This window comes from Cobetia sp. AM6 (genome assembly GCF_009617955.1).
GTDB lineage: Bacteria > Pseudomonadota > Gammaproteobacteria > Pseudomonadales > Halomonadaceae > Cobetia > Cobetia amphilecti.
In genome coordinates this window covers 920471-1151156 of the sequence record NZ_AP021868.1, presented here as the reverse complement: position 1 = coordinate 1151156, position 230686 = coordinate 920471, and the positions used below count along the sequence as shown (strand labels likewise).

Below are 230686 nucleotides of genomic sequence, written 5' to 3'. Positions count from 1 at the left end.
ATGTCCATCAGGCGCATGCCCGGGGCACGCAGATTGAGGATGGTGGCGATGATGTTGATGGCGCCGAGAATCGAGCTGATGCCGGCGATGTGCAGCGAGAAGATGAAGAAGCTGGTCGAGGGCGGCGCATAGGTGGTGGACAGCGGCGCATAGAAAGTCCAGCCGAAATTGGGGCCACCGCCCTCCATCAGCAGGGTGGAAAGCAGCAACAGGAAGGCGACCGGCAACAGCCAGAAGCTGAAGTTGTTGAGGCGCGGCAGCGCCATGTCGGGCGCGCCGATCTGCAGCGGAATCATCCAGTTGGCCAGCCCGGTGAAGGCCGGCATGATGGCGCCGAACACCATGATCAGCCCGTGCATGGTGGTCATCTGGTTGAAGAACTCCGGCTGCACCATCTGCAGGCCGGGCTGGAACAGCTCGGTGCGGATCACCAGCGCCATGATGCCGCCGATGAACAGCATGCTCAGCGAGAAGATCAGATAGAGGGTGCCGATATCCTTGTGATTGGTGGTTAGCAGCCAGCGCAGCATGCCGCGCGGCGCGCTGCCGTGGCCCTCGCCCACATGAGCGCCGCCTGCGGTGGCCCCCTCGCTCTCGCTGGCCTGAAGTACCGCCTTGCGTGGCTGTTCACTGGCCATGACACGCCTCCTGAATGCGTCGCTTGCACGCTATTGAGACAGCTGTTCCTTGATGACGGCTGGCTGCACCAGCTCGCCGGTATCGTTGCCCCAGGCGTTGCGCTCATAGGTGATGACAGCCGCCAGCTCGACCGGGCTCAGCACATCGGCGAAGGCCGCCATGGGCGTGCCCGCCTTGCCGTTGACCACGATATCAATGTGCGCCTGCATGTCCTGGGTGACGATGGCGCTGCCCACCAGCGAGGGGAACGCCGGCGGCATACCCTGGCCATCCGGCTGATGACAGGAGGCACAGATGGTGGCATAGGTCTTCTCGCCCTTCTCCATCAGCTCCTCGAGGCTCCAGTCACGACCGGCATCGTTGAGCGCGGCCTCGGCTTCGGCCTTGCGCGCGATCAGCCACTCATCGAACTCGGCTTCCGGTAGCGCCTCGACCACCACCGGCATGAAGCCGTGGTCCTTGCCGCACAGCTCGGTGCACTGGCCACGATAGGTGCCGGGGGTCTCGATACGCGTCCAGGCCTCATTGATGAAGCCGGGAATGGCGTCCTTCTTGACGCCGAAGTCCGGCACCCACCAGGAGTGGATGACGTCGGCGGAGGTGGTCAGGAAGCGCACCTTGCGATTGATGGGCAACACCAGCGGGTTGTCGACTTCCAGCAGGTAATGCTCGCCCTTGGCGGCGGTGTTGTTGATCTGCTCGCGCGGGGTCGCGAGGCTTGAGGTGAAGGCGACATCCTCGCCCAGATACTCGTACTGCCAGCGCCATTGATGGCCGGTGATCTTCACGTCCAGTGCCGACTCGGAGGCGTCGTACATGTCCTTGAGCGTGGCGGTGGCAGGCACCGCCATCACCACCAGGATCAACAGCGGGATGGCGGTCCACAGAATCTCGATACGGGTATTTTCATGGAAGCTTGCCGATACCGCACCGCGTGACTTGCGGTGCTTGATCATCGCGTAGCCCATCACACCGAACACCACGATGCCGATGACCACACAGATCCAGAAGATGATCATGTGCAGCGAGTGGATCTCGCGGCTGACCGCAGTGACCCCGACCGGCATGTTGTATTCGACTGCCAGCACCGAAGGGGAAAGGGCTGTCAGTGACAAGGCCGTCAGTGACAGGGTCGTCACTGTGCGTCGCAAGCGCAGACGCATTGGCCTAGTGACACGGGAAAGGCATTCCGCGATCCATGACATCGGCGCCTCCTTGTCATTGTTATCGAGAGCCTCACCCAGATGACGGCGCTGAGCGGCTCCCCGTGCTCCGACTTGCTTCGAGTATAGAAGAGCTTGGCGGAACACAAGGTCGCGTGGATCAACCCACTGATACTCCTTGGTCGCAAGGCAGAGCGAGGCAAAAACGGCTACCCCGCGCGTGATGCCGCCTGAGCACAAGGCGGTGGCGCGCTTCTGCGTTCAGTCCACGCAGGAAGGCGACGATTGAGTCATTGCCAAGAAGTCGGCTCGCGACATGCCGGCGCGCGCCGGGGCGACCAATGGCGAAGTTATATGCGCATTTATCGATGTTAGCGTCACGCCGACCTGCACCAGTGTGTTGAAAGCCCTCCGGCACGCGTCCAGACACCAGACACACGCCAGCACGCCCTACTCAATCCATCACCACGCCTCTCGGAATCTGCCATGAACGCCATCTGGCTTGCCCTGTTCGGCTGCGTTGCCTTCGCCATCGGCTATCGCTTCTATTCCCGCTTTCTGGCCGAACGCATCTTCCGCCTCGACCCGAATTTCGTGACGCCAGCCCACGCGCTGCGCGATGACACCGACTACCTGCCGACCAATCGTTGGGTGCTGTGGGGTCACCATTTCACCTCGGTGGCGGGCGCAGCCCCCATCGTCGGTCCGGCGATCGCCGTCTACTGGGGCTGGCTGCCGGCCGTGCTGTGGGTCGTGCTGGGCAGTCTGTTCGCGGCAGGCGTGCATGATTTCGGCACCTTGACGCTATCGGCGCGCCATCGTGGCCAGTCGGTCGGCACCCTGGCGGACAAGCTGATCGGCAAGCGTGCCAAGCTGCTGTTTCTGTTCATCATCCTGATTCTGGTCCTGATGCTGAACGCGGTGTTCGCCTGGGTGATCGCCAATCTGTTCATCAACTTCCCGGCCAGCGTGCTGTCGGTGCTGATCCAGATTCCGCTGGCGGTATGGATCGGCCATCGCGTCTATCGTCGTGGCGGCAAGATGTTGATCCCCTCGCTGCTCGCGCTGATGGTGATGTATGCCGCCGCCCTGCTGGCCGGTCAGTTCGAGTTCCTGCAGATCGACCTGGCCGGTGCCTTCACCGCCATGGCCGGTGGCGAAGATGCCACCCTGCTGTTCGGCCTTTCGCCCATCTCCAGCGCCTTCCTGGTGTGGATCATCGCGCTGATGAGCTATGTCTACATCGCGTCGGTACTGCCGGTCTGGAAGCTGCTGCAGCCTCGCGACACCATCAACTCTCACCAGCTGGTGGTCGGGCTGGTACTGCTGTATCTGGGACTGGCCGTAGGTGGCCCGCAGCTGACGGCGCCGGCCTTCAACGCCGATGCCGAGATGTCCTTCTACCCGCTGCTGTTCATCACCATCGCCTGCGGCGCCATCTCGGGCTTCCACGGTCTGGTCGCCTCCGGCACCACCTCCAAGCAGCTGTCCCATGAACCGGATGCGCGCCTGATCGGTTACTCCGGCGCGCTGGGCGAAGGCATGCTGGCGCTGATTTCCATCATCGCGGTGGCGACCCTGTTCGCAACCCAGGCCGATTTCAGCGCAACCTATTCAAGCTTCGCCGCGGCGGGTGCCAATGGCCTCTCGAGCTTCGTTCAGGGGTCCGGTCAGCTGATCTCGCACCTCGGCCTGCCCGCCAATGTCGGCAGTACGCTGGTTGCGGTCATCGTGGTCAGCTTCGCGGCGACGACGCTGGACTCCGCCGTGCGCCTGATGCGCTACATCATCGCGGAACTGGGCAGCGAATACGGCATGCCGGCGCTCAGCCACAAGCATGTCGCCACCAGCATCGCCGTCATCGCCAGTGCCGCGCTGGTCATCCTGCCGCAGGGGCCCAAGGGTTTCGGTTCCGGCGGCTACCTGCTGTGGCCGTTGTTCGGCACCAGCAATCAGCTGCTGGCGGGCATCTCGCTGATGCTGGTCTCGGTGTGGCTCAAGCGTCAGGGCCGCCCTGTCATCTATACCCTGGCCCCGATGGTCTTTTTGATGATCATGACGCTGTGGGCGATGGTGCAGCAGGTGGTGCTGGATTGGTCGGGCATGGGCAGCAACGACCCGCAATGGCTGTTGTTCACCTTCGGCAGCCTGATCATGGTGTTTGCGCTGTGGATTCTGCTCGAAGCCAGCCGCAGCCTGAAGTCTCCCGCCCGGGTGAGCGCTCATGAGAGCTGATGACAACTCCCGGTTGGCGTCATCACCGCGCCCGCCGGGTCTGACAAGGCGCCTGCTGACAGGTGCCATTCAGCTGCGGGATGGCTGGGAGGCCATGCTGCGCGTCAACCAGCAGCGCGATCTGGCGCAGCTTGCCCGTGAGGAGGAGGACATCTTCATGATGATGAGCTTCGCGGAGCTGATGGGCATCCCCAATCCGGCGCCTGCCGTCTCGCTGGAGATGCTGCCGCTGATGCTGGAACGCATGCATGACTGGCACCTGCGTCAGGGGCTTGAGCATTCACCGCTGGAGGGCTTCAAGTGCTGTTGAGCAGGTTCTGGAAACGCGCGGCATCCCGCAAGGGGAAAGATACGGCTGTCTGGGCAGGCACTCAGCCGTCAGCGGTTCACGAGACTTACGAGACTCACACTCACCAGTCTGGCCAAGCACCGGGGCAAGCCGGGAAATCGGAGCATCCCGAGATCTGGTTCTTCGGTGGCAAGGGCGGTGTCGGCAAGACCAGCTGCGCGGCGGCCCAGGCGCTGGCACTGGCGGAGAAAGGCGAAGCGACCCTGCTGGTATCGACAGACCCCGCGCACAATCTCGGCGATCTGTTCGGTGCGGTCGGTGGCAAGCCCTGCAACATCGCGCCGCGCCTCGACGTGATGGAACTGGACCCCGAGCGGGAATGCGACCGCTACCTGGAGGCGGTCCGCCAGCGGATCGCCCCCCTGGTAAGTGGCGAGCGCAGTGCCACCGTGATGCGCCAGCTCGAGCTGTCACGCCACGCCCCCGGCACCAGTGAAGCGGCACTCTTCGATGCGCTGGTGGAGATCATCCTGACCCCGCCAGCCCCGCTGGAAGATGAAGATTCACATTATCGCCACATTCTGTTTGATACGGCCCCCAGCGGGCACACCATTCGCCTGCTGAGCCTGCCTGAAGTGCTGGGCGGCTGGCTGGAGGGCATGCTGGGCCAGCGCAGGCGCGCCATCGCCGAACGCAGCCTGTGGCTGGACAGTCAGCAGGCATCAGAGACGCCAGGCGAAGAAGCGCCGGAAGACCCGATCAGCGCGGCGCTGGAGCAACGCCGTACGCGCTACGCAGCATTGCGTCAGCGCTTGAGCGATACCCGCCGGGCGCGCGTGATTCTGGTCAGCACGCCAGAGAAGCTGCCGTGTCTGGAGACAACTCGAACACGAGAGGCACTGGAAGCTCATGGTCTGGCCGTCGGCGGCTTGATCATCAATCAGTGCCTGCCGGAGCCCGCCGCGCAAGGGGCTGGCAGTCCCCCCTCAACGCCCCGCGAGCCGCAGGCTGACTGGGTCGCGACCTGGCGAGAACAGCAGCAACACTGGGCCGCCAGACTGGAGGAGGCCTTCGCTGATCGCCCGCGCCTGCGTCTGCTGCGCCAACCACAGCTGCCGGAGGACCGCGCAAGCCTTGCCCCGCTGGTGGCGCAATTCGCGGCGTTCCGCCCCTGGTCACCCGCCCCTGCCGCGTCCTCTTGCGGTTGCGCTGCCCCCGCTAGATGACTCGAGAGGTTGCCCTGCGCTTCATCCCATCAGTGCTTCAGACCCTCAGCCCCTCAGCGCTTCCGCTCTTTCACCCTCCTGCTCTCCCGCTCTCCCGCTCTCCCGACCTCATACTGATCCGCTGATCCCTCATGTGCTGACGACACGCATTTGCGTACGGGGTCGGGGAGTTCATCATTCAGACACTTCGATCTGATAACTTATTCAGAATTTGCGCATATTTATGCACCATCACTGCCCTGGCCTCACCTGACTTGTGCACGCACCTTGCGTGAGGCGAGGCATGTGCACGCCTGCGGGCATGGCAAGCGAATTGCATTGTGTTGCATCCCCCTCCATGACGTTCAGGATGCTGCTCACATGGCAACAATCTGTTGCAACAGGGTGCGCAATAACTGCACAAAACAACCATACAGTCGCCTCGCCATTCCGATAGAATAGCGGGCTAAATATCTTCCTCATCATGACATCGTTGCTTTGGCCTGCCGCGCCTGCGGTGAGTCACAATGTGGCGATGATGACGCACTTCAGCCCCTGAATTTCGTAAAGGACGCTCCATGGCCCCGACTTCCCCCAGTCAATCCCGCTTGCAGAGACACCCATTGGCTTTCAATGCCCGCCGCCTCGGCCTGCTTCCAGCAAGCCTGCTGCTGGTCGGTGCCCTGCTGGCCGGCTGTAGCGGCGACAAGGAAGAGGCTGGCCAAGGCTCCGCCGCAGGCGCCAGCCAGGCCGCTCAGGTCGATGTCGTCACCGTCACCGCCCAGGATGTACCGCTCACCAGCGAACTTCCGGGCCGCACGCGTGCCTATCAGATCGCGGAAGTGCGTCCGCAGGTCGGCGGTATCATCGAATCGCGCGACTTCACCGAAGGCAGTGACGTCGAGGAAGGTCAGGTGCTCTATCACATCGATTCGCGCACCTATCGCGCCGATGTCGAGAGCGCCAAGGCGAGCCTGGCGCGTGCCGAGGCGAGCCTCAACACCTCGAGCCTCAAGGCCAAGCGCTACAAGAATCTCGTCGCGCGCAAGATGGTCAGCCAGCAGGATTATGACGATGCCGTGGCCACCGTCGGCGAAGACCGTGCCGATGTCGCCTCGGCCAAGGCCGCGGTATCCAGCGCGCAGATCAACCTGGATTACACCAAGGTCAGCTCACCGATCAGTGGTCGTATCGGCAAGTCCAGCGTCACCAAGGGCGCACTGGTCACGGCCAGTCAGGAAACCAGCCTGGCCACCGTCCAGCAGCTGGACCCCATCTATGTCGACCTGACCCAGTCCGCCACCGAGGTGCTGCGCCTCAAGCGTGAGCTGGGCGAGAATCGCGATGCCGCCACCGCCCCGGTCCAGACGGAAGTCGAGCTGGTGATGGAAGACGGCAGCGTCTATGGCGCCAAGGGCAAGCTGCAGTTCGCGGATGTCACTGTCGACCAGGGGACCGGCATGGTCACGCTGCGCGCACTGTTCCCCAACGAAGATGAGCTGCTGCTGCCGGGCATGTTCGTGCGTGCCCGTCTGACCGAAGCCGTCGCCAAGGATGCCATCCTGATTCCGCAGAAGGCCGTGAGCCGTGACAGCACGGGCCAGGCCAGCGTGATGACGGTTAATGCCGAGAACAAGGTCGAGGCCAAGCAGGTCGTGATCGGTCAGGCCATCGACAATCAGTGGCTGGTGACCAGCGGCCTCGACAGCAATGACAAGGTCATCGTCAGCGGTCTGCAGAAGATCAAGCCGGGTGCCACGGTCGAGATCGCCTCGGACGAGACAGGCACTGACCAGAACGCCGCATCTCAGTCGCGGACTGCTGCCAGCAGCGACTCCTCGGAAAGTGAACAGGCCAAGACCGGCGATAGCCAGTAAGCCTGCCCCCGCTTTTCGCGCCACTGTCGCCAGTCAGACGAGAGACGCTTCTCGTGTGATTGGCGACCGTCCCGAACGACGTTCCAGGAGCCTCAAACGTCATGGCCAGATTTTTCATCGATCGCCCTATCTTTGCCTGGGTGCTCGCCATCATCGTGATGCTGGGGGGTATCTTCAGTATCCTCAAGCTACCGATCGAGCAGTACCCCTCGCTGGCCCCTACCAGCATCACCATTCAGGCCACCTACTCCGGTGCCTCCGCCCAGACGGTGGAAGACACGGTGACCCAGGTCATCGAGCAGCAGATGAACGGCATCGACAATCTGCTGTACATGAGCTCGACCTCGGACTCCCAGGGCAACGCCAGCATCGAGCTGAGCTTTGACACCGGCACCGACCCCGACATCGCCCAGGTTCAGGTACAGAACAAGCTGCAGCTGGCCACTCCGCGCCTGCCGCAATCCGTACAGAACCAGGGTGTCTCGGTCACCAAGTCCTCCGGCAGCTTCCTGATGGTCGCGGCCTTCGTCTCTGACGATGGCAGCATGACCAAGCAGCAATTGACCGACTATGTCGCCTCCGACATCCAGGATGAGGTCGCGCGTGTCCAGGGCGTCGGCGAGACCCAGCTGTTCGGCGCGCCGGGGGCCATGCGTGTCTGGCTCGACCCGCAGAAGCTCAACAACTTCAAGCTGACCACCAGCGACGTCACCACGGCCATCAGCACGCAGAACAACCAGATCGCCTCGGGCCAGCTGGGCAATCTGCCGGCGGAAGAAGGCCAGCAGCTCAACGCCACCATCGTGGCGCAGACCCTGTTTGAAACGCCGGAGCAGTTCGGCAACATCCTGCTCAAGACCCAGGAAGATGGCTCTCAGGTCTATCTGCGTGACGTCGGTCGCGCCGAGAAAGGCGCCGAAACCTACAGCACCGTCAGCCGCTACAACGGCAAGCCTGCTGCTGGCCTGGGGATCAAGCTGGCCTCGGGCGCCAACGCGCTGGACACCGTCCAGGCCGTCAAGGACCGCCTCGATGAGCTGTCCGCCTACTTCCCGCCGGGCATGAGCTTCAAGGTCCCATACGACACCTCACCCTTCGTCAAGATCTCCATCGAAGAAGTGGTGATGACACTGCTGGAAGCCGTGGCACTGGTCTTCCTGGTGATGCTGCTGTTCCTGCAGAATTTCCGCGCCACCCTGATTCCGACCATCGCGGTGCCGGTCGTGCTGCTGGGCACCTTCGGGGTGCTGGAAGTGCTGGGCTTCTCCATCAACACCCTGACCATGTTCGCCATGGTGCTCGCCATCGGGCTATTGGTCGACGATGCGATCGTGGTGGTCGAAAACGTCGAACGCGTCATGCACGAAGAGAAGCTCTCGCCACTGGAAGCGACTCGCAAGTCGATGGGCCAGATCACCGGTGCACTGGTGGGTATCGGCCTGGTGCTGTCATCCGTGTTCATTCCGATGGCCTTCTTCCCCGGCACCACCGGCGCGATCTTCCGTCAGTTCTCGGTGACCATCGTCTCGGCGATGACGCTGTCCGTACTGGTGGCGTTGATCCTGACGCCGGCCCTGTGCGCCACCCTGCTCAAGCCGACCAAGGAGAAGACCACCGGCTTCTTCGGCCTCTTCAACCGGGTCTTCGATCGCTCCAACGCGCGTTACCAGAAAGGCGTTGGCGGCATGCTCAAGCGCACCGGTCGCTCGATGCTGGTCTATGCATTGATCGTCGTCGGCTGTGGCGTGGTGTTCACACGCATCTCGACCGGCTTCCTGCCGGATGAGGATCAGGGCTATCTGTTCAACCAGGTCATCCTGCCGGTGGGCTCCACTCAGGAGCAGACCCTCGAGACGCTGGAAAAGGTCGAGCATCACTTCCTGGTCGATCAGGAAGATGCGGTTCAGGAAATGTTCGACGTCGCCGGCTTCAGCTTCGCCGGTCGTGGTCAGAACATGGGCCTGGCCTTCATCAACCTGAAGCCGTGGGATGAGCGCGAGCGCGATTCCTTCAGCGTGGTCAGTGAAGCACAGAGCTACTTCAGCACCTTGAAGGAAGCCCTGGTCTTCGCTATCAACCCGCCGCCGATCATGGAACTGGGCAACGCCAGCGGCTTCGACATGATGCTGGTCGACCGTGGCGGCATCGGCCACAAGGCACTGACCGACGCGCGCAACCAGCTGCTGGGCATGGCGGGCCAGAATCCGGCCGTGACCGGCCTGCGCCCCAATGGTCTGGAAGACAGCCCGCAGTTCACGCTCAATATCGATGAACTCAAGGCGACGGCGATGGGTGTCTCGCTGTCAGAGGTCTACTCGACGCTTTCCACGGCGTGGGGCTCGACCTACGTCAATGACTTCCTCGACGAGGGTCGTACCAAGAAGGTCTATGTGCAGGCGGAAGCCAGTGCCCGCATGCAGCCGGAAGACCTCAAGAAGTGGTACGTACGCAACACCTCCGGCGAGATGGTGCCGCTGAGCGCCTTCATCAACGGCGAGTGGACCTACGGGTCGCCGCAGCTGGAACGCTACAACGGCGTCTCCTCGATGGAACTGCTGGGACAGGCGGCACCGGGTTACTCCACCGGTGAGGCCATGCAGGCCATGGAAGAGATGGTCAGCCAGCTCAACAATGGCGTCGCGCTGGAATGGACCGGCATCTCGCTGCAGGAATCCCAGAGTGGCGGCATGGCACCGTATCTGTATGCCATCTCGCTGGTCTTCGTCTTCCTGTGTCTGGCCGCGCTGTATGAGAGCTGGAGCATTCCGTTCTCCGTCATGCTGGTGGTACCGCTGGGGGTGCTGGGTGCCCTGCTCGCCACCTGGATGCGCGGACTCGACAATGACGTCTACTTCCAGGTCGGCCTGGTGACGACCATCGGGCTCTCGGCCAAGAACGCGATCCTGATCGTCGAGTTCGCCAAGGACCTTGAAGTGCAAGGTCGCTCGCTGATCGATGCCACCATGGAAGCCGTGCGCATGCGTCTGCGCCCGATCCTGATGACCTCGCTGGCCTTCACCCTGGGTGCCGTGCCACTGGCCATCTCGACGGGTGCGGGTGCCGCCAGCCGTCACGCCATCGGTAACGGCGTGATCGGCGGGATGATCTCGGCCACGGTGCTGGCGATCTTCCTGGTGCCGGTCTGCTATGTGGTCGTGCGCCGAGTCTTCGGTGAGCCGAAGGACCTCAAGCGAGCCCACGAAGCGGCCCGCCAGGAGGATGACCTTGTCTGATCTCTGATCACGACAGAAGCCTCATTGCTGTCACATTGCGTGACGGCCCTGCACGCCGCCCTCTCCGGGCGGCGTGCCTGTTTGCAGGCTGGCAAAAAAAGGCGCGCTCACGCGGCAAGCATTGAGTGCCATCAGCCTTTTGCGGCATCATGCTACTATCGAACACTGTTTGCCTGCGCAGGCCTGGTGCTCCTACAGCTCCTATACCTTCGCAGGTCCGCGTGTGCATGGGGCCAGGCCACTGACGGCGCATCCCCGAGAGCGCTTCCCCAAGAGCGCAGCCGCAGGCGTGGTCAAGCCGCGGCTGACAATGCCTCTGCGCATGACCCGAACACGCGCGGCACGGCGATACACCACCCGATCCCGCTGGAGCGACATGCCTCGTCCCCTTGCTGCCCTGCGCCGCTACACCCGGCGTACCTTTGAAACCCGTGATCCGCCGCAGGTGTTCGCGCCTGTCACGTCAGGCGTGTCACGGCGGCGGATGCGTGCCTGCGAGTGCTGCGATCTCGTCGTGGCTCTGCCGGCGCTCAAGGCCGGCGAGCGCGCCCGCTGCCCGCGTTGCGATCATCTGTTCGCCCAGCGCCACGCCCATGCCGTGCAACGCACCCTGGCACTGGCGATGGCGTGCCTGGTGATGCTGGCGCTGACGCTGCCCTTCGAGTTCATCGCCTTTGCCACCAGTGGCATCTCGGCAAGCCTCAGTCTGATCGATACGCCAGCCGCCCTGACGGCCGAGTCCTATCCTTCCCTGGCCGTGCTGCTGATCCTGACCATCGTGATGCTGCCGGCGCTCTACCTGCTGGGCGTCATCTATACGCATGCGGCCATCGGGCTGAAACTGCCCTTGCCGGGCATTCGCGGCATTGCGCGCACCCTGAGCCACCTGCGCCCGTGGATGATGGCGGATGTGTTTCTGGTAGGCGTGATGGTGAGCCTGGTCAAGATCGCCGGCATGGCCGATATCAGCTTCGGCCCTTCCTTCTGGGCGTTCTGCGCCTTCGCCCTGCTGATGACCAAGACGCTGGCCAGCATCGATGGGGATCGCATGTGGTTCGCGCTGGCAGGCGAGCCAGCTGCCCCCAGCGGTACGTTGCCGGGCATCGGCGCCGCCTTGCAGGGATTGGCCAGTTGCCATAGCTGCGGCCTGATCAACGCCTGCGGCGAACGGGAGGCGCACACCCACTGCCTCCGCTGTGGCGACCCTGTCCATCAGCGCAAGACGCAGAGCCTGCAGCGCACCTGGGCGTGGCTGATCGCGGCGGCGATTCTGTACATCCCCGCCAACCTATTCCCGATCATGACCACGGTCAGCCTCGGGGAGAATGACCCGCAGACGATTGCCGGTGGCATCGTGGTGCTCTGGTCACATGGTGACTGGCCCATCGCGATGGTCATCTTCATCGCCAGCATCCTGGTGCCGGCCTCGAAGATGATCGCCATCGCCTGGCTGTGCATCAGCGCCCAGCGCCCCGAGGTGCAGCATGCGCGGGCGCGGGTGACCCTGTACCGCATCACCGAATATGTCGGGCGATGGTCGATGGTCGATGTCTTCGTGGTGGCGCTGCTGGCCGCGTTGATCCAGCTGGGCGCGCTGATGTCGGTCCACCCGGGGCCCGCGGCGCTGTCCTTTGCCTGCGTGGTGGTGCTGACGATGCTGTCGGCGTTGAGCTTCGACCCACGCCTTGTCTGGGACACCGAGACGGAGAAGACGATGATGGCGAACACGCTGTTCGGTGATCTGCCGCTGACCCCGCTGACGGGCTCCGCATCTCTTGCCGCGTCCTCGCAGGCCACGCCTCCGTTCACGACCCCGGATGCCTCCCGCAATCCCCCTTCCGCTGCCGCCTCACAGGATGACTTATGAGTGATGATTCTCGCGCACGTCGTGAAAGTCGACGCCGCCTTTCACCGATCTGGATAGTCCCGATCGTGGCCCTGCTGATCGGCGCCTGGATGGTGTGGCACAACTACGCCAGCCGTGGCCCGCTGATCACGATCGAAATGGAGACGGCGGAAGGCATCGAGGCGGGCAAGACACTGATCAAGACCCGTAACGTCGAGGTCGGCAAGGTCGAATCCGTGCGTCTGTCAGACAATCTCGACAAGACCATCGTCACCGCGCGCATGTCCAAGGACAGCGAGCGCATGCTCAATGCCGACTCGCGACTCTGGGTCGTGAAGCCGCGCATCGGTCGTGAGGGCATCAGTGGCCTCAACACCGTGCTGTCGGGGGCCTATATCCAGCTTCAGCCCGGCGACAGCCGCGATGAGGAGGACCACTTCGTGGCGCTGGAGCAACCGCCGGTGACGACGCAGGACGCCAAGGGGCTGCGCATCGACCTCACCAGCAACGATGGCAGCGTGCTCTCGGATGGTGACCCCGTCACCTACGAGGGCTTCGTGGTCGGGCGCGTGGAATCCAGCGAGTTCCGCCCCAGCGAGAAGGAAATGCACTACACCCTGTATATCGACTCGCCCTACCATGAGCTGGTGACCTCCACCACGCGCTTCTGGTCCACCAGCGGGGTCAGCCTGCGCCTGGACTCCCAGGGCCTGCAGGTCGATGTCGGGTCACTGGAAAGCGTACTGAGCGGCGGGGTGGCCTTCGGCATTCCCGAAGACCTGCCGCGTGGCCGCCCGGTGGTCGAGAACACCTCCTTCACGCTGTATTCCGACCAGGAAGAGGCCCGTGAAGGCAGCTTCCACCAGGCCATCGACTACGTGATCATGGTCGACGATACCGTGCGTGGCCTGTCGCGCGGCGCGCCGGTGGAATTTCGCGGCGTCCGTCTCGGCACCGTGGTCAGCGTGCCCTATCGCCTGACCCACCAGCGCGTGCGGACGCTGTCGAGCTTCGAGATTCCGGTGCTGATTCGCATCGAGCCCGAACGCCTCGAGGGGCAAGTGGATGATGAAGGCGTGGCCCAGTGGAAGAAGCGCCTCGAGCGCCTCTTCAAGCGCGGCATGCGCGCGACGCTGAAATCCGGCAACCTGCTGACCGGCGCCCTGTTCGTCGATCTCGACTTCTATGACAACCCGCCGCCCTACAAGGCCGATACCTTCGATGATATCGAGGTCATGCCGAGCGTCTCGGGGGGCCTGGCGCAGATGGAAGCCAAGCTCAATGCCCTGCTCGACAAGCTCAATGCGCTCGATGTCGAGCCGGTACTGAGCAACCTGAACAAGACGCTGTCGGCCTCCGAGAGTCTGGTCAAGCGCCTCGACAAGACGGCCGGTCATGTCGATAGCCTGCTGGGTTCCGAGGCGGTACAGAAACTGCCGGGCGATATCAGCACCAGCATCGACAACCTCAATCGCACCCTGGATGGCCTGACACCGGATTCTTCCGCCTACCGCAAGCTGGAAGGCGATCTCGAACGACTGGACCGCGTGCTCAAGAAGGCGGAACCGCTGCTTGATACGCTGGAGAAGAACCCCTCCAGCCTGATCTTCGACAAGCCGACCACTCGCGATCCGATTCCAAGGGCCCAATGATGACGACAGCCAAGAGTCTCTCGACCCGCACAGCCGCCATGCCGCAAGCGTGCAGCGCGTCTGCCTCACCGCGCACTTCCACGTCGCACAAGGGCCGCTTCGGCGGCCTGATGGCAGGCTTGCTGATGCTCGGCACACTGGCGGGCTGCACGACCGCCGCCACCGGTGGCGCCTACCTGCTGCCGCAAACGACACAGGCTGGCGCCGCCCAGCGTAGCGTTGCCGCCGATGCCCCTCTGCTGGAAGTGATGCCGGTGCAACTGGCCAGCTATCTGGAAGGCGGCAGCCTGGTCTATCAGACGGACGACATCACGCTGGTACAGGCCAGCCAGAACCTGTGGGCCGATGACCTGCAGGACATGCTGACCCGCCAGCTGCTGACGCAGCTCAAGGCCAGCCCCGCCCAACCGCTGAGCCAGTACCGTATCGCGGATACCAGCCTGAGCGGCCTCAAGGGCGTACGCCTGAGCGTAAGCCTGGATCGCTTCATCGGCCGCCACGATGGCCAGTCCGTCATTACCGGTCGCTGGCGCCTGCGCGGCGTGGATGGCAGCGTGCTGGAGGAAGGCGACATCCAGACGCTGACTCCCCTGACGGATGACGGCTATCCGGCGCTGGTCAATAGCCTGGGCGAAGGCTGGCGTGTGACCGGCGAGCAGTTGGCACGTGAGATCGCCAAGGCATTGCCGGCCACGGCGGATGCCAGCTGACGACCTGACGGTCTGACAGAACAGGGCGCGACTGGATGCCCAGAAAGCTGGATACCCAGAAAGCGGGATGTCCAAAAAAAGAAGACCCCCGACGGAATCCGTCGGGGGTCTTCTTGTCTGGCGGCTAGCTGGCCTCAGCCTTGCTGGGGCAGCACCAGCTCACCGTCACGGATCTCGAAGCGCTTCACGTCCGGCTTGTCCTCGAGACGCACGGTGCGGGTCTCGTCACCCATGTCGACCTTGACGTCGTAGCCGACCACCTTGTCTGACGCGTCCTGCACCGTTTCGCAGCGCTGTTCGGTCGTGGTGTAGGTGTCGCCCTTCTTCATCTGGCCCTGGATCTGGTTGCCGGCATAACCGCCACCCACGGCGCCCGCGGCTGTCAGCACCTTCTTGCCATTGCCACCGCCAAACTGATTGCCCACGACACCGCCGACGATCGCGCCGACGGCCGTGCCCACGACATTGTGGGTGTCCTTGCTGGGCGCCTGATGCGTCACGGTCTCGTTGTGACAGACCTCGCGCGGGGTGGTCACGGTTTCCGTCACGGCATCCACCGCCACGATATCGGCATATTCAGGGCCTGAGTTGCTGGCCGTATAGCTGCCGATCGCCACTCCACCGCCAATGCCCAGTGCAGCAACGATCGCGCCAATCAGGATGGACTTGTTCATGCGTGTTCTCCTCACCGAATAGTGTTGCAGCCTGGCTCGTCGGCCAGTCAGCCACGCCCCTGGATGACACTTGAGGGGCTTGCCGCTGCGTTCGGAGAGTAATCTAACACTGTTCGATAAACTCGGTAATGTGGCAACTTCACCACCCGGTCGTCGCCATTTCGCAACATCGGGCGTGGAAAAACCAGTATCTACGCTAGATCATGCCTTATATTAGCAATTTCTTGGCAAGCAGGCTTGCGACCAGAAAACCCCGCTCATCGTCCTGGCGCTGACGCGGGCTGTGCGAGTCGGACAGAACGAACAGGGCCGGTGCGAGCGCCTCAGCTCGCACCGGCCCTTGCCTTGATGGCCCTGACCGCAAGTCACTCAGTCCAGCTGATTGGCCGTGATGGACACGGCTTCATCGTTGCAGAACTGTACGCGGACATCTTCCCACCAGTTCAGCAGACGGCAGGACGTGTCATCGGCAATCGTCTCGCTGATATCACTGGGCTTGCCCAGCAACGAGATGGCCTGAGCCTCGCTCATGCCCTGCACCAGATAGCCATCATCCAGCGCTGAACGAATGCGGTACTGGCGCTGACTCTCCTCACGTGCGGCCAGGGCACGCTCTTTCTCACGCGCCAGGCGCTGTGCGGTCGGGTCTTCGCCTGAGGTTTCCTCTACCACGTCAGCGGCGGGTACCACCGTCAGTGAATCATCCAGCGTGACGGGGGTATCGCCCTGCTGACAAGGCTGCTGCTGCCAGGTGGGCACCCCCGCCTGCATACAGCGAAAGATGCTGTTGTTGGCCTTGGCGGCAGGCGGCAGAGAGGGTGTCGCCGGGTCGGCAATCACTTGCGCCCGGGGCGCCTGCCCGTCACTCGAAGACGCTGCAGCATTCGGCGACTCCTCCGCCTGAACCGCCGCAAGCGGCATACCACTGACCAGCGTCGCCACCAGCAGTCTCCGCAAGAGCCGGCGCGACACGCTGCCGCAGGAATCCATCATCAACTTGTCTCTCCGCTTGGTGAGAGCGTGGATCATGTACGGATATCACGCCCAATGAGGTGAAATGGCAAAGCCATCATCCTTGCGTCAGCGCTTCCACTGATAGACCTCATCGGCGGTCTGCACATCGTCATGGTGACTGACATCAGAGCGACTGGGGGTCGAGGCCGCTGCGCCTGATCCATCGCCCGGAGTGTCCAGTGGCGGCATGCCTGGCATGGCCAGGCTGTCGTGGCTGTGGCCGTGATCGGGGCGGTGGTCGTGATCAGACGGCTCGATCTGATCGAGACTGGCTGCGCCGTGATCGGGCGTATCCCAGACGGTGACTACCCGATTGCGCCCTTCGCGCTTGGCACGGTACATGGCCTGATCGGCACGCTGCAGAAGGTCCGGCAGCAGTGATTCCGCGCAAGCGGCCGGTCCGCCCTGGGCCACCCCGATACTGATGGTGACCCGCAGCAGCTGGCCGTTGCTCAGCGTGAAGGCACGACTGTTGATCGAGAGCAGCAAGCGCTCGGCTGCGTGCTGGAGCCCTTCTCTGTCCTCCGTCGGGCACAGGGCCACGAACTCTTCTCCCCCCTGGCGGCACAACTGATCACTGCCGCGCAGGTGATGACGCAGTCGTTGCGTCAGCTCTATCAGCACCTCATCGCCAATCGCATGCCCTTGCGTATCGTTGATGGCCTTGAAGTGATCGACATCGATCATCAGCACTCCCAGGCCACCACGACTCAGCAGACGCGGCCCCTCTTCCAGCAAGGCAAAACGAGACAGCGCCCCCGTCAGCTGATCATGGCGCAAGTCACGACGGTAGCGCTTCTCGCGCTGCTCAGCCTCCCACCCGATCTGCACGGCCACCACCGCGATGAAGGTGACGGAAATCACCAGGTTGACGACACTAGCCAACGACATGAACTCATAGGAGACGATATAGACCGGGCTGGTGAGGTATTGGGCACCGATATAGAACAGCAGCAGGACACCACTGAACAGTAGCCGTTGAATGCGTGACAGGGACGCGATACAGACGAAGAAGATGGCGACGATATGGAAATACTCGAAGCCACCCTCGGCGCCAAACTGGTATTCCCACCATGCCGCCTTGGCTGACATCGGCACCACCAGCAACAGCAACGCGGAATTCATGTACCCCTTGCGATGGAACATGATGGCCAGGACGTTGAGCAGGACGCCGATGACATTGATCACCACCGGCTGCGGATAAGGCTGCAGGCCCAGCAGAGCGAAGTAGCCCAGCTGGCAGCCGAGCGCACTGATATAGATCCACATGAACAACTGATAAAGCACGAGGTGCCGCTCAGCCAGCCCCGCTGGAGCTGGCCACCGCCACTTCATGTTTACCGTGCGCAAGACACCCTGCCGACTTCCCGCTTTGCGACGGCGATCTGCTTTCGCCATGATTCCTTCCTCATTTACGGCACTTCCCGTGTGCCTCCGCTGCGCGCTACCTGATGATTTTACCTGCCTATTCTATCTCACGCTGCTGTATGAAACGTGACAGCCCTTACCAGTGCGCATCCTACAAGGCATGCAGCGCAGTCAGGCATGTGACTCACGTGTACCAGGCGCCCTCCCCTGCGAGACTGGCAATCCCATCACAGCGGCGTGGCTCACGTAGCAGGAGCCTGAGCGTGAAGCATCAGCAATCTCGAGGATCATCAGTCGAAGATTCTCACAAAGTGGGCCTTGTGGGTGACTTGCAGAGTAGTTCAGAGAAGATTTAAGCCCTAGATTCAGTCGTGATGATGACCGGGCTGGAAAAAGTCCGTGACCAGTCAATGGTACTCTTGAGCATGGCAATGCTGACATCTCGTCGCCAGCCTGCATGACCCGGACCACCTGACACTCGGGCCCTCCTCGACGTCTGAGACAAGAACCGGGCAGACAATCGCCCGCCTTCGTGACACCATCAGCGCCTGGACATGGCAGTAGCCGTCACCCACTTTTCCCCGCCGCTTTAGAGAAGAGAGACTGTAATGGACGCGACCACTCTGACACGCGACTTCCACCTGTGGCAGCGTTTCTCCAAGCAAGACCGCCTGGAACGTGAACATCGTGCTGCCCGCCGCAAGATCGCCGAAGCTGGCACCATGGCGACGCGCATGATCAAGGCCTATGAAAGCATGGCCGCCAAGGGCGTCTCCGAGAATGCATGCTATCGCACCATCTACAAGCAACGCGATGCGCAGGGTGAGATCATGGTGCGCGAAGGCTGGCTCAAGGTGCGTCGTGTGGTCGCTGAAGGCGGCACCACGCGTCTTCGCGGCACGCTGATGACGACGTTCAGCCTGCTGGAGGGTGAGCAGGAGCCCGCTGATGCCAGCGTCGAGAAACTCACGCTCGAGGTGTATGACGAAATCGTCGCCGGCACCAAGATGAAGCTGGCCTGCAAGGTGGACCGCTGCGACGCCGATGACCAGACGGACTTCATCACCTTCCTGGATGCCGTACGCGGCGACCTCAAGGAGTGGGTGTGACGCGCCCAGGCGTGAACGCCAGCCTCTGATGAAGGGATGACTCCCTGAATCGGCTCAATGATGCCCACTCGCCTCGTGCAGTGGGCATCAATGCTGTCAGGGGCAAGAAAACTGCTGGCTCATGCCAGTACCGGCCTGCCGGGGCTTTGTTTCCCAAATGGAATCTATCCATTTCCCAACTCGCACAGATAGCGACGAATATTGACTTGATAGACCGGAATTCCTGTCACTGTTGCGACAGTAGCAACCTGAGGTTACCCATCGTGCAGGAAACTCCTGGCCCTCGCCTGACTCATAGTACGCAGAACATGCTCGTCATCTGATTACAGGAGTCAGTCCATGAATGCCATTGCACCGTCGGCTTACCATACCCTCGACGTCGAAACGCTCTCTCATGTCACTTCCGCTCGTCTGCCTTTGCAGCCGATCGGCGACATCACCATGGATAGCCCGGCCAGTGAGCTGGTGACGGACTTTGCCGTTACCGCCGGTCGCAGCATTCAGGGCAGCGCCTCCATCGGTCAGGCACTGGCGACCATGAAACAGGCGGGGGTGCGTCTGCTGCTGGTCCACGATCATGATGGCACCTTCACCGGCGTGGTGACCTCGCGTGAGCTGCAGGGTGGCCGAGTCGTGATGCGCGCCATGACCCGCTTCAATGTTCAGCGCGACGAAGTCACTACCGACATGGTGCAGATACCCCGCGCAGAGCTGCAGGGCATTCCTCTCGCCGTGCTCAAGCGCGCCCGCGTCGGGGACCTGGTCGAGACACTGCGTCAGAGCGGAGAATCCCACCTGCTGGTGACCGAGCAGGGCGACGATGGCAAGCCCTGCGTGCGCGGTCTGGTCGCCGCCTCCCGCGTCGGCAAGGCCTTGGGGCTCGATCTGGAACACCCGCCGGAAGCACGCAATTTCGCTGATATCTGCCGGGCCGTGCTGGGCAAGTACGAGTGACCCGACAAGGGTAGGCAGTGTTCTCAGTCATCTGGCTGACAGAGGCGTCATGAAGCCGCGTCTTGACAAGATGGTTTATCCCCAGACTGGTGCTTGATTCGGGAAAAATGCTCACAAACGGCGTATGATGTGGCTATCAGCGCGAGATATCACTTGGCAGGCAGCATGGAAGCGCCTGTCGGTCAGAGAGATGACTCGGGCTCTGACGGATATACTCAGCCAACGGATGGTGTAGATGAGGATTTCAGCCATGCCATTACGCTCACTGCGTGATCATCTTTTCAAGCAGCGCCACGTCGAGGTGCTCGTCATCAAACAGATTGATGGCGAGCTCGTGCATGTGTGTGGTGCCGGCATCGTGGAAGGCAACGGCAGCGTCAGTCACAAGCGGCGTGAGCTGCAGCGTGACAACCATGCCTTCCCGGTGCGCATGTATGATGGCAATCAGGTACTTCAGCCGGACGACTTCAATCGTCTGGTGCTGCTGGAGGAAGTGACTCTGCATCCCCTTGGCTGCCAGCCGAAGGAAGCCATCTCGCTGGAGGTGGCTGGCCATCGCTATCGTGTCGCGCATACCCCCATGCGCTGCTGGCACTTCCGCGGCCACCTCGTGCTGGAGCGCACGCCCCAGGGCATGCTGCTGAGCACCGAGGACATGACCCTGATTCGCGCCAAGGCGAGTCGCCAGCCAGTCTCCAATACGGCACGCGCCAATGCCGAGCGCCTGCAGAAGACGCCCGCATGGCGCAATGTCGCTCCCCGCGGCCACGATGTGCATGCCGACGGCGCCACGACGCGTCAACGCGCGGCAGCACGCAGGATCGACAGCCCGACACGCGAGCTGGAGCTTGAGCCCAAGTACTGAGGGGCACAGGAGCGGCGCATTGAGACAGATGAATTGAGAAAGGCCCATCGAGAAAGGCGCATAGAGACAGAACGCTCGGCAACTGCCGAGCGTTCTGCTGTCCAGGGTCCGGTTGGAGGAAGAACGGTTCGCGGCAAGACAGCTTGAGCATATGCCGGTATTCTCACAGACCTGTCCTCTCGTTCAGGTTTCCTCATGCGCCGAATGCCAGCATCCCTTTTCCTGCTCATCCTGATTCTGGTCGCCCTGAACCTGCGTCCGGCGCTGTCATCCCTGGCGCCCCTGCTGGATCGCATCACCCAGGACCTGGGCCTGAGCACGCTGGCAGCGGGCCTTCTCACCACACTGCCCGTCGTCTGCCTGGGACTATTCGCCCCACTGGCGCCGCGCCTGGCCCGCCGCCTGGGGGTAGAGCGCACCCTCAGCCTTGCCCTGGTCACTCTCGGCATCGCCCTGTGGTTGCGAGCCAGTGACATGGCACTGCTGCTCTATCTCGGCACCCTGTTATGTGGCGGCAGCATCGGCGTCGCCGGCACCCTGCTGCCCGCCATCGTCAAGCGTGAGCATCCTGAGCGAGCCGACCTGTTCACCGGCGTTTACACCATGGCGCTATGTCTTGGTGCGGCGCTGGCCGCGGGACTCAGCGTGCCATTGGCCAATCTTCTCGACAGCTGGCAAGCCTCATTGGCCTGCTGGGCGCTGCTTGTGATGATCGCGCTTCCCGCCTGGCGCCTGAGCATGCCCCACCCGTGGCCAGAGAAGATGACCAGCCATCAGCAGGCTGCCCCTCGCCTGTGGCACCTGCCGCTGGCCCGTCAGGTCACCTTCTTCATGGGCTGCCAGTCTTCCCTGGCCTATATCGTCTTTGGCTGGCTGCCTTTCCTGCTCCAGCAACGCGGTCTGAGCGATATCGAATCCGGCTGGCTGATGGCCGCCTCGGTAATGGCACAGGTGCTCACTGCCCTGCTGGCCCCCGTGATCGGCCGCATGGGGCGCGACCAGCGCCCCGCCATCCTGCTGCTGCTGTCCTGTACCGCCATCGGCCTGCTGGGACTGATGATCGGGCCACTGTCCCTGCGCTGGCTGTTCGCCGTGCTGCTCGGTTTCGGCCAGGGGGGCAGCTTCTCGATGGCATTGACGCTGCTGGTGCTGCGCACCTCCGATGCACGTCTGGCGGGCGCCCTCTCCGGCATGGCACAAGGCACCGGCTACATGCTGGCCGCCCTCGGGCCACTCGCCGTCGGCATTCTGCTGGAAATCACGGCCGACCTGCGCGTGATCGCGTCGCTGTTCGCGCTGATCCTGCTGAGCGCCGCCATGCTTGGCTTCCAGGTCGGCAGGCGTCGCCGTATCTGCCTGCGCGAGGATGGCAGCGCCGAAGTGGTCGATGGCTGACATCTTCTCCCCTCAAGGGGTGAGGCAAGGCCCCACCAAGGCATCAATATTATCTGTCAGCCATGCCTGTATGATAGATTTTATCGATACTACTTGTCGTTGAAATTTATATATTCCGAATGTCTCATTTGGATTCCTCTGGTGTCGCTCTACCCTCTGAGTTCTCGTTGTAAAGCAACGAACATTACGCCCTGCCATGTTCGAACGGCACTGCCATGTTCGAACTGCTCGGCCATGGTCAACCAGCCAGACAATGTTCGACCTGCTTCGCAACGAGACCCTCATAACAACAATCTCACACCCAGAGGCACATGCTCATGTCCTTCGAAAGGATTCGATTGTCCTCCCCCTGCTCGGGAGACACCTCATGCTGTCATTGATCGGCGTAGCCATCATCGTCATCGGCCTGGCACTGCGCCTCAATGCGCTGCTGGTGGTGCTGGTGGCAGGGTTCTCCTCCGGCCTGGTGGCCGGCATGTCACCCACTGAAATTCTCGCCGCGCTCGGCCAGGCCTTTACCGACAACCGCGCCGTCTCGCTGTTCATCATCACCCTGCCGGTGATCGGGCTGCTCGAACGCAATGGACTGCGTGATCAGGCCGAACATCTGGTCCAGAAACTGCGGGCCGCCAGCGCCGGGCGCATCTCCTTCAGCTACCTGGTGCTGCGCAAGGCGACCAATGCCTTCGGCCTGCAGCTCGGTGGTCACCCGGCGATGATCCGACCGCTGGTCGCCCCGATGTCAGTCGGCGCCGCCGAACGTGATCTCCCCGAAGAGGCGCTGAGCTCGCCACGCTTCAAGGCCCTGAGCCAACGCATCCGCGTTCTGAATGCCGTCAGCGAGAACTTCGGCAACTTCTTCAGCCAGCTGATCTTCGTGGCTTCCGGCGGGTTGTTGCTGATCAAGAGCGTGCTCGACAAGAGTGGCGCCAGCGTCAGCCTGGCCGACATGGCGCTGTATGCCATTCCCACCGCGCTGGTGTCACTGGTGGTGGTCTTCGTGCTCTGCCGCCGGCTGGACGCACGCATTCGCCGTGAACATCAGCTGCTGCGCGAGGAATACCCCCAGCCCTCCGGCCAGACCAACGCGACACCAGGCAAGGACACCTTCACCACTTCTGCGACGGAGAGCCACTCATGAACAGTATCGACGCTCTCTACCTGATTACCGGCTTCGCCATCATGGCCTTTGCCGTCCTGACGCTCACCGATCGTGATCATCCGCGCAGACTCGGCACCAGTGCCTTCTGGATGATCTTCGGCATCAGCCTGGCATTTGGACAATGGCTGCCCGATGTCGCGGTCGGACTTGCCATGCTGGCGCTGGCGCTGCTGGCCGCCACCGGCCAGCTCGGGTTCGGCAACTACGGCCAGTTGAGCGATGAGGCGCGTCAGGCGCGCCGCAAGCGCTTGGGGTCGCGCCTGTTCATCCCCGCGCTGGTGATTCCGGTCGGCACCTTCCTTTACACCCTCACGACAGGTCAGAGTGCGCTGGTCGGCCTGGGCGTCGCAACGGTACTGGCCTTTGCCGTGGCGCTGCTGCTGCTGCGCGAGAGCCCGGCGACCGGCATGCAGGAAGGTCGCCGTCTGGCCGATGCCATCGGCTGGGCCGCCATCCTGCCGCAATTCCTGGCCGCCCTTGGCCTGCTGTTCGATCAGGCCGGCGTCGGCCAGACCATCGCCGGGCTGGTCTCGAGCGTGGTGCCGGATACCAGCCTGATCGCCTGCGTGATTGCCTACTGCGTCGGCATGGCCGTATTCACCATGCTGATGGGCAACGGCTTCGCGGCCTTTGCGGTCATCACCTCCGGCATCGGCTATCCGCTGGTCATCGCGCTGCATGGCGGCAACCCGGCCATCGTCGGCGTGCTGGGCATGCTGTCCGGCTACTGCGGCACTCTGATGACGCCGATGGCCGCCAACTTCAACATCGTGCCGGCCGCCCTGCTGGAACTGGATGACCGCTACCACATCATTCGCGCACAGATACTGCCTGCGCTGGTCATGCTGGCCGCCAATATCAGCCTGATGTTGCTGCTGGCCTTCTGATCTCCCACTCTTACCCGCGCATCGATCACCGCCAGCCGTGACCCGCGGTGATCGATGCCAGCCAAGGAATTTCATCATGCGTCGTCTGCTACTCTGCGGCTTCGAGCCCTTCGGCACGGATAGCGTCAATCCCGCCCTCAAGATCATCGAACAACTGGACGGTCAGACACTGGCCATGCACGACCAGCCCGATGAGCGCTTCGAGATCATCACCTGCCGGGTGCCGGTGACACGCTACGCCGCGATTGACAGCGTCATCGAGGCCATCGGCGAACACGCCCCTGACACCGTGATCATGCTCGGTCAGGCCAGCGGTCGCAGCGCCATCACGCCGGAGCGTGTCGCCATCAACCTGGATGACTATCGCATCAAGGACAACGGCGGCCACCAGCCGGTGGATGAGCCCATCGAGGCCGACGGCCCGGATGGCTGTTTCACCACCTTGCCGATCAAGGCGATGGTCAACGACCTCCAGGCGGCAGGCCTTCCCGCCAGCGTCTCCTACACGGCAGGCACCTTCGTCTGCAACCACCTGTTCTATGGGGTGCAGCGTCATCTGGCGGATAGCCCCATCCGCTCCGGCTTCGTGCATATCCCGGCGCTGCCCGAGCAGAGTGTCGATGGCCGCCTGCCGACCATGAGTCTTGAAAGCATGCTCGAAGGCGTACGGGTGATGTGCATCAGCGCCATGTCCCATCAGGAGGATGCGCGCATCGGCGGTGGCAATATCAGCTGAGCGCCCCCATCGCGTCGCGGCTGAACGCCCGACGCCGACAGCTCCCCTGCAAGCCGGCATGCGTTACAATGCCGGCTTTCCCATTTCTGGCAGGTGGACACGATGACTCCCGAGACGCACATCCTGGTACTGTATACCGGCGGCACGCTGGGCATGGTGGAAAGTGAACAAGGACTGGTACCTGCCGGTGACTTCGATGCACGTCTGCGCGCAGCACTGGAGCAACTGCCCCCCAGCCGTCGTGGCCGTCTGCCCGCCTTCACCCTGCGCGAGTTTCCGCAGCTGATCGACTCCTCCTCCGCGACACCGGCGGACTGGCACACCATCGCCAGCCAGATCGCGGACGCCTACGACAGCTTCGATGGCTTCGTCGTCCTGCAGGGCACCGACACCCTGGCCTGGACGGCCTCCAGCCTCGCCTTCCAGCTCAAGGGCACCGCGCGCCCGGTGATCGTCAGTGGCGCACAGTTGCCGCTGGAAGCCGAGCACAGTGACGCGCTGGGCAATGTCGAACTGGCACTCACCGCCGCCGCCCAGCCGACCCTCAATGAAGTCGTGGTCGCCTTCGGCGGACAGTTGCTGCGTGGCGTGTGCACCCGCAAGTGGTACACCCAGGACCACCGCGGCTTCACCACGCCCAATGCGCCGCTGCTGGGCGAATGGGTCGATGACCGCGTCGTGCTCTACCCCGGCCGCCTGATGGATGATCAAGGCCCCGCCTTCGAGCTGCCCGACTATGCCCGCCTCGGCAAGGACAGCATCATTCGCCTGCCGCTCTACCCCGGCATCAGCGCCGAGAGCGTGCGTGTGCAGTTGATGCGCCCCGAGGTCAAGGGCGCCGTGCTGGAGCTGTGGGGCAGCGGCAATCTGCCGGAAGACGGCGAGCTTTTGGGGGTATTGGCCGATGCGCGTGGCGAAGGCAAGCTGCTGGCCGGTATCAGCCAATGTCCGCACGGGCCGGTCACCATCGGCCACTATGCGGCCGGCGCAGGCCTGGCCACTGTCGGCGTGCTGTCAGGCGACGACATGACGCTGGAAGCGGCCTTCACCAAACTGCTGCATCTGGTGGCGCTCGATCAGGATGAGGACTGGCAGCGGGAACGCTTCCTGATGCCCTTGGTAGGTGAGCGCGCCAGCGGCCTGCTGTGAGTCCTGGCGACCCCGCGTGTCGCTGAACTCTTATCGCTGAGCTCTAGCCTCTGAACTCTAGCCTCTGAACTCTAGCCGCTGAGCGCTGAATTCTGGTCGCTGATCAGCGCGCAAACCAGCCTTCAGCGTTGACCGATAGATAACAGAAAGCCCCCGTCAGGCGTACCTGACGGGGGCTTTCCAGTTTCGCTGATAGGCCTTGGCTAATCCTTCACGCCAAGGCGCAAATCAACAGGGCCAGCTGGATCAACTGGATCAACCGGTGTTGCGCAGACCGGCCGAGATACCGGCCATGGTCACCATCAGTGCGCGTGACAGCTCGGCGGAGATGGCGCCATCAGCGTCGCGGTTACGCTGCAGCAGCTCGGCCTGCAGACCATGCAGCGGGTCGATGTAGGGGTTGCGCACATCGATGGCCTGACGGATCAGCGGCATATGCTCAAGCAGTGCCTGTTGATCGCGGATCTCCAGCACCACCTTCTCCAGACGCTCGAGACGATCTCGCAGCGATTGCCCCAGCGCCTTCAGGGCCGGCTCATCGACCAGACGCTGCTCGTAGTAGGCCGCCGTCGAGAGGTCGGCCTTGGAGAGCAGCATCTCCAGCATGTCGACGTAGGTGGAGAAGAACGGCCAGTCGTTCATCATCTCGCGCAGCACTTCCAGGCCGCCCTCTTCCTGCATGCGCGTGGCGAAGGCCTCGCCACTGCCCAGCCAGGCGGGCAGCATCAGACGAATCTGGGTCCAGGCGAAGATCCACGGGATCGCACGCAGCGTCTCGACGCCACCATCCTGACGCCGCTTGGCGGGGCGTGAGCCCAGCGGCAGACGTGCCAGTGCGGTTTCCGGTGTTACCGAGCGGAAGTACGGCACGAAGTTCGGGTCTTCACGCACCACGCCGACATAGGCCTTGTGCGCGATACCGGCCAGGCGATCCATCTCGTCTCGCCATTGCTGCTTGGGCGCCGGCGGCGGCAGCATGCTGGCTTCCAGCACCGCGCAGACATAGATCTCCATCGAGCGGCTGGCGATGTCCGGCAGACCGAACTTGAAGCGAATCATCTCGCCCTGCTCGGTGACGCGCAGCGAGCCGGTCACCGAGCCCGGTGGCTGGGACAGGATCGCCGCATGCGCCGGGCCGCCGCCACGACCGACCGTACCACCACGGCCGTGGAACAGGGTCAGTTCGACGCCGTGGCGCTTGGTGACTTCCACCAGCGTTTCCTGAGCGCGGTACTGTGCCCAGGCAGCCGCCAGCTGGCCAGCGTCCTTGGCGGAGTCGGAGTAACCGATCATCACTTCCTGACGATCACCGGCCTGCTCGCGATAGATCGGCATGCCCAGCAGCGTGTCGATGACCGGGCCTGAGCGGTCCAGATCATCCAGCGTCTCGAACAACGGCGCGATCGGCAGGCGCACATCACCGCCGATCTCCTTCATCAACAGTGCCACCGCCAGCACATCGGAGGCCTGACCGGCCATCGAGATGATGTAGGTGCCCAGCGCCTCGCGATGCTCGCGCGCGATGACCTTGAAGGTATCCAGCACCTCGCGCGTGTCGGTGGAGCATTCCCAATGGCGCGGGATCAGCGGGCGACGGCCAGCCAACTCCTTGGTGAGGAAGTCACAGCGCTGCTGCTCGTCCCACTCGAAATAGCTGCCCAGCCCCAGCGTCTGACTCAGTTCATCGAAGACCTGTGCGTGGCGCGTACTTTCCTGGCGGATATCGAGCTTGGTCAGGGTGACACCGAAGCAGGCCACGCGACGCAGGGTGTCGAGCAGTGCGCCGTTGGCGATGGTGTCCAGTCCCACATCGCACAACGAGCGGTAGCAGGCCAGCAGCGGCGTATACAGCTGCTCGCGGGTCTCGATGATATCGACGCCTTCGTGGCGCTTGCCGTCCAGGCCCGCCTTGGCCCAGTCACGCGTGCTTTCCATGCGCAGGATCAGGCGACGCAGGATCTCGCGATAGGGTTCAGCCACATCACCGGCCTCGGCACGCAGGGCGGCCGTGCACTTCCACATCGACAGCTCCGACTTGAGCTGTTCGAGATCGCGAAGGTAAAGGTCCGCCGCCATCCAGCGTCCCAGCAGCAGCACGGTCCGCGTCACGCTGGCGGTGACATTGGGGTTGCCGTCGCGGTCACCACCCATCCAGGAGGCGAAGCAGATCGGTGCGGCGTCCAGCGGCAGGCGCTCGCCGGCGGCGTCCAGCGTCATCTCGTCAAGCTGACGGTGGAAGTCCGGCACCGCTTGCCACAGCGAGTTCTCGATGGTGGCAAAGCCCCACTTGGCCTCATCCACCGGCGTCGGACGCTCGTGGCGAATCTCGTCAGTGTGCCAGGCCTGACTGATCAGCTCGGTCAGACGTGCACGCGCGAGGGTCGCCTGTTCCGGGCGATCACAGGCGCCTTCCATCTGGGTCAGGCAGCCCTCGATGGCATCGTATTTCTGGATCAGGGTGCGGCGGATGACTTCCGTCGGGTGCGCCGTCAGCACCAGCTCGACACGCATCGCCGAGAGCTCCTCGACGATCTTCTGCGCGCTGAAGCCACGCTCGCGAATGCGCGTGATCAGCTCGCCGAGGTCCGGCTGGCTGCCGGGACGATAATCCTCGACGCGCTTGAAGCGGCCACGGTAGTGCTGCTCGGCGATGTTGGAAAGATTCAGAAACTGGTTGAACGCCCGAGTGACCGGCAGCAGATCACCATCCGGCAGATCACGCAGATAGTCGATCAGCTCATGACGGGCGGCCTGATCGCCCTGCTGGCCCTGTTTGGCCAGGGCGCGGATGCGCTCGATGCGTGCGACGAAGTCATCGCCGAGGTCGGCCGCGATGGTCTGGCCGAGGTTGTCACCGAGAATACGCACGTTATCGCGCAACGATTCATGCAAGTCGTGACTCATGAAACCCTCCTTGGGAGTGACGGTGCTGCCGCGGTCATCTTCCCCTGTCACCAGGGGCACACAGTCAGATAGCTGACAACAGATTCCCTCATTGCGCAAAGACACCTGATGACAACCGGCTGAGGGAAGACACCGGTCTGGCGCTGGTGAAGACACTGGCGCGAAACGGAAAGACCCGCGGCGCAGCAGACCGGAAAGCAGGACAAGACTCGCGTCCTGATCGCTTCCCCTCAGCATACGACCGCGGGCCTCGGCTCCACAATCCGACTATCGCGTAAACTTACTACATTTTTCCAAATGCCCTTTTCCCAATACCCTGCGACGACGCCCTATCACCGAACCAGCGGCGTCACCGGACGCGCTGCTGACGCCGCACCCTCGCCCTGTCGCGCCTGCTCAGCCACACGCTCCCGGCGCTTGGCCTCATCCCAATGCGCATCCATCTCGGCAAGCGACGCCTCATCCAGCGTGCGCCCTTGCCCTGCGATCGCGGCTTCCACATGGCGGAAGCGTGATTCGAAGCGCGCATTGGTGGCGCGCAGCATCTGCTCCGGGTCCGCCTTGAGGGTGCGCGCGAGATTGACCACCGCGAACAGCAGATCCCCGACCTCCTCGCGCGCATGGGCCGTATCACCCTCGGCCAGAGCTTCCTCGACTTCGCCGAGCTCCTCACGAATCTTGGCCAGCACGCCACTCGTGTCAGGCCAGTCAAAGCCCGAACGCGCGGCCTTCTTCGAGAGCTTGGCCGCCCGCGTCAGCGCCGGCAGGCCAATTGGCACGCCATCCAGCACGCTGTCGCCGGCAGTCTGGCTGGCAGGCGCGTCAGCGAACTCCTGCTGCTTGAGCGACTCCCACTGGGCGTTGAGCGAGCCTTCGTCGACCTCATGAGTGGCGATGCCCTCCCGGCGCGATGCGAGGGTGCCATCCGGGAAGACATGCGGATGGCGGTGCAGCATCTTCTCGGTCAGCACATGGATCACGTCGTGGAAATCGAAGCGTTGCTGCTCACTGGCGATCTGGGCGTAGAAGACGCCCTGAAACAGCAGGTCACCCAGTTCCGCCGGCAGCTCCTCGAGCACGCTGGCATCGGCTGCGGCGCGCTCGATGACATCGGCGACCTCATAGGCCTCCTCCAGGGTGTGCGGCACCAGGCTCGCGTAATCCTGGCGGCTGTCCCACGGGCAGCCGTACTGCGGGTCACGCAGCACGGCCATCAGGGTCAGCAGGTCATCGAGGGTGTAGCGCGTATCGGCTTGCCTGCCTGCATCGACATCGACACTGGCATCCAATCGGCGACTCATGCCTTGTCGCCCCCGACCCGCAGGCGCTTGACGTCGATGATGTTGGGCAGCTGCTGGATGCGGGCAAATACGCGCCCCAGCACATCGAGATTCTCGACTTCCAGCGTGATCTTGAGCGTGGCGATGTTGTCGAGCTGATCGGTGCGCGTGTTCACCGACAGCACATTGACCTTGTCGCCGCTCAGCACATTGGTGACATCGCGCAGCAGACCGGAGCGGTCCCAGGCCTGGATCTCGATATCGACCGGATACTGATTGCGCGAGCGCTGACCCCAGTCGACATCGACGATGCGACGCGGCTCGTCCGAGCGCAGCTGGATCAGGTTCGGGCAGTCCTGACGGTGCACGGTCACGCCGCGCCCCTGGGTGATGAAACCGGCGATCTGATCGCCCGGCACCGGGTGACAGCAGTTGGCCATGGTGGTCTTCAGATTGCCGACCCCCAGCACCATGACGGCGTCGGGCTTTTCCTTGCCCTGCGGCTTGCGCTGGCGCAGCAGACGCTCGAGCTGCTCCTGATCATCGGTGTCGCCGAACAGCTGCTGGGCCTGATGCAGCACCTGGCCGACGCGCAGATCGCCCGCGCCGATGGCGGCGTACATGTCATCACGCGTCGGGTAATTGACGGCGTTGGCCAGCTTGTCACGGTCGAGATTCTCCAGCGCCAGCCGCGAGAATTCCTTCTCGAGCAGCGCCTTGCCCTCATCGACGTTCTGGTCGCGTGCCTGCAGCTTGAACCAGGTCTGGATCTTGGCGCGGGCCCGCGAGGTGCGTACATAGCCCAGATTCGGGTTGAGCCAGTCGCGGCTCGGGCCGCCCTTGGTGGCGGTCAGGATCTCGACCTGCTGGCCGGTCTTGAGCTTGTAGGTCAGCGGCACGATGCGCCCGTCGACCTTGGCACCCCGGCAGCGATGGCCGACCTCGGTGTGCACGCGGTAGGCGAAGTCGATCGGCGTGGCGATCTTGGGCAGGTCGATGACATGCCCCTCCGGCGTGAAGACGTAGATGCGGTCCGGCGCGACATCGGAGCTCAGCCCCTGACGGATCGCCTCTTGGCCGCCGTTCTCGCCGACTTCGTCCTGCCATTCGAGCACCTGACGCAACCAGGCGATCTTGTCCTCGTAGCTGCGGCTCTTGTGGCCGACATCGTGGCCCTTGTAACGCCAGTGGGCACACACGCCCAGCTCCGCCTCCTCGTGCATGTCGAAGGTACGGATCTGGATCTCGATGACCTTGTTGCTCGGCCCCACCACCGCAGTGTGCAGTGACTGGTAGCCATTCTTCTTGGGGTTGGCGATGTAGTCGTCAAACTCATGCGGCACGTGGTGCCAGCGCGAGTGGACGATCCCCAGTGCCGTGTAGCAATCACTGACGGTGCCGACCAGAATCCGTACCGCGCGCACGTCATACACCTGGGAGAAGGCGATGCGCTTGATCTTCATCTTCCGCCAGATGGAGTAGATGTGCTTGGCACGGCCCGCGACATCGAAGTGCTTGATGCCCTGCTCGCTCATCAGAGTGCGCATCTCGACCAGCAGGTCGGCGATGTAGTGCTCACGCTCCAGGCGCTTCTCGGACAGCTGCTTGGCGATGGTCTTGTATTCATCTTCCTCGCGGTAGCGGAAGGACAGGTCCTCCAGCTCCCACTTGAGCTGACCGATGCCCAGGCGGTGCGCCAGCGGCCCGTAGATATCGAAGACTTCGCTGGCCACGCGCATGCGCTTCTCGCGCGGGGCATCCTTGACGTGACGCAGGGCGACGGTACGTTCGGCGATCTTGATCAGCGCGATGCGCACGTCATCGATCATCGACACCAGCATCTTGCGCAGGTTGTCCTGCTGGTCATGCTGCGCCATGCCATGACTCGGCGCCTGCAGCTGACTGATGGCGGCCATGTTGAGCACGCCATCGATCAGACGGGCCACTTCCTTGCCGAAATGCTTCTCGATGGCCTCAAGCCCCAGATGCCCTTCGCGTACCGCGCGATAGAGCACGGCCGCGACCAGCGCCGGTTGGTCGAGCTTGAGTTCCGACAGGATGTCGGCCATCTCGAGACTGAAACGGAAACTGCGCAGCGGCTCGCGCCACGGCTTGTCACCGCGGGCGTCCGCCTCGCGCGCCACCTTGAGCGCCACTTCACAGGCCTGCACCATGACCTCGGCATTCACCGACGGGACTTCCTCGCGCAGTCGCGCGACCCACACCGGGATGTCCACACCACCGCTATCGGTCAGCGGCTGATCTTCGCGCACCTTGACCATGACCCTATGTCCTTGAATATCTTGCCATCTTGATGACAGTGCCCGAGGGCACCGCCTCAGTCTTCCGCCCGCTCCAGCAGCAACATCGATTCCAGATGTGCCGTGTGAACGAACATGTCCGCCATCAGGGCACGCGTGACGCGATAACCGGCCTCCTGCAACAGCCGTGCATCACGCATCAACGTGGTCGGGTCACAGGCGATGTACAGCACACGCTGCGGCACTCGGCTGACCCTCCCAGCATGCAGATCACGTGCCAGCTCCTCGCAGAGAGGCTGAGCGCCATCACGCGGCGGGTCTAGTACCAGAAGGTCGATACCCTCGAGTGACGGCAGGGCCTTGCTCAGGTCCGCTCGACGTGCACTCACCTGAGCCAGGCCGTTGGCTTCGGCGTTGACCATCAGCTGATCGACCATGCCCTGACTGCCCTCGATGCCCGTCACCTCACTGGCGCCGGCCGCGGCCGCCGCCAGGGTCAGGTTGCCGACACCGGCGTAGAGGTCCATCACCTTGAGGCCACTGACGTCGCCCAGCCATTCGAAGGCGGTGTCGATCAGACGCTGATTGAGCGCCGCATTGACCTGCACGAAGTCGCCCGGCGAGAAGGCAAGACGCAGCGTCGTTGCGCCGATATTCAGCGAATACGCGGCGTTCGGCGTGCCCGACAGCCACTCCAGCACCACCGGATCACGTCCGACCCGCCAGCCGACCACCAGGCCATGCTGCTCGGCGAAGGCCTGCCAGCGCTGCGCATCACGCGGCACCGCCTTGAGCTGGCGCACCACCACGATGACCTGCCCTTCGGCAGCGGTCAGCTCCAGATGGCCCAGACGCTTGGGCGCCTCGAGGCTTTCGATCAGCTCACGCAGCGGCGCGAGCAGGCGGTCCAGCTCCGGCACCAGCACGCTGCAGGTGGTGATATCGACCAGCTGGTTGCTGCCGCGTCCCCGGAAGCCGAACTGCAACTCACCGGCATCGGTCACGCGTACGCCGATGCGCGCGCGACGGCGATAACGGCTTTCATCTTCGCCCAGAGGCTGAATCTCGGGCAGCGTCACGCCATTGCGTGTCGCATGTTCGCCCAGCACCTGCACCTTATGGGTGCGCTGTGCATCCAACGCCATATGCTGCAGATCACAGCCGCCACAGCTGCCGAAATAGCCACAGGGCGGCGTCACACGACTGTCAGCCGCGTTGTCACGTGCACGCACATGCGCCTCATTGAAGCGCTTGTGGGTGCGGTGGATGGCCAGCGTCACGCGCTCGCCGGGCAGGGCCTGATCGATGAACTGGGTCTTGCCGCTCTCGTCATGGGCGATGCCGCGCCCATCATGGGCCAGGCGGTCGACCGTCAGCCACTGGCTGTCGGCGTCGCTGGCATTGCGGGTGCCACGACTGGCCACTTCCTTCTCGCGACGGGTCGGCTTGCGCGCCGGTCGCTTCTGTCCGAGCAGCGCCATCAGGAACGCTCCCCTGCGACGGCTTCATTGTGGGGCGTGTCCTGCTGAGTCATGTCGTCGTCCTGGGTATAGAGGCCTGTCGAGAGATAGCGGTCTCCCCGGTCACAGACGATGAACACGATGACCGCATTCTCGACCTGCTCGGCGAGCTTGAGCGCGCCCGCCAGCGCACCGCCGGAGGAGACACCGGCCAGAATGCCTTCTTCGCGCGCCAGGCGACGCATGCAGACTTCGGCTTCGTGCTGACCGATATCCAGCGTGCGGTCGATGCGTGAGGCATCGAAGATCCGCGGCAGATACTCGGCAGGCCAGCGGCGGATACCCGCGATACTGGCGCCTTCGGCAGGTTGCAGACCGACGATCTCGATGGCCGGATTCTGCTCCTTCAGATAGCGCGAGGTGCCCATGATGGTGCCGGTGGTGCCCATCGAGGACACGAAGTGCGTGATGCGTCCGTGGGTCTGCTGCCAGAGTTCCGGCCCGGTGGTGCGGTAATGCGACAGCGGATTGTCCTGGTTGGCGAACTGATCCAGCGCCTTGCCCTCGCCACGCGCGATCATCCCCTCGGCCAGGTCCCGTGCGTGCTCCATGCCATCGGCTTCGATCAGCGTGGCCCCGTAGGCGCCCATCGCCTGCTTGCGCTCGCTGGAGGCACTGGCCGGCATCACCAGCACCATGCGGTAGCCCTTGATGGCCGCCGTCATGGCCAGCGCGATGCCGGTATTGCCGGAAGTCGCCTCGATCAGGGTATCGCCGGGAGAGATCTCGCCGCGCGCTTCCGCCTCCTGGAACATGGAAAGCGCCGGACGATCCTTGACCGAACCGGCGGGGTTGTGACCCTCCAGCTTGGCCAGCAGCACATTGTTGCGGCCTGCGGTGATGCGCGTCAGGCGCACCAGCGGCGTGTTGCCGACGACATCTGCAAGGCTGGGATAATCGGACGCGCCAGGGTTGGCGTCACCGGGGGTTTCGCTGAGATGAGACATGAGAGGCAGACTCCAGAGACGCCGCGCCCGGACAGCCGAATGACAGCGGTCAGGCGCTGGCATCGCGACCAAGGACGAACGGGGGGCCGCGTCGGGGTGTAGATGATGCGCGCAGTATATCGCTCCCGCCCAGCCCTGTCAGGGCGCTCGCCATCGCTTCGCTCAAGAGCGCGAGGTATGCTTGCCGCTGATGCTCGTTCGCCCTTTGACGATGGATTGCCATGCTGCTTCGTACCCGATTCCAGCTTGCCCTCTTGCTGCTGCCCCTCGCCACCAGCCTGATGTTCAGCCTGTATGCGGTGGACCGCGAGATCAGCGGTGAGCGCCTGGCCATGATGGAGCGCCTGCAGGCCAGCATGCAGGCCATCATGCCGGGCATGGCCAACGCCGCCCTCGCCGCTGACGACCAGCGCCTGCACGAGCAGGCCCAGATGCTGATCGACCAGCGCGACGTGCGCGCCCTGACGCTGCGCACCGCCAACGGCGGCGCCCTGTTGCATCTCGGCCCCAGCCAGCGCCCGGAAACCAGCACGCTGGTCGAGAGCCAGGCCTACCCATCGGACCCGGACTCGCTGGTGATGGTGATGCCGGTCATCGACCCGTGGCGCGAGACGCAGCGCGGCGAGCAGATGTCGTGGCTGGTACTTGAGGCCTCCGACACCCGTCTGGTGCTGCATCGCTACCAGCTGCTGGTCGGCTACGGGCTGGCCAATCTGGTCTTCGGGCTGGCGCTGCTGCTGCTGGCCTTCCATGGCTCGCGCCGCATGCTGCAGCCGCTGCATGAACTGGGCGAGGCCCTGACCTGTCTGGCGCGCGGCGAGACACACCGCCAGCTGCCGGTGGCAGGCAATGACGACCTCAGCGAGCTGGCCGAGAACTACAACCGCAGCGTCGAGCAGCTCAAGCGCGCCCGCGAGGACATGCAGGACCAGATCGAACAGACCACCCAGGACCTGCACGAGTCGATGGAAACCGTCGAGATCAAGAACATCGAGCTCGACATGGCGCGCCGCAAGGCGCTGGAAGCCAACCGCATCAAGTCGGAATTCCTGGCCAACATGAGCCATGAGATCCGCACCCCGCTCAACGGCATCATCGGCTTCAGCAACCTGCTGGGGCGCAGTGATCTGGACAACCGCCAGCGCGACTGGCTGGGCCACATGCAGAATGCCTCCTCGAGCCTGATGTCATTGATCAATGACATTCTCGACTTCTCCAAGATCGAAGCCGGCAAGCTCGAACTCGAGAAGGTGCAGATGGACATCGAGCCGCTGATCGAGGAAGTGCTCGCCATGCATGCCCCGGAGGCCCATCGCAAGCATCTGCATCTGCTCGGGCTTGTCTATGACGACGTGCCGCAGCGCTTCGAGGGCGACCCGCTGCGCATCAAGCAGGTGGTGACGAATCTGGTCGCCAATGCCGTCAAGTTCACCGAGCGCGGTGAAGTCATCGTGCGCGTGATGGTGGATGACCTCTCCGGCAGCAACACCCGCCTCAAGATCGCGGTGGCAGACACCGGCATCGGCATGGACAGCGCCCAGCGCAATCGTCTGTTCCAGGCCTTCTCGCAGGGAGACCCGTCACGGGCACGCCAGTTCGGCGGCACCGGCCTGGGGCTGATGATCTCCAAGCGACTGGTCGAGCAGATGGGCGGCGAGATCCAGGTCGACAGCCTGCCCGGCCACGGCTCCACCTTCCTGTTCAGCGTGCCGGTGGCGGTGAGCAGCATCGAGGAGCGCCCGCGCGAAGTCGTGTTCGATCATCAACGCATCTGCCTGATCGAGCCGCACTCGGCCACCCGTCGCGCCCTGAGTTACCTGCTGACCCGCTGGTCACTGACGCTGGTCGGCATCGAAGAGCAGCCGGACCTGGTGGTGGTCGCGCTGGAGAGCCGCGACCTCAAACGGCTGGATGAATGGGGCGCGCGCCTCAAGCACCTGCCGTGTCGCGTGCTGGGCCTGCTGAACGCGCCCCTGCCCGCCGACGCCGAGAACCTGCAGCAGTACGGCATCGACGAGGTGGTCAGCAAGCCGGTCACACGCCTGCAGATGCGCCACAAGCTGGCCAATCTGCTGCATTCACCTCACCGCGACCCGACTCAGGCGCCGCGCAGCGCCTCCTTCACCTCGTTCGAGCCGGCCACACGCGAGCAGGACGCAAGCACGGCACCAGCCGCCAAGCCCACCGCCACGTCTGATGCGAGCGCCACGCCTGTCAAGACGCCACCGGCCGGCCCGCGGCCTGAGCTCACCGCCCAGCCTGCGAGTCAGGAAACGTCCGCACAGCCTCGCAAGTGCGTGATGGTGGTCGACGACAATCCCTCCAACCGCCTGTTGGCCGAGGAGCTGTTGACCGACATGGGGCTGGACACCCTGGCCGCCCAGAGTGGCGAAGAGGCGCTGGCGCTGGCTCAGGAGCAGGTCGTGGATGCCGTCCTGATGGATATCCAGATGCCGGGCATGAACGGACTGGAAGCCACCAAGGCACTGCGCCATCAACATCGCGAGGGCAACCGCCACCTGCCGGTGATCGCCCTCACCGCCCATGCATTGGCGCATGAACGGCGAGAGCTGCTGGCGGAAGGCATGGATGATTACCTGATCAAGCCCATCGACGAGGGCCTGCTGGCCAACCTGCTCAGCCGTCATCTGGGCATTTCGCTGAACCCGCCACCGCAGGCCGCGCGGTCATCCAGCCAATCGCGCAGCCCTGCCCGCAGCCAATCGCGCAGTCCAGAACGCAACCAACCGCGCAGCCCTGCTCGCAGTCAGGCGACGTCTGCCTTGCCGCCGGGAGTGAAAGACACTGCCAGCCAGGCCGAGTCCTCGCCGCCGGCAGCGCCGCTGCCCCGCTCTGCCGCGAAGAGTCAGCTCAGCCTGGAGCAGGACGCCGACCTGCCGGTGGTCGACATGGCGCTGGGCGTGGAGATGGCCGGTGGCCGCGAGGCCCTGGCTCTGGAGATGCTGGGGCTGTTGATCGAGAGCCTGCCGGAGAGCGAGGCGAGGATCCGCCGCGCCTGGCAGGCGCGTGACAACGAGGCGATGCTCGATGGCGTGCATTATCTCAACGGCGCCTGCCGCTACTGTGGCGTGCCACGCCTGGCACTGCTGGTGGAAGCGCTGGAGACCCGCATCCGCGTCAGCGGCCTGTCGCGGCTGGAAGAGGATGTCGAGGCCCTGTTCGCGGCCATCGACAGCCTGATCCAGTGGTCGCACAGCGATGAGGCCAAGGCCTTGCTCGCCGCGCCGCTTGAACCGGCTAGCCCCGACGGTGAGGCGCCTGAGACGGCTGAGACGCCGACAGCGTCCCCTGTCGAGACCTCGCCCTCATCCCCGCCCGCCACCGCGCCCTCGAATGCACCCGCTGAGCCATCCGACACAGGCTCGTCATCGGTAAGCAAGCCACAGACAAGCGGGCCACAGACAAGCGAGCCCCAGTCCAAAAACCAGCCCTGAAAAACCAGTCCTGAAAGACCAGCCCTGCACAAACGACAACGCCACCCGCTGCCGCAAGGCAGGGGTGGCGTTGTCGTTTCGAGCGCCGTGTTCAGAGACGCGATCCAGCGCCAGATCGAAGGAGGCTAACGCTCCAGCACCACGAAGGCGATGGCCTGATCACGCTCATCACTGATCGACAGGTGCAGATGGCGGATTCCCGCCCGCGCGGTCAGGGTTTCCGCCTCATCAGACAGCTTGAGCGAGGGCTTGCCCAGGGCGTCGTTGACCACCTGAATCTGGGTGAAGCGCATGCCCTGACGCAGGCCGGTGCCCAGCGCCTTGACGAAGGCTTCCTTGGCCGCGAAACGCTTGGCCAGAAAAGCCGCCGGCTGAGGGTGATCGGCAAAGCGCGCCAGCTCCTCTTCCCCCAGCAGTCGGCGCGCAAAGCGCTCGCCGTGGCGCGCCATGCCTGCCTCGAAGCGCTCGATACGCGCGATGTCCGTGCCTATGCCGACGATCATCCGCAGCAGCCTGAGCCCTGCACATGCTCATGGTCATCACCGTGTTCGTGGTCATGGTCATGGTCATGATCGTGCGCATCCAGCGCGGCCATCAGGCCCGCTTCCTGGCCTGCGATGCACAGACGCTTCATCTCGATGACGGCCTCCTTCAGGCCGACGAACATGGCGCGCGCGATGATCGCGTGACCGATGTTCAGCTCGTTGAGCCCGGAGATACCCGCGATCGCCTCGACGTTGTGATAGTTGAGGCCGTGACCGGCATTGACCACCAGCCCCAGCTCGTTGGCCAGCTCCGCGGCGGCCGCGATACGCTCGAACTCGACACGCGCCGTCTCGCCCGTGGCATCGGCATAGGCGCCGGTATGCAGCTCGATGACCGGCGCACCGGCCTCGAAGGCGGCACGGATCTGCTCCGGCTCCGGGTCGATGAACAGCGAGACTTCACAGCCCGCCGCTGCCAGACGCTCGCAGGCGGCGGTGATGCGCGCCAGATCACCGGCGACATCCAGTCCGCCTTCAGTGGTCAGCTCTTCGCGCTTTTCCGGCACCAGACACACGTTGGCCGGCTGGACTTCCTCGGCCAGCGCCAGCATTTCTTCGCTGACGGCCATCTCGAGGTTCATGCGCGTGTTGAGCACCTCGGCCAGAATGCGCACGTCGCGCTCCTGGATGTGGCGACGGTCTTCACGCAGGTGCACGGTGATACCGTCGGCACCCGCCTCTTCCGCGACCAGCGCGGCCTGGACCGGGTCCGGATAGCGGGTACCACGCGCCTGACGCAGTGTGGCGATGTGGTCGATGTTGACCCCGAGCAGGATGCGCAGCGGATGCATGATCAGCTCCTAACGATGAACAAGAGAACAGGCATGGCGACGAGGGCCATGCCGAAGACAGGTCGCGCAATACTATCATGCGTCACGCCGCAGCCGGACAGTGTCGCCACGCCTGATGACGTCAGTCGGACTGACGACTCTGACGCCGCCTGGCCGTCAGCTGCATCATCAACTCGCGCGAACGCAGCGGACGGTCCCCCAGCAGCGGCGCCAGCGCACGTCGCGCCAGCCACAGGCTCTCGCGGGCAAGCCCTGCATGGCCCCAGTCTTCACTGGCCAGCAACTTCAAGGCGCGGCCTTCGATGCCTGCCGCGCCTGGCGGCTGCGCCTGAAAGCGACGTTCACTGACCACATAGTCATAGCGCACGTCCGGCATCAAGGGGCTGTCATCCAGGCCGCGAAATTGCGGCAGTTGTTCCAGCGCTTCCAGCAGACTGTATTCCAGTCGTCTGAGCGCGGGGGCGCGTCTGGCGGGCAGTGCCACTTCATCCAATGTCAGCGAGTAGAGCGCGAACAGCTCCGGCACCGGCATTTCCACCGGCAGCGTGCGGGTCAAAAGCTCATTGGCGTAGAACCCGCACAACAGCCCCTCGCCCGCCAGCAGACTGGCGCTGCCGCCGGTCTCCATCAGGTTGAGAGTCTTGAGATCGCTCTCGCCACGCCAGGTGACATGCAAGGGCGTGAACGGCTGCAGTCGGGCACGCGCCTTGCTGCCCGGGCGCTGAACGCCACGCGCCACCGCGCGCACCCGTCCGTGTTCGAGGGTCAACAATTCGATGATGGCACTGGTTTCACGGTAAGGCTTGCGATGCAGCAGGAAGGCCGGTTGCGGCGTCATCAGGCAGGCTCACGTCAGACGGTGGCTTGGCAAAAAAAGCTGGCAGAAGGACTGGCAGAGGGGCTGGCAGAGGGGCTGGCAAGAAACGAGACCGCCTGGACAGGGCCAGGCGGTGCGCGGCAGAGACCGCGAGAACATCGAATCGGCGACGGGCGGCACACGGCAGTCACGCCCCTTTGGGATCGCCACCACCCTGCACCGCTCGCGCGACGTCGTCAGTCCTTGTCGTGGGTGTAACCCAGACTCTTCAGGGCACGCTCGTCATCCGACCAGCCACGCTTGACCTTGACCCACAGGTTCAGCATGACCTTGGCGTCGAAGGCGCGCTCCATCTCGAGACGCGCTTCACGGCCGATGTTCTTGATGCGCTCACCATTCTCGCCGATCAGGATCTTCTTCTGACCCTGACGCTCGACCATCATCAGCGCGCTGATGTGCAGGGTGCCGCGCTGATCGGTCTTGAATTCCTCGATCTCGACGGTCATCTGGTAGGGCAGTTCATCGCCCAGCTGACGCATCACCTTCTCGCGCACCAGCTCGGAGGCCAGGAAGCGAGAGCTCTTGTTGGTGATCTGGTCGTCCGCGAACATGTGCTCGCCCTGTGGCAGACGCTTCATCACGTTCTCGAGCAGCAGATCGATGTTGGTGCCGTTCTTGGCCGACATCGGAATGATGGCCGCGAAGTCACGACGCTCCTGCAGGCTCTGCAGCCAGGGCGCGAGGGTGGTCTTGTCCTTGAGCCAATCGATCTTGTTGACCACCAGGATCACCGGCGCCTTCACGTGGGCCAGCTTCTCGAGCACGATCTGGTCTTCTTCCATCCAGCGGGTGCGGTCGACGATGAAGACGACGGCATCGACGTCACGCAGCGCCTGGGTGGCGGCCTGGTTCATGAAGCGGTTGATCGCCTTGTTGCGATCGCGCTGCATGATGTGGATCCCCGGGGTATCGACGAAGACGCACTGGGTGCCCTCTTCGGTGTGGATACCCATCACCTGGTGACGCGTGGTCTGCGGACGACGCGAGGTGATCGAGACCTTCTGGCCCAGGATGTGGTTCATCAGCGTCGACTTGCCGACATTCGGGCGACCGACGATGGCGACGAAGCCACAGCGGGTGTCCGGCAGCGGCTGATCGCTGACACCGGCGGCGGCCAGCATGCCCTCGAGGGCATCCGGCGTGCCGGCGCCGTTATCAGTGGAGTGATCAGGGGCGTCGCCGCTCGGGGTGACGTTGTCTTCTGGGGTATGGCTCATGAGCGGCCTCCGCGGGCAGGTTCGAGCAGTTGCAGCGCGAACTCGGCCGCCTGCTGTTCAGCATGACGGCGGCTGGAGCCGACGCCTGTGGTCTTGGTGTCGATCATCTCGACGTGGCAATCGACGCTGAAGGTCTGCGAATGCGCTTCGCCTTCGACGCTGGTCACCTCATAACGCGGCAGTGCCGCCTGACGCGATTGCAGGAATTCCTGCAGACGCGTCTTGGGGTCTTTCTGGGTGTCCTGAAGATTCAGCGCTTCAAGACGGGTGGCGTACCAGCGCAGCACGTGTTCACGTGCCACCTGCATGCCGGCGTCCAGATAGATGGCGCCGATCACGGCTTCCACGGCATCGGCCAGAATGGACTCGCGACGGTGACCGCCGCTTTTCATCTCACCGGAGCCCAGACGCAGGTTCTCGCCGAGATTGAATTCACGCGCCAGCTCCGCGAGGGTCTGGCCCTTGACCAGACGCGCACGCAGGCGTGACAGCTGGCCTTCACGGGCCTGGGGGAAGCGCAGGAACAGCGCTTCGGCGATCACGAAGTTGACGATGGAATCGCCAAGGAATTCGAGACGCTCATTGTTCTGGCCACCATAGCTTCGATGGGTCAGAGCCAGTTCCAGCAGGCTCGCATCCTCGAAGGTGTGGCCGATACGCTTTACAAAGGCATTCAGCGGGCTACTCACAGGTCTCCCTACTCTCTTTTTGTCGCTGACGCCCGCGGGCGTCCTGTCGAATGGTGCATCAGTCATGCTGGCTGATGCCTGTCGTCTTCGACATGTCTCGCGATGCCCGAAGCCTACGCGGCTTGAGGAGTTGCCGATTGCCACCATCCCAATCCGATATTCGTCAGCCGCGCTGCCCGCAAGCTTGTGGCCACGGGTCCGACATGATGAACAGCAGGTTGACATGGCAGGCACGACGCATCGTCCCATGTCGAAAATCCGCACTGATAAGGCCGGCGGGCCAATGTGGCCCTGCCAGACACGACCGGGCCGCCTCTCGGCGGCCCGGTCAATGCACTGATCAATGAATCAGGCGTACCGAGGAAAAGTCCGGGAACCCTTCTTTCCAGTGCATCCACACCGCCACCGCCTTGCCGACGATGTTCTCTTCCGGCACGAAGCCCCAGTAGCGGCTGTCGTTGGAGTGATCACGGTTGTCACCCATCACGAAGTACATGCCTTCCGGCACCCGGATCTCGCGCATCTGCGGGCCGGGGTCCTGAGGGTTATTGTAGATTTGATGGGCGTGTTTCCCCAGTGTCTCATCCAGCAGGTCTTCACCGGACTGTTCACTGGAGTTGCGCGCATTCAATGTCTTGTCGATGGCCTCACCATTCACGTAGAGCTGCTTGCCTTCGTAGCGAATGGTATCGCCCGGCAGGCCGACGACGCGCTTGATGAAGTTGGTGGACGGATCCTCCGGGAAACGGAACACCATCACATCGCCACGCTCCGGCTCGCCAACTTCCAGCACCTTGGTGTCGACCACCGGCAGGCGCAGGCCATAGTCATACTTGTTGACCAGGATGAAGTCGCCGATCTTGAGCGTCGGCAGCATCGAGCCGGACGGAATCTGGAACGGCTCGAACGCGAAGGAGCGCACCACCAGCACCAGCAGCAGTACCGGGAAGAAGGACTTGGCATAGTCCACCGGCCACGGGTCGCGCGCCAGCTTCTCACGCGTGCCAGCGTCCAGTTCTCCTTCGACGGAGGCCTCGGCCTTGGCCACACGCGCCTTGCGCGCACTGCGCAGGGCAACCAGGTCTATCAACCACACCACGCCGGCTACCGCTACGGCAATCACCAATACAAGCGAGAAATCCATCGTTGTCCCTGTCTGCCCTGGGTCTTGGTGGCAAGCCGCCAGACGGCGGCCTGCCTCAGTCGTTCATCTTGAGCACGGCAAGGAAGGCGTCCTGGGGAATTTCCACCCGGCCGACCTGCTTCATGCGCTTCTTGCCCGCTTTCTGCTTCTCGAGCAGCTTCTTCTTGCGGCTGACGTCGCCGCCGTAACATTTGGCGGTCACGTTCTTGCGCAGCGCCTTGACGGTGGAGCGTGCCACGACCTGGCCACCGACGGCGGCCTGGATCGCCACATCGAACATCTGACGCGGAATCAGCTCTTTCATCTTCTCGACCAGCAGACGGCCGCGGCCATGTGCATGATCACGGTGGATGATCGCCGCCAGTGCATCGACGCGGTCGCCGTTGATCAGCACGTCCAGACGCACCAGCTTGGCCGCCTCGAAGCGCTCGAAGCTGTAATCCAGCGACGCATAGCCCTTGGAGATGGACTTGAGGCGATCGAAGAAGTCCATCACCACTTCCGCCATCGGCAGTTCATAGATCAGCTGGATCTGGCTACCCAGGAACTGCATGTCGAGCTGAACGCCACGACGATTGACGCACTCGGTGATGACGTTGCCGACATATTCCTGCGGCACGAGGATGGTAGCGCGGCAGATCGGCTCACGCAGCTCATCGACGTTGGCCATGTCCGGAAGCTTGGACGGGTTGGACACCGGCAGCACATCGCCGTTGTCCATCAGCACCTCATAGATCACCGTCGGCGCGGTGGTCAGCAGATCGAGATTGTACTCGCGCTCCAGACGCTCCTGGATGATCTCCATGTGCAGGGTGCCGAGGAAGCCGACACGGAAACCGAAGCCCAGCGCGTCGGAGTTCTCCGGCTCGTAGTCCAGCGAGGCATCGTTGAGCGCCAGCTTCTGCAGCGCATCACGGAAGTCCTCGTAGTCATCGGAGCTGATCGGGAACATGCCGGCATAGACCTGCGGCTTGACCTTCTGAAAGCCCGGCAGACGCTCGACCTTGTCGGCGGTCTTGGTGTGCACGATGGTGTCACCCACCGGCGCGCCCATGATGTCCTTGATCCCGGCGACGATGAAGCCGACCTCACCGGCGCGCAGCACGCCGGTTTCCTTGCGCTTGGGCGTGAAGATACCGATCGCGCCGGTTTCCCAGTCGCGGCCGGTGGACTTCAGGCGGATCTTCTCGCCCTTCTTCAGGGTACCGTCGAAGATACGCACCAGCGAGACGACGCCGAGGTAGTTGTCGAACCAGGAATCGATGATCAGCGCCTGCAACGGTGCCTCCGGATCGCCCTTGGGCGGCGGAATGTCACGTACCAGACGCTCGAGCAGCGCTTCCATGCCCATGCCGGACTTGGCCGACACCTGACAGGCGTCCGTCGCGTCCAGACCGATGATCTCCTCGATCTCCTGGGAGACCTTCTCCGGGTCCGCCTGCGGCAGATCCATCTTGTTGAGGACCGGCAGCACCTCGAGGCCCTGCTCGATGGCGGTGTAGCAGTTGGCCACCGACTGGGCTTCGACACCCTGGCCGGCATCGACCACCAGCAGCGCCCCTTCACAGGCATACAGCGAGCGCGAGACTTCATAGGAGAAGTCGACGTGGCCCGGCGTATCGATGAAGTTCAGCTGATAGGTATTGCCATCGTCAGCGTGGTAGTCGAGGGTCACCGACTGCGCCTTGATGGTGATGCCGCGCTCACGCTCGATGTCCATCGAGTCAAGCACCTGCTCCTTGAGCTCACGGTCGCTCAAGCCTTCGCACAGCTGGATGATGCGGTCAGCCAGCGTGGACTTGCCGTGGTCAATGTGGGCGATGATTGAGAAGTTGCGGATATGCTTCAAGGACGGCGGCGTTACGCGTTCGGTCATGGATCACTGCTCTGTATTTGTGCCCGTCTCCGTGAAATCACACGGCCAACACGGGAGACGACGGAAATCGAATTGCACGCATTGTACAGTCCGACCACAAGCGATGATAGAAGGCGTTGCCTTTTGCGCCCCTCCGGCCCTGTCACAACCCGCCTGAACTCGGGTGAACCGCAGGGCCGCCCGGTAGCAGACGGGGCGCACAGTCGCCCGTGCGCCCCGTCTGCTACCGGAGTGACCGCCTTCGTGCCGGTGGCGGTCACCTTCTGTTGCCTGCGCGCTCGTCGCCCAGGTTCTTGACGCTTGCGTCAGGCGCTGGCGGGATCACTTGTCGCTGTCGGCACGCATGCGCAGTGCGATGTACAGCGGGCGACCATTGCGCACCAGGCGCAGCGAGACCGGACGGTTGGTCGGCAGCTTGGCGACCACATCGCGCAGCGCCTGCACGCTGGTCAACGGCTGCTGATTGAGTTCGACCAGCACATCGCCGGCGCTGATGCCTGCCTCGGCAGCCACGCCCTGCGGGTCGACTTCCATCACGCGCACCCCGTGATCGAGGTTGAGCTCGTTCAAGCTGGCCTTGTCGAGCTCTGCCACCGCAACGCCCAGCCCTTGCTTGTCGTCACTGGCCTTGGTGGCATGCGCCTGCTCACTGCCCGGCCAATGGCCAACCTTGGCAGTCAACGTCTGGCTCTTGCCATCGCGCAGGATGGAGAGCTTGAGCGAATCGCCCGGCGAGCTGGCGCCGACCATGCGCGGCAGGTACGCCGAGCTCTCGACCGCCTTGCCATCGACGGCGGTGATGATGTCGCCACTCTTGAGGCCAGCGGCGGCGGCAGGGCCGTCCGGATCAAGATCGGCGATCAGCGCACCGCGCGCACGGTCCAGCCCGAAGGATTCGGCCAGGTCCTTGGAGACCGGCTGAATGACGACGCCCAGCCAGCCGCGATCCACGCGCCCATCGGTCTTGAGCTTGTCGGCGACATCCATCGCCACATTGATCGGAATCGCGAAGCTCACGCCCATGAAGCCGCCGGAGCGGGTATAGATCTGGGAGTTGATGCCCACCACATCGCCATCGAGATCGAACAGCGGCCCACCGGAGTTGCCCGGATTGATCGCCACATCCGTCTGGATGAACGGCACATAGGCGTCCGACGGCAGGGTGCGATCGATGGCGCTGACGATACCGGCGGTGACGGAATGATCGAAGCCGAACGGCGAGCCGATCGCGGCCACCCATTCGCCGACTTCCAGCGCATCACTGTCGCCCATCGGCAAGGTCGGCAGGTCTTCCGACTTGACCTTGAGCAGCGCGATATCGGTCTTCTTGTCCTCACCGACCACCTGCGCCTTGAGTTCGCGACGGTCGTTGAGGCGCACCATCACCTCATCGGCACCGTCAATGACATGGGCATTGGTCATGATGTAGCCATCATCGGAGATGATGAAGCCAGACCCGAGACTGGAGCGCTTCTCGACGCCCCCGCGGCCCGGGCCAGGCAGCTGATCACCGAAGAAGCGCTTGAAGAATTCGGGCATCTCTTCGCCATTGGGCCCTCGGAACACCGGCCCCGAGCTGCGCTGGATCTCGGTGGTGGTCGCGATATTGACCACCGCGGGCGCCGAGTCCTTGACCAGCTGGGTGAAGTCGGGCAATTCACGAGCCTGAACCAGCTGGGAGCCCATCAGGGCAGCCATGGCCAAGGCAGGTACCATCAGGCGGGAAAGGGATTTCATCAGTGCGGCTCCTGGTACGTCCTGTCATCACTTGTTATCAGGCGTGCAATCACGCAACTACTGACGATGGCAGCGTCACATCGCTGGCGGCGTCCTTCTCATTGACGTCGAAGCGTCGTTGAAGTTCAGCGATTGGTGCCGCGCTGGACGCAACCATGCGTCGCCAACATTCGACAGGTGCCGATGCCAGCCCGATGCAGACTGACGACGCCACCTGCCGACTACGCAAGTCACTCCCCGATCTGCCGAGAGAGTCGACTACCGCTAACACTTGAGCACGTCATCACTTGAGCACGTCATCACTTGAGCACGACGACTACAGCGCCTTGATCGCCATCGCGTCCATGCCGAGACGACGCATCAAGCGCGGCCGGTAGAGTGCCTGCCGCTCAGGACGCGCGGCATGCCAGCGCACGGCCATCAGGCCCGCCGCCAACGAGAGCGCGAAGCCCAACGGCACCGCCAGGGTGCCAGCGCCCGCCAGCTGCTCGGACACGATCCCCCCCAGCATGCCGCTGACCAGCGGCAGGCCATACAGCAGGCCCGCACTGCGCAGAAACGCCGACTCATCGATGCCGATCACCACCCGCTCGCCCACCATCGGCAAGTCTTCGCCTGCCGGCACATGGATCAGCACGCGATGCGGCTTGCGACGCGAAAACTGGCTCAACAGGCCGCTGCCACAGCTACTGCGCGCATTGCAGGCACCACAGGTGGAGCGACGCTGGGTCTCGACCCAGACGCCTTCCTTGCCATGCCCCGTGACCTGCCCCTCTTCCTGCATCATCCTGCTGACTCCTGCAAAAACTCGCCGCGCACTGGCGACACATACGCGTAGAATAGCGTCATTCACGGCGGCACTTCACGCGCCTCAGGCCCGACAAGCGCCCACGATACCATCAACAGGAGCCCGCATGAGCGACGCACCCCCATCCACTTCCCGCCTGGACCCGCTGCACGGCGTCACCCTCAAGGCACTGCTGACCTGGCTGGTGGACCACTACGGCTTCGAGACCCTGGGCGAGCTGATTCCCATCAACTGCTTCCTCAGCGACCCGAGCATCAACTCGAGCCTCAAGTTTCTGCGCCGCACGCCCTGGGCACGCGCCAAGGTCGAGACACTCTACATCCAGACGGCAGATCGCTATCTGCATGACTGAGGCCGAGCGTGGTCACACCAGCAAGTGACGGCACTGGCCGGACGCGACCAGGTCACGTGGGCGCATGCAGGACATACAGACAAGAAAAAGGGGCAGCCAATGGCTGCCCCTTTTTCTTGTCTGTCCATGCTGCTTTCATCTGCCTTGGCAGCGACGCCAGCGCAAGCCAGTCATCCAGCGAATATTACTGGGCAACATCCTGCAGGCTGATCCACTCACTGCGCTCCGGCACCGGGCCGCGCGAGGAATGCTGGCTCAGGTAGGCCTCGAGCAGACGCCGCTGGGCGAGATCCGCCGCGGCGACATTGCTGGACGACATGCCGGAATCGTAGCTGCTACTTTGCGGCGCCATGAACATCGGGCGTGAGCTGGAGGGCGTCACGCCGACCTGCATCAAGCCGCTGTTGGCACCGGGCTGTACCCACTGAGACGCCTCGGCATTCACTGACGGCTGGCTGACCTGACGCACGGTGCCGCCCTGGATGGCTGAACCGCCCTGGTTGACGGAAGAACCGCTGGCAAGCTCTGCACCGCTGTTCACGCCGCCGGGCACCGCATTGTCGCCGCCATTGAAGACCTGCACACCGGTGATCACCATCACCGCGACGCCTGCCGCGATGGCCGCGGAACCGGCAAAGGAGAACAGGCTGCGACGCTCGGCCACGGGCGGTGCACTCGCGGGAGCCTCGCGGGAGATCAGCTCGACCTCGGCGCTGACCGCCGACGCGATATCCAGAGTGAAGGTGCTTTCACGCTCACGATGCATGGCACTGCGCGCCAGGTGATAGCGGCGCCAGGTGTCTGCAGCCTCAGGAGACTCATCGAGCCCCTTGAGGACACGACGCAGATCCAGCTCGTCACCCTCCGCATCCATCAGCGCGGACAGCGACTCCTTCACGGATTCGGTGGTCTTCAGATTCATGCGTAAATACCCTCACACTCGTCAGATTGAACGACGACTTCAATCTGCACTCCTGGCAACAAATGGCGTCATTCACCATGGCGGCTGATGGCCCGAGCGGGCCAACGGCAAACAGCGTTACTGCGCCGTGGAAGAGGGGCTTTCGTGCCCTACCCCTCACCACTCAACTTTCCAGCGCTCATGCACGCAGTCGCTGAGCTACATGACTACTGAACAGTAAGAACACGCGCCGCACGGATTGTTCCGCCATTCGTTCAGAAAACATTCACTTTAGCTGCAAGATTTCGCCAAGCCACTGAGTTGATTGAATTTAACCAACAAAATTTTTGTGGCTCTTCTCTCACAGGGGCGACGCAGAACAGCGACGTCACTCGACGGCAGACACCGCCGAGGCGGGACTGACCAGCCCCTGGATCGCCTTGTCGACCGCTTCACGTGCACGGAAGATACGCGAACGCACCGTGCCCACCGGGCACTGCATCACCTCGGCGATATCCTCATAGGACAGGCCATCGAATTCGCGCAGCGTGATGGCGGTGCGCAGGTCTTCAGGCAGCTTCTCGATGGCCTCGAAGACGACCTTCTCCAGCTCATCGCGCGCCATGGCGGCTTCCGGCGTCTCGATGTCCGACAGGCGACCGGATTGATCGACCACCTCGGCATCGCCGATATCCATGTCGGTGCCCGGCGGACGACGGCCCCGCGAGACCAGATGATTCTTGGCCGTATTGATGGCGATCCGGTACATCCAGGTATAGAAGGCGCTCTCGGCCCGGAAGTTGGGCAACGCACGATAGGCCTTGATGAAGGCTTCCTGGGCGACATCCTGCACTTCTGAATGATCGTGTACGTAACGGCTGATCAGGCCGAGAATCTTGTGCTGATATTTCCTGACCAGCAGATCGAAGGCGCGGTTATCCCCTTTCTGGGCGCGCTCGACCAACTGCTGGTCCGTTTCATTGACACTCATTCACTCGCTCCCTCCGCGGGAGTGGAGGCACCGCTTGCGGACTCCACATCAGGAATCCCCGGGGCATCAGCACCTGACAGGAATTGCGACTCGCGCATGCGTTATCCGGCCCCTTTGATATTCGTTGTGATGGATGCGATGCCTGGCGCGGGGCGAAAAAGCGCCCGGCGGCCCGCTGACGCGACCAAAATCAACGCACAGTGTTCCTGTTTATCATTTGTACGGCAAGACGCCATGCCGTCAAAGCCTCAGGTTTTGCGTGTTCACTCCCGTCATGACAGCGTTTGGCGACGCTGACACGTCAAAGCGTAACGATTTCTTTACGATTTACGCTTATCTTGAGTCACACGAGCCTCAAGTCAGCGCCAGCCAGCTTGACAGTTGATTAAATTTGACCCAAGGGCGCTGACAAGCCGGCATGCAGCAGATACCATGGACATCATTCAGTACGCACAACACGGATGGCGGGCGCGAAGACGCCCGTCTGACTCTGCTAGCAGCCATGCAGACCGCACACCGCTCAGGACACTGTCATGTCAGAACAACACGTCAACAACCTCAACGTCCTGTCACAGGACGTGCTGATCACCCCCGAAGCGCTCAAGCAGGACATCCCGCTGACCGCCAAGGCCGAAGAGACCGTCATCGAAGGCCGTCGCACCATCCAGCGCATTCTGGACGGTGAAGACCCGCGCCTGCTGGTCGTGGTCGGCCCCTGCTCCATCCATGACCTGGACGCCGCCCGTGACTACGCACGCCGCCTGAAGGTACTGGCCGAGGAAGTGAAGGACAGCCTCTACATCGTGATGCGCGTCTACTTCGAGAAGCCGCGTACCACCGTCGGCTGGAAAGGCCTGATCAACGACCCGCACCTCAATGACACCTTCGAGATCGAGGAAGGCCTGCACATCGCGCGCGGCCTGCTGGTCGAACTGGCCGAGATGGGCCTGCCGCTGGCCACCGAAGCCCTCGACCCGATCTCCCCGCAGTACCTGCAGGACTGCATCAGCTGGTCCGCCATCGGCGCCCGTACCACCGAATCCCAGACCCACCGCGAGATGGCCTCTGGCCTGTCGTGCCCGGTCGGCTTCAAGAACGGCACCGACGGCTCGCTGGATGTCGCCGTCAATGCCCTGCAGTCCGTGTCTCACGGCCACAACTTCCTGGGCATCAACCAGGCCGGTCAGGTCGCGATCATCCGCACGCGTGGCAACGCCTACGGCCACGTCGTGCTGCGTGGCGGCAACGGCAAGCCGAACTACGACAGCGTCAGCGTCGCGCTGGCCGAGCAGGAACTGGCCAAGGCCGGCGTCACCGCCAACCTGATGGTCGACTGCTCCCACGCCAACTCCAACAAGGACCCGGGCCTGCAGCCGCTGGTGCTGGAGAACGTCACCCAGCAGATCCTCGAGGGCAATCGCTCCATCATGGGTCTGATGGTCGAGTCGCACATCAACTGGGGCGCGCAGAAGATCAATGCCGACCGCAGCAAGATGGAATACGGCGTCTCCATCACCGATGCCTGCATCGACTGGGCCACCACCGAAGACACCTTCAAGACCATGGACGCCAAGCTCAAGGACGCGCTGCGCGCCCGCCTCGAGCAGCCTGCCGAAGCCTGAGCCAGAAGCCTGGGGCCAGAAGCCACTGGTTTCAGACCGGCAGCATTGGATGAATGAAAAAGCCCCGCCGATTGGCGGGGCTTTTTTGTGGCTGCTGGGTCGGCAGCTGACGGGCCAGCTTTGACCGTTAAGCCCTGACCCATCAGTTCTGCCCCATCACTCCTGCCCCATCAGTTCTGGCGCACGCCATCGATCTCGCGCACGAAGGGCGGCAAGGCCTCGATCAACTGCTGACCGTAACGCTTGGTCAGGATGCGTCGATCCAGAATCGTGATACGCCCTTCATCGGCTTCCTTGCGAATCAGGCGCCCACAGGCCTGCACCAGCTTGATCGAGACATCCGGCACCGCGATACGCATGAACGGGTTGCCGCCCCGCGACTCGATCCACTCCGCCAGCGTCGCACCGACCGGGTCATCCGGCACCGCGAACGGCAGCCGCGTGATCACCACGTGGGTCAGATACTTGCCGGGCAAGTCGATGCCCTCAGCGAAGCTCGCCAGCCCGAAGATGATGCTGCCGCGCCCGCCATCCACCGCCTTGCGGTGCTGACTGAGCAGCTCATGCTTGGGCAGACGACTCTGCGCCAGCACCCGCTTGCGGGTCTCGCCATCCAGCGCCTTGTTGACCGCCGCCAGCTGCTTGCGCGAGCTGAACAGCACCAGCACCGCCTCGCGCACATCCAGCGCATTGACGAAGTCGACGATCGCCTGCTCATGCGGACCGGGTGGCGACGGCTCCACCGCCTCGCGCGGGATGGCCAGCACCGCCTTGCCATAGTCGAACGGGCTGGGCAGGCGCTGATAGCGATAGCGATTGGCCAGGCCTGCGCGCTCCTGCAGGCGCTCGAAGCGATTGAGCGCCGTCAGGGTCGCCGACGTCAGCACCGCGCCGAAACAGGCGCCCCACAGATGGCGCGCCAGCGTTTCCGCGGCCGACACCGGACTTGCCGAGACGGTCATCTCCGGCTCGCCATTGAAGCGCTCGAAGGTCAGCCAGCGCGCATGCGGCGGCCCATCGGCAGGGTCGCTCAGGCCGATGGCCTCCCACAGCGCATGGGCCTCCAGCGCACGCCCGTGCAGCAGGGCCACCAGCGGCAGCCAATCCTCGGCATTCTCCTTGGGCAGGCCGGTGGCCTTCTCCGGGTCCAGGCTCTCACGCAGGATGTCGGCGATCTGCTCCAGCGCCCGCGACAGCTCCGCGAAGCCCTTGAGCAGGTTGTGGCCCAGCTCCTTGAGCGCCTCCGGTGCCTGACCGCGCTCGAAGCGATGATTGGTGACGTCCTCGCCGGCCCCATTGGGCAGATCCGCCAGCTGATGCCCCAGCCCGAACACCTCGCCCAGACGCGGCTCGATATCCGCCAGCAACTCGGGCATGCGCGCCAGCAGACGGCCGATGGTCGGCTGACTGCCCAGCGCCGCATTCAGCTCGGTGAGCGACTTCTTGAGGTTGCCCAGCCAGCGCAGCGTCTGATTGATCGGCGTGCGGTGATGGAAGTGATCCAGCGCCTTGTCGGGCAGATGGTGCGCCTCATCGAAGACGTAGATGCAGTCACTGGGCGATGGCAACACCAGCCCGCCGCCCAGCGAGAGGTCCGCCAGCACCAGGTCATGGTTGGCGACGATGATGTCGGCCTGCTCCAGCTGACGACGGGCACGGAAGAAGGCACACGCCGAGAAGTGGCTGCAGCGGCGATTGGTGCACTGACGGTGGTCCGTGGTCAGACGCGCCCAGTCGCGGTCCTCGACCTGCAGAGGCCAGCTGTCGCGGTCCCCTGCCCACTCGCCGCTGGCATAGTCCTCAGCCATCTTGCCGGCCAGCTCCACGAAGCTGCCGCCGTCGCTGGCGATCATGTCACGCTCGAACAGCGCCATGGTCGGGTTGTCCTCGACACCTTCCAGCGCCTGATCCAGTTTCTGCACGCACAGGTAACGGCGACGGCCCTTGGCCAGGGCGTAGTCGAAGCTCAGCCCCGAATGCTTCTTGAGCGCCGGCAGGTCCTGATGCATGACCTGCTCCTGCAGCGCGATGGTCGCGGTCGAGACCACCAGCCGCTTGCCACGCGCCTTGGCCACCGGCAGTGCGGAGAGCAGATAGGCCAGCGTCTTGCCGGTGCCGGTACCGGCCTCCAGCACGCAGACATGCTCGTTGCCGAGGCGATAGCCTTCCGGATTCTGCTCGATGTTGCCCAGGGTGCGCGCGATCTCGGCGATCATCAGCCGCTGCCCGTAGCGCGGCGTCAGTTCAAGACCCTCGAGCAACTTGCGATAGGCGCCCTGAATCTCGCCCTTGAGGCTATCTTCCAGCATTGCGTGTCTCTCTCCTCAACTGGCCATCCACCCCTGACCCACGACATCCGCTCGACAACAACTGGCAACTGGCTGCTTGTCGTCGAACCTGCGGGTCATGGAGCGCAAGACGGCGAACAGCCTGAGCTGTCCGCCGTCTTTGCGTGCTACTGCCATCTACCTCGACTGCCCTGCGCGGCCGGCCAGCTTTCTGTGACCGGTCGGAGGCAAGCAGACGTTACAGCAGGCCCTGGGGCGGCTGCTGACGCGGCAGCGTTTCCTGCAGGTAGTCTTCGATTTCCGGCAGTGAGAAGACATCTTCCTCACCGACGAAGCTGATCAAGGTCACATCGCTGAAGCTTGCACGGTGGACGTAGTCTTCCGGCACTTCCGGCAGCGTGAAGTTGATCGCATGGGTCGCGTCCTCGAGTGCGAAGCCACGCCCGGCGACATCGCTGACCACCAGCACCTTGAGCTTGCCGTTGCGGAAGGCCTCATGGGCTTCCAGGCGCTCGGTCTGGGTCTCGGCGCCGGACATCACCGCCGACTCGATACCGGCTTCCTTGAGCGCGGCGTTGATCTTGCGCACCAGCCCACGGCTATTGCCGAAGACCACGGAGCGCTCCATCTCGCCCTGCTTCACCAGATTGATCAACAGACGCAGCTTGTCATCATCGCTCACGGTGTAGGTCTGCACGGCGTCGTTGTCCGCCGCGATGGCAGCCGTCGCTTCGTGCTCGACCGCGACCTGAGTCGCCTCATGCGTCCACTGCTCGGCCAGCCCCAGCACGTCGGAAGACAGCTCGGCGGAGAACAGCAGCGTCTGGCGCTCTTCCGGACGCGGCATGGCGCGGATGATGCGCTTGACGTCGGGGATGAAGCCCATCGACAGCATGCGGTCCGCTTCGTCGACCACCAGCACCTCGGTCTCGGAGAGATCGACATCGCGCTTGGTATGGAAATCGAGCAGGCGGCCTGGCGTGGCGACCAGCAGGTCGACCTTGCGCTCGAGGCGTTCACGCTGCTTCTGGTAGTCCATGCCACCCACCACGCAGGCCACCGAGATGCGCGCGAATTCGGAGAACGCCTTGGCGTCCTTCTCGATCTGCAGCGCAAGCTCACGGGTCGGCGCGATGATGACGGCACGCGGCGCGCCCGGCTTCTGGCCTTCCGGCGCCTTCTCTTCCAGGAAGTAGGCCAGGGTAGCGATCAGGAAGGCGGCGGTCTTGCCGCTGCCGGTCTGGGCACGACCGACCACGTCACCACCCAGCAGTGCCTTCTCGAAGGTCTGGGCCTGGATCGGGGTGCAGTATTCAAAGCCGGCCTTCTGGATGGCACGCATCAGCGGCAGCGGCAGATCGAAATCATGGAAGCGCCACTGGCCAGCGACCGGCGCGACCGGGAACTGATCGAGGTTCCACTTGGACTGGGAGCGACGCGGCTTGCGACGACGACGCTTGGGCTTTCTCGGCTTCTGGTTCGGGTCCTGCGGCTCTTGCTGAGTCTGCTCAGCGGCTGGCTGGGTCTGATCCGTCTCGCTCATGTAATCCGTTCTTTTCAAGGGTTCATATGCGACAGGCGCGGGTCGTTCTCGGAATCTCGCCGTGACAGGCCACACCCGGTTGGTTCGTCATGCCCAGTCGTCTCACCTGGTTCGCCTGACTCGCGCCTGATGCGCGGTAGTCTCGGGCTGCATGCGCCTTTACCGGATTGGGAGCCATCCCCCGCCCTTCTGCGGCAACACCCCCTGGGTGTGCGTCTCCGGGGCCACGCAGGCCTCGGGTGCAGAAGGACACGAATGCTCTCACCTGTTCTTGACGGATTCACGCATCCAGCGCTCCCCTGCCCGAATGTTCGGCAAGGGACTGGAGCGGACGTCTGCCATGAGGGTCTGCTCACGTGGCACCGGTCATGTCATCGCCGGGCTCACGCAACGGACAGGCTCATGGGTCGCCACAAGGACGGCCGATACTGCGTGTCGGTCGAAAGGGCTTCTTCATCGAGCGGGCATCAGGCTGCCGGGCAACCTTGGCCACGCCACGGGACAGTTCGCCGCCGCCCGTCTGTCTATCTGTCTGGGCCGGGGCGGCGTACCTGCCAGGGTCATTCAGGTAACACTCATATATTGCATATTGCATGTCGCTGGCACGGGCAATGGCAGCAAGACTGGTGCGTCCGGCAAGCCGTTGTCTCTGACATGCGTGAGGGGAAGCGCGCCCCGAGGGGCAGGCGACCCGCCATCGTGCATGAGACACAAGGCGCCGATTCAAGCGGCCAGTCACGCACCTCACCTGCGGGCAGCGACGATAACGCCGACATATTGTACCAGCCCGCCGGCGTCTTCGCGCCCCTGCATCATGACGCACTCGGCGCGAGACATCCTCGCGTGCACGACACGCGATGCCTCTCACCACGACGCCCCTCATGGCACCCGCCCCATGCAGGCTGGTAGAATGCCCGACAACTGATGCGGTTGCCCGCGTGCCGCGGCCTTGCCGTGCGACTCAAGGCTGGCGACTGCCGACACCGAACAGGAAAGCCCGAAGATGACACGTAGAAAGAAGAGCCGCTCCATCGCCGACAAGGTGCAGATTCGTACCGGCCGCCGCAAGGACTTCAAGAAGTGGCGCGCCGAGAACCCGGACCAGGTGCATTCCGGCCCGCGTTACGTGGCCAAGAAGAAGGACCAGCGCAAGTCCCAGGCTGCCGCCAAGCTGGAACGCATGAACGCGGCGCCGCTTTTGCCGCTGCACCCTGATGCGCCGGCAAAGGAAGACAGCTCCTCCAAGGATGATGGTGGAGGCGAAGCGTGATGCGCCTGATTTCCTTCAACATCAACGGCATCCGTGCGCGTCCGCATCAGCTGGAAGCGCTGATCGAGACGCATCAGCCGGAAGTCATTGGCCTGCAGGAAACCAAGGTGCAGGACAGTGAATTCCCCCACGCGCACATCGAGGCGCTGGGCTATCACGTGGTGTGGCACGGCCAGAAGGGTCACTACGGCGTCGCGATGCTGACCCGTCAGGTGCCGAAGAAGGTGCACTACGGCATGCCGGATGACGACGAGGATGCCCAGAAGCGCATGATCGGCGTCGAGATCGACGGCCCGAATGGCGAGCCGCTGATCGTCTACAACGGCTACTTCCCCCAGGGCGAGAATATCGAGCACCCGGTGAAGTTCCCCTACAAGACGCGCTTCTATCAGCAGCTGTTCCGCCTGCTGGAAGAAGACCACCAGCCCGAGCAGCATGTGGTGGTGATGGGCGACTACAACATCTCGGCCACCGATCGCGACATCGGCATCGGCGAGCCCAACCGCAAGCGCTGGCTGCGCGAAGGCAAGACCAGCTTCCAGCCCATCGAGCGCGAGTGGATGGAGCGCCTCTACGCCTGGGGCCTGACCGACAGCTTCCGCCATGTGCACCCGGAAGTCGATGACCAGTTCAGCTGGTTCGACTACCGCTCACGCGGCTTCGAGCGTGAGCCCAGGCGCGGCCTGCGCATCGACCTGATCATGACCAGCCCCGGCCTGACTCCGCTGATCAAGGATTCCGGTGTCGACTACGCACTGCGCGGCATGGAAAAGCCGTCGGATCACGCCCCAGTGTGGACCGATATCGGCTGATGCGCTGAGCAACGCCAGCGCGAACACGATCGCCAGACACGCAAACGCCGCCTTTCCCGTCTCAGGACGATCAGGAAAGGCGGCGTTTTCGTTGCAGTGATACTCAGGCAGCGCTGGGTCGTAAGCGTCTTACGTCATCAGCGCTGCGCGACGGATTTCAACCAGGCATCGGCCCCTTCGGCGCCACGCGCCTGAGCCTTCTTGAAAGCTTCACGCGCAGGGTCGAACTGCTCCAGCTGACTGGCGACCACGCCGGAGAGCAGCCAATGACGCGCCGAGTCGTCGCCACGCTCACCGGCCGCGGCCAGCGCCTGCTGCGCCGTTTCCCAACGCCCCCAGTCATAGGCAAGCTCGGCATACTGCTGGGCATCCTCGAGTGACTGGCTCTGCTGCGAGACGGCTGCCCACGCCTTGAGCGCATGCTCGACATCGCGCGCCGCCGTCCAGGCCTGCGCCAGCTGGCGACGCAGCGCCGGGGTATCGTCAAGCAGCGGCTGCCCCTCGGGTGTCGCGGATTTCGAGAGCCCCGCCTTGATCAGCTCCGCCGCCCGTGCCGGCGCACCGGCCGCCAGCTGCAGGTCGACTCGCTGCTGATAGGCATCACTGCCGCTGACGATCCCCGCTGCCCATGCCGCTTCCCAGGTACTGGCGGCGCGGGTGTTCTGGTTGAGGCGCTGATAGAGCGCCACGGCACGCTGCCAGTCCTGCGGATCGCGTGACTCGCCCAGCCCCTGCTCGACCAGCGCCACCGCCGCGCCATGGCGGCCGGTCTGCTGATAGACACTGACGGCCAGCTTCAGGCGATCACCGCTCGGCGCACTCGCCTTGCTGGCACGCTCCAGCCAGTCCTCGGCGCGCGCCCAGTCACCACGGTTGGCTTCCAGACTGACCGCCAGCCACAGGTCATCGGCACTCGCCGAGCCGCCGTGCAGATATTCCGCAAGACGAGCGATACCCCTATCGCGCTCACCGGCGCGCAGGCGCAGCATCGCTTCACGACGCAGCCACTCGCGAGCCTGGGAGGCATTGACGCCCGGCAGGCGACGCGCCTCGGCATACAGACGCGCCGCCTGGGCCTGATCGCCCTGGCGCGCACGCGCACTGGCCGCCAATGACAGATACAGCGCACGCACTTCACCACGCTGGCGCTTGGCCTCACGCTCGGCGCGCTCACCGACCGCGTCATAATCGCCTTCATCCAGCCGTGACTGCAGCGTACGCAACTGCCCCGCCACTTCGGCGGAGACGCGCGTCGCCGCATGGGCCGCACTGATGCCACCAACTTCCATCATCAGCATCAGGCAGGTCGAGACCAGCGTCACGCGGGTGAGTCGGCGCCCGCCGCGTGTCAGCAGCTGGCGCGCCCGCGCCATCAGGCCTCGCGATCGCTCAGCGCTGTCGGCGTCCTGCGGCGGTGTGGATTTCGCTACCATGAGTCTTTCCTCTTGCGTTCATCGCTGCCATGACCCGGCGCATTGCCGATAAGTCCACGGCATCAGAGATGACGACATATGACACACATCAGACACCCGATGAAAGCCCGCGCCATGGGGTCATGGGTTGCCTCAACGCAACTGGAACTCGAGCCGCTGGCGCGCCTGGCGCGCATTGCCCGCGGCCGGGAATTCCCAGCGCGCGATCGCCTTCATCGCCGCCCGGTCAAACACGCCCGACGGCTCGGCACGCACCACCCGCAGCGAGCCGCCATCGACATTGCCGTCCGGACGAATCACGAAGGCCACCTCGACGAAGCCCTCAATGCCGCGGCGACGCGCGCGACTCGGATATTCGGGAGCGGTGCGCACGGTGGGCCGCGGTGAACCACCCTGCGCCGCCGGGGCCGCCTTGGGCTTTGACGGCTTCGCCGCGGCCTGTGACGACGCATCAGACGCCGACTGCGCCGATGAAGCGGCCTCGGCCTGCCTGGCGACCGCCTTGGGTTCCGGCTTGGCCTTGGGTGCCGGTTTCGGCGTCGGTTTCGGCTTGGGGGTCGGTTTGGGCGGACGCTCGACTTCCAGCGGCGGCAGGCTGTCATCCATGGTCAGCTCTGGCGTCGGCGGCAATGGCGTCTTGACCTCGGGAATCGCCACCGGGCTTGTCGCCTTGGGCGCCGGCATCGGGGCTGCCTTGGGTGGCGGCGGTGGCTCGGCCGGCGGCGTGGGCAGACTTTCACTCGCCGCCGGTGCGGGCTCCGGCGCCTCTTCAGGCGCCTGAACGGTGGAGACCGACAGCGGCTCCGGTGGCGGCGTGTCGTTCACCGGCGGCGCAACCAGCAAGGCCAGCGCATAGAACAGCACCAGCGCCAGCAAGGCGCCGCCGACAAGCCCGACGAGTCGATTGGCATACAGGCGTCGCGTCATGTCATTCGCCCTTCGAGGCGGCGACCGCGATGTCCTGCACACCCGCGTTGCGCAGTGCATCCATCGTCTCGACCAGCAGACCGGTCTGTGAGCGGCTGTCGGCCTGGATCACCACCGGCTGACCATCGGCAAGATCGGCCACGGCGTCGCCGACGCGATGGGCATCCACCGGCTTGCCGTCGACCCACACCGCGCCCTCGGCGGTGATGGCGACCATGACCGCCGCGTCAGGGCGCGCCGTGGCGTTGGAGGCTTCCGGACGCTGGATCTCGACCCCGGACTCCTTGACGAAGCTGGTGGTGACGATGAAGAAGATCAGCATGATGAAGACGACATCCAGCATCGGCGTCAGATTGATCTCGCCGCTGTCTTCCGCGGCCTCCATGCGACGTCTACGCATGTGGTGTCTCGCTTGTATCAGAGGAGGAATCAAAACCGTTCGCAGCGGACATGCCGGAACGTGCATCGTCGACGGCGCGCGCCAGACGGTCGTGCAGGCGCTGGTCTTCACGACGCACCACGCGCTCGAAGCGCGTGACGAACATCAGGCCCACCACCGCGACCGCCATGCCGGCCAGCGTCGGCAGCGTGGCGCGTGCCACACCATCGGCCATGGCACGCGCCTGGCCGGTGCCGGCGATCGCCAACGAATCGAAGACATGGATCATGCCGGTCACGGTGCCCAACAGGCCTGCCAGCGGACAGATCAGCACCAGCAGCTTGAGCCACGGCAGCGGCGCGCGCAGGCGTGACAGCAGCTCACGGGTCAGCACTTCGCGATGGGTGAGCGCCGACCAGCTGTGGTGCTCGCTGCGCGCCACCCAGTCGTGGATCAACCGCTGACGCGCCGGACGATGCACGAGCCGCCAGTAGAGGCCGCGTTCCAGCGCCAGCCCGAACAGCACCATGGCGATCAGGCAGATCACCACGATCAGCGGGCCACCGCTTTCCACCAGCCGCATCACTGGCGCGAAGCCACCGCTCAGCAAGGAAGAGGCGGCCAACGAATCAGGCATGCTCGGTATCCCGCTGACGCGCCGCCGCGCTGGCAGCCTTGCTCGGGGCGCGCTTCTCGAGGTGATCGGCCAGACGTGCACTGGCGCGGCCCTCGAGGCGGCCCATCAGGCCCTTGGACAGACTGGAAAGCCCGGTCTGGGCGAACAGCAGCGGCACGGCGGTCACCAGACCCAGCACGGTGGTCACCAGCGCCTGGGAGATACCGCCGGCCATCAATTTGGGGTCGCCGGTACCGAAGACAGTGATCGACTGGAAGGTGCCGATCATGCCGGTCACGGTACCCAGCAGACCCAGCAGCGGCGCGATGGCAGCCAGCAGCTTGACCAGCGCCTGGCCACGTTCGAGCCTGGGCTGCTCGGCCAGCAATGCCTCATCGAGACGGGCTTCGAGCGCTTCCGGCTCGTGATCGTGGCGCATGCCTTCAAAGCGATGCAGCACACGGCCCAGCGGGTTGTCGTCACTGAGCTGGCTCAGGTCGGCTTCCTGACGCTTGACCGCCCGGCGGGTCAGCGACAGACGCACCAGCTGGATCAGCGCGATGATCAGGCCCAGCACGCCCAGGCCGACGATGACATAACCGACGGCGCCGCCCTGCTTGAGGCGCTCACCGAGACGCGGTGCCCGCGCCAGCGCCTGGGTGACATCGCCACCGGTGGGGTCGAAGCTCAGGCGATCACTGTCGCCGGCATCGAAGGCCGCCAGCTGCTTGCGAATGCGCAGCGGCGTGGTACCCGCAAGGCCGAGGGTGTCCAGCGCCGAGGGGCCATCCACGGCCTTGTCTTCCGACAGCGGCGCCAGCAGGTGGCGACCACTGAAGGCCATCTGCTCGCCGACGCGCACGATCTCACGCGGCTTGATGCTGCCATCCGGCCCGGCCAGCGGTGCCTGGAAGCGCAGCGCGCGACCGCTTTCGGTGGCGATGCTGCGGATGTCCGCGGTCAGGGCGGCGAGTCGCTCGCGGCCCGGCACCTCATCGCGCGGCCCCAGGTCCGGCAGACGCGCCTGGCCGCCGACCAGCAGCCAGTTGCCCGCCAGGGCTTCACGCGTCTCGCGGGCATGCTTGCGTGCCACCTCGAATACCTGACCGAGATCGCCCTGCTGGGCCTGACGCTCTTCGTCCAGACCGCTGAGGGTCGCCTGTTGTTCCTGCGCCTCGGCCTCGAGGGTCGCGCGCGTCTCGCGCAGGCTGTCACGCCGCGCCTCGGCCTCGCTGACCGCCGCTTGCAGTGCCTCGCGATCCGACAACAGGGTGTCGAGACGCGCCTGATCGCGGCCTTCGGCCTGACTGGCGGCCTGTTCGAACTGCTCGACGCTCAATGACTGCTCGGCACTGCCGGTCGCCGCCAGCACGGCGGGAGATGACAATGTCAGCAGCCCCAAGGTGCCGGCCGTCAGCAACAGGCGTGACAGAGACGCACGTGGCGCTTGTGAATTCGTCGCCATCAGCTGGACTCCTGCGCGGTACGGGTAGTGGTGGTACGTGTGCTGGTGACTGCCGCGGCAGCCTGATCGGCGCTCTCGAGCGCGGACTGCGACAGGCGCCCCTTCGGAGCCAGCTCGACGTCCTCGACCGGCACCGACAGCGGCAGGGTCACCAGTGACGGTGCCTGCTGGTCACGCGCCATGCTGATGCCCTTGCGCAGCGCTTCCAGGCCGCTGTCATCCAGCACCTGCCAGCTGCCATTTCTGGCCTGCCAGGCGCCGCCATGCTGACCATCCAGCGTCAGGTAATAGAGGCCGACGCGGCCGACACGCAGATACTGCACCTCGGTGTCTTCCCCACCGACCAGCCCAGCGCGCCAGGTATCGAAGCCCTGACCGTAGCTCAGCTCCTGCTGCCAGGCGTTGAGCAGCTGATCGAGGCGCTCGTCATTGCTCAGGCTGGCATTGGAGAGGTTGTCACGCAGACGCTGGACGCGCGCGAGGCGCTCGTCCTTGAGAAACGGCAGATCCTGCTCGATGAAGTCCGCCAGCTCCTCGACCTGCTGACGCAGCAGGCCCGGCAGCGACTCACGCGTGGCCTCGAGATTCTCCAGCGCCGTGCGCTGGCGCTCGATACGCGCCGCGCGGTCAGCATTCAGCGGCGTCAGCTCCGCGGTATAGCTTTCCAGACGCGCGGCTTCCTGACGCGCTTCACGCAGGCGCACCAGCAGCGCACGCGTCTCGTCATCGGCGGCATCGATGCGCGCCTGCAGCTCACGCTGGGTTTCCTGATGAGTGGCGGCACTGTCACGCAGTGTCTCGGCATGCGCCGGCAATGCGGTGGCTGTCAGCGGTGCAAGCAGCACCAGCGCCGGGAGCAGGCCGCCAAGGGCTCGCACGCACGGGAAGGGGAAAGAAGTCGAACGCCGCACGGACATCTCCTGAAGAACTAGGCTTGGTTGCATCCTCGGTCGCCTGCCAGGCCGCTAGTGGCTTCCGAGTGGAAATGCAAATCACTGGCATGGACGGTATTACAAACAAGAACAATTATCAATTGATCTTGCCTCGCTCTGCCCCATCAGCAGGCCCTGAAACCTGCAATGCAGCGTTGCACTTTTCTCCTGACGCTCTCTCCCCTGCCCTCGCCCCAACCCTTGCCCGCAGACACAAAAAAACACGACCCGCCGAAGCGGGTCGCGTTGATGGGCCAGGCCACCTTGCGGTGTCTCGGCCTCAGCCTTGCAGGGCCTTGCTCAGAGCTTGCCTTCCAGCTCCGGCAGTACCTCGAACAGATCGCCGACCAGGCCGTAATCCGCGACCTGGAAGATCGGCGCTTCGTCGTCCTTGTTGATCGCGACGATGACCTTGGAGTCCTTCATGCCCGCCAGATGCTGGATCGCCCCGGAGATGCCGACGGCGATGTAGAGGTCCGGCGCGACGATCTTGCCAGTCTGGCCGACCTGCATGTCGTTGGGCACGAAGCCGGCGTCGACCGCAGCGCGTGAGGCACCGATGGCGGCGCCCAGCTTGTCGGCGATACCGTTGAGCAGCGCGAAGTTCTCACCGTTGCCCATGCCGCGGCCACCGGAGATCACCACCTTGGCGGAGCCCAGCTCAGGGCGCTCGCTTTCGGCCAGGGTTTCCTCGACGAAGCTCGAGACACCTGCATCCTCGACCACGTCCACGGCCTCGATGGCCGCCTGTCCGTCGAGCGCGACCGGATCGAAGCCGGTGGCACGCACGGTGATGACCTTGAGCACATCGTCGCTCTTGACGGTGGCGATGGCGTTGCCGGCGTAGATCGGGCGCTGGAAGGTATCGGCGCTCTCGACGGCGATGATCTCGGAGATCTGCGCCACGTCCTTCAGTGCCGCGACACGCGGCATGAAGTTCTTGGCAGTGGTGGAGGCACTGGACAGCACGTGGCTGTAGTCATCGGCCAACGCCACGACCAGTGCCGACAGGTTCTCGGCCAGCTGATGGGCGTAGACGGCATTGTCGGCGACACGCACACGCGCGATGCCGGCAAGCCTGGCGGCCTGCTCGGCGACGGCGCCTACGCCCTCACCGGCGACCAGCACATCGATATCGCCACCGATGGCGGTTGCGGCTGCCACGACACTCGCGGTGCTGCTGGTCAGCTGGCCATCATGATGATCGGCAATGACGAGAATGCTCATGAGATCACCTTTGCTTCGTTCTTGAGTTTGTCCACCAGCTCATCGACGGAGCCGACCTTGATGCCGCCCTGACGCTCGGCCGGCGGCGTGACCTTGACCAGCGACACCTTGGAGGCCGTGGAGACACCCAGCTCTTCCGGCGTCTTCACATCCAGCGGCTTCTTCTTGGCCTTCATGATGTCCGGCAGCTTGGCGTAGCGCGGCTCGTTGAGGCGCAGGTCAGTGGTGACCACCGCCGGCAGGTTCAGCTTGACGGTCTGCAGGCCGCCATCGATCTCGCGGGTGACATTGACGCTCTCGCCATCGACCGCCACTTCGGAAGCGAAGGTGCCCTGCCCCATGCCGGTAAGTGCCGCCAGCATCTGACCAGTCTGGTTGTTGTCGGCATCGATGGACTGCTTGCCGAGAATCACCAGGCCGGGCTGTTCTTCCTCGACCACCTTGGCCAGCAGCTTGGCCACGGCCAGCGAGTCGACGGCGTCATCGGTCATCACCTGCACGGCGCGATCGGCACCCAGCGCCAGCGCGGTACGCAGCTGTTCCTGGGCGGCCTTGGGGCCGATGGTGACGGCCACGACTTCGGTCGCCACGCCTTTTTCCTTCAGGCGCACCGCTTCTTCCACGGCGATCTCGCAGAAGGGGTTCATGGCCATCTTGACGTTGGTCAGCTCGACGTCAGACTGGTCAGCCTTGACGCGAATCTTGACGTTGTAATCGATGACGCGTTTCACCGCGACGAGTACTTTCATGGTGTCCTCGCTGATTTCTCATGGAGTACCAGTGACCGTGAGGCCGCCAGCGCTCGATTCATGCAAGCGTTTGATAGGTGAATATCTTCCACAGATGACCGTGATGACAAGTGTCTCGCCACGATATCCGCTGGCACCCGACGGATGAAGTCAGCCAGACCGGCGTGGTTTTCATTGTCCGGGCGCCGCCATTCTCATGCGGGCATCTTGCGCAGAATTGGTTGCCGGGGTCAAACCTGACAATCACTCTCAACACGCCCGAGCGTGAAACCCATCGGGCGATTTCCTGCAACGCCCCCCGGTGGCTATTACGTCAGACCCAAGCATAATAAACAAACGGTCGTTTTAAATGCTACTGTTGCGGCATGCTATGCGGCTGCTTCGCGCCAGCGCCTTGTGTCGAGCGGCCGATCGTCCGTGCAGGACATGGCGTACCAGCGTGAGTCGCACCCCTATTTTCACTCCGGCGAGTCGTGCCCTGACGCACGCCACGCCGGAGGTCCACTGCCCAGCGGACGGCCATGGTCGTTCGTGACACGCCCGCCCCGCCGGATCCGCGGGGCCCTGACGGCGCAAAGATTGAGGAGACGGGTCATGGAACGCGAATTCATGGATTTCGACGTGGTCATCGTCGGTGCCGGCCCTTCCGGCCTGGCGGCGGCCTGCCGACTGATGCAGCAGGCCAACGCGGCCGAGAAGGAGCTGACGGTCTGCGTGGTCGAGAAAGGTTCTGAAGTCGGCGCGCACATCCTGTCCGGCGCCGTGCTCGAACCGCGTGCACTGACCGAGCTGTTCCCCGACTGGGCCGAACGCGGCGCACCGCTCAAGACGGCCGTCACCCGTGACGAGGTCGTGCTGCTCAAGGATGACCAGAAAGCGCAGGTCATCCCCAATGCACTGGTCCCCAGGACCATGCACAACGACGGCAATTACATCATCAGCGCCGGCAACCTGACGCGCTGGCTGGGCGAGCAGGCCGAGGAGCTGGGCGTCGAGATCTTCCCGGGCTTCGCCGCCCAGGAAGTGCTGCATGGTGAAGATGGCACGGTGCGCGGCATCGTGGTCGGTGACATGGGCGTGGCCGCCGATGGCAGCGAGAAGGATGGCCACATGCCGGGCATGGAGCTGCGCGGCAAGTACACCCTGTTCGCCGAGGGCTGCCGTGGCCACCTGGGCAAGCAGCTGATCTCGCGTTTCTCGCTCGACAGCGAAGCGGATGCCCAGCACTACGGCATCGGCTTGAAGGAGCTGTGGGATGTGCCCGCCGAACAGCATCAGCCAGGACTGGTGGTGCACGGCAGCGGCTGGCCGCTCAAGGGCAACGCCGAAGGCGGCTTCTTCCTCTATCACACCGATGACCAGCAGGTGGTGGTGGGACTGATCGTCGATCTCGCCTACGACAACCCGTACCTGTCACCCTTCGATGAATTCCAGCGCATGAAGCAGCACCCGACCCTGGCCCGCCATCTCGAGGGCGGCAAGCGGGTCTCCTACGGTGCGCGCGCCATCGCCAAGGGCGGCCTCAACTGCCTGCCGAAGATGAGCTTCCCGGGCGGTCTGCTGATCGGCTGTGACGCCGGCACGCTCAACTTCGCCAAGATCAAGGGTCTGCACACCGCGATGAAGTCCGGCATGCTGGCGGCGGAAAGCGTGTTCGACGCCATCAAGGGCGGTGACGAAGGCGGTGAAGACCTGGTCGACTTCGGCAAGCGCTTCAAGGACAGCTGGGCCTATGAGGAGCTGGACGCCTCGCGCAGCTTCGGCCCGGCCATGCACAAGTACGGCACCTTCCTCGGTGGCGCCTACAACTTCCTCGACCAGCTGACGGGCGGCCGCCTGCCGACCCTGCATGACACCACACCGGACTACGCGCGCATGCGCCCGGCGGCTGAATGCACGAAGATCGAGTACCCCAAGCCGGACGGCAAGCTGTCCTTCGACAAGCTGTCCTCGGTGTTCCTCTCCAACACCAATCACGAGGAAGACCAGCCGTGTCACCTGCGCCTGTCCGACCCGGAGCTTCCTGTGCGTGACAACCTGCCGCGCTACGCCGAGCCCGCCCAGCGCTACTGCCCGGCCGGTGTCTACGAGATCGTCGAGGAAGCCGGTGAGCCGCAGTTCCAGATCAACTTCCAGAACTGCGTGCACTGCAAGACCTGTGACATCAAGGACCCGGCGCAGAACATCACCTGGGTCGCGCCGGAAGGCGGCGGTGGCCCCAACTACCCCAACATGTAAGCCTCTGCTGCCCGCCAGCTGACAACGCCGCCACGGCCCTGCCGTGGCGGCGTTGTCATGTCTGGCCCTCCTCATCTCTCAGCGCCGCGCCTGCGGACGCCTTGCGCTCCTTAAGCGCTTCTTGTGTTATTCCAAAACAATCTCAAAGCGATTGTTGATATAACAGCCTCCCGGTAGCACATTAGCCTCCCTCGAATTCAGACTCACGCCATCGCTTCGGAGCCACCATGTCCGTCACACGCCAGATACTGCTCGCCCTGGGGCTGGGCATTCTCAGCGGCCTTGCCCTGAACGCCGGGGCAGACGCTCTGCCCGAGGGCAGCGTCGCCTGGCTCGACAGCCACCTGCTGACGCCGGTGGGACAGATCTTCCTGCGCCTGCTGCAGTTCGTGGTGGTGCCGATGGTGTTCGGCGCTCTGATCATGAGCCTGACCAACCGCGAAGGCGGCGCCGACGTCGGTCGCCATGCCGGCCGTCTGCTGGGCAGTTACGTGGTCACCAGCGCCGTGGCACTGACACTGGGCATGCTGGTCGCGCATTGGCTGACGCCGGGCAGCGGCGCCGAGAGCCTGGTGGATTCAGCACCTGAAGGACGCAACGCCGACAGCATCGCCCAGTGGCTGGTGGGCCTGGTGCCCAACAACCCCTTCACTGCGCTGGGTGGCGGCGGTCTGCTGCAGGTCATCTTCGCGGCCGCCCTGATCGGGCTGGCGATGCGCGCCCTGCCAAAGGAAAGCGCACCGCTGCATCGCGTGATCGAGAGCGGTTACACCGTCAGCCTCAAGGTGCTGTCCTTCGTGCTCAAGCTGGCGCCGGTGGGGGTCTTCGCGCTGATCACCTCGGTGATCGCCACCCAGGGGCTGGACCTGCTGATGCGCCTGGGCATGTACGTGATCGGCCTGATCATCGCGCTGGCGCTGATGGCACTGCTCTATCTGGTGCTGCTGGCCGTCACCGGTGCCCGCCCGCTGGCCTTCGTGCGCCACTTCGGCCAGAGCCTGGGCTTCGCCTTCGGTACCGCAAGTTCCGGCGCGACCCTGCCACTGGCGCTGGGCAATGCCCGCGACTACGGCATGAATGAATCCCTGGCCAGCTTCGCGCTGCCCTTCGGCACGGCGCTCAAGCGTGACGGCGCCGCCGTGCTGCAGGGCTTCAATGCGCTGTTCGTGGCGCAGCTGTTCGGCATCGATGTCACCACCTCGCTGGTGATCACCGTTTTCACCACCGGCCTGCTGGTCAGCTTCTCGACGGCTGGCGTACCGGGTGCGGGGCTGGTCGCGATGACCACCGTGCTGGGCGCGGCAGGTCTGCCGCTGGAAGGCGTGGCGGTGGTCGCCGGGGTGGACCGCTTCACCGATGGCCTGCGCACCGCCCTCAACGTGATGGGCAACTGCGCCAACGCCGCCCTGCTGGAGCGCTTCGATTCGCGCAAGCCCGCCACTGAGCCCAAGACACAAGCGTAAGCACGCACGCAAAGAGTCAGGTAAAGCGCCCCACAAATGACAACGCCCGCCAGAGAACCTCTGGCGGGCGTTGTCATTTGTGGGGCCGTCATCGCGCTGGCGCGTGCGGCTACTTCTCGCTGGCCTCTCCGGTGGCGACCGGACGCGCGGGATCACTGATCCAGTCACTCCAGGAGCCGGCATACAGGCGTGGCAACGGCAGCCCCGCGATCGCGAAGGCCAGGATGTTCTGGCAGGCGCTGATGCCGGAACCGCAATAGGCGATCACCTCGCCCTGCGCCGGCAGCAGGCTGCGCAGCTCACGCATCAGACTCATGCGGTCCTTGAAGCGGCCATTGGCTTCCAGATTGCTGGGGGTCGGCCGGCAGAATGCCCCGGGGATATGGCCTGCCACCGGATCGACCGGCTCCTGCTCACCGCGAAAACGCGCCTCGCCGCGGGCATCCAGCAAGCTGTCATCCGTGGCGGCCACCTCTTGGGCGCTGACCAGCAGGCTGTCATCAAAGCTCGGCTGCCAGTCGCTGGGTGTAGGGCTCACCGGTTGGGCAGGCGCACGCTTGAGCTCGCCCATGGCCTGATTCCAGGCCTGGATGCCGCCATCCAGCACCCGCACATCCGGGTGCCCGGCCCAGGTCAGCATCCACCATAGCCGCGCCGCCGCCATCTGCCCGCCCATGTCGTCATAGACCACCACCTGCTGCTCGGGCGTGATGCCGAGGCGGCGGAACAGCTCGGCCGTCGCCTGATGTGACGGCAGCGGATGCCGCCCGCCCACGCCGTCCTCGCGCACGGCGGCCGAGAGATCACGGTCCATATCGACATGGATGGCACCCGGCAGATGGCCTTCACGCCACAGGCGCTCGCCGGCTTCCCCATCGTCGAGACGCGCACGGCAATCCAGCACCACGGGCGACTTGAGGCCCGCCATCGCCAGCTGGGTCACCAGCTGACTGGCATCGATCAGAGGCGCCTGGCGCTGGTCCGGCACCAGCAGCGATGAGGCGGAGACGGAGGCTGCCGCCAATGCGGCAGGATCGGGATACTGAGCCATGGGAACTCCTTTTCGGGCAGACGAAGATGCATTGGAGGCATGATGGTGCTCGGCGCAAGGCTTGGCAATCGCGCTGCCTTGTCGCCCGAGTCTCAAGTCCGTTGTCACAAGGGTCACAAGGCTGTCAGCGGGGCACGCGTGGCGATCAGGCGGCGCTTGTTGCCATCGGCGAAGCGCACCTCGATCAGCGGATTGGCCTCATTGCCGGAGACCTCTTCGATCACCCCCTCCCCGAAGCTCTCGTGACGCAAGCGCTGACCGACCTCCCAATCACCGACGCGTCGCAGCACGGCCGGCTCGCCGCGTGGAGTGCGATTGCCCTGTCGAGCGCCACGAGCATAGGTACCGCCCGAGCTGGACTGGCCTTGCGCAGCCGACTTGCTGGCCGGCTTGCCCGGGGACTTGGCGGCCTTCTTCGGCAGCGCTTCCAGCGTCGGCGGCGTGATGCCGTGACGTGCCAGAGGCAGCCGCGCCAGATAGGCCTCGCCAAGTGCCGGCGCCGCCACACGCAGCCGCTCGTCGCTTCCGTCCGCTGACTCGCGGGCGGCCTCATCGCCGTCGTCGGCCTGCAGACGGGCGAGCTTGGCGCGCTTGCCGGCACCGTGAATCCAGTCACCGAGGCGGGTGCAGTCCTCCACGCACAGCTCGGCCAGGAAGCGGCTTGGCGTATGCGTGCCACCGTCACGCCACAGGTGCAGCTGCTCGCGGGCACGCGTCACGCCGACGTAGCACAGGCGACGCTCCTCCTCGAGGCGCTCCGGCGACAGCGGGTTGTCACGCGAGTAGGCCGGGAAGTCTTCCTCGTTCATGCCCCACAGCCCCACCAGCGGCCACTCCAGCCCCTTGGCCCCGTGCACCGTGGTGATCAGAACGCCGTCGGCGGCGTCCTCGACCGGATTGCGCAGCAGATTGATGAAGGCGTCGGGATCATTGGCCAGCTCCCCTGCCTGCTCGATCAGCACATCCAGCAGGCGCACATCCTCCTCGCCCTTGTCACGTCGGGCCGCGGCGCGGCGCAGCACCTTGTCGGCCTCCAGCTCATCGACCACATGGCGCAGCAGCCGCGCAGGCGCCCAATCGCCCAGCGAGGGCAGATCGCACAACAGCTTCCAGCGCTTGTGCAGGTTGCGGCGTTGCAGCGGCTTGAGCCCCTCGAGGATAGGGTCTTCCTTGCGTGGCCAGCGCTGGCTGTCGGCCAGCTGCTGACACAGGCGCTCGAGGCGCTCGCGCGCGACGAAGGCGGTGGGCTGGGTGAACAGCAGCAGCAGGTGCGTCGGGTCGCGCAGACGCGTGGCATCACGCGCCAGCTCCAGATAGCCCGCCAGCGCCTGCACCAGCGGCAGACGGAACACGAAGCGATCCCCCTGCCCCAGCCGGAAGGGAATGCCGGCCTTGAGCAGCTGCAACTGCACCGGTACCGACAGCGCCCAGCTGCGCACCAGCACGGCGGCCTCGGCGCCACTGCGACCCGACTCTCGCCAGGCCGTGAGCGCCGCGACCAGACTGGCGGCGCCCTGGCCTTCGAACAAGCGCGTCGCCGGCGTGCCGGGCGCGGCCAGACACAGCTGGTCCGGACGGCGCGCATTGGCAGCGATGGCGTGATTGGCCGCCAGCGCCAGACGATGCCCGTGCCGGAAGGTGTAGCTGAGCGGGAAATCCAGCGGCGCGGCAAAGCTCTCGGCAAAGCGCGTCAGCATGTAGTCAGGCCGCGCGCCACGCCACTCGTAGATACACTGGTTGGCATCCCCCACGGCCATGACTTCTGCCAAGGCGCCGGAGGCTGCGGGCGACGCTTCGCCGGGCGAGGAAGCTTGGCCGAGCGACGCTTCGCCGACCGACGACTCGCCGAGCGAAGCCTCGCCGGATGGTGCACCCGCCAGCAGCGCCAGCATGCGCTGCTGCGCCTCATTGATGTCCTGATACTCATCGATGATGACGTGCTGCAGATGCCCCTGGATGCGCGCGCGGGTCTCGGGCTCCTTCTCCAGCTGACGCAGCGGGCGATAGAGCAGATCGGCATAGGTCATCTGGCCGTACTGCTCGAGCAACTGCTCCAGCTGAGCGAAGGACTCGACGAAGTGGCCGGTGTGCTCGCCGAGATTCATGCGCTCATACAGCAGCGTCGGCTCGCACATCTCGGCCTTGACCAGATCACAGAACTGGGCGAGCGCTTCGAGGCGCTCGCCTTCCAGCGCTGCCTCACGATCGGCGCGATCGGCATCGCCCAGCGCACGCTGGGCGGCCTGCTTGAGCAGACGCTCCAGCGCCCAGTCCTGCTGGATGAGCTCGCGCGGTTCGAGACTGCCCCAGCGCACCAGGGTGGTGGTCAGGCGATGGCCGATGGAGTGGAAGGTGCGGATGTCGGGCAGCCGAGTGCCCGGTGGAGCCGACTGCGCCAGCTTGGCGACGAAGTCCTCGCGCGCCGAGCGGTTGAACATCAGCACCAGAATCCGCTGCGCCGGAATGCCTTCCGCCAGCAGGCTCAGCACCCGCGCCACCAGCGTGGTGGTCTTGCCGGAGCCCGCCACCGCCGCTACCCGCGCATGCCTCCCACGATGCGCCACCACGGCGCGCTGCTGATCCGTCAGCCGTTGCGTCAGCTGATCGACGGCCAGCGCCAGTGGCGATGCTGCAACGTCTGGCCCGGAGGTTGCGGTGCTGTCGGGCTCGATGGGAGGAAGTGGTGACGACATGAAGACCTGCAATGGCTGACGGCGAGAGAAAAGGAGCGAAGCAGAACGCGAGGGGCATACGGAAGAGAGAGCAGAAGGCGGCAGGCTCAAAAAGGCTCAGACAGGTTCAGACCTCGACCTCATCAGCCGCCAGCTGTCCCAGAATCTGGAAGCGCCCGCCGCTCATGAAGCCAAGTGTCAGGCTGCCGTCTTCCTGCTCATGCGTCTCGGCGCTCTCGAGCAGTCGATAGTAGAGATTGCGGTGCAGGCGCGCGGCAAGGCCGAAGCGCACCGGCACTTCCGGCAACCACAGGCCGTCCGGCGTCTCGCTCAGCGTCAGGCAGGTCTCCCCTTCCAGCCGCACGACATCGCCCTGATCGGTGACCAGCTGCCAGACGTCCGGCTGGGGCTCGGATAGCCCGGACTCTGTCTGTACGGACTCTGTCTGTCCGGGCTCGGCCTCTCCAAGCTCAGTCTGCGCAGAATCGCTCTCGACGCGGGAGCAGTCCACCGCCAGGAAGGGGCGGTCCTCGACCTGGATGGTGACCTTCTCCGCTGGCGTGACCAGGCAGTAGCTGCCATCGGGCTCGCGGCGCAGGACACGCGACAGCATGTGCACCAGTCGCGCACGGCCGATGGGCGTGCCCTCGTGCATCCAGCGCCCGTCGGCACAGATGACGAGGTCCATCTCGCCACAATGCGCCGGGTGCCATTGATCCACTGGCGGCAATGCCTTGCCGCTGGTGGCCTTGTCGCCCAGCTGGGTGAGGATGGCGGCTGGATTCATGACGTTCCCTCCCTGGTGGTCAGATCATGCGGGGTACCACGCTCAATCGATGAGCATACCGCTGCTGGCCAGCGCTTCGCGAACGTTGTCCGGCGCTTCCGGCGCGGCAGCGCGGAACAGGCGATAGAAGTTGGCGGTGGTCTGCATCGCCAGCTCATCGACGGTGATGCCGCGCTCGGCGGCGATGCATTCGGCGACCTCGACCACATTGCCCGGCACATTGGAGGTGCCACGGTACGGCACCGGCGCCAGATAGGGGCTGTCGGTCTCGATCAGCAGGCGGTCCAGCGGGATGGCGCGTGCCAGCTCGCGGACGTGTTCGGCGTTGCGGAAGGTGACGATACCGGAGATGGAGACCATGAAGCCGTGGCCCACCGCGATGCGCGCCATATCCAGATCTTCGGTGAAGCAGTGCAGCACGCCACCGACAGCGGGGTCCGTATGCTGCTTGATCAGCGCCAGGGTGTCTTCGCGCGCTTCGCGGGTGTGGATGATCACCGGCAGCTCGAGCTCACGCGCGGCGATCAGGTGGCGCGTGAAGCGCTCGTACTGCAGCTCGCGGCTGACGCTCTCGTAGTGATAGTCGAGGCCGGTCTCGCCGATGGCCACCGCGCCGAAGCGCTCGGCGCACTTCTTGATGTCCTCGACCGTGGGTTCCGGGTCGATCTGATGCAGCGGATGCACACCGGCGGAAATCACCACATCCTCATGCTGCTGAGCGATGGCCGAGATCTCGGGCACATCGTCGAGCGTGACGGCAATGGCGAGGAACTGGTGCACGTGACGGGCGCGCGCGGCGACCAGCACGGCCTCGAGGCTGCCGCCGTGCTCTTCCAGTTTCAGACGATCAAGGTGGCAATGCGAATCGACAAACATCCGGAAACTCTCACTACTGATGGCCACGCGCTGCGCGGCGAAAAACGTGCTCGACCGGCGGGCGCCCATGGCACTGCCGGTCGAGATGATGAAGCGACGCTGCGCTCGCGCTACAGCGTATAGGTCGCGTGACCCTTGCCGAGCATGCCGGCCAGGTGGTTCTCGATATGATCGCGCACCTGGCGGTCCTCTTCACTGAAGTGGATGCCGATCCCGGCAGTGCGCCGGCCACTGACGCCCTGCGGGGAAATCCATACCACGCGCCCGGTGACCGGAATACGCTCGGATTCCTCAGGCAGGGTCAGCAGCAGATAGACTTCCTGGCCCATGGTGTAGCGCTCGGTGGTCGGCACGAAGATGCCGCCGCGCACGAGGGTCGACATGTAGGCGGCCAACAGGGTCTTCTGATCACGAATGGTCAGCGAGAGCGCCTTCTGGCCTTGCTGTGGAGCGGTATCCATCCTTCACCTCCGGCCGGTCTCCCGGCACATGCAGTCCCGTGACGAGCGTCAGCGCTCACATGAGGGCTCACGCTGCGTATCAATGCGTATTCTTCGGCCATTGCCTGCTGTCATCTGACGCAAGGCGAGCAAGCGGCCTGGCTGGCTTCAGTCTAGCCTGCCCGCCTTGCCTCGCGCAGCCTCGTGGCTTTCCACGCGGACCTTTGCTCAGACCCTTCCTCAGCTCTTCGCTCAGACCTTCGCTCAGACCTTCACTCGGGTCTTCACGCCGGAAAAAGCCAGCTGCGCATTCAGGAGCGTAGCAAGGCGGCCCAACGCACCAGCCAGGCTTCCAGCACCAGCTGTGGGTTGGGGTTGCCGCCCGCGGCCAGCAGACGGCGCTGCTCGCGGGCGAAGTCCAGCAGCTTGAACCAGTCCTGGGTGCGCCCGTTCTTGACCGCCTGTCTCAGCAGCGGCTCGAGACTGGGGTCACGCAGGTCACTGGCGTTGCCGGACAGGCCCATGCGAATCAGGTCTTCCAGCCAGGCAATACCGTACCACAGCACCTGCGCCAGCGGTTGGCGCTCCAGTCGCCACGCCTCGGCCACCGGCTCACCACCGCGCACCAGCGCATCGAACAGCTCGCGCAAGGCCTGACGCAGCTGACGCTGCTCCGCCTCGCCAAGACGCACCGCCAGCTGCGGCAGTCCGCCCGCCATGCGCAGCAGGGCCTGAGCATCCTCGCCCAGCTGCTGCGTGAGCCACGGCAGGCTCTCTTCGGCCGGTGGAATCACCAGCGGCCATTGCTGACAGCGCGAGCGAATGGTCGGCAGCACCCGTGACGGCATGTCGCTGAGCAGAATGAACAGCGTATTGGCGCCGGGTTCCTCGAGGCTCTTGAGCAAGGCATTGGCCGAGGCGATGTTCATCGACTCCGCCGGTTGCAGACGGATGACGCGGTAGCCGCCCTGCTGGGCCGTCTGGGAGACGAAGCGATTGACCTCACGGATCGGGTCGATGCGGATCATCTTGCCGACATCCTGCGGCGCGACCGCCATCAGATCAGGGTGATGCCCGGCCGCCAGCATATGACAGCCATGACATTCACCACAGGCCGCCGCGCCGGGCTTGCCTTGGGCGGTGCGACACAGCACGCGGGCGATCATCGCATCGGCCAGCTCATGCTTGCCAAGCCCCGAGGGCCCGCTGAGCATCACCGCATGCGGCAGGCGACCGTTGTCGTGTACTGCAGTGAAGTGTTGCCACAGCGAATGCTGCCACGGCAGCGGTGAGAAGCTCGAAAGCGTGACACCACTACTGACGTCTGATGCACTCATGGCTGCTCATCCGTGGCAGTGTTCGCCTGCCAGGCCGCCACGCGCGCCGCCAGTACCGCCGCGATATCGGCCTGCACCGCCTCGAGCGACTGACCGGCATCGATGGTGGCAAAGCGCTCGGGGTCGGCGTCACGACGCATGTGATAGCCGACACGCACCGCCTCGAAGAACTGCTCGGCTTCCTGCTCGATGCGGTCGGCGCCTTCGCCGGTCTCGGCGCGACGAGCGGCCAGACGGCCACGTGCCGCCTCGACCGGCATGTCCAGTAGCAGGGTCAGGTCCGGCTGCAAGCCTTTCTGCACCAGGGATTCCAGCGCCGAGATATCGGCCAGCGGCAGGTTGCGGCCACCGCCCTGGTAGGCAAAGGTCGCGTCGGTGAATCGATCGCACACCACCCAGGCACCACGCGCCAACGCCGGGCGAATGGTCGCGGCCAGATGCTGGGCACGCGCGGCGAACATCAACAGCAGTTCGGCATCATCACTCAGCGACTCGGCCGGCGCCGGGTCCAGCAGCAACTGGCGAATGGCTTCCGCTCGCTCGCTGCCACCCGGCTCACGCGTGCGCACGACCTCGAGGCCATGCGCCTCGAGCTCGGCGACCACGAAGGCGACATTGGTGCTCTTGCCGACGCCTTCACCGCCTTCCAGCGTGATGAAGCGACCAGCGGGCGAAGCCTGGGTGGCCGCCGCGCTGGCGGCGTGGCGAGAAGACGTCGTGCCTGATGCGCTCGGACGTGAAGACATGATGTTTCCTGATTCAGACAGCAGATGACTCGCGACGAAAGCCTCGTGCAGCATGGCAGACCCTGTTCGCCACACGGGTTTCAGCTCATTCGCCACGCATTACCGATTGAGAATATAACGGCGCACGGCATTGTTGTGCTCGCGCAGCGTGCGCGAGAAGTGATGCTTGCCCTCACCCTTGGCGACGAAGTAGTAGGTATCGCCTTCCTTGGGATGCACCGCCGCTTCCAGCGCGGCGCGCCCGGGCATCGCGATCGGCGTCGGCGGCAGGCCGGTGATCACGTAGGTATTCCAGGGCGTCGGCTTGCGCAGGTCGGCGCGCGACAGCGAGCCATCATAGTCCTTGCCCAGGCCATAGATGACGGTCGGGTCGGTCTGCAGGCGCATGCCGCGCTCCATGCGACGCTTGAAGACGCCGGCGATCTCGTCGCGCTCTTCCGGGGCGCCGGTCTCGCGCTCGATCAGTGACGCCATGATCAACGCCTCGTAGGCGCTGGTGATCGGCAGGTCGTCGTCACGTCCGGCCCAGACTTCCTCCAGCGTCTTGCTCATGCGGCTATAGGCCTGCTTGTAGAGCGAGAGGTCGCTGACGCCCTTGTGATAGCGGTAGGTGTCCGGGAAGAAGCGCCCTTCCGGCTTCTCGCCCTCGGCACCGACGGCCGCCATCAACTCTTCATCGCTCATGTCGCGAGTCGTGTGCTCAAGCTTGGGCGAGGCATCCATGGCAGTGCGCATCTGGGCGAAGGTCCAGCCCTCCGGCACGGTCAAGGTATAGCTGACCACATCGTCACTGGACAGCAGCGCCACCAGCTCACGGCCGTTCAAGCCCGGCGTGAGACGGAATTCACCGGCGCGCAGGCCATTGACGGCCTCAGGCTCGAGGCGCGACCACACCTTGTACGGCCAGCTCGCCTCGATGATGCCATGTGACTCGAGCTCGCTCACGACCCTGGTCAGGCTGGCGCCCTTGGGCACCTCGAACAACTGTTCCTTCTCGATCGCCAACGGTGACAGCAACTGCGCCTGCCAATAACGAAAGCCCACCACACCCGCAGCCACGGCCAGCACTACCAGCATCAGGAGGATCTTGAACACTCGCATAATCAGGTTTCCAGTCTTCATGGCGAAGGCGACGACCGCGCAGGCATGCCTGCTGACGCTCGTCGTCTTCCGTCAGTTCGCGGGCTCGCCCAGCAAGCGCGCGACAGTGTGATTCAACTCGTCCAGCGCCGGATGCGCCTCATCCTTCCACTCAGCCAGAATCGCGCCATCGGCCTTGAGCAGGGTGCGCAGCGGCCAGACGCCCTGCACGGAATTCATGACGACGACCTGCTCGGCCCACGCGAGTGACTCAAGCCCCTCACGGACTCGCTCGAACGTCATCTCGGCCTCAAGCGCCGCCAGCAGCGTGCCCTCGACCCCGGCACGATCAAGACACGGCGTGAACCATCGCCCGTCACGATACCAGGCCAGATTCATGCTGGTGGCCTCGATCAGCTCACCCTGCGCATTGAGCAACAGGCCCTCGCTGATGGCCATGTCGCTCCACTCACGGCGCGCCAGCACGTTCTCGAGCCGGTTGAGGTGCTTGAGCCCTGCCAGTGCCGGTTGCTCGGCCACACGCAGCTCACAGACCCGCGCCGTGATGCCACGCCGCGCCTGCTGATTGACCGCAAAAGGCGTCGCGCGTGCCCGCAAGCGCGTCTCCGGTGACTCAGGTGCCCTGTAGCCCCGCCCGCCGGAGCCGCCGGTGACGATCAGCTTGAGCACTTCAAGCCCCTCGCCCTGGCAGACCGCCAGACAGCCCGCCAGCTCAGCTGACGAAGGCGCTGCAATTCCCAGCCGCTGACAACCGCGCGTCAGGCGCGCCTCGTGCCAGGACCACAGCTGCGGTTGGCCCTCACGCACCAGAATCGTCTCGAACACGCCCTCGCCATAGGCGAGGCCACGGTCATCACTGGGCAGATCGGCGGCAAGCGTCGCAAGAGAGCGCTTGTCGTAAGCGCTCCTTTCATCAGAGGCCCGGTCATCTGAGCTCTTGCTGCCAAAGGCATCAGTCGTCATCGATACAGCCCTCCAGAGAACGGTTGCGGGCACGACACGCAAAGCAGGTGACGCCCCACAGACAAACGCGCCCCCGGATGGGAGCGCGCCTGAGGAGAGAGAACACGAAAGCGTGTGATCAGTCCTTGAGCTTGCCGAACACCAGCGAGCCGTTGGTGCCACCGAAGCCGAACGAGTTGGACAGGGTGTACTCGATCTTCATGTCACGTGCGACGTTCGGCACGTAATCGAGATTGCAGCCCTCGGCCGGGTTGTCCAGGTTGATGGTCGGCGGCGCGATCTGGTCACGCATCGCCAGCACGCAGAACACGGCCTCGACCGCGCCGGCAGCGCCCAGCAGGTGACCGATCATCGACTTGGTGGAGCTGACCGCCACATCACGTGCCGCGTCGCCCAGCACCGACTCGACGGCGAGGCTTTCCGCCTTGTCGCCGGCATTGGTGGAGGTGCCGTGGGCATTGATGTAGTCGATCTGGCTCGGCTCGAGCTTGGCGTCACGGATGGCGTTGCGCATGGCGGCGGCCGCACCACGGCCGTCTTCGGGCGGCGCCGTCATGTGGTGAGCGTCGTCGGACATGCCGAACCCGAGCACCTCGGCGTAGATGGTCGCGCCACGCGCCTTGGCGTGCTCGTACTCTTCCAGCACGACGACACCGGCGCCGTCGGACAGCACGAAGCCATCGCGGTCGCGGTCCCACGGACGGCTGGCCGCCTGCGGATCATCGTTGCGGGTCGACAGCGCACGCGCCGCGGAGAAGCCACCCAGCCCCAGCGGCGTGGTCGCCATCTCGGCACCACCGGCCACCATCACGTCGGCATCGCCATAGGCGATGGTACGTGCGCTGTAACCGATGTTGTGCGTCCCGGTGGTACAGGCGGTGGTGATCGCGATGTTCGGACCACGATAACCGAACTGGATCGCCAGATTGCCGGAGATCATGTTGATGATGGAGCCCGGCACGAAGAACGGCGAGATGCGACGTGCACCGCCCTTCTCCAGCGCCTTGTGGTTGTGCTCGATCATCGGCAGGCCGCCGATACCGGAACCGATGGCGACACCGATGCGCTCGGCGTTGTCTTCGGTGCATTCAATGCCGGAGTCGGTGATGGCCTGGTGGGCCGCCGCGATACCGTATTGGATGAAGAGGTCCATCTTGCGGGCCTCTTTCGGGTTCAGGTACTGACCCACATCGAAGTCCTTGATGGAGCCACCGAAACGGGTATTGAAACCGCTGACATCGAAATGCTCGATGGCCGCGATGCCACTCTTGCCCGCCTTGATGTTGCTCCAGCTTTCCTCGACGGTATTCCCGACCGGGGTTACCAGGCCAAGACCTGTTACCACTACCCTTCTGCGAGGCATCGTGTCTCCTCCAAAACTATCGAATTGGCACGCCAGGGCCATGGACGCCCGGACGGTAATTGAGCGCATTATACAGAAACCTGGCCATGCGTGGGCAGTCGGTTTTCAAGCGCTTTTCTGGCCACTTTCACGAAGGAATTCCGACACTTGCCACAAGGGGACATTTGTCACGAAGCCCACCGCCTACCACCAGGCAATGCGCGCCCTGTCGGCGCGGCATTGCGCAGCACATCCCTGAACGACAAGAGCCGCACTGAGGAACAGTGCGGCTCTTGAACGTACAGACAATTGCATCACGACCATGAGCAACAGGTTGCTCCGTGATCGCTTCAACACACCTTACTGGTGGTTGACGATGTAATCGATAGCTTCCTGCACGGTGGTGATCTTCTCTGCTTCTTCGTCAGGAATTTCAGTATCGAATTCCTCTTCAAGAGCCATCACCAGCTCGACGGTGTCCAGGGAATCGGCGCCCAGGTCTTCAGTGAAAGAGGAAGAGTTCTGGATTTCTTCTTCTTTGGCGTTCAGGCGCTCAGCCACAACCTTCTTGACGCGTTCTTCAATGGTGCTCATTTAACAATCACTCCTAGTGGTACGGAATCCGCAGCTCGAAAAAGCTGGGCGTAGTTTATAGGCCACCCCAAAAGGACGCAACCACGTCCCTGCGTGGGGTTCAGCGCATGTTCATGCCACCGTTCACCTGCAACGTCTCACCGGTAATGTAGCCTGCTGCATCACTGGTCAGGAAGCCGACTGCCGCAGCAATCTCTTCCGGCTGGCCAAGGCGCGCCAGCGGGATGTTGCCGAGCAACGCTTCGTGCTGCGCTTCCGGCAATGCTTCAGTCATGTCAGTGGCAATGAAGCCCGGCGCCACTGAGTTGACGGTAATATTGCGTGACGCGACTTCGCGCGCCAGCGAGCGGGCAAAGCCTTCCATGCCTGCCTTGGCGGCAGCATAGTTGACCTGACCGAGGTTGCCCATGGTCGCGACCACGGACGAGATGTTGACGATGCGGCCGAAGCGCGCCTTGGTCATGCCGCGCAGGCAGCTCTTGCTGACACGGAAGACCGACTTGAGATTGGTGTCGAGCACCGCGTCCCAATCGTCTTCCTTCAAACGCATCAACAGGTTGTCACGCGTGATGCCGGCATTGTTGACCAGAATGGTCGGGGCGCCGAAGCGCTCGCCGATTTCCTTGAGCACGGCGTCGACGCTGGCCTGATCGGTGACGTTGAGCAGCATGCCCGCGCCTTCGATACCGTGCGCCTCGAGGTCAGCGCCGATGGCCGCTGCCCCTTTCTCGCTGGTGGCAGTACCGATCACGATACGGCCCTGACGGCCGAGTTCACGGGAGATGGCTTGGCCGATGCCACGACTGGCACCGGTCACCAGTGCGATTCTGCGTTCGCTCGTCATCTTGAGTCCTGAGTTGGCTGATCCAAGTCACATGGCCGGCCAGATGGGCCAGCCACGAGCTTACTGATTCTGTTCGGCAGCGGTCTCGCGGGCAAGTTCCAGCGCCGCTTCCAGGCTATCCGGATCATTCACGGCCAGGCCACGTGCCTGACGCTGAATGCGCTTGCCAAGGCCGGTCAACACCTTGCCCGGGCCGCATTCGATGAAGCTGCGCGCGCCACTATCGAACATGGCATTGACGCAATCGGTCCAGCGCACCGGCTGATAGAGCTGCTCGATCAGACGCTGACGCAGTGTCTCGACATCGTCATGCGCCTTGGCATCGACATTCTGGATGACGGTATAGCGCGGCGCACGGAAATCGATGGCATTCATCGCCTCGGCCAGCTTGTCGGCCGCCGGGCGCATCAGATCACAATGCGACGGTACCGACACCGGCAGCGGCATGGCGCGCTTGGCACCCGCTTCCTGACATGCCGCGATGGCACGCTCGACGGCAGCGGTGCCACCGGCGATGACGACCTGTCCCGGCGCATTGTAGTTGACTGCCGCGACCACTTCACCCTGTGCCGCACTGGCACAGGCGGCTTCGACCTGGGCATTCTCGAGACCGAGAATGGCTGCCATCGCGCCCTGGCCCTGCGGCACGGCAGTCTGCATGGCTTCGCCGCGCAGATTGACCAGCTTGACGCCCTCGGCGAAACCGATCACGCCAGCGCAGACCATGGCGCTGTATTCACCCAGGGAGTGACCGGCCATGCGCGCCGGGCGCGGGCCTTCCAGCTCCTGCCAGACGCGCCAGATGGCGACACTGGCGGTCAGAAGCGCCGGCTGGGTCAGCTCGGTACGATTGAGCTCCTCCGCCGGGCCTTCCTGTGTCAGGTGCCAGAGATCGCGCCCCAGCGCGTCAGAGGCTTCCTCGAAGGTAGTGCGGACCACGCTATAGCGCTCCGCCAGCTCCCGCAGCATGCCGACCTGCTGGGAGCCCTGTCCCGGGAAGATGAGGGCCAGGGAATCTGTCATTGCTGTCACCATTTCCATCTGTTCAGGTGGGACTGACACGGGTCAAGAAACCCGATTTCCACTGGCTCGCAAGCGAGACGACCACTGTCGTGTCTCACGCTTCTGCCAGGGGAAAGCCTGCTTCCTGTCATTTACGTCATGCTGCTGTCCTGCGGGGGCTTCCTGTAGGAGCTGCCTGCCCCTGATTCCCGTCCGCCTTCACCGCCCGGCCGCGAAGCGCTGGCATTGTCGCACCGTGTGCGCCGAAGCTCGACCCCAACAGGAACAAATCAGACCAATTTACTCATTCAGCGTGAGTATGTGCCTTCCAGGGCCTGCGCCAGGCGCGAGGGCAACTGCTCGCGAGCCTCGCTGGCCGCGCGCGTGACGGCAAAGGCAAAGCCTTCCGCCGCCGCGCCGCCGTGGCTCTTCACCACCACGCTTGCCAGGCCCAGCAGGCTAGCGCCGTTGTAGCGCACCGGATCCAGTTCACGCGAGAGTCGTGTCAGCGCCGGGCGCGCCAGCCAGGCCATCAAACGCGTGCGCCAGCTGGCCGCCAGGGTCGCCCCCAGCTGCGCCGACAGCATCTGCGCAAGCCCTTCACTGCTCTTGAGCACGACATTGCCGACGAAGCCGTCACAGACCACCACATCTACCTTGCCGGAGAAGAGGTCGCCGCCCTCGACAAAGCCAAGGTAGTCGAAATCCGACTCGCTGCCAGCCAACAGGGCGTGCGCTTCCTGCACCTGTGCAGTCCCCTTGACCGACTCGACCCCCACGTTGAGCAGCCCCACTCGTGGACGCTCGACCGCGTCGATGAGGCGACTGCGCATCGCGCCCATACGGGCGAACGCCAGCAGATGGTGCGGTGCGACATCGACGTTGGCGCCGAGATCCAGCAGGCTGCAGGCGCGCGCGCCGCGCGTGGGCACCGCGGCACAGATGGCAGGTCGCTCCACCCCTTTCACTCTTCCCACTTCGCGCATGCCCAGCGCCATCAAGGCGCCGGTATTGCCGGCACTGACACAGGCATCCGCCTGACCCTTCGCCACCAGGCCCAGGGCCTGAGACATGCTGCTGGGCTCGCGGCTGCGCAGGACGCGGGACGGGCGAGCATCAGACGCGACAATGCCGTCGACAGCGAGTGTCTGAAGGCGATCACGAACACGAGAGAGTGAAGCAGGGAGGGAGTCTAACTCGGCATCCAGTAGATGCTGCGGGCCGACCAGGATGGCGCTGAGTTGCGAGTCTCGCAACAGCGCACTGGCCGTGCCCCGTAACGTAGCGCGGGGACCGAAGTCCCCGCCCATCGTATCGATGGCGATACGCACGGCGTTACGCCGCGCGCTGCATCAATGCCTTATGCATCAACGACTTTGCGGCCACGGTAGAAACCGTCGGCAGAGACGTGGTGACGCAGGTGAACTGTACCGGTTTCCTTGTCCTGGGACAGGGTCGGTGCAGTCAGGGCATCGTGGCTACGACGCATGCCACGCTTGGAACGAGTTTTGCGGTTCTGCTGAACTGCCATGGGAATTACTCCAATCTTGTCGACAAATTGAGTTCAGTGCTTGTCCTTCAGGGTGCGAAGCACACTGAATGGATTCACAGCGGGTGCGTCCGAGGCCTCGGGTTCCACACCGCTGGCCAGCTGGTCGCGAGAGACGGCACAATCGGCCTCCTCGTGGTAGACCACCTGCGGCAGGACCAGGAGCACTTCATCCTCGATCACTGTCAGGAGATCCAGCTGTTCGTTTTCCACCACTACCGGCTCGTACTCACCGGGCAGCTGCGCCGCCAGCGCATCGCTGGTCACCAGACCCAACAGGAACTCGCTGGAAAGCGGCTCCGGCTCGGTGGGTCCCAGACAACGCTGACATAGCAGACTTGCCTCGAAGGCGATGGAGCCTTCGATGAAGCTGCGACGTTGAGTGTCGATGTCAAAGGTCATGGAGACGCTGACGCCCCCTTCCTGAGCACCGATGGCCTCAACAACACGGGGCATGTTCGCCAGTGGAATCACGCCTTCAAGGCGTTTACCCGCTGACGCCAGCCGGTAGGGCTCGACCTTGGTCGGCAGTCTTGTGGTCAACATAGGCGCGCCATAATAGGGATTCCCCCTCCCGGTGTCAAAATGCATGAGCAACTTGTTGCTTTTGCCAGCCCCCTCACCATCACGCTTTCACGTCGATATGCGACAACTGACACTGGGCTACACGTCCAGCGCGCGATTGTACGCGCCTGACGCTTCAATGCCGAGAGGATTTACGGCATCCTGCAGCCCTTGTTTTTCAAATACTTGCCGCGCGCCGCCCAGCCAATGCCCGCAACGCGCCCCGACGGGAGAGCCATGATGACTCCACTGGTCCTGGCGTCCAGCTCACGCTGGCGTCGTGAACTGCTTGAACGCCTCGGGCTGCCCTTCACCTGGACAGCCCCCAGTATCGATGAGACGCCGCGGCGCGCAGAAAGTGCCGAGACACTGGTCCATCGTCTGGCACTCGGCAAGGCCAACGTCGTGGCGGATGCCTACTCCCACCACCTGATCATCGGCAGCGATCAGGTCGCCGTCTTCGAGGGCGAGATACTGGGCAAGCCGGCGGATCTGTCAGCCGCACGCGCCCAGCTGGCGCGCTTCTCCGGGCGTCGCGTGCGCTTCGTGACCGGCCTGGCGCTGATCGACACCCAATCCGCGCGTCACTGGGTCTGCCATGAAGACTACGAGGTCGTCTTCCGCTCCCTGACCAGCGCCGAGATCGAACGCTACGTCGAGCGTGAACGCCCCCTCGACAGCGCCGGCAGCTTCCGCATGGAAGGACTGGGCATCACGCTCTTCGAGCGTCTCGAGGGGCGTGATCCCAACAGCCTGATCGGCCTGCCGCTGATTCGCCTGTGCGAACTGCTGCGCGAGGCAGGCGTCGACCCTCTGCTGGATGCGCCGTGATTCTGAGAGACACCTTAACCCTGAGAGGCACCGCGCCCCCGAGAGACACCGCAGCCCTGAGCGACGAGGGCTGCGGCCCTGGCTCGCCTACCAGGGCAGGCGGTAGCTGACCGGCGACACCGTCGTCTCGAGCCCCATCGCACTGACCATCACACCGGCGAAGCGCCGCGTGAAGCGCTCGAAGGGGTCCTGACGCGGCGTGTAATCGTGCAGCTCCGCCTCTGGCGTCAGCTCCGCTGCCAGCTCTTCCAGCGTGCCGGTACGATCGACCAGCCCCAGCCCCCGCGCCTGCTCGCCGGTCCAGATCAGCCCCGAGAACAGCTCGGGATCGTCCTTGAGGCGCTCACCGCGCCCGGCCTTGACCGCCGCGATGAACTGCTGGTGCGTCGTGGCCAGCACGCTCTGCCAGAAGGCACGCTGGTCCGGCGAGATTTCCGAGAACGGATCAAGAAACGCCTTGTTGTCTCCCGCCGTGAACACGCGACGCTCGATATCCAGCTTTTCCATCGGCCCCTTGAGCCCGAAGCTTGAGGAAATCACGCCGATGGAGCCCACCAGGCTCGAGGGTGCCGCGATGATCTCGCCGGCGCCGGCCGCCATGTAATAGGCACCACTGGCGCCCAGGTCTTCAATCACCGCGATCACCGGCTTGTCGCCCCGCTCGCGCAGCCGCATCAGCTCGTCATAGACGCGCTGGGACTGCACCGGGCTGCCACCGGGCGAGTTGATGTCGAGCACCACCGCCACGGAGACCGGTGACTCCCAGGCCGCGCGCAGCCCCTTGATGATGCGCTCGGCATTGGCTTCGCCATCCGCTTCGATCACGCCCTTCACGCGCACCACGCCCAGATGCTGCTCGCCGGGCAGCGCCGCTGGCTGGCTGCCGAGCGTGAACAGAGTCACCGAGGTCGCGATCGAGGCGATGAACAGCAACGCGAACAGGAAGCGGAAGAACAGCTTCCAGCGCCGCGAACGACGCTGCTCGGTGACCACGCCCTGCACCCAGCGGTCCATCATCTCGAGCTGCGCGGTACGCTCGCGCGCCTGCCAGTCCACCTCTCGCTCGGAGGCGTCAGCCGCGCCCTGTCCACTCATGCCCTGCTCACTCATGCCCTGCCCGCTCAAGCCCGCTTCGCTCTCGTCCTTGCCACCCGCGCCTTCACGCCAGGGATCATGCGGCCTGTCACTCATCGATTGCTGCTCCTGTGCTGGGCGATCGCGGCCGTTACCTGGCCACGTACAGCCAATCCATCAATTCATCGAAATGCGAGACGATACGCTGCGGCGCACAGGCCTCAAGGCGCGGCACACTGTGTACGCCGTAGTCGACACCGACACTGTGCATGCCCAGGGCACGCGCCATTTCCAGATCATATTCGGTATCGCCGACCATCAGCGCCTCATGCGCCTCAACGTTCAGCTCGGCCAGCAACTCCTCGAGCATGCGAGGGTGCGGCTTGGACAGCGTCAGGTCCGCGGTGCGCGAGGCATGGAACCAGTCACCGCAATCATGGGCCGTGAACATGCGGTCCAGCCCGCGGCGGCTCTTGCCCGTCGCGACGGCCAGCAGCTGCTCGGGATGGCGACGCAGACGCTGGATGCCGGCCTCGACACCGGGGAAGAAGTCCAGCGGCGTGGTATCGACCGCCACGAAATGCGCCTTGTAGGCCGCGACCAGCGCCTCGCACTGCTCGGCCGTCGCCCCCGGGAACAGGCGCTCCATGGCTTCGGGCAGCCCGAGCCCGATGATGTCGCGCGCCGCATGGGCAGGCAGCTCGCCCATGCCCGTCGCCAGTGAGGCCGCCTGCAGGCAGTCGACGATACGCGCCTCGGAATCCATCAGGGTGCCATCCCAGTCGAAGATGACCAGGCGATAGCGCGGCTGCGGCAGTCCTGCGGTGAGATCAGTCATGACGAGCTCCCAGCTCTCTGGCAGTGGCGAGAACGCGCTTCATCCGCTTGTCCAGCGGTGCGCGCACGGTGACGGTTCGCCCGTCGATCGGATCAGGAAAGCTGAGCTGGGCGGCATGCAGGAACAGGCGCTCCAGCCCGACCTTCTTCGCCAGGGCATTGCCGCGCTCGGTGCCGTACTTGGTATCGCCGAGCAGCGGGTGGCCGGCATGCACCGAATGCACGCGAATCTGGTGGGTACGCCCGGTGATCGGCTCGGCCTCGACCAGCGTCATGCTCGGATAGGCCTCACGCACCGCGTAGCGGGTGCTGGCCGTCTTGCCGGCCTCATCGACACGCACCCGACGCTCACCATTGCCACCGTCATAGCGCTCCAGCGGCGCATTGACATAATCGCGGCGTGAATCCCAGCGCCCCTCGACCAGCGCCAGATACAGCTTGGTCATCTTGTGGGCCTTGAGGTCGGCATTGAGCTGCAACAGCGCAGCCCGCGACTTGGCCAGCAGAATGCAGCCGGAGGTATCACGGTCCAGGCGGTGCACCAGCTCCAGGAACGGCAGGTCGGCGCGGATCTGGCGCATGGCCTCGATCAGACCGATCTTGACGCCACTGCCACCGTGCACGGCAAGCCCCGAGGGCTTGTTGATGACCATGAAGTCATCCGTCTCGCGCACGATGCAGCCCGCCAGCACCTCGCGCAGATTGTCACTGACCTCCTGCACGGCGGCTTCCGGCGAGAGGCGCAGCGGCGGCACCCGCACCAGATCACCCGCCTGCAGGCGGTAATCGACCTTGATGCGCTTCTTGTTCACGCGCACTTCACCCTTGCGCACGATGCGATAGATCAACGCCTTGGGTGCGCCCTTGAGGCGGGTACGCAGAAAGTTGTCGATGCGCTGCCCGGCCAATTCCGGGGCAACCTCGATCCACTGGACTGATTGGCCTTCGGCCATGTCGCACTCCTTTCCGGCCCCGCCTTCGCGCGGCCTGCTCATCTTGTTGCCGTGCGCCTGGGCGCACTCAGACCGGTCATTCTACGGTGTCATGCGACCAATGGGGAATCATCGTGCCATATGCCGCTCTCATCCGCGGCTCGCCGGGCCTCGTATCTCGGGCGATGTAGCGAAGCGTTTGATCTGGCAGCTGAATTGCTGGTACATACCTTTACTGGTATATTCGAGCGCAGTGAGATGGGCCTTCTCTATATGCCCAATCATCGTCTCCGCAGCCCTGTCACAGCGGCCGGAAAAACGGCGCACCCGGCACTTCAACAAGGTGCTTCACGCCGGCGGAGAGGGTCAGATGGCCCGCAATGAAGCAACGCGCACCGACATCAGCACCGTGCAGGTCACGCAAGCACCCTGTTGTCATCTACCCTGTCGGTAGCGTGCTGTCCCGCGCATCGCACCTGTCAATCACAGGCAGCGAAGGCCGCCCCAAGGACAGTCATTCGCGGCCAGTGGCCAGACCAACAGCTGACGCAAAACATCGATGTCGCTCAGGTCTCACAGGACCTGATGACGATATCAGCGGGCGCGGAACGCATGACGCCGCGCGCCGCAGCGCAATCGCCCTTCGAGCCTTCGTTGCAGACTCCACGAGATGATGTCGCGGGAGCCCGAAAGCCGCCTGCGCAGGCAAGACAGCAAGACGCCCAGTCATTCATGGGCCAACGACACAAGACCGCTCGGGCATGAAGCCCGGGTAATCATTCGATATCCGTGCCGAAGGCCGGCGTCGATGAATCGGCAAATGCCAGGTGTTAGGGAAGAGACCGCAGGGCCGGAGGAGTACAAATCCCCGCAACACGTCCTGCCTCTTCCAAGTACTCAACATGATCATGCCGCATGTGGCCCGTCCACGGACTTGCCTGCATGCGAAAAACGCATTCCACGACATGCGCTGAGCACAACACGAAGCGGAAAACGGTTCCTCGTCGCCGACGCACAATGCGGCTGCCCTTCGGCACGCCCAGTCTAGCGAGACGACATGAAACGGATGCTCATCAACGCGACCCAGCCGGAAGAGCTGCGCGTCGCACTGGTCGACGGACAACGCCTTTACGATCTCGACATCGAGTCCGGCGCCCGCGAACAGAAGAAAGCCAATATCTACCGCGGCAAGATCACCCGCATCGAGCCCAGCCTCGAAGCCTGCTTCGTCGACTTCGGCGCCGAACGCCACGGCTTCCTGCCGCTCAAGGAAATCTCCCGCGAGTACTTCTCCAAGGACCCCGGCCAGGGCCGTCCCAACATTCGTGAAGTGCTCAAGGAAGGCCAGGAAGTCATCGTCCAGGTCGACAAGGAAGAACGTGGCAACAAGGGCGCCGCCCTGACCACCTTCATCAGTCTGGCCGGCCGCTTCCTCGTGCTGATGCCCAACAACCCGCGTGCCGGTGGCATCTCCCGCCGTATCGAGGGCGAAGAGCGCGCTCAGCTGAAGGAAGCGATGAACAGCCTGACCCTGCCGGACAAGATGGGCGTCATCGTGCGCACCGCTGGCATCGGCAAGAGCGCCGAAGAGCTGCAGTGGGACCTCGACTATCTCGCCCAGGTGTGGGACGCGGTGACCAAGGCCGCTTCCAGCCGCCCTGCCCCCTTCCTGATCTACCGTGAATCCAACGTCATCATCCGTGCCATGCGCGACTACCTGCGCAATGACATCGGTGAGGTGCTGATCGACTCTCCGGAAGTCCAGGAAGAAGCGCTTTCCTTCGTACGTCAGGTGATGCCGAGCTACCAGCAGAAGATCAAGCTCTACGAAGACGACGTGCCGCTGTTCTCGCGCTTCCAGATCGAATCCCAGATCGAGACCGCCTACCAGCGTGAAGTGAAGCTGCCCTCCGGTGGCGCCATCGTCATCGACCACACCGAAGCCCTCGTCTCCATCGATATCAACTCCGCTCGCGCCACCCGCGGCAGTGATATCGAGGAAACCGCGCTGCAGACCAACCTGGAGGCCTCCGACGAGATCGCCCGCCAGCTGCGTCTGCGCGACATCGGCGGCCTGGTGGTGATCGATTTCATCGACATGACGCCGGCACGCAACCAGCGTGAGGTCGAGAATCGTGTGCGCGACGCGCTCAAGATTGACCGCGCTCGCGTCCAGATCGGTCGCATCTCACGCTTCGGCCTGATGGAAATGTCGCGTCAGCGTCTGCGCCCCTCACTGGGCGAGACCAGCGGCGTGGTCTGCCCGCGTTGTGACGGCCAGGGCACCATCCGTGACGTGCGCTCCATGGCGCTCTCCATCATGCGTCTGATCGAAGAAGAGGCCATGAAGGAGCGCAGCTCGCAGATCCGCGCCATCCTGCCGGTGCCGGTCGCGACCTACCTGCTCAACGAGAAACGCGCCACGCTGTTCGACATCGAACGTCGTCAGGGCGTGAATGTCGTGCTGCTGCCGAACCCGGAACTCGACACGCCGCACTACGAAGTCGTGCGTCTGCGTGATGACCACGTCGATGAAGACGGTGCCGACAAGTCCAGCTTCGAGCTGTCCGTCGAGACCGAAGTCGGCAAGGAACCGGATCCGAACTTCGACAAGCCGCCGGCGCGCACTGAAGCAGCCGTCAAGAGCGTGTCCCACACCACGCCTGCCCCGGTTGCCGCACCGGAAGCGCCTGCCGCAGCGCCCGCCGCAGTGGCCGAGACCGCTGACAGCAGCAATGACAGCGATAGCCGCAACGGCAACGGCAAGAACAACGGCAATCGTCGTCGCAACGGCAACGGCAGCAGCAACGGTCGCAACCGCCAGGAGTCGCGCAACGAGTCTCGTAATGACACTCGCAGCGAAGGCCGCAACGACAGCCGTCAGAGCTCGCGCAATGACAACCGTCAGGGCAACCGTTCGAGCCAGGGCAATGACACCCGCGCTCAGGCCAGCAAGCAGGAAGTCGTGGCGCAGCCTTCAGCCCAGACTCCCGCCAGGACTGCCGCTCCGGCCGCCGGTGGCGGCCTGCTGTCGCGCTTGGCCCGAGGCTTCAGCCGCCTGCTGGGCAATGACAGCGACACCGCCGTGCCGGCCAAGTCCAGCGAAGCCCGCAAGGCACTGGAAAAGGCCCGCGAGCGTCGCGAGACCGTCAGTGAAGCCAGCGCTCCGGCAGCGGCTCGCAACGACTCCCGCAATGGCCGCAACGCTGAACGTAGCAACGACCGCAACAACGACCGCAGCAACGACGGCCGTGGCAATGAGCGTGATGACAACCGCAAGGACTCCCGTCGTCGCAATGACAACGCGTCACGCAACAACGATGGCGAGTCACGCAACAGCGGCAACGATTCCCGTGGCAACGACGCTGACAGCAGCAGCCAGAACGATGGCCGCAGCAACAACAAGCGCCGTCAGCGCAACGACCGTGGCAACCGTCGCAAGTCCAACGAGTCGCGTCAGGACAGCCAGCAGGAAATCGTCACCAACGACAGCAAGCCGCAGGCCGAACCGGAGCAGACGCCGCAGGCTGACAACAGCCCGAAAGCCGAAGCCAGGAGCAGCGACAGCCAGAACGCCAAGGCCGACAACGCCAGCAAGCGCGATTCCGGCAAGCGCAGCGACAAGCCGGCCCGTGGTGAAAAGCCGGCCAAGACTGACAAGGCCGAGCAGGTCGACAGCAAGCAGGCACGCGAGTCCATCAAGGCGGCCGAACAGGCCGAGCAGGTGGAACAGCAGGTCAGCAGCGAAGACCAGCAGACCCGCAACAACCCGCGTGTGCGCAGCCGTCAGCATGCTCTGAACCCGCAGGCGGTCGAAGAGCAGAAGTCGCTCAAGGCCATGACGCTGGCAGGCCCGCAGGCCGCCGCTGCTCCGGCAGCCGCCGCTGCGGTGCCGGCCATTGCCGAGGAAGGTGCCGAAGCCATCAGCGCCACCACCGCTACCCCGCAAGGCGACGACAGCGCTCCGCAGGCTGAAACCAGTGCTCCGCAGGGTGAAAACAGCACCGCGGCACAGGACGCGCCGGCCAGCGCCAAGCAGTCTGCCAGCGCAGACCTCACGGCTGCCGTTGCACCGGAAGTCAGCGAGCCGAGCAACGAGGCGCTGAAAGAGACGGTAGCGCCTGAGTCAGCGGCATCCGATGCGCAAGCGTCTGAGTCTGAGCCAGCGACAGCGGAAGTGCCCGAGCCGGTCGTCGAAGTACCTGTCGAAGCACCAGTCGAAGAGGCGTCCGAAGCGCCTGTCACCGACGCTCACCAGGCGCAGAAGACTGAGCAACACGCCGCCCAGCGCACTGAGCAGCATGCCGTCCAGCAGCCAAGCGTGCACCAGCCGCAGGCCAGCGCAGCTGACGACGCCGTCGACACGCCGGCCGTCACCGCGGCAGAAGTCGCGCCGGAAGCCGCGGCCGATGAGCAGTCGCTGAAGGAAAGCGTGACCAGCGAAGCCGCTGTGTCTGAAGCGCCAGCCGTCGCCGAGCAAGGCGTCCAGGCACCGGCCGCCGAAGCGCAAGCTGCCGAGCAGACCGAAGCTCAGGCACCTGTCGCTGAAGCAGAGGAAGCGATCGCCGCTGAAGCCGACACTGCCAGCCAGCCTGCGCAGCCTGTGGCGGAAGAACCTGCCGTGGAAGAACCTGCCGTGGAAGCAGCCGCCGCTGAACAGCCTGTACAGGAGGCCGCGCACGAAGAGACTCCTCAGCAGACTGAGACCAGCGAGTCGAAGGTGACGCAAAGCGCTAGCGCTACTGAAGTGGCCAGCACAGAGATTGAGCCTGCCGTCAGCACTGAGCGCACCGCAGATACTGTCGCTGAAGCTACGGAAGGCTCTCAATCAGCTGAAGGCTCTCAATCAGCTGAAGGCTCTGATTCTGCTGACGGCTCTGATGCTACTGCTGAAGGTGCCGAAAGCGCCGTCAACGTCAGCGCCAGCGTCGAGAATGCGCCGGCCGAGGCAGCGTTCGCGACTGCCGAACGTCACGACAATGTCGCCGTGGCGCAAGCCGTGAGCGACGACTCCCATACAGGGGAAGTCGCTGACAGCGAGCACAAGCAGGCACCGAGCGAGCAAGGCGAGATGACAGCGGCAGAAGGCGTGCAGCAGGACAGCACGCAGCCAGCCACCGAGACCCGCCGTCGCCGTGGCGAACGCGCCTACAACGATCCGCGCGAAGTGCGTCGTCGTGAGCGTGAAGCTGCCGAGCGTGCTGCTGCACAACAGGCCAGCGCAGAGACTCAGGACACGACCGCTCAGGATGACAGCAACACGTCTCACTGAGTCCTGAGGCTGGCGCCCTGCCCCTGCCGTCACTCTGACGCCCATTTCAGCCACAAGCGCTGAAGGGGGCGCCAGAAAGGCAGCAAGACAGGGTCTAGCCAGGGTCTATGCCAAGGTCTGCCAGCCGCTCCCGTTGAGCAGCAAGTCAGATGAAAACAAGAACGCCCCGCAGGCAAGCCTGCGGGGCGTTCTTGTTTTCAGTGCATGCTATTTTCAGCGCTTGGTGTGCGTGCCTTCACTTCAGCGCAGGTCTCGTGTGCACGACTCTGGGCCTCAGCCCTCGGGCCTCACCCTTCAGGCATCATCCCCAGCTCCCGCGGCTCCTGCTCGAGCCAGACCCCGAAGCGGGTGTGGACTGCCTCACGCACCTCCTGCGCCAGTGCCAGCAGCTCCGTGACGGCGCCCTCGCCGAAGTGCACCAGCACCAGCGCCTGCTGAGCATGCACGCCGACATGGCCTCTGCGCGCGCCCTTGAGACCACATTGGTCGATCAGCCAGCCTGCTGCCAGCTTGATGCTGCCATCGGCCTGCGGGTAATGCGGCAAGCTCGGGAAGCGGGTCAGCAGCGCCTGGGCCTCAGCCTGGGGAAGCTGTGGATTCTTGAAGAAACTGCCGGCATTGCCCAGTTGTGCGGGGTCGGGCAACTTCTCACTGCGCGTGGCAATCACCGCCTGGGCGACCTGCAACGGCGTCACCTCCTCCCCTTGCGGCAACGCCGCACTGACGCGCTGGGCGAGATCACCATAACCGAGCCGGGGCGACGCCTGGCGCGACACCTGCAACTCCAGGCGCGTGATCAGCACACGATGCTCAAGCGCGCCCTTGAAGATGCTGTCGCGATAGCCGAAACCGCATTCCTCGCGATTCATCCAGCGGCAGCTGCCATCTTCCAGCGACATGACCTCCAGGCGCAGCAGATGGTCTGCCAGCTCGACGCCATAGGCGCCGATATTCTGGATAGGCGCCGCACCGCAGCATCCGGGAATCAAGGCCAAGTTCTCGTAGCCCCACCAGCCGGCGGCGGCCAGCTCCATCACCAGGGCATGCCAGCGCTTGCCGGCTTCGACGCAGACCGTGGCTGTCAGGCCGTCTTCTGCCGGCGTGATGGTGACCTCGTCAAAGGCCGGACGCATGACATGGGCATCCAGCCACGGCAGCAATACCAGATTGCTGCCGCCGCCGATCACCACCAGACGCTCTCCAGCCTGCCGGGAGGCCAGCACCTGTGCCCTGGCCGCCTCGACGGTGTGTGGCTCGCTCAGGGCGCGGGCGCGCGCCGAGAAGCCCAGCGTATTGCAGCCATCCAGCGCCACCCCCTCACGTTGCGAGGTGTCGCCAGCGTTCTGATCAGTGGATACCGGAGTCATGAGCGTGCCCGCGCCGTGGTCGCCGCAGGCAGTGCCGCAATGAGTGCCTCACAGGCCACATCGATCAGATCCAGCACACGCTCGAAGGCATCGGGGCCTCCGGTGTAGGGGTCCGGCACCTCACGACTTCCCGCTGCCAGCGCGGGCAGCGGGATCGGCAGCAGGTCCAGCAGGCGACCGATCAGCGCCTGATCGCCACTGTTGCTGCGTGCAGCCAAGGCACGGGTATCGGCAAGATTGGCGTCGTCCATCACCAGAATCAGATCGAAGTCGTGAAAGTCCTGCTCGCACAACTGACGGGCACGCAGCGTGCTGATGTCGTGTCCGCGCTTGGCCGCATGGGCGATGGCCCGCGAGTCAGGCTGACCGCCGACATGCCAGTCACTGGTGCCGCAACTGTCCACCGTGATGACCTGATCCAGACCATGGCGCGTCAAAGCCGCACGCAACACACCTTCGGCACTCGGTGAGCGGCAGATATTGCCCAGGCACACCATCAGGATGCGCTCCAATGGCGCCTGACGCTGGGCCAGTTGCTCAAGAAGCTCGCTCATCAGGCCTCTCCGCTCTCGCTGCCTGCCGCTGCTTGCGCCAGCCAGTCGCGCACGCGCTCGAGATCCTCCGGCGTATCGACACCGGCCGGATGCGCCGTGCAGGCAATGGCCACCTGGATGGCATGACCATGATGCAGCGCGCGCAGCTGTTCGAGCTGTTCGAGCTGCTCCAGCGGGGCCGGCAGCCAGTCGACGTAATCGGTCAGGAAGCTGGCACGGTAGGCGTAGAGACCGATATGGCGCAGCCAGGAATCGGTGGCCAGCATGTCCGGCGGCGTGGTGAAGTGCTCGCGGTCCCACGGGATAGGCGCGCGCGAGAAGTACAGGGCACGCCCACGCAGGTCACGCACCACCTTGACCACATTGGGATTGAACAGGCTGTCGACGCTGGCGATCGACTCCGCCAGGGTGGCGATCGAGGCGCCCTCGTCTTCCTCGAGACGCACCGCCACCTGATCGATCAGCGCCGCCGGCAGCAGCGGCTCGTCGCCCTGGACGTTGACCACCAGGGTCTCGGGGGCCAGCGCCAGCAGCGTGACCACCTCGGCAAGGCGGTCTGTCCCGCTGGGGTGATCGGCACGCGTCATCACCACCTCGGCCCCGAAGCCTTCACAGGCCTCACGGATGCGCTCGTCATCGGTGGCGATCACGACCCGACTGGCCTGACTGGCACAGGCATTGCGCCAGACGTGCTCGATCATCGGCTGGCCATGAATGTCCGCCAGGGGCTTGCCCGGCAGGCGTGAGGAGTTGAAGCGCGCCGGAATCACGACCACGAAGCCGGACTCGCCCTCTGAACGGCTGTCGTCTGCCTGCCCCTGCTGCAGAAGGTCACTCATCAGCCGCGGCTCCCCTTGAGCTTCTCGTCGGCATCCATCTGGCGCGCTTCTTCTTCCAGCATGACGGGAATGCCGTCGCGTACCGGATAGGCGAGGCCATCGTAGAAGCACTTGAGCTCGGCATTCGCCGCATCATAGGTCAGCTTGGCCTGACACAGCGGGCAAACCAGTAGCGCGAGCAGTTCCTTGTCCATCGAGACATCTCCGGAATAACAGCAGAAAAGAAAGAAAATTCAGCGATCAAGCACTCAGAGCGCCTCAAGGCGTTTGGCGAGCCAGTCTACCAGCGCCTGGTCCGGACGCGCCTCGACATCCAGCGCCCAGCAGCGCTCATTGGCGAAGCTGCGACACTTGACGGCGTCCTTGGCGGTCATCACCACGGGCAGATTGTCGGAAAAGCGCAGATCCGTCGGCGTGAAGCGATGGTGGTCCGCCAGCGGACGCGGCAGATGCTCGACTCCGAGGTTGGTCAGGGTGCGGAAGAAGCGCTGCGGATTGCCGATACCGGCCAACGCATGCACCTGACCACTGAACGGCAGCTGGTGGGCAGGATAGCGCACGTCGTCGATCAGGTGGCGCCAGTGGACCGGCGTCAGCTTCATGCAATGCGATTCCACCGGCAGGCGCGAGCAGTCGATGACACCGTTGGAGATCACCGCATCGACACTGGCGAGGCGCGACAACGGCTCGCGCAGCGGCCCGGCGGGCAGGCAACGCTGATTGCCGAAGGCACGCTCACCGTCCACGACCACCAGCTCGATATCGCGCCCCAGCGCATGATGCTGCAGACCGTCATCGGAGAGCAGAATGTCGCAGCCGGCGGCAATCAGGCGCCGCGCCGCGCTTGGGCGATCCGGATCGACCGCCACCGGCAGGCCCGTCTGCTGAGCCAGCATCACCGGCTCATCGCCGGCATGCTGAGGATCGGTATCGGCCTGCACGTAGAGGGGATAGCGCGGCGAATGCCCACCGTAGCCGCGCGAGATGATGCCCGGGCGCCAGCCCTGCTCGCTCAACCAGCGCCCCAGCCAGGCGACCAGCGGCGACTTGCCGGTACCACCGACGGTGATGTTGCCGATCACGATCACCGGCACCGGCGCCTTCCAGACCTCACGCTTGCCGGTGAGATAGGCATTGCGCTTGCGCGCCACCACATTCTTGTAGACATGTTCCAGCGGGCGCAGCAGATGAAGCCAGCCGGCGCCGCGATACCAGGCGTCTACCAGTCGTTCACTCATGCGTCTGCCGTCTCCCGGAACTGGATGCGATGCAGCGCGGCATAAGCACCTTCCTGAGCAATCAATGATTCGTGGGTGCCGTCTTCGATGATCTCGCCATCATCCATCACCAGGATGCGGTCCGCCTTCTCGATGGTGGACAGACGGTGGGCGATCACGAAGGTCGTACGGCCCTGACACACTTCCTCCAGCGCGCGCTGGATATAGCGTTCGGATTCGGTATCCAGCGCCGAGGTGGCCTCATCCAGCACCAGGATCGGCGAGTCCTTGTAGATGGCACGCGCGATGGCGATACGCTGGCGCTGACCACCGGAGAGCATCACGCCATTGTCGCCGACGATGGTGTCGTAGCCTTCGCTCATGCGCTCGATGAATTCGTGGGCATAGGCCGCGCGCGCCGCCTCTTCCACCCGTGCCTTGTCGACCTCACCGGTGCCGTAGGCGATGTTGGCGGTCAGGTCGGCATTGAACAGGGTGACATTCTGCGAGACCAGCGCGATCTGCTGACGCATCGGGCGCAGCTTGTAGTCCTCGATGGCGACATCATCGATCAGGATGCGGCCGGTGGTCGGCGCGTAGAAGCGCGGCAGCAGGCTCATCAATGTCGACTTGCCCGACCCCGAACGCCCGACGATGGCGACCATCTGCCCCGGCTTCACCTCCAGATCGATGCCCTTGAGCACCTCCGGCTGATGGTCTGCATAGCGGAAGTGGACATTGTCGAAGCGCACACGGCCCTCGAGGCGACCCTCAGGCACCAGGGTGCCGTTGTCCGGCTCTGCCGGCGTATCCAGCAGGCCGAACAGTTCTTCCGAGGCCGCCATGCCCTTCTGGATCTCGCCGTTGACTTCGGTCAACTGGCGCACCGGCTTGGCCATCATCGAGGCGGCGGTGATGAAGCCGACGAACTCACCGGCGCTCATGCCGGCCATCAGTTCCGGCGCCATCGCCAGCCATACCAGCGTGGCCAGCGCCACGGCGATCAACAGCTGGATGACCGGCGTGGCGGTGGCCTTGGTCAGCGCTTCCTTCATCTTCTGCTCGCGGTTGTACTCACTGACCGCCGCGAAGCGTGCCTTCTCGTAATCCTCGGCACCGTGGGTACGCACGACACGATGGCCGGACAGCGCCTCGGAGGCCACGTGGGTCACCTCGCCCATCGAGCCCTGGATACGCTTGGAGAGCTTGCGGAAGCGCTTGCTGGCATAGCTGACCACCCAGCCGATCAGCGGCGTGACGGCGATGAACACCAGCGTCAGCTTCCAGTTGGTCCAGAACAGATAGCCCAGCAGGCCGAGCACGAAGAAGCCTTCGCGCAGGATGATGGTCAGCGCCTTGGTGGCCGCGCCGGTGATCTGCTCGACATGGTAGGTGACGCGCGTGATGAGATGGCCGGTGGAGTTCTCGTCGAAATAGCGCCCCGGCAAGTGCAGCATGTGGTTGAACACCGTGGTGCGCAGGGTGTGGACCACGTTGCGCGCCACATCACTCATGCAGTAGGTGCCCAGGAAGGTGCCGACGCCGCGCACGGCGAACATGCCGATCACGAACAGCGGCAGGAACAGTCTGAACTGGGCGTCAGGATTCTGAATGCCGTCGATCAGGCGCTTCATCATCTCGGCCAGCGCCGTACTCGAGGCACCGTAGATGATGTAGCCGACGACGGCGGCCAGAAACATCTTCCAGTACGGGCGAACATAGCCGAGCAAGCGGCGGTAATGAATCCAGGTGGAGTCGCGACTCACGGGGTCTCCATAGACTTGGGCGGCGCCCTCATGGGGCATCCGGTGATGATGATTCCGTCCCGATACGCGTACTGATGCGCACACGGGTGATACCCACTTCAGCGGCGGCGTCCAGCGCCGTGACCACCTTGGCGTGGGGCGTGCGGCCATCGGCTTCGAGGATCAACCCGAAGCGATCTGCCTGGTCCTTGTACTGCGCAAGCTGCGCTCCCAGTTCATCCTCGCCGAGGCTTGCCTCGCCGAGCGTAAAATCACCTGCCGCCCCGATGCTCAGGATCAAGGGCGCCTGCTCTACCGCGCTGGCCTGACTGGACTGCGGCAGGATGAGGTCCAGCGCTCGACGGCTATCGAAGGTCGTCGAGACCATGAAGAAGATCAGCAGCAGAAACACCACGTCGATCAGCGGGGTGAGATTGACCTCCACCGACTCACGCTGGCGACGCGGAAACCTCATGACGGCCTCCCGGCACCTGCCCCCTTGCCATCATCGCCACCATAGGGGTCATCGGCGTCACGACGCATGTAGGCCGGCAGGTCTTCCGGCAGGCGCTCATGGGGCTCCGGCACCTGGCCGGGGCGCTGGCCCGGGCGACGGTCGATGCCGTCATGGCTCTCGGCCAGCCCGAGCTCGCCCTGATGGTGCGAGATATATTCCACCACCTGCCCTGCCTGCTCCTCCATGTTGACGGTGATGTCCTCGACACAGCGCTGGAAATAGCGATGGAACATCAGTGCCGGAATCGCCACCGTCAAGCCGGACGCCGTCGTCACCAGCGCCTGGGAAATCCCGCCGGCCAGCTCCTGGGCTCGCTCGGCGCTGCCCGCATCGACGATCACGGCGAAGACGTCGATCATGCCGACCACCGTGCCCAGCAGCCCCAAAAGCGGCGTGATGGCGGCGATGGTGCCCAGCGGACTCAGGAAGCGCTCCATGTCATGGATGACGGCCACGGCCGATTCCTGCATGCGCGCGCGTACCTGCTCATTGCCCAGGCGCGCATTGCGCAGCCCCGCCGCCAGCACGTTGCCCAGCGGCGAATGACTCTCCAGCCAGTAGACATTGACCTGTCCCTGGCTGATCAGTTCACACACCTGCTGTCCCAGACCCTTCGGCGCGATGCGTCGACGACGCAGCGTCCACAGGCGCTCGAGGATGATGGCCAGTGCCACGACGGAACATCCGAGGATGGGGAGCATCAAGACTCCCCCTGCGTACAAGGCTTCCAGCATGTGACCTCTCCCTTGGTCTCGATGCCTCTGCGGGCACCATTGTTGTCGTGTCAGATGTCACGCGCCATCCCTGTCGCGCAGGCCGTATGAATCCGCCATGCATCTGATCATTCAGCGGATTTTACCCCAAGGCACCTCACTCCGATACCGCCAGCCCTGCGCGCTGGTTGCAGCCGCTCCCCCTGCGGCGACCACTCCCAGTGCAAGGCACCATCCAGCCCGACATGCCAGAGACACTCGACATGACGCGCCAGACGCTCCACCACGTCCGGATGCGGATGACCATGCGGATTGTAGCGACCGGCGCTGACAATCGCGTGACGCGCCGCCAGGCTCTCGAGCCAGGCATCACCACTGCTGGAGCGGCTGCCGTGATGTGCGACCACCAGCAACGGCAAGCCGCGCCCGGCCAGGCGCTGGCGCAGCGTCGCCTGCAACTCGCGCTCCTGCTGCTGGCCGATATCGCCGGCCAGCAACGCCAGCGGGCGCGCGCCATGTGCTATCAAGACCACACAGGAGTGCGCGTTGTCACGTCGGGTCTTCAACCCTGCTGGCGGCCACAGCATCTCAAGGCGCACGGGGTGGCCCTGCAGCTCACCGAGGGTGATGCTGCGCCCGGCGACACACTCCCGCATCGCCACCTCATCGAGCCAGCTTACCTGATGCTCCAGCCGCGCCCGCTGCCCGGCCGGCACCCACAGGGCGGCGATCTCCTCGGCAGACAGCGCCTGCAGTCCACCGGCGTGATCGCCATCCCCGTGACTCATGATCACGCCGATAGGCTCTCCCGCCACGGGCATTGCTCCCGGCAAGCGGGCGCTGGCATTGCGCGACGCCGCCCCCAGGTCGTAACGCCAGTGCCTCGGCACCTGCCGTGACGCGCCTGTCGAGTCACTCGCGCTCGACGCCAGATGACTGTGCAGCGACAGCGCCAGCCCCTGCCCGACATCGTGCACCGTCAGACTGAGCGCGGGCGCCCGGGGCGAGAACGAGGCGGCCTCCGTCGCGCGCGTGCCGGCGTCCCGTCCGACGGTGGCCAGCGCCGCCGGTGACCACGGCAAGGCCAGCGCCGCCAGTGACAGCCCCCAGCAGAGTGCCACGCTGCCACACAGACGCTTCAGACGGCCATCGAGGCCCGGCACCCCCTCCGCCAGCCAGGCACCCAGCAGGGCCATCAGCGCGAGCGTCAGGATCAAGGCCGAGGGAGTGGCGTCCGACAGCCCCGCCGCCATTGGCGACTGCGGCCAGCGCCCCTGCGTCGACGCAAGCGAAGACAAGGAATCCATCGTCTGCGCCATGCCCTGTGCCAGCAGCTGCCATAGACCGCCACTGAACACACCGTCAGCGAGCATGCCCGTGAGCCGTGACGGGACGAGCCCCGTGGACAGCAACAGCTGCTCGAGTCCCGCCAGCCCCCAGCCCAGCATGCCAAGCGGCACGATCAATAACGTCACCAAGGGAGCCATCACCAGATTCATCGGCAGCGACAGCCAGGACAGCTGGCCGCGCGAAAGCAGCAGGGCCGCACCCATGACCAGTGTCAGCAACCACTGGCTGCGCAACGTGGCCAGACACCAGCCGCGCATTCCTCGCGGACGCGAGCGGCCCTGCCAGGCCAGCAGCAACACCGCCACGGCGATGAATGATAGCCAGGTACCCGGGCGCCACAGCGCCAGCGGGTCCAGCCCCAGCACCAGAATCAGCGCCAGCATCCAGACCTGCCAGACACCCAGGCCGCTGCGGCCACTCGCCATCCAAAGCCCGACCGTCACCATCAAGGCGGCGCGCAATGCCGGCGGCGCCAGGCCTGCCAGCAAGGCGAAACTCCAGGCCGCCAGACAGGCAAGCCACCAGGGCGCGACGCTGAATCGCCATCCGCCCGGTCGCCAGAGACGCAGCACGCCGAAACTCAGCCCCAGCACCAGGCTTGCCATCAATCCGACATGCAGCCCCGACACCACCGCCAGATGCGTCAGCCCGGTGGCGTTCAGCGTGTCCCAGTCGTCATGGGTCAGTGCCGAGACCTTGCCCAGCGTCAATGCCGCCAGCCAGCGACAGGGCGAACCCGGCCAATCGACCAGTGCCTCGCCTCCACCTTTATCCTCGCCCTCGCCCTCGCCACAGCGCTGCCACAGAGCCTGCTCGGCATGAAGACGCAGTGCTGCCAGCCCGCCGGGTGGCGCCAAGCGCTGCGCAAGGGACAGTTGGCGCACGTAACCCGTGGCGACGATACCTTCACGCCATAGCCAGGCGACACGGTCAAACTCCGCGGGGCTCGCTGAGCGCCCGAAGGCAGGGTTGCTGACACCATGAGGCGGTACCAGACGCACGACCATGCGCCAACGCTCACCGGCCTGCCAGGGAGTCGCCAGCGCCTCGCGTGTCGCAACATCGCGGGGCAGCTTGCGCGGCCAGTAACGCCGAAGCTGGACCCGCTGATCCAGCAGCCGCTGACAGGCGGCCTGACGCCCGGCATCCGCGCCGGGGACCTCCGTCGGCTGGAAGAGATCACAGCGCGAGACACGCAGCACCAGGCGCACCGAGTCATCAGGCGTCGGCAGTGCGCGGTTGACCTGCTCGACCCGGCCTTCCAGCCACAGCTCCTGGCGCGTCAACGCCTCCGCCATCACGAGCGGCTGCTGATGAAGGCCGATCACCAGCCCGACCCCCAGCGCTGTCGAGAGCCGCAGACTCAAGGCCCCGAGCCGAAAGCGGCGTGACTCAGCGTCGGGAGCAGAGTGCGGGAAAGCACGAGAGGGATTGGCGGCCAAGACCCCTGCCACCATCAGCCAGCAGAGCAGCAAGGCGGCCAGCAGCAGGTTGTCGCTCAGCGTCATGAAGGCGGCCCAGCCATGCGCCCCACTCTCTTGCGCGCCGAGCCCTGCCGATGAGCGTGACTGCCAATCCGCGCCCCACTCGCCCTGGCGTGACAGCCAGATTCCCGCCACCAGTCCCGCCAGCAGCTGGGCCAGCGAGGCCGGTGACAGCCAGAATCGAGCGGGATGGGACGATTTATTCACGGTGGCGCCTGACATGTTGCTGGCCTCTTGCAAGGTCACCCATGGCGCAGCCCGTCAGGCATGGCGCGGGCTTTGCTGTACTCAGTGCCGAATCGAGACACGCGGGTTGCAGATCACGAACCGGACAACTGCGCAGTCAGCATGGCAGTCCTGTAGCCATGTATGGATAATGGCCGGCGTTGAATGCCAAATGGCCAAGTCATGCCTCGTCGTCTACTCAAGCGGCTCATGCCGGAACCGGATGCCCTCAAGCGCAAGAAGTCGCTGCGCTTCATGCATCACCTGATCGCCGATCCCGCACTGTGGGCGTTGTCGCGACGCACTGTGGCCAATGCCTGCATGGTGGGGCTGTTCTGTGCGCTGCTGCCGATTCCCTTCCAGATGGTGGTGGCCGCCTTCGGTGCCTGGGCACTGCGCTGCAACCTCGCGCTGTCGGTGGGCCTGGTGTGGGTGACCAACCCGCTGACCATGCCGGTGGTCTACTACGCCACTTACCGCGTAGGTGCCTGGATGCTGGACACGCCCGCACGCGTGATGCCGGACCAGGTCTCCGCGGCCTGGTTCGCCAACCAGCTGGAAGACATCCTGCCCGCTCTGGCGCTGGGTTCGCTGGTCAGCGCCGTCGTCCTCGCGCTGCTGGCCAACATGCTGGTCCGCCTCTTGTGGCGCTATCAGGTGGTGCGCAACTGGCGCAGCCGCCGCAAGGCGCGCCTGGCCGCCAGACGTTGCAGCAAGGAGCAGTCGTCACGCCAGACCGCTGAGCAGGACACCGACAAGCTCTGAACGCTGCCGACAGACACGCATGAAAAACGCCCCGCCATCTCTCGATGGCGGGGCGTTTGGCTTTCAGGCATGGCGTGAATCAGTCAGCGGCTCGACTCAGTCCTCGTGCAGCTTGCCACCGTCCAGACGCAGCACACGGTGCTGGTGCGCGGCCAGACCGTTGTCGTGGGTCACGATGATGAAGGCTGCCTGCGCTTCGCGCGCGATGTCATCCATCAGCTCGAGAATGCGCGCCGCCGTGGTCTGATCCAGGTTGCCGGTCGGCTCATCCATCAGCACCAGGCTCGGGTCGGTCACCAGCGCACGCGCGATGGCGACGCGCTGACGCTCGCCCCCGGACAGCTCGCCCGGCTTGTGATCGGCGCGCGGCGCCATGCCGACCCGCTCCAGCAGCTTGCGCGCCTTGACGGCAGCCTCGGCGCGCTTGTGGCCACGGATGATCAACGGCATCGCCACGTTCTCTTCGGCACTGAATTCCGCCAGCAGATGGTGGAACTGATACACGAAGCCGATGTGCTGATTGCGGAAGCTGCCCAGTGCCGACTCGCTGAGTTCGGACAGGCGCTGGCCGGCCACCTTCACGATGCCCTGGCTGGGGTGGTCCAGCCCGCCGAGCAGGTTGAGCAGCGTGGTCTTGCCGGAGCCGGAGCTGCCGACGACGGCGACTCGTTCACCGGCATGCACGCGCAGCTCCAGCTCGTCGAGCACCTGCACCTCTTGCGGGCCCTCATCGTAACTGCGACTCAGGCGCTCACAGATCAGCATCGGCTTGCCGTGGGGCTGACCCGGCGCGTGAGTGTCAGAAGCCGGCGTCGGCATGGCGGTGTCTCCAGCAGCAGAACGGATGGATGCATCAGACGGTGTCGACGGATTACTCATAGCGCAGCACCTCCGCCGGCTGGATGCGCGAGGCGCGCCAGGCCGGATACAGCGTCGACAGGAAGCTCAGCACCAGCGCGGAACCGATGATGATGCCCATGTCGCTCATCTCGAGGCGCGACGGCAGATAGCTGATGAAGTAGACGTTGGGGTCCAGGAACTGGATACCGAAGGTCGACTGCACCCAGGCGATGATGTCGGAGACACTCAGCGCCAGCGCCACACCGGCGATGGCGCCGATGATGATGCCCATCACGCCGATGGTCAGCCCCTGCACGATGAAGATGCCCATGATGGAACCGGGCCTGGCCCCGAGGGTACGCAGGATGGCGATGTCGGCGTGCTTGTCCGTCACCATCATCACCAGCGTCGAGACGATGTTGAAGGCCGCGACGGCGACGATCACCATCAGCAGCAGGCCGATCATGTTCTTCTCCATCTGGATGGCGGCGAACAGGTTGCCGTGGGTGCGCTTCCAGTCCATGCCGCGATACTGCGGCCCCAGCTGACTGACGATGTCGCGGGTGACCTGATCGGCGCTGAACAGGTCATCGAGCTTCAGGCGCACCCCCTGGACGTCACCTTCCTTAAAGCGCGCCAGCTTGGCCATGTCCGAGATATCAGTGTAGGCAAGGCTGGCATCGACGTCCGCGCCGACCTTGAAGATACCAGTCACCGTGAAGCGCTTGAGGCGCGGGAAGATGCCCCCGGGCGTGATGGAGGCCTCGGGCACCAATAGCGTGACGCGATCCCCCACGCCGACGCCCAGGTTGCGCGCCAGCAGCTCGCCCATCACGATGCCCCAGCTGCCGGGCGTGAGATCCGCCAGGCTGCCCTGCACCATGTGCTCGCTGATGATCGAGACCTGGTCCTCCGCGGACGGATCGATGCCGGTGACCAACGCACCCTTGTTGCGGCCGTTGGTGGTGAACATGCCCTGCTGCTCGATATAGGGCGCCGCACCGACGACATGCGGCTTCTCGCGCAGCTTGCCGGCCAGCGTCTCCCAGTCGGTGACGCTGTCACGCGCCTCGACGCGCACATGCGGCACCATGCCCAGCACGCGGGTGCGCAGCTCGTGGTCGAAGCCGTTCATCACCGACAGCACCAGAATCAGCACGGCGACGCCCAGCGACAGCCCCAGCATCGAGGTCAAGGAAATGAAGGAAATGAAATGGTTACGGCGCTTGGCGCGGGTATAGCGCAGGCCGATCAGAAAGGGTAGGCGATCCAGCAGCATCGAAGTCGATTCCTTGGGTCAGGGTCGCGGGCCATGATACGCATTCCGCAGGCTCGGCGCATGGAGCCATATTCGAACGCAGTTTGCCAGCCTTCGTCTGTGGCCAACATGAACCGCCAGCATGGCGAGACATGTGCACGTCAGGCACCACAGGGCTAGCGTCGGCGCATGGCTCTGCTATCATCGCGCGCCGAGTCCGCGGCATTGCGGCTTGCGCCTTTATCGTTACCTCTTCATCAGGGAGATGCCCATGGCCACCCGTCTGCTCGCCGAATGGCACCCGCAGGACGCCATCCAGCTCAGCTGGCCCAGCCCGCACAGTGACTGGAGCGAGATGCTCGAGAGCATCGAAGCCACCTGCGAGGCCATGGTGATCGCCATCAGCCGCTATCAGCACGTGCTGATCAGCGTCAGCGATGACGCCACCCGCGAGCGCCTTGCCGCACGCTTCGCCGGTTTCGGCTTGCCCGCCGAGCGTCTGCATCTTTTCGTGGCGCCGCTGGATGACACCTGGACGCGCGACCATGGCCCCATCACCATCGAACGTGATGGCCAGCCGGTACTGCTCGACTACACCTTCACCGGCTGGGGCGGCAAGTTCGAGGCCGCCCGCGACAACGCCCTGACCCGCGCCCTCGCCGCGCAGGGGGCTTACGCAAGCCCGGTGGAAAGCCGCGACTTCATTCTGGAAGGCGGCGGCATCGAGAGCGACGGCCAGGGCACCCTGCTGACCACCGAGGCCTGCCTGCTCAACGACAACCGCAATGCCGGCCTGAGCCGCGCCCAGGTCGAGGCGCAACTCAAGGCCGATTTCGGAGTCAAACGCGTGCTGTGGCTCGCCAATGGTCATCTGGAAGGCGATGACACTGACAGCCATGTCGACACCCTGGCGCGCTTCTGCGACCCGCGCACCATCGCCTATGTCCGCTGCGATGATCGCGACGACCCGCATTACCCGGCGCTCAAGGCGATGGAAGCCGAGCTTGAAGCCCTGCGCGACGCCAACGGCGACCCGTACTTCCTGGTGCCGCTGCCGTGGCCGGATGCCTGCTTCGATCCGGACGACAGCCATCGCCTGCCGGCGACCTACGCCAACTTCCTGATCATCAACGGGGCCGTGCTGGTGCCGACCTACGCCGATCGTCACGACATGATCGCCCTCAAGGCCCTCGCCAGCGCCTTCCCCAAGCGTGACATCCTTCCGGTCGATTGCCGCGCCGTGATTCGCCAGCATGGCAGCCTGCACTGCATGACCATGCAACTGCCCAAGGGCACGCTGGCCACCTCGAACACCTCTCAAGGAGCACTGTGATGACTGCTTCCCGCCGTACACTCAAGGTCGGTGTCGTCCAGCAACAGGGCTGGCCCGACAAGGACACAAGCCTGGCGGCCAGCGAAGCCGCCATTCGTCGCCTTGCCGCCGATGGCGCTGAGCTGGTGATGCTGCAGGAGCTGCATGCCAGCCACTACTTCTGCCAGACCGAAGACACCGAGATCTTCGATCTCGCCGAGCCCCTCGAAGGTCCGACCACCCAGCGTCTGGCCGGTCTGGCCGCCGAACTCGGCCTGGTGATCGTCGGCTCCATCTTCGAGCGTCGCGCCGCTGGGGTGTATCACAATACCGCCGTGGTGCTCGACAAGGCCGCTGGCCTGGTCGGCACCTTCCGCAAGATGCACATTCCGGATGATCCCGGCTTCTACGAGAAGTTCTACTTCACGCCAGGCGATGCACCCAGCGCACAGTCCCCACGCCGCGGCTTCGAGCCCATCGACACCTCGGTCGGCCGTCTGGGCGTGCAGGTCTGCTGGGACCAATGGTATCCCGAAGGCGCACGCCTGATGGCGCTGGCCGGTGCCGAGATGCTGCTCTACCCCACCGCCATCGGCTGGGACCCGCGTGACGATGAAGCCGAGCAGACGCGCCAGAAGGATGCCTGGACCCTGATCCAGCGCAGCCACGGCGTCGCCAATGGCGTGCCGGTGATCGTCGCCAACCGGGTCGGTCATGAAGCGGACCCGACGCCTGCCAGCGAAGGCATCCAGTTCTGGGGCGGCAGCTTCATCTGCGGCCCTCAGGGCGAGCTGCTGGCGCATGGCGGTACCGAGCCCGAGGAGCTACTGGTCGAGGTGGACCTGGCGCGCGGCGAAGACGTGCGCCGCATCTGGCCTTACCTGCGCGATCGTCGCATCGATGCCTATGGTGATCTCACCGAGCGCTATCGCGACCGCTGAGCCCAGCGGGCTTTTGCAGGTGCCGGCCTGACAACAGCACCCTATCGAGATCACACAGACCCCCGCAGAGACAGGAGGGCGCCCAGCGTGGCGCCCTCTTCTGTTTCGGTCTGTCGGCGCCGGCGCAGCCGGCCTCTCCCGTCACTCCATCCCGGGTGATTCAGTCTCTCGGAGCCCTTCTTCTGCCCGCGCATGCCGCCATGGTCTGACTTGCCATCCCGGTCACGCTAGGCTAAACAAGATAACGCGATAAAAAATCACGCCTCCCTTGCTGCAATCAGGACGCAGAGCATGCCCGAATACCAGTTGATGGCCAGAATAGAAGCGGCCTTCGATACGCAGATCAGTGCCGCCGATCAGGTCATCACCGCGGTCAGAGAAGAGAATTCGCCACTCTGGCGACTGGATGGCGTCAGTGCCGATAGCGAATGGCTCAGCCAGGCGTTGCAGGACGTGTGGTATCAGGATGGCCAGGACGGCCGAGTCACCCGCCCCTATCTGGGCGTTGTCGCCGCAGGCCCGACGGTGATCGAGCGCGTCGCGGCGCTCAACGCCGCCAAGGAGCAGCTGGCGGAGCTCTTCGCCGAGCTGCGCGAGAAGTATCCCGACCAACTGGCCGAGCTGAAGGCGATTCTGCCCTTCCGCCATCCGGGGCTGAATCAGCACCTGAGGGGCGATGGCCTTGCCCGTTTGCACCTGAAACAATGCTGGCGCCGGGTACCGGTGGCAGAGGCACCGGTGGCGCGAGTGCGCTTCGCCTGGTACAGCTCCGGGCGCTCGATCCAGCGCGTCAGCGTGGCGGAGTGTGAAGCCTTGCTGATGAAGCTGGATACCGAGGCCGAGCACGTACGCCTGCAGCTCAAGCTGCTCGCTGGCTTGCCATCGGATGAGATTCTGGCCCGCATCCAGCCCCAGGCACCGCTGATGCGCGCCAACCTGTTCTACCGTGAGCCGGTGATGCGCGAAGACGGTGAGCTACGCACGCGCCGCGCGCTGAACGTCTCTCTGCCGCTGTTCCTGCCGCATGATGACCTGCGCCTGCCCGCTCTCAACCAGCCAAGCCCGACGCCGCCCACCGAACGCACCCGCGCCCGCCGCGGCGACGTGCGCATCGAGGACACGCCCTTCCTCAAGAGTCTGCGCGTGCATCGCTATCGCTGATCCCTAGAGCCAGAGAGCCAGAGAGCCGGTGAGCCAGTCAGGCCGTGAAGACGCCCGCTAGAGGTCCAGCGCCGATTCGGGCATCCGCTTGAGGTGCATGCGGCGCGCCAGGCGAATCACCGGCTTGAGCGTCAGCTGCAGCGAGCCGATCACGAACAGCCAGATTCCCAGTGTCATCCACTCTTCCCAGAAGAAGCACACGCTGCCGATCGTGAACAGCAGCCCCAGCACCAGCTCATTGATGATGCTGGCCAGCTCATAACGGCGATGGATGATCAGTTCCTCATGGCCGAGGCGTAGCGTGAGGTCCGAGGTCGGATCATCCTGCAGTGGCTCGCGTGACTGCGTGCCCGACTGGCGAGTGTCGTGTTGCTGCAAATCATCCTGCATGCGTGATTTCCTCAAGGCTCATCAACAAGGTTTCCCAGTTGGGAGCCACACCACAAGGCCCCGACATCAATGATGTCGGGGCCTTGTGGTGTGGCTCCAAGTCAGCGGGCAAGTCAGTGGGCGCGAGACCCACGCCGCTCAGAACAGACGGTTGAGTCCATTCATGGCCGCGACCCGGTAGGCTTCCGCCATGGTCGGGTAGTTGAAGGTGGTGTTGACGAAGTACTTGAGCGTATTCGCCTCACCCTTCTGCTGCATGATGGCCTGACCGATGTGTACGATCTCGGACGCCTGGTCACCGAAGCAGTGGATGCCGAGAATTTCCAGCGTATCGCGATGGAACAGGATCTTGAGCATGCCGACGGTATCGCCGGTGATCTGGGCGCGGGCGGTGTCCTTGAAGAACGCTTGCCCCACTTCGTAGGGGATGCGCGCCTCGGTCAGTTCGGACTCGCCACGCCCCACCGAGCTGATCTCGGGGATGGTGTAGATACCGGTCGGCACCTCATTGACGAACTTGAACTCTTCCCCCAGCAGGTTGGCCGAGGCGAAGCGGCCCTGATCGTAAGCCGCGGATGCCAGGCTCGGCCAGCCGATCACATCGCCCACCGCATACACGTGGTCCAGCTCGGTGCGGTACTGATCATCGACGGTCAGCTGACCGCGGCCGTTGGCCTGCAGGCCGACATTCTCGAGACCAAGGCTGTCGGTGTTGCCGGTACGACCGTTGGCCCACAGGAAGGCGTCAGCACGCAGCTTCTTGCCGGACTTGAGGTGCACGACCACGCCGGACTCGTCGCCCTCGATGCGATCGTATTCCTCGTTGTGACGCACCAGCACGCCGTTGTTGCGCAGGTGGTAGGACAGCGCGTCGGAAATCTCGTTATCCAGGAAGGACAGCAGACGATCACGCGTATCGATCAGGTCGACCTTGACGCCAAGGCCGGAGAAGATCGAGGCGTACTCGGAGCCGATGACACCGGCGCCGTAGATGATCAGCGTGCGCGGCGTGTGTGACAGCCCCAGGATGGTATCGGAGCAGTAGATGCGCGGGTGGCGGAAGTTGACGTCCGCCGGGCGGTAGGGACGCGAGCCGGTGGCGATCACGACCTTCTCCGCGTGCAGCTCCTCGACCCCTTCATGGGCATCGCGCACCACGACGGTGTGCTCGTCCTTGAAGCGCGCGGTACCGAAGAACACATCGATGCGATTGCGGGCGTAGAAGCGCGTACGCATCTCGACCTGCTGCTCGATGGTGCGGCGTGAACGCTCCAGCACCTTGGGGAAGGAGAACCAGCGCGGCTCGCCGATATCGCGGAACATGCGATTGGTGTTGAACTCGATGATCTGCTTGACCGCGTGGCGCAGCGCCTTGGAAGGGATGGTGCCCTTGTGGGTGCAGTTGCCGCCCACGGAAGACTGAGCCTCGATCACGGCGACACGCTTGCCATGCTTGGCCGCGTTGACTGCCGCGCTTTCCCCTGCCGGACCGGTACCGATCACGACGACATCGTAGTTATAGACTGCCATGAGACTCGCTTTGCTCCTTGATTGTTCGTAGACCGGCCCTGACACGTACGGTCTCACCTCGCGGTGACACTGCCATGTCAGGGCCGGTAGCAGGCCTTGCGGCCGGCGGGCTCTGAGCCATCAGAGCAGAAATCAGCGACGTGCGGCGTCGTAGGCCAGATCGCTGGCCGGCTTGCCGCCACTCTCTGCCATCAGACGCTGGCGATCCTGCTCCTTCTCGCACTCCTCGTCCTTGCCGCCACAGATGTCACAGCCATCCTTGAGCCCAAGGTTGTTGAGACCACCGCAGGAGCCGGCGATCGGCTTGCGGCCCATCAGGACGCCGACGGCCATCACGCCAATCAGCAGCAACATCGCGGCGAACACCAGTAACCAGATCGTCATGTCATTCCTCCCGGGGCATGGCCCCATTGTGAACCTCTCGCGCGGGTCGGCTCCAGCGCAGCTTGCCCCCTGTCGATCCTGTGGATCCTTCAGGACAGCATCCAGAAGATGCCATGCAATCTGAGCACCCGACCCTGTCGGAGGTGTGTCTCGACAGATGGCAGATGAGAGAGCCCGGCCGGCTGCCTCTCGGCAGACCGGCTCTCGATAGACCGAGCTCAGGCGCCGGCTTCATCTGCGGGCTTCGTATCGCCTGTCGCCGGCGCGTCCTTCAGGTAGGGCGCAAATGCCGGACTCCAGGACTGCTTGAAGCCATCATCCGTTTTGACAATGAAATAGGCGGCAATGTTCTCGCGAATTGCGATCGTCATTGCCTTCTCGGCGCCCAGCACGTTGAGTGCCGTGGCCCAGGCGTCCGCACTCGCGCAATCCGGCGTGATCACGGTGACCGAGGCCAGACTGTGCTGGATCGGTCGACCGGTACGTGGATCGATCGTGTGCGAGTAACGTACGCCGTCCTGCTCGAAATAGTTGCGGTAATCACCGGAGGTGGCAACCGCGGCATTGCCGGGATCGATGATCCGCTGCACCGAGCGCTCGAAGGACTTCGGCGCTTCGATGGCGATCCGCCACGGCTTGTGGCCGGGCTTCTCACCCTTGACGCGGATCTCGCCACCGACTTCGACCAGATAGTTCTCGATGCCATTGGCCTCGAGCACATCGGCGACTCTGTCCACCCCATAGCCCTTGGCGATCCCCGACAGGTCGGCATACACCGGCTTGCGCTTGATCACCGTATTGCCATCGAGCTCCAGCGCCAGATGATCGACCTTCTCGAGCGCCTGCGCGATCTGTTCATCGCTCGGCGCCTTGTCGAGACGCTCATCCGGGCCGAAGCCCCACAGATTGACGGCCGGACCGACGGTGATATCGAAGGCCCCGTCGGAGCGCTTGCCGATATCCTGCGACTCGGCCAGCACCTGCGCCAGGCCATCCGACAGCGTGATCGGCGTATCCAGCGGCGCCTGATTCAGCTTCGAGAGCTCCGAGGCGTCCTTGTAGGTCGACATCTGCCAGTCGACCTTGTCGAGCGCCTCGAGACTCGCCTGCTTGAGCGACGTCACCTCATCGGCGTCCAGGTCCGCAGCCACCGTGACATGGAACCCGGTGCCGAAGATGGGGCCGGCGAAGCGATGCAACTCAGGGTTGCTGGAATTTTCACAGCCTGCAACCAGCAGGGCCAGCCCCATGAGGGCCGGCCCTGCCAGTCGTCTTGCGACGCGTGACATCATCGATCAACCACCGAAGTCATCGAGCAGGATGTTCTCCGGCTCTACACCCATGTCGGTGAGCATCTTGACGACGGCGGCGTTCATCATGGGCGGCCCGCACATGTAGTACTCGCAATCCTCAGGTGCCGGGTGGTCCTTGAGGTAGTTTTCGTACAGGACGTTGTGGATGAAGCCCGTCGGGCCTTCCCAGTTGTCCTCAGGCTGCGGATCGGACAGCGCCAGGTGCCATTCGAAGTTCTCGTTCTCTTCGGCCAGCTTGTCGTATTCCTCGTTGTAGAACGACTCGCGCATGGAGCGCGCACCGTACCAGAACGACATCTTGCGCTTGGAATTCAGACGCTTGAGCTGATCGAAGATATGGCTGCGCATCGGCGCCATGCCGGCACCACCACCGATGAAGACCATCTCGGCGTCGGTGTCCTTGGCGAAGAACTCACCGAACGGCCCCATCACGGTCACCTTGTCACCCGGCTTCAGCGAGAAGACGTAGGTGGACATCAGACCCGGCGGATGCTGGGAATTCGGCGGCGGAGTGGCGATACGGATGTTGAACTTCAGGATGCCGTACTCTTCTGGATAGTTCGCCATGGAGTAAGCACGGATGACCGGCTCTTCGTTCTTGTGCTGAACGTTGAACAGACCGAACTTCTCCCAGTCACCACGATACTCTTCTTCGATGTCGAAATCGGAGAACTTGATGTCGTAGGCCGGCGCTTCCAGCTGCACGTAACCACCGGCGCGGAAGTTGACTTCCTCGCCTTCCGGCAGCTGCAGGTTCAGCTCCTTGATGAAGGTCGCGACGTTCGGGTTGGCGGTGACGGTGGTTTCCCACTTCTTCACGCCGAAGATCTCTTCCGGCACTTCGATCTTCATGTCCTGCTTGACCGGGACCTGGCACGACAGGCGCCAGCCTTCTTTCTTCTCACCCATGGTGAAGTGGGATTCTTCGGTCGGCAGGATGGAACCGCCGCCTTCCGAGATCCGGCACTTGCACTGGGCACAGGAGCCACCGCCACCACAGGCGGAGGACAGGAAGATGCCGTTGGCGGCCAGGGTCTGCAGCAGCTTGCCGCCGGCCTGGGTCGTCAGGGTGTTGGCGGGGTCGTTGTTGATCTCGATCTGGACGTCACCACTCGAGACCAGCTTGCTGCGTGCCGCGAGAATCACGAGCACCAGGCCGATAACGACCACGGTGAACATGACGACGCCGAGCACGATGATGGAGGTATCTACCATTTCGATTTCCTTATGCTCGGTTGCGTTACAGCTGGACGCCGGAGAAGGACATGAAGCCCAGCGACATCAGGCCAACGGTGATGAAGGTGATGCCCAGACCCTGCAGGCCAGCCGGCACGTCAGAGTACTTGAGCTTCTCGCGGATACCGGCCAGTGCAGCGATGGCCAGTGCCCAACCGAAACCGGCACCCACGCCATAGATGACGGACTCACCGAAGGTGTAGTCACGCTGCACCATGAACAGGGCCGCACCGAGGATGGCGCAGTTGACCGTGATCAGCGGCAGGAACACGCCCAGCGCGTTGTAGAGCGCCGGCACGAACTTGTCGAGGAACATCTCGAGGATCTGGACGATCGCCGCGATGACGCCGATGTAGGACAGGTAGCCCAGGAAGGACAGGTCGATGCTCTCCGCCCCTTCCAGACCCGTCCAGGTCAGCGCGCCTTCACGCAGCAGGTAGTTCAGGATCAGGTTGTTGACCGGGACGGTCACCGCCAGCACGACGATGACGGCCACGCCCAGACCGATCGCGGACTGGATCTTCTTGGACACCGCCAGGAAGGTACACATGCCCAGGAAGAAGGCCAGTGCCATGTTCTCGACGAACACGGCCTTGATGAACAGGCTCAGATAGTGTTCGAACATGTTACACAGCCTCCTTGATCTTGGTGTTGGCGGTAATCTTGTACTCCGCCTTCTCGACCTGCTCCGGGTAGATGCTGCGCAGCACCCAGATGAACAGACCGATGACGAAGAACGCGGACGGCGGCAGCAGCATCAGGCCGTTCGGGATGTACCAGCCACCGTCGTTGACGGTCTGCAGGATGGTCACGCCGAACAGGGAGCCGGAACCGAACAGCTCACGCACGAAGCCGACCACCAGCAGGATCACGGTGTAGCCGAGACCGTTGCCGATACCGTCGATGAAGCTCATCGTCGGGCCATTCTGCATGGCGTAGGCTTCAGCGCGACCCATCACGATGCAGTTGGTGATGATCAGACCGACGAAGACCGACAGCTGCTTGGACGTCTCGAAGGCGAAGGCCTTCAGCGACTGGTCGACCACGATGACCAGCGAGGCAATGATCGTCATCTGCACGATGATGCGGATGGACGACGGGATGTGATTGCGGATCAACGAGATGAACATGCTGGAGAACGCTGTCACCAGGCACACCGCGATACCCATGATCAGGGCGGTGTTCATCGAGTTGGTCACCGCCAGCGCGGAGCAGATACCGAGGATCTGCAGCGCGATGGGGTTGTTCTTGAAGATCGGCGTCGTCAGGACACCTTTAGGAGTTTCGGCTGCCATCATTACGCTCCTTTGACGTCACGGAACTGGGTCAGGTACTTGGCGAAGCCATTCTCACCCATCCAGAACTGCAACAGGTTGGTCACGCCGTTGCTGGTCAGGGTAGCCCCTGACAGCGCATCGACCTGGTACTTGGCATCCGGAGAAGACGGATTCACGCCGCCCTTCTTCAGGTGCACTTCCGGGTCCATGCTGCCTTCGGGATAGATCTTCTTGCCATCCCACTGGGCCTTCCACTTCGGGTTGTCGACTTCGCCGCCAAGCCCCGGAGTTTCGCCCTGCTGGTAGAAGGAGAGACCGACCACGGTGTTGCCGTCACCCTTCAGTGCCAGATAGCCGTACATCATTGACCACAGGCCGTTGCCGCGCACCGGGACGATGATCTCGTCCGGCTGCTCGACATCGCCGACCAGGTAGACCACGGAGTACTGCTCACGACGCTTGATGCCCGGCAGGTCTTCGTCGCCAGACAGGGTGCGTGAGGTGGCCGGGTCCTTGGACATCTTGGCCTGGTCGTACTTCTCCGGGTCGATGTCATCGACGTATTCACCGGAATCCAGGTCCACCACCTTGGCGGTGACCTTGTCACGGAACTGCTGACCGATGTCCTCACCCGGTTGCAGCAGCTCGGCGACCGCGAGGATGTTGCTCTTGCGGTCCAGCTCGGCATTGGTCAGCTGCATCGGACGCAGCACGACCGCCGCGGTGGAAACGACCACCGAGCAGACGATGCACAGCCCGAGCGCGACGCCGAGGGTTTTCTTGATGGAGTTGTTGCTGGCCATGTCAGACGGTCTCCTCGTTCGCGATGCCGGCAGTCTCGCGCTTGACGCGGCGCTTGATGTTGGCCTGCACGACGAAGTGGTCGATCAGCGGAGCGAACAGGTTGGCGAACAGGATCGCCAGCATGATGCCCTCCGGGAAGGCCGGGTTGGCGACACGGATCAGCACGGTCATCACGCCGATCAGTGCACCGAATACCAGCTTGCCCTTGTTGGTCATGGACGCGGAGACCGGATCGGTGGCCATGAAGACCATGCCGAAGGCGAAGCCGCCGATGACCATGTGCCAGTACCACGGCATCTCGAACATGGCATTGGTGTCGCTGCCGATGGCATTGAACAGCGCCGAGGTCGCGATCATGCCCAGCAGGACGCCCAGCATGATTCGCCACGAGGCGATACGCGTCCACAGCAGCACTGCGGCACCGAGGAAGATCGCCAGTGTGGAGACCTCACCCACCGAGCCCGGAATGAAGCCGAGGAAGGCATCGGTCCAGCTCATCTGCTGCATCAGGGCACCCATGCCATCCTGCGCGGCAGTGGAGAGCGCGGTCGCACCGGTGAAGCCGTCTGCCGGTACCCATACCGCGTCGCCGGAAATGCTGGCCGGGTAGGCGAAGTACAGGAAGGCACGGCCGGACAGTGCCGGGTTGAGGAAGTTCTTGCCGGTACCGCCGAAGACTTCCTTGCCGATCACCACACCGAAGGTGATACCGAGCGCGACCTGCCACAGCGGAATGGTCGCCGGCAGTGTCAGGGCGAACAGCACCGAGGTGACGAAGAAGCCTTCGTTGACCTCGTGGCCGCGACGCATCGCGAACAGCACTTCCCAGAACCCGCCGACCGCGAAGGTCACCAGATAGATGGGCAGGAAGTAGGTGGCCCCCAGGATGAAGTTGGCCCACACGCTGCCGGCATCGTGGCTACCCGCCAGCAGCATGACGATGGCTTCACGCCAGCCGCCCAGTGCGCTGTAACCGCCAGCGATGGCCTCGTTGGCCTGCAGACCGGCGTTGTACATGCCGAAGAACATGGCCGGGAAGGTACACATCCAGACCGTGATCATGATGCGCTTCAGGTCGATGCCATCACGCACGTGAGTGGTGCTGCGCGTGACGCTCGCCGGCGCATAGAAAATGGTGTCCACGGCTTCGTAGAGCGCGTAGAACTTCTCGTACTTGCCACCTTTGTGGAAGTGCGGCTCCAGGTTATCCAGAGTCTGTCGAATGCCCATCATCAGACCTCTTTCTCGATCGTGGTGAGGTTGTCACGCAGGATGGGACCGTACTCGTACTTGCCCGGGCACACGTAGGTGCACAGCGCGAGGTCCTCTTCATCAAGCTCCAGGCAGCCAAGCTGCATGCCGGTCTCGATATCACCCACGATCAGCGAACGCAGCAGCTGCGTCGGCAGAATGTCCAGCGGCATGACCGCCTCGTACGCGCCCACCGGCACCATGGCACGCTCGGAGCCGTTGGTGGAGGTGTTCGGGCGGTAGTCGGTCAGACCGGTCAGCTTCGACAGGTAGATACCCAGCACCGAGTGACGCTTGGCGCCCATCGACAGCCAGCCCATGAAGGCACGCTTGTTGCCTTCCTCGAGCAGGCTCACCTGATTGTGGTAGCGGCTGACGAAACGCAGCGCCCCTTCACAGGTCAGGCCGGAGAACACCGAACCGGAGATGACACGCGTGTCTTCCGGCTGCTCGACTTCGCCCTTGAGCAGCTCTTCGGTGCTGGCGCCCAGACGGGTGCGCAGCAGACGCGGCTTGGTGGCACGCGGGCCACCGACGGCGATGACGCGCGTGGTATCCAGGCGACCTTCCGCCAGCAGCGTACCGATGGCGACCACATCCTGATAACCGACATGCCAGACCTGACGCTGCAGGCTGACCGGTGCGAGGTGATGGATGTGCGTGCCCGGCAGACCCGCCGGGTGCGGGCCCTTGAAGGACTCGCTGACCACACCGGAGACGTCGCCACCCGGGATATCAGCACCCGGTGCCTGGCACAGGAACACCTTGCCTTCGGTCAGACGCGTCAGTGCGACGAGACCCTGACGGAAAGCGGCTTCCTGACCCTTGAGCACCACGGCCGGATCCGCGGACAGTGGGTGGGTATCGATGGCGGTGACGAAGATGGCTGCCGGCTTGGCATCCAGCGCCGGCACGCGCGAGAACGGGCGGGTACGCAGCGCCGTCCACAGGCCGGACTCGACCAGCTGGTCGACCACGACCTGACGTTCGAGACCTGCAATGGCGGCATCGCCATGTGCAGTAAATTCCACAGCTTCGCCCTGCGCGTCGATCTCGATGACCACGGACAGAAGCTTGCGCTTCTCGCCACGATTGATCTCGACCACAGTACCGGCAGCAGGCGCGGTGTAACGGACGCCCGGGGTCTTCTTGTCGGTGAACAGGAGTTGCCCCTGCTTCACCTTGTCCCCTTCGCGGACTTCCATCGTCGGCTTCATGCCGACGTAGTCAACACCCAGGATCGCTACGCGACGAACGGGCTGCGCATCCTCGATACGCTGCTCCGGCGCCCCGGCGATGGGGAGATCCAGGCCACGTTTGACTTCGATCATAGACTCGCCCAATTGTCGGATCTGATGTTGTTCAGGAAAGATCACCCATCGTAGATACGCCTCGAGGCCGATAATTGACCAGGCAACCTCGCGATTTTCGCGTATCAGGCAATGTGAATGCTTTTCTTATCAGACGGTTGGAGGTGTAGCCCAGAGATTGGACCGGCCCAAAAAAATCCGGCTCATTATAAAGATGCGAGGCCGGAAAGACCATACGACACTAAAGTGGTGCACACGCCGAAAACGCCAACGCCCCCGCCATCATTGAGGGCGGGGGCGTTGTAACAGCAGGTATTTATTTCAATTTTTCGCAAGTCACGCCACAGACGCGGCGCATTGACTCAGCGCGTAGGGAAGTAGCTGAAACGCACGTTGGACATGTGCTGCAGAATACGCACCACCTGACAGCTGTAACCGAACTCGTTGTCGTACCACACGTACACGACGGCCTGCTTGTCGGTGACGATGGTCGCCTGGCCATCGACGATGCCGGAATGGCGGTTGCCGACGAAGTCCGAGGACACCACTTCACAGGAATCGACGTAGTCGATCTGCTTCTGCAGCGAGGAATGCAGCGAGGCGGTGCGCAGGAAGTCGTTCATGCGCTCAGCGTCGCTTGCGGTGTTCAGGGTCAGGTTGAGGATTGCCATCGAGACATTGGGCGTCGGCACGCGGATCGCGTTGCCGGTCAGCTTGCCGGAAAGCTCCGGCAGTGCCTTGGCGACGGCCTTGGCGGCACCGGTCTCGGTCAACACCATGTTGAGGGCCGCGGCACGGCCACGACGGTCACCACTGTGGAAGTTGTCGATCAGGTTCTGGTCGTTGGTATAGGAGTGCACTGTCTCGACGTGACCCTGGCTGACACCGTACTCGTCGTGCAGCACCTTCAGCACCGGCACGATGGCATTGGTGGTACAGGAGGCCGCGGAGATGATGCGGTCATCGTCACTGATGTCGGTGTGGTTGACGCCGTAGACGATGTTCTTGAGATCGCCCTTGCCCGGTGCCGTCAGCAGCACCTTGGCCACGCCCTTGCACTCCAGGTGCTGACCCAGGCCCGCTTCGTCACGCCACTTGCCGGTGTTGTCGACCACGATGGCGTTGTCGATGCCGTGCGCGGTGTAATCGATCTCGGTGGGCGAATTGGCGTAGATGATCTTGATGTAGTTGCCGTTGACGATCAGCGCCGAGTTTTCTTCATCGACGGTGATGCTGCCCTCGAAGGGACCGTGCACCGAGTCGCGACGCAGCAGGCTGGCCCGCTTTTCCAGGTCATCCTTGCTGCCACGCACCACGATGGCGCGCAGACGCAGCAGGTTACCGCCGCCAGCTTTCTCGATCATGATGCGCGCCAACAGGCGACCGATACGCCCGAAGCCATACAGGACGACATCCTTCGGGTCGCCGCCCATGCCGCCTTCGACGTAGCCACCGACGATGTCGGCCAGCTCACGCTTGAGGAAGGCGGTGATGTCCGTCTCGTCAGAGCGCTTGAAGGCGACCGCCAGCTTGCCGATATCGACGTGGGCCGGGCCCAGGTTGAGCTCGATCATCGCGCGCACCAGCGGGAAGGTATCTTCCACTGACAGCTCGACGCCTTCGGCCTTGCGCACCCAACGGTGGTTCTTGAGGATGCGCACCATCGAGCGATTGATCAGCGAACGCCCGTAGATGGAGGGCACGACGTTGAAGCGGCGGTAGAGATCTCCCAACAGCGGGATCATCTGCTCCGCGAGGGCTTCATTGTCCTGCCACTGCTTGAAACAGGCTTCGAGATTCTCTTGGCTCACGGGTGCATCCTCTCACGTGCGGGCAAATAATGATGGTCGTCACCGAGCGCTTGGCGACGCCGGACAAGGCCAGCTGAGTATGCGTAACGCGGCTATGCACCACAATGAAAGGATGGTCGCACGCAGGGTAGTAGTGCTACAGAATCAACGATTTGACTACAAAAGCGTTTCCCCCATCCCGCGCTCGGCCATCTGTGTCCACGGTGCTGAAAAGCACATCACTTGCCCCCATATAGCGACTGACTTGCTATGATCAAGCGCGACTCCTTTCATGGCGGCGACTGACGTTGCAGCCCCTTGCGCTGCGACAGCTTGCGTTGAAGCGCGCCTGGCAAGCCAAGGCATCGCGTCTGCCTTGTCGCGCTCATGAGTATTCTGCGCGCTATTGAATGTGCCGCGCGCTCACCAATGTGCCGTGCACCCGAGAGACTGCCTTGCGCCCATGAGTCGCTCAGCGTCATCTGCATGCGTGGGCCGCTCATCGTGAGCGACTGACCCAGCACCTTATTCACTCGGGCCCTGCCCGTGACGTCATCCCGTGCCGTGAACGCCGCAAGGCGTTGCGCCCAAGCCCAGGACACAAGACACCAGAGCCCATGTTCGAGACTCCGCTGACGCCCCCGTTGCCGCGCTCGCGCCGCGAAACCACCTTCTGGATGCTCAATGACCCTAGCGCCGCGGCGCTGGCGCTGGCGCGCCTGGCCGATGCCGATGAAGCGCCGCTGATGGTCATCACCCCGGACACCGCCAGCGCCCAGCGCCTGGAAGCCGACCTGCGCTTCTATACGCGCCATCCCGAGCGCCTGCTGCCCTTCCCCGATTGGGAAACGCTGCCCTACGACAGCTTCTCGCCGCACCAGGACATCGTCTCGGAGCGTCTGCGCACCCTGCGTACCCTGCAGACCAGCCGCCGCGCCATCGTGCCGGTGCCGGTCAACACCCTGATGCAGCGCCTCGCGCCGGTGGATTACATCGCAGGCCAGGTCTTCAGTCTCGCCAAGGGCGACATCCTCAATCGCGAGGACTTCCGCTCACGCCTGTCGCGAGCCGGTTACCGCGCGGTGGAGACGGTCTACGAGCCGGGCGAATACGCCCTGCGCGGCGCATTGATCGACCTGTTCCCCATGGGCAGCGAGCAACCGCTGCGCATCGACCTGTTCGATGACGAGATCGACACCCTGCGTGCCTTCGACCCTGACACCCAGCGCAGTGGCGACAAGGTCGAGGCGATCGAGATTCTGCCCGCACATGAATACCCGCTGACGCGTGGCGCCATCGCCTGCTTCCGCGAGGGCTTCGAGACGCTGTTCGATGTCGACCCGCGCCAGTGCATTCTCTACAACGACGCCATCAAGGGCATTCCCTCGCCGGGGCTCGAGCAGTACCTGCCGCTGTTCTTCGACGAGACCGCGACGCTCTTTGATCATATGGGCGACGAGCTGCGCATCGCCATGCTGCCCGGCGTGCGCGAGGCAGCCGAGAGCCACTGGGACGCCATCACCACCCGCTACGCCAATCTGGGCGTCGACCCGACACGCCCGCTGCTGCCACCGCACCGCGCCTTCGTGCCGGTCAATGAGCTGCTGGGCCTGATCAAGCAGCACGAGCGTATCGAGCTGGTACGTGAGTCCAATGCCCACGCCATCGAATTCGGCCATCAGACGCTGCCGAGCCTGGCCATCGATGCGCGCAGCGCCGACCCGACCCAGGCCCTGGCCAGCTTCCTCAAGCAGCGCCTGAACGGCGAACATGCCCAGCGTGTGCTGTTCGTCGCCGAGACCCAGGGCCGCCGCGAAGTCGTAGAGGAGCAGCTCACCCCGCTGCTGCGCGGCTTCGGGTTGCGCAGCCTGGATGACTTCGCAAGCTTCGAGCACTTCGTGGACAGCCCAGCCGCCGTCGGCCTGACCGTCGGTGGCCTGACACATGGTACCTGGGTGGCCAGCGCGCAGGCAGAAGATGCCCTGTCCAGCGATGACAGCGACAGCCACAAGGGGCTGGTGGTCATCACCGAGACCGAGCTCTACGGCGAAGTGGTACGTCAGAGCCGCCGCCAGGCGCGCGCCACCGATGACAACGAGCTGGCCGTGCGCCACCTCTCGGAGTTGCGTGAAGGCGCGCCGGTGGTGCACCACACCCACGGCGTCGGCCGCTATCTGGGGCTGGAGACCATCAACGCCGGGGGGCAGGAAGCCGAGTTCCTCGCGCTCGAATACGCCGATGGCGCAAAGCTCTACGTGCCGGTGGACAGCCTGCACCTGATCTCGCGCTATTCCGGGGCCAGTGACGAGCTGGCGCCGCTGCACAAGCTGGGCTCCGAGCAATGGGAGAAGGCCAAGCGCAAGGCGGCCGAGAAGATCCGTGATACCGCCGCCGAACTGCTGGATGTCTATGCACGCAGAGAGGCGCGTGTCGGCCATGCCTGCGACTTCCCCGCCGAGGACTACGCACGCTTCGCGGCCAGCTTCCCCTTCGAGGAAACCCCAGACCAGGCGCAGACCATCGGCGCGGTGATCCAGGACATGTGCGCGCCCCAGCCGATGGACCGCGTGGTATGTGGCGATGTCGGCTTCGGCAAGACGGAAGTCGCGATGCGCGCCGCCTTCCTCGCCGTCAATTCCGGCCGCCAGGTGGTGGTGCTGGTGCCCACCACCCTGCTCGCTCAGCAGCACTACGACAACTTCCGCGATCGCTTCGCCGACACCGCGGTGGAGATCGCCCTGCTGTCGCGTTTCACCAGCGGCAAGGGCCAGGAAGCCTCGCTCGAGCGCATCAGGAACGGCCAGGCCGATATCGTGATCGGCACTCACAAGCTGCTCTCCAAATCGCTGGAGCTGCCCAACATGGGGCTGCTGATCATCGATGAGGAGCACCGCTTCGGCGTCTCCCAGAAGGAGCGCCTCAAGAGCCTGCGCGCCGAGGTCGACATCCTGACCCTGACTGCCACGCCGATTCCGCGCACGCTGAACATGGCGATGAGCGGCATCCGCGACCTGTCCATCATCGCCACGCCACCGGCGCGCCGCCTGTCGGTGAAGACCTTCGTCCAGCAGCGCAACGACGGCGTGGTCAAGGAAGCCATCCTGCGCGAGCTGCTGCGCGGCGGGCAGGTCTACGTGCTGCACAATGAGGTGAAGACCATCGAGGAGAGCGCCGCGCGCATCGCGGAGCTGGTGCCGGAGGCCAATGTCGGCGTCGCCCACGGCCAGCTGCCGGAGCGCAGCCTGGAGCGGCGCATGTCGGACTTCTATCACAAGCGCTTCAACGTGCTGGTGTGCTCGACCATCATCGAGACCGGCATCGACATCCCGAGCGCCAATACCATCATCATCGAGCGCGCCGACAAGTTCGGCCTGGCCCAGCTGCACCAGCTGCGTGGCCGCGTCGGGCGCTCGCATCACCAGGCCTACGCCTACCTGCTGACCCCGCATCCCAAGGCGATGACCCGCGATGCGGTCAAGCGTCTGGAGGCGATCAGCGAGTCCCAGGACCTCGGTGCCGGCTTCACGCTGGCCTCCCATGACATGGAGATCCGCGGCGCGGGTGAGCTGTTGGGTGACGAGCAGTCCGGCCAGATGGAAACCATCGGCTACTCGCTGTACATGGAGATGCTCGATCGCGCCGTGAAGGCCATCAAGGCGGGCAAGACGCCCAATATCGAGTCACCGCTGGATGAAGGCGTCGAGGTCAGCCTGAATCTGCCGGCACTGATTCCGGCCGATTATCTGCACGACGTTCAGCAGCGCCTGATGATGTACAAGCGCATCAGCAACGCCGAGAACGCAAGCGACCTGCGCGAACTGCAGGTCGAGATGATCGACCGCTTCGGCCTGCTGCCGGAGCCGGTCAAGACGCTGTTCCGCCAGACCCAGCTGCGCCAGCGCGCCCAGGCGCTGGGCATCATCAAGCTGGAGGCCGGCGCCGGACGTGGTCGCATCATCTTCGGCGCCCAGACGCCGGTCGATCCGCTGACGCTGGTCAACCTGATCCAGCGCCAGTCGGATGTCTACAAGCTGGAAGGTGCCGACACGCTGCGTTTCGCCACCGACATGGACGACGCCGAGGCGCGCTTCAGCTTCTGCGAGACCTTGCTGGACCTGCTCAACGCCAAGACCAAGGCGGCCTGACGCGCCCTGCGCTGCCAGGCGCCTGGGTTCGAACTTGGGCATGAACTTGAGCGTGAGCGTGAGCTTGAACGAAAAATGAAAACGGCCTGCATCGCGGATGCAGGCCGTTTTTTCGTGCGGGCATACCCTCTACACGCTCTACACCCTCTACACGCCCTACCTACACCACCGCCTACCTACACCACCGCCTCCCCCCACTCTCCTCCTGAGGTCAGGCAGCTCAGGCATGGCGCGCCAATAGCGTCGCCAGCAAGCGCTGCACTCTGGGCATGCCGGCCTCGATCACGGATTCCGTGCCCGCGCGGGTCGGCTCCTCTTCGCCGACGCCTGCGGCATGGCTGATCACCAGACACAGGCTGGCGTATTCCATCTCGAGCTCGCGCGCCAGCACGGCCTCAGGCATGCCCGTCATGCCGACCAGCGTATTGCCATCGCGCGCCATCAGGCGGATCTCGGCGGCAGTCTCCAGCCGCGGCCCCTGCACCACGCCCAGCACCCCGCCGGCCGAGAGGGGCAGCCCCGCCTCGGCGGCGGCCGCATGCAGCTCCTCACGCCAGACCCGATGATACGGCCAGGCGAACGACACATGCTGGAACGGCTTGAAACGCCCATCGAAGAACGAACCCTCGCGACCGGTGGTGTAATCGATCAGCTGGTCCGGCACCACCAGCGTGCCCGGGACCAGCGTCGGGTCGATGCCGGACACGCAGTTGACTCCCACCACATGGGTCGCGCCCGCCTGTTTGAGCGCCCATAGATTGGCGCGATAGTTGATGCGATGCGGCGGCACCTTGTGCGGTTGGCCATGACGGGCCAGAAACAGCAGCGACTGACCATTCAGTCGCCCTTCCACGACGCCACAGGAGGCCGCCCCCAGGGGCGTTTCCTGCCCGCCGCGCCTGAGCACTTCCATGCCTGCCCAACTGCCGAACCCCGTCCCACCGATCACCGCCAGCATCGCCCGCCTCCTTGCCACCCATGTGCAGGAATCTCCCGGGACCGGACACCCCGATCCTCAGCGAACGCTACTCCGAGCCGACCGACAACGACAAGCACAATCGTCACGCTCTGCGCCAGGAGAACAGAAAAGGCCCCGAAAACGACACCACCCGCCGCGGTTGCCCGGGCGGGTGGTGAACGAGTGTCATATCGCGGGATGGCGGCTGCCATCCAGCAAATCTTACAGACCCTTGGGCGCGTAGATGCCCGGCGCGTTACGCCAGTAGCCCTTGTAGTCCATGCCGAAGCCGAACAGGAAGCGGTCTTCGACGTCGAGACCACAGAAATCGGCCTTGAAGCCCGGGTAGGCCTTGCGGTCATGCTTCTTGTCGACCAGCACACAGCTGGACACGCTGCGCGCGCCGGCTTCACGGCAGTACTCGAGGATCGCGGCCAGGGTGCCACCCTCATCGAGGATGTCATCGACGATCACCACGTCGCGACCGGCCATCGGCAGCTCCGGGTTGACGCGCCAGAACAGCTCGCCGCCGCGCATCGCGCCACGGTAGCGAGTGGCGTGCAGATAATCGACTTCCAGCGGAAAGTCGAGGCGGGTCAGCAGCTGGCCGGCGGTGATCAGGCCGCCGTTCATCACGCAATAGAAGATCGGCATGCGATCGCCGAGGCGTTCCGTCAGCTCAACGGCCATGCGGTCGAGTGCCACTTCAAGGTCAGCTTGCGGGATCAGGCAATCGGCATTGTCCATCACCTCACGCATTTCGTCATGCAGGGCGGTGAGGGTCTCAGGCGTCGGAGTCAGCATCGGGAGTTTCCTGGGTGTCACTGGCCTCATCTCCACGCCGGACGGGCGCAGAGGAGGATGTAGCAGCGGCGGTTGAATCAGAACGGCGGCGGGACCCGCGCGTCTGCGTGTCTGATGACGCCGCGGCATTCTCAGCCTCGGCGTCGTGTTCATGGTGGCGTCCTTCGAAGGACAGTACATCGGCAAAATGCAGACGCTGGCCCGGCAGCGCCACCTGGGCATCATGCTCACGGATGATGTCGTGCACCTTGAGCAGGACATCCTGCTTGATCGCGTGGTACTTCACCCAGTCGGTGGTGCGCGTGAAGACATAGACGAAGAAGTTCAGCGAATGCTCACCATAGGTGGTGAAGTTCACGATCTGGGTGCGCGTCTGGTCGATCTCGTCATGGCCTTCCAGCATCTCGCGTACCGCGGCAACGATGGGGCCGACCTGGGCGGCATCCTCATAGCGCAGCCCCACGGTCTCGAAGATGCGGCGATTGTACATGCGCGACGGATTCTCCACCGAGATGCTGGTGAAGATGGCGTTCGGCACGTAGAGGGGCCGCATGTCGAAGGTGCGGATGCGCGTCAGGCGCCAACCGATATCCTCGACGGTGCCCTCGATCTCGCGGTCCGGTGAGCGGATCCAGTCGCCGACCTTGAAGGGCCGGTCGAGATGGATCATCAGGGCGCCGAAGAAGTTGGCCAGCAGATCCCGCGCCGCAAAGCCGACCGCGATACCGCCGACACCCCCGAAGGCCAGCACCCCGGACAACGAGACGCCGAGATTCTGCAGGATGGCCAGCCCCACCAGCACGACCACGACCGCCCGCAGCAGCTTGCTGATCGCCGAGGCCGTGGTGGCATCCATCGCGTTGACGTTGGTGCCGGGCGGCGGCATGGTGCGCAGCGCCTCGAAGCGCTTGACCATGCGAATCAACGCCCAGGCCAGCGCCAGCAGGGTCACGATCTGGCGCGCCGTGCCCAGGTACTTCTCGGCCCCGCCGAGGCTGAACTGGCCGGCGATGATGCCGAGCGCCAGCAACACCCCCATGCTGTAGAGCCAGAATGACAAGGGATGACGCAGGCCATGCACCAGGGCGTCATCCCACAGGTTGCGGCTCTTCTCGGCATGCGTCGCCAGGCGGCTGAGCACCACCCGCTCGATGAGGTGCAGCAACAGCACCGCCAGCAGTAGCAGAGCGAGATTGATGCCCCACAGCGGCAGACCAAAGGTCTGCTCGACCCATTGGCGCAGCGGCTCGACCCATTGATTGATCATCTCTTCGGCAGGCGCTGCCAGCTTGTCGGCAGCAGCCTCGGTGGCGGATTGCTCAGCCATGGGAATTCCTTGCCAGTCTTCGACTCGAAAAAGGCACCGCGTGCCTGATTATTGCGCGCTACCGGACTCAGAGACCGACCGTGCGTCAGACGCGTCAGCGGCGCCTAGCGTGCCCGAGGGCATGGCAGCCTGCTGTGATGCCTGACTGGCCGCCATCGATTCGAGCCGCGCGTGGGTGCGCCGCCAGCGTGCCAGCCCCACCAGACCATCCAGCGTCGGGCGAGCTCGCGCATAGCGCAGACGCGCCTGGCGCTTGCCACGGTGGCGCTGCTCATCGTCATCGAGGCTGTCGAGCACTTCGCGCGCGGCGGCCGGGTCATTGCAGACCAGCGCCATGTCGCAGCCGGCGTCCAGCGCCAGGCGTGCACGCTCTGCCGGGCCACCTTCCGCGACGGCCGCCGCCATGCCGAGATCATCGGAGAAGATGGCGCCCTTGAAGCCGAACTCTTCGCGCAGCAGGCCCAACCAGCTGGGTGAGAAGCCCGCGGGACGTGCATCGAAATCCGGATAGATCACATGCGCCGGCATCACGCCACCCAGGCGCTCGGCGAGGGCCGCGAAGGGCTTGAGGTCATGTTCGCGCAGCTCGCGGAACGGCCGCGGGTCGACCACGCGCTCCAGATGGGTATCTGCCGAGATGCCACCATGCCCCGGGTAGTGCTTGCCGACGGCGGACATGCCCGCCTCCTGCAGCCCGTCGATGAAGGCGCCGCCCACCGCGATGACGTCTTCCGGCGTGGCGCCGAAGCTGCGATCGCCAATGATGGTCGAGCCCGCCACATCGATATCCAGTACCGGCGCAAAGGTGATATCACAGCCGATGGCTGCCATTTCCATGCCCAGCAGCCAGCCGGCATCGCGTGCCAGACCCAGGCCTGCGGCCTGGGCGTCTTCGCCGCAGCCATCACAGTCACGCCCGAGACAGCACTGCGCCAGGCTGCGCATCGATGGCAGGCGTGTCACGCCCTCGCGCAGACGCTGGACGCGCCCGCCTTCCTGATCGATGGCGATCAGCAGGTGGGGATTGACGCTGCGAATCTCGCGGCTCAGTTCCAACACCTGCTCGGGAGAAGCGCAGTTGCGCGCAAACAGGATGACGCCCCCGACGGCAGGGCGTGCCAGCAGTTCACGTTCGTCGCGGGCGAGGGTCAGCCCCGCAACATCGACCATTACGGAGCCCAGTGGCTGTGTCATGTCATCCTTCCTGTCCATGGCCTGCGGCAGTGATGTCCCGTGAAGAGAGGAGCCACGACCGCCAGGACTTCATGTCTTTTACGGGGCTCGGCAGCCTGGAAGAAACGTGATGAATCAGGCTGCCAGCGCGAGGAAAGGCGCAATTCTAGCCGACTGAACCCCTATCGAACAGTCGCGGCCAGCTGCGCCCCGGCAAGGGGCTGTCACGCAGATTCCGGTGACAGCTCATGGAGGGTATCAGACTCGGGCACCAGCGCCTTCAGGCATGCAGCAGTACCGGGGTGCCGGGCACAGCCTCGGCAAAGAGTCGCAGCAGGTCGTCATCACGCAAGCGAATGCAGCCGTGGGACGCCGCTACCCCCATGGGCTCCGTGCTGGGCGTGCCATGAAAATAGATGTAGCGGCGCAGACTATCGACCCGCTCGCTGCGGGCATTGCGACCACGATTGACGCCGGGCTCGCGGCCGCTGAGCCACAGAATGCGCGTCAGGATCCAGTCACGCTCAGGATGCTCCGCGGCAAGCTCGGGCGTGAACACCTCGCCCGTGAAGCGCCGTCCGCGATAGACGGCGCCACGCGGATTGCCCGCCCCGATGGCGGCTCGAATCACATGCCAGCCGGTTGGCGTGCAACCGCTGCCGTCGAGCTCGCCAATACCGTTGAGGCCGCTGGAGATCGCGCAGGCGTGCACCAGCGCCTCAGGGTCAGCCGCGGGGGGCGGCGCATCACGACTGCCACTCGGCGCGTCATTGCGTATCTCAAGGCTTTGGCGCGAGAGGTCCACCGCTACCCAGCAGGCCATCAGCTGGCCGCCTGGGTGACCGCCTCACCATCTCCGAGCGAGGCCGGCAACGGCGCTGCCATCGCCGCGACCACCACCGGACGCATGTGCTGGATCAGCTCACGCACCGTGGTGTGATGGCCGTACTCGGCTTCCTCGATATCGCGCAGCGCATCCAGGCCCGAGAAGGTGAAAATCACGCTGCCGAGCATGAAGTGCAGGCGCCAGAAGCGCTCGTTGTCCGGCAGATCAGGCGTCGCCAGCTTCAAAAGCTCGGCGAAGCGGCTGAAGACCGTGCCGTAATGCTCGCGGATATAGCGTCGCATGTGGCCCTGCCCCTGGGTATAGGCCAGCCCGAGCAGGCGCATGAAGGTACGCAGGCTGTTGCGCTCGGCCGGCACCTCCAGCACGGTACGCGCCATCACCTCCAGCAGGACCTCCAGCGGCACCTGACGCCCGGCGTATTGCTGCTCGACGCTGTCGAGTGCCGCGTGGAAGCGCTCACTGAACGGGTCGAGATAGCGTGCGAAGACCGCCTGGATCAGCGATTTCTTGGAGCCGAAGTGGTAGTTCACCGCCGCCAGATTGACCTTGGCCTTGCTGGTGATGTTACGCAGTGAGGTCTCGGCGAAGCCGCGCTCGGCGAACAGCACCTCGGCAGTATCGAGGATGCGGGTAACGGTATCGGTCTGGGCCATGGGCGGAACCCTTGTCAGGTAGAAAAGAACTGGAGTCGTAGGTCACGGCGCAAGCCCCGCGCGGCGACTCTCTCATGAGGTGGTGCATGTTCACCGCAAGGCACGTTCGATCACGGCACCCGTGAGCACCGCCATCGACGAACATTCGTTTGAAACACTTTGATTCTAGCGCGCCATGCCATGACTGACAATTCTCTCGCGTTTCAAACGCCAGAGGTTTAGCCAAGCCTGATATTCCCTCAACGCTGACCGTGCCGATTCAAGGGCTCGCCTAGCTGGGTGACTGACCACCCCGCCAGCGCCAGGCCGGGTTCACTTCCAGACATTCACCACCAGACATTCACCTCCAGGCATTCACTTCCAGACATTCCCATCAAGAAAGAATGCCTCGGATATCGGCACGAAAAGTCGCCAGACAGCGATATCTCGGCGACTACCTGCCCTTTGAGGCCACCACGCAAGCCACGATGCCTTGCATGACCGCCATGACTGGATACAATGACAGTTGTATGGATGCACACCCCGTGCCGTCAGCTCAAGATGCCGCCCAGGCCAAAGGCAATGCCATGACCCAGCCGCTTACTCCGCGCCAGCAGGATGTCTTCGACTTCATCATCAAGACCATCAAGTCCTCTGGCTACCCGCCGACGCGGGCCGAAATCGCCCAGGCGCTGGGCTTCCGCTCACCGAATGCTGCTGAGGAGCATCTGCGTGCCCTCAAGCGCAAGGGCGCCATCGAGATGGTGCCGGGCACCTCTCGCGGCATTCGCGTGCCGTCGCTGGCTGACGTCGACGACAGCGCCAACGATGGCCTGCCGGTGATCGGGGAAGTGGCCGCCGGCAGTCCGATTCTTGCCAGCGAGCATATCGACCGTCACTGCCCGCTGCCGAGCGACTACTTCTCGCCGGCTGCCGACTACCTGTTGCGCGTGCGCGGCGTGTCGATGAAGGACGTGGGAATTCTGGAAGGCGACCTGCTGGCCGTGCACCGCACCAGCAGCGTGCGTGACGGACAGATCGTAGTGGCACGTCTGGGGGATGAGGTCACCGTCAAGCGCTTCCGCCGTGACGGGCACTACGTGTGGCTGGAAGCCGAGAACGAGGACTTCTCGCCGATCAAGGTCGACCTGCGCACGGACAGCCTGGAGATCGAAGGTCTCGGGGTGGGCGTCATCCGCGATGGCGGCCTGCACTGAGGCCTTGACCAGCAGCGCTTTGAGCAACGAGCTATGCCCAGCAGCACCTTTCTCGCAGAGCTCTGAGCAACAGAAAAGCCGCACGCATTGCACAAAAAAACCCGCCTCGAGGCGGGTTTTTTTGTGCGCGAAGCGCGAGCGATGAATCAGTGCACGATGCCTTCTGACTGCTCGTCCTCGTCTTCTTCGCCATCCCAGAGGCGAGTCCGGGTGATGGCGTGGTCGATCATCTCACGCGCGACCTCGAAACGATTGTCACGCAGCAGATCGGCGGCCTCGTCCGAAATGCGAATGCTGAGCAGCGGCTCACCTTCGCTTTCCGCGGCGCGCAGAATCACTTCACCATCTTCCATTTGCACAATTTCAAGTACGGCGGGATCGGACACGTCATTCCTCCTGCACGGCATCTCGCGAGATACCGGCGTCGTTGTAATCGTCAGCGCGACGGCTGGCAAGCCCGGCACCGCGTTGCCATCAGCGACGCAGAAAAAAGTACGACCACAGCCAGAGCCATGGTCGTACCGGAGAATGCAGGGCTTGCCACAATGCGATCAGTCTAGCACCCGTGAAGGCGAAACGTCACCCGATTGCCATGCGCCAGTCATCACCAGCGTGCAGCACCAGATCAACGCCTTGACCTACCACTCGACACTCGACTCGCGCAGCTGCGGCAGCAGCGCCTTGAATGCCGTGATGGCGGCACTGAGACGCTCGGCCAGCGAGGCGCTCGAGGCTGCCGCGATGATCAGACCATCACCACGCGAACGCGATTCCTCGCGGCGAGCGACGCCGCCCTCTTCATGCAGGCGGGTCACATCCGCGACCAGCTCAGACAACCAGCTGTCGGAATGCTCCAGCAGGCTGCGCAGCTGCTCGACCTCGGCGATGGGCGTCGGCGGCGACGCCAGGCGCTCGCGCCAGCTACCCTCTGGCCAGCGCGCCGTCACGGCACACTCTTCCAGCAATGACGCCAGCGCCAGCTCCAGCAGGGCGAGCGCGCCCTCTTCACCGGCCATGCGACGCGCCACGGCATGCTCATCGTCGCCAGAGGCTGCTGACTGGGCCAGCAGCAACTCGGCCTGATACAGCAGCTGATTGGTACGGGCACGCTGGCTCATCAGCTCTTGGCTCCCTTGCGCTTGTCCTCGACGACCCAGCGGCCGTTGTCGTAGGTCGCCTTCCAACCGGTCGCCTTGCCTTCCTCATCGGTCATGACGTACTGAGCCTTGACCTTGCGCGAGAAGCGAATCTGCGCCGGACGTCCGTCCGGGTCCTGATCCGGGGCTTCGAGAATGAAGTGATACTTCTCCGGCAGCTCGTCGGCATGCGCCTTGAGCTCCTTGACCAGCGGCGGACGCGTCTCGCGATTCTTGGGGAACTGACTGGCCGCCAGGAACAGGCCACTGGCGCCATCGCGCAGCACGTAGTGGTCCTCGACCTTGACGCAGGCAAGTTCCGGCATCGGAATCGGGTCCATCTTCGGCGGCGCCACCTCACCGGACTTGAGCAGCTTGCGGGTATTCTTGCAATTCTCGTTGGTGCAGCCGAAGTACTTGCCGAAACGCCCGGTCTTGAGCTGCATGTCGGAACCGCACTTGTCGCACTCGATCACCGGGCCATCGTAGCCCTTGATGCGGAACTGACCTTCCTCGACCTCGTGACCGACACAGTCCGGGCTATTGCCGCAGACATGCAGCTTGCGCTGCTCATCGATCAGGTAGCTGTCCATCGCGGTGGCGCAGATCGGGCAGCGACGCTTGGCGCGCAGCGCATCCGTCTCGGCATCTTCACCGGCATCGGCCGCCACGGCTTCATCGCCCGGCAGCAGATCGATGGTGGTCTTGCAGCGCTCCTTGGGCGGCAGGTTGTAGCCGGAACAGCCCAGGAAGACCCCGGTCGAGGCGGTACGAATCTGCATCTCACGCCCACAGGTCGGGCAGGCGATGTCCGTCGGCACCGGCTGGTTGGGACGCATGCCCTCTTCGGACTGGGCGTGGTCCAGCTCGGCCTTGAACTCGGCGTAGAAGGTGTCCAGCAGCTCACGCCAGTTGCGCCCGCCGTTGGCCACCTCATCGAGATAGTCTTCCATGCGCGCCGTGAAGCCGAAGTCCATCAGGTCCTTGAAGGACTCGCTGAGGCGATCGGTGACGATGTCGCCCAGTTTCTCGGCATAGAAGCGACGGTTTTCCAGCGCCACGTAGCCACGGTCCTGGATGGTGGAGATGATGGCGGCATAGGTGGACGGACGACCGATACCGCGCTTCTCCAGCTCCTTGACCAGGCTGGCCTCGGTGTAACGCGCCGTGGGCTTGGTGAAGTGCTGCAGCGGCTGCAGCTCGACCAGGTCCAGCTTCTCGCCGATGGCGAGGTCCGGCAGCGACTGGTCCTCTTCCTTCTTGCCCATCGGCTTCATGACACGCGTGTAACCGTCGAACTTGAGCACACGGCCCTTGGCGCGCAGCTCGTAGCCATCCACTTCGATGGTCAGCGTGGAGGACAGGTATTCGGCCGGCAGCATCTGACAGGCGACGAACTGACGCCAGATCAGCTCATACAGACGCTCGGCGTCACGCTCCATGCCGGCGAGATCGGTGGCGCGGCGTGACACTTCGGAAGGACGAATCGCTTCGTGCGCTTCCTGGGCGCCTTCCTTGCTGGAGTAGACGTTGGCCGCTTCCGGCAGGTAGTTGCTGCCGTATTCTTCGCTGATGAAGTCGCGCGCCGTGGCCACCGCGTCCGCCGACAGATTGGTCGAGTCGGTACGCATGTAGGTGATGTAACCCGCCTCGTAGAGACGCTGGGCCATCATCATGGTCTTCTTGACCGAGAAGCCGAGACGACCACTGGCCGCCTGCTGCAGGGTCGAGGTGATGAACGGCGCGTTCGGCTTGGAGCGCGTCGGCTTGTCTTCACGATTGGTGATCGCGAGCTTGGCCGTGCGCAGCGCCGCGATGCGATCCATCGTCTCCTTCTCGCTGGTCGGACGGAAGGCCTTGCCATCCTGACGCGCCAGCTCGAAACGGATCGCTTCACCACTGGCGGCGGCCAGCTCAGCGTGGACATCCCAGAACTCTTCGGGGATGAAGGCGCGGATCTCGCGCTCACGCTCGACGATCAGACGCACGGCAACCGACTGCACGCGCCCGGCGGACAGGCCACGAGCGACCTTGGCCCACAGCAGCGGCGAGACCATGAAGCCGACGACGCGATCCAGATAACGGCGTGCCTGCTGGGCATGTACGCGGTCCATCTTCAGTTCGCCCGGCTCATCGAAGGCCGCCGTGATCGCCTTCTTGGTGATCTCGTTGAACACTACGCGCTTGTAACGCGAATCGTCGCCACCGATGGTCTCGCGCAGGTGCCAGGCAATCGCCTCACCTTCGCGGTCCAGATCCGTCGCGAGATAGATGGTGTCGGCTTTCTCGGCCAGACGCGTCAGCTCGGAAACGACCTTTTCCTTGCCAGGCAGGATCTCGTAATGCGCCTCCCAACCATTCTCCGGGTCGACCCCCATGCGGCGGATCAACTGGGTCTTGGCCTTCTGCGCCTTGTGAGCCGCCTTGACCTCGGGCGACATCTTGCGAGTCTCCGCCGCCTGACGGGCACGTTCCTTGGGGTCGGTGGCCTGCTTGCCGCTTCCGCTGGTCGGCAGGTCGCGGATGTGCCCGACACTCGACTTCACCACGAAGTCGTTGCCGAGATACTTGTTGATGGTCTTGGCCTTGGCGGGCGACTCGACGATCACCAGTGACTTGCCCATGGTTGCTCGCATCTCCTGGCCGGCGCTGATTGCGCCGGCGAATGACTCGTCGCGCTGGGTTTTGTCCCAGCCGAAAAATGCGCCTACCCTACCCCAGCATTTCAGCGCTGACCAGCAATGTTGAGACTGACGCTTCGTCAGGGCGGCTCGACAGGGCGCCTCTGCGACAGCCTCGAGACATGCCATGCCACCCGCCATGTCAGCATGCGGCTTGCGCCGAATGACATCGACAGCCTTCAGGCATGTGGTCGTGGCAATCCGGCATTCGAGCCGGGTTTGAGCATAGGTCATCAGCGCATGGCAGCGGTCAACGGGCCCGATACACGGGGCCGGTACAGGGTTCTGCGCTGGGCCGATGCGCGGAAATTTCGCTCAGCAGGGTATTGCCACTATATAGGTAGCACTGGAATGGCTGTCAGTGAAAGCCAGCCGGCGGACATTGGCGTGACGGGGCGGTCACCACGACACTGCCGCAGAGAGCATGCGACGCCTGGCCGTCAGGCCTCGAAATGACGGGCCGCGCCCGCATGGCGCAGCGCGGCATACCCTGACGCCCCAGCCCATGTCCGCGTACCCGCGACAACGTATTCGCAACAATCGCTCGGCATACTTCACGTCACCCCTTGCAGTCCCGATCGTGATCACGAGAATGGACAACGACAGCCGACGATACTCGACAGGCTCCCTTTCAGCCTTCAATGTAGTAAAATGACAACAACCTGGTTTGCGTTTTCAGCCAGTCCATCACGCCAGTGTTCAAGGAGTATGCTTTCATGCCGCACGCGTTCAACGGCCCGATCCGCCGCACCAAGATTGTCGCCACTCTCGGCCCTGCCAGTGACAAGCCGGGTGTGCTCGACGCGATGATTCGTGCCGGAGTCGATGTGGTACGCCTCAACTTCTCCCACGGTAGCCCCGAAGACCACCGCATGCGCGCCGAGGCCGTACGTCAGGCTGCCGCCGCACAGGGCCGCAGCGTCGCCGTACTGGGCGACCTGCAGGGCCCGAAGATCCGCATCGCGCGCTTCAAGGATACCGCCGTCAAGCTGAGCGAAGGCCAGCCGTTCATCCTCGATATCGGCCTGGGCCGTGATGAAGGTACCGTCGAGCGTGTCGGCTGTGACTACCAGGAACTGGCCGATGACGTGGTTGCGGGCGACGTGCTGCTGCTCGACGATGGCCGTGTGGTGCTTGAGGTCAATGAGCTCAAGGGCAATGAGATCCACACCACCGTCAAGGTCGGCGGCAAGCTGTCCAACAACAAGGGCATCAACAAGCAAGGCGGCGGCCTGTCTGCCGAAGCCCTGACCGACAAGGACAAGGCTGACCTGAAGACCGCCATCGATATCGGCGTCGACTATCTGGCCGTTTCCTTCCCGCGCAGCGGCGCCGACATGCAGCTGGCCCGTGAACTGCTGGGCGAGGAAGGTCGTGACATCGGCCTGATCGCCAAGGTCGAGCGCGCAGAAGCCGTGGCCGACGACGCCGTGCTGGATGGCATCATCCTCGCCAGTGAAGGCGTGATGGTGGCGCGTGGCGATCTGGGCGTCGAGATTGGCGATGCTCAGCTGATCGGCGTGCAGAAGCGCATGATCCGCCGCGCGCGCAGCCTCAACCGCGTGGTCATCACGGCCACCCAGATGATGGAATCCATGATCAGCGCGCCGCTGCCGACCCGCGCCGAAGTCTTCGACGTCGCCAATGCCGTGCTCGACGGCACCGACGCCGTGATGTTGTCGGCCGAGACCGCCGCCGGCGACTTCCCGGTCGAGACCATCGAGACCATGGATCGCGTCTGCCTGGGCGCCGAACGTGAGCGTGCCGCGCAGGAATCCCAGCACCGCATCCACGAAGGCTTCAGCAAGACCGACGAGACCATCGCGCTGTCCGCGATGTATGCCGCCAACCACCTGACCGGTGTCGTGGCCATCGTGTGCATGACGGAATCCGGCTATACCCCGCTGATCGCCTCGCGCATCCGCTCCGGTCTGCCCATCGTCGGCCTGGCGCAGGACCAGAAGACCCAGCGTCGCATGGCCCTCTACCGTGGTGTGGTGTCACTGCCCTTCGATTCCAGCGAATTGCCGGCGGCGGAAATCAACCGTCGCGCCATCGCGGAGCTGGAAGCCCGTGGCATCGCGACTCGCGGTGACCTGGTGATCCTGACCCGTGGCGACCAGATGAACGCACATGGCGGCACCAACACCATGAAGATCGTCACTGTCGGCAGCACCATCGACTGATCGGCCTCGCTGGCCTTCCGCCCCGGGCCTTTCGAGGCGGGAGGCCAGCGACATTGCCCCATCCTCAGGAGGTCAGGGAATGAGCGAACAACGACCCAAGCGCCAGGCACGGCGCACCCTGCCAGCACGCAAGCGCATTGCGCTGGTGGCGCACGATGGCAAGAAGGATGAAATGCTGGCGTGGGCCAATCGCTGGCGCGATGAGCTGTCCCGCCACCAGCTGCTGGGCACGGGCACCACTGCCCGCCGCATCAGCAAGGAGCTGGGCCTCGAGGTCGAAGGCCTGCTGAGCGGCCCGCTGGGCGGTGATCAGCAGATCGGCGCGCGCATCGCCGAAGGCAATCTGGACCTGCTGGTCTTCCTGTGGGACCCGTTCGCGCCGATGCCGCACGACCCTGACGTCAAGGCGCTGCTGCGCCTGGCGGCATTGTGGAACGTGCCGGTCGCCAGCAATGCGGCCAGCGCGGACTTCCTCTTCCACTCGAAGTTGATCTCCGAGGAAGTCGAAGTGGCCGTGCCGGACGCCAACGACTGGGTCAGCACCCGCGCCTGAATGACGCTGGCTGTCGCCCCATGAAAACGCCGCCTGCTCGCAAGAGAGGCGGCGTTTTCATGGCCAGATGTTGTAATCAAACTACCTTTTGCGCAGACGGGCGGCCTTGCCTGCACGGCCTCTGACGAAATTGCTGCCTTCCTGCCACCTTCCCAGCTCTTCCTCTCTCCACTTTCACGCTATCCCGCTATCCCGCTATCCCGCGACGCTATGCGAGAGACGCAGCTCAATCCATGACAGCAGCTCACGACATCTGCTCAAGAAGTCAGCTCAAGCTGACTGGCGATCACCGCACCACGCGCCGCCATGCAGTAAAGTCCGATGTGATGACTGTCTGCCTGGGGATGCGTCGCCGTATCGGGGAGCCCCAGCTGCTCAACCACTTCGGCCGGCAGGTCGTAGGTGGCACAGCCGGGCTCCAGCACCACGATGTCACGCACCTTGCCCAGCAGGCCGTGATTGCGCGCCGACAGCAACGTCAATACCAGGTCCATCACGCAGATATCGGTGCAGATGCCTACCACGACCAGGCTTTCCAGCCCTTCGTCGCTCACCCACTCCTGCAGCGCATTGACCTGGGTATGGGGATCAATCGCGCCGACATAGCCATTGATGCAGTCCTTGCGCACCAGCGTGGCCTGCGGCTCCTCCTCCAGCCAGGCAAGTTCCGCCACCAGCTCATCCTCGCCGCTGCCCTGCTCACAATGGGCGGGATAAGGCGGCTCCGGCTTGCCCGGCGCATGGGAATCAATGAAGGCCAGCAAGGGGCGTCTGCGCTCACTGAAGGTTCGCGCCAGCGTATCGCTGAGGGCGATCATCCTGCTGACCTGTGCATTGGGCGCCTGAGGTGCCAGCGCACCGCCTGCGACCTGACAGAAGCCGTTGATCTCATCGACGATGATCAGCCCGGCCGTCGGCAGCGAGACCGGCACCACGGCCGGCCGCACCGGCAGGCGGGCATCAAGCTCGCTGGGGGTCTTCCACTCGGCGGGAGTGGCAGGAATGCGTTGCACCACGCAGGACGCCGCGACATCGGATGAAGTCGCGGCGTCCTGCGTCTCTGGTGTAGAGGATACGGAGGGAGCGGACGAGCGCTGGTCGGAAGACACCATGCAAAAGGCCTCTGATGACGAATGGCCTTCAGCATAACGGAACTCAGGGCCGAGCGGCGACCCTCACCCGGCGGGCTCGCTGGTACCGGACAGCACGGCGTTGCCCTGCCCTTCATCCACCGTGGCATCACAGGAAAAGCACTGGCCGCGCACCCGCGCGTGGTCACGCCTCAGCACCGCGAATTGCGCCACACGGCCGGGGTCATCCTCGATGCGCTGGGCGAGGCACACGAGCCCCGGGCGGCGCGCCAGTGATGGCGGCGCGATGGCCAGCGTATCGCTGCGACTCTCTGCCATGTCCAGCGCATCCGCCATGTGCAGACACTCCACCCGCTCGACCTCCGGCAGGTTCTGCTGCAGCCAGGCATCGCACTCTTCGAACAGGGCCTCGCGTGCCACGATACGCCTCACCGCCGACGGCGAAGCCCCGGGCGGCCCGAGCAGACTGAGACTGATGGCACGGAAGACGCGCCGCTCGACGCAGATGCCCGTCCAGAAGGCCAGCGCCTGATGCGTGGTGCGCACCGGACGCTGATGCCCACGCGACCAGGGCACCACGGCGGTATCGATCTCGCCTTCCGCCAGCGCCCTGATGACCTCGTCGATGCCTGCGTAAGCCTTGAGCTGGGCGTCGTTGGCATAGAGCTTGAGCGCGCACTCGCGCGAGTACCCCCCAAGGTGCCCGGGATAGCCCACGCGCAAACCATCGGGAGCCGGGATCACGCCCTGCGGCGAGATATCGCCGTGGACTTCGCTAGCTGTCACCTTCATACCAGCCCCTCATGCCAATGTCTGAACAAACCTCATCCTGACAACAGCATAGCCGCAAACATGGGCGTTGTTAGGCAAAACCCACCTCGGTGACCTCAGGCAAAGCCGCCATTGGCACCGATGACCTGGCCACTCACCCAGCCGGCATCTTCGCTGGCAAGCCAGGCCACCACGGCTGCGACATCCTGCGGGTCCGCAATGCGCCCCAGCGCCGCCATGCCCTTGAGGCGCTCGATGGTCTCTTCACTCTTGCCGTGACGAAACAGGCCGGTGTCCGTCGGGCCCGGCGCCACGGCATTGACCGTGATGCCTCGCTCGCCGACTTCCTTGGCCAGCACCCGCGTCAACTGGTCCACCGCGGCCTTGGAAGCCGCATAGGGCCCGTAGGTCGCGAACATCTGCCGCGTCACCGAGGTGGACATGTTGATCACACGTCCGTCATCGCGCAGATGCCGCGCCGCCTCACGCATCAGATTGAAGGAGCCGGTCAGATTGGCCTGCATCAGGTTGGCGAAGTCGTCATCCGTGAAATCGGCGATGGGCTTGTAGATGCTCATGCCGGCATTGTTGACCAGGATATCCACCCCGCCGTATACGCGCCGGGCTTCGGTGAACAATTGTGCCGCGTCGCTGCTGACACCGACATCGGCCTGAACGGCGATCGCCTTGCCGCCCCGCGACTCGATATCCGTCACGACCTGCAAGGCACCATCACTGTCGCTGCGATAGTTGACGATGACGTGAGCGCCGTCCGCCGCCAGGCGCTGCGCGATCCCGGCGCCGATCCCGCGTGAAGCCCCACTGACTACCGCCACCTTGCCGCTCAACCGCTGTGCATTCTCCGACATAGCTGTCTCCTCTTTCGTCATGGGCGATCGACCTCAAGGGCCATCAATAATGAGCGCCTTGCGAGTGTCAGTCAGACATCATCATTGCAGCAAGCGAATGCCGCTGACACCCCTGCAACGCGGGGTTTCGCATAAACGAAAAACCGCCACCCCGGGCATGCCGGTAGTGGCGGTTCTTTTACAGCGGCGGCCTGCCTCAGACTTCGCCGTTGGCCTGACGCTCGAAGGTATCGGCGCGCAGGATCTCGATCCAGTAGCCATCGGGGTCCTTCACGAAGGCCAGACCCTTCATCTTGCCATCGTCGGGACGCTTGACGAACTCGACGCCCAGCGACTCGAAACGCTCGGCAGCCGCGTAGACATCCGGCACGCTGACCCCGATATGGCCGAAGCCCTGCGGCTGGGCGTTGCCGTCATGGTAGGCGAAGTCCGGGTCATTCTCGGTGCCCCAGTTATGGGTCAGCTCCAGCATCGCCTCACGCCCGAAGGTGTAGGTGGTGCGCTTGAGGTCATCACCGGGCACTTCACTGGCCTGGTCGTCATCCAGATAGGCGAGGAAATAGAGGCTGAACTGCATTTCCGGGAAGTCGAGCTTGCGCACCAGACGCATGCCCAGCACGCGAGTGTAGAAATCCAGGCTGCGCTCGGGGTCCTTGATGCGCAGCATGGTCTGGTTGAAGACGTAGCCACGGGTGGCCGGGTCGATCTGCTCACTCAGGCCGGGAGCCTGCTCGAAATGTGTTGCCATGTTGGTCCTTCCACAGGAAAGGACGGCAGAGCCTCGAAGATGCCCGGCCGCCCCTGGTGATCGTATAGCTGTCAGATGGTGACGGCGGCCAGATTTTGCAACCTCGCCGCCGCTGGCATCACGCGATCTCGATCAGTACTTCCCCCGGCGTGACACGATCGCCACGCGCGACATGAATGGCCTTGACGGTACCGTCGACACGCGCGGCGATCTCGGTCTCCATCTTCATCGCCTCACTGATCAGCACCGACTGGCCCGCGGTGACGCTGTCACCGACCGCGACCAGTACCTCGACGATGTTGCCCGGCATCGCGGTGGTGACATGGCCCGGCGCCGAGGCGCTGGCACGTCCGCCGCTCTGGCCGCCCGCCACGTAATCGTCCTTGGCCTCGAACACTACCTCTTCCGGCATGCCGTCCAGGGTCAGGTAGACGTGACGCTTGCTGCCCTTGGCACCGCCGACGCCGGTGATCTGCACCGCGTAGGACTCGCCGTGCACGTCGATGACGAACTCGGTCGGCACGCCAGAGGTCACCGGGCGCTCCGCCTCGCCCTGGGGGATGATTTCCGGTGTGAGCGTGCCGGCACGACGCTCGTTGAGGAAGTCACGTCCCAGCTCCGGGAACATGGCGAAGGTCAGCACGTCCTCGGGGGATTCGGCCAGCTCGCCCAGCTCCTCGGTGAGGCGCGTCATCTCCGGCGCGAGCAGGTCGGCCGGGCGCCCGACTTCCACCGGCGCGTTGCCGATGGCACGCGAGCGGACCTCTTCGTTGACCGGTGCCGGCGCCTGACCATAGCCGCCCTGCAGATAGCGCTTCACCTCGTTGGTGATGCTCTTGTAGCGCTCGCCGGTCAGCACGTTGAGAACCGCCTGGGTGCCGACGATCTGCGAGGTCGGGGTGACCAGCGGCGGGTAGCCGAGATCGGCACGCACACGCGGAATCTCATCGAACACCTCGCGGATGCGCTCCAGGGCGTTCTGCTCCTTCAGCTGGCTGGCCAGGTTGGACATCATGCCGCCGGGGATCTGACTGATCTGGACCGAGACATCCTCGCGGGTGAATTCGCTCTCGAAGGCTGAGTACTTGCTGCGCACCTCGTGGAAGTAATCGCCGATCTCGCGCAGCGACTCCAGCTCAAGGCCGGTATCCCACTGGGTGCCGCGCAGCGAGGCCACGAAGGATTCGGTGGCCGGATGGCTGGTGCCGCCGGCGAAGGCCGAGATACAGGTATCGATGTGGCGACAGCCCGCCTCGACGGCCTTGATCTGGCACTGCGGCGCCAGGCCCGCCGTGGCGTGGCTGTGCAGGTGGACCGGCACCTCGACCGCCTCGACCAGCGCGCTGACCAGATCATAGGTGGCGTACGGCGTCAGCAGGCCGGCCATGTCCTTGATGGCGATGGAATCGGCCCCCATCTCGACCAGCTTGCGCGCCTGCTCGACGTACATCTCCAGCGTATGCACCGGGCTCACGGTGTAGCAGATGGTGCCCTGGGCGTGCTTGCCGGCCTTCTTGACCGCGCGCATGGCGGTTTCCATGTTGCGCAGATCATTCAAGGCATCGAAGACACGGAAGATATCGATGCCACCTGCCGCGGCGCGCTCGACGAAGGCCTCCACCACATCATCGGCGTAGTGACGATAGCCGAGCAGGTTCTGGCCGCGCAGCAGCATCTGCAGCGGGGTGTTGGGCATGGCTTCCTTGAGCGCCTTCAGACGCGTCCAGGGGTCTTCCTTCAAAAAACGCACGCAGGCATCGAAGGTCGCGCCGCCCCACACTTCGAGACTGTAGAAACCGGCCTGATCGAGGCGCGCGGCAATCGGCAGCATGTCCTCGGTGCGCATGCGGGTCGCGATCAATGACTGGTGGCCATCGCGCAGCACGACTTCGGTGACCTTGACGCGCTCGGCGTGATCAACGGCGGGGGTGTTGGGGGTTGCAGCTGTCATGTCTGGGGTCCTTCTAATTGTTGGCTACGTGAACCGGGGGAAGCTCAGAGAAGATTCACGACATCAGGGGCATCAGGTGCGCATCAGAGACCGGCGTGGGCCGCGATGGCCGCCGCGATCGCCAGCGCCGTCTGTTCCGGCAGGCGCTTGACCGAGTACTGGGTCAATTCCGGGTGGGCTGCGACGAAGCCGGTATCGAAGTGTGCGTTGCGGAAATCAGGGTGCTTGAGGATTTCCTGATAGTAAGGCGCCGTGGTCTTGACGCCCTGCAGACGCATGTCATTGAGGGCACGTGAACCACGATTGATGACCTCTTCCCAGGTCAGCCCCCACACGATGAGCTTCAGACACATGGAATCGAAATACGGCGGGATGGTGTAGCCGGTATAGATCGCGGTATCGGTACGCACGCCAGGCCCGCCCGGCGCGTAGTAGCGCGTGATGCGTCCGAAGCTTGGCAGGAAGTCGTTCTTGGGGTCCTCGGCGTTGATGCGGAACTGGATCGCATAGCCGTGATGGCGAATGTCTTCCTGACGGAAGGCCAGCTTGTGGCCCCAGGCGATGCGGATCTGCTCGCGCACGATGTCCACGCCGGTGATGGCCTCGCTGATGGTGTGCTCCACCTGCACGCGAGTGTTCATCTCCATGAAGTAGATCTCGTTGCCCTTGACCAGAAACTCCACGGTACCGGCGTTGCGATAGCCGACGGCGCGGGCGGCACGTACCGCCATCTCACCGACGTAGGAGCGCTGCTCCGGTGTCAGCTGTGGACTGGGGGCGATCTCGATCAGCTTCTGGTTGCGACGCTGGATGGAGCAGTCACGCTCGAACAGATGAATCACGTTGTCGTGATTGTCGGCCAGGATCTGCACCTCGATATGCAGCGGGTCGACCACGCAACGCTCGAGGAACACATCGGCACTGCCGAAGGCCTTGGTGGCTTCCGAGATCACGCGCCCCCAGGCCTGCTCGAGCTGATGAGCATCATCACAACGCCGGATACCGCGCCCCCCACCGCCTGAGGTAGCCTTGAGCATGACGGGGTACCCGACCTGCTCGGCGACACTCAGCGCTTCCTCGACATCGGCCAGATTGCCGGCCGAGCCCGGCGTCACCGGCACGCCGGCCGCCTTCATGGCATCGCGGGCCTGGGTCTTGTCACCCATGCGGGCGATGACACTGCTGGCCGGCCCCACGAAGGCGATACCCGCCGCTTCGCAGATGGCCGCGAATTCGGCGTTCTCCGACAGGAATCCGTAGCCCGGATGGATGGCGTCACAGCCGGTCTCGCGCGCGAGATCGACCAGGCGGCGGGCATCCAGATAGCCGGCCAGCGGGTCTTCGCCGATGAAATGCGCTTCATCGGCGCGTTTGACGTGCAAGGAGAAACGATCAGGTTCGGTGTAGACAGCGACTGAGCGGATGTCCATCTCGGCACAGGCGCGTACAATGCGCACTGCGATTTCCCCTCGGTTGGCAATCAGCAACTTGCGAAACATGGTGACTCTCCCGGACGTGACGCGTGATCTTGTTGTGGTGCTCTGGTCGTGCGCTTGTCATTGACCGCCAGACGCGACAACGGCGCTGACAGACACGAGGTAGCATGCGTTCCACGCTACCCAGCGAGAGACCAATAGAAAAGTTGATATTTTTTTGCCAATCTATAAGTAAAACCTTATGACTGGGTGTGTCATGTCGCGTCCAAACTTGTTGAATCGCTTAACTTTCAGACAGTTACAGGTGTTCCAAGCGGTTCATCGCCAACAGTCCTACTCCCGTGCGGCCGAGCAACTTGGCCTGACGCAACCCGCCGTCAGTGCCCAGATTCGTCAATTGGAGCAGGCACTCGAGCAATCGCTGTTCAAATATGCCGGTAAGACGCTGCATATCCTGCCGGCGGCTGATGCCCTGGCGAACTCGGTGCAGTCGATCTTCGGCGAGGTCTCGAGCTTGCAGATGGAGCTGTCGGAGATCGCCGGTACCATCCGCGGCGAGCTCAATCTGGCGGCCGTGTCCACCGCTCAGTACGTGGTGCCGCATATTCTGGCGCGCTTTCGGGCGCGGTATCCGGAAGTGTCGGTGCGCCTGCGCGTCTGCAATCGCGGTCAGGCGCTCGAGCGTCTCGCCGAGCGGCGCGATGACCTGGTGATCATGGGCATGGTGCCGGATGACGCCAATCTGGCCTTCATGCCGATTCTCGACAACGAGCTGATCCCCGTCGTCTGGCCCGGCCATCCGCTGCTGGAGGTCAAGGGCATCACCCTGGAAGACCTCGCGCAGTACTACATGCTGATGCGTGAACCCGGCTCCGGCACACGTACCGCCTTCGAGGAGTTTGCCGCACGCGAGCGTGTCTCGCTGCGCCATACGCTGGAGTTGGGCTCCAATGAGGCCATCAAGCAAGGCGTGATGGCGCACCTGGGGGTGGCGATCCTGCCGCGACTGTCGGTTCAGCTCGAGCTGGCCTCAGGCCTGCTGGCCTCGCCCTCACTGCCGGGCTTCCCGCTCAGACGCAGCTGGTGCACCGTCTACCCCAAGGACCGCTACCCCACGCCGGTCACCGAGCTGTTCCTGCGCTTCGTGCGCGAGCTGCTGCCGGAGCTCAATGCTCACTTCAGCGCGCCGATGGAGCCCATCCCCGGGCACAGCGTGGCCTGCCTGCCGCTGGCGACCGAGCAATGAACATAGCGACCTGATGGCGCAAGCCACATGAAAAAACCGCCATGGAGACAAGCTCCATGGCGGTTTTTTCGTTCAGGCAACTGACGTCATGTCAGCAGTGCGGCTTACTTCACTTCCACACCGTGCGCCTGCTTGTCGGCGTGGTAGGAAGAGCGCACCAGCGGGCCGGAGGCGACATGCGAGAAGCCCATCTCGCGCGCCTTCTGACCGAGCCAATCGAAGGTGTCCGGGTGCACCCAGCGGTCGATGGGCAGGTGGTTGCGCGACGGCTGCATGTACTGCCCCAGGGTCAGCATGTCGACACCGTGGTTGCGCAGGTCCTGCATGACTTCGAGCACCTGCTCGTCAGTCTCGCCGACACCCAGCATCAGGCCGGACTTGGTCTTCACTTCCGGACGACGCTCCTTGTAGCCCTTGAGCAGATCAAGTGACCACTGGTAGTCGGCGCCCGGACGCACGCGACGATAAAGGCTCGGCACGGTTTCCAGGTTGTGGTTGAAGACGTCCGGCGGCGTCTGCCCGAGCACGTCCAGCGCGACCTGCATGCGGCCACGGAAGTCCGGTACCAGCACTTCGATCTCGGTGCCATCGCACTTCTCGCGAATCTCGCGGATGCACTCGGCAATGTGGTTGGAGCCACCGTCGCGCAGGTCATCACGGTCGACGGAGGTCACGACGACGTAATTCAGGCGCATCTCGGCGATGGCCTCGGCCAGCTCGCGCGGCTCGTCAGCGTTCAGCGCGTTGGGGCGACCGTGCGCCACATCGCAGAACGGGCAACGACGGGTGCAGATGTCACCCATGATCATGAAGGTCGCGGTGCCGCCGCTGAAGCACTCGCCCAGGTTCGGGCAGGAGGCTTCTTCACAGACCGTGTGCAGGCCGTGCTTGCGCAGCGTCTGCTTGATGCGCGTGACTTCCGGCGAGGCCGGCATGCGCACACGCAGCCAGTCCGGCTTCTTGGGCAAGGTCTCGGTGGGAATCACCTTGACCGGAATGCGGGCAACCTTCTCGGCGCCGCGCAGCTTCACGCCACGCTCCTTGCGGGCAGGAGCAGCGGAGGGAGCGGGCTTCGTGGTAGCGATGGTCTCGGTCATCAGTTCTGTCCTGCTGTTCGAGAAATGTCAGCCAGTGCCGCGGGCAGGCCGCTCACCGGAGTCAGGGTCACATCGCCCAGGCTTGCGCCCAGACAACGCACCAGGCGGTCACGCTCGCTGGCAAGATCCACCGGTGCGCGAACGAGATCGCGCAGCTGGGTCATCGCCATGCCGGCATAGCCGCAGGGATTGATGCGCCCGAAGGGCGCGAGGTCCATGTCCAGATTGATCGCCACGCCATGGAAACTGCAACCACGCCGGATGCGCAGTCCCAGCGAAGCGATCTTGGCCTCTTCCATCGAACGACGCGGGTCATCGCCACGCTGCGCCGACTTCTTCACATAGACGCCAGGCGCGTCCGGACGCGGATAGGCCTCGATGCCATGCTCAGCCATCGCCGCCACCACCGTCTCTTCCAGCGCCGTCACCAGCTGGCGAACGCCGATGCCGCCCCGCTTGACGTTGAGCAGCGGGTAGAGCACCAGCTGGCCGGGCCCATGATAGGTCACCTGGCCGCCACGGTCGGTCTGCACCACCGGAATGTCGCCCGGCATCAACAGATGCTCCGGCTTGCCCGCCTGGCCCTGGGTAAAGACCGGCGGGTGCTCTACCACCCACAGCTCGTCCGGCGCATCGGCCGCACGCGTATCGGTGAAGTGGCGCATGGCCGACCACACCTCATCATAGGCCTTGAGGCCGAGGTGGTAGACGTGAATCGTGTTCATGCATGCGCTCCTGTCATCAAGGCGCAAGACAAGGAAATCCAGCGTTTCATGCCTGGATCACAGCACCATATGGATGCGACCGGTGGCCTTGAGGTCACGGTGCAGCGCATCCAGCTGATCGGTACCGGTGGCACGGATCACCACACGGATGCTGCGGTAGTTGCCGTTCTTGCTGTCCTGCCAGGTGATGGCCGTCGCATCGAAGCCCGGCGCATGCACTTCCAGGATATTGCAGACCACTTCGACGAGATCTTCTGCGGCGGTGCCGACGATCTTGAGGGAGAAATCACACGGGAATTCAATCTTCGGGGGCGTCTGCCCACCAGCTGCTGGCGTCTTGGCCATGGGGATAGCCCTTCAGGTAACTCTATTTCCGACCATTCTACTCAACAAAGGGCGATCCGTCAGCCGGATCGCCCTTTGTTGAGTACACGACCGCGATATTCAGGGGCGCGCGCCTGGCACCGCCAGCACGCGCGCCCCACTGCCATCACTGAATCATGTCATCGGCCGCGTCACCTCGCACAGCCAGGCGACTGACTCAGTTGAACAGGCCGTGGAAGAACAGCATCAGGGCATCCCACAGACGCTTGAACAGGCCGCCCTGCTCCACCGGCTCCAGTGCGACCAGCGGTTCTTCGGCCAGCACCTTGTCGTCCAGCTTGATCTGCAGGGTACCGTACTGCTCGCCGGCCTGAACCGGGGCCTTGATGGTGTCCTTGAGATCAAGACGCGCGGTCAGCTTGTCAGCCTGACCGCTCGGTACGGTCAGGAAGACGTCCTGAGCCATGCCCAGACGTACCTGGTCCTTCTCGCCACCCCAGACACGCGCCTGGTTGAGCACCGCGCCCTTGTCATAGAGCTTCTTGCTCTCGAAGTAGCGGAAGCCGTAGGTCAACAGCTTCTGGGATTCCTGCGCACGCGCCTCTTCGGACTTGGTACCCATCACGACACTGATCAGGCGGGTATCTTCCTTCTTGGCGGATGCCACCAGGCAGTAGCCGGCTTCTTCGGTGTGGCCGGTCTTCAGGCCATCGACATCCTTGTCACGCCACAGCAGCTTGTTGCGGTTCGGCTGCTTGATGCCATTCCAGGTGAAGTACTTCTGGGAATAGATCTCGTAGTGATCCGGGTAGTCCTTGATGATGCGACGCGCCAGAATCGCCAGGTCGTGCGCCGTGGAGTAATGCTCCGCGTGCGGCAGGCCAGTGGCGTTCATGTAGTGGGTGTTCTTCATGCCCAGACGCTTGGCGTGCTGGTTCATCAGGTCGGCGAACGAACCTTCGCTGCCGCCGATACGCTCGGCCAGCGCGACGCTGGCGTCGTTGCCGGACTGGATGATGACACCGTGCAGCAGGTCATCGACGGTGACGCTGGTGCCTTCGCGGATGAACATGCGCGAGCCACCTGTCTTCCAGGCATTGACGCTGATGCGAACCTTCTCGTCCGGGCTCAGCTTGCCGTCGTCCATCTCGCTCTCGACCAGGTAGGCCGTCATCATCTTGGTCAGGCTGGCCGGCGGCAGGCGCTTGTCGGCATTGTGCTCGACCAGGATGCGCCCGGAATTGGCGTCCATCAGAATCCAGGAAGATGCCGCCAGCTGCGGCGCCGCCGGAATCAGGGTATCCGTCTCGATGGCATGGGCCGGGGTGGCGGCAACGCCTGCGAACAGCGCAATGCCGCTGGCCGCCATCAGCGCGGAGAATCGACGCCGAAGAGGAAGAAGTCGGGCTTTCAGGGACATGTTGGAATCTCTTTGACACTCATGCATAAGCCGAGGCTTGCGCCTCGGCCATGTTGCGCCTCTTCACGAAGCGCATGATGGATGAAAACGGGCCTGCGGCCCTTATCGCTCTGCCGTGACGCTGAAGGCCCCGGCATAGCCAGCATCGGCCAGCGCCGACTTGAGCGATTCAATACGGACATTGTCTTCCAGCGGGCCGACCTGAACCTTGTAGAGGTCGCCGCTGCCCAGCACGCGGGTCGGTCGTCCCAGACGGGAACTGACACTGGCACGAATGCTGTCGGCCTTGCTCAGGTCACTGACCGCCGCGACCTGCAGGAAGGTGGCTTCCCCGTTCGCCACGGAGGACGTGCTGCTCGGCGCAGCAGAGGCTACCACGGGCTTGGCGGCAACGCTCGCGCCGGAAGCGCTCGAGGCCACGGAACTACCGGTTGCCTCCATCGCGTCAAGTCCGGCAATGCCCTGCTCGCGGCGTACCGCCTGGCTGCGCGCCAGCAGGCGCTCGGACTCTGCCGTGCCCTGGGTCGGGCTCGGGCCCGGCTTCCAGGTCGTGGCGTCGAGGGTCTCGACACGCACGTGCCCGGTGCCGTGGCCCAGCATGTCCAGGCGCCACGCCGCGCTGTAGGACAGGTCGATCAGGCGGTCTTCATGGAAGGGCCCGCGGTCGTTGACCTTGACGATGACCTGCTTGCCGTTGTCCAGATTGGTGACACGCGCATAGGTCGGCAATGGCAGCGACTTGTGGGCCGCCGTCATGGTGTACATGTCATAGATCTCGCCACTGGCGGTGGCGTAGCCATGAAACTTCTTGCCATACCAGGAAGCCGTGCCCTCGGCCACGTAACCGCGCGGATCATCCATCACGCGATAAGTCTTGCCCCATACCTCGTACTCGCTGCGATTGCCGCTGCGGGTATAGGGTTCGACACGTGGCACCTCATCGGGCACCGCCGAGACATCCGGCGCATCATCGGGATAGGCATCGCTGTCCATCTCGTAGCGGCTGTTCTTGCCCGCCTTCTTGCCGGCACTCGCCGAGGCACCATCACTGACCTGGGTGCCACCCCCACTGCTGGCACAACCGGCCAGCAGGGCAAGCGCGAGGGTCAGCGGTAGCGCGCGTGACCAGCTCATCCCGCACCTCCGTCCTCGAGACGACGCTTGATCGCCCGGGAGAGCTCATCCACGGCCATCGCATACATGTGGCTGTGGTTGTAGCGCGTGATGACGTAGAAGTTGTCGAAGCCGACGGCGTAGCGGTAGCCCTGCTTCAGGTCCAGCGCCAACGGAATCACCTGGGTATTGCCGGCCACGTCGTCTGCCACCTGGACACCGGCAGCCTCGAGCGCGGAAACGCTCATGTACGGCTTTTTGGTCTTGTTGAAGGTGACGGAGGACGGCGGCGTCCCGGGGCCATCCGCGGCGCTGACCACCGGCGCACCGGCCTTCCAGCCATGACGCGCGAAGTAGTTGCCGACACTGCCGATGGCATCGACCGGGTTGTGCCACAGATCACGCACGCCATCGCCATCGAAATCGACCGCATAGGCCTGATAGCTGGTCGGGATGAACTGCGGATAGCCCATCGCGCCGGCGTAGGAACCCTTGATGGAGAGCGGGTCGATGCCCTGCTCAATCGTCAGCTGCAGGAAGGCTGCCAGCTCGCCACGGAAGAACTTGCCGCGACGCGGGTGATCGAAGGCCAGCGTGGACAGTGAATCGATCACGCGGTGAGTGCCGGTGTGCTTGCCGAAGAAGGTCTCGACACCGATGATGGCGGCGATGACTTCCGGCGGCACGCCATACTCGGCCTGGGCGCGATCGAAGGTTTCACGATGCTCGGCGATGAACTTCACACCAGCTTCGATGCGTGATTGCTTCATGAAGATGGCGCGGTACTGGTCCCAGCGCAGATGACCTTCCGCCGGACGCGACATGGCATCCAGCACCTTCTGGCTGTAATCGGCCTGATTCATCAGCTCGGTCACGCGATCGCGATCCAGCCCCTTGGCCACCAGCTCGTCGACCAGCTTGGCCGTTTCCGGGTGAGTCGCCGGGGCGAAGCCATCAGGCGCCGCCTTGGCCACGCCTGACATTCCCAGCAGCGGTGCCACCATCACCAGGGCTGCGCCCCAGTGCTTCAGACGTCGCCCACGCGCATTGATCACCGTCATCGACTCTCTCCTTGCCTGTCTGCGAGCTTGGGCTCGCGAATGTCCTTGCCACTCGGCAACTGGCCGCCACGTCATCGCGACAATAGGCGCCGGTGGGTATGAATGCTCATGAGAATACCGAAGCCTGCCAGCAAGGTCACGCTGGAGGTCCCACCATAACTGACCAGCGGCAACGGGACGCCAACGACCGGCAAGATACCCGATACCATACCGATGTTGACGAAGACGTAGACGAAGAACGTCAGGATGATCGCGCCCCCCGTCAGCCGTGCAAAACTGTCCTGGCCATTGTTGGACATCACCAGCCCGCGCAGCACGATCAGCACATAGAGCCCCAGGAAGAAGCTCATGCCGATCAGGCCGAATTCCTCCCCGATGACCGCGACGATGAAGTCGGTATGGCGCTCCGGCAGAAACTCGAGCTGGGACTGGGTGCCCAGGGTATAGCCCTTGCCGAAGATGCCGCCCGAGCCGATGGCGGTCTTGGACTGGATGATGTTCCAGCCCGCGCCGAGCGGGTCAGACTCCGGATTGAGGAATGTCAGCACACGGCGGCGTTGATAGTCGTGCATCACCATCCACAGAAGCGGCAATGCCGAGGCGATCAAGGCGCCGAAGAAGGCGATCAGCTTCCAGGAAAGCCCCGCCAGCAGGATCACGAACACGCCCGCCGCGGCGACCAGCAACGAGGTGCCGAGGTCCGGCTGGCGCGCGATCAGCAGCACCGGCGCGACGATGATCACGGCGCAGATGGCCAGATCTCGCCAGCGAGGGGGCAGCGGGCGCTGACCAAGCCAGCAGGCGACCATCATCGGCATCGCCAGCTTCATCAGCTCAGAGGGCTGAAAACGCACCACCCCGGGGATGACCAGCCAGCGCTGGGCGCCCATGCCGACATCCCCGAGCACCTCCACCGCCACCAGCATCAGGAAGCCGGCGCCATAGGCGACCGGCGCCCAGCGGTAAAGGGTCGCGGGTGACAGCTGGGCGAGCCCGATCATGATCACCAGTGCCAGCGCCTGACGTGAGGCCTGGCGCAGCGTGAAGTCGATATCCTGGCCGCTGGCGCTGTAGAGCACGATCAGCCCGCAGCCGAGCACGGCCAGCAGCAACAGCAACAGCCAGGGGTCGAGGTGGATACGCTCCCACAGGCTGGTGCGGCGGCGATGACTGAGATCTCCACCTACACCACGCATCGAGCGCTGATAATCAGTCGGCATCGTACTCTCCTTGCTCACCCTCGCCCGCCGGTGCCTCCGGGGGTGCCAGAGCGGCAGCCAGCGTGAGCGCCGCCTCACGCGCCTCGGGGTCAATGCGCGGCAACAGCCAGTAATCGGTGACGGCGCGTGCCATCGGGCCCGCCACGGAGCTGCCGCCCTGGCCGTTCTCGATCACCACGGAGACGGCAATCTCCGGGTGCTCGACCGGCGCAAAGGCGGCGAACAGGGCGTGGTCACGCAGACGCTCCGCGAGCTCCTTGCCGTTGTATTTCTGGTCCTGCCCGAGGGTGAAGACCTGAGCGGTACCGGACTTGCCGGCCATGCGGTACTTGAGCCCGGGCCCGACATACTTGCGCGCCGTGCCTTCTCGCCCGCTGACCACATCCTCGAGCGCGGCGATGACATCGTCCCACCATGCCGGATTGTCCAGCACCACATCCGGCTTTTCCTCGCTTCTGGGCAACAATACCGTCTCGTCACCGATGCGCTTGGCCAGGTGAGGCGTCACGTGCCTGCCGCGATTGGCCAGCACGGCCTCCGCTGAGGCGAGCTGCAACGGCGTGGCAAGCCAGTAGCCCTGACCGATACCGATGGAGATGGTCTCGCCGGGGTACCAGGGCTTGTCGTAGCGATTGCGCTTCCACTCCTTGGACGGCATCAGGCCGGGCAGCGCGCCCTGCACGTCCAGCGCCGTCTGCTCACCGAAGCCGAACTTGTGCATGTACTCGCTGATGCGGTCGATCCCCAGGCGGTAGGCGACGTTGTAGAAGAAGGTGTCATTGGACACCGCGATGCCACGCCGCATGTTGACCCGCCCATGCCCCCAGCGCAGCCAGTTGCGATACTTGTGGCTGTCATTGGGCAGCTGGAAATAGCCGGGGTCGTAGAAGGTGGTGCTGGTGGTGATGGCACCGTTCTCCAGCCCCGCCAGCGACATGAAGGGCTTCACGGTCGAGGCCGGCGGGTACTGGCCGCGAATGGCACGATTGAACAGCGGCAGGTCGATATCATTCTGCAGCGCGCGATAGCTCTTGACGCTGATGCCGGTGACGAACTCATTGGAGTTGAAGCCCGGCACGGAGGCCATCGCCAGGATGTCGCCCGTCTCGGGCTCGATGGCCACGATGGCACCACGCCGCCCCTTGAGCAGCCGATAGGCGAGATCCTGCAGGCCGCGATCGATGGTCAGCGTCAGGTCCTTGCCCGGCACCGGGTCGATCCGCGACAGCTCACGCAGCACACGACCCCGCGCATTGGTTTCCACCTTGCGCAGGCCCGCCTGACCGTGCAGCTCCTCTTCATAGAAGCGCTCGATGCCGGTCTTGCCGATGAAGTGGGTGCCCGAATAGTTGCCCTTGTCGAGGGTCTTGAGCTCGGCCTGATTGATGCGCCCCACGTATCCCAGGGTATGCGACAGCGGCTTGGCGTCCGGGTAGTAGCGCAGCAGCTGCGCCTCGACCTCGACGCCGGGCAGGCGATAGCGATTGACGGCCAGACGCGCGATCTGCTCCTGACTCAATTCACTCATCAACAGGGCGGGCTGATAGGGGCGTTGACGCTGACGCGAGCGTTCCTTGAAGTCTTCGACTTCATCGGGCGGCAGATCGAGAATCTCGACCAGGCGCTCAAGCGTCGTCTCGAGATCACCGGCGCGTTCGCGCACGATGGTGAGATTGTAGTTGGGACGGTTTTCGGCGAGCAGCTGACCATTGCGGTCATAGATCAAGCCGCGCGTGGGCGGCAAGGGCTCGACACGCACACGGTTCTTGTCCGAGCGCGTCGTATAGATGTCGTGTTCCACGACCTGCAGGAAGAGCAGCCGCGCCAGCAGACACCCGGCCAGCACCAGCACAAGGCCGGCAGCCACGATGCTGCGAAGGCGAAAGATCCGCACTTCCTGTTGAGGATTCTTTATCGTCGCCCGGCGTTGGCGCATGGCGGGTCTCGCAACCAGTGTCGTGTCGCAAGCGGCAGGCGCTTACCGGTGATAGGGGTGCCCGACCAGCAATGTCCAGGCGCGGTAAAGCTGTTCCGCCAGCACGATGCGCACCAGGGGGTGCGGCAGCGTCAGTGCCGAGAGCGACCAGCGCTGATCGGCACGTGCCAGCAGGCGTGGGTCGAGCCCATCCGGACCACCGATCAGAATGGCCACGTCTCGCCCTCCCAGCCGCCAATCATCGGCATGCTGGGCAAGCTGCTCGGTACTCCAGGCCTTACCTAGGACATCAAGGGCGACAACATGTTCATTTCCCTTGAGTTTTTCAAGCATCCGGTCGCCTTCACTGGCCATGGCACGGGCGATGTCCGCATTCTTGCCGCGATTGCCGGGCGCCAGCTCGATGAACTCAAGCGAAAAATCCCGCGGCATGCGCTTGAGATATTCCCGGCTACCCTTCTCCACCCAGTCCGGCATCTTCTGCCCGACCGCCAAAACTCGGATCTTCATGTCCTGTCCCGTGCTGTGTCAGAACGACGGGCAAGCCCGCAGTCCTTCCATCGGATACTCCCTGCCCGCGACATCGCGACCGGCAAGGACGTAACGCGCGGTTGGCATGCCCCGACGAGCAACCCGTCGGGTCAGGCTGGCAGGATCAGTGGCTCTGCTCGTACTCTTCACGCGTTTCGCGGGGCAGATCGCTCCACAGGCGCTCGAGGTCGTACAGGGCACGGGTTTCGGCCAGCATGACGTGGACGACGACATCGCCCAGATCCAGCAGCACCCAATCGGAGCCGTTGTCGCCTTCACAGCCCAGCGGCTTGACGCCGGCTTCTTTCACGGTGACCTGCACGTTGTTGGCCAGCGCGGAGATATGGCGGCTGGACGTACCGGTCGCGATCACCATCACATCGGTGACGCTGGTCAGCTTGGAGACATTGATCTCGCTGATTTCCTGGGCCTTGAGTTCTTCAAGGGCGTCGACAACCAGGTTTTTAAGAGCTTCGGTCTGCATGATTCCTCGGGAGTTTGTTCGGCAGGGGGCGCATTCTACCCGTTGGCGATGCGCGCGCCTATGGGCATCGTCATTTACTCGCCAAAGGGGCGCCACGCACGGCGATGCGGGATCGCGGCAGCGACGCCCCTCTCATGATGCCACGCTCGCACGCGACAAAGACGTTCAGAGCCACAACGCTCAGCTCGATGATGGGCTCAGGTCGATGACGGACAATAGAGGCCATGCGCCTCGATATGACGGATCACCGCTTCCGGCAGCAGGTAGCGCACGCTGTCACCCAGCGCGAGGCGCTCGCGCACGAAGGTGGCACTGATGGCCATGCGTGTCGGCAGCGACAGGCGCAACAGATGGCCACCCGGGCGCGCCATCAAGGCCGCCACCGAGTCGACCTCGCGCCCCTGGATCAACGCTTCGAGCGCCCGGGGCAGCGGTGCATCATGGTCCGGCCGCTCGATCACCACCACATGGGCATCATCGAACAGACGGTCGGCGGCATGCCACTCCCCGAGCTTGAGGAAGGCGTCATGGCCGATGGCCATCACCAGCCGTGCCTGCGGGCCATATTCGGCACGTAGACTGGCCAGGGTGTCGGCACTGTAGGAGGGGCCATCGCGCAGCAGCTCACGCCCATCGGCCTTGAGGCCCGGCTCTGCCTCTATCGCGGCTTCCAGCATCGCCAGCCGCTGGTCACTGCTGACGCCGGGCGCGGCGCGATGCGGCGGCTGATGCGATGGCACCAGCAGCACATGGTCCAGCCCCAGCGCTTCGCGCAGCTCGATGGCACTGCGCAGATGGCCGTGATGGATGGGATCGAAGGTACCGCCGAGCATGGCGACACGCGGCACCGGGCCGAGACAGCCCTCGAAGCCCGTCTCCGCTGCCGTGTCAGTCCTTGAGCGCGAATCATGTGCCGACTCGGTGCCGTGATGCACGGCCTCACGCTCCTGCGCGAGACCATCGGCATTCAAGGGCCGCTGGGTATCCTCCAGCGCCTCGGGCGACAGGGCCTGCTCGTTCGTCAAGGTCTGCTCGGACGCGACCTGATCCTCGGCGGGTGAGACCTGGTCCTTCACTGGCGAATCTGCCCATCACCGAACACGATGTACTTGCGGGTCGTCAGGCCCTCAAGCCCGACCGGGCCACGCGCATGCAGCTTGTCGGTGGAGATGCCGATCTCGGCGCCCAGGCCATATTCGAAGCCATCGGCGAAGCGGGTGGAGGCGTTGACCATCACCGAGCTGGAGTCGACTTCCGCCATGAAGCGGCGCGCCAGCGCATAGTTCTCGGTGATGATGGCCTCGGTGTGCCCGGAGCTGTGACGCTCGATATGCGCCATCGCCTCATCGACGCCATCCACGACGCGAATCGCCAGAATCGGCGCCAGGTATTCGGTATCCCAGTCTTCCGCGCTGGCGGCCACGGCCTGCGGCAGCACTGCGCAGGTACGCTCGCAACCGCGAATCTCGACCTCATGTGCCGCCAGACGCTCAGCGATACGCGGCAGGACCTCGGCGGCAACCGGCGCATCGACCAGCAGAGTCTCCATGGTGTTGCAGGTGCCGTAGCGGTGGGTCTTGGCGTTCTCGGCGATCCGGACCGCCATCGCCAGGTCAGCCGTGGCATCGATATAGACGTGGCAGATGCCATCGAGGTGCTTGATGACCGGCACGCGCGCATCACGCGAGATACGCGAGATGAGGCTCTTGCCACCGCGCGGAATGATGACGTCGACGAACTCGGGCATCGCGATCAGCTCACCGACCGCGGCGCGGTCCGTGGTGGCGACGACCTGCACTGCCGTGGCCGGCAGCTCGGAGAGCACCAACGCCTCGCTGATGATCTCGCTCAGCGCACGGTTGCTGGACGCGGCCTCGGAGCCACCGCGCAGGATGCAGGCATTGCCGGACTTCAGGCACAGGCTGGCCGCCTCGATGGTCACATTGGGGCGTGACTCGAAGATGATGCCGATCACGCCCAACGGCACGCGCATGTGGCCGACCTGAATGCCGCTCGGACGCGAGCGCAGCCCATCGACCTCGCCGACCGGGTCCGGCAGCGCCGCGACCTGCTCGAGCCCTTCGATCATGCCGTCGATACGCGCCGGCGTCAGCGCAAGACGATCGACCATCGCCTCCGAGAGCCCATTGGCGCGTGCACGCGTCAGGTCCTCGGCATTGGCCTCTGCCAGTGTCTCGCGACGCTCATCGATCAGACGCGCCATGGTCTGCAGAGCACGATTCTTGATGCCGCTGTCGACGCGACGCATCACGACGCTTGCCGCGCGCGCTGCGTGCCCCAGACGATTCATGTACGCCACGACGTCCGTGGTGTCGTGCTTGCCCTGCTCACTCATGTGCCTAATCTCGCTGGTTGTCAGTGTCCACGTGCTCATTTCATCATCGGCCGGGCCCCGCGTGGGCATTCCCCAGAGAAGCCCTGACGTGCAGCCCTGACGTGAAGGCCTGATGTAAAGGCCAGACGTGGTGGTCTGATGTGAAGGCCTCAGAGGCGTAGACACTTTTGTCACTCGCCGTTTGGGGTATGCTGCCATTATTGCAGACGACGTTGCATGATCGGAGCACCGTCGCATCTTGCAAACGTGCAGGCAATGCCCACGTCACAGACCGTTCGGCCAGGGAATTCGGCCGATTTCGCGCCATCCACGGCAAAGGTGCCAATATAAGTCACCATGGAGATCAAGTTCAAAGTCCGTCTCAGTCAGTTCGTCTGTCTGCTCGGCTCTGTATTGCTGCTGCTGGAAGCGGCACGACAGATCAGTATCGGCCTGACGCTCACTGCCCTGTTGCTGGCGGTGGGCGGCACGATGTTGTTGGTGGTCTCTCTCGCCCACGAGCTGTTCACCCTGCGCTGGTTCCGCACGCTGGTGATGCTCAGCGTCGCGCTGATCATGAGTGCGCTGGTACTGCTGGCCCCGCAGCAACACCTGATGTGGCTGTGGGGCTTTGCCGTCCTGCTGCTCTACCCGCGCCCGCGCTGGCTGGCACCGGCCTGTGCACTGATCGGGCTGGTGACCACCTGGCTGGCGCTCGCTCAGCTGGGCAGCGACTGGCTGAGCCTGGGCATCGGCATCACCGCGACCCTGATGGCGCTCGGTGCCATCGGTGGACGGCGCCAGCAGCAGGTCTGGATGCAGCTGGAGCGGCGTGGTCGGCGTGATTCCAACCGCGCGATCTGGTCACAATACCAGCTGATGCGCGACCTGCCGCGGGAAATTGCCCGTGCCGATCGCGAGGACATCCATATCGAATTGATCCTGCTCGCACCGGTCAAGACCGGTCGTCTGGCCAATCGTCGCCTGATGAACACCCTCGACAGTGCCGCGCTGCCGCATGAGACCCGCTACCAGCTCGATGACGGGGCACTGGCCGTCCTGCTGGTCACCCGCGGCGAGCGCATGGCCAGTCTGCGCCGTCGCCAGTTGATCGAGCATCTCGCGATGCCGATCCGCGCCCGCGTGCAGCCCCTCAACGACAGCGACCCCAGCGCGCTGGACCTCAAGCGCCTCAGCGCCCACCTGAGCGATGAACCGCAGCCGATCACCCTGCTGCCGCCACTGCCTCGCAAGCCTGCCGATGCCGATGCCTCGTCAGACGATGCCCTGTCAGACCATGGGCGAGACACCCTCAAACCGGCCAGCGCGGCAGACAAGGTTGCCGTGGTACCGTCGCGGGGGAATGATCACTGATGTCTCCTCTGCACAGCCTGGCCCATCGCGAGCGCCGGGAGCTCGCCAATCGCAAGACACTGATCATGCTGCTGGCCGCCGCGGTGATCGCCACCTATGCCCTGTGGCGCTACCTGGTGGGCGATTTCGAGCATATCCTGACGCCGGTGCTGGCCACCTTGCTGATGGCGATTGCCGCCGGCCTCAATCACCTCGATGATGAGCAGCCGCTGCCTTCCTATCTGACTCTGATTGCCAGCTATCTGATGCTGGCACTCGAGGCACCGGGCACCTATCCGGGCATGTCGCTGTGGCTGGGGCTGCCCAGCGTGCTGACATTGCTGCTGCTGCCCCTGGCACCGGCGATGCTGCTCAATCTGGTGCTGGCACCACTGTGGCTATGGCTATTGGGCCACCAGGAAGACAACTTTGGCGAGATACTGCGCTACCTGTGTCTGCTGCTGGTGGCCAGCCAGCCGTTCGTCATCAACAGCCTGCAGGCGGGTGTCATGAGCCTGACCGCCAGCGAGGAAACCGAGTGCAATGCCTTCAACGCCCGCACCGGCCAGCAACGGCTGATCAGTGAGGCGGCGCGTGCGCGGGCGCTGGATCAACCGTTCAGCATTCTGGTCGTCTATCTGCCGCAACTGGACATGCTCGGCGAGCAGTTCGGCGAGGACAGGCGCGTCGAATGCCTGGCGATGGCCTGCGACGTGATGCAGGAGGTCTCGCGCCAGGGCGACCTGCTGTGCCGCAGCGACAAGTCGTCCTTCTGGCTGATGCTGCCCAATACCGGCGAGGCGGGAGCGCTGATCATGCGCGAACGCCTGACCGCGGCGCTGGCAGCGGCCACACAGCCGGAAACCGGCTCCATCATTGCCCGCGCGCGCCTGGTGACGTACAAGGCCGATGACACCACCCAGAAACTCGAGCAACGCCTGCTGGCCAGCCAGCTTGCCCTGATGGATCTCAATGAATGAGCGACACCCTTGCGTCACTGCTGCATTGGCTGAACCCCAGTGTGATGATCGACACCCTGATGACCACGCTGAGCGATCACCCGGCAGCCCTTGTCGCCGTCATCGGCCTGGTCTCACTGCTTGAATCTCTCGCCATCATCGGCCTGCTGGTGCCGGGCGTGGTCATTCTCACCGCCGGCGCCTCCCTGGCCGGGCATCTCGAACTCTCGCTGCCGATATTGCTGGCCGCCGGTGCGCTGGGCGCCATCATCGGCGATGGCGTGAGCTTCTGGCTGGGCATCCGCTATCGCGATCAACTGCCCGGCCGCTGGCCCTTCTCGCGCCATCCCGAGTGGATCGAGCATGGTCAGCAGTTCTTTCATCGCCACGGCAGCTGGTCGATCGCCTTCGGGCGCTTCGTCGGCCCGGTGCGCCCGATCATCCCGCTGGTCGCCGGCATGCTCGACATGCCGCCGACGCGCTTCTTCCTGGTCAATGGCCTCTCGGCGCTGGCCTGGGCACCGGCCTACCTGCTGCCGGGCTATCTGCTGGGCCAGACCTGGCAGTCACTGTTCACCCTGCCGGAAGGGGCCGACGGCCTGCTGGTCGGCCTGGCCAGCGGCCTGATCGCCTGTGCCTTCGCCTTCTCCTTCCTGCGCCGCCAGCTGGGCCGCGAGGGCCGCCTCTATCATTGGCTGGCTCGCCGCATGCGTCGCAGCCCTTCCGGGCGGCGTCTATGGTGGCAACTGCGTCATCCCGACCCCGAGGGCGAGTTTCCGCTCGCCTCGATGGCGCTGCTCATCTTTGCGGTGATCAGCGTGCCCGCCATGAGCCTGGCGGTGCTGGCCCATCCCGAGCCGTGGTGGATCGACCGCGTGGCCGCCTCACTGGCCGCAAGCCTCACCTCACTGATGCCCGAGGACTGGCTGCGCGAGGCAAGCCTCGTGCTGTCTCGCCTCGCCGATGGCACCGGCCTGGCAGCGCTCGTGGCTCCGTGGCTAGTGTGGCTGCTGCTCAAGGGTCGCCATGCGGTGTGGTTGCATCTGACGGCCGCCTGGCTAGGCATCGCCAGCGCCAATACCGTGCTCAAGCACCTGATCCAGCGCCCGCGTCCGGATACCCCCGCCTTCCTGGAAGGGTCGATGTCGTTTCCCAGCGCCCATGCCGCCGGCAGCGTAGCGGTGTTCGGACTGGCCGCCGCCTTCATCGCCGAGCGCCAGCCCTCCTCGCGACGTCGCTGGATCTACTGGGCAGCCATCGCCGCCTGTACGCTCGTCGGCCTGTCACGCATCACGCTTGGCGTCCATTACCTCAGCGATGTGCTGGGCGGTGCCTGTCTGGGCCTGCTGGTCTGTGCGCTGGTGCGCATCAGCTATCCCGCCTTCGTGCGCCAGCCCTCGGCCCCCCTGGAATCGCCAGCCCCGCTGCTGTGGTTGAGCATGGCGAGCCTGCTGCTGTTGGCGGCACGCTTCGTCTGGCTGCCGCTCTAGTCTGTCGCGATCAGACTGCTGCCGCTCAGGCCGTCGCGATAACGTTGCCGTGATAGCGCTGTAAACCGATGAGCCGCCTGAGATGGCGGCTTTTTCACTACCCCCTGATGACGAGGAACCTCATGCCCGGCCCTGCTGCCCCTCCCGCCAACCAGCCCCAGGCGTTGATGTCGATTCATCTCGGCATCGCGCTGCTCGGCGGTACGGCGCTGTTCTCAAAAGGCGTGCCCCTCTCGGCGCTCGATATCACCACCTGGCGCAGCCTGCTGGCGGGGCTGTTCCTGCTGTGGCTGGCGCGCCTGAAATGGCATGTCTCGCTGCGTCTGAGCGGGCGCGACTGGGCCTTGCTGGGCATCGCCGCCGCGCTGATGGCCGCGCACTGGGTGAGCTACTTTCACTCGATGCAGGTGTCTTCCGTGGCCACCGGCATGCTGGCGCTGTTCACCTATCCCATCTTCATCGTGCTGCTGGAGCCCTGGGTGGAAGGCACGCGCCTGAAAGCGAAGGACCTGGCGGCAGCGGGGCTGGTCTGCATCGGCGTCTGGCTGCTCGTCCCTGGCGGCGACAGCAGCGCGCAGGGCGACAGCCTGGCGGGAGTGTTATGGGGCGTGTTCTCGGGCCTGTTGTTCGCGGCGCGCAATCTGCTGGTGCGCTACCGTCTCAGCCACCTCAATCCGGTGCTGTCAATGAGCCTGCAGGCGCTGGGCGTCGTGGTGCTGACGCTGCCATTCGTCTCCGGCGAGATCATGGATGCCAGCCCCTCGACGGGGATCGCCATGCTGGTGCTGGCCATCGTCTTCACGGCTGCGCCGCATGCACTGATGACCTTCGCCCTCGGCGGCCTCAAGGCCAAGACCGTCGGCATGATCGGCTGCCTGCAACCCGTCTACGGCGTGCTGCTGGCGTGGTTGATTCTCGGCGAGGTGCCCACCTGGCTGACGCTGGTCGGCGGCAGCTTCATCGTGGCGGCGGCAGCACTTGAGACCCTGCGCCGCAGCTGAATCAAAGCCGCGCCCCTGAATGCATCAAGGCCCGCCAATGGCGGGCCTTGATGTATTTACAAGCTGCAATGCCTGGCTCAGTCATGCCGAGATCAACCGGTCGCGAGCCAGATTCCCACGCCGATCATCAGCGTGCCGGCCACGCGGTTCATCAGGCGCACACGCGAGCCACGCCCCAGCCAGCGCGCCAGGCTGCTGCCACCGCCGGCGTAGAGCAGCAGGCAGGTGAATTCCAGCGTCAGGATGATGCCGACCAGCGCGATCAACTGCGGCGCCAGCGGCAGGCTGGCATCCAGAAACGGCGGCAACAGCGCGATAAAGAACGCCCAGCCCTTGGGATTGGCGATCGCGGTAACGAAGCCCTGTGCGGCCAGAGCACGGCGCGAGGCGCGCGGTGCCGCCGCATCCTCCCCTTCCCCCCCCAGGGCCAGGCGGCCACGTGAGCGCCACATCTGGATCCCCAGCCAGGCAAGGTAGGCGCCCCCCGCCAACTTGAAGGCCGAGAACACCATCGGATAGCGCAGCATGATGGTCGCGACGCCGATCACCGCCGACACCGCCACCAGCCCGACGCCCAGCAGTTCGCCCACCATCATCCACAGGGTGCGCTTGACGCCCTGGGTCATGCCCAGGGTCATCGCCAGCGTCATGCACATGCCCGGCGTCAGCGAGACCAGAAAGAACGTCGGCACGAACACCGACAACAATGACCAATTCAGCATTCCCTGCTCTCCTTGCACAGTCTGAAGCAGTGCCAGAGGGACGCCTCTGACAAGCTCTCACCCGAGCGGATCGACTGACCGCCCTTCAATCGCCGCTGACATGCCCCTCGCCCCAGCGCGGCATCAGCGCATGCGAGATTCCCAGCTGGTTGAGAATGCGCGCGACGATGAAATCGATCATGTCATCGAGGGTCTGCGGGCGATGATAGAAGCCGGGCGCGGCGGGCAGGATGACGGCGCCCATGCGCGTCAGACTCAGCATGTGTTCAAGATGGATGGCCGAGAACGGCGTCTCGCGCGGCACCAGAATCAGCATGCGGCGCTCCTTGAGGGCCACATCGGCGGCGCGCTCGATCAGGTTGTTGCTGGCCCCGGTCGCGATCGCGGACAGCGAGCCGGTGGAACACGGACACACCACCATGGCGCTCGGCGCGCCGGAGCCGGAGGCCACCGGGGCCATCCAGTCCTCGCGTCCGAAGCAGCGAATCTGGCCGGGTCTGGCGGCGTAGCGCTGCGTGAGCACCTCGGTGAGACGCGCCGGGCGCGCCGGCAGCTCCTCGTCGGTCTCGGTGGCGATCACCATGTGCGCCGCCTTGGAGACCATCACCATCACTTCATGACCGGCCGCGACCAGACACTCGATCAGGCGCAGGCCGTACTGGGCACCGGAGGCCCCGGTCAGCGCGACGGTGACCGCCGACTTGAACTCGCCCTCTGGGGCTGTCGCTTGCGTTTTCATGCTTCACCTTCACGTGCTGCCAGCGCCGCCAGAAGGCGCTCGTGGATACCGCCGAAGCCGCCATTGGACATCACCACCACCCAGTCGCCGGCGCGGGATTGATTGGCGATCTTCGCGATCAGGGCATCGAGGTCCTGCTCGACCTCCGCCTCCACGCCGAGCGCGCGGCACTCGCTGACCGTCTCCTCCAATGACCAGCCAAGGCTGGGGCCCGCGAACCAGCTGACGCGGTCGGCCGCGGTCACTGAAGCCGGCAGACGCGCCTTCATGGTGCCGAGCTTCATGGTATTGGAGCGCGGTTCGATCACCGCCCACAGGCGACCGCCCTGCCCTTCGGCCGCAACGCCCGGCGCCAGGCCCTCGAGCGTGGTGGCGATGGCGGTCGGGTGGTGCGCGAAGTCATCGATGACCTTGACGCCTGCCACCTCACCGCGCAGCTCCTGGCGACGCCTGGGAGGCGCGAAGCGTGCGAGCGCCTCCAGTGCCACCGCAAGACTCACGCCGCATTCGACGGCCGCGGCCACGGCGGCGCAGGCATTGGCAACGTTGTGGCGCCCGCGCATCGCCCACTGGCACTCGACGAAGCGATCCGCCTCGCCTGAGTCATCAAACGGCGGTGCCAGCGCGAAGTGACTGCCGTCGGCACTGATCAGGCGATAGCGCCAGTCGCCACCGGCATTCTCGATGCCGCTCTCATCGCCGAAGCGCGCCACCGGCGTCCAGCAGCCTTGATCCAGCACGCGCTCCAGCGCCTCGGCACCGGCGACGGCGTCCGCCGCGACCACCAGCTTGCCGCCTGCCGGCACGGTACGTACCAGGTGGTGGAACTGACGCTCGATGGCGGCGAGATCCGGGAAGATGTCGGCGTGATCGAACTCGAGATTGTTGAGCAAGGCGATGCGCGGCCGGTAATGCACGAACTTGGAGCGCTTGTCGAAGAAGGCCGTGTCGTATTCATCGGCCTCGACCACGAAGGGCGCCCGGGGGTCGCCGATACGTGCGGAATCGCCCAGCTGCGGCGGCACGCCACCGATCAGATAGCCCGGCGCGAGGCCCGCGCATTCGAGAATCCAGGCGGTCATGGTCGCGGTGGTGGTCTTGCCGTGGGTGCCGGCGATGGCGATCACCGGACGGCCGGTCAGCACCTCGTCACACAGCCATTGCGGGCCGGAGGTATAGGCCAACCCACGCTCGAGCAGCGCCTCGACTTCGGGGTTGCCGCGCGAGACAGCATTGCCGACCACCGTGAGATCAGGCGCGGGGACGAGATTGTCGGCCGCATAGCCTTCCATCAGGGTGATACCGGCCTCGGCCAGCTGTGTGCTCATGGGCGGATAGACGTTGGCATCGCTCCCCGTGACGCGATGACCGCGCGCGCGCGCCAGCAGCGCCAGAGAGCCCATGAAGGTACCGCAAATACCGATGACGTGAAGGTGCATCTGTTTCTCCAATCCGGAAGCCCGAGCAGCCTAGCACGCCCGCCAGGCGGCGAGTAGCGCGCGGCCTGTCAGGGATGGACGACACCCCCAGTGGCATTCGGGCGTCGTGCAGGGGTCATGTCTTTCGGATATGATGCGGCGGGTAAGCGCCAGCCCGTTCAAGACCATGACAAGGAAGCAGAGACGAGAAGCCCATGCCCCAGCACAATGCCTTCTACGCCCAGTCCGGTGGCGTTACCGCCGTCATCAACGCCAGTGCCTGTGGCGTCATCGAAGCCGCTCGTGAAAACGGCGACCAGATCGGCAAGCTGTATGCCGGTCACAACGGCATCATCGGTGCCCTGACCGAAGACCTGATCGACGTCAGCCAGGAAAGCGACGAGAACATCGCCGCGCTGCGCCACACGCCGGGCGGGGCCTTCGGCTCCTGCCGCTACAAGCTCAAGAGCATCGAGGACCACCGTACCCAGTACGAGCGTCTGATCGAGGTGTTCAAGGCCCACGACATCCGTTACTTCTTCTACAACGGTGGCGGCGACAGCGCCGATACCTGCCTGAAGGTCTCTCAGCTGGCCGAGACCATGGGCTACCCGATCCAGGCCATCCACGTGCCGAAGACCGTGGACAACGACCTGCCGATCACCGACAACTCGCCGGGCTTCGGCAGCGTGGCCAAGTACATCGCCACCTCCACCCGTGAAGCCGGTCTCGACATCGCCTCCATGTGCGCCACCTCCACCAAGGTGTTCATCCTGGAAGTCATGGGTCGTCACGCGGGCTGGATCGCCGCTGCCGGCGCCCTGGCCGGTGAAGATGCCACCCAGCCGCCGCACATCGTCGTCTTCCCGGAAGTCGCCTTCCATCGCAAGGAATTCATGGCGCGCGTCGATGCCTGCGTCAAGGAACACGGCTACTGCGTGGTAGTGGTCTCCGAAGGTGCGCGTTACGAAGATGGCACCTTCCTGGCCGATGCCGGCAACACCGATGCCTTCGGCCACCGTCAGCTGGGCGGCGTCGCGCCGACACTGGCCGGCATGGTCAAGCAGGACCTGGGCTACAAGTACCACTGGGCGGTGGCCGACTACCTGCAGCGCGCAGCGCGTCACATCGCCTCCAGGACCGACGTCGAGCAGGCCTACGCCACTGGCCGTGCCGCCGTCGAGATGGCCCTGGCCGGCAAGAATGCCGTGATGCCGGCGATCCGTCGCCTCGGCGATGGCGCTGACTACGCCTGGGACATCATCGAGGCGCCGCTGGAGCAGATCGCCAACCACGAGAAGTTCATGCCGCTGGAGTTCATCACCGAAGATGGCTTCTACATCACCGATGCCTGCCGCGAATATCTGTCGCCGCTGATCCAGGGCGAGGACTTCCCGCCGTTCGTCAATGGTCTGCCGGCGGTCGCCAGGCTCACGCTGGCCAAGGTCGAGAAGAAGCTGACACCGTTCACGATCTGATCGCCTGACTTTGATGCGCCTGACTGGTCCGGCGCTGACACGGCCAGTTGCTGACTGACCCGATAGCTGACTGCCCCGGTCGTTGACAGAGCCGGTCATGACAGTGAAGCGAGTGTAAAAAAGCCCCGCACAGGCAACTGTGCGGGGCTTTTTTATGGCTGTCAGTTGTCATGCGGGGGGACGGGGAAACACCTCCTCCAGCCGGTACACCGCATGCGCCTGCTGCTGACACTGGCTGACCTCGACCATACGTGCCGCCACCTGAGCGCCACGGATCGGTCGATAGCGCTGCAAGCCCGGCAAGCGGGTGAGCAACGGCAACAGATAGCGACCCAGCGTCTCGCCCAGGCGGAACTCGCTGCGCTCCCCCACCAGCAATGACGGCTGGAAGACACTGATATGCGCAAAGGGCAGCGCCTTGATGGCCACTTCCAGCTCGCCCTTCATCCTGAGGTAGCCATTGCGGCTCGCGTGATTGGCGCCGCTGGAGGACACCAGCAGGTAGTGCGTCACTCCCTGGGCGGCCGCCAGCCGAGCGGCACTCAGTTGATGATCGATATCGACACGCCGCTGAGCCTCGAGCGACCCCGCCTGCTTGAGCGTGGTGCCCAGGCACGAGAACAGCAGGTCCGCCTGGAAACAGTGGGCCCAGTCTTCCAGGCGCGCGAAGTCGACCACATGGTTCTCGACCTTGTCAGAGTCGCCAGGCACCGGCCGGCGCGTCAGCGTGATGACTCGGGCGATGGCCTCGCAGGCGATCAGCTCAGCCACCACCTCGCGCCCGACCACGCCGGTCGCCCCGATCACGATCGCGGTCTGCCCCATACACCTCTTCCTCCCACCATGGCCTTGAGCGCCATCAGGCCCTGCACTCACTTCAGCAGCCAGGACAGCACCAGCAGCAACAGCAGGATGCCGGCGACGCCCTGCCAGAAATTGGCAGGTTCACGTATCGCCTCCGAGGGCGTCAGCGCCTTGCCGGGGTCCTGCTGCGGCAGGCGCAGCGCGTAAAGCAGCTCAGACAGGCGGCGATAGCGCAGGGTGCGTTGCGGGTCCAGGGCGCGCCTGAGGGCATCGTCCAGGATCTGTGGCACCTGGGGATTGCGCATGCGGGCTGGCTGATACTCCAGCAGCTCGAGATCGGTATGGGTGCGCAGCTGCTCCATCGACTGGGCGTAGGGCTGCATGCCGGTCAGCAGCCAGTAGATCACCGAGGCCAGGCCGTATTGATCGCTGCGACGACTGACATCGGCACCAAGCGCATATTCCGGCGCGCTGTGCTCGGTCAGGCCGACCTGACGCGCCAGCGGACCGGCGCTCTCGTGGCCATCCCCCTCACGCAGATGGCAGGCGCCGAAATCGACCAGCACCACCTTGCCATGACGGTCGATCATCACGTTGTCGGGGTGGATCAGCTGGTGCAGCACCTCACGACGATTGAGGGCATGCACGGCCTTGCCAAGCTGACGCGCGATGTCGAGACGCTGCTCGAGATTGGCCTGCGGGTGCATGCGCGCCCATTCGGTCAGTGTCTGCGCCTCCAGATGTTCAAGCAGATAGTAGAGGTGATCACGCGGACGTGACGGCTCCACCACCTTGACCACGAAGGGCGAGCTGACGCGGTCCACCACCCACTGCTGGAGCAGGAAGTGCTCGAGATAGGCGTTCTTGAGCGACAGCTCCGGGCTAGGCGCCTTCATCACCATCACGCGCCGGCTCTTGAGATCACGCACCTTGTAGACGCGTACCCGCGCACTGCGCGACATGACCTCCATCACTTCCAGGCCATCGATGCGGTCGCCCGGCTCCAGCTCACGCGGCACCGGCAGGTCGCCATAGACGCGCCCCGGCGTATCGTCAGAGGCAGTCGCCAGTCGATCGATGCGCACCAGCTGGAAGCAGAACTGATCGGCCGTGTAGCCGCGCTCATCGGCGCGGTCCGCCGCGGCATGCGCCAGGCGCTCACTGGCGGCATCGAGATCCGAGACGTCATCGCGAATCAGTGACACGAAATCGGAAGGCAGCAGGGTGCCGCGCACCGCCTGGGTGGTGAACAGGAAGATATCGCCCTGCTTGAGCGGCAGCTCGATGTAGTCGATGTCGAGGCTGACATCCATGCCCAGCGCCCGCGACGGATATCGATAGCCGCCGAGATCGGTGACATGGTCACGCGAGATCTGCTCGAACTCGCCGCCACGCAGCCGGAAGACCACCGTGTCACCGGCATGGAACAGATGCGCCGACTGGCCCCGGAAGACGACGGCGGAAATCGAGGTCACGTAACTGCCGCCCCGCACGAAGCGGCTCTGGCTGTAACACCAGCTGTTCAGCGCCCGCAGCACGCGGGTCGCGGAATACTTGACGCTCCAGTTGTCGGGCGTGGCGAAGTAATCGGCCAGAAAGCCACGCACGGCAAGGTCACCGGCCTGCTTGGCAATCGCGTTCTTGCTGGTGGTGTCGGCGATCAGCGCACAGCCGCCCTTGGCCGCCAGCGGGCCGCGCTCCAGCGGTATCTCCAGCGACATCGAGCTGCGATGACGCTTGCGGTCGGGAGCCACGAAGGCCTGACCGTAACTGAGTGAAAGCTCTGCATCCGCCAAGGCGGTCTCCTTGCGTCTCGATCCTGCCGTTACGTTTCATGCATGCGGTGGTGACGCTGCGCCAGCCCGACGCTGAAACACGCAATCGCCGTTGCGCCGCGCTGGACGGCCCCAAGTGTTACCCGAGTCAGCCTGCAGTGCCACCACTCGTTGGTGCAACGCAAGGCGATCGAGCGTGGCATAATGGCAAAACGGTCTGCCAGTTCGTATAATTCAGCGGAATTTTGACCCGCAGGCCTTCAACCCGCAAACCCAAGGACTCGACAATGAGTTTCGACAAGATCCCCGCTGGCAAGGAATTGCCGAACGACGTCTACGTAGCGATCGAGATTCCGGCCAATCACGCGCCGATCAAGTACGAGATCGACAAGGACATCGATGCGCTCATGGTGGATCGTTTCATGGCCACCCCGATGTTCTACCCGGCCAACTACGGCTACATCCCGAACACCCTGGCCGACGATGGCGATGCCCTCGACGCGCTGGTCGTGACCCCGTATCCGGTCGCACCGGGCAGCGTCATCCGTGCGCGTCCGGTCGGCGTGCTCAACATGAGCGACGAAGCCGGTGAAGACGCCAAGCTGGTCTGCGTCCCGCACCAGAAGCTGACCTCCCTGTACGACGACGTCCAGGAAGTCACTGATCTGCCGGAACTGCTGCGTCAGCAGATCGCGCACTTCTTCGAGAACTACAAGGATCTCGAGAAAGGCAAGTGGGTCAAGATCGACTCCTGGGACGGTGCTGATGCCGCCCGTGCCGCGATCGAGAAGGCAGCCGCTGCCTACCAGAAGGACTGAGTCCTTCTGAAGTGATGCGCGATTCAGGCATCACGATGCAAGAAAGCCCCCGTCAATGACGGGGGCTTTTTCGTTTCCGGGTCACGCCCGACACCGGTGAGGAGAACCCTCAGGCGGCATCGGGCGTCACGGGATCAGCCCTTCTCGAGCAGGCTGCGCAGGTCACTGATCGCGGAGTTGGCACGCGCGACGTAGTTGGCCATCACCAGCGAATGGTTGGCGAAGAAGCCGAAGCCGGAGCCATTGAGGATGATCGGGCTGCCGATATCGGTCTGAGTCGCTTCCAGCTCACGGATGATCTGGTCGATGGAGGTCAGCGCGTTCTTGTCTTCCAGCACGCCCTGGAAGTCATGACGCACAGCCTTGAGCAGATGGATCAGCGCCCAGGAGGTGCCGCGTGCCTGATAGAAGACATCGTCGATCTCGAGCCACGGCGTCTTGATCTCTTCTTCCGTCTGGGTGCTCTTGGCCGAGGTGGCGCTCTTGTCGCCGGCCAGGCTCAGGTTGAGCTGCGACTTGCCGACACTCGCCGACAGGCGCTGGGACAGGGAACCGAGGCGATTCTCGACATCCGACAGCCAGGCCACCAGGTTGTCGGCACGCGCGTAGAACTGGCCGTTGTTCTGGGTGTCATCGCTCAGACGCTTGAGGTAGTCGCCCAGCTCACGGTTGGCGTCGGCATATTCGTGCTCGGCTTCCGGCAGCATCCAGGCATTGGCATCGATGAACAGCAGGGATTCGGCCTTGCCCAGCGCCTTGTCATCGCTGGACTGGGACTGCGAGCGGCTGAATTCCTTGCGCAGCTCACGCGTCATGTCGCGCACCTGTACCAGCACGCCATATTCCCAGTTGGGCATGTTGTCGAGCATCAGCCCCGGCGGCGCCACATCATTCTTGAGATAACCGCCCGGCTTGTGCAGCAGGGTGTCGTTGAGTTTCATCAGGGTGGCGACGGTCGCGGTGCCTGTCGGCAGGGTCTCGAAAGCCGGTGCCGGCTCTTCACCCTCGACCTTGGCCACCGGCGCGGCCAGCCCGTGCACGCGAGCCAGTTCGGTGCGCGTGGCCTGATCGATGTTGAACTCGTCCGGTTCACTGCTCCAGTAGATACCAAGGCCAACGCAGACCAGCAGGTAAATGACGAACAGCCCGATCAGTGGTTTCCAGATCCAGCCATACTGAGGCGTTTCCAGCACATCGCGATTGGCGCCGCGCTTGCTGCCTTTACCGAATAGGGCCATGCGTTCTTCCTTGTATGAAGCCTTGTAGAAAAAGCCGTGTGAGAGACGAGTCAGACCTGCCTGAACGGATGTGAGCCGCGCCGATGCACCCAGCGCCGGTACTCATGACGTACGTCCTATCCTATCATGCGCCCCTGCACGTGCCAGTCGCACTCGGTGAAGTGCCGGTTCTGTGGCAAGGTGCGATGCGCTCCGGATTGCGGGCCGGGCCACGGGCCTGGTCGTGGACCGAGTTGCGGAGTGAGTCGCGGGCTGAGCCGCGGTACGAGCCGAGGGCCAGACTGCCACCCGCGCAGGCGGCTTCACCACTCGAGCCCGATACGCCCTCACACGCCCTCACACGCCCTCACACGAGCGGGATGTCTGCTACATGGTGGCACATTCATCCGCGTGCAAGTCGTGCGCGGCGATGATGGGCCTGCTCTCGATCCAGCGCTCGCCCCCGAGCAGGATGAAGGCGGCGCGAGACTGCGGTGCCTTGAGGCCTGCAGGATGTTCTTTCGGCACTGTATAAGGATGCTTTCGTGCTTCGTTCGTTCTTGAAAGTCAGCATGGCGCTGCCAACGGGCCGCGCATGCCCCTCCGCGTTCTCACGCCTGCTGGGCCCTGCATTGCTGGCAACCCTGCTGGCAATCGCGCTGGTGGTCGCGCAGGCGATGACGGCGCTGCCCGCCAATGCCGGCCTGTTCAGCTCAGGCTCAGGCTCAAGTTCAAACGCCGGCAGCGGCTCCAGCGGTGCGGCGTCCAGCCTGTTCGGCGGCAGCAATCAGGGCGATTTCCTGCCGGTCAGTGAAGCCTTCAAGCCGCGCAGCTGGCGCGAGGGCGACACCCTGTATGTCGGCTTCACCAGTGCCGAAGGCTATTACCTCTACCGGCATCAGTTCAGCTTCGCGACCACCAGCGACCAGGTCGCTCTGGGCGACGCCGACCTGCCGCCGGGAGAGCTGAAGAACGACCCCTACATGGGCGAGGTGCATGTCTTCCACGATGCGCTGGTCATTCGCATCCCGCTTATGAGCGCCTCCTCTGGCAAGGCAGTGCGTGACGACACACCGGCCAGCGGCCCGGTCCCGCTCTCCATCACCTTCCAGGGCTGCGCCGATGCCGGGCTCTGCTATCCGCCGGAGACCGTCACGCTGCAGGCCGGTGAGCAGAGTGCCCCTGCCCCGTTCGCGCAACTGATGCCGACCGCCAGCCAGTCGAGCGATACGACGGCGTCGACGGAAAGTCGCACTACAACAGCCCCGATCAGCGGCACCGATGCCGGCTTCAGCGCACTGTTCGCGGATGCCAGCCTGCTGACGGCTCTAGGGCTGTTCTTCCTCGCCGGTCTCGGGCTGACCTTCACGCCCTGCGTGCTGCCGATGATTCCGATCCTGAGTTCGATCATCGTCGGCCAGCGCCCCAGCCGCCCGCGCGCCTTGCTGCTCTCCACGAGCTACGCCCTGGGCATGGCCCTGACCTACGCCGCGGCCGGCACCTTGATGGGACTGTTCGGCGCGGGGCTCAACCTGCAGGCGCATCTGCAGGCACCGGCTGTACTGATTCCCTTCGCTGCCTTGTTCGTGCTGTTCGCGCTGGCCATGTTCGGCGCCTTCACTCTGCGCCTGCCCAGCGGCATGCACTCACGGCTCGACGCGCTGCAAGGACGGCTGATGAATGCCGGCCCCGGCGGACTGGCGCTGGCAGGCGCGTTATCGGTACTCGTGGTATCGCCCTGCGTCTCGGCACCTCTGGCCGGTGCACTGGTCTATCTTTCCGCCAGTGGCGATGCCCTGACCGGCGGGCTGGCACTCTTCGCGCTGGGGCTGGGCATGGGCGTGCCGTTGATTCTGGTCGGCACCTTCGGCGCCAGCCTGCTGCCCAGGGCCGGCGGCTGGATGGAGGGCATCAAGCAGGCCTTCGGTATCCTGCTGCTGGGGGTGGCGTTGTGGCTAGTGGAGCGCTTGCTGCCGGCCTCGCTGGCGGTGCTGGGCTGGGCCATTCTGGCCATCGGCACCGGCGTGGCGCTGGGGGCGCTCAGCACACAGACCCGAGGCTGGGCGCGTGCCCGTCAGGCACTGGGACTGGTCGCGCTGGGCTGGGGCATGATCAGCCTGCTGGGCGTGGCAGGCGGCGCAAGCGACCCGTTGCGCCCGCTGGCCCCCTTCACTGGCGGCACATCATCCGGGCAGGCCGCCGAGACGTCACTGGACTTCACCACCGTCAGCGACATGAGCGAGCTCGAGCGAGAACTGGCACTGGCCGCCAGCCGCGGCCAGCCGGTGTTCGTCGACTACTACGCCGACTGGTGCATCTCGTGCAAGGTGATGGAGCGCGAGGTCTTCCCCAAGGTCGCCAGCCAGTTGCGCCAGTTCCACCTGATTCGCGCCGACGTCACCAGTACCGGGGCCGCGACCCAGGCACTGCTCAAGCAATTCGGCCTGTTCGGCCCTCCTAGCCTGCTGTTCTTCGCCGATGAACGCGAGCTCAAGGCGGCGCGCATCCAGGGGGAGGTCAACGCCAGCCAGCTCGGCCAGCACCTGACAGCGGTGCTGGATCAGCTGCGCGGCACGTCACAGCGCGCGAACTGAGCGGCGTGTCTGCCACAGGCCCGGCGCGGGGCAGTTGCTGTCGAGACGCACGCGAGGACGAAGAATGCGGCAAAATCTTCGGTTCAGTGCCAAACTGGACAGCGTTCGAGAATTTCGGCAGAATCCGCGTCACTACGGCAACAGCCTGCGCTCAATAGGTAAACGTCGTGGATAGTGACGGTATCTTTGCATTTTCTTCATGGGTTAACAGCTCAATGAGCCTGGTGCTCGAGCACGGCTGACACAAGGGACTTTCATGGCGCGCATCCTGGTACTCAACGGCCCCAATCTCAATCTGCTGGGGACCCGTGAACCCGAGGTGTATGGCACCACCACGCTGGAGGATATCCACCAGCGTCTGGTCCAGCGCGCCAGCGCGGCCGGCCATCAGCTGGACTGGCTGCAGTCCAATGCCGAGCATGTGCTGATCGAGCGTATCCACCTTGCCCGTGAAGATGGCACCGCCATCATCCTGATCAATCCGGCGGCCTTTACCCATACCAGCGTTGCGCTGCGCGATGCGCTACTCGGCGTCGCACTCCCGTTCATCGAGCTGCACCTTTCCAATACCCATGCCCGCGAGCCGTTCCGCCACCATTCGTATCTTTCCGATGTGGCACGCGGCGTGATCATGGGCTTTGGCGCTCGAAGCTATGACATGGCGCTTGACGCCGCCTTGGACGATCTCGCGCAGTAAGGGCACGTCCAGAGCGGTGTTCACGCACCGCCATCAGGCCTCATCACTGCCTGATACCAGGATTCACCGGCCATCGCCATGGTCGGGACAGCCGTCGGGGCTGTCGCCCGCAGCCGCCGCTATCACGGCTGCACACCCCCATTTCCAGCCACATTTACATCGGGATTAATTTCATGGATATCCGCAAGGTCAAGAAGCTGATCGAGCTGCTCGAAGAGTCCAACATCAGCGAAATCGAGATCCAGGAAGGCGAAGAGTCCGTTCGCATCAGCCGCCATCCGCAGGGCTTCGCCCAGCAGCCGATGATGCAGGCCCCGATGATGATGCAGCAGCAGCCGATGCAGCAGGCCGCTCCGGCAGCCGCTGGCGCCGCTGAAGCACCGGCCGCTCCGGCAGCACCGGCTGCGCCGCAGGGCCACACCATCAATTCCCCGATGGTCGGCTCCTTCTACCGTTCTCCGGCGCCGGGCTCCAAGGCCTTCATCGAAGTCGGCCAGAGCGTCAAGAAAGGTGATACCGTCTGCATCGTCGAAGCCATGAAGATGATGAACCAGATCGAAGCCGACAAGGATGGCGTCGTCGAAGCCATCCTGATCGAAGACGGCGAGCCGGTTGAATTCGACCAGCCCATGATCGTCATTTCCTGATCCCAACGGACACGTCACCATGCTCGACAAGGTACTGATTGCCAACCGCGGCGAGATCGCCCTTCGCATCCTTCGCGCCTGCAAGGAACTGGGCATCAAGACGGTAGCGGTGCACTCCAAGGCCGACCGCGACCTGATGCACGTCCGCCTGGCGGATGAAGCTGTGTGCATCGGCCCGGCCTCCTCTGCCAAATCCTATCTCCACATCCCGGCGCTGATCGCAGCCGCCGAGGTGACGGACGCCGACGCCATCCACCCGGGCTACGGCTTCCTGTCGGAAAATGCCAATTTCGCCGAACAGGTCGAACGTTCCGGCTTCGCCTTCATCGGCCCGCGCGCTGACACCATCCGCATGATGGGTGACAAGGTCGCGGCCATCGAGGCGATGAAGCTGGCCGGCGTCCCGACCGTGCCGGGTTCCGATGGCCCGGTGCCGGAAGACGAAGACGAGATGTACGCCATCGCCGAGCGCATCGGCTATCCGGTGATCATCAAGGCCGCCGCTGGCGGTGGTGGTCGCGGCATGCGCGTGGTGCACTCCAAGGCCAGCCTGCTGTCCTCGGTGAGCATCACCCAGGGTGAAGCGGCCGCGGCCTTCGGCGACGGCACGGTGTACATGGAGAAATTCCTCCAGAACCCGCGTCACGTCGAAGTCCAGGTACTGGCCGATGGCCAGGGCAACGCCATCCATCTGTATGACCGCGACTGCTCCTTGCAGCGTCGTCACCAGAAGGTGCTGGAAGAAGCACCGGCGCCGCAGCTGGACGAAGAAGCGCGTGCCAAGGTACTCAAGTCGTGCACCGATGCCTGCATCGAGATCGGCTACCGTGGCGCCGGCACCTTCGAGTTCCTGTACGAGAACGGCGGCTTCTACTTCATCGAGATGAACACTCGTGTTCAGGTCGAGCATCCGGTGACCGAAATGGTCACTGGCATCGATATCGTCAAGGAACAGCTGCGCATCGCCTCCGGCCTGCCGCTGTCCGTGAGGCAGGAAGATATCGAGCTGCGCGGTCACGCCTTCGAGTGCCGCATCAATGCCGAGGATTCGCGCACCTTCATGCCGTCTCCGGGCAAGGTCGAGCTCTATCACGCGCCGGGCGGTCTGGGCGTGCGCATGGACTCGCACCTGTACTCCGGCTACACCGTTCCGCCGCACTACGACTCCCTGATCGGCAAGCTGATCACCTGGGGCGAGAGCCGCGAGATCGCACTGACGCGCATGCGCAATGCCCTCGACGAGCTGCTGGTGGAAGGTATCAAGACCAACACTGACCTGCAGAAGGATCTGGTGCGTGATGCCGGCTTCCAGGAAGGTGGCGTCAACATCCATTATCTGGAGAAGAAGCTGGGCCTGTAAGACGCCCCGCTTGAGATCGGTGACGCGTGTTGCCGATAGACGCACGACAGAAGGGTGGCCTCGGCTGCCCTTCTGTCGTCTGTGCCCTCCTCCCCTTTCTTATCGCCCATCGACAGGAGTCACCATGTCCTGGCTGCAACTCAAGGCGCGTATCGCCCCCGACCACGCCGAGATTCTCGAGCATCTGCTGATGGAAGAAGGCGCCTGCGCCATCACGCTGCAGGATGCTGAAGACCAACCGCTGTTCGAACCTGACCTCGGCAGCACGCCGCTGTGGAGCGAGACTGTCCTCACTGGCCTGTGGGATGGCACCGAAGGCATCGAGGCCATGCGCGAGCGGGTCAAGGCCGGCTGGGCGGCACTGATTCCCGATGAGCCCTGCCCGGAGATCGAGGTCGAGATCCTCGAGGACCGTGACTGGGCCCGTGAATGGATGGACGGCTTCGAGCCGCTCAAGATGGGCCAGCGCCTGTGGATCGTGCCCAGCTGGCACGATGCGCCGGAGCAGGACGCCGTCAACCTGATGCTCGACCCCGGCCTGGCCTTCGGCACCGGCACCCACCCGACCACCGCCCTGTGCCTGGAATGGCTCGATGGGCTGGCCGTCGATGGCAAGCTCGCCCAGCACAGCGTGCTCGACTTCGGTTGCGGCTCCGGAATTCTCGCCATCGCCGCGCTCAAGCTCGGCGCGGTGGATGCGCTGGGCACCGATATCGACCCGCAGGCGCTGCAGGCCTCGCGTGAGAACGCCCAGCGCAATGACGTCAGCGACCAGCTGACCCTGTGCTACCCGGACCGCCTGCCGGACGCGGGCTATCAGATCGTGGTCGCCAACATCCTGGCCGGCCCGCTGGTCGAACTGGCTCCGCAGATCGCGGGCAGCGTCGCCCCGGGTGGCCTGCTGGCGCTCTCCGGCATTCTCGCGCCCCAGGCGGGAGAGGTGCTCGACGCCTATCGTGAAGCCGGCCTGATCATGGAAGAGCCCACCGAGCGCGATGGCTGGGTACGCCTCAATGGTCAGCGTCCACTGATGGGCTGAGCCACGCCATGAGCGCCGCAGCCGCGCAGGGAGAACGCATCCGCGACGCATTGTGGATGAAATAGCCCTTCAAACCCTGCGGCGCTCTAGGTATCATGACGCCCCCGCGAATCCCTGACACGACAACGGTTCGCGCGCCTGACACCACTCGCATGACACGAGACCCATGACCGATACTCCGCTTCCCGCCGACCTGCCCCGCATCGGCGTACATCAGCTTCCCAATCGCGTGATTCTGGCCCCGATGGCCGGTGTCACCGATCGCCCGTTCCGACAGCAATGTCGTGAGCTGGGCGCCGGGCTGGTGGTATCGGAGATGGTGACCAGTGACAAGCGGCTGTGGAATACCGTCAAGTCCCGCACGCGCATGAACCATGCCGGCGAACCCGGCCCGCGTGCCGTGCAGATCGCCGGCGGTGATGCCGCCATGCTGGCCGAGGCCGCGGCACTCAACGCCGAGATGGGTGCCGAGATCATCGACATCAACATGGGCTGCCCGGCCAAGAAGGTCTGCAACAAGGCCGCCGGCTCTGCCCTGATGCGCGACGAGAAGCTCGTCGGCGAGATTCTCGATGCCGTGGTGCGCGCCGTGGACGTGCCGGTCACGCTCAAGATGCGCACCGGCTGGTGCGAAGAGACGCGCAACGCCATCGCCATCGCGCGCATGGCCGAAAGCGCCGGCATCCAGGCGCTGTCCGTGCATGGTCGCACTCGCCAGCAGAAATATACCGGTGAGGCCGAATACGACACCATCGCCGCCGTGAAGGCCGCGGTGTCGATTCCGGTCTTCGCCAATGGCGATATCGACAGCGGCGAGAAGGCGCGACATGTGCTTGACTATACGGGCGCCGACGCCGTGATGATCGGCCGTGCGGCCCAGGGCAATCCCTGGATCTTCCGCGAGATCAATCACTACCTGGCCACCGGCCAGGTAGCCTGTGGCCCGAGCGATGCGGAGCGCGCCCTCGTGATGCGCACCCACCTCGAGGCCCTGTACGAATTCTACGGTGACTACATGGGAACGCGCATCGCGCGCAAGCATGTGGGCTGGTATCTGGCGACGCGGGAGGATGGCAGTGAGCTCAAGCGCCACTTCAATCCCCTCGAGGAGCCGGAACAACAGCGCCAGTTTCTGACCCGCCTGTTCGGCGAGCCGGAAGGCATCGCCCGCACCGAGACGCAAGGAAGTCACGCAGCATGACCAGCAGGCACCCTCTTTCACCCGACGACGCAAGCCAGGCCACCCTGATGACGCCCGTGCGGCACCATCAGACCCTGCGCGAGGCCGTCGAGCACTCCATGGCGCGCTACTTCGCCCACCTGGATGGCGAGCAGGTCACCGACCTGCATGCCATGGTGATGGCCGAGGTCGAGGCGCCGCTGCTGGAGGCGGTGATGGCCCACGCGCAGGGCAACCAGACCCGCGCCGCCGACATGCTGGGCCTCAACCGAGGCACACTGCGCAAGAAGCTCAAGCAGTTTGATCTGATCTGACCCCGCCGGGGCACCTTTACAGGTGCCCCGGCGTCTTTTTGTTGATCCACGAGTGGAGCATCATGCAAGCCAAGCCCCAAGCCATCCGTCGCGCCCTCCTGAGTGTTTCCGACAAGACCGGAATCGTCGAATTCGCTCGTGCCCTGGACGCCCGCGGCGTCGCCCTGCTGTCCACTGGCGGTACCTTCCGCCTGCTCAAGGACAACGGCCTTGCCGTGACGGAAGTGTCCGAGCACACCGGTTTCCCGGAAATGATGGATGGCCGGGTCAAGACCCTGCACCCGAAGATCCACGGTGGCATTCTCGGCCGTCGCGGCCAGGATGATGCGGTGATGGCCGAGCACGGCATCGACCCCATCGACATGGTCATCGTCAATCTGTACCCGTTCGCCGCTACCGTGGCCAATCCGGATTGCTCGCTGGAAGACGCCATCGAGAACATCGATATCGGCGGCCCGACCATGGTGCGTTCCTGCGCCAAGAACCACGCCCACACCACCATCGTCGTCAACGCCTCGGATTATGACCGCGTGATCGCCGAGATGGATGCCAACGACAACGCCGTCAGCGATGGCGCGCGCTTCGATCTGGCCGTGGCCGCCTTCGAGCACACCGCCGCCTACGATGGCGCCATCGCCAACTGGCTGGGCCAGCGTGTCGAAGGCGGCAGCGAAGGCCTGCCGCGTCAGTACAACGTCAGCCTGAGCAAGAAGCAGGACATGCGTTACGGCGAGAACCCGCACCAAAAGGCGGCCTTCTACGTCGAGGACGGTGCCACCGAGGCCAGCGTCGCCACGGCGGTGCAGGTGCAGGGCAAGGCGCTGTCCTACAACAACGTCGCCGACACCGATGCCGCCTTCGAATGCGTCAAGGCCTTCGACGAGACCGCCTGTGTCATCGTCAAGCACGCCAACCCGTGTGGCGTCGCCATCGGCGAGTCTGCCCTGGCCGCCTACGAGCGTGCCTTCCAGACCGACCCGACCAGCGCCTTCGGCGGCATCATCGCCTTCAACGTGCCGCTGGACGCCGAGACCGCGCAGGCGATCGTCTCGCGTCAGTTCGTCGAGGTGATCATCGCCCCGGGCATCAGCGAAGAGGCGGCTGCCATCGTCGCCACCAAGGCCAATGTGCGCCTGCTCGACGTCGCGGATGCCTGGGCGGCCGAGCGTACCGGCGGTCACGACTTCAAGCGTGTCACCGGCGGTCTGCTGGTCCAGGACCGCGACCAGGGCATGGTCGGCCGTGATGAGCTCAAGGTCGTCACCGAGCGTGCACCGAGCGAGCAGGAACTCAACGACCTGACCTTCGCCTGGAAAGTGGCCAAGTTCGTCAAGTCCAACGCCATCGTCTACATCAAGGATGGCCAGACCATCGGTGTGGGCGCCGGCCAGATGAGCCGCGTCTATTCCGCCAAGATCGCCGGCATCAAGGCCGCCGATGAAGGTCTGGAAGTGCCGGGCTCCGTGATGGCCTCCGATGCCTTCTTCCCGTTCCGCGACGGCATCGACGCCGCTGCGGCGGCCGGCATCACTGCCGTCATCCAGCCGGGTGGCTCCATGCGCGATCAGGAAGTCATCGATGCGGCCAACGAAGCCGGCATCGCCATGGTCTTCACCGGCATGCGTCACTTCCGTCACTGATCAATCCTCGCTGACCTGCACAGGTACCTGAACGGGTACCTAAGCTAGCGCCCACGCAGAAAGCCCCCGCCAGCGACATGCTGGCGGGGGCTTTTTCATGTGCATCTGACAAGAAACGCGGTCATTCGACCGGCAGGTTGACCCAGCGCAGGAAGTTGTCGCGCGCGACATTGCGCGCCGCCTGTGGCGACAGCGCATCGAGGAAGGGCGTATAGCTGGCGAGGATATCGCCCACCGAGCCGAAGCGCCCGACCACGTCACTGCCAAGCACGAAGCGCTGCGGGAAGCGCTCGACCAGCGACACCCAACGCGAGCGCGGCTGCCCTTCATCATCCAGCAAGTAGGGTTCCAGCACCGACCAGGACAGGTCGATATTCAGGTTGGGGTAGGTTTCCAGCATGCGCTCGATCTCGCCGTGCAGCCAGGTCATGCGCCCCAGACGGCGATTGAGCTCAGCACTGGTCCCGGCGTGTGCCCAGATGAAGGTCGTGTCCGGATTGTCGCGCACCGCACTCTCGAATTCCTCGAGATACAGGCCCTCATGCCCTTCCCGCTTGCTGGTGATGTTGGAATGCACCATCACCGGCAGCCCCTTCTCCGCCGCCAGCGCATAGACCTTCATCAAGGCCGGATGGTTGGCGCGCGGCGTCTCGCCTTCGGTCAGGCGCGTCAGGTCGTCATGGCGCGTGAAGACCTCCCCGATGCCCTTCCAGAAGCCGGGATAGATCGCCATCAGCTGGCGAATCTCGTCGGCAGCGTTCAGATCGGTGGGGTTGAAGCCGGTGATGAACGGCGAGAAACGCGCCTGTACCGGCTCGGGCGCGCGAGTCAGCGCCTCGGCCAGGATGTAGTCGGTACCGGAATACCAGTAGACCGGCGCATCATCGCCCATGTAGTACCGTGGCTTTTTGGGCGCGTCCTGCTGCCATTTCTTGGCAACGCCGATGCCCGTGACCAGGGCGTGATCGACCTGCGCCTCGTCCATGGCATCCAGCAAGGCCCCCAGACCATCACCCTGCTGGAAGAAGTCCACGAAGTGCAGATGGGCGTCGCTGTAGTGATAATCGCGCGTCTCGTCGGCTGACACGGATTCGAGAGCAGACAGGCTGCCGGCAAGCCCCAGCAGCAACGCCAACGCCCCCTGGACGAGAGGACGTTGGCGGGCGCGGGCAGGATGAGAGAGCTCGGCAGGACAAGAGGCCTTGGCAGGAAGAGAGGCACGGACGATGCGAGGGGCAAGCTTCAGCATGGGGAGCTCCGGGAAAAGGTCGCTCGATTCTGCGGCGCATCCCTGCCACGCGCAAGCAGCCTCAGCCCGCCAGTGCCGCCCCGCTCATGGCGTTTCGCGAGTTCGCCTGCTGCTCAGCAGCCTGCTGGCGGCGCGCGGTGACACGGTTCCAGACCTTCTCGTGGAAGAAGAAGGCGACGGTGTTGACCGCCGGCTCGACGATGGCGACCAGGCCGCCGACCACGATATCGCCGGTCAGCAGGTAGGTGACGCCGAAGGCGATGGAGAAGTGCATGCTGGCAAAGGTCAATGTCTTGATCATGTTGGCTGCCCTCCGGGCGGTCTACTCAGCGAGACGCTGAGCCTCAGCGCGTCGCATGTCATGGGGTCAGGCAACTGCGTGCTGCCTTGATGAACCAATAATAACGATTCTCAACTGCATGTAGAAATCACTTTGCACTACCTGGCTGATAAGCGTCAACTATCACGCGATTGAGCCGACCTGATGGCACGCCCTGCCAGCGGCATCGAGCGCGCCAGCTGCGGTCATATCCGCTAGAATGCCCTGCCGGCCCCTCGCGCCACTCTCGACCTGATGCCCGATGGCGCCGTTGTCACGATGGCCCGGCCAGCTTCGCGCCATTTTCCTCTACCGCTGCTTCAAGGTTGCCATGACGCCGCCACTCGACCCCGATGCTCTCCAGACACTGCTCGAACGCCTGTCCGATGATGCCAGCCGCTGCTTCAACGAGGGCAAGGTCGCGGACTATATCCCGGCACTGGCGCAGGTCGACCCTGACCAGTTCGGCATCTCCGTCTGCCATGTGGATGGCCGTGTCCAGTACGCCGGCAGCGCGCATACCCGCTTCTCGATCCAGTCGATCTCCAAGGTGCATGCGCTGGTACTGGCGATGCAGCGTCTTGAGAGCGACGAGATCTGGTCGCGCGTCGGTCGTGAACCCTCCGGCCAGGCCTTCAACTCGATCATGCAGCTGGAGGTCGAGAACGGCATTCCGCGCAATCCCTTCATCAATGCCGGTGCCCTGCTGATCACCGACCTGCTGGTGTCGCGTATCGTCTCGATCCAGAACACCCTGCGTGAGCAGCTCAGGCGTCTGTCCGGCAGCGACGATATCGGCTTCGATGAAAAGGTCGCGCGCTCGGAAATGGACCACAAGGCACGCAATGCCTCGCTGGCCTACCTGATGCAGGCCTACGGCAATGTGCATTCCGATGTGGATGACCTGCTGGATACCTACTTCCACAGCTGCTCGGTGTCGATGAACTGCGTGGAACTGGCGCGCAGCTTCGCCTTCCTCGCCAATCGCGGCGTCAATCCGCTGGATGGCAAGGAAGTGGTCTCGCCGCTGGAGACACGCCAGCTCAATGCGTTGTTGCTGACCTGCGGGCTTTACGACGCGGCAGGCGACTTCGCCTGGCGGGTGGGTCTGCCGGGCAAGAGTGGCGTCGGCGGTGGCATCATCGCCATCCTGCCGGGACAGATGAGCATCTGCGTCTGGTCACCACGCCTGGACGGCTACGGCAACTCGATTGCCGGGCGACATGCACTGGAAGGCCTGGTGGCGGGCATGGGGCTTTCGCCACTGGGGTGAGACCTGCGAGCCGAGAAGTGAGGACTGAGATGGGGACTGGGAAGTGAGCGTTGCGGCATGAGGGTTGCGGCGCGAGAGCCAAGATCCGAGATCCGACCCCGAAATCAGAGATCCAAACCCGAGATCAGAGATCCAAACCCGAGATCAGAAATCCGGCAATAAAAAAGGGCGAGTCGCGTCCGCCACGCCACTCGCCCTGTCTTCAATCCTTGAAGACTATCACCACAGGTCCCGCTCTTTGACTGTAGCGTAAATAAGCATATGCACAAGTAAGAGAATGCCGACAAAGCACACCTGTCTTTGGCCCTGATCTGCGCTAAAAGGCCGCGATATACCGCTTTGGTCTGACACGTGCAGCGCGAGACACTCCATCTCTACGACCAATGACTCATGCGCCTCTTGTCGCGACGCGCATGCCGTTCTCTCATCAGAAGCAAAAAGATCGCTCTCATCAGCAGCGAAAATTCCATGGCCAAGTTGCACCACACTCGGCGCAGACAGGTGGAATAAATGCATGGCATGAAAAAGCCCGCCCGGTTTCCCGGGCGGGCTTTTTGCCAGCTGATGGCGTGTCCAATCACTGCCTTGAGCGCTGGCCATCAATCAGCGATGCAAAGCTCCAGGAGGCAAAGTTCGAGGATGCAAGGCTCAAGCAAAGATCGACAGCGCAGATCCGATGACGATGGATCAGCCAAGTGAGAGACACAGATACTTGGTTTCCATGTACTCCTCGAGGCCATACTTGGAGCCTTCACGGCCCAGCCCCGATGCCTTGGTGCCACCGAAGGGCGCAGCGGCGTTGGAGATCAGCCCGGTATTGATACCGACCATGCCGTAGTCCAGACCTTCCGAGACGCGCCAGACACGCTTGAGGTCGCTGCTGTAGAAATAGCTGGCCAGACCGAATTCGGTGTCGTTGGCCATCTCGATCGCCTCTTCCTCGCTCTCGAAGGGGAAGATCGCCGCCAACGGTCCGAAGGTCTCCTCACGGGCGACCTTCATCTCCGGCGTCACCTGCGAGATCAGGGTCGGCGTGAAGAAGCTGCCCCCCAGCGGATGCGGATGGCCGCCCAGCAGCAGTTCGGCGCCCTTGTCGAGGGCATCCTGCACGTGCTCGGTGACCTTCTCGACGGCGTCGCCATCGATCAACGGACCGACCTTGACGCCCTCTTCCAGGCCATTGCCCACGGTCAGCTCGGCGTTCATGGCAGCAGCCAGCTTCTCGCTGAAGGCATTGACCACGCTGGACTGCACCAGGAAGCGATTGGTGCAGACGCAGGTCTGACCTGCATTGCGGAACTTGGCCGCCATCGCGCCTTCCACCGCCGCATCGAGATCGGCGTCTTCGAACACCAGGAAGGGCGCGTTGCCGCCAAGCTCCAGCGAGATCTTCTGGATATGCTGCGCGGCATTTGCCATCAGGCCACGCCCGACTTCCGTGGAGCCGGTGAAGGTCACCTTGCGCACGATGCTGGAATCGGTCATCGCCTTGGCGATGTCCTTGGCCGAGCCCGGCACGACGTTGAAGACGCCGCGCGGCACGCCAGCGCGTTCCGCCAGCACCGCCAGCGCCAGCGCCGAGAACGGCGTCTGGCTGGCCGGCTTGACCACGATCGGGCAGCCCGCGGCCAGCGCGGCGCCCGCCTTGCGGGTAATCATCGAGGCTGGGAAGTTCCACGGCGTGATCGCCCCCACCACTCCGACCGGCTGCTTGAGCACCAGGATGCGCTGGTCACGCTTGGCGGCCGGAATGGTGTCGCCATACACGCGCTGACCTTCTTCGGCGAACCAGCGCAGGAAGCTGGCCGCGTACTGGATTTCACCGGCGGCTTCGGCGAGGGGCTTGCCCTGCTCCAGCGTCATGATCTGCGCCAGATCATCCTTGTGCTCCAGCATCAAGGCGTACCACTTCATCAGGATGTCAGCGCGCTCCAGCGCCGGCGTCTCCTTCCAGTCCGCGAAGGAGTGCTGCGCCGCCTCGATGGCGCGTTCGGTCTCGGCGTAACCCAGCCGAGGCACGCGGCCGATGATCTCGCCGGTGGCAGGATTGTCGACCTCGATCTGCTCGCCGGAATCCGCGGCTACCCATCCACCGTCGATATAGGCAAATGGACGAAACAGACTGGTATCGTTGAGATGTTCCATGAAGACTCCCGAGGCGTGCTTGTGGGTCAAGGCAGTGATTCCCGGCTAACCGAGACTACTCAAGACTAACCTGATATAGCCTAGATGCGGGCGTGGCGCTAGATCCACAACCCTGCCAGTACTAGTACCACGATGGCCAGCCCGGCGAGCCACCAGCGCTTGCGCGTTGCTGGCCTGGCGGCGTCAGCCGTGGGCCAGGGCGCCTCGCCGGTCTCGCTCTCGGGCGGCATCGAGACGACTCGCCGCGCCTTCTGCTGCTTGATCCGCGCATTGAAGACCTGCACTGCACGCCCGTCGCGAAGCTCGAAGTCCACCGCCAGCCCCGGCCCCGGCAAGCCACGCCCGCGCCAGCCGACCAGATCGAAGGCGTGCTCACCGCCCTTCTCGTCCCGAATGGTGCCCTGCTGTTCTGCATCATCGAAATGGATGATTTCCCCGATCACATCATGTCTCCCGACTCTTCAGGCTTTTGCGCCTGATCTTCTCGACATCTGACCTTCTCGATATCTGAGCTTCTCGACATCTGACTTTCTCGACACCTGAGCTTCTCAACACCTGCCCCGGCCGACTAGTCATGCGCTTCGCGACTGTCCGACAGGGTGATAGACACCGAGTCAGAGAAGCGCAAGGCATGTGGCTTGTCGATCTCGACCTGCGCCGTCAGCACCTGTTCGTGCGCCATCACGATATCCAGCACCTCACGGGTCATGCGTTCGAGCAGCGCGAAACGCCCTTCCTCGACATGACGGATCAACTGCTTGGTGATGGTGCGGTAATTGAGCGCTTCACTGATGTGATTGAACTGCACGGCGCGTGCCGCGCGATAGCGGATCACCACGTTGATCACGACATCCTGGCGGTTCTGGATCTCGTCTTCATTGATCCCGATATAGGTCCTCAGGCGCAGATTCTTGATGCGAATGGTGGCGAGATCGTGATCGAGATGTTCATCGTGCAAGGCATGCATCGGCATCGGCAGGGACTCCTGATCAAGGGAAACGCGCGAGATGACTCCCAGACAAGAACGCCGCCTCGAAAGGCGGCGTCTTCACTCTGCTGTCAGCTGATCAACGTCAGGAATTCCTGACGGGTCGGCTGATTTTCGCGGAAGGCGCCCAGCATCACGGACGTCTTCATGCTGGAATTCTGCTTTTCCACCCCACGCATCATCATGCACATGTGACGCGCTTCGACCACGACGGCCACACCACGTGCACCGGTGACCTGCTGAACGGCCTCGGCGATCTGCTTGGTGAGGTTTTCCTGAATCTGCATGCGACGCGAATACATGTCGACGATACGCGCGAACTTGGACAGACCGAGCACCTTGCCAGACGGCAGATAGGCGATGTGGCACTTGCCGATGAACGGCAGCAGGTGATGCTCGCACATCGAGTAAAGCTCGATGTCCTTGACCAGTACCATCTCGTCCGTATCGGAGGTGAAGACAGCGCCGTTGACGATCTCCTCCAACGACTGTTGATAGCCATGAGTCAGGTACTGCATGGCCTTGGCCGCGCGCTTGGGCGTATCCAGCAGGCCCTCACGCTCTGGATCCTCACCCAACGCGGTGATGATCTGGCGGTAGTGGTTGGCAATCTCTTCGGTCATCCGTCTGCCTATGGTATCGGTCAGGGGCGCGCACTAGCGCACGCATAGCAGGGGTAAAGCACAAAAGTCATACACAAGCGATCAGATGGCAAGAAATCGTATAACTTCGTGTTCAATGTCAGGGCCAGATTCTACCTCAGGCATGCCGTCAACGCAGGTCTGTTCACGCGATTGTCGTATCCATGCAACACATGCGCCCCCATCGGTAACCGATGGGGGCGCATGAAGGGGCGATGTCACTCACTTCGTCAAAGGGGCTCAGGCCTCGCGACGACCTTCAGGTCATGTCACGACTGCCAGGCCATGTCGCGACTACCAGGCCATGTCGCGATCGCTAGGCCAGCCAACGCGGCGCAGACAGCGCGACGCGCTGCTGTTCCAGGCTGCGAATGTGGTCATCCCAGTAGCCCAGGCTCGCCACATGCGAGAAGGCTTGCGGGAAGGCGGGGTCCGACCAGCGCCGCACCACCCAGGCACTGTGACGCACCATGCGCAGTGTGCGCAGGGTCTCGATCCACTTGAGCTCGCTGCGATTGAACTCACAATGCTGCTCGTAGCCCTCCAGCACTTCGGACAGCTGCATGTGCAGCTCCGGGTCGCTCTGGCCGGTCAACAGCATCCACAGGTCCTGCACCGCCGGGGCGCTCAGGCAGTCATCGAAGTCGACCAGCGCGAAGCTGTCATCACGCCCCAGCATGTTGCCGATGTGGCAGTCGCCGTGGGTACGGATCAGGGCGCTTTCCGGCCAGCTCTGCTCCGCGACCAACGGGCGCAATGCCTCGATGACACGCTGGTAGCTGTCGCGCTGACGCTCACTCAGCCAGTCGGAGGCCAGCACGCTGGCGCAGCTCTCTTCGAGAATCCGCAGCGGCGAGAGCGTCTCCCGCTCGCGAAACGCGCTCTTGCGCCCCACCGCGTGCACGCGGCCGATCAGCTCACCCAGCTGATAGAGGTGCTCGGCAGATTCAAGCTCCGGCGCGCGCCCCACCACATGCGGGAAGAGAGCGAAGTCGAAGCCCTCGAATCGATGCAGCGTCTCGCCGGCCTCGTTCGCCCACGCGGGGGCGCCGGGGACACCGGCCTCATCCAGCTCGGCCAGGAAGGCGTGCTCCTCGAGAATCTGGGCACGGCTCCAGCGCTCGGGGCGATAGAACTTGGCCACCCAGCGGCGTCGGTCATCATCGGCGAGATGGTAGACACGATTCTCGTAACTGTTCAGCGCGAACGGCTCGCCGGGCAACCAGAAGCCCAGCGATTCGACAGCGGCCACGACACGGTCCGGCGCGAGAGCATCGAAGGGATGAAAACGCGTGTCTCCATGGCCCTCTGGCGCGGATGTCGTCGACCAGGTGTTGCCATTGGAGCGCGCATCCAACTCGCGCGAGGTGCCGGAAGATTGCGTGTCATCGGGGGAAACAGGATCAATAGGCATGGCAATTCCTCGGGCATGGACCAGCAAACGGCTGCCGGACCTTGCATGCTATGAGATTAGACCCTCTGCACGCCAGTCTTCTCCCTGATTGACCCCGCCTGCCCGCTGAGTTCAACGCCCGTTTCGAGGCTCAGCCCCGGCGGCATGTGTCGGGCAGCTCTACTTCGTGTCGCGTTTTCGGGTCACAGCGCCCCGCGCAAGGCCAGGGGAGTCCGCGCCAGCACGCAGGCATCGACCTCACGGGCACCGACCCGCAGGCAGGCCTGAGCAAGACTGTCGAGCGTCGCACCGCTGGTCATGACGTCATCGATCAGCAGCACGTGCTCGGGCAAGAGGCCGTCGATGTCATAACGCCCACGCTGCGCTTTCAGACGCCCGCGCCTATCCCGCAGGCGCTGATCCGGCGCTGCCCTGGCCACCGCGACTGACGCCTCGTGCGGCATGCGCCTGCCGCGCACCCGCGCCATATCCCGCTGATGGCCGGCGATGGCGGGGCCCAGCCCGCGACACAGTTCCGCCAGCGCATCATGGCCGCGCTGGCGACGACGATAGGCATCTGCCGGTACCAGCAGCACTGCGCCGTGAGGATGCGCCTGGCGCCACTCGCGACAGAAGTGCGCCAGCTCCCGCTGCATGAGCTGGCGCAGCAGTCGCCCAGCGCGGCGCTGATGCTGGTCCTTGTAGCGCTGGAACAGCCCCGCCAGCAACCCTTCATACCGCAGCGGCGCAAAGCAGCGCGCAAAGGCGGGCGGTGACGACAGGCACCGCCCGCAGGCCTGCTGACTCAATGCCAATGAGGCGACAGGCTCAGCACAACGCGGACAGGCATGCTGATTGCGCGCGATTCTCGCCTCGCAGGCGTCGCACCACTCGCGGCGCGATGTCAGCTCTCGCTCATGAGGCGAGCGTGTCGCTGGAGAGGAAAATGAATGGGGAGGTGACACTGAAGCGCTCTGCCGTTCGGTCGCGCCGGGCATGGCTGTCGTCAGCTGACGCTGACAGAAGGCGCAGGGTCGCGACAGCTGCCAGTGGTCAATCAGCAGAGTTCTCATCGTTGACAGCGCCCGCGGAAACTCTATCATCTCAGTTAACCTGACCCTACTCGATGCGTTGACTGGCCACTTGCCAGCTCGGCTGCCGACTCCCGGACTCACCCACGGATGACCGGCTCAGCGCACTCTCGCTCTGCCCGCCTGATGAAGGACCTCAAGCTCATGACCGTAGAAGCCTCCCGCGTGACCACACAAGCCACGAATATCCCTGCGCCTGCCGATGACAGCGTGGTACGCCATGACTGGAGCGTCGCGGAAATCGAGGCGCTGTTCGCCCTGCCCTTCAATGACCTGCTGTTCCGTGCCCAGCAGGTGCACCGCCAGCACTTCGACCCGAATGCGGTACAGGTCTCCACCCTGCTGTCGATCAAGACCGGCGCCTGCCCGGAAGACTGCAAGTACTGTCCGCAGTCAGGCCACTACAACACCGGCCTTGGCATGGAAAAGCTGATGGAAATCGAGAAGGTGGTCGAGCAGGCGCGTGCCGCCAAGGACGCCGGCGCCAGCCGCTTCTGCATGGGCGCGGCCTGGAAGAGCCCGCGTGAGCGCGACCTCGAAGTGGTCACCGAGATGGTGCGTCAGGTGAAGTCGCTGGGACTCGAGACCTGCATGACGCTGGGCATGGTCGATACCGATCAGGCCAGAAAGCTCGCGGATGCCGGCCTCGACTACTACAACCACAATCTGGACACCTCACCGGAGTACTACGGCGAGATCATCACCACGCGCAGCTACAGCGAGCGCCTGGACACCCTGGCCAGCGTGCGCGAAGCCGGCATGAAGGTGTGCTCCGGCGGCATCCTCGGCATGGGCGAGACCACCACCGACCGTGCCGGCCTGCTGCGTCAGCTGGCCAATCTGGAGCCGCAGCCGGAATCGGTGCCGATCAACATGCTGGTCAAGGTGGCGGGCACGCCGCTGGAGAATGTCGATGACCTCGATCCCATCGAGTTCATCCGCGCCATCGCCGTAGCACGCATCATGATGCCGAAGAGCCACGTGCGCCTGTCCGCCGGCCGCGAGCAGATGGACGATTCCACCCAGGCACTGGCCTTCCTCGCCGGCGCCAACTCAATCTTCTATGGCGAGCGCCTGCTGACCACCGGCAACCCGCAGGCCAACCGTGACCGCGAGCTGTTCGAGCGCCTCGGCCTGCACCCGGAGACCCGCCAGGAAGTCGCCAGCGACGAAGTGCGCGAAGCCGCTCTGAAGGCCGCCATGGAAGAACAGGCACGCGCCAATGTCGAGGGCAGCCTGTTCTATGACGCCACGCGCGAGGCGACGCCCGCCAGCAGCGAAGGCCATGTTCGCGAACGCAAGCCCTGCGGCCTGGTGGTCTGATCGCTCGTGGCCACCGACACGCCCGCCCGCCCGCGCTTAAGCCCTCAGTCCAGCGCCAGCTTCACGCATCTGGAGGACCTGCTCACTCAGCGTGAGCGGGTCGGCCGCTATCGCCGGCGCCTGACGCTGGATTCGCCACAGGGCCCCCACGTCAGCCTCGCCGGGCAGGCAGCCGATGCAGAGGCGCGCCCGCTGCTCAACTTCACCGCCAACGACTATCTGGGGCTGGCCAACCACCCGGCGCTGGTCGAGGCCGGCTGTCGCGCGGCGCGTGAATTCGGTGTCGGCAGCGGCAGCGCTCACCTGGTCAATGGCCACCAGCGCGCTCACCACCAGCTGGAGGCTCGCCTGGCCGAGCTGACCGGGCGGCCACGCGCGTTGCTGTTCTCCACCGGCTTCATGGCCAATCTGGGCGTGATCGATGCGCTGGCGAGCGCCTCGCGCGAGGCCGGTCGCAGCCTCGAGATCTTCCATGATCGCCTCAATCACGCCAGCCTCCTCGATGGCGCGCGCCTGGCGTCCTCCGGCACCACTGCCGTGCGCTCGCGTCGCTTCCACCATCGCGATCTTGAAGACCTCGAGCGCCAGCTGGCGCGCTCCCGGGCCGACGACAAGCTGGTGATCAGCGATGGCGTGTTCAGCATGGATGGCGACTGCGCCGATATCGCGGGCCTGAGCCAGGCCTGCGCCCGGCATGGCGCCTGGCTGATGATCGATGATGCCCATGGGCTGGGCGTGCTGGGCGAGCATGGCGAAGGCCTGGTCGGGCGCGATACCCCGCTGGCTGACGTGCCGGTATTGGTCGGCACCCTGGGCAAGGCGCTCGGCAGCAGCGGCGCCTTCGTCGCCGGCAGCGATGCGCTGATCGAGAGTCTGATCCAGCTGGCACGCCCCTACATCTACACCACCGCGCAACCACCGCATGTCGCCGCCGCTACCCTGGCGGCGCTGGAGATCGTCGCGCGCGAGCCGCAGCGTCGTGAGCAGTTGCAGGCCCGCGTGCAGCAGTTCCGTGATGGCTGTGCCCATCTGCTGGCGGGCAGTGGGCTCGCGCTTGGGCTGACGCCAGCCGACACGAACATTTCACCCTCTGCCCCGCTGACCCCGATTCAGCCGTTGATTCTGGGCAGCGAAGCGCGGGCATTGGCCTGGAGCGCGGCACTGCGCGAACGTGGCGTACTGGTCTCGGCCATCCGCCCGCCCACGGTGCCCGCCGGCAGCTCGCGCCTGCGCTTCACCTTCTCCGCCGAGCACACGACCGAGGATATCGCGGCACTGCTCGACGCTCTCGAAGCGGTACTGGCAGCGGAAAAGGCCCAGCCCCGCTCGGCTTCCCCAACCATCAGCCCAGAAGGAGTCACGCCATGACGCTGACTCGTCTGGTGCTGTTCAGCGGCTGGGGCATCGATGCGCGCATCTGGCAGCCCTTGATCACCTGCCTGCATGCACGCCTCGCTAACGTCACTGAGACAGATGAGCAGGCAGATAAGCAGGCAGCTGACGAGGCAAAGAGTCGCCCGCTGGAGATCATCGCGCCGGATTGGCCAGAAGAAGGCCCGCAGGACGATTCACGGGCAAGCTCAGAACCGACTGCCTTGCAAGCCTCGCTGGGCGGCGCCGATACCCTGTGGCTGGGCTGGTCGCTGGGTGCCCTGCGGGCCGAGGCGCTGGCGAAGAAGCAGGCGCCGGCCGCCCTTGTCTCGCTGGCCATGGGGCCAAGCTTCATCGACCAGGCCGCAGTTGAGCAGATGATTCCCGCCCTGGCACCAGAAGTGCTGGACGACTTCCGCACAGCCTTCGCTCGCAATCCCACCGCCAGCTGGCAACACTTTCTGCGCTGGCAGGCCAGTGGTGAGGCCTCTGCGCGTGATTGCCTCAGGCAATTGCGCGAACTGATCGGTCGCCACCCCGTCAGTCGCGAAGCGGTGCTGGCGGCAGGACTGGCGGAACTGGCCAGCCGCCAGATGTCGCTGGCACCTCAATCAGAGTTACCGCTCGAGTTCTGGCTCGGCAAGCAGGACCCGCTACTGGCGCCGGGCCTGAGTGCGGCGCTGCGCGCACAGGGCCAGGTGGTCGCGGAATTCGAGGGCGGCCACTGCCTGCCATTGAGCGCGACCGAGGCGCTTGCCGATGCCCTGCTCGCGCGCATGGGCCTCGCCACCCACGTCACGCGCATCAGCGAGGAGGCCTGAGATGTCGATTGCCGTCAGCATGTCGCCTGCAGAGCTTGCAACGCCCCCGTTCACGCCTGCCACGAGCCGCCAGCAGATTGCCCGCGCCTTTGATCGCGGCGCTGCCGACTACCTCACGCTGGCGCAGGCGCAGCACGCCATGGCGGCCTCCCTGTTCGCCTCGCTCCCTGAGCGGCTGCCGGCCGATGCCCGTGTGCTCGATCTCGGTTGTGGGCCCGGACATTGGACCCTCCAACTGGCGCAGCGCTACTCTGGGGCTTGCTGCATGGGGCTGGATCTCTCGCTTGAGATGCTGCGTGAAGCCGCACGCCAGACGAGCGAGCTTGCGAGTGGCAGCCCTGAACGCCTGCACTGGCTACGCGCCGATGCCGAGCGCCTGCCACTGGCCGATGCGAGTCTGGACCTGGTGTTCTCGAGCCTGGCCGTGCAATGGTGCGATAGCCCTCGGCAATGGCTCGCGGAACTGTCACGCACCTTGAAACCCGGCGCTCGAGCGCACATCAACACCCTGGGGCCCGGCACCCTCAAGGAAGTACGCCATGCCTGGCAGCGCGCGGATGATTCCGTGCGTCACTTCCCCAGCGCCGCCCATCTTGCACGCCATGCAGAAGCCGCCGGATTGCGCTGCCACTGGCAGTTACGCCCGCGGATATTTCACTATCCCGATGTCGCCGCGGTCATGGCCTCGATCAAGGGCATCGGGGCACAGACCGCCACTGGCCGGCGCCTGACACGCGCCGAGGTGCAGCAGGCCAAGGCGCGGCATGAAACGTTGCGTACCGCAAAGGGATTGCCTGTAAGCTATCAAGTCATTGAACTTGTGCTCGAAAAACCGTTCAGAATTGCGTACGAATAACACTGATACTTTGCTTGAAGACAATTACCTGCCTCGCTCGGATACAATGAAAACTGATATGAAAACCGCGGACAGCTCGTCACGGGACACTGCTTTGCCTGCGAGAGCCGAACATGGCATCGCCGCCTTCGTGACCGGTACCGATACCGAAATCGGCAAGACCTTCATCGCCAGCGCCCTGCTGGCACGTGCTCGCCTGCGCGGCTTGACCACGCTGGGCCTCAAGCCCGTGGCCTCTGACTGCTTCGAGAATCACGATGGTCTGGTCAACGCCGACGCCCTGTCATTGCAGGCGCAGTGCGAACCGGAAGCGGATTACGAAAGCATCAACCCCTGGCGCTTCGCGCCGGCCATCGCGCCGCACATTGCCGCGCGTCAGGTGGGCGTCAATCTCGAGGTGGCGAAGATCGCGGCGCATGTGCGGGGCCAGCGGACGAGTGCACCGCGCGACCTGCTGCTGGTGGAAGGCGCTGGCGGCTGGCGGGTACCGCTGAATGACGATGAGGATTTCTCGGACCTGGCCATCGAGCTGGGCTTGTCGGTGATTCTGGTCGTCGGGCTACGCCTGGGCTGCATCAATCATGCGCGCCTGACGCTTGAGGCCATCGAGCGCGATGGGCTGGAGATCGCCGGCTACGTCATCAACCATCTGGAAGCGGATATCGAGGTCAGCGAAGACAACATGGCGACGTTGTCACGCACGCTGCGAGCCCCCTGCCTGGGCGTCGTACCGTGGATGTGCGATGAAGATCTTTCCAATACACGCCACGCCGCCGAGCGCGCCGCCAGCTATCTGCAACTGCCCTGCGGGCTGGAATCACGTAGCGTGCATGTCGTACAGGAGTGAGGCGCTGAAGGCGCAGCACAAGGCGGGAAAATTCAGGGGATAATCGATACAAGCGATTGACTTGAAAGGCATCACAGGTAAAATGCAGCCCTGCTTCTCGCGGAAGTGGTGGAATTGGTAGACACGCCAGATTTAGGTTCTGGTGCCGCAAGGTGTGGGGGTTCGAGTCCCCCCTTCCGCACCATCAGCAAGCCTTTGCTGATGCTCCCCAGCTGCCTCGCGCAGTCAGCAAGTCCTCTCGCTTTTGTCTGTCGTGCATGCGTCGTGTCATCTGATGCCTTCTGCACCAATCGTCGTCGGTGCCTTTCCGTCGGTTGCTATACTCGTTTCACGCCCTCTCTCTGCGTTACTCTGCTTTGCAAACAACCTGCTCTACGCTCTCCTGCTCTGCGTTCCTCTGCTTTGCGACCCTCGGTCGATCTGCGGTGCGGCATTCGCGCGTCTGGACGAACCTCAGCGTCGTCTTAGGCTGTCCTGCAGATTGGCCAGGCTGACACGCGCCTGATCCAGCAACAGCTGGCGCTCTTCACGGTCATGATGCGCGGCATGCGCCGCGGCGAGCTGCAGATTCACGTATTCGACCCCGCTGGTGAAGCGATAGAACTCGCGACGCGAGGCCACCTGGCGAAAGGCGTCGAGCAGCGAGGGATCAAGCGCCAGCCGCTCACCACGCGCAACGTCTGACTCCGCCTCCACCAATGCCGATAGCAGTGGTTGCACGGCCTGATTCCATTCCTCTCTGCGCGGCCGCCAGCGACCGAGCCAGAAGCCGATGAAACCGCCGATGCCAAGGCCGCCCAGCCCCCATAACCATTCCCACTGCATGCTGGTGCCTCATTGCGTCAGATCGAATCCCGAGGGTCATTGCCTCATCTTGGCGCAGTATACCCAACAATGAGCGCTCTCATGCTCAACGCCCGACATATTTAATAAAATACTAATAAACAAGACATTTGCGCTCATTGCGCACGGGCGCCCAGCACGATGATGGCGCTGCCCGCCAGGCAGACCAGTGTCCCCAGCAGGTCCCAGCGACTGGGCAACTGCTGCTCGACCAGCCACAGCCAGGCCACTGACGCGGCGATATAGACACCGCCATAGACGGCAAAGGCGCGCCCGGCGTGACTGACGTCGACCAGTGAAAGCAGCCAGGCGAACAGCGCCAGGCTGAGCATGCCGGGAATCAGCCAGCCGGGGCTACGCTCCAGTCTCCACCAGGCCCAGAAACTGAAGCAGCCGGCGATCTCGGCGAGCGCCGCCAGCGGATATATCCAGAGAATCGACATCGATGAGTCTCGCGTGAGGTTGGCAGCCCTGGGTGACAGCGCCATGAAAGTTGTCTGCATCAGACGACTCCCGCACCCCGTCAAAAGCCGCTAGGATTAATTAGCGGACAATCCATGGACAATCACGGCCGATGGATCCCCTGTCCGTCTCTCCGTATTGACCAAGCCAGGATTGGCGCCGTCTTGCTGCGCATGATATCGCGCAGTGACTCGATAACAAGGAACCCCACGATGACTCGGCAACGACTGATCATCAACCGCCTGGACGCTGACCGCCTCCAGCGCCTGATCGACGCTCAGCAACACGATGATGAGCTGTCGCTTCGCCTCGAAAGCCGCCTGATCCAGGCAGAGATCGTGCCCCCCGATGACTTCCCCGAAGACCGCGTCAGCATGCGCAGTCGCCTGCGCCTCAAGGGGTCGCGCTCCGGCGATAGCGAGCTGACACTGCACTACCCTACCCCGGAGGATGGTGAGTGCATGTCGCTGCGCAGCCACCTGCCGCAACCCGAAGAGCAAGAGACCTCACTGGCGCTGTGCATCATGTCACCACTGGGCATCGCGCTGCTGGGAATGGCGGTTGGCGAGCAGATCACGCTGCCCCGGGAAGATGGCCAGAGTGACGTCATCCGCCTGGAAGCCATCCTGCATCAGCCGGAAGCCTGCGGTCAGTTCCATCTCTGAAGGGCCAGGGCCACTTGATTCACGCCTGAAAAGCGCCGGGTTCGTCAGTCAGCCCTGTGCTGACACAGGCTGGCAGCGCGGCAATACGCTACGCTGACAGGAGCCAGCAGGGTTGCCGGACCCTGCTGGCTCACGCCATTGCTCCTTGACATAACACGCCATCGATCCCGCTGCGCACCTGCGCATGCGGGCATTTTCAATGTCTGTCTGGAGAATGCCTCATGGGTATATTATCGCACCCTCATGTCAAGACAGCCGCTCACCGGCGCCTGCATGAAGCTCTCGAGCACTACGCGGCCAGTCATCAACATCGTGAGAACATCCGCATGCATCTTGTCTGCGTGCCTATCATCTTCACTGCCAGCTTGATCCTGCTGTGGAGACTGCTCGGAGGGCAGGGGCTATCGAGTGAACCGGGGCTAGGTGTGTGGATGCTGCCCGGTGGCGTGGTCACCCTGGCGGTCCTGGCCGTCTATGCGCGCTTCTCCCTCAGGGTACTTGGCGTGATGGCCGTCTGGGCCCTGGCAAGCCTGGCGCTGATGTTCGTGATGCTCGGGCTCAACTGGCCGGTGACACCGATGATGCTGGCGGCCTTCGTGGTCGCCTGGGTCGGTCAGGTCGTCGGCCATCGTATCGAGGGCCGCAAACCGGCCTTCCTCGATGATCTGCGTCAGCTGCTGATCGGACCGCTGTTCGTGCTGGTCGAGCTGTTCCCCGCCATGCGTGACTGGTTGCTGAAGCAGGATGAGCCGACCGAGCGGTCATGAGCGTCCAGAGGGCATGCAGCTTGCCGACACGCCCCGATGGACAGGGATTCCGACAACACAAAAAAGCCCAGCGACCTGACACGGTCGCTGGGCTTTTCATTGGACTCTACTGACGGTCACGGTGCCTTGTGGCTTGCGTCATTGCTCCGGCGCGAAATCCTCGAGGCTGAAGGCCATCAATGGCGCGGCGCCAGCGCTGATCTGGGCCTCAATGGCGACGGCGCGCGGCAGCACGCGTGCCACGAAGTACTCCCCGAGTGCCAGCTTGCGGCGATAGAAGCCCTCACCGCTGACACCTGCTTGCGCCAGTCCACGCGCCGCAGCACGCGCCATGCGCAGCCACAGATAGCTGTAGACACACAGCCCTGCCAGGTAGAGATAGTCACAGGCCGCTGCGCCCAGCTCTTCCGGGTTGTCATCGGCGCGGGCCAGCAACTGTTCCGACACTCGCTCCAGGCGCGCAAGCTCCGTCTTGCAGGCCTCGGCGAACGGGCGGGTCTGGGCGTCATCGGCCTGACGCTCAAGCTCGGCTCGCACCAGGGCGGCAAAGCTCGCCACATGGGCGCCACGGTTGCGGTAGAGCTTGCGCCCGACCAGATCCATCGCCTGAATGCCGTTGGTGCCTTCGTAGATCATCGCGATGCGTGCATCGCGCACGTACTGCTCGGCGCCCCACTCCACGCAGTAGCCATTGCCACCATAGAGCTGCTGCGCCATGACGGTGGCATCGAAACCACGGTCGGTCAGCAGCGCCTTGGCGATCGGCGTCATGAATTGCACCAGCGCATCCGCGTCGGCCTTCACCGCGTCATCGGCGTGATATTTGACGCGGTCCAGCTGCTGGCCCACGAAGACGGCAAAGGCGCGCCCGGTCTCGTTCCAGACGCGCACCTCAAGCGCCATGCGGCGCACGTCAGGATGCACCAGAATCGGGTCGGCCGGCTTGCCAGGCGCCTTGGCGCCTGTCGGTGCCCGGCTCTGCAGACGCTCGGCGGCGAAGTCCATCGCGCTCTGATAGGCCACCTCGCCCAACCCCAGCCCCTGCAGACCGATGGAGAGACGCTCGTAGTTCATCATGGTGAACATCGCCGCCAGCCCCTGATGCGGCTCGCCGATCAGCACGCCTTCGGCACCGTCGAAGTTCATCACGCAGGTCGCGCTGCCCTTGATGCCCATCTTGTGTTCGATGGAGCCACAGCTGACCGCATTCGGTGTCGCCAGCTGGCCATCGGCATCAAGCAGGTGCTTGGAGACCAGAAACAGCGAGATGCCACGCGTGCCCGGCGGCGCATCCGGCAGCTTGGCGAGCACCAGATGCACGATGTTGTCGACCATGTCGTGCTCACCGCCGGTGATCCAGATCTTGGTGCCGGTGAGGCGATAGCGCGGTAGCCCCAGCAGCGGGTCATCGCCCTCGATGGGTTCGGCACGGGTGCGGATCAGGCCAAGATCCGTGCCACAATGCGGTTCGGTCAGACACATGGTCCCCAGCCAGTCGCCGGCATACATGCGCGGCAGAAACACCTGCTTGACGGACTCCTGCGCGTGACTGTCCACCGCCAGACAGGCACCGGCATTCAGCGCCGGATAGAGCGCGAAGCTGGTATTGGTGGCGTACAGCATCTCTTCAAACGCCACGGTGAGCATCTTGGGCATGCCCTGACCACCGTATTCAGGGTTGCCGCCCAGCCCCATCCAGCCGCCTTCGGCGAGCACCCGATAGGCCTCCTTGAAGCCCTTGGGTGTCGTGACGTGGCCATTCTCGAAACGCGCTCCCTCGGCGTCACCACTCAGGTTGAGCGGCAGCAGCTCGGCCTGGGTCACGCGCGCACCTTCCTCGAGAATCGCCTCGGCCAGCTCGACATTCACCTCTTCGGTGGCCGCCATGCCCGCCCATTCCTGCTCGGCGGCGAACACCTCGTCGAGAATGAAGCGTGCATCCTTGAGTGGCGCCTGATACTTGGCCATATCACTGTCCTCACTGACTCATGTGCTAAGGGCTTTCGCGAAAGACTTGCCTCTCACCCCGTGATGAACGACGGGCTTCGCTCAGCAGGATTCAAACGATTGCTTGAAACAATAGGCGCAATCAGATGCCACGTCATCTCGACCTTGGCCCAAGAGCCACCCAGCCATGCGCCAGCACGATGATCAGGCCCGCGATAACCAGTCCGACAACGCAAGACGCCGCCCCGGGGTTACCGAGGCGGCGTCTTGTCACTGCTCATGTCGCTGCTTTCAGCGCTTTCGCTACGGTCGCTCTAGACCGATACCACATTGGCCAGCGGCGTCGGGTGCTTGCCATCTTCCCACCCCAGGCTGCTGTTGGCATTCGGCGAGAACCACTTGAGCGAATCGTGCAGCTTGACCACATCCCCGACGATGATCAGCGTCGGCGGCTTGAGGCCCTGACCGGCGATCTGCGCCGGCATGTCGGCCAGCGTTGCCACATGCACACGCTGACGCGCGGTGGTGCCCTGCTCGACCAGCGCGATCGGCGTGGACGCCGCCAGACCATTGGCGATCAACTTCTCGCAGATCAGACCCAGGCTGCCGAGCCCCATATAGAAGACCAGCGTCTGGGCCGGACGCGCCAACGCCTCCCAATCCAGGTCACAGCTGCCATCCTTCAAGTGGCCGGTGACGAAGCGTACCGACTGGGCGTGGTCGCGATGGGTCAGCGGGATACCCGCGTAAGCCGCGCAACCGGAAGCCGCCGTGATGCCCGGCACGACCTCGAAGCTGATGCTGGCGCCGGCCAAGGTCTCGAGCTCTTCCCCGCCGCGCCCGAAGATGAAGGCGTCACCACCCTTCAAGCGCACCACGCGATGCCCGGCGCGCGCGTAATCCACCAGTGCCTGATTGATGCCTTCCTGGGGCACGCTGTGATCGCTACGCGCCTTGCCTACATACAGGCGACGTGCCTCCGGATTGGCCAGCGCCAGAATCTCGTGACTGACTAGGCGATCATGAATGATGACATCGGCCTGCTGCAGATGGCGCAGCGCCTTGAGCGTCAGCAGCTCCGGATCACCCGGCCCCGCGCTGACCAACGCCACCTGGCCCTGCGTGCCCGTGAAGCGGTCCTCCTCCTTCACGGGCAACACCGCCTCGCCGGCCACCAGGCGTGGCGGCAGACGCACGCTGGAGTCCCGGGGGTGGCTCGGCGCGAACACCATCACGTGCTGCTCGCGCGCATGACGCAGGATGCCGCGATCGCGCCCTTCGCTGCCGGTGGCGACCAGCCATAGCTGGCCGGGGGCCGGCACGGGCAACAGGGTATCGGCAACCTCCCAACCTTCACGCCCACACAGGGTCTCCAGCATCGGCATGCGGGCATCGCCGTAGACACACAGGTCTGCACCGAGGCCGGCGAAACGCTCGGCCAGCGCGACAGCCTCCTGGCCGCCACCGATCAGGCACAGCTGGAGTCGTGAGGGATCACAGGAGAGATTGAGAAATTCCATGGGGCACATCCACAAACGCGGCGAGGCTGGGGAGCAGCCTTCGATGGGTCGCATTTTAGAGCATAAGAACCACTCTCTAAAATAACCAATAAGAATAACAACCCTGGCGCTACGTTGTAGTCGCGCAGAGGGAATAACGAGTGGTGCGATCGGGCAAGGCCTCTGTCTTCGCGATAAACGAAGGCCCCCGCTTCCATGGGAAAGCGGGGGCCTTGACTACGCGAATCCACTACGGCGATTCACGCACCTCAGACGTTGATGGTTTCCACTCCGCCCATGTAGCCACGCAGCGCCTGCGGCACAGTGATGGAGCCATCGGCGTTCTGATGGTTTTCCAGCACGGCGACCAGGCAGCGGCCCACGGCCAGACCGGACCCATTCAGGGTATGCACCAGCTGCGGCTTCTTCTGGCCTTCGACACGCACACGCGCCTGCATGCGGCGCGCCTGGAAGTCACGGCAGTTGGAGATGGAGGAGATCTCGCGGTAGGTCGCCTGGCTCGGCAGCCAGACTTCCAGGTCATAGGTCTTGGCGGCGGCAAAGCCCATGTCGCCGGTGCACAGGGTCACGGCACGGTACGGCAGTTCCAGCGCCTGCAGGATGGCTTCGGCGTGGCCGCGCATCTCTTCGAGGGCTTCGTCGCTCTTCTCCGCCGCGACGACCTGCACCATCTCGACCTTGTCGAACTGGTGCTGGCGAATCATGCCGCGGGTATCACGGCCATAGGCACCGGCTTCACTGCGGAAGCACGGGGTATGGGCGGTGAACTTGAGCGGCAGACTGCCGGCGTCGATGATCTCGTCACGCACCATGTTGGTCAGCGGCACTTCGGCGGTCGGGATCAGGAAGAAGTCACGATCGTCGTTGAGCTTGAACAGGTCTTCCTCGAACTTGGGCAGCTGGCTGGTACCCATCAGGGAATCGCGGTTGACGATATAGGGTACGTAATATTCTTCGTAGCCATGCTCCAGCGTCTGCTTGTCGAGCATGAACTGCACCAGCGCACGATGCAGACGCGCGATGGAGCCATGCATCACGGCGAAGCGTGAACCGGTGATCTTGACCGCCAGTTCGAAGTCCAGCTGGCCCTTGAGCTCACCAAGGTCGACGTGGTCGCGCACGTCGAAATCGAATTCACGCGGCGTGCCCCAGCGGTGCAGCTCGACGTTATCGCTTTCGTCAGCGCCTTCCGGCACTTCGGCGTCCGGCAGGTTCGGCAGGCTGGCCGCCATGGCGTCGGCCTTGGCCTGCAGCTCATTGAGCTCGGACTTGGCGGCGTCGAGACGCTCGCCCAGATCACTGACTTCTGCCAGCAGCGGCGCGATGTCTTCGCCGCGTGCCTTGGCATTACCGATGGACTTGGAGCGGGTGTTGCGCTCGTTCTGCAGGGATTCCGTCTCGACCTGCAGGTCACGGCGGCGCGCTTCCAGCGCGGCAAAGGCTTCGGTATCCAGCTGATAGCCACGACGTGCGAGGCGCTCGGCAGTCGCTTCAAGATCAGCGCGCAGAAGTTTCGGGTCCAGCATGTGGGAAGGCTCTCTCGTCGGATCACTCAGGCCGCATCGCGGCGCGGAAAGGTTATGCGCACTAGTCTACCTCAGCCATGCCCTGCTTCGCAGCCGCCCAGGCGACAGGAGGGCGCGCCCGGGCGCGAGAATCACAGCAGGACGCGTGCGATCTTCATGCCCAGCGCGACCATGCCCAGACACGCCACCACACTGACGGCGACATAGACCAGCCCCGCCAGCATGCGTCCGCTCATCATCAGATTGAGCGCCTCGAGGGCAAAGGTGGAAAAGGTGGTGAAGGCGCCGGTGAAGCCGGCCACCATGATCGCCTGCCAGACGGGGGCCAGCTTGAGCTCCTGGGTCACCCAGATGAACAGGAACCCCATCAGGCAGCTGCCGATCAGATTGACGCCGAGGGTCCCCCACGGGAAACCGCGCCCGGCGGCGCCGACGATCCAGCCACTGACAAGATACCGTCCCAGCGCCCCGATGGCGCCGCCCGCTGCTACTGCCAACCAGGTTCCCATGTGCCTTGTATGCCCCGTGCTCGATTCAATGCGAGTGAGTGCTGGGCAACGCCATGGATCGGCCGCCAGCCACTCTGGCACCCGAGGGTGCCGCCTAGCGCCCCATTGTAGGAAAATCGCCAGCCACGGGGAATCCACGACTCACGAAAGGCAGGTTGAACAAAGCACGACACCCGCGATGCGCCTCCTGACCAACGGGCATCGCGGGTGTCTGAGGGTGGCTGAGAGCGGAAGGCATCAGGCGGCAAAGCGTCTCATTCACTGCCGGGGGACGCACTGCCCTGCTCGATCTCCGCGCGCAGTTGCTCCAGCACATGCTGCCATTGGCGGTGTGCGCCCTCCTTGCCCCCCAGCTGCTCCAGACCGCGTGCCGTCCAGGTGCCGGGGGTGCCGATACGCGAGGCAAGCTCGCCGGGCGGGGTATCGGGGTGGGCTTCCATCAAGGCCAGCGCATCGCGCAACTGCGCCATCAGCAACAGGCGCGCCTGAGGGCCGCTCATGCCGGGCACCGTCTGGAACCAGTCGAGCAACGCCTGCTGTTGCGCCATCTGCCAGGCATTCACGCAGACCGCCAGCATGCTGGCCTCGAAGGCCGCTTCATCATCGAAGGCGATGATCTGCCGGACCGCCGGCCCGAGCAGGTCGCGCGTCAGCGGGTCTTCCGGATAGAGCGTGAGGGCGCTCTGCCCTTCACAGACTGCCAGCCCCGTCATCACCCGCACCACTCGCGCCGGCGCGAACCAGCGCTGCAGCTGCTGCAGTGGCACCCCGGCCGCCAGCACCATCAGGTGATGATCCTTGCTCAGTGCGTGGCTTTCACGCAGTTCACTTGCCAGTGCCTCGAGCTGCTCTGGTCGCACCCCGACCAGCAGGCACAGGCTCGATTCACACACCGCGACATTGCTTACGTGGCGGATGGCACCGAAACGCCAGCCCAGACGGTGACTGCGCACGTCGTTGCGCGGCGAGAGGTGAAATTCCAGATCATGCCGCGAGCGGCCTTCGCGCTGACAACCGCGCGCCAACGCGACCAGCAATGACTCCGCCAACTCCCCCACCCCCAGCACTCCCAATCGCGTGGGCGGCTGGCGAGACTCGCGATGACAGGTGGAGGTCGAGGAATAGGTGGACGATGCCATGAGCTAACTCCTGATGACTCAGCGGAAGAGGGAAGACAGCTTCGAGGGAAGAAACGGAGGGGATACGCCATAACGGCCTGCCTTGCGATGGCTGACGGTACCACTGAAGCGGCGACTGACGCCTGACAATCGCTCGCAGCATGTGCACATCATCCCCCTTGTTGCTTGCATTCGGGCGCACACGCCTTGATTTGATGACTCCTCACAGCGTAGTCATTCCTCACTCCTTTCACCTGAATTCCCGTCTCGCGAGTGACGCAATGCCGCGCTGGGCTGGGGCCACACGCCCAGCTCAGGTAAGCTTAGGCCCATTGGCCCTGGATGCCTGCCTGACGCGACTCACTTCCCGAGCGAGATCATGACCGAACGCCTGCTGGATATGCCCGCCCCCGTCGATTCCCTCTATCTGGACTTCCTGGCCGCCCTGCGAGATGCAGGCTTTGCCGGTGACATCAGTCCGGACTACGCCAACCGCACCGTGTTGTCGACCGACAACTCGCTCTATCAGGTGCTGCCTCAGGCCGTGGTCTACCCGCGCCATGCCGAGGATGTCCAGCGCATCGCGCGCCTCTCCCACGAGCCACGCTTTTCGGGCGTCACCCTGGCGCCACGCGGCGGCGGTACCGGCACCAATGGCCAGTCGCTCAATGACGGCGTGCTGGTGGATGTCTCGCGGCACATGAACCGCATTCTCGAGATCGATGTCGAGAACCGTCGCGTGCGCGTCGAGGCCGGTGTGGTGAAGGACCAGCTGAATGCCGCGCTCAAGCCGCATGGCCTGTTCTTCGCCCCGGAGCTCTCGACCTCCAACCGCGCCACCATTGGCGGCATGATCAATACCGATGCCTCCGGCCAGGGCAGCTGCGAATACGGCAAGACGCGTGACCACGTGCTGGCGCTCGACAGCGTCCTGCTCGACGGGACACGACTGTCGAGCCATGCCATCGATGATGCCGAGCTCGAGACACTGTGCGCACGTGATGACCGCGTCGGTGAGGTCTACCGCACCGCACGCGCGATCGCCGATGAGCGCGCCGAGGAAATCGCCGACATCTTCCCGCCGCTCAACCGCTGCCTGACCGGCTACGACCTCGCCCACCTGCGCGAGGCCGATGGGAGTTTCAACCTCAACAGCCTGCTGTGCGGCGCCGAGGGCACGCTGGGCTTCGTGGTCGAGGCCGAGCTGAATGCGCTGCCCATCGCGCCCTGCTCGACGCTGATCAACCTGCGCTACGCAAGCTTCATGGACGCACTGCGCGACGCCAAGGCACTGATGGCGGTCGAGGGCAATCGCCCGACCTCCATCGAGACGGTGGATGACACCGTGCTCAACCTCGCCATGCAGGACTTCGTGTGGGATAGCGTCGAGGAATTCTTCCCGGCCAGCGCCGAAGGCACCCCGGCCATCGGCGGCATCAACCTGATCGAATTCAATGCCGACAGCGAAGAGGTGCTGGATGCCAAGGTCCGCGCCTTCAGCGAGCACCTGGCCAGCGATACCAGCGTCGAGCGTCTCGGCTTCACCGAAGCACGTGGTCGCGCGCAGATCGGTCGTGTCTATGGCATGCGCAAGCGCTCGGTGGGCCTGCTGGGCAATGTCGACGGCGAAGCCCGCCCGCTGCCCTTCGTCGAGGACACCGCCGTCCCGCCGGAGCATCTGGCCGATTACATCGCCGAATTCCGCGCCGCGCTGGATGCCCGTGGCCTGCGCTATGGCATGTTCGGGCATGTCGATGCCGGCGTGCTGCACGTGCGCCCGGCGCTGGACATGAAGGACCCCGCCCAGCAGGCGATGATCCGCGAGATCTCCGATGAGGTCGCCGCCCTCACCCACAAGTACGGTGGCCTGCTGTGGGGCGAGCACGGCAAGGGCGTGCGCTCCGAGTACTCGCCACGCTTCTTCGGCAGCCTCTACGGCGCGCTGCAGGACGTGAAGGCGGCCTTTGACCCGCACAACCAGCTCAATCCGGGCAAGATCGCCTCCCCGCGCCTGTCAGTGGCGCTGGTCGACGACGCTGGCACGCGTGACGCTGGCGCCAGCGAAGGGAGCAGCGAAGGGAGCAGCGAAAGCGACAAGCGTGATCACGCTGACAGCGCCGTCGAGGCCTTCGACCCCCGCTTGATGCGTATCGATGACGTGACCATGCGCGGCGATCTCGACCGTCAGATCGATGAGCGCGTGTGGCAGGAATACGCCAGCGCCGTCTACTGCAACGGCAATGGCGCCTGCTACAACTACGACCCCAACGACGCCATGTGCCCATCGTGGAAGGCGACCCGCCAGCGCATCCACTCGCCCAAGGGACGTGCCAGCCTGATGCGTGAGTGGCTGCGCCTGGAAGGCAACGCCGGACGCGACGTGATCGCCGAGGCCCAGGCCGCGCGCACCCCGGGCCTCAAGGGCACCGGCATGTGGCTGGCGCGTCTGCCGGCGCGCCTCAGCGCCTCGCTCAAGGCGCGGCGTGGTAGCACCTCGCAGGCTGAGGGTCAATCTGACGCCAACTTCGACCAGCAGGTCTACGACGCCATGTCCGGTTGCCTGGCGTGCAAGTCCTGCGCGGGCCAGTGCCCGATCAAGGTCAACGTGCCCGATTTCCGCAGCCGCTTCCTTGAGGTCTATCACCATCGTTATCAGCGTCCGCTGCGCGATTACCTGATCGGCAGCCTCGAATTCGTGCTGCCGTGGGCCGAGCGCGTCACACCGCTCTATAACGGCCTATTGACCAACAAGCTGGTCAGTCGCTTGCTGGAAGGCCCGATCGGCATGGTCGATGCGCCGCGCCTGTCACGCGCCAGCCTGCGCAGACAGCTCAAGAGCTGGGGCGTGTCCGAGGCGACGCCGACCCAGCTGGGCCGTCTGACCGAATCCCAGAAGGCCAGAAGCGTGATCCTGGTGCAGGACGCCTTCACCAGTCACTTCGAGGCCCAGCTGGTGATCGACATCATCGAGCTGCTGTCGCGACTCGACATCCATGTCTTCGTCGCGCCCTTTGCCCCCAACGGCAAGCCGCTGCAGGTGCAGGGCTTCACCGGCGCCTTCCAGCGTACCGCGCGTGCCCAGGCCGAGCGCCTCAAGGCGATCGCCGACTTCGGCGTGCCGCTGGTCGGCATCGACCCGGCGATGACCCTGACCTATCGTCAGGAGTACGTGAAGACCCTCGGCCCGGACGCGGTGCCCGATGTCCTGCTGCTGCAGGAATGGCTGATCAGCCTGCGCAAGCTGCTGCCGGTCGGCGTCACCAAGACGGTACTGGGCAAGATGGACCCGGGCATGAAGCTTCTGAGCCACTGTACCGAGAGTACCAATGCCCCGGGCTCGGCCAAGGCCTGGCAGCAGGTCTACTCCGCCTTCGGCCTCAAGCTCGAGACCATCGCCACCGGCTGCTGCGGCATGTCCGGTACCTACGGCCACGAAGCGCGCAATCTCGAGACCTCGCGTGCCATCTATGACCTGTCGTGGAAGGCCGTGGTCGAAGACGACGCCAATCAGGGCAAGCTGGTCGCCAGTGGCTATTCGTGCCGCAGTCAGAGCAAGCGTTTCTCCGGCAGCCAGTTGCCGCATCCGCTGCAGGCATTGCTGCCGCTGCTGCGTCGCGCCCAATGAGTGATCGCATCTGTCCGACGCCATCACGTGGGCACGACAGAGAAAGGAAATGAGGAGAGCGCGATAAGGCAACGCGACGTTGCATACCACGGAATCAATCGCTAGGCTGCGCCCTTTCGGCCTGCCGCGCGGCAGCTGAGTGGCGCCTGCCCCCTGCTTCAAGCCTGTACAGACCAGCAGGGGCAAGGGCCACTGACAGACGGCTGAGACACAACGAAACGATGAGCGGTGACCGCAACAGTGGCACCGCTCATTTTCGCTGACTCCAAGGAAGACACCCGATGACCGAACCTGCTCTGGCCCTGACCCTGATCGGTCTGATGGCCCTCGGCTGCCAGTGGCTGGCCTGGCGCATGCGTCTGCCCGCCATCCTGCCGCTGTTGATCGTCGGCATCCTCGCCGGCCCCGTCACGGGCTGGCTGAAGCCGGATGAGCTGCTCGGCGATCTCTTGTTCCCGCTGGTCTCGCTGGCGGTGGCGGTCATCCTGTTCGAGGGCAGCCTGACGCTGGACTTCAAGGACCTGCGCGGCCATGGCCATATCGTCAGGCGGCTGGTCACCACCGGCGTGGTGATCACCGGCGTGATCGGCACCGTGGCCGCCCACTATCTGCTCGACATGCGCTGGGAGATGGCCGCCGTGCTCGGCGCCCTGCTGGTGGTGACAGGTCCGACGGTGGTGATGCCATTGCTGCAGACGCTGCGCGCGCGCGGCAACCTGACCCAGATCCTGCGTTGGGAAGGCATCATGATCGACCCGGTCGGCGCGCTGCTGGCGGTACTGGTCTATGAGTACGTCGCGCTCGGCATGACCGGCAATGCGGCCTCGCACACCCTGTTGCTGTTCGCCCAGACGGTGGGCCTCGGGCTCGGCATGGGGGCACTGGGTGGCTGGTGCTGGGGGCTGGTGCTGCGTCATTTCTGGCTGCCGCAGAAGCTGCACAACTTCGGCACCCTGATGGTGATGCTGGGGCTGTTCGCCATCTCCAATACCCTGTTCCATGAATCCGGCCTGCTGACCGTCACCGTGATGGGCGTGTGGCTGGCCAACATGCGCGGCGTGCCGACCCAGCAGATCATCGAGTTCAAGGAGACCCTGACGGTTCTGCTGATCTCGGGACTGTTCCTGCTGCTGGCGGGGCGCCTGACCGTCGAGCAGCTGTCCCTGCTGTCGTGGCCGGCGTGGATCTTCCTGGCGGTGTTGATGTGGGTCGCACGTCCTCTGACGGTCTGGCTGTGCACCCTGGGCAGCGGGCTGACGCTGCGCGAGAAGGCCCTGCTGGCCTGGCTTTCACCGCGTGGCATCGTCGCGGCAGCAGTCGCCTCGCTGTTTGCCCTCAAGCTCGAGTCCCAGGGCATCGAAGGCGCCGAGATGCTGGTGCCGATGACCTTCCTGGTCATCATTGGCACCGTGGTGGTCCAGAGTCTGCTGTCGCGTCCCATCGTCAAGGTGCTGGGCGTCGGCGAACCGCCGCCCTCGGGGTTCCTGATCCTGGGCGCCAACTCGGTGTCGCGCCAGGTCGCCCGTGAACTGGTCGATGCCGGCTTCTCGGTGCGCCTGACCGATACCAACTGGGACGCCGTGCAGGAAGCGCGCATGGCGGGCCTGCCGGTCTACTACGGCAATCCGCTGTCTGAACATGCCGCCCAGCATCTCGAGCTGACCGGCATCGGCCACCTGATGCCGCTGTCGCCCTATCGCGAACTCAATAGCCTGGCCGCGCTGCACTTCGAGCACATCCTGGGTCATGGGCGTGTCTTCCGGCTCGCCGAGGACAACGGCAAGAACGCCAAGCGCCAGCAGGACCAGGCGCTGGGGCATCTGCCGCTGCTGTTCGATGGCAAGATCACCTATGCCAAGCTAGCGAGCCTGCTCTCTCAGGGCGCGCAGTTCCGGCGTGCGCGCATCACCGAGAGCTTCAGCCTCGAGGATTACCGCAAGATTCATGAAGAGCGCCTGCTGCCGCTGTTCTGCATCAGCAGTCAGGGCCGCATCCGGATCGCCAACACGGCCGTGGCGCTGGAGCCCAAGGCCGGCGAGACGCTGATCAGCCTGATCCATGCCGACTCGCCGGAGCTGAACAAGTCTTCCCAGCCCAGGACCGACAAGGCCGAAGCTCCCCAGGCCGACAAGGGCGCGGGCAGCAAGTCATCACAGACGCCGCCGGGTTCGGGGTCAGGCCCCCTGCCGGCCAGTCGACTGCCGGGTGCCGGCACCTGACAGCGGGCAGACTCAGCATCACATCGGAACATCACGACGGAAGGCACGAGGCTCGCCCATGGCGGGCCTCGTGCGTATTGACGCAGGCACGCCTCGCGCGATTCACAAAAAATGCGTCAAACGTTAGTGGCAGACTCCGACAGAGGGCAAAAATACTGGTAGAGTACGCGCCAGTTTTGGCCATACCGTCCTGTGGCCAGCGCTATTGCCTTGTCCTCAACGTAACACCTACGCATTCAGGAGCTGCTTGATGCAGATCGTCATGGGCCTGGTGGGCGTCTTCGCCCTGCTGGGGATTGCCTTCCTTCTCTCTGAAAACCGACGCGCCATCAGCCTGCGCACCGTACTGGGTGCCTTTGCCATCCAGGCGATGCTGGGCATCTTCGTGCTCTACGTGCCTGCCGGCAAGAGCATGCTGCTTGGGCTCAGCGAAGGTGTACAGGCCGTAATGTCCAGTGCCAACGTCGGCATGGACTTCCTGTTCGGCGGCCTGGTCAGCGACAAGATGTTCGAAGTCTTCGGCGGCGGCGGCTTCGTGTTCGCGCTGCGCGTACTGCCGATCATCGTGTTCTTCTCGTCACTGATCGCGGTGCTCTATCACCTGCGCGTGATGAACGTCGTGATCAGCGTGCTCGGCGGCGGCCTGTCGAAGGTGCTCGGCACCAGCCGTCCGGAGTCCCTGTCCGCGGCCGCCAACATCTTCGTCGGCCAGACCGAAGCCCCGCTGGTCGTGCGCCCGTTCATCGCCGGCATGACCCGCTCGGAGCTGTTCGCCGTGATGACCGGTGGCCTGGCCTCGGTGGCCGGTTCCGTACTGGTGGGCTATGCCTCGCTGGGCATCGACCTCAAGTACCTGCTGGCAGCCTCCTTCATGGCGGCGCCGGGTGGCCTGCTGATGGCCAAGATGCTGATCCCGGAGACCGAGACCAAGACCCAGAGCGTCGAAGAAGCGCTGGGCAAGGACATTGATCGCCCGACCAACGTCATCGATGCCGCCGCCTCCGGCGCGGCCTCTGGCGTGCAGCTGGCGATCAATGTCGGCGGCATGCTGCTGGCCTTCATCGCGTTGATCGCATTGGGCAACATCATCGTCGGCTGGGTCAGCGGCCTGTTCGGCTATGAAGACATCACGCTGCAGCTGCTGCTGGGCTATGCCTTCGCCCCGGTGGCCTGGGTCATCGGCGTGCCGTGGCACGAAGCCATCCAGGCGGGTAGCTTCATCGGTCAGAAGCTGGTGCTCAACGAGTTCGTCGCCTTCGCCGATCTCGCGAGTCATCAGATCAAGCTGTCCGAGCACTCTGAAGCCATCATCATCTTCGCACTGTGCGGCTTCGCCAACCTGTCCTCCGTCGCCATCCTGATGGGGGGCCTGGGGCTGATGGCACCGAACCGTCGCGGTGATATCGCGCAGATGGGCATGAAGGCGATTCTCGCCGGCACGCTCTCCAACCTGATGTCAGCGAGTCTCGCCGGTCTGTTCCTGTCTCTCTAGAGACGCTCGCTTGTGAGCCAGTCTCCAGAGAGCTGGCTTCTGTAGCACGAGCTTCCATGGAGCAGACACCGCCATCTGGCCAGACCGTCATCTCGACAACGCCCGCCCCGTGCGGGCGTTGTCGTATCCGGCACAACCGAAGACTTGTCCTCTGACTTCTCCCCCTGAATGACCGCACCTGAGCGGCCTTGGGTGGCAGCCAGCGCAACGCCGGTTTGCCGATTGACTCCCTCCCCCCCGCCCCAGACAATGGTTCACGTTGAAGCCAGGGTGTTCGGGAAACGGGTGAAAACCCCGTACTGCCCCCGCAACGGTGATCGCAACGCTCATGCAGGTCGACCACGATCGACAAGATCGACACGGCCAGCCACTGCCTCCGGGAGGTCCTGTCATTCAGGCCTCCCCCAAGGGAAGGAGGTGGGAAGGCGCATGAGGGGGTGAGACTCCTGCCATTGGAGTCCACCAGGCGTCAGTCCGGAGACCGGCCCTCGCTTCCACACTGGTTGATGCGGAGGGCCTCACCAGTGGCAAGTCTCCCGCGATGGCCTGCTTGATCAGGGCGCGCGCGGGGGACGTGTGCTCGCACACCCTGTCACGCTGTCCTCCTCATTGCGTCTGACGCTTGAGGATCATTCATGAAACACAACAACACTCGTGGTCGCGCATCTGCGCAGGCCAGCTTCACCCTCGTCGGTAGCCTGCTGCTGCTGACCCCGCCCGCCGTCGCTGCTGATGCGCTGACCACCGATTCATCCGAGGACCTGGACACCGTCCAGGTCACCGCCAATCGCATTCCGCAGCTGCAGAATGATGTGCTGGCGAGCACCGACGTCATAACGCGTGACGAGATCGATCGCCTGCAGGCCAATTCGCTGGTCGATCTGCTGCAATCACGCAATGGCATCGAGGTCGCCCGCAGCGGCCCGATGGGCAGCCAGACCAGCCTCTTCATGCGCGGTACCGAGTCCGACCACACCTTGATTCTGGTCAATGGTCAGCGCGTCGCCAACAGTGCCGATGGCCTGGCGCGTTTCGAATTTTTGCCACTCGCCGCCGTCGAGCGTGTCGAGATCGTGCGTGGCCCGCGCGCCAGCGTCTACGGCGCCGATGCCATCGGCGGTGTGATCAACCTGATCACGCGTGGCGCCAGCGAAGTCGGTCAGCATGCAGAAGTCACCCTGCGTGCCGGCAGCGACGGCACCTTCCGCCAGAACGCCCAGTTCAGCTCGGTGGAAGACGACACACGCCTATCGGCCAATCTCCATCATGATGAGAGCGATGGCTTCTCGGCCCGCGATACCGGCAGTGAAGATGATGGCTACGAGGCCACGGGCGCCGAACTACGCCTTGGCCACGACTTCGGTCAGCAGGCCACGCTCAGCCTCGGCGTCGCCAACACCGAGACCGATTACGACTATGACGACTGCTACGACAGCAGCTCCAGTGCCTCGGAAGACTGCCACGGCGAAGGCAGCCAGATGGTATTGGATGCCAGCCTGCTGACGCACCTGAACCCGAACTGGGACATGACGGTCAGCGTGGCGCGCACGCGGGATGAGTACGAGAACACCCAAGCCGGCAGCGATGCCGGGCGTGTCGCCAGTACTCGCAACGAGGTCGGCCTGCGCCACGACTTCTACACCGACCTCGGCACGCTCAGTCTGGGGGTGGACCATCGCGAGGAAAGCCTGGATGCCGAGGGCTACAGCGTCGATAGCCGCTATGCCACCGGCGTCTACGGCAGCTGGCATCTTCAGCAACAGCGTCACCACGTCACGACCAGCCTGCGTTATGACGACGACAATCGTTATGGCCATCAGATGACGGGCGGCTCCAGCTACGCCTATGACCTGACGGCCGCGCAACAGCTCGGTGCCAGCTATTCCAGCGCATTCAAGGCACCGAACCTGATCGACCTCTACAACCCGTATGGCTCCGGCAATCCGGACCTCGATGCCGAGACCTCCACCACGGCCGAGCTATTCTGGCGCCTGCAGCGACACCACTGGCATCTGGGCCTCAATGCCTTCCAGACCGATATCGACAATCTGATCAGCTACGAAGGAGTCGACTTCTCACCGATCAATATCGATCGCTCGCGCATCCGTGGCGTCGAGCTGAGCAGTGGCTGGCAAGGCGAGGCTCTGAGCGTGAACCTTGCCATGACCTGGCAGGACCCGGAGGACCGCGATACCGGTGAGAAATTGAAGCGCCGCGCCCAGCGCTTTGCGCGTCTGGACGCCGATTACGCACTCGACGACTGGAGCTTCGGTGCCACGCTGCGTGGCAGCGCCAGCCGCAGCGATACTGACGCAGACACCTACACCGACACGCGCACTGCCGGCTATGGCGTAGTCGATCTGCGCACCAGCTGGCAGGTGATGCCGAACGTCAAGTTGAGCGCCAAGCTGGATAACGTCTTCGATCGCGAATACCAACTGGTCAATGGCTACAACACCCAGGGCCGTTATGTGGAAGGCGGTGTCACCTTCTTCTTCTGACGGCTTTCCCGAGGGTGCCTCTTTTGAAGAGCCTCGGGCGACAACCAGCCACACATACCACAGCACCGATCACAGCACCGCCCCCGGGACGGTGCTGTGCCTTTGACTCACGGAGCATACGCATGACGGACCGCAATACCCGCCACAAGGCCGCGATGGAAAAGCTCAAGTCACATGTCGATGACAAGGTGGCGCAGGCCAATGAGGAGCGCGGCCAGCTGCTGGTGTTCACCGGCAATGGCAAGGGCAAGACGACCGCCGCCTGGGGCACCATCACCCGCGCGCTGGGCTATGGCTACAAGGTCGGTGTCATCCAGTTCATCAAGGGGCTGTGGGAATGCGGCGAGCGCGAACGGCTCGCCGAGGATGCCAATCTCGAAGTGCATGCCATGACCACCGGCTTCACCTGGGACACCCAGAATCGTGAGGCCGATACCGCCGCCTGTCAGGCCGTGTGGCAGCAAGCGCAGCGCCTGATGCGCGATGACAGCGTCTATCTTGTGGTGCTCGACGAGCTGACCTACATGGTCAAGTTCGGCTATCTGCCGCTGGAGGAGGTGATGACAGCACTCGAGAATCGCCCTGCGGAGCAGACCGTCATCATCACCGGGCGCAATGCCAATCGTGAAATCGTCGCCTGTGCCGATACCGTCACCGAGATGACCGAGATTCGCCACGGCTTCAATCATGGCCTCAAGGCGCGGCGCGGCATCGATTTCTGAGCGTGCTGCTCGAAGCCGCCCTGACTCCACCGCCCTCGCCCTCAGTTCGACGCGCCTACTCTGACGCCCTCAGTCCGGCGCCTGCACCTTCGCGATGGCAGCGCAGACCTCTGCCATCGCCTCGACACTGCGCGGGCCGGGACGACTGATCAGGTCAGGAGTCAGACCCGCCAGTGCCACCTCGGAAAGTGGCCCCTCATCTGCACGCCAGGCGGCAATCCACTCCTCGCGCGCCGGCCCCTTCGCGACCGGATGCAGAATCAGGCGCGGCCTGGCCAGCCACAAGGCTTCCCGGTTGATCTGCGGCACCACGGCGGGTGAGTCCGTCAGCAGCGGCTCACCGCCGCAGCGCCGAATCAGCTCATTGACCAGGTGATTACCACCCAATGTCGTCATCGGGCTCTCCCCCAGCTGGAAGAAGACCGGCAAGGGGGCGCTGTCGCGGGAGCGCTCCAACTGCTCGATGCGCGCTGCGAGCGCCGCCACACGCGTATCCGCGATATCGCGGGTGCCCAGCAAGGCGCCAAGCCGAGCGATATTGGACAGCACGTCGTCGAGTGTGGCGGGCTCGCTGACGAAGACGGGCATCCCCAACGTTGTCAAACGCGCATGCATCTCATCGGAAAGCCCACTGCCCCATGCCACGATCAGGTCAGGCCGCGCACTGAGTAGTGCCTCCAGGTTGGGCCCGTGATAGCTGGCCAGGCGCGGCAGCTCGCTGACCGCAGGGGGGAAATCACTGCCCTGACTCACGCCGATCAAGGCCGGCAAGCCTCCCGCCGCCGCCACCAGCTCGGCCGCGTGCGGGGCCAGCGTGACCACCCGCTGCGCCGGCTGTGACAGTGCCACGACGTCGCCTGCATCATCGATCACATCACGCTCTGCGGCCAGGGCAGGCAGCGCCATCAGTGATGACATGACGAGCACCGACACTGCCTGTGCAGCGCAACGTATCCAGCGCAGTCTCTCGTGTACCTTCACGCATCGCCCTCATTGCTGATACTTTCAAGCCTATCGCGCCCGCATTCATGCCCCTCACCAAGCGCCAGGCAACAATGTTGCCACTTTATACAAGGGAATTCCCATGCTGATGAACCACGCCACCAGAGGCCCCGCCCCCCTCGCCCAGCGCCTGCGTCGTACCGCCATGCTATGCGGCCTGGCGCTCTGCACCGCCGGCGCCACGCACATGGCCCGCGCCGACCAGACGCCCGCACCGGCTCTGGTGCATGTCAGCGCCAGCGCCAGCCTGGAGGCGGCACCCGACAAGGCAACCATCCAGGCACGCCTGTGGGAGAAGACGCCCGCGCGCAAGGTGGATGACAAGGCTCCGGACAGCAAGGCCGAGGGCCAGGCGGCTCGCAAGGCACGCGAGTCACTGGAATCACGCATAACGACCCTGATTCAGGCACTGGAGAAAGCGGGCATCGACAGCCGTCAGATCAGCGCCGGTAGCCTCAACCTGCGCCCTGAGCAGTACTACGAGCGCAACAATGGTCAGCAGCAGCCCCAGCAATGGCGCCGTACGCACCTCGAACGCCCGATCAGCCTCTCTCTCGATGACCTGGACAAGGTACCGGAAGTCATCGACCTGCTGCTGGGCGCTGGCGTCAACCAACTGGCCGGTGTGCAGTATCAGATCAGTGAACGGGATGCCCTGGAAGACAAGGTATTGCAGGAAGCCTTGAGCAAGGCACGTCACAAGGCACAACTGATGGCCGAGACCCTCGGCGCGACCCTGGGCAGCGTGCAGTCGATCAATGAGTCCTCACACAGCCCGCGCCCGCAGATGATGGCAATGCGTGCCGACATGGCAGAGGCCAAGAGCAGCGGCAGCGAATACCGCCCCGGCGAGCTGAGCCTCGAGAGCAGCGTTCAGGTCAGCTGGCATATCAAGTCTGCCGATTGAGGCAGTCGCGCAAAACGTGAGCGAGTGATCAGCAGCAGTGATCACTGCCATGAAAAAGACGCCAGTCGCAGAGTCTGCGACTGGCGTCTTTTTTTACCCATGAGGCAGACAATCAGCCGATCAGGCGCCCAGCTCCTGCTCGATCAGCGCCAGCGCCGCCAGCGGATCCTCCGCCTGGGTAACAGGACGCCCGATCACCAGATGGGTGCTACCGGCTGCCATGGCTTCACCGGGCGTCATGGTGCGCCGCTGATCACCGGCCTGCGCGAAGCTCGGGCGAATACCCGGCGTCACCTTCAGGAACTCAGGGCCACACAGCGCCTTGAGGCTCGGGGTCTCACGTGCGGAGCACACCACACCGTGCATGCCGCTCTGCTGGGCGAGAGCCGCCAGCCGCTCGACCTGCGCAAGCGGCGTGACATCCAGCCCGATACCGGCCAGATCGGCCTGTTCCATGCTGGTCAGCACCGTCACGGCGATCAGCTGGGTATCGAGGCCGCGAGTCGAAAGGGCTTCTGCGGCGGCCTGCATCATGCGCGCACCACCTGAGGCGTGGACATTGGTCATCCACACGCCGTGCTCCGCTGCCGCCAGCACGGCCTGGGCGGTGGTGTTGGGGATGTCGTGGAATTTGAGATCGAGAAAGACCTCGAAGCCGCGTTGATGCAATGCCTTGAGAATCTCGGGACCCACACGCGTGAACAGCTCCTTGCCTACCTTGACGCGACAGCGCGCAGGATCCAGCTGGTCTGCCATGGCAAGCGCAGCACTCATGTCCGGGTAGTCGAGGGCGATGATCAGGGGGGAAGTCGTGGCAGGCATCCGGGCTCCAGGCGATGTGGCAGGCGCAATGACAGGAGGTCATGGGCTCGGGGCAACATTATAGCGCTCGGCTCTGTCGTTGTATGCCCAGGGAAAGACGAATCGAATCAGCAGGCTAACGCTCGTAGTGCTTTCTTGCGTTGAGCGCCGAAAGCCGCGCAAGGATGAGAAATCGTTTAAATCTAAATGACTACAAATCTAATACCTGAGCCAGAGTATTTCTCGCGCAGGGCCTCGGGTGGTCGCCCCGCGCACTTCCAATCGACCGCCCTGATGTGAGCATAGGAAGCGACCATGAAAACCCTGCTAGGAACACTTCTCGTGACCAGCCTGCTGGTACTGTCACCGACCAGCCAGGCCGCAGACATGAACATCAACACCGCCACTGCCGCACAACTGACCGAGCTCAAGGGCATCGGTGGCAAGAAGGCCCAGGCCATCATCGAATGGCGCAAGGCGAACGGGCCCTTCACCGACGTGGCACAGTTGACCGAAATCAAGGGAATCGGCCCCAATACGCTCAAGCGCATGAACACGACATTGACGCTGGGCGAGCCGGGCAAACCGGGCAAGACGACCTCGGCCATCAACACGAAGAGCCCGTCGGTCAAGCAAGACGAAGCTATCCAGAAGAGCCAGGCTGTCAAGAAAAGTCAGAGCATCGACAAGACCACCACCGGGAAGGCCGTCGACTCCCACAAGGAAGTCGAGAGCCTCAAGACTGCCAGCAACAATAGTTGAGCCGTCTCGCCGGGCAGGCAACCTCGTGCCAGTTGCGGGGTTGCCTGTCCATCGACTCTCTTCCTCCCAGAGAACTGGCAAGAACTGGCACGAATGGGCAACACCTTTCAAGCAACCCGCAGGCAAGCCAGCGTCATGCAAACGCGATGCTAGCCATTCCCCCTCTGGACCCCACAACCAAAAAAGCCGACCCGAAGGTCGGCTAGCGGGGTTTCCCCCTCCCCTGACGGCGAATCGGCACCTGCAAAAAAGCCCGATTCTGACAGCGGCCATCCTGGCCTGCCCCTTCCCCAAGGGGCTCCCTGAATGTCAGCCTCTGTCGGCAGCTGACACCTCTGCTTCTGATATCAATAGCTCTGACATCGATAGCTCTGACATCGATAACTCTTCCGCCTGTGTCGGCCTGCTGCGGCCTCGACAAGGACACTCTACCCCTCCACGCCCCGCGCGAATCTGATCTGCATCAAGTCCTGAAGGTTTCACGGCTCGATCCGTGCGGCTGGCGCGCAGACGACTGATCCATATCAATTTTCTCCATCGCTATAGGCCCCAACAACAGACAGCCCCGCTGCCGAGGATTCCGGCAGCGGGGCTGTCTGTGTTGAAGAGGGGCTGCAACGAGGAGCTTGAGCGTCGCCCCCATCCGCAATGCCTACCTCAGCGACGCACCTTCTTGTCTTCGATCTCGGTATGGCTGACATCGAGACCGAGCGGATGACCGGCCGAGAGTTCGGCACGCGTGGCATCGCGCACTTCCAGCACCTCGACTTCCCAGCTCAGCGCCTGACCTGCCAGCGGATGATTGGCGTCGACCTTGACCTGCTGTTCACCGACTTCCAGCACCGTGACCGACCGCTGGCCTTCCGGGGTGCGGGCCTGAAAGCGCATGCCGGCGTTGATCTCGCCCGGGCCGAAGGCATCACGCCCGAAGTACTGCACCAGGCCTTCATCCCGCTCACCGAAGCCTTCGGCTGGCGTCAGATTGACGACCTTGCGGTCGCCGACATCGCAGCCCTCAAGCGCGCTCTCGAGCGCTGCCAGAATATTGTCGTGGCCATGCAGGTAATCCATCGGCTCACGCTCAAGGGAGCTATCCAGCACAGTGCCATCAGCGGTGCGCAGGGTGTAATGCAGGCTGACGACCTGCTGGGAAGTAATCGCCATGGGAACCACTCCAGAAGAAAGGTGCAATGCGGTCTCGCGGATCAAGTCGGGTGAGACAGGTCGGCAGCTCAGCTTTCGCTACGCCGCAGCTGACGACTGGACAGCTCGACACGCTGTTGCTGATTGATCAGATTGAGCAGCACGATGACGCGCTCATCGCCCTTCGCGCTCTCGAAGACGCCACTGAGCGAACTCAAGGGGCCATCGATGATCTCGACCTGCTCGCCGGCCCGGAAATAGACATTCTCCGACGGTTGCTCCTGGCGTTGCTCGCCGCTGGCGATCAGGGCTTCCACCAGAGGCGTCGGCACCGCCGTCGGCGTGTTGCCGAAGCTGACCAGCTTGAGCACGCCACGGGTCGAGCGAATCGGCCGCCAGTTGTCATCCATCTGATCAAGGCGTATGAACAGGTAATAGGGGAAGAGCGGCTCTTCGACCCAACGCAGCTTGCCGCCGCGCTTCTTTTCCACCTCCAACAGGGGGTGGAAGACGTGAAATCCCTGATTGGTGAGGTTCTCCGCCGCACGGAAGGATTCCCCGCCCTTGCACTGGATCAGATACCAATGCGCCTTGGCAGCTTCTCGGGCTTCACTCATGATGACCTCTCATTGCCTACCTGCCCCACTCATGCGTGTCTCGAACCTGCATCATGCCTGTCGGCTGACCGGCAGGACAATGCATGGCTCTTGCCCTCAGGCAGTGCGACAATCCGGCCATGAATGACGCAAGCGGCAGATAGCCGCTCACCGTGCGTGTGACACGCGCGGCCACACCCTCTGCATGGACAGGCAAGGCTTTGACTTCAAAGGATTTACGCTTACTCGTTGGCCGTCATGGTATCACGTTCCTGATGGGCTTCGCCTCCGGGCTGCCACTGCTGCTGACCGGTAGCGTGCTGCAGGCCTGGATGACGGATGCCGGTGTCTCACTGGACGCCGTGGGCCTGCTCGCGCTGGTCGGCCTGCCCTACACCCTCAAGTTTCTGTGGGCGCCATTGCTGGACCGCATCATGCCGCCGGTGCTCGGCCGGCGCCGTGGCTGGCTGATGATCGCCCAGCTGGCCCTGACCGCACTGATCGCGCTGCTTGCCTTGCAGGACCCGCACATGTCGCCGCTTACCATGGGCGCCATCGCGCTGGCGGTCAGCTTCTTCAGCGCCACCCAGGACATCGTGATCGACGCCTATCGGCGCGAGCATCTGCCGGACAACGAGCTGGGGCTGGGCTCCAGCTTCTATGTCTATGGCTACCGCATCGGCATGCTGATGGCCTCGGCCGGTGGCCTGGTGCTGGCCGACATGATCGGCTTCCGCGTGACCTACCTGATCATGGCCGCGACCCTGGGCGCCTGCATGCTGGTGACCCTGCTGGCACCGGAGCCCGAAGCACAGGCCGCGCCGCGCGCCCATCATCTGCATGAGATCCTGTGGGACCCCATCCGCCACTTCATGAAGCGCGATGGTGCCATCTGGCTGCTGCTGTTCATCCTGCTCTACAAGCTGGGCGATTCCGTGGCGGGCAATCTGACCACGCCCTTCTACAAGGACATCGGCTTCAGCAACTCCCAGATCGGTGCGACCGTCAAGCTGTTCGGCCTGTGGCCATTGCTGGCCGGCACCTTCTTCGGCGGCCTGATGATCATGCGCATCGGCATCTATCGGGCGCTCTGGTGGTTCGGCATCCTGCAGATGGTATCGACTGCCGGCTTCGTCTGGCTGCATCACGTCGGTGATTCGCTGGCGTGGCTCGCGGCGGTGGTCGCCTTCGAGAACCTGGCGGCCGGCATGGGCAGCGCCGCCTTCATCGCCTTCATGGGCGCGCTGACCGACAAGCGCTTCACCGCCGGCCAGTACGCGATGCTCTCATCGATCATGGGCCTGCCGCGCGTGGTGATCGCCGCGCCCTCCGGCTATCTGGCCGATGCGGCCGGCTGGGACAGCTTCTTCTGGATCTGCACGCTGGCCGCCATACCGGGCCTGTTGCTGTTGCTGCGCTTCCGCCACTGGGGCGCGATGCTGGCCACGCCACACAAGTCACCCGCCATGTCGGGCGAGTGACAACGCCGCGCAGGCAACCTGGACAGTCCGAAAACAGCAGGAGAGCCCGAAAACAGCAGGTAGCACCACGAAACCCAGCAAGAAAGAATGAGGCAAGTCAGTCGGCGTCGTTGACACTGTAACAGCAGGTAAACGATGCTTATGCGGCATAGTGCATAAAGATAACAAGCTGCACCGCAGGCCCAGCTGGCGCCAGGCGGTGACATCAAGCACAGGGAGCCCGTCATGCCCATCACCACCCGGATTCACGAAGGCATCATGATCACGCCGCCTGCCCAGCTGACAGGCGAGCTCGCGCGCTATTTCCGCCAGGAGATGCTGGCGATGATTCCTGAGCACACCGGCACGCTGGCGGTGGACCTCAGCCATGTCGAGGCCATCGATGCCGATGGGCTCTCGGTGCTGGTCAGCCTGCATGATGCGCTGTCCCCGGCGGCGCTGGTGGTGGTCGAACCCTCGCCGGTCATGCAGACAGAGCTGGAGCGCGTGCGCCTGTTCGAGCTCTTCGATATCTACTATCAGCGCGACCCGCTGCTGGAGTCGAGCGGCGACACGCGGACAGGGCCTTCTTGTGAGGTAGCCTGATGAAACGCGATCTGACTCGGCCCAGCTCCCTTTTCCGCTCTCTTCGACGCCTGGTGGGTGTCGCGATCACGGCCGGCCTGATGGGCGGCTGTACACCGATCATGCTGGACGACACCCCCGCCGAAGATCACTGGCAACAGGCGACCCACTGGCCGCTGGAGCTGCCTGCCCCTCATGCCGATGATCGCTTCATGCAACTGCCCGCGGGCGATGACCAGCGGCTGGCGGCGGGCGATCGTCTGAGCGTCAGGGTCGCCGGCAGCGAACTCTTCGATGGCAGCTACGAGGTGGATCATGACGGACGCCTGCGCCTGCCGTGGCTCTCGCCGGTCGAGGCTTCCAACAAGACCATCGACGCCCTAGCGGATGAGATCACCCGGCGTCTGGTGCAGGAAGAGCTGATTCGCCCGGGGCTGGCGCATGTCAGCATCCGGCTCGAGGAATGGGCTCCGTTGGCCGTTGCGGTGTCCGGCGCGGTGTTCTTCCCGGGCGAGGCGGTCATCAATACCCGCCTGCCCGAAGAGCGCATGGTGCGCCGCGATTTCGCCGGCGGCGATGCCAGTCAACAGCGTCGTCTGTCGGCGGCCTTGACCACGGCCGGCGGCATCCGCCCCGACGCGGACCTGAGCCATATCGAGCTGATTCGCGACGGCCAGACACAGGTTCTCGACATGCGCGGCCTGATCGACGGCGAGTATGCCGCCAATCCCTGGCTGCGTGTGGGGGACCGCATCCACGTGCCCTCCAGCGGCGCCTTCCAGGCCGCTCTGATGCGCCCCTCGCCGCTCACCGCGCCGGGCATCGTCATCTATGCCTCCAACCTGACCACCCCTGCCAACAACAACAACGTCAGCAATTACACGGTGTTGCGCTCGCAGGTGCCTTACGGCGTGCGCATGCTGCAGGGCGTGATCAATGCCAACTGCGTCGGCGGCATCCAGGCGACCTCCGGCTCGCGCCGCGCGGTGCTGATCAGTACCAACCCGATGACGCATCAGCCGGTCGTGGTCGATCGCGGTATCGATGCCCTGCTGGCCAATCCGGCGGATGTGGGCGTCAATCCCTATCTGATGCCCGAAGATGTGGTCGGCTGCTATGACTCCGGTGTCACCAACATCCGTGATATCGCCCGCACACTGACTGACCTGCTGACGCCGGCCACTCTGCTGTAACCCATCGCCTGTCCGTTGATGGAATGCGACTGATCACTACCACGCGACAAGGATGTGCATGACAGAGTCCCGCTCACCCGACACACCACAAGACGCAGCCAAGCCCTCACTGGGGCGCCGACTCCTGGGCGTCCTGCTGGGCTGGGCGGCGCGTGGCTCCAGCATGCGCCCGCGCACCCGCCGCGCTGCCTACCTGTTGCTGGCGACCGCCATCCTGAGTGTCATCTGGGGGTTGACCATCGCCTTCATCGCCGTGGCACCTGTCACTTACACCACCAGCTGGACGATGATCCTGCCGGGCACCGGCTCCGGCCTGTCGGTGAACTTCGAGAGCATCGGCCAGGCCAGCACCAGCGCCAACTCTTCCTACTCCAGCTCCTCGCTGGACCCCAAGGTCAACTATCGCGCCATCGCCGAGAGCCCTGCCGTGCTCGAGCGTGCCGCCAGCACGGTCGACATGCATCCCGACGATTACGGCAAGCCCAAGATCAAGCTGACCGACCAGACCGCGCTGATCGCCTTCCAGACCAGCGCGCCGAGCGCCAAGGCCGCGCTTGCACGTGCCAATGCGCACATCGATGCCTTCAATGAGGTGATCGAACAGCTGCGCAATGATGAGCAGGCGCGCCGCGAAGCCGTCATCCGCCGCTCGCTCGAGACCTACGATCGCACGCTCAAGGAAACCCAGCGCAAGCTGCTCGAGTTCCAGTCCACCTCTGGGCTGGTTTCCATAGAGCAGTTCAAGGAACTGACGCTGAGTGTCGAGGCGCTCAAGGACACACTCGAGACGCGTGATGGCGAGCTGTCGGCCCTCAATGCCCGGCTCGCCACCCTGTCCAGTCGCCTGGGACTGGACGCCGGCCAGGCCGGTGGCGTGATCGCCCTGCAGCGCGACGCCCGCTATCAGGCGCTGCTGACGCAGGCGGCGGAGCAGGCGGCCAGTCTCGATGAAGCGCGCGGCAAATGGGGCGAGCGCAATCCGGAAGTCATCAATCTGGCCGCGGGGCTTGATTCCCTCGAGCGCTCGCTGGCCTCACGCATGCGCCAGTTGCTGCCCCGTCAGTCCTCGCGCAACCAGAATGCCCTGCGTGCCGCGTCCGGCCATGCCAATCAGGACACCCTGGTCGGCGAGCTGATCACCCTGGATACCCAGCGGCGCGGCGTGATCAGCGAGCTTGCCACCGGGCGGGCCAATCTGGCGGCCCGCCAGCAGCGGCTGGACAACAGCGTCGCCAAGGCCGCCCAGCTGCAGGACCTGCTGCGCGAGCAACAGGTCGCCACGGCGGTCTACACCACGGCGCTGGCCAAGATCGACATCGGTCAGATCGACCCCTTCGCCAGCTACCCGATGCTGCAGATTCTCGATCCGCCGCCACTGCCCGAGAAGGCGGATTCGCTGGGCATCAAGCTGGCCATCGTCGGCGCGCTTGCCGCGAGCGTCTTCAGTATCATCGGCCTGATTCTCCTGTGGATCAGAAAACCCTACCTGCTGCGTCTGCAGCAAAGCGTGTGAGCCGCCGATGTTTTCCCTGAAGGCGGGGCCAGAGGCGGATGTCCGCCCCGAGACCCCGGAAGAACGCATCATCTGGTTCTCGATCACCGCGACCTACCTGTTCTATCTGGTCGGCGGCCTCTATGTGCTGGCACCGGTGCTGGCATGGTCATTGGTGATGCGTGCCGCCTGGCTGCACCTCAAGGGCCGCCAGCGTTTTCCGCGCCTGCCCTGGCCGCTATGGGTATGGATCATCGGCATGATCGTGATGGAGTTCTCATTGCTGGCCGGCCACCTGATCGAGAACCTCGGCACCGGCAAGCTGATCAAGTCCTCCATCGGCTGGGCCAAGGGCTGGGCGCTGCTGGCGGTCTTCCCGATCATCGGCTGTCTGGCGATCCGCCCGGCGGTGATCATCCGCGCGGCCATGCATGTCTGCCTGCACACCATGCTGTTGCTGCCGGTATTCGTCGGCGCCTGGCTGGCGGGGCTGCCCCAGGTGCCCTTCGTCTCGCCGCTGCAGGCCATCGGCGGGCCGGGGCCGGAATTCTTCGCCGTCTCGCTCTATGAGATTGACCCCGGCAGCGGCATGCCGCGCTGGCGCCTGTTCACGCCCTGGGCGCCGGCGGTGGGCTTTGTCGCCAGCATCTATTTCGCCTGTGCCCTGCTCGAGAAACATCCCTTGTGGAAGGCGATCGGCATCGGCGGCAGCGTGCTGATGATCCTGATGTCCGGCTCGCGCATGGCGCTGGTGTCGCTGGTGTTGATCAGCGCCGGGATGTTCCTGCTCAAGCGTCTGCACAAGCCGTGGCTATGGTTCAGCTTTTCCGGCGTCAGCCTGATCGGTGGCTTTCTGGGCGCGCCGATCCTGGAAGCCATCGACAACTTCATCGCCGCCTTCAAGGGCTCGCGGGCGGACTCAACCCGAGTGCGAGCCGCGCTGGGGCGCATCGCGGTGGATCGCTGGCGCAACGAGGCGCCGTGGTTCGGCCACGGCATCGTCGAACGCGGCCCGCACCTGGTGGAGTACATGCCGATCGGCTCACACCACAGCTGGTATGGGCTGCTGTTCGTCAAGGGCATCTTCGGCCTGTTCGCGCTGTTGGTGCCGATGCTGGTCAGCCTGCTGCATCTGCTGCGCTTCGTGGTCGGCCGCCCTGTCGTGCAGCTGGGCTTGATCATGGTCGGCCTGCTGTTCGTCTACTCCTTCGGCGAGAACCTGGAGATTCTGGCCTACCTGATCTGGCCAGGCCTGATCCTGATCGGCAAGGCGCACCAGCTGGCGGGCCTGCCCGCCAGCGAAGGGCATATCCACAACATGGGGCCGGTGGATGTGGAGAAGCCGCTTTCAAGGGCAGCGCCCGCCTCCGCCGATACCGGCAGCAGCGACACGGCAACCTAGCCCGTTCACGGGATAGTGGAACAAGGCTGCGCCAGATCACGCCTATTCATCACTACATTGCGCTAGAGTGGCTACACCAGCCGTTCAAAAGCATGACTGACAAGACCAGATGCCTGGAAAGGCACGACAAGCCAGGGAGCCAGGCGATGGGTGTGATCACGCGACTCAAGACACGTCTGACAGGTGGCGGAGACGGTGGCAATGGCCGTCTGATCCGCAATCTGGCCTGGATGGGCATGTCGCAAGGGGTGCACCGCATCGCGCGATTGGGCGCGACCCTGGTGGCGGCGCGCATGATCGCGCCGGAGTCCTTCGGTATCGCCGCCATCGTGCTTACCGCGCACGAGATCATGCACGCCATCTCCAATGCCGCCGTGGTACCCGCCCTGGTGCAGGCCGGGCGCGAGGGATATGAACGCCTGTGCCGCGATGCCTACTGGTTCAATTGGGTGGTATGTCTTGGCCTGATGGTGCTGCAAATGGCACTGGCCCCGCTGCTGGCCTACCTCTATGACGCTCCCGATCTGACCCTGCCGCTGATAGCGCTGGCGCTGATCTTCCCGATGCTGCCCCCCGCCGCCATCAACGCGGCGCGAATTCTGCGCAGCAACCGCCTGCACATCACGGCGCGCATCGAGATGGGCCAGAGCATCGGCGAGGCCGTCGGCGTGATGCTGCTGGCCGCCATGGGTGCCGGGTTCTGGGCCTTGATCCTGCCCAAGCTGATCGTGACGCCCATCTGGACCCTGACCTACCGCTGGTGCGAGTCATGGCGCATCGATGAGCGCCCCTCCACGCTGTGGTCGCGGCCGCTGATGAGCTTCGCGCGCCCGATGATGGGCGTCGAGGTGGTCTCGGTGCTGCGCCAGCAGATGGATTACCTGCTGGTCGGCGCCCTGTTCGCCATGGACGTGCTCGGCGTCTACTTCTTTGCCTTCAATGCCGGGCTCGGCATCAGCCTTGGCCTCTTGCGCGCCTACTCCACCGCCATCTTCCCCCAGCTGTGCGGCGACATGACGTCTCGCGAGCGACTGGCACGCATGCACCACGGCATGCGCCTGTTCGCGCTGGTCGCCGTGCCCGCCATCATCGCCCAGAGCCTGCTGGCGCCCTGGTATGTGCCGATCCTGTTCGGGGAGGCCTGGGTCGAGCGTGGCGCCCTGCCGATCCTGATCCTGATCTGCCTCTCCGCCCTGCCGCGCATCCTGCTCGACAGTTGCGGCCAGTTGCTGCGCGCCCAGGGCATGCCCGGGGCAGACCTCAAGCTGCAGATCTTCATGACGCTGATGCTCGGCGCCGGCATGTTCGCCGGCGTGCCCTTCGGCATCAATGGCGTCGCGGCCGGCATTCTGGTCGGCATCAGCCTGGCCGCGCTACCCGGCTACCTGTGGACGCGCCGGCTGATCCTCGCTCAGGACGGCCGGGTGACAGATGCGCCGCCACCAGACTCGCCAGACACACCAGACACACCTCACGCAGCATCCACCGCATCGCTTTCCCCAGACAGGGACGTCCAGGAGGCCAGACCATGACCCCGACCTTTTCGGTCATCATGCCGATCTACAACGTCGAACGTTTCGTCGCGGCCGCCATCGACAGCGTGCTGGCGCAGGAGGACGGCGACTTCGAACTGCTCATCATCGATGACTGCTCCCCCGATGGCAGCCGGGCGATCTGCGAGGCCTATGACGACCCGCGTGTCACGCTGATCACGCATCCGGTCAATCGCGGCCTGGCCGGGGCCCGCAACACCGGCGTACGTGCCGCTCAGGGCCGCTATCTGGCCTTTCTGGACTCCGATGACATCTGGGAGCCCGCCAAGCTGGCGCGCCACCGCGAGCACCTCGAGGCACGCCCCGAGGTAGGCCTGTCCTTCTCGCGCTCGGCCTTCATCGATGCCGACGGCGAACCGCTGGACTACTACCAGATGCCGAGCCTGACTGATATCACACCGGGGCTGCTGTTCTGTCGCAATCCGGTGGGCAATGGCTCGGCACCGGTCATCCGCCGCGAGATTCTCGAGGCCATCGCCTTCGACTG

At 64.2% G+C, this 230686-nt stretch carries 193 protein-coding genes, 1 tRNA gene, 1 pseudogene and 1 riboswitch (2 of these 196 cut by a window edge); of the genes and pseudogenes, 71 read left to right on the top strand and 124 right to left on the bottom strand.

The annotated features are described in order from the left end of the window. Positions 1-638, bottom strand: the 5' portion of a protein-coding gene (gene ctaD, locus CLAM6_RS04905) for a cytochrome c oxidase subunit I (RefSeq protein WP_107335293.1). The gene continues 1015 nt to the left of window position 1, outside the view; the window shows 638 of its 1653 coding nt (coding positions 1-638); the start codon lies at positions 636-638; its stop codon lies off the left edge, out of view. Between the two features lie 30 nt (positions 639-668). Next, positions 669-1802, bottom strand: coding sequence for a cytochrome c oxidase subunit II (gene coxB, locus CLAM6_RS04900; RefSeq protein WP_153636791.1), 1134 nt, complete (start codon positions 1800-1802; stop codon positions 669-671). A 486-nt stretch (positions 1803-2288) separates the two neighbouring features. Here coxB and CLAM6_RS04895 point away from each other — a divergent pair, with 486 nt between their 5' ends. The 8 genes from CLAM6_RS04895 (at position 2289) to CLAM6_RS04860 (ending at position 14849) form a co-directional block, all read left to right on the top strand. Further along, entirely contained in the window at positions 2289-4037 is a 1749-nt protein-coding gene (locus CLAM6_RS04895; RefSeq protein ID WP_153635300.1) for a carbon starvation CstA family protein, read from the top strand. Then, a complete protein-coding gene (locus CLAM6_RS04890; RefSeq protein ID WP_242007747.1) occupies positions 4027-4347 on the top strand; it encodes a cory-CC-star protein in 321 nt (106 codons plus the stop codon). Before CLAM6_RS04895 ends, CLAM6_RS04890 begins: the two co-directional genes overlap by 11 nt. Further along, the gene (locus CLAM6_RS04885; RefSeq protein WP_153635299.1) at positions 4338-5552 is read left to right on the top strand and encodes an ArsA family ATPase; all 1215 of its coding nucleotides are present in this window, start codon (positions 4338-4340) and stop codon (positions 5550-5552) included. The genes CLAM6_RS04890 and CLAM6_RS04885 overlap by 10 nt, the downstream gene beginning before the upstream one ends. 557 nt (positions 5553-6109) lie before the next feature. Next, positions 6110-7408, top strand: a complete 1299-nt coding sequence (locus tag CLAM6_RS04880) for an efflux RND transporter periplasmic adaptor subunit (protein ID WP_153635298.1) — start codon at positions 6110-6112, stop codon at positions 7406-7408. A 101-nt stretch (positions 7409-7509) separates the two neighbouring features. After that, positions 7510-10641 (top strand): efflux RND transporter permease subunit, encoded by a 3132-nt coding sequence (locus CLAM6_RS04875; RefSeq protein WP_153635297.1) that lies wholly within the window; start codon positions 7510-7512, stop codon positions 10639-10641. Between the two features lie 376 nt (positions 10642-11017). Further along, the gene (locus tag CLAM6_RS04870) at positions 11018-12508 is read left to right on the top strand and encodes a paraquat-inducible protein A (RefSeq protein ID WP_153635296.1); all 1491 of its coding nucleotides are present in this window, start codon (positions 11018-11020) and stop codon (positions 12506-12508) included. Then, positions 12505-14139, top strand: coding sequence for an intermembrane transport protein PqiB (pqiB, locus tag CLAM6_RS04865; protein ID WP_054554969.1), 1635 nt, complete (start codon positions 12505-12507; stop codon positions 14137-14139). Before CLAM6_RS04870 ends, pqiB begins: the two co-directional genes overlap by 4 nt. Beyond that, positions 14139-14849 (top strand): PqiC family protein, encoded by a 711-nt coding sequence (locus tag CLAM6_RS04860; RefSeq protein ID WP_172978625.1) that lies wholly within the window; start codon positions 14139-14141, stop codon positions 14847-14849. Before pqiB ends, CLAM6_RS04860 begins: the two co-directional genes overlap by 1 nt. Before the next feature lie 134 nt (positions 14850-14983). On the opposite strand, the gene CLAM6_RS04855 is transcribed toward CLAM6_RS04860, so the two are convergent. The 3 genes from CLAM6_RS04855 to CLAM6_RS04845 all read right to left on the bottom strand — a co-directional run bounded on the left by CLAM6_RS04855 (position 14984) and on the right by CLAM6_RS04845 (position 17806). Beyond that, positions 14984-15523, bottom strand: a complete 540-nt coding sequence (locus CLAM6_RS04855; protein WP_043331847.1) for a glycine zipper 2TM domain-containing protein — start codon at positions 15521-15523, stop codon at positions 14984-14986. A 369-nt stretch (positions 15524-15892) separates the two neighbouring features. After that, positions 15893-16516: a hypothetical protein gene (locus CLAM6_RS04850; protein ID WP_153635294.1), complete on the bottom strand. Its 624-nt coding sequence runs from the start codon at positions 16514-16516 to the stop codon at positions 15893-15895. An 87-nt stretch (positions 16517-16603) separates the two neighbouring features. Beyond that, entirely contained in the window at positions 16604-17806 is a 1203-nt protein-coding gene (locus CLAM6_RS04845; RefSeq protein ID WP_172978624.1) for a GGDEF domain-containing protein, read from the bottom strand. Positions 17807-18513: 707 nt separating this feature from the next. On the opposite strand from CLAM6_RS04845, the gene CLAM6_RS04840 reads away from it, so the two are divergent. From CLAM6_RS04840 to CLAM6_RS04805, 8 genes are all read left to right on the top strand, one after another. Further along, a complete protein-coding gene (locus CLAM6_RS04840; protein WP_153635292.1) occupies positions 18514-19014 on the top strand; it encodes a hypothetical protein in 501 nt (166 codons plus the stop codon). A gap of 339 nt (positions 19015-19353) precedes the next feature. Then, on the top strand, positions 19354-19968 hold the full coding sequence (locus CLAM6_RS04835) for a CBS domain-containing protein (protein WP_153635291.1): 615 nt from the start codon (positions 19354-19356) through the stop codon (positions 19966-19968). Between the two features lie 250 nt (positions 19969-20218). Beyond that, on the top strand, positions 20219-20833 hold the full coding sequence (locus tag CLAM6_RS04830; protein ID WP_153635290.1) for a hypothetical protein: 615 nt from the start codon (positions 20219-20221) through the stop codon (positions 20831-20833). Between the two features lie 204 nt (positions 20834-21037). Continuing rightward, on the top strand, positions 21038-22228 hold the full coding sequence (locus tag CLAM6_RS04825; RefSeq protein ID WP_242007746.1) for an MFS transporter: 1191 nt from the start codon (positions 21038-21040) through the stop codon (positions 22226-22228). Positions 22229-22595: 367 nt separating this feature from the next. Beyond that, a complete protein-coding gene (locus tag CLAM6_RS04820) occupies positions 22596-23369 on the top strand; it encodes a DUF969 domain-containing protein (RefSeq protein WP_153635288.1) in 774 nt (257 codons plus the stop codon). Next, positions 23366-24277, top strand: coding sequence for a DUF979 domain-containing protein (locus CLAM6_RS04815; protein ID WP_153635287.1), 912 nt, complete (start codon positions 23366-23368; stop codon positions 24275-24277). Before CLAM6_RS04820 ends, CLAM6_RS04815 begins: the two co-directional genes overlap by 4 nt. 76 nt (positions 24278-24353) lie before the next feature. After that, positions 24354-25013, top strand: a complete 660-nt coding sequence (gene pcp, locus CLAM6_RS04810; protein WP_153635286.1) for a pyroglutamyl-peptidase I — start codon at positions 24354-24356, stop codon at positions 25011-25013. A gap of 102 nt (positions 25014-25115) precedes the next feature. Next, a complete protein-coding gene (locus tag CLAM6_RS04805) occupies positions 25116-26162 on the top strand; it encodes an asparaginase (protein WP_153635285.1) in 1047 nt (348 codons plus the stop codon). Positions 26163-26417: 255 nt separating this feature from the next. Here the strand turns inward: CLAM6_RS04805 and ppc are convergent, their stop codons facing one another. The 5 genes from ppc to cysM form a co-directional block, all read right to left on the bottom strand. Then, complete coding sequence (gene ppc, locus CLAM6_RS04800; protein ID WP_043331859.1) at positions 26418-29066, bottom strand: phosphoenolpyruvate carboxylase; 2649 nt, start codon at positions 29064-29066, stop codon at positions 26418-26420. A gap of 332 nt (positions 29067-29398) precedes the next feature. Continuing rightward, positions 29399-30367, bottom strand: a complete 969-nt coding sequence (gene mazG / locus CLAM6_RS04795) for a nucleoside triphosphate pyrophosphohydrolase (protein ID WP_153635284.1) — start codon at positions 30365-30367, stop codon at positions 29399-29401. Then, a complete protein-coding gene (gene relA / locus CLAM6_RS04790) occupies positions 30364-32628 on the bottom strand; it encodes a GTP diphosphokinase (RefSeq protein WP_043331860.1) in 2265 nt (754 codons plus the stop codon). Before relA ends, mazG begins: the two co-directional genes overlap by 4 nt. 56 nt (positions 32629-32684) lie before the next feature. Then, entirely contained in the window at positions 32685-34088 is a 1404-nt protein-coding gene (locus CLAM6_RS04785; RefSeq protein WP_153635283.1) for an RsmD family RNA methyltransferase, read from the bottom strand. Next, a complete protein-coding gene (gene cysM, locus CLAM6_RS04780; protein WP_153635282.1) occupies positions 34088-35074 on the bottom strand; it encodes a cysteine synthase CysM in 987 nt (328 codons plus the stop codon). Before cysM ends, CLAM6_RS04785 begins: the two co-directional genes overlap by 1 nt. Positions 35075-35295: 221 nt before the next feature. Between cysM and CLAM6_RS17880 the strand changes: the two genes are divergently transcribed. Continuing rightward, entirely contained in the window at positions 35296-38529 is a 3234-nt protein-coding gene (locus CLAM6_RS17880; protein ID WP_153635281.1) for a hybrid sensor histidine kinase/response regulator, read from the top strand. A 125-nt stretch (positions 38530-38654) separates the two neighbouring features. Here the strand turns inward: CLAM6_RS17880 and acpS are convergent, their stop codons facing one another. From acpS to CLAM6_RS04730, 9 genes are all read right to left on the bottom strand, one after another. Continuing rightward, entirely contained in the window at positions 38655-39032 is a 378-nt protein-coding gene (acpS, locus tag CLAM6_RS04770) for a holo-ACP synthase (protein WP_153635280.1), read from the bottom strand. Beyond that, entirely contained in the window at positions 39029-39865 is an 837-nt protein-coding gene (pdxJ, locus tag CLAM6_RS04765; RefSeq protein WP_153635279.1) for a pyridoxine 5'-phosphate synthase, read from the bottom strand. The genes acpS and pdxJ overlap by 4 nt, the downstream gene beginning before the upstream one ends. 121 nt (positions 39866-39986) lie before the next feature. Then, on the bottom strand, positions 39987-40703 hold the full coding sequence (gene recO, locus CLAM6_RS04760; protein WP_153635278.1) for a DNA repair protein RecO: 717 nt from the start codon (positions 40701-40703) through the stop codon (positions 39987-39989). A 215-nt stretch (positions 40704-40918) separates the two neighbouring features. Further along, entirely contained in the window at positions 40919-41863 is a 945-nt protein-coding gene (gene era, locus CLAM6_RS04755) for a GTPase Era (RefSeq protein ID WP_052384345.1), read from the bottom strand. 92 nt (positions 41864-41955) lie between these two features. Further along, the gene (gene rnc, locus CLAM6_RS04750; RefSeq protein WP_043331866.1) at positions 41956-42648 is read right to left on the bottom strand and encodes a ribonuclease III; all 693 of its coding nucleotides are present in this window, start codon (positions 42646-42648) and stop codon (positions 41956-41958) included. Between the two features lie 340 nt (positions 42649-42988). Continuing rightward, complete coding sequence (gene lepB, locus CLAM6_RS04745; RefSeq protein WP_054554987.1) at positions 42989-43792, bottom strand: signal peptidase I; 804 nt, start codon at positions 43790-43792, stop codon at positions 42989-42991. A 55-nt stretch (positions 43793-43847) separates the two neighbouring features. Then, positions 43848-45668 (bottom strand): translation elongation factor 4, encoded by a 1821-nt coding sequence (lepA, locus tag CLAM6_RS04740; RefSeq protein ID WP_043331869.1) that lies wholly within the window; start codon positions 45666-45668, stop codon positions 43848-43850. A gap of 321 nt (positions 45669-45989) precedes the next feature. After that, positions 45990-47405 carry a DegQ family serine endoprotease gene (locus CLAM6_RS04735; protein WP_153635277.1) on the bottom strand — a complete coding sequence of 472 codons (1416 nt, stop codon included), beginning with the start codon at positions 47403-47405 and terminating at the stop codon, positions 45990-45992. Between the two features lie 316 nt (positions 47406-47721). After that, complete coding sequence (locus tag CLAM6_RS04730; RefSeq protein WP_153635276.1) at positions 47722-48192, bottom strand: SoxR reducing system RseC family protein; 471 nt, start codon at positions 48190-48192, stop codon at positions 47722-47724. Positions 48193-48319: 127 nt separating this feature from the next. Here CLAM6_RS04730 and CLAM6_RS04725 point away from each other — a divergent pair, with 127 nt between their 5' ends. Then, positions 48320-48565: a VF530 family DNA-binding protein gene (locus CLAM6_RS04725; protein ID WP_153635275.1), complete on the top strand. Its 246-nt coding sequence runs from the start codon at positions 48320-48322 to the stop codon at positions 48563-48565. A 184-nt stretch (positions 48566-48749) separates the two neighbouring features. Here the strand turns inward: CLAM6_RS04725 and CLAM6_RS04720 are convergent, their stop codons facing one another. Together CLAM6_RS04720 and rpoE are read right to left on the bottom strand one after the other, a co-directional pair. Next, a complete protein-coding gene (locus CLAM6_RS04720; RefSeq protein ID WP_153635274.1) occupies positions 48750-49487 on the bottom strand; it encodes a sigma-E factor negative regulatory protein in 738 nt (245 codons plus the stop codon). Positions 49488-49854: 367 nt separating this feature from the next. Then, positions 49855-50457, bottom strand: coding sequence for an RNA polymerase sigma factor RpoE (rpoE, locus tag CLAM6_RS04715; RefSeq protein WP_153635273.1), 603 nt, complete (start codon positions 50455-50457; stop codon positions 49855-49857). A gap of 533 nt (positions 50458-50990) precedes the next feature. Between rpoE and CLAM6_RS04710 the strand changes: the two genes are divergently transcribed. Further along, entirely contained in the window at positions 50991-52079 is a 1089-nt protein-coding gene (locus CLAM6_RS04710) for a 3-deoxy-7-phosphoheptulonate synthase (protein WP_043331875.1), read from the top strand. A 170-nt stretch (positions 52080-52249) separates the two neighbouring features. Here CLAM6_RS04710 and dinG read toward each other — a convergent pair whose 3' ends face one another. Both dinG and CLAM6_RS04700 read right to left on the bottom strand, forming a co-directional pair. Then, positions 52250-54388 carry an ATP-dependent DNA helicase DinG gene (dinG, locus tag CLAM6_RS04705; RefSeq protein ID WP_153635272.1) on the bottom strand — a complete coding sequence of 713 codons (2139 nt, stop codon included), beginning with the start codon at positions 54386-54388 and terminating at the stop codon, positions 52250-52252. Positions 54389-54605: 217 nt separating this feature from the next. Next, on the bottom strand, positions 54606-55910 hold the full coding sequence (locus tag CLAM6_RS04700; RefSeq protein ID WP_153635271.1) for a DEAD/DEAH box helicase: 1305 nt from the start codon (positions 55908-55910) through the stop codon (positions 54606-54608). A 1003-nt stretch (positions 55911-56913) separates the two neighbouring features. Here CLAM6_RS04700 and CLAM6_RS04695 point away from each other — a divergent pair. Both CLAM6_RS04695 and xthA read left to right on the top strand, forming a co-directional pair. After that, entirely contained in the window at positions 56914-57180 is a 267-nt protein-coding gene (locus CLAM6_RS04695) for a hypothetical protein (RefSeq protein ID WP_043331879.1), read from the top strand. Beyond that, positions 57180-57992 (top strand): exodeoxyribonuclease III, encoded by an 813-nt coding sequence (gene xthA / locus CLAM6_RS04690; protein WP_054554994.1) that lies wholly within the window; start codon positions 57180-57182, stop codon positions 57990-57992. The genes CLAM6_RS04695 and xthA overlap by 1 nt, the downstream gene beginning before the upstream one ends. Positions 57993-58129: 137 nt before the next feature. Here the strand turns inward: xthA and CLAM6_RS04685 are convergent, their stop codons facing one another. The 8 genes from CLAM6_RS04685 to CLAM6_RS04650 all read right to left on the bottom strand — a co-directional run bounded on the left by CLAM6_RS04685 (position 58130) and on the right by CLAM6_RS04650 (position 65720). Further along, entirely contained in the window at positions 58130-59425 is a 1296-nt protein-coding gene (locus CLAM6_RS04685) for a hypothetical protein (protein ID WP_153635270.1), read from the bottom strand. Positions 59426-59557: 132 nt separating this feature from the next. After that, complete coding sequence (locus CLAM6_RS04680) at positions 59558-60352, bottom strand: energy transducer TonB (protein ID WP_153635269.1); 795 nt, start codon at positions 60350-60352, stop codon at positions 59558-59560. 1 nt (position 60353) lies between these two features. Then, positions 60354-60752 (bottom strand): ExbD/TolR family protein, encoded by a 399-nt coding sequence (locus tag CLAM6_RS04675; protein ID WP_043331884.1) that lies wholly within the window; start codon positions 60750-60752, stop codon positions 60354-60356. Next, positions 60745-61368 carry a MotA/TolQ/ExbB proton channel family protein gene (locus CLAM6_RS04670; RefSeq protein ID WP_153635268.1) on the bottom strand — a complete coding sequence of 208 codons (624 nt, stop codon included), beginning with the start codon at positions 61366-61368 and terminating at the stop codon, positions 60745-60747. The genes CLAM6_RS04675 and CLAM6_RS04670 overlap by 8 nt, the downstream gene beginning before the upstream one ends. Next, complete coding sequence (locus tag CLAM6_RS04665; RefSeq protein WP_153635267.1) at positions 61361-62812, bottom strand: MotA/TolQ/ExbB proton channel family protein; 1452 nt, start codon at positions 62810-62812, stop codon at positions 61361-61363. The genes CLAM6_RS04670 and CLAM6_RS04665 overlap by 8 nt, the downstream gene beginning before the upstream one ends. Further along, entirely contained in the window at positions 62812-63723 is a 912-nt protein-coding gene (locus CLAM6_RS04660) for a DUF3450 domain-containing protein (RefSeq protein ID WP_235506905.1), read from the bottom strand. Before CLAM6_RS04660 ends, CLAM6_RS04665 begins: the two co-directional genes overlap by 1 nt. Before the next feature lie 321 nt (positions 63724-64044). Further along, on the bottom strand, positions 64045-64971 hold the full coding sequence (locus CLAM6_RS04655) for an electron transfer flavoprotein subunit alpha/FixB family protein (RefSeq protein WP_043331885.1): 927 nt from the start codon (positions 64969-64971) through the stop codon (positions 64045-64047). Next, positions 64968-65720, bottom strand: a complete 753-nt coding sequence (locus tag CLAM6_RS04650) for an electron transfer flavoprotein subunit beta/FixA family protein (protein WP_153635266.1) — start codon at positions 65718-65720, stop codon at positions 64968-64970. The genes CLAM6_RS04655 and CLAM6_RS04650 overlap by 4 nt, the downstream gene beginning before the upstream one ends. Before the next feature lie 594 nt (positions 65721-66314). Between CLAM6_RS04650 and CLAM6_RS04645 the strand changes: the two genes are divergently transcribed. Then, on the top strand, positions 66315-67958 hold the full coding sequence (locus CLAM6_RS04645) for an electron transfer flavoprotein-ubiquinone oxidoreductase (RefSeq protein ID WP_153635265.1): 1644 nt from the start codon (positions 66315-66317) through the stop codon (positions 67956-67958). 227 nt (positions 67959-68185) lie between these two features. Continuing rightward, positions 68186-69421, top strand: a complete 1236-nt coding sequence (locus CLAM6_RS04640; RefSeq protein WP_153635264.1) for a dicarboxylate/amino acid:cation symporter — start codon at positions 68186-68188, stop codon at positions 69419-69421. Between the two features lie 109 nt (positions 69422-69530). Here CLAM6_RS04640 and CLAM6_RS04635 read toward each other — a convergent pair whose 3' ends face one another. The 16 genes from CLAM6_RS04635 to CLAM6_RS04560 form a co-directional block, all read right to left on the bottom strand. After that, a complete protein-coding gene (locus CLAM6_RS04635; protein WP_225996472.1) occupies positions 69531-70472 on the bottom strand; it encodes a sulfurtransferase in 942 nt (313 codons plus the stop codon). A gap of 113 nt (positions 70473-70585) precedes the next feature. Next, positions 70586-73165 carry an ATP-dependent helicase gene (locus tag CLAM6_RS04630; RefSeq protein WP_242007745.1) on the bottom strand — a complete coding sequence of 860 codons (2580 nt, stop codon included), beginning with the start codon at positions 73163-73165 and terminating at the stop codon, positions 70586-70588. Positions 73166-73271: 106 nt separating this feature from the next. Next, positions 73272-73931 (bottom strand): DUF1285 domain-containing protein, encoded by a 660-nt coding sequence (locus CLAM6_RS04625; RefSeq protein ID WP_153635263.1) that lies wholly within the window; start codon positions 73929-73931, stop codon positions 73272-73274. Between the two features lie 42 nt (positions 73932-73973). Further along, a complete protein-coding gene (locus CLAM6_RS04620; protein WP_153635262.1) occupies positions 73974-74807 on the bottom strand; it encodes a TatD family hydrolase in 834 nt (277 codons plus the stop codon). Between the two features lie 110 nt (positions 74808-74917). Further along, complete coding sequence (locus CLAM6_RS04615) at positions 74918-75268, bottom strand: PilZ domain-containing protein (RefSeq protein WP_043331891.1); 351 nt, start codon at positions 75266-75268, stop codon at positions 74918-74920. Between the two features lie 290 nt (positions 75269-75558). Further along, positions 75559-76584 carry a DNA polymerase III subunit delta' gene (locus tag CLAM6_RS04610; RefSeq protein ID WP_054555003.1) on the bottom strand — a complete coding sequence of 342 codons (1026 nt, stop codon included), beginning with the start codon at positions 76582-76584 and terminating at the stop codon, positions 75559-75561. After that, positions 76581-77330, bottom strand: a complete 750-nt coding sequence (gene tmk / locus CLAM6_RS04605) for a dTMP kinase (RefSeq protein ID WP_153635261.1) — start codon at positions 77328-77330, stop codon at positions 76581-76583. Before tmk ends, CLAM6_RS04610 begins: the two co-directional genes overlap by 4 nt. A gap of 99 nt (positions 77331-77429) precedes the next feature. Next, positions 77430-78431, bottom strand: a complete 1002-nt coding sequence (mltG, locus tag CLAM6_RS04600; RefSeq protein WP_172978623.1) for an endolytic transglycosylase MltG — start codon at positions 78429-78431, stop codon at positions 77430-77432. 72 nt (positions 78432-78503) lie between these two features. Further along, positions 78504-79394 (bottom strand): aminodeoxychorismate lyase, encoded by an 891-nt coding sequence (gene pabC / locus CLAM6_RS04595; protein ID WP_153635260.1) that lies wholly within the window; start codon positions 79392-79394, stop codon positions 78504-78506. A 118-nt stretch (positions 79395-79512) separates the two neighbouring features. After that, entirely contained in the window at positions 79513-80757 is a 1245-nt protein-coding gene (gene fabF / locus CLAM6_RS04590; RefSeq protein ID WP_043331892.1) for a beta-ketoacyl-ACP synthase II, read from the bottom strand. A 339-nt stretch (positions 80758-81096) separates the two neighbouring features. Beyond that, positions 81097-81330 (bottom strand): acyl carrier protein, encoded by a 234-nt coding sequence (gene acpP, locus CLAM6_RS04585; RefSeq protein WP_024950601.1) that lies wholly within the window; start codon positions 81328-81330, stop codon positions 81097-81099. A 100-nt stretch (positions 81331-81430) separates the two neighbouring features. After that, positions 81431-82174, bottom strand: coding sequence for a 3-oxoacyl-ACP reductase FabG (fabG, locus tag CLAM6_RS04580; RefSeq protein ID WP_043331893.1), 744 nt, complete (start codon positions 82172-82174; stop codon positions 81431-81433). A 60-nt stretch (positions 82175-82234) separates the two neighbouring features. Continuing rightward, complete coding sequence (fabD, locus tag CLAM6_RS04575) at positions 82235-83197, bottom strand: ACP S-malonyltransferase (RefSeq protein WP_043331894.1); 963 nt, start codon at positions 83195-83197, stop codon at positions 82235-82237. Between the two features lie 287 nt (positions 83198-83484). Then, positions 83485-84507: a phosphate acyltransferase PlsX gene (gene plsX, locus CLAM6_RS04570; protein ID WP_082388113.1), complete on the bottom strand. Its 1023-nt coding sequence runs from the start codon at positions 84505-84507 to the stop codon at positions 83485-83487. Positions 84508-84536: 29 nt separating this feature from the next. After that, a complete protein-coding gene (rpmF, locus tag CLAM6_RS04565; protein WP_065392644.1) occupies positions 84537-84707 on the bottom strand; it encodes a 50S ribosomal protein L32 in 171 nt (56 codons plus the stop codon). A 33-nt stretch (positions 84708-84740) separates the two neighbouring features. Further along, on the bottom strand, positions 84741-85271 hold the full coding sequence (locus CLAM6_RS04560; RefSeq protein ID WP_153635259.1) for a YceD family protein: 531 nt from the start codon (positions 85269-85271) through the stop codon (positions 84741-84743). 258 nt (positions 85272-85529) lie between these two features. Between CLAM6_RS04560 and CLAM6_RS04555 the strand changes: the two genes are divergently transcribed. Continuing rightward, on the top strand, positions 85530-86120 hold the full coding sequence (locus tag CLAM6_RS04555; RefSeq protein WP_153635258.1) for a Maf family protein: 591 nt from the start codon (positions 85530-85532) through the stop codon (positions 86118-86120). Between the two features lie 87 nt (positions 86121-86207). On the opposite strand, the gene CLAM6_RS04550 is transcribed toward CLAM6_RS04555, so the two are convergent. From CLAM6_RS04550 to CLAM6_RS04540, 3 genes are read right to left on the bottom strand one after another with little or no spacing between them, the layout of a single operon-like run. Beyond that, complete coding sequence (locus CLAM6_RS04550) at positions 86208-87311, bottom strand: S49 family peptidase (protein ID WP_153635257.1); 1104 nt, start codon at positions 87309-87311, stop codon at positions 86208-86210. A gap of 34 nt (positions 87312-87345) precedes the next feature. Next, complete coding sequence (locus tag CLAM6_RS04545; RefSeq protein ID WP_054555006.1) at positions 87346-88032, bottom strand: HAD-IA family hydrolase; 687 nt, start codon at positions 88030-88032, stop codon at positions 87346-87348. After that, positions 88025-88984 (bottom strand): RluA family pseudouridine synthase, encoded by a 960-nt coding sequence (locus tag CLAM6_RS04540; protein ID WP_054555007.1) that lies wholly within the window; start codon positions 88982-88984, stop codon positions 88025-88027. The genes CLAM6_RS04545 and CLAM6_RS04540 overlap by 8 nt, the downstream gene beginning before the upstream one ends. Before the next feature lie 1036 nt (positions 88985-90020). On the opposite strand from CLAM6_RS04540, the pseudogene rne reads away from it, so the two are divergent. Further along, positions 90021-91865, top strand: a pseudogene (gene rne / locus CLAM6_RS18180) (ribonuclease E); the annotation flags it as partial. A gap of 2657 nt (positions 91866-94522) precedes the next feature. On the opposite strand, the gene murB reads toward rne, so the two are convergent. The 9 genes from murB to CLAM6_RS04490 form a co-directional block, all read right to left on the bottom strand. Next, positions 94523-95602, bottom strand: coding sequence for a UDP-N-acetylmuramate dehydrogenase (gene murB / locus CLAM6_RS04530; protein ID WP_153635256.1), 1080 nt, complete (start codon positions 95600-95602; stop codon positions 94523-94525). Further along, positions 95599-96156: a low molecular weight protein-tyrosine-phosphatase gene (locus CLAM6_RS04525; RefSeq protein ID WP_153635255.1), complete on the bottom strand. Its 558-nt coding sequence runs from the start codon at positions 96154-96156 to the stop codon at positions 95599-95601. The genes murB and CLAM6_RS04525 overlap by 4 nt, the downstream gene beginning before the upstream one ends. Further along, positions 96156-96995, bottom strand: coding sequence for a 3-deoxy-manno-octulosonate cytidylyltransferase (gene kdsB, locus CLAM6_RS04520; RefSeq protein WP_153635254.1), 840 nt, complete (start codon positions 96993-96995; stop codon positions 96156-96158). Before kdsB ends, CLAM6_RS04525 begins: the two co-directional genes overlap by 1 nt. Next, on the bottom strand, positions 96995-97189 hold the full coding sequence (locus CLAM6_RS04515; protein WP_043331901.1) for a Trm112 family protein: 195 nt from the start codon (positions 97187-97189) through the stop codon (positions 96995-96997). The genes kdsB and CLAM6_RS04515 overlap by 1 nt, the downstream gene beginning before the upstream one ends. A gap of 54 nt (positions 97190-97243) precedes the next feature. Next, entirely contained in the window at positions 97244-98233 is a 990-nt protein-coding gene (gene lpxK, locus CLAM6_RS04510) for a tetraacyldisaccharide 4'-kinase (protein WP_054555010.1), read from the bottom strand. Continuing rightward, complete coding sequence (gene msbA, locus CLAM6_RS04505; RefSeq protein ID WP_225347686.1) at positions 98230-99978, bottom strand: lipid A export permease/ATP-binding protein MsbA; 1749 nt, start codon at positions 99976-99978, stop codon at positions 98230-98232. Before msbA ends, lpxK begins: the two co-directional genes overlap by 4 nt. Positions 99979-100006: 28 nt before the next feature. Beyond that, a complete protein-coding gene (locus CLAM6_RS04500; RefSeq protein WP_153635253.1) occupies positions 100007-100432 on the bottom strand; it encodes an ExbD/TolR family protein in 426 nt (141 codons plus the stop codon). Next, the gene (locus tag CLAM6_RS04495; RefSeq protein WP_082388116.1) at positions 100429-101208 is read right to left on the bottom strand and encodes a MotA/TolQ/ExbB proton channel family protein; all 780 of its coding nucleotides are present in this window, start codon (positions 101206-101208) and stop codon (positions 100429-100431) included. Before CLAM6_RS04495 ends, CLAM6_RS04500 begins: the two co-directional genes overlap by 4 nt. Before the next feature lie 107 nt (positions 101209-101315). Beyond that, positions 101316-104228, bottom strand: a complete 2913-nt coding sequence (locus tag CLAM6_RS04490) for a ComEC/Rec2 family competence protein (protein ID WP_172978621.1) — start codon at positions 104226-104228, stop codon at positions 101316-101318. 201 nt (positions 104229-104429) lie between these two features. On the opposite strand from CLAM6_RS04490, the gene CLAM6_RS04485 reads away from it, so the two are divergent. Then, a complete protein-coding gene (locus tag CLAM6_RS04485) occupies positions 104430-105011 on the top strand; it encodes a DUF2062 domain-containing protein (protein WP_153635251.1) in 582 nt (193 codons plus the stop codon). 96 nt (positions 105012-105107) lie between these two features. On the opposite strand, the gene CLAM6_RS04480 is transcribed toward CLAM6_RS04485, so the two are convergent. Further along, on the bottom strand, positions 105108-105830 hold the full coding sequence (locus CLAM6_RS04480) for an ABC transporter ATP-binding protein (protein WP_153635250.1): 723 nt from the start codon (positions 105828-105830) through the stop codon (positions 105108-105110). A 52-nt stretch (positions 105831-105882) separates the two neighbouring features. Next, a complete protein-coding gene (locus CLAM6_RS04475; protein WP_043332064.1) occupies positions 105883-107127 on the bottom strand; it encodes a lipoprotein-releasing ABC transporter permease subunit in 1245 nt (414 codons plus the stop codon). Between the two features lie 253 nt (positions 107128-107380). Between CLAM6_RS04475 and CLAM6_RS04470 the strand changes: the two genes are divergently transcribed. The 3 genes from CLAM6_RS04470 to CLAM6_RS04460 all read left to right on the top strand — a co-directional run bounded on the left by CLAM6_RS04470 (position 107381) and on the right by CLAM6_RS04460 (position 110523). Further along, complete coding sequence (locus CLAM6_RS04470) at positions 107381-108442, top strand: agmatine deiminase family protein (protein WP_153635249.1); 1062 nt, start codon at positions 107381-107383, stop codon at positions 108440-108442. After that, positions 108442-109362: a carbon-nitrogen hydrolase gene (locus CLAM6_RS04465; RefSeq protein ID WP_054555016.1), complete on the top strand. Its 921-nt coding sequence runs from the start codon at positions 108442-108444 to the stop codon at positions 109360-109362. Before CLAM6_RS04470 ends, CLAM6_RS04465 begins: the two co-directional genes overlap by 1 nt. A 291-nt stretch (positions 109363-109653) precedes the next feature. Continuing rightward, positions 109654-110523: a DNA replication terminus site-binding protein gene (locus tag CLAM6_RS04460; protein WP_043331911.1), complete on the top strand. Its 870-nt coding sequence runs from the start codon at positions 109654-109656 to the stop codon at positions 110521-110523. Positions 110524-110580: 57 nt separating this feature from the next. On the opposite strand, the gene CLAM6_RS04455 is transcribed toward CLAM6_RS04460, so the two are convergent. The 11 genes from CLAM6_RS04455 to CLAM6_RS04405 all read right to left on the bottom strand — a co-directional run bounded on the left by CLAM6_RS04455 (position 110581) and on the right by CLAM6_RS04405 (position 121829). Beyond that, on the bottom strand, positions 110581-110913 hold the full coding sequence (locus tag CLAM6_RS04455) for a YrhK family protein (protein ID WP_153635248.1): 333 nt from the start codon (positions 110911-110913) through the stop codon (positions 110581-110583). A 138-nt stretch (positions 110914-111051) separates the two neighbouring features. Continuing rightward, on the bottom strand, positions 111052-112443 hold the full coding sequence (sthA, locus tag CLAM6_RS04450) for a Si-specific NAD(P)(+) transhydrogenase (protein ID WP_043331912.1): 1392 nt from the start codon (positions 112441-112443) through the stop codon (positions 111052-111054). A 132-nt stretch (positions 112444-112575) separates the two neighbouring features. After that, positions 112576-112827, bottom strand: coding sequence for a (Na+)-NQR maturation NqrM (gene nqrM / locus CLAM6_RS04445; protein WP_043331913.1), 252 nt, complete (start codon positions 112825-112827; stop codon positions 112576-112578). A gap of 218 nt (positions 112828-113045) precedes the next feature. Beyond that, the gene (locus CLAM6_RS04440; protein ID WP_242007744.1) at positions 113046-114119 is read right to left on the bottom strand and encodes an FAD:protein FMN transferase; all 1074 of its coding nucleotides are present in this window, start codon (positions 114117-114119) and stop codon (positions 113046-113048) included. Positions 114120-114122: 3 nt separating this feature from the next. Then, the gene (gene nqrF / locus CLAM6_RS04435) at positions 114123-115355 is read right to left on the bottom strand and encodes an NADH:ubiquinone reductase (Na(+)-transporting) subunit F (protein ID WP_043331915.1); all 1233 of its coding nucleotides are present in this window, start codon (positions 115353-115355) and stop codon (positions 114123-114125) included. Between the two features lie 25 nt (positions 115356-115380). Next, positions 115381-116001: an NADH:ubiquinone reductase (Na(+)-transporting) subunit E gene (gene nqrE, locus CLAM6_RS04430; RefSeq protein ID WP_043331916.1), complete on the bottom strand. Its 621-nt coding sequence runs from the start codon at positions 115999-116001 to the stop codon at positions 115381-115383. 1 nt (position 116002) lies between these two features. Then, a complete protein-coding gene (locus CLAM6_RS04425; RefSeq protein WP_043331917.1) occupies positions 116003-116671 on the bottom strand; it encodes an NADH:ubiquinone reductase (Na(+)-transporting) subunit D in 669 nt (222 codons plus the stop codon). 2 nt (positions 116672-116673) lie between these two features. Beyond that, complete coding sequence (locus CLAM6_RS04420) at positions 116674-117456, bottom strand: Na(+)-translocating NADH-quinone reductase subunit C (RefSeq protein WP_153635247.1); 783 nt, start codon at positions 117454-117456, stop codon at positions 116674-116676. Between the two features lies 1 nt (position 117457). Next, the gene (locus tag CLAM6_RS04415) at positions 117458-118690 is read right to left on the bottom strand and encodes an NADH:ubiquinone reductase (Na(+)-transporting) subunit B (RefSeq protein WP_043331920.1); all 1233 of its coding nucleotides are present in this window, start codon (positions 118688-118690) and stop codon (positions 117458-117460) included. Then, positions 118690-120039: a Na(+)-translocating NADH-quinone reductase subunit A gene (locus CLAM6_RS04410; RefSeq protein WP_054555019.1), complete on the bottom strand. Its 1350-nt coding sequence runs from the start codon at positions 120037-120039 to the stop codon at positions 118690-118692. The genes CLAM6_RS04415 and CLAM6_RS04410 overlap by 1 nt, the downstream gene beginning before the upstream one ends. Positions 120040-120380: 341 nt before the next feature. Beyond that, a complete protein-coding gene (locus CLAM6_RS04405; protein WP_043331922.1) occupies positions 120381-121829 on the bottom strand; it encodes a glyceraldehyde-3-phosphate dehydrogenase in 1449 nt (482 codons plus the stop codon). Between the two features lie 596 nt (positions 121830-122425). Between CLAM6_RS04405 and mfd the strand changes: the two genes are divergently transcribed. Next, positions 122426-125953 (top strand): transcription-repair coupling factor, encoded by a 3528-nt coding sequence (gene mfd / locus CLAM6_RS04400; RefSeq protein WP_153635246.1) that lies wholly within the window; start codon positions 122426-122428, stop codon positions 125951-125953. 220 nt (positions 125954-126173) lie between these two features. Here the strand turns inward: mfd and CLAM6_RS04395 are convergent, their stop codons facing one another. The 6 genes from CLAM6_RS04395 to CLAM6_RS04370 form a co-directional block, all read right to left on the bottom strand. Beyond that, positions 126174-126911 (bottom strand): S-methyl-5'-thioinosine phosphorylase, encoded by a 738-nt coding sequence (locus tag CLAM6_RS04395; protein ID WP_153635245.1) that lies wholly within the window; start codon positions 126909-126911, stop codon positions 126174-126176. A 222-nt stretch (positions 126912-127133) separates the two neighbouring features. Next, complete coding sequence (locus CLAM6_RS04390) at positions 127134-127715, bottom strand: hypoxanthine-guanine phosphoribosyltransferase (RefSeq protein WP_043331927.1); 582 nt, start codon at positions 127713-127715, stop codon at positions 127134-127136. Further along, entirely contained in the window at positions 127696-129042 is a 1347-nt protein-coding gene (locus CLAM6_RS04385) for a mechanosensitive ion channel family protein (RefSeq protein ID WP_242007743.1), read from the bottom strand. Before CLAM6_RS04385 ends, CLAM6_RS04390 begins: the two co-directional genes overlap by 20 nt. Before the next feature lie 48 nt (positions 129043-129090). Further along, a complete protein-coding gene (nagZ, locus tag CLAM6_RS04380; RefSeq protein WP_153635244.1) occupies positions 129091-130236 on the bottom strand; it encodes a beta-N-acetylhexosaminidase in 1146 nt (381 codons plus the stop codon). A gap of 259 nt (positions 130237-130495) precedes the next feature. Then, entirely contained in the window at positions 130496-131038 is a 543-nt protein-coding gene (locus CLAM6_RS04375) for a L,D-transpeptidase (protein ID WP_153635243.1), read from the bottom strand. Next, positions 131038-131715, bottom strand: a complete 678-nt coding sequence (locus CLAM6_RS04370; protein ID WP_043331928.1) for a TetR/AcrR family transcriptional regulator — start codon at positions 131713-131715, stop codon at positions 131038-131040. Before CLAM6_RS04370 ends, CLAM6_RS04375 begins: the two co-directional genes overlap by 1 nt. A 566-nt stretch (positions 131716-132281) precedes the next feature. On the opposite strand from CLAM6_RS04370, the gene lexA reads away from it, so the two are divergent. Then, a complete protein-coding gene (gene lexA, locus CLAM6_RS04365; RefSeq protein ID WP_043332079.1) occupies positions 132282-132911 on the top strand; it encodes a transcriptional repressor LexA in 630 nt (209 codons plus the stop codon). Between the two features lie 146 nt (positions 132912-133057). Here the strand turns inward: lexA and CLAM6_RS04360 are convergent, their stop codons facing one another. The 3 genes from CLAM6_RS04360 to topA form a co-directional block, all read right to left on the bottom strand. Further along, the gene (locus tag CLAM6_RS04360) at positions 133058-133297 is read right to left on the bottom strand and encodes a hypothetical protein (RefSeq protein ID WP_052384340.1); all 240 of its coding nucleotides are present in this window, start codon (positions 133295-133297) and stop codon (positions 133058-133060) included. Between the two features lie 252 nt (positions 133298-133549). Then, entirely contained in the window at positions 133550-134029 is a 480-nt protein-coding gene (locus CLAM6_RS04355) for a DUF6586 family protein (protein WP_153635242.1), read from the bottom strand. Beyond that, a complete protein-coding gene (gene topA, locus CLAM6_RS04350) occupies positions 134029-136671 on the bottom strand; it encodes a type I DNA topoisomerase (RefSeq protein ID WP_107335351.1) in 2643 nt (880 codons plus the stop codon). The genes CLAM6_RS04355 and topA overlap by 1 nt, the downstream gene beginning before the upstream one ends. Before the next feature lie 773 nt (positions 136672-137444). Between topA and pyk the strand changes: the two genes are divergently transcribed. Both pyk and CLAM6_RS04340 read left to right on the top strand, forming a co-directional pair. Continuing rightward, positions 137445-138914 carry a pyruvate kinase gene (gene pyk / locus CLAM6_RS04345; protein ID WP_043331933.1) on the top strand — a complete coding sequence of 490 codons (1470 nt, stop codon included), beginning with the start codon at positions 137445-137447 and terminating at the stop codon, positions 138912-138914. Positions 138915-138993: 79 nt separating this feature from the next. After that, the gene (locus CLAM6_RS04340) at positions 138994-139467 is read left to right on the top strand and encodes a methylglyoxal synthase (RefSeq protein WP_054555025.1); all 474 of its coding nucleotides are present in this window, start codon (positions 138994-138996) and stop codon (positions 139465-139467) included. Between the two features lie 257 nt (positions 139468-139724). Here CLAM6_RS04340 and CLAM6_RS04335 read toward each other — a convergent pair whose 3' ends face one another. From CLAM6_RS04335 to CLAM6_RS04310, 6 genes are all read right to left on the bottom strand, one after another. Further along, a complete protein-coding gene (locus CLAM6_RS04335) occupies positions 139725-140579 on the bottom strand; it encodes an isochorismatase family protein (protein WP_153635241.1) in 855 nt (284 codons plus the stop codon). A gap of 63 nt (positions 140580-140642) precedes the next feature. Beyond that, on the bottom strand, positions 140643-141350 hold the full coding sequence (locus CLAM6_RS04330) for a prephenate dehydratase domain-containing protein (protein WP_153635240.1): 708 nt from the start codon (positions 141348-141350) through the stop codon (positions 140643-140645). A 95-nt stretch (positions 141351-141445) separates the two neighbouring features. Continuing rightward, complete coding sequence (locus CLAM6_RS04325; RefSeq protein ID WP_153635239.1) at positions 141446-142198, bottom strand: SDR family oxidoreductase; 753 nt, start codon at positions 142196-142198, stop codon at positions 141446-141448. A gap of 196 nt (positions 142199-142394) precedes the next feature. Next, the gene (gloA, locus tag CLAM6_RS04320; RefSeq protein WP_153635238.1) at positions 142395-142946 is read right to left on the bottom strand and encodes a lactoylglutathione lyase; all 552 of its coding nucleotides are present in this window, start codon (positions 142944-142946) and stop codon (positions 142395-142397) included. Between the two features lie 118 nt (positions 142947-143064). Continuing rightward, positions 143065-144897 carry a sodium-extruding oxaloacetate decarboxylase subunit alpha gene (oadA, locus tag CLAM6_RS04315; protein ID WP_153635237.1) on the bottom strand — a complete coding sequence of 611 codons (1833 nt, stop codon included), beginning with the start codon at positions 144895-144897 and terminating at the stop codon, positions 143065-143067. A gap of 83 nt (positions 144898-144980) precedes the next feature. Further along, positions 144981-146396 (bottom strand): acetyl-CoA carboxylase biotin carboxylase subunit, encoded by a 1416-nt coding sequence (locus CLAM6_RS04310; RefSeq protein ID WP_043331944.1) that lies wholly within the window; start codon positions 146394-146396, stop codon positions 144981-144983. Positions 146397-146589: 193 nt separating this feature from the next. On the opposite strand from CLAM6_RS04310, the gene CLAM6_RS04305 reads away from it, so the two are divergent. Beyond that, complete coding sequence (locus CLAM6_RS04305) at positions 146590-147579, top strand: LysR family transcriptional regulator (RefSeq protein ID WP_043331946.1); 990 nt, start codon at positions 146590-146592, stop codon at positions 147577-147579. A gap of 104 nt (positions 147580-147683) precedes the next feature. On the opposite strand, the gene lipA is transcribed toward CLAM6_RS04305, so the two are convergent. The 12 genes from lipA to CLAM6_RS04245 form a co-directional block, all read right to left on the bottom strand. Further along, on the bottom strand, positions 147684-148676 hold the full coding sequence (gene lipA, locus CLAM6_RS04300; RefSeq protein WP_153635236.1) for a lipoyl synthase: 993 nt from the start codon (positions 148674-148676) through the stop codon (positions 147684-147686). After that, positions 148676-149401, bottom strand: a complete 726-nt coding sequence (gene lipB, locus CLAM6_RS04295; RefSeq protein ID WP_082388119.1) for a lipoyl(octanoyl) transferase LipB — start codon at positions 149399-149401, stop codon at positions 148676-148678. Before lipB ends, lipA begins: the two co-directional genes overlap by 1 nt. A gap of 57 nt (positions 149402-149458) precedes the next feature. After that, positions 149459-149746, bottom strand: coding sequence for an HP0495 family protein (locus tag CLAM6_RS04290; protein ID WP_043331948.1), 288 nt, complete (start codon positions 149744-149746; stop codon positions 149459-149461). A 196-nt stretch (positions 149747-149942) separates the two neighbouring features. Continuing rightward, positions 149943-151145 carry a D-alanyl-D-alanine carboxypeptidase family protein gene (locus CLAM6_RS04285; protein ID WP_054555032.1) on the bottom strand — a complete coding sequence of 401 codons (1203 nt, stop codon included), beginning with the start codon at positions 151143-151145 and terminating at the stop codon, positions 149943-149945. A 102-nt stretch (positions 151146-151247) separates the two neighbouring features. Further along, entirely contained in the window at positions 151248-152279 is a 1032-nt protein-coding gene (locus CLAM6_RS04280) for a septal ring lytic transglycosylase RlpA family protein (RefSeq protein ID WP_153635235.1), read from the bottom strand. Continuing rightward, entirely contained in the window at positions 152276-153319 is a 1044-nt protein-coding gene (mltB, locus tag CLAM6_RS04275) for a lytic murein transglycosylase B (protein WP_043331956.1), read from the bottom strand. The genes CLAM6_RS04280 and mltB overlap by 4 nt, the downstream gene beginning before the upstream one ends. A gap of 71 nt (positions 153320-153390) precedes the next feature. Continuing rightward, the gene (gene rodA, locus CLAM6_RS04270) at positions 153391-154539 is read right to left on the bottom strand and encodes a rod shape-determining protein RodA (protein ID WP_043331958.1); all 1149 of its coding nucleotides are present in this window, start codon (positions 154537-154539) and stop codon (positions 153391-153393) included. Further along, positions 154529-156475 carry a penicillin-binding protein 2 gene (gene mrdA / locus CLAM6_RS04265; RefSeq protein WP_153635234.1) on the bottom strand — a complete coding sequence of 649 codons (1947 nt, stop codon included), beginning with the start codon at positions 156473-156475 and terminating at the stop codon, positions 154529-154531. The genes rodA and mrdA overlap by 11 nt, the downstream gene beginning before the upstream one ends. Before the next feature lie 42 nt (positions 156476-156517). After that, on the bottom strand, positions 156518-156985 hold the full coding sequence (rlmH, locus tag CLAM6_RS04260) for a 23S rRNA (pseudouridine(1915)-N(3))-methyltransferase RlmH (RefSeq protein WP_043331959.1): 468 nt from the start codon (positions 156983-156985) through the stop codon (positions 156518-156520). A 145-nt stretch (positions 156986-157130) separates the two neighbouring features. After that, a complete protein-coding gene (gene rsfS / locus CLAM6_RS04255) occupies positions 157131-157490 on the bottom strand; it encodes a ribosome silencing factor (protein WP_043331961.1) in 360 nt (119 codons plus the stop codon). A gap of 197 nt (positions 157491-157687) precedes the next feature. Continuing rightward, complete coding sequence (gene nadD / locus CLAM6_RS04250) at positions 157688-158323, bottom strand: nicotinate-nucleotide adenylyltransferase (protein ID WP_107336631.1); 636 nt, start codon at positions 158321-158323, stop codon at positions 157688-157690. A gap of 239 nt (positions 158324-158562) precedes the next feature. Next, on the bottom strand, positions 158563-159846 hold the full coding sequence (locus CLAM6_RS04245; RefSeq protein WP_153635233.1) for a glutamate-5-semialdehyde dehydrogenase: 1284 nt from the start codon (positions 159844-159846) through the stop codon (positions 158563-158565). A 336-nt stretch (positions 159847-160182) separates the two neighbouring features. On the opposite strand from CLAM6_RS04245, the gene CLAM6_RS04240 reads away from it, so the two are divergent. The 4 genes from CLAM6_RS04240 (at position 160183) to CLAM6_RS04225 (ending at position 164628) form a co-directional block, all read left to right on the top strand. Continuing rightward, entirely contained in the window at positions 160183-161199 is a 1017-nt protein-coding gene (locus CLAM6_RS04240; RefSeq protein ID WP_153635232.1) for a hypothetical protein, read from the top strand. After that, positions 161199-162158, top strand: a complete 960-nt coding sequence (locus tag CLAM6_RS04235) for a diguanylate cyclase domain-containing protein (protein ID WP_153635231.1) — start codon at positions 161199-161201, stop codon at positions 162156-162158. Before CLAM6_RS04240 ends, CLAM6_RS04235 begins: the two co-directional genes overlap by 1 nt. Continuing rightward, positions 162155-163627 (top strand): bifunctional DedA family/phosphatase PAP2 family protein, encoded by a 1473-nt coding sequence (locus tag CLAM6_RS04230; RefSeq protein ID WP_242007742.1) that lies wholly within the window; start codon positions 162155-162157, stop codon positions 163625-163627. The genes CLAM6_RS04235 and CLAM6_RS04230 overlap by 4 nt, the downstream gene beginning before the upstream one ends. 122 nt (positions 163628-163749) lie before the next feature. Then, entirely contained in the window at positions 163750-164628 is an 879-nt protein-coding gene (locus tag CLAM6_RS04225) for a DMT family transporter (RefSeq protein ID WP_054555037.1), read from the top strand. A 92-nt stretch (positions 164629-164720) separates the two neighbouring features. Here the strand turns inward: CLAM6_RS04225 and CLAM6_RS04220 are convergent, their stop codons facing one another. From CLAM6_RS04220 to mpl, 3 genes are all read right to left on the bottom strand, one after another. Then, positions 164721-165350, bottom strand: a complete 630-nt coding sequence (locus tag CLAM6_RS04220; RefSeq protein WP_172978620.1) for a LysE family translocator — start codon at positions 165348-165350, stop codon at positions 164721-164723. Between the two features lie 85 nt (positions 165351-165435). Next, positions 165436-166089 carry a flavin prenyltransferase UbiX gene (locus CLAM6_RS04215; protein ID WP_153635230.1) on the bottom strand — a complete coding sequence of 218 codons (654 nt, stop codon included), beginning with the start codon at positions 166087-166089 and terminating at the stop codon, positions 165436-165438. After that, entirely contained in the window at positions 166086-167528 is a 1443-nt protein-coding gene (gene mpl, locus CLAM6_RS04210) for a UDP-N-acetylmuramate:L-alanyl-gamma-D-glutamyl-meso-diaminopimelate ligase (RefSeq protein WP_153635229.1), read from the bottom strand. Before mpl ends, CLAM6_RS04215 begins: the two co-directional genes overlap by 4 nt. A 194-nt stretch (positions 167529-167722) precedes the next feature. On the opposite strand from mpl, the gene CLAM6_RS04205 reads away from it, so the two are divergent. Continuing rightward, entirely contained in the window at positions 167723-168985 is a 1263-nt protein-coding gene (locus CLAM6_RS04205) for a 6-phosphofructokinase (RefSeq protein ID WP_043331973.1), read from the top strand. A gap of 168 nt (positions 168986-169153) precedes the next feature. Here CLAM6_RS04205 and CLAM6_RS04200 read toward each other — a convergent pair whose 3' ends face one another. Next, positions 169154-169810, bottom strand: a complete 657-nt coding sequence (locus CLAM6_RS04200; protein WP_153635228.1) for an NAD(P)H-binding protein — start codon at positions 169808-169810, stop codon at positions 169154-169156. 47 nt (positions 169811-169857) lie between these two features. Next, positions 169858-171585, bottom strand: a complete 1728-nt coding sequence (locus tag CLAM6_RS04195; RefSeq protein WP_043331977.1) for a bifunctional protein-serine/threonine kinase/phosphatase — start codon at positions 171583-171585, stop codon at positions 169858-169860. A 266-nt stretch (positions 171586-171851) separates the two neighbouring features. Between CLAM6_RS04195 and ppa the strand changes: the two genes are divergently transcribed. Continuing rightward, positions 171852-172382, top strand: coding sequence for an inorganic diphosphatase (gene ppa / locus CLAM6_RS04190; protein WP_043331979.1), 531 nt, complete (start codon positions 171852-171854; stop codon positions 172380-172382). 134 nt (positions 172383-172516) lie between these two features. Here the strand turns inward: ppa and CLAM6_RS04185 are convergent, their stop codons facing one another. After that, on the bottom strand, positions 172517-173620 hold the full coding sequence (locus CLAM6_RS04185) for a DUF2333 family protein (RefSeq protein ID WP_043331981.1): 1104 nt from the start codon (positions 173618-173620) through the stop codon (positions 172517-172519). A gap of 551 nt (positions 173621-174171) precedes the next feature. Between CLAM6_RS04185 and dsbD the strand changes: the two genes are divergently transcribed. The 8 genes from dsbD to purH all read left to right on the top strand — a co-directional run bounded on the left by dsbD (position 174172) and on the right by purH (position 183070). Further along, entirely contained in the window at positions 174172-176193 is a 2022-nt protein-coding gene (gene dsbD / locus CLAM6_RS04180; RefSeq protein WP_242007741.1) for a protein-disulfide reductase DsbD, read from the top strand. Positions 176194-176449: 256 nt separating this feature from the next. Then, complete coding sequence (gene aroQ, locus CLAM6_RS04175; protein ID WP_043331983.1) at positions 176450-176890, top strand: type II 3-dehydroquinate dehydratase; 441 nt, start codon at positions 176450-176452, stop codon at positions 176888-176890. A 173-nt stretch (positions 176891-177063) separates the two neighbouring features. Next, positions 177064-177537, top strand: a complete 474-nt coding sequence (gene accB / locus CLAM6_RS04170) for an acetyl-CoA carboxylase biotin carboxyl carrier protein (protein WP_043331985.1) — start codon at positions 177064-177066, stop codon at positions 177535-177537. Positions 177538-177556: 19 nt separating this feature from the next. Beyond that, entirely contained in the window at positions 177557-178897 is a 1341-nt protein-coding gene (gene accC, locus CLAM6_RS04165) for an acetyl-CoA carboxylase biotin carboxylase subunit (protein ID WP_153635227.1), read from the top strand. Positions 178898-179021: 124 nt separating this feature from the next. Further along, entirely contained in the window at positions 179022-179936 is a 915-nt protein-coding gene (gene prmA / locus CLAM6_RS04160; protein ID WP_043331989.1) for a 50S ribosomal protein L11 methyltransferase, read from the top strand. A 166-nt stretch (positions 179937-180102) separates the two neighbouring features. Further along, positions 180103-181137 carry a tRNA dihydrouridine synthase DusB gene (gene dusB, locus CLAM6_RS04155; protein WP_043331991.1) on the top strand — a complete coding sequence of 345 codons (1035 nt, stop codon included), beginning with the start codon at positions 180103-180105 and terminating at the stop codon, positions 181135-181137. Continuing rightward, positions 181134-181430 (top strand): DNA-binding transcriptional regulator Fis, encoded by a 297-nt coding sequence (gene fis, locus CLAM6_RS04150; RefSeq protein WP_043331993.1) that lies wholly within the window; start codon positions 181134-181136, stop codon positions 181428-181430. The genes dusB and fis overlap by 4 nt, the downstream gene beginning before the upstream one ends. A 62-nt stretch (positions 181431-181492) precedes the next feature. Continuing rightward, the gene (gene purH, locus CLAM6_RS04145) at positions 181493-183070 is read left to right on the top strand and encodes a bifunctional phosphoribosylaminoimidazolecarboxamide formyltransferase/IMP cyclohydrolase (RefSeq protein ID WP_107335370.1); all 1578 of its coding nucleotides are present in this window, start codon (positions 181493-181495) and stop codon (positions 183068-183070) included. A 121-nt stretch (positions 183071-183191) separates the two neighbouring features. On the opposite strand, the gene CLAM6_RS04140 is transcribed toward purH, so the two are convergent. Both CLAM6_RS04140 and CLAM6_RS04135 read right to left on the bottom strand, forming a co-directional pair. Continuing rightward, positions 183192-184319 carry an amidohydrolase family protein gene (locus CLAM6_RS04140; protein ID WP_153635226.1) on the bottom strand — a complete coding sequence of 376 codons (1128 nt, stop codon included), beginning with the start codon at positions 184317-184319 and terminating at the stop codon, positions 183192-183194. Positions 184320-184380: 61 nt separating this feature from the next. Continuing rightward, positions 184381-184620: a DUF2061 domain-containing protein gene (locus tag CLAM6_RS04135; protein ID WP_153635225.1), complete on the bottom strand. Its 240-nt coding sequence runs from the start codon at positions 184618-184620 to the stop codon at positions 184381-184383. Between the two features lie 349 nt (positions 184621-184969). On the opposite strand from CLAM6_RS04135, the gene glsB reads away from it, so the two are divergent. Continuing rightward, the gene (glsB, locus tag CLAM6_RS04130) at positions 184970-185911 is read left to right on the top strand and encodes a glutaminase B (protein ID WP_153635224.1); all 942 of its coding nucleotides are present in this window, start codon (positions 184970-184972) and stop codon (positions 185909-185911) included. A 687-nt stretch (positions 185912-186598) separates the two neighbouring features. Here glsB and CLAM6_RS04125 read toward each other — a convergent pair. The 6 genes from CLAM6_RS04125 to CLAM6_RS04100 form a co-directional block, all read right to left on the bottom strand. Next, positions 186599-188056, bottom strand: a complete 1458-nt coding sequence (locus CLAM6_RS04125) for an NAD-dependent succinate-semialdehyde dehydrogenase (RefSeq protein WP_043332412.1) — start codon at positions 188054-188056, stop codon at positions 186599-186601. A gap of 98 nt (positions 188057-188154) precedes the next feature. Further along, positions 188155-188499, bottom strand: coding sequence for a hypothetical protein (locus CLAM6_RS04120; protein WP_153635223.1), 345 nt, complete (start codon positions 188497-188499; stop codon positions 188155-188157). Between the two features lie 125 nt (positions 188500-188624). Beyond that, positions 188625-189029, bottom strand: a complete 405-nt coding sequence (gene folX, locus CLAM6_RS04115; protein WP_043332416.1) for a dihydroneopterin triphosphate 2'-epimerase — start codon at positions 189027-189029, stop codon at positions 188625-188627. 86 nt (positions 189030-189115) lie between these two features. Next, positions 189116-189667, bottom strand: a complete 552-nt coding sequence (gene folE / locus CLAM6_RS04110) for a GTP cyclohydrolase I FolE (RefSeq protein ID WP_153635222.1) — start codon at positions 189665-189667, stop codon at positions 189116-189118. A 334-nt stretch (positions 189668-190001) separates the two neighbouring features. Continuing rightward, a complete protein-coding gene (locus tag CLAM6_RS04105; RefSeq protein ID WP_153635221.1) occupies positions 190002-191099 on the bottom strand; it encodes a serine/threonine protein kinase in 1098 nt (365 codons plus the stop codon). A gap of 182 nt (positions 191100-191281) precedes the next feature. After that, on the bottom strand, positions 191282-191893 hold the full coding sequence (locus CLAM6_RS04100; RefSeq protein WP_153635220.1) for a ComF family protein: 612 nt from the start codon (positions 191891-191893) through the stop codon (positions 191282-191284). 420 nt (positions 191894-192313) lie between these two features. Between CLAM6_RS04100 and bioB the strand changes: the two genes are divergently transcribed. The 6 genes from bioB to CLAM6_RS04070 all read left to right on the top strand — a co-directional run bounded on the left by bioB (position 192314) and on the right by CLAM6_RS04070 (position 197571). Then, positions 192314-193492, top strand: coding sequence for a biotin synthase BioB (gene bioB, locus CLAM6_RS04095; protein WP_153635219.1), 1179 nt, complete (start codon positions 192314-192316; stop codon positions 193490-193492). Between the two features lie 6 nt (positions 193493-193498). Next, positions 193499-194860, top strand: a complete 1362-nt coding sequence (locus CLAM6_RS04090; protein ID WP_242007740.1) for an aminotransferase class I/II-fold pyridoxal phosphate-dependent enzyme — start codon at positions 193499-193501, stop codon at positions 194858-194860. Next, positions 194857-195684, top strand: coding sequence for an alpha/beta fold hydrolase (locus CLAM6_RS04085; protein WP_153635218.1), 828 nt, complete (start codon positions 194857-194859; stop codon positions 195682-195684). The genes CLAM6_RS04090 and CLAM6_RS04085 overlap by 4 nt, the downstream gene beginning before the upstream one ends. Position 195685: 1 nt before the next feature. Continuing rightward, on the top strand, positions 195686-196540 hold the full coding sequence (locus CLAM6_RS04080; RefSeq protein WP_242007739.1) for a methyltransferase domain-containing protein: 855 nt from the start codon (positions 195686-195688) through the stop codon (positions 196538-196540). Between the two features lie 94 nt (positions 196541-196634). Next, positions 196635-197387: a dethiobiotin synthase gene (gene bioD, locus CLAM6_RS04075; RefSeq protein WP_242007738.1), complete on the top strand. Its 753-nt coding sequence runs from the start codon at positions 196635-196637 to the stop codon at positions 197385-197387. Between the two features lie 99 nt (positions 197388-197486). Then, a tRNA-Leu gene (locus CLAM6_RS04070) sits at positions 197487-197571 on the top strand. 269 nt (positions 197572-197840) lie between these two features. Here CLAM6_RS04070 and CLAM6_RS04065 read toward each other — a convergent pair. Together CLAM6_RS04065 and CLAM6_RS04060 are read right to left on the bottom strand one after the other, a co-directional pair. Next, positions 197841-198212 carry a hypothetical protein gene (locus tag CLAM6_RS04065; protein ID WP_153635216.1) on the bottom strand — a complete coding sequence of 124 codons (372 nt, stop codon included), beginning with the start codon at positions 198210-198212 and terminating at the stop codon, positions 197841-197843. A gap of 134 nt (positions 198213-198346) precedes the next feature. Continuing rightward, complete coding sequence (locus CLAM6_RS04060; RefSeq protein ID WP_347237572.1) at positions 198347-198733, bottom strand: YnfA family protein; 387 nt, start codon at positions 198731-198733, stop codon at positions 198347-198349. Between the two features lie 171 nt (positions 198734-198904). Here CLAM6_RS04060 and CLAM6_RS04055 point away from each other — a divergent pair, with 171 nt between their 5' ends. Continuing rightward, a complete protein-coding gene (locus tag CLAM6_RS04055) occupies positions 198905-199357 on the top strand; it encodes a nucleoside diphosphate kinase regulator (RefSeq protein ID WP_153635215.1) in 453 nt (150 codons plus the stop codon). A gap of 221 nt (positions 199358-199578) precedes the next feature. After that, positions 199579-200124: an Mpo1 family 2-hydroxy fatty acid dioxygenase gene (locus CLAM6_RS04050; protein WP_153635214.1), complete on the top strand. Its 546-nt coding sequence runs from the start codon at positions 199579-199581 to the stop codon at positions 200122-200124. Between the two features lie 138 nt (positions 200125-200262). Here CLAM6_RS04050 and CLAM6_RS04045 read toward each other — a convergent pair whose 3' ends face one another. From CLAM6_RS04045 to CLAM6_RS04025, 5 genes are all read right to left on the bottom strand, one after another. Continuing rightward, positions 200263-202092 (bottom strand): acyl-CoA dehydrogenase C-terminal domain-containing protein, encoded by a 1830-nt coding sequence (locus tag CLAM6_RS04045; RefSeq protein WP_153635213.1) that lies wholly within the window; start codon positions 202090-202092, stop codon positions 200263-200265. A gap of 293 nt (positions 202093-202385) precedes the next feature. Continuing rightward, a complete protein-coding gene (cobA, locus tag CLAM6_RS04040; RefSeq protein WP_347237571.1) occupies positions 202386-203591 on the bottom strand; it encodes a uroporphyrinogen-III C-methyltransferase in 1206 nt (401 codons plus the stop codon). 248 nt (positions 203592-203839) lie between these two features. Beyond that, positions 203840-205117, bottom strand: a complete 1278-nt coding sequence (serS, locus tag CLAM6_RS04035; RefSeq protein ID WP_043332430.1) for a serine--tRNA ligase — start codon at positions 205115-205117, stop codon at positions 203840-203842. Positions 205118-205248: 131 nt separating this feature from the next. Continuing rightward, positions 205249-205614, bottom strand: a complete 366-nt coding sequence (gene crcB / locus CLAM6_RS04030; protein WP_197738705.1) for a fluoride efflux transporter CrcB — start codon at positions 205612-205614, stop codon at positions 205249-205251. A 266-nt stretch (positions 205615-205880) separates the two neighbouring features. Further along, the gene (locus CLAM6_RS04025) at positions 205881-206765 is read right to left on the bottom strand and encodes a hypothetical protein (protein WP_131431404.1); all 885 of its coding nucleotides are present in this window, start codon (positions 206763-206765) and stop codon (positions 205881-205883) included. Between the two features lie 358 nt (positions 206766-207123). Here CLAM6_RS04025 and CLAM6_RS04020 point away from each other — a divergent pair, with 358 nt between their 5' ends. The 5 genes from CLAM6_RS04020 to cobO all read left to right on the top strand — a co-directional run bounded on the left by CLAM6_RS04020 (position 207124) and on the right by cobO (position 217303). Next, a complete protein-coding gene (locus CLAM6_RS04020; protein WP_153635211.1) occupies positions 207124-210369 on the top strand; it encodes an FAD-binding and (Fe-S)-binding domain-containing protein in 3246 nt (1081 codons plus the stop codon). Positions 210370-210650: 281 nt separating this feature from the next. Further along, the gene (locus CLAM6_RS04015) at positions 210651-212588 is read left to right on the top strand and encodes a cation:proton antiporter (protein WP_082388126.1); all 1938 of its coding nucleotides are present in this window, start codon (positions 210651-210653) and stop codon (positions 212586-212588) included. 250 nt (positions 212589-212838) lie between these two features. Beyond that, a complete protein-coding gene (locus tag CLAM6_RS04010) occupies positions 212839-214080 on the top strand; it encodes a NupC/NupG family nucleoside CNT transporter (RefSeq protein ID WP_043332439.1) in 1242 nt (413 codons plus the stop codon). 251 nt (positions 214081-214331) lie between these two features. Then, positions 214332-214584: riboswitch (cobalamin riboswitch) on the top strand. A gap of 131 nt (positions 214585-214715) precedes the next feature. After that, positions 214716-216581, top strand: a complete 1866-nt coding sequence (locus CLAM6_RS04005; RefSeq protein WP_153635210.1) for a TonB-dependent receptor domain-containing protein — start codon at positions 214716-214718, stop codon at positions 216579-216581. Between the two features lie 122 nt (positions 216582-216703). Further along, complete coding sequence (gene cobO, locus CLAM6_RS04000; protein ID WP_153635209.1) at positions 216704-217303, top strand: cob(I)yrinic acid a,c-diamide adenosyltransferase; 600 nt, start codon at positions 216704-216706, stop codon at positions 217301-217303. 69 nt (positions 217304-217372) lie between these two features. On the opposite strand, the gene CLAM6_RS03995 is transcribed toward cobO, so the two are convergent. Then, the gene (locus CLAM6_RS03995; RefSeq protein WP_153635208.1) at positions 217373-218221 is read right to left on the bottom strand and encodes a helical backbone metal receptor; all 849 of its coding nucleotides are present in this window, start codon (positions 218219-218221) and stop codon (positions 217373-217375) included. 166 nt (positions 218222-218387) lie between these two features. Here CLAM6_RS03995 and CLAM6_RS03990 point away from each other — a divergent pair, with 166 nt between their 5' ends. Continuing rightward, positions 218388-219212, top strand: coding sequence for an SIMPL domain-containing protein (locus CLAM6_RS03990; protein WP_153635207.1), 825 nt, complete (start codon positions 218388-218390; stop codon positions 219210-219212). 120 nt (positions 219213-219332) lie between these two features. On the opposite strand, the gene pyrF is transcribed toward CLAM6_RS03990, so the two are convergent. Next, positions 219333-220034 carry an orotidine-5'-phosphate decarboxylase gene (gene pyrF, locus CLAM6_RS03985; protein ID WP_153635206.1) on the bottom strand — a complete coding sequence of 234 codons (702 nt, stop codon included), beginning with the start codon at positions 220032-220034 and terminating at the stop codon, positions 219333-219335. 294 nt (positions 220035-220328) lie between these two features. On the opposite strand from pyrF, the gene CLAM6_RS18080 reads away from it, so the two are divergent. Continuing rightward, entirely contained in the window at positions 220329-220775 is a 447-nt protein-coding gene (locus CLAM6_RS18080; RefSeq protein WP_153635205.1) for a ComEA family DNA-binding protein, read from the top strand. Positions 220776-221432: 657 nt separating this feature from the next. On the opposite strand, the gene CLAM6_RS03975 is transcribed toward CLAM6_RS18080, so the two are convergent. Together CLAM6_RS03975 and rfaH are read right to left on the bottom strand one after the other, a co-directional pair. Further along, positions 221433-221939: an FKBP-type peptidyl-prolyl cis-trans isomerase gene (locus tag CLAM6_RS03975; protein ID WP_043332448.1), complete on the bottom strand. Its 507-nt coding sequence runs from the start codon at positions 221937-221939 to the stop codon at positions 221433-221435. A 68-nt stretch (positions 221940-222007) separates the two neighbouring features. Next, a complete protein-coding gene (gene rfaH, locus CLAM6_RS03970) occupies positions 222008-222535 on the bottom strand; it encodes a transcription/translation regulatory transformer protein RfaH (protein ID WP_054555061.1) in 528 nt (175 codons plus the stop codon). A gap of 254 nt (positions 222536-222789) precedes the next feature. On the opposite strand from rfaH, the gene CLAM6_RS03965 reads away from it, so the two are divergent. The 7 genes from CLAM6_RS03965 to CLAM6_RS03935 all read left to right on the top strand — a co-directional run. Beyond that, on the top strand, positions 222790-223995 hold the full coding sequence (locus CLAM6_RS03965) for an AmpG family muropeptide MFS transporter (protein WP_082388128.1): 1206 nt from the start codon (positions 222790-222792) through the stop codon (positions 223993-223995). A gap of 225 nt (positions 223996-224220) precedes the next feature. Further along, a complete protein-coding gene (locus CLAM6_RS03960; protein ID WP_153635204.1) occupies positions 224221-224580 on the top strand; it encodes an STAS domain-containing protein in 360 nt (119 codons plus the stop codon). Next, positions 224580-225752 (top strand): polysaccharide biosynthesis/export family protein, encoded by a 1173-nt coding sequence (locus CLAM6_RS03955; RefSeq protein WP_153635203.1) that lies wholly within the window; start codon positions 224580-224582, stop codon positions 225750-225752. Before CLAM6_RS03960 ends, CLAM6_RS03955 begins: the two co-directional genes overlap by 1 nt. Before the next feature lie 58 nt (positions 225753-225810). Then, a complete protein-coding gene (locus CLAM6_RS03950) occupies positions 225811-227265 on the top strand; it encodes a GumC family protein (protein WP_153635202.1) in 1455 nt (484 codons plus the stop codon). 7 nt (positions 227266-227272) lie between these two features. After that, on the top strand, positions 227273-228646 hold the full coding sequence (locus tag CLAM6_RS03945; protein WP_197738704.1) for an O-antigen ligase family protein: 1374 nt from the start codon (positions 227273-227275) through the stop codon (positions 228644-228646). A gap of 146 nt (positions 228647-228792) precedes the next feature. Further along, positions 228793-230178, top strand: coding sequence for an oligosaccharide flippase family protein (locus CLAM6_RS03940; protein WP_172978619.1), 1386 nt, complete (start codon positions 228793-228795; stop codon positions 230176-230178). After that, positions 230175-230686, top strand: partial view of a glycosyltransferase family 2 protein gene (locus CLAM6_RS03935; RefSeq protein WP_153635200.1) — the 5' portion only. 571 nt of this gene lie beyond the right edge of the window; the window shows 512 of its 1083 coding nt (coding positions 1-512); it begins with the start codon at positions 230175-230177; its stop codon lies off the right edge, out of view. The genes CLAM6_RS03940 and CLAM6_RS03935 overlap by 4 nt, the downstream gene beginning before the upstream one ends.

Excerpts from the sequence above, each read along its gene's own strand:
- CLAM6_RS04290 (WP_043331948.1), bottom strand. The coding sequence starts at position 149,746 with ATGGCCAAGACGCCAGCAGCTGGTGGGCAGACGCCCCCGAAGATTGAA.
- CLAM6_RS03955 (WP_153635203.1), top strand. The coding sequence starts at position 224,580 with ATGAAACGCGATCTGACTCGGCCCAGCTCCCTTTTCCGCTCTCTTCGA.
- CLAM6_RS04230 (WP_242007742.1), top strand. The coding sequence starts at position 162,155 with ATGAGCGACACCCTTGCGTCACTGCTGCATTGGCTGAACCCCAGTGTG.
- CLAM6_RS04025 (WP_131431404.1), bottom strand. The coding sequence starts at position 206,765 with ATGGCATCGTCCACCTATTCCTCGACCTCCACCTGTCATCGCGAGTCT.
- CLAM6_RS04335 (WP_153635241.1), bottom strand. The coding sequence starts at position 140,579 with ATGGTGTCTTCCGACCAGCGCTCGTCCGCTCCCTCCGTATCCTCTACA.
- CLAM6_RS04730 (WP_153635276.1), bottom strand. The coding sequence starts at position 48,192 with ATGATGCAGGAAGAGGGGCAGGTCACGGGGCATGGCAAGGAAGGCGTC.
- CLAM6_RS04635 (WP_225996472.1), bottom strand. The coding sequence starts at position 70,472 with ATGGCTCAGTATCCCGATCCTGCCGCATTGGCGGCAGCCTCCGTCTCC.
- CLAM6_RS04485 (WP_153635251.1), top strand. The coding sequence starts at position 104,430 with ATGCCTCGTCGTCTACTCAAGCGGCTCATGCCGGAACCGGATGCCCTC.
- nqrM (WP_043331913.1), bottom strand. The coding sequence starts at position 112,827 with ATGACGATCTGGTTACTGGTGTTCGCCGCGATGTTGCTGCTGATTGGC.
- accC (WP_153635227.1), top strand. The coding sequence starts at position 177,557 with ATGCTCGACAAGGTACTGATTGCCAACCGCGGCGAGATCGCCCTTCGC.
- CLAM6_RS04675 (WP_043331884.1), bottom strand. The coding sequence starts at position 60,752 with ATGCGTAGACGTCGCATGGAGGCCGCGGAAGACAGCGGCGAGATCAAT.
- CLAM6_RS04500 (WP_153635253.1), bottom strand. The coding sequence starts at position 100,432 with ATGAGGTTTCCGCGTCGCCAGCGTGAGTCGGTGGAGGTCAATCTCACC.
- CLAM6_RS04310 (WP_043331944.1), bottom strand. The coding sequence starts at position 146,396 with ATGTTTCGCAAGTTGCTGATTGCCAACCGAGGGGAAATCGCAGTGCGC.
- mfd (WP_153635246.1), top strand. The coding sequence starts at position 122,426 with ATGTTCGAGACTCCGCTGACGCCCCCGTTGCCGCGCTCGCGCCGCGAA.
- nagZ (WP_153635244.1), bottom strand. The coding sequence starts at position 130,236 with ATGACACAGCCACTGGGCTCCGTAATGGTCGATGTTGCGGGGCTGACC.
- nqrE (WP_043331916.1), bottom strand. The coding sequence starts at position 116,001 with ATGTTCGAACACTATCTGAGCCTGTTCATCAAGGCCGTGTTCGTCGAG.
- CLAM6_RS04325 (WP_153635239.1), bottom strand. The coding sequence starts at position 142,198 with ATGTCGGAGAATGCACAGCGGTTGAGCGGCAAGGTGGCGGTAGTCAGT.
- CLAM6_RS04560 (WP_153635259.1), bottom strand. The coding sequence starts at position 85,271 with ATGTTGACCACAAGACTGCCGACCAAGGTCGAGCCCTACCGGCTGGCG.
- CLAM6_RS04235 (WP_153635231.1), top strand. The coding sequence starts at position 161,199 with ATGTCTCCTCTGCACAGCCTGGCCCATCGCGAGCGCCGGGAGCTCGCC.
- CLAM6_RS04840 (WP_153635292.1), top strand. The coding sequence starts at position 18,514 with ATGGACGCGACCACTCTGACACGCGACTTCCACCTGTGGCAGCGTTTC.
- CLAM6_RS04720 (WP_153635274.1), bottom strand. The coding sequence starts at position 49,487 with ATGAATCTGAAGACCACCGAATCCGTGAAGGAGTCGCTGTCCGCGCTG.
- CLAM6_RS04895 (WP_153635300.1), top strand. The coding sequence starts at position 2,289 with ATGAACGCCATCTGGCTTGCCCTGTTCGGCTGCGTTGCCTTCGCCATC.
- mazG (WP_153635284.1), bottom strand. The coding sequence starts at position 30,367 with ATGAGTCGCCGATTGGATGCCAGTGTCGATGTCGATGCAGGCAGGCAA.
- CLAM6_RS04015 (WP_082388126.1), top strand. The coding sequence starts at position 210,651 with ATGACCGAACCTGCTCTGGCCCTGACCCTGATCGGTCTGATGGCCCTC.
- CLAM6_RS04550 (WP_153635257.1), bottom strand. The coding sequence starts at position 87,311 with ATGAGTGACAGGCCGCATGATCCCTGGCGTGAAGGCGCGGGTGGCAAG.
- CLAM6_RS04285 (WP_054555032.1), bottom strand. The coding sequence starts at position 151,145 with ATGTCCCTGAAAGCCCGACTTCTTCCTCTTCGGCGTCGATTCTCCGCG.
- CLAM6_RS04340 (WP_054555025.1), top strand. The coding sequence starts at position 138,994 with ATGAGCGAACAACGACCCAAGCGCCAGGCACGGCGCACCCTGCCAGCA.
- lepB (WP_054554987.1), bottom strand. The coding sequence starts at position 43,792 with ATGGATTTCTCGCTTGTATTGGTGATTGCCGTAGCGGTAGCCGGCGTG.
- CLAM6_RS04630 (WP_242007745.1), bottom strand. The coding sequence starts at position 73,165 with ATGTCGTCACCACTTCCTCCCATCGAGCCCGACAGCACCGCAACCTCC.
- dusB (WP_043331991.1), top strand. The coding sequence starts at position 180,103 with ATGACCGATACTCCGCTTCCCGCCGACCTGCCCCGCATCGGCGTACAT.
- CLAM6_RS04225 (WP_054555037.1), top strand. The coding sequence starts at position 163,750 with ATGCCCGGCCCTGCTGCCCCTCCCGCCAACCAGCCCCAGGCGTTGATG.
- CLAM6_RS04330 (WP_153635240.1), bottom strand. The coding sequence starts at position 141,350 with ATGAAGGTGACAGCTAGCGAAGTCCACGGCGATATCTCGCCGCAGGGC.
- recO (WP_153635278.1), bottom strand. The coding sequence starts at position 40,703 with ATGACGCCGCAACCGGCCTTCCTGCTGCATCGCAAGCCTTACCGTGAA.
- CLAM6_RS03940 (WP_172978619.1), top strand. The coding sequence starts at position 228,793 with ATGGGTGTGATCACGCGACTCAAGACACGTCTGACAGGTGGCGGAGAC.
- murB (WP_153635256.1), bottom strand. The coding sequence starts at position 95,602 with ATGACTCCGGTATCCACTGATCAGAACGCTGGCGACACCTCGCAACGT.
- CLAM6_RS04105 (WP_153635221.1), bottom strand. The coding sequence starts at position 191,099 with ATGCCTATTGATCCTGTTTCCCCCGATGACACGCAATCTTCCGGCACC.
- folE (WP_153635222.1), bottom strand. The coding sequence starts at position 189,667 with ATGACCGAAGAGATTGCCAACCACTACCGCCAGATCATCACCGCGTTG.
- mrdA (WP_153635234.1), bottom strand. The coding sequence starts at position 156,475 with ATGCGCCAACGCCGGGCGACGATAAAGAATCCTCAACAGGAAGTGCGG.
- CLAM6_RS03945 (WP_197738704.1), top strand. The coding sequence starts at position 227,273 with ATGTTTTCCCTGAAGGCGGGGCCAGAGGCGGATGTCCGCCCCGAGACC.
- CLAM6_RS04085 (WP_153635218.1), top strand. The coding sequence starts at position 194,857 with ATGACGCTGACTCGTCTGGTGCTGTTCAGCGGCTGGGGCATCGATGCG.
- CLAM6_RS04415 (WP_043331920.1), bottom strand. The coding sequence starts at position 118,690 with ATGATGGGCATTCGACAGACTCTGGATAACCTGGAGCCGCACTTCCAC.
- dinG (WP_153635272.1), bottom strand. The coding sequence starts at position 54,388 with ATGCTGGAAGATAGCCTCAAGGGCGAGATTCAGGGCGCCTATCGCAAG.
- fabG (WP_043331893.1), bottom strand. The coding sequence starts at position 82,174 with ATGACGAGCGAACGCAGAATCGCACTGGTGACCGGTGCCAGTCGTGGC.
- CLAM6_RS04515 (WP_043331901.1), bottom strand. The coding sequence starts at position 97,189 with ATGGACAAGGAACTGCTCGCGCTACTGGTTTGCCCGCTGTGTCAGGCC.
- acpP (WP_024950601.1), bottom strand. The coding sequence starts at position 81,330 with ATGAGCACCATTGAAGAACGCGTCAAGAAGGTTGTGGCTGAGCGCCTG.
- cysM (WP_153635282.1), bottom strand. The coding sequence starts at position 35,074 with ATGTCTCATCTCAGCGAAACCCCCGGTGACGCCAACCCTGGCGCGTCC.
- CLAM6_RS04620 (WP_153635262.1), bottom strand. The coding sequence starts at position 74,807 with ATGTTTGTCGATTCGCATTGCCACCTTGATCGTCTGAAACTGGAAGAG.
- CLAM6_RS04670 (WP_153635268.1), bottom strand. The coding sequence starts at position 61,368 with ATGCCTGATTCGTTGGCCGCCTCTTCCTTGCTGAGCGGTGGCTTCGCG.
- aroQ (WP_043331983.1), top strand. The coding sequence starts at position 176,450 with ATGGCGCGCATCCTGGTACTCAACGGCCCCAATCTCAATCTGCTGGGG.
- ppa (WP_043331979.1), top strand. The coding sequence starts at position 171,852 with ATGAGTTTCGACAAGATCCCCGCTGGCAAGGAATTGCCGAACGACGTC.
- CLAM6_RS04055 (WP_153635215.1), top strand. The coding sequence starts at position 198,905 with ATGACTCGGCAACGACTGATCATCAACCGCCTGGACGCTGACCGCCTC.
- lpxK (WP_054555010.1), bottom strand. The coding sequence starts at position 98,233 with ATGAGTGAACGACTGGTAGACGCCTGGTATCGCGGCGCCGGCTGGCTT.
- CLAM6_RS04140 (WP_153635226.1), bottom strand. The coding sequence starts at position 184,319 with ATGCTGAAGCTTGCCCCTCGCATCGTCCGTGCCTCTCTTCCTGCCAAG.
- CLAM6_RS04545 (WP_054555006.1), bottom strand. The coding sequence starts at position 88,032 with ATGACTGATCTCACCGCAGGACTGCCGCAGCCGCGCTATCGCCTGGTC.
- cobA (WP_347237571.1), bottom strand. The coding sequence starts at position 203,591 with ATGGAATTTCTCAATCTCTCCTGTGATCCCTCACGACTCCAGCTGTGC.
- tmk (WP_153635261.1), bottom strand. The coding sequence starts at position 77,330 with ATGTCTTCACGTCCGAGCGCATCAGGCACGACGTCTTCTCGCCACGCC.
- CLAM6_RS04785 (WP_153635283.1), bottom strand. The coding sequence starts at position 34,088 with ATGGCGCTGCTCGGACAGAAGCGACCGGCGCGCAAGCCGACCCGTCGC.
- coxB (WP_153636791.1), bottom strand. The coding sequence starts at position 1,802 with ATGCGTCTGCGCTTGCGACGCACAGTGACGACCCTGTCACTGACGGCC.
- CLAM6_RS04495 (WP_082388116.1), bottom strand. The coding sequence starts at position 101,208 with ATGCTGGAAGCCTTGTACGCAGGGGGAGTCTTGATGCTCCCCATCCTC.
- lepA (WP_043331869.1), bottom strand. The coding sequence starts at position 45,668 with ATGACCGAACGCGTAACGCCGCCGTCCTTGAAGCATATCCGCAACTTC.
- CLAM6_RS03975 (WP_043332448.1), bottom strand. The coding sequence starts at position 221,939 with ATGGCGATTACTTCCCAGCAGGTCGTCAGCCTGCATTACACCCTGCGC.
- lipB (WP_082388119.1), bottom strand. The coding sequence starts at position 149,401 with ATGAACACGATTCACGTCTACCACCTCGGCCTCAAGGCCTATGATGAG.
- CLAM6_RS04135 (WP_153635225.1), bottom strand. The coding sequence starts at position 184,620 with ATGATCAAGACATTGACCTTTGCCAGCATGCACTTCTCCATCGCCTTC.
- pcp (WP_153635286.1), top strand. The coding sequence starts at position 24,354 with ATGCGTCGTCTGCTACTCTGCGGCTTCGAGCCCTTCGGCACGGATAGC.
- ppc (WP_043331859.1), bottom strand. The coding sequence starts at position 29,066 with ATGAGTCACGACTTGCATGAATCGTTGCGCGATAACGTGCGTATTCTC.
- CLAM6_RS04835 (WP_153635291.1), top strand. The coding sequence starts at position 19,354 with ATGAATGCCATTGCACCGTCGGCTTACCATACCCTCGACGTCGAAACG.
- pyrF (WP_153635206.1), bottom strand. The coding sequence starts at position 220,034 with ATGCCTGCCACGACTTCCCCCCTGATCATCGCCCTCGACTACCCGGAC.
- CLAM6_RS04045 (WP_153635213.1), bottom strand. The coding sequence starts at position 202,092 with ATGGCCAAGTATCAGGCGCCACTCAAGGATGCACGCTTCATTCTCGAC.
- CLAM6_RS04280 (WP_153635235.1), bottom strand. The coding sequence starts at position 152,279 with ATGAGCTGGTCACGCGCGCTACCGCTGACCCTCGCGCTTGCCCTGCTG.
- CLAM6_RS03960 (WP_153635204.1), top strand. The coding sequence starts at position 224,221 with ATGCCCATCACCACCCGGATTCACGAAGGCATCATGATCACGCCGCCT.
- mltB (WP_043331956.1), bottom strand. The coding sequence starts at position 153,319 with ATGACGGTGATCAATGCGCGTGGGCGACGTCTGAAGCACTGGGGCGCA.
- CLAM6_RS04725 (WP_153635275.1), top strand. The coding sequence starts at position 48,320 with ATGAGCGACGCACCCCCATCCACTTCCCGCCTGGACCCGCTGCACGGC.
- CLAM6_RS04185 (WP_043331981.1), bottom strand. The coding sequence starts at position 173,620 with ATGGCCCTATTCGGTAAAGGCAGCAAGCGCGGCGCCAATCGCGATGTG.
- CLAM6_RS04640 (WP_153635264.1), top strand. The coding sequence starts at position 68,186 with ATGTCCGTCACACGCCAGATACTGCTCGCCCTGGGGCTGGGCATTCTC.
- era (WP_052384345.1), bottom strand. The coding sequence starts at position 41,863 with ATGCTGGCCGCCGCCGGTGTCAGCGATCAGCCGCTGCCGGACACCCGC.
- CLAM6_RS04555 (WP_153635258.1), top strand. The coding sequence starts at position 85,530 with ATGACTCCACTGGTCCTGGCGTCCAGCTCACGCTGGCGTCGTGAACTG.
- CLAM6_RS04870 (WP_153635296.1), top strand. The coding sequence starts at position 11,018 with ATGCCTCGTCCCCTTGCTGCCCTGCGCCGCTACACCCGGCGTACCTTT.
- cobO (WP_153635209.1), top strand. The coding sequence starts at position 216,704 with ATGACGGACCGCAATACCCGCCACAAGGCCGCGATGGAAAAGCTCAAG.
- CLAM6_RS04050 (WP_153635214.1), top strand. The coding sequence starts at position 199,579 with ATGGGTATATTATCGCACCCTCATGTCAAGACAGCCGCTCACCGGCGC.
- CLAM6_RS04200 (WP_153635228.1), bottom strand. The coding sequence starts at position 169,810 with ATGGGGCAGACCGCGATCGTGATCGGGGCGACCGGCGTGGTCGGGCGC.
- CLAM6_RS04395 (WP_153635245.1), bottom strand. The coding sequence starts at position 126,911 with ATGCTGGCGGTGATCGGTGGGACGGGGTTCGGCAGTTGGGCAGGCATG.
- dsbD (WP_242007741.1), top strand. The coding sequence starts at position 174,172 with ATGGCGCTGCCAACGGGCCGCGCATGCCCCTCCGCGTTCTCACGCCTG.
- rfaH (WP_054555061.1), bottom strand. The coding sequence starts at position 222,535 with ATGAGTGAAGCCCGAGAAGCTGCCAAGGCGCATTGGTATCTGATCCAG.
- CLAM6_RS04615 (WP_043331891.1), bottom strand. The coding sequence starts at position 75,268 with ATGGATACCGCTCCACAGCAAGGCCAGAAGGCGCTCTCGCTGACCATT.
- accB (WP_043331985.1), top strand. The coding sequence starts at position 177,064 with ATGGATATCCGCAAGGTCAAGAAGCTGATCGAGCTGCTCGAAGAGTCC.
- CLAM6_RS04215 (WP_153635230.1), bottom strand. The coding sequence starts at position 166,089 with ATGAAAACGCAAGCGACAGCCCCAGAGGGCGAGTTCAAGTCGGCGGTC.
- CLAM6_RS04860 (WP_172978625.1), top strand. The coding sequence starts at position 14,139 with ATGACGACAGCCAAGAGTCTCTCGACCCGCACAGCCGCCATGCCGCAA.
- CLAM6_RS04470 (WP_153635249.1), top strand. The coding sequence starts at position 107,381 with ATGGCCACCCGTCTGCTCGCCGAATGGCACCCGCAGGACGCCATCCAG.
- CLAM6_RS04875 (WP_153635297.1), top strand. The coding sequence starts at position 7,510 with ATGGCCAGATTTTTCATCGATCGCCCTATCTTTGCCTGGGTGCTCGCC.
- CLAM6_RS04820 (WP_153635288.1), top strand. The coding sequence starts at position 22,596 with ATGCTGTCATTGATCGGCGTAGCCATCATCGTCATCGGCCTGGCACTG.
- rpoE (WP_153635273.1), bottom strand. The coding sequence starts at position 50,457 with ATGAGTGTCAATGAAACGGACCAGCAGTTGGTCGAGCGCGCCCAGAAA.
- CLAM6_RS04855 (WP_043331847.1), bottom strand. The coding sequence starts at position 15,523 with ATGAACAAGTCCATCCTGATTGGCGCGATCGTTGCTGCACTGGGCATT.
- CLAM6_RS04830 (WP_153635290.1), top strand. The coding sequence starts at position 20,219 with ATGCCATTACGCTCACTGCGTGATCATCTTTTCAAGCAGCGCCACGTC.
- CLAM6_RS04125 (WP_043332412.1), bottom strand. The coding sequence starts at position 188,056 with ATGGAACATCTCAACGATACCAGTCTGTTTCGTCCATTTGCCTATATC.
- CLAM6_RS04480 (WP_153635250.1), bottom strand. The coding sequence starts at position 105,830 with ATGCCGACGCCGGCTTCTGACACTCACGCGCCGGGTCAGCCCCACGGC.
- CLAM6_RS04655 (WP_043331885.1), bottom strand. The coding sequence starts at position 64,971 with ATGAGCATTCTCGTCATTGCCGATCATCATGATGGCCAGCTGACCAGC.
- CLAM6_RS04735 (WP_153635277.1), bottom strand. The coding sequence starts at position 47,405 with ATGAAATCCCTTTCCCGCCTGATGGTACCTGCCTTGGCCATGGCTGCC.
- CLAM6_RS04080 (WP_242007739.1), top strand. The coding sequence starts at position 195,686 with ATGTCGATTGCCGTCAGCATGTCGCCTGCAGAGCTTGCAACGCCCCCG.
- CLAM6_RS04645 (WP_153635265.1), top strand. The coding sequence starts at position 66,315 with ATGGAACGCGAATTCATGGATTTCGACGTGGTCATCGTCGGTGCCGGC.
- CLAM6_RS04540 (WP_054555007.1), bottom strand. The coding sequence starts at position 88,984 with ATGGCCGAAGGCCAATCAGTCCAGTGGATCGAGGTTGCCCCGGAATTG.
- purH (WP_107335370.1), top strand. The coding sequence starts at position 181,493 with ATGCAAGCCAAGCCCCAAGCCATCCGTCGCGCCCTCCTGAGTGTTTCC.
- oadA (WP_153635237.1), bottom strand. The coding sequence starts at position 144,897 with ATGACAGCTGCAACCCCCAACACCCCCGCCGTTGATCACGCCGAGCGC.
- CLAM6_RS04370 (WP_043331928.1), bottom strand. The coding sequence starts at position 131,715 with ATGGCCCAGACCGATACCGTTACCCGCATCCTCGATACTGCCGAGGTG.
- nqrF (WP_043331915.1), bottom strand. The coding sequence starts at position 115,355 with ATGGTAGATACCTCCATCATCGTGCTCGGCGTCGTCATGTTCACCGTG.
- topA (WP_107335351.1), bottom strand. The coding sequence starts at position 136,671 with ATGGGCAAGTCACTGGTGATCGTCGAGTCGCCCGCCAAGGCCAAGACC.
- CLAM6_RS04665 (WP_153635267.1), bottom strand. The coding sequence starts at position 62,812 with ATGGCGACGAATTCACAAGCGCCACGTGCGTCTCTGTCACGCCTGTTG.
- CLAM6_RS04065 (WP_153635216.1), bottom strand. The coding sequence starts at position 198,212 with ATGCAGTGGGAATGGTTATGGGGGCTGGGCGGCCTTGGCATCGGCGGT.
- acpS (WP_153635280.1), bottom strand. The coding sequence starts at position 39,032 with ATGATCGTCGGCATAGGCACGGACATCGCGCGTATCGAGCGCTTCGAG.
- CLAM6_RS03965 (WP_082388128.1), top strand. The coding sequence starts at position 222,790 with ATGGGCTTCGCCTCCGGGCTGCCACTGCTGCTGACCGGTAGCGTGCTG.
- CLAM6_RS03950 (WP_153635202.1), top strand. The coding sequence starts at position 225,811 with ATGACAGAGTCCCGCTCACCCGACACACCACAAGACGCAGCCAAGCCC.
- CLAM6_RS18080 (WP_153635205.1), top strand. The coding sequence starts at position 220,329 with ATGAAAACCCTGCTAGGAACACTTCTCGTGACCAGCCTGCTGGTACTG.
- CLAM6_RS04240 (WP_153635232.1), top strand. The coding sequence starts at position 160,183 with ATGGAGATCAAGTTCAAAGTCCGTCTCAGTCAGTTCGTCTGTCTGCTC.
- rodA (WP_043331958.1), bottom strand. The coding sequence starts at position 154,539 with ATGCCGACTGATTATCAGCGCTCGATGCGTGGTGTAGGTGGAGATCTC.
- serS (WP_043332430.1), bottom strand. The coding sequence starts at position 205,117 with ATGCTGGACCCGAAACTTCTGCGCGCTGATCTTGAAGCGACTGCCGAG.
- CLAM6_RS04700 (WP_153635271.1), bottom strand. The coding sequence starts at position 55,910 with ATGAGCGAGACGGATCAGACCCAGCCAGCCGCTGAGCAGACTCAGCAA.
- CLAM6_RS04650 (WP_153635266.1), bottom strand. The coding sequence starts at position 65,720 with ATGAAAGTACTCGTCGCGGTGAAACGCGTCATCGATTACAACGTCAAG.
- relA (WP_043331860.1), bottom strand. The coding sequence starts at position 32,628 with ATGGTCAAGGTGCGCGAAGATCAGCCGCTGACCGATAGCGGTGGTGTG.
- fis (WP_043331993.1), top strand. The coding sequence starts at position 181,134 with ATGACCAGCAGGCACCCTCTTTCACCCGACGACGCAAGCCAGGCCACC.
- pabC (WP_153635260.1), bottom strand. The coding sequence starts at position 79,394 with ATGACGACTGATGCCTTTGGCAGCAAGAGCTCAGATGACCGGGCCTCT.
- CLAM6_RS17880 (WP_153635281.1), top strand. The coding sequence starts at position 35,296 with ATGCTGCTTCGTACCCGATTCCAGCTTGCCCTCTTGCTGCTGCCCCTC.
- gloA (WP_153635238.1), bottom strand. The coding sequence starts at position 142,946 with ATGGCAACACATTTCGAGCAGGCTCCCGGCCTGAGTGAGCAGATCGAC.
- sthA (WP_043331912.1), bottom strand. The coding sequence starts at position 112,443 with ATGGCAGTCTATAACTACGATGTCGTCGTGATCGGTACCGGTCCGGCA.
- CLAM6_RS04610 (WP_054555003.1), bottom strand. The coding sequence starts at position 76,584 with ATGAGTGCATCAGACGTCAGTAGTGGTGTCACGCTTTCGAGCTTCTCA.
- CLAM6_RS04220 (WP_172978620.1), bottom strand. The coding sequence starts at position 165,350 with ATGCTGAATTGGTCATTGTTGTCGGTGTTCGTGCCGACGTTCTTTCTG.
- CLAM6_RS04205 (WP_043331973.1), top strand. The coding sequence starts at position 167,723 with ATGCCCCAGCACAATGCCTTCTACGCCCAGTCCGGTGGCGTTACCGCC.
- nadD (WP_107336631.1), bottom strand. The coding sequence starts at position 158,323 with ATGCTCGGCGGTACCTTCGATCCCATCCATCACGGCCATCTGCGCAGT.
- folX (WP_043332416.1), bottom strand. The coding sequence starts at position 189,029 with ATGCCGATGCATGCCTTGCACGATGAACATCTCGATCACGATCTCGCC.
- CLAM6_RS04680 (WP_153635269.1), bottom strand. The coding sequence starts at position 60,352 with ATGACGCGACGCCTGTATGCCAATCGACTCGTCGGGCTTGTCGGCGGC.
- glsB (WP_153635224.1), top strand. The coding sequence starts at position 184,970 with ATGACGCCGCCACTCGACCCCGATGCTCTCCAGACACTGCTCGAACGC.
- CLAM6_RS04805 (WP_153635285.1), top strand. The coding sequence starts at position 25,116 with ATGACTCCCGAGACGCACATCCTGGTACTGTATACCGGCGGCACGCTG.
- fabF (WP_043331892.1), bottom strand. The coding sequence starts at position 80,757 with ATGCCTCGCAGAAGGGTAGTGGTAACAGGTCTTGGCCTGGTAACCCCG.
- CLAM6_RS04695 (WP_043331879.1), top strand. The coding sequence starts at position 56,914 with ATGACACGTAGAAAGAAGAGCCGCTCCATCGCCGACAAGGTGCAGATT.
- CLAM6_RS04245 (WP_153635233.1), bottom strand. The coding sequence starts at position 159,846 with ATGAGTGAGCAGGGCAAGCACGACACCACGGACGTCGTGGCGTACATG.
- CLAM6_RS04825 (WP_242007746.1), top strand. The coding sequence starts at position 21,038 with ATGCCAGCATCCCTTTTCCTGCTCATCCTGATTCTGGTCGCCCTGAAC.
- CLAM6_RS04060 (WP_347237572.1), bottom strand. The coding sequence starts at position 198,733 with ATGCAGACAACTTTCATGGCGCTGTCACCCAGGGCTGCCAACCTCACG.
- CLAM6_RS04625 (WP_153635263.1), bottom strand. The coding sequence starts at position 73,931 with ATGAATCCAGCCGCCATCCTCACCCAGCTGGGCGACAAGGCCACCAGC.
- CLAM6_RS04845 (WP_172978624.1), bottom strand. The coding sequence starts at position 17,806 with ATGTGGATCTATATCAGTGCGCTCGGCTGCCAGCTGGGCTACTTCGCT.
- CLAM6_RS04305 (WP_043331946.1), top strand. The coding sequence starts at position 146,590 with ATGTCGCGTCCAAACTTGTTGAATCGCTTAACTTTCAGACAGTTACAG.
- pdxJ (WP_153635279.1), bottom strand. The coding sequence starts at position 39,865 with ATGCATCCGCTGCGCATCCTGCTCGGGGTCAACATCGACCACATCGCC.
- CLAM6_RS04880 (WP_153635298.1), top strand. The coding sequence starts at position 6,110 with ATGGCCCCGACTTCCCCCAGTCAATCCCGCTTGCAGAGACACCCATTG.
- mpl (WP_153635229.1), bottom strand. The coding sequence starts at position 167,528 with ATGCACCTTCACGTCATCGGTATTTGCGGTACCTTCATGGGCTCTCTG.
- rpmF (WP_065392644.1), bottom strand. The coding sequence starts at position 84,707 with ATGGCAGTTCAGCAGAACCGCAAAACTCGTTCCAAGCGTGGCATGCGT.
- CLAM6_RS04375 (WP_153635243.1), bottom strand. The coding sequence starts at position 131,038 with ATGGCCTGCTGGGTAGCGGTGGACCTCTCGCGCCAAAGCCTTGAGATA.
- mltG (WP_172978623.1), bottom strand. The coding sequence starts at position 78,431 with ATGCGAGTGTTCAAGATCCTCCTGATGCTGGTAGTGCTGGCCGTGGCT.
- CLAM6_RS04425 (WP_043331917.1), bottom strand. The coding sequence starts at position 116,671 with ATGGCAGCCGAAACTCCTAAAGGTGTCCTGACGACGCCGATCTTCAAG.
- CLAM6_RS04465 (WP_054555016.1), top strand. The coding sequence starts at position 108,442 with ATGACTGCTTCCCGCCGTACACTCAAGGTCGGTGTCGTCCAGCAACAG.
- CLAM6_RS03995 (WP_153635208.1), bottom strand. The coding sequence starts at position 218,221 with ATGTCATCACTGATGGCGCTGCCTGCCCTGGCCGCAGAGCGTGATGTG.
- CLAM6_RS04005 (WP_153635210.1), top strand. The coding sequence starts at position 214,716 with ATGAAACACAACAACACTCGTGGTCGCGCATCTGCGCAGGCCAGCTTC.
- CLAM6_RS04685 (WP_153635270.1), bottom strand. The coding sequence starts at position 59,425 with ATGGTAGCGAAATCCACACCGCCGCAGGACGCCGACAGCGCTGAGCGA.
- CLAM6_RS04850 (WP_153635294.1), bottom strand. The coding sequence starts at position 16,516 with ATGATGGATTCCTGCGGCAGCGTGTCGCGCCGGCTCTTGCGGAGACTG.
- rsfS (WP_043331961.1), bottom strand. The coding sequence starts at position 157,490 with ATGCAGACCGAAGCTCTTAAAAACCTGGTTGTCGACGCCCTTGAAGAA.
- rlmH (WP_043331959.1), bottom strand. The coding sequence starts at position 156,985 with ATGAAGATCCGAGTTTTGGCGGTCGGGCAGAAGATGCCGGACTGGGTG.
- pqiB (WP_054554969.1), top strand. The coding sequence starts at position 12,505 with ATGAGTGATGATTCTCGCGCACGTCGTGAAAGTCGACGCCGCCTTTCA.
- bioB (WP_153635219.1), top strand. The coding sequence starts at position 192,314 with ATGACCGTAGAAGCCTCCCGCGTGACCACACAAGCCACGAATATCCCT.
- prmA (WP_043331989.1), top strand. The coding sequence starts at position 179,022 with ATGTCCTGGCTGCAACTCAAGGCGCGTATCGCCCCCGACCACGCCGAG.
- lipA (WP_153635236.1), bottom strand. The coding sequence starts at position 148,676 with ATGACCGAGACCATCGCTACCACGAAGCCCGCTCCCTCCGCTGCTCCT.
- CLAM6_RS04440 (WP_242007744.1), bottom strand. The coding sequence starts at position 114,119 with ATGATGTCACGCGTCGCAAGACGACTGGCAGGGCCGGCCCTCATGGGG.
- CLAM6_RS04710 (WP_043331875.1), top strand. The coding sequence starts at position 50,991 with ATGTCAGAACAACACGTCAACAACCTCAACGTCCTGTCACAGGACGTG.
- fabD (WP_043331894.1), bottom strand. The coding sequence starts at position 83,197 with ATGACAGATTCCCTGGCCCTCATCTTCCCGGGACAGGGCTCCCAGCAG.
- CLAM6_RS04410 (WP_054555019.1), bottom strand. The coding sequence starts at position 120,039 with ATGATCGAAGTCAAACGTGGCCTGGATCTCCCCATCGCCGGGGCGCCG.
- CLAM6_RS03990 (WP_153635207.1), top strand. The coding sequence starts at position 218,388 with ATGCTGATGAACCACGCCACCAGAGGCCCCGCCCCCCTCGCCCAGCGC.
- CLAM6_RS04525 (WP_153635255.1), bottom strand. The coding sequence starts at position 96,156 with ATGAGCGAGCTTCTTGAGCAACTGGCCCAGCGTCAGGCGCCATTGGAG.
- kdsB (WP_153635254.1), bottom strand. The coding sequence starts at position 96,995 with ATGAGTGACCTTCTGCAGCAGGGGCAGGCAGACGACAGCCGTTCAGAG.
- CLAM6_RS04385 (WP_242007743.1), bottom strand. The coding sequence starts at position 129,042 with ATGGCTGAGCAATCCGCCACCGAGGCTGCTGCCGACAAGCTGGCAGCG.
- pyk (WP_043331933.1), top strand. The coding sequence starts at position 137,445 with ATGCCGCACGCGTTCAACGGCCCGATCCGCCGCACCAAGATTGTCGCC.
- CLAM6_RS04890 (WP_242007747.1), top strand. The coding sequence starts at position 4,027 with ATGAGAGCTGATGACAACTCCCGGTTGGCGTCATCACCGCGCCCGCCG.
- xthA (WP_054554994.1), top strand. The coding sequence starts at position 57,180 with ATGCGCCTGATTTCCTTCAACATCAACGGCATCCGTGCGCGTCCGCAT.
- CLAM6_RS04390 (WP_043331927.1), bottom strand. The coding sequence starts at position 127,715 with ATGCTGACTCCGACGCCTGAGACCCTCACCGCCCTGCATGACGAAATG.
- CLAM6_RS04355 (WP_153635242.1), bottom strand. The coding sequence starts at position 134,029 with ATGAGCCAGCGTGCCCGTACCAATCAGCTGCTGTATCAGGCCGAGTTG.
- CLAM6_RS04020 (WP_153635211.1), top strand. The coding sequence starts at position 207,124 with ATGACCGAACGCCTGCTGGATATGCCCGCCCCCGTCGATTCCCTCTAT.
- CLAM6_RS04815 (WP_153635287.1), top strand. The coding sequence starts at position 23,366 with ATGAACAGTATCGACGCTCTCTACCTGATTACCGGCTTCGCCATCATG.
- CLAM6_RS04460 (WP_043331911.1), top strand. The coding sequence starts at position 109,654 with ATGCCCGAATACCAGTTGATGGCCAGAATAGAAGCGGCCTTCGATACG.
- lexA (WP_043332079.1), top strand. The coding sequence starts at position 132,282 with ATGACCCAGCCGCTTACTCCGCGCCAGCAGGATGTCTTCGACTTCATC.
- CLAM6_RS04420 (WP_153635247.1), bottom strand. The coding sequence starts at position 117,456 with ATGGCCAGCAACAACTCCATCAAGAAAACCCTCGGCGTCGCGCTCGGG.
- CLAM6_RS04455 (WP_153635248.1), bottom strand. The coding sequence starts at position 110,913 with ATGCAGGATGATTTGCAGCAACACGACACTCGCCAGTCGGGCACGCAG.
- CLAM6_RS04010 (WP_043332439.1), top strand. The coding sequence starts at position 212,839 with ATGCAGATCGTCATGGGCCTGGTGGGCGTCTTCGCCCTGCTGGGGATT.